The sequence below is a fragment of the Paramicrobacterium fandaimingii genome, assembly GCF_011751745.2.
Lineage (GTDB): Bacteria > Actinomycetota > Actinomycetes > Actinomycetales > Microbacteriaceae > Paramicrobacterium > Paramicrobacterium fandaimingii.
In genome coordinates this window covers 1,705,464-1,936,149 of sequence record NZ_CP061170.1, presented here as the reverse complement: position 1 = coordinate 1,936,149, position 230,686 = coordinate 1,705,464, and the positions used below count along the sequence as shown (strand labels likewise).

Sequence of the window (230,686 nt, the reverse complement as noted above, 5' to 3'; positions counted from 1 at the left end):
TGAGGCGAAGAGCGCTCCCAAGGAAGCCCCGAAGCCGTCGTCAGATGACGAACGGCGCGGGTCGGAGAAGCAGCCGATCAGCAGCATCCGTCGTGTGATCGCCCGCAGGCTGGGGGAGAGTGCGCGGGACGTCCCGCATTTCTACGTGACGGCTGTGGCAGACGCCGAAGAGCTCGTGAAGCTGCGCGGCTCGCTCAATGAGCAGCTCGTTGCGTCGGGTCGGCCCAAGGTCAGCGTCAACGACCTTCTTGTGCGCGCCGCTGCTCTCGCACTGCGCGAGCACCCCGAGGTGAATGCGTCCTACGTTGGCGACGACGCCGATCACACACTGCGGCACTCGCGGGTCAACGTGGGCGTCGCCGTTGCCAGTGAGGTGGGCCTCATGGTTCCGGTGATCGACGATGCCGACACCAAGACGGTCACCCAGCTGGGAATCGAGACCAAGAAGCTCGCGAAGCTGGCGAACGAGAAGAAGCTCAGCCCGACCCAGATGTCGGGCGGCACGTTCACGATCAGCAACCTCGGTATGTTCGGCGTCGAGGAGTTCACGGCGATCATCAACCCGCCCGAGGGCGCGATCCTCGCCGTCGGCGGTACCAAGCAGGAGGCAGTCGTCGTCGACGGCGAGATTGTCGCCCGTCACCGTATGCGGTACACGCTCTCGAGCGATCACCGCATCATCGACGGGGCGCTTGCCGCGCAGTTCCTGCAGACGCTCACGCGTTTCATCGAGAACCCGTGGACGATCATCGCCTGATCGCTTGTTCTGAAACGGCTGTGGCCGGCACCGACGGAGTTCGGGGCCGGCCACAGCCGTTTCTGCATGTCGGGCATCACGCGCCAGGCACGTTCACCTCATCGACAGACTTGTCTGGCCGCCAGCCGCGCCACGTCGGATGACGGAGACGATGGTCTGTCGTGAGCTCGCGGTATGTGACCTCTGCCACACGACGTGGGGTTACCCAGTTCGCATCGCGTGCGTCGGTTCGCGGCACGTCGCGAACGGGAGCCGTTTTTCGGCCCAGCTTCCCGAGCTCAGCACGAATGGTACGTCGATCGCGAGTGGAGAATCCCGTTCCGACGCGACCCGCATACGTGAGACCGTCGTCACCGGGAATCGCAACCAGCAACGATGCGATTCCCTCGGGCTCGGCCTCGCTTGGCCGCCACCCGATGACAACAACCTCGGCCGTTTCGGCATGGGGGAGCTTCAGCCAGTCGCGCGAGCGAGCGCCTGGAGAGTACGTGCTGTCGCGGCGCTTTGCCATCACACCTTCGAGATTCTTCTCGCGGCTTGACGCGATCGCCGCATCGACATCGCCGTCGAACGCCGGAGGAACGAAGAGCACTTGAGTGGAATCCTCGTCGACCGTGTCGCCGAGTAGCTCGCGTCGATCAGCGTACGGCAGCAACGTGGTGGGTTGCCCGTTGATCTCGAGAACATCGAACACCATGGCGGTCACGGGAACGCTAGCGCGTGCGCGCGCGACGTCACGAGGCTTCGACACGTTCATGCGCTGTTGCATACGGCTGAAATCAGGGCGACCGCCGTCGTCGAGGGCGACAAGCTCGGCATCGAGCACACACGAGTCGGCATCGACGTCGTCAGCGGCGTCGGCGAACTCTGGGTAGCTGCTCGTGACATCGCGACCGCTGCGGCTGGTGAGTCGCACGCTGTCGCCGTCGATGTGAATGAGCGCGCGCATGCCATCCCATTTCATCTCGAACGCCCAGTCGGCCGCGGATCGCCCGTTCACCTGTGCAACCGTGCCCCGTGTGGCGAGCATTGGGCGAAGTGAGACCGTCGCCGACCGTGAACGTGAAGAACGGATGCGAGTGGAGGAGGTGCTCTCGCCGCTGTGCTTCTGTGCGGCTTCCTCATCCATGAGGTGGATCATCCACTGCGGCTTGTCAGGGTCGTCTTTTGTGCGAAACAGCGCGTAGGTGCGCTGACCGCCGAGACCGCCACCGCTCTGCCCTCGCAATGTCGCCACCACCTTGCCGTCTTCCCACGTATCGACGTCGATCGTGCCGGTGTCCCAGATCTCAACGAGGCCCGCACCGTATTCGCCCTTCGGAATTCGGCCTTCAAAGGTTCCGTAATCGAGAGGGTGATCCTCCGTCGGCACAGCGAGATGATTGCGCGCGGGGTCGGTGGGCACTCCCTTCGGCAGCGCCCAGCTGACGAGAACACCGTCGTGCTCAAGGCGAAAGTCGTCATGCAGGGTGCGGGCGTGATGTTTCTGAATGACGAACATCGGTTGTGCGCGCGGCCCTCGAGCGACAGTATCTGGGATCGGCTCTGGCGTCTTGCCCTGCGTGCGCTTCGACCGGTACATCGTCAAGCGATCTCGGGAAGGCTCCTCATCGTCTTCGTCGCCGAACTCGGCCATCGGATCGCCCCGACGCTTCACTCGCTTGAGGACTTCCCGGTAATCAAGCTGCGTGAGATGAGGCGAGGCGAGCTCGCCCCATGTGCGTGGCGCGGCGACCATTGGAGTGCTGCGCCCCCGCAGCGAATACGGCGCGACTGTGGTTTTGCTCGCATTGTTCTGGCTCCAGTCGATGAAGACCTTTCCCACACGAGCAGAGCGCTTCATCTCTGCTGTGATCTCACCGGGATAGTCCGCCTCCAGCGATCGAGCGAGTTCACGTGCGACCTTCGACACCTGATCAGAGCTCTGCGATTCGTCGAGTGCCGCGTAGAGGTGGATTCCCTTGCTCCCGCTTGTCACAGGGACAACGCTCAGTCCCATGTCGTGCAGAATGTCGCGAGAGCGACGCGCGACATCCGCGCACTCGCGAAGAGTCACTCCCTCACCCGGATCGAGGTCGAGCACGAGGCGGTCGGGGTTTCGCTGGGCACCTCGGGGACCGAAACGCCATTGCGGCACGTGAATCTCGAGGGCGGCGAGCTGACCGAGCCACGTGAGAGTCGCACTGTCGTTCACGAGCGGATACTGATTGACGTGGTCAGAATGACGGATGCTGCGCAGCTTTACCCACTCGGGTGCGCCGTCGCCGATGTCTTTCTGAAAGAACATCTGCCCGGAGCCCTCCTCTCCGACGCCGTTCGGCCACCGTTTGCGGGTGGCAGCCCGATCACGGCAGTGGGGGATCATCGCGGGAGCGATTTCGCTGAAGTAGTCGAGGACATCTCGCTTTGTCGTACCCGTTGAGGGGTACAGCACCTTGTCGAGGTTTGACACCTGCAGCTTTCGACCGCCAACCTCAACGGTCTGTCTCTTTGACGTGGCCATAGCTCTATGGTGATGCCGATTCTCTGCAATGGCTAGCCTGTCAACGCGGAAACGGCTTGACTGTACACATGAGAGCAATCTGGACAGGCGCGATCAGCTTCGGTCTCGTGAACGTGCCGGTGAAGCTGTATAGCGCAACGGAGAAGCGCGCTGTCACACTTCACCAGGTGCACGATGCAGACGGCGGGCGCATACATAACCAGCGACGATGCGATGTGTGCGGTCGAACGATCTCGTACGACCACATCGAGAAGGCGCACGTCGACGACGATGAGACCGTCGTGCTGACCAAGAAGGAGCTTGATGCTCTGCCGCAGGAGCGCAGCAAGGAGATCTCTGTCGTCGAGTTCGTGCCGAGTAAGCAGATTGACCCGATCCTGTACGACAAGAGCTACTTTCTCGAGCCGACGGGGAAGTCTCTGAAGGCCTATGTGCTCTTGCGACGCACGCTTGAAAAGACGGATCGTACGGCGATCGTGCAGCTCGCGCTTCGGCAGAGAACGCGCCTCGCTGCACTTCGTGTGCGCGGCGACATGCTGATGGTGCAGACGCTGCGCTGGCCTGAAGAGATTCGAGAGCCGTCATTCCCCGCGCTTGACGAGAAGGTGCGTGTCTCGGCCAAGGAGATGGATCTCTCGGCATCCCTCGTGAAGACATACGCGGCGGATTTCTCCCCCGAGGACTTTCACGACGAATATGAGGAGGAACTGGAGAAACTCATCGACGCGAAGCTCAAGCAGGGCGAGGCTCTCGATACCGATGCGACATTCGGTGAGGTTGACGGTTCCGAGGGCGCCGAAGTGGTTGACCTCATGGAAGCACTGAAGAAGAGCGTGAAGAAGTCCCGCGCGTCAAAACGCGGTGGGCAGGCCAGGAAGACGTCGAAGAAATCGGCTTCGTCGGCGCAGAAGAAGACGAGCGGGTCGTCGTCACGCGCCCGGAAGGGCGCTTGAGCCGGGGAAGAGCGGCTCGATGAGCTCTGAGCCGTCGGCGTCGCGACCGAGTGGCGCTACCTCGTATGGCGCGAGTCCGACGTCGAGTGAGGCGTCGACAGCGGCATCCACCAGGTGCTGATCGCCGACGACCGTCGCATCGAGCCAGACATCGTGCATGTGCCGCGGAAGCGTTACGGGTGTGCGGTCGTGGATCTCGGCGAGGGTCCCCACTGCCTGGCGCGTGAGGATCGTCGTCGTCAGCATCCATTCCTGCTCGGGGGACGCACGCCACCAGGTGTACAGCGCAGCGAAGGCAAGGGGCTGCTGGGCGTCGCTGATGAAGAACGGTGTCTTCGTCTTGCCGACGGTCTTCCACTCGTAGTAGCCGCGGGCAGGAACAATCGCCCGCTTCGATGCCACGCTGGCCTTGAACGTGGGCTTGGACGCTGCTGTCTCGCTTCGCGCGTTGAACGTGGGGTACTTCAGCTTCTGCTCTTTCGCCCAGCCGGGAATGAGAGACCAGCGTGCCCCCTCGATTCTGCGCACTGAAGCTTCGCCGGCACGCGATGATTCGAAGACCGTGGCGATGCGCTCGGTTGGTTTGATGTTGTACCCGCTGCGCCAGTCGGGGGTCCAGTTCTCTGGCTGCTCACCGGTGATGATGACAAACTCGGTGATGAGCTCGTCCACCGTCTGATCCATCGCAAATCGTCCGCACATGCGTTCAGAGTAACCTGAGCATCTGACAGACAGAAGACTCTCGTTCTCATATTGACTATGCCGAACAAATGTTCGATTATAGCGGTATGAATACGGGAGCCGCGCGCGCATGGGACGCCATCGATGCATCGGCATCGAATCGCACCGATGTGCTTGCCGAGCTCAACGGGCGCATCCGCAGCATGCAGCGGAACACCCTCGGAGCCGGGGCTGAGGCGCCGGTCATTCCCGTGGTCTCCGAGCTGACTGGACTCTTCCCCGGTGGCGGACTGAGATCTGGCGGAGTGTACGAGGTGCTCTCGCCGATTCTGGCGACGATGCTTCTCGCTGAGGCAACGCGCAGGGGAGACTGGGTGGCGGTCATCGGAATGCCCGACTTCTCTGCGGCTGCTGCCGCCTCCCTCGGCGTCGACTTTGAGCGGCTGATCCTTGTGCCGCATCCCGGAGATCAGGGCGTGCGGGTGTCTGCGACGCTCGCCGATGTGATGTCTGTCGTTGTGCTGGGTGGGTCCGCTGCCGTGGCCTCGGCGGAGGCGCAGAGGCTCGAGGCGCGACTTCGCCGCACGGGCAGCGTCATGCTGCGACTGGGCGACTGGCCGGGTTCCGAAGACCGTCTTGCCATTGCGGAACGGCACTGGAGTGGCCTTCGTTCCGGGCACGGTCATTTGGCCGCGTGCCGAATCACCGCGACAGCACGCGGTCGCGGTGGGGCGCCGCGTCGGGTTTTCTTCACCCTTTCCGAAATGTCAGACCCCTCTGGTCTCATCGAACATAGCAACGAATGAGGTGGTGCTATGGGTACATCAACGACACGCACCCTCGTGCTGCGGTTTCCCGGGTGGTCGGCAGCGGCTGCGGCAACGGCTCACGGGGCTGCGCACGATCTTCCTCTTGCAGTGCTTGTCTCCGGGGTCGTTTCTGCGTGCAACGCGGCGGCATCAGCCTGGGGGGTCGCGCCGGGACAGCGCCTGCGTGAGGCGCAGGCCGCGTGCCCGCAGCTCGAGGTGCATCCCTACGATCGCGACGCCGACTATCGAGCATTCGAGGGTATTTTTCAGGTGATCGAGGAACGTGCGCCGGGCGGGCAGATTCTTCAGCCGGGACTGTGCGCGCTGCGCCTGCGGGGGCCCAGCCGGTACTACGGGGGAGAGCGCGCAGCAGCCGAGACGCTGACGCGCGCCGTTCGAGCGAGTGGCTTCGCCGATGTTCGCGCGGGAATCGCCGACGGAATCTTTCCCGCTGAGCTTGCTGCCCGCCGAGCACGCGCGGGCGAGATCGTGGCGATCCCCTCTGCCGACACCGCCCGCTTCGTCGCTGCCGTTCCCATCGATGAGCTGCCCGCAGAGGCACTTGCCGAGAACGGGCCTCTGCTGCACAGGCTCGGAGTGCATCTTCTTGGCGACTACGCTCGCCTGGACGTCGCACAGGTGCGTGATCGGTTCGGCCCGGATGCTGTGCGCGTGCACCGTCTGGCGAACGGCGATGATCCCCGCATGGTGGTTCCGACAGAGACCACCCTCGAGTACTCGGTGCACCGTGAATTCGACGAGGCTCTCGACCGCATCGATCAGATCGCGTTCAGCCTTCGTGCCGATATCGACGCCCTCACACAGAGGGTTGCCGAGTCACAGAAGGTGGCGACGAGCATTCGCATCGAGCTTCGTGACGATCGCGGTGGCCTGAGGGAACGCACCTGGTTGCATCCGCGGTTCTTCCGGGCGCCAGACATCGTCGATCGTGTGCGGTGGCAGGTGCAGGGAACACAGGCGGGAGCCGCTGCCCTTGAAGCGCCGATCAGCGCGGTGCTGATCACCGTAGTGACAATCGACGATCGGGCACACTACGAGGCAGGGCTCTGGGGAGAGAGCGCTGACCAGCGCGTTCACAACAGCATCACTCGAGTGCAGAGCATGATCGGGCACACCGGAGTCTGCACTCTTCAGCCAGGCGAGGGTCGTCTTCTGCGGGAGAGGCAGCTGCTCGTTCCCTGGGGTGAGAAGCGCTCGAGCGCAGATCGCAGCAGCGAACCCTGGCCGGGCTCGCAGACGGGGCTTGCGCCGAGCCTTGTGTTTGAGAATCCGGCGGAGGTCGCCGTTCTCGACACCGCGGGCGAGGTTGCCTCGCTCACCGAGCGAGGCACGCTTCGGGCACCGCTCATGGCGCTGTCGCTCGACGGGAGCATTCGCATGCTGCGCGGCTGGGCGGGGCCCTGGAGCGTCGATGCGCGCTGGTGGGATGCTCGCCGGCACCAGCGGGTTCACCGCTTTCAAGCGGTCGACGATCATGGTGACGCCTGGATGCTGACGATGCAGAGCGGTCGCTGGAGTGTCGAGGCCCGCTATGACTGAGAAGGCGCGCGTTCATGGGCTGGCATAATCCGCCGGTTCCGTGGTCGGAGTTCGCCAGGCGGCTGTCTGACGACCCCGAGGTTGCCGCGGCCCAGGTGGCGGCCTCCCGTGAGGAGTCTCCGCAGGTGGCCGACACCGCGGCTGAGACTCGGCGGGCGGTTCAGACACCGGAGGTGCCCTATGCTGAACTGCACGCGCACTCGGCCTACAGCTTCCTTGACGGCGCAAGCATGCCAGAGCAGCTCGTTGATGATGCTGTCGACCTCGGGTTGTCAGGGATGGCGCTCACCGACCACGATGGCTTTTACGGTGCTGTGCGCTTTGCAGAGGTTGCTGCGCAGCATCCGGGGTTCTCCACGGTTTTCGGCGCGGAGCTCTCTCTCGACCTCTCCGAGCCGCAGAACGGCGAGGCCGATCCCGGAGGAACGCATCTGCTTGCACTCGCGAGGGGAGCAGACGGGTATCGCCATCTGGCGCGCACGATCACTGCAGCGAATCTTGCCGAGGGAGCGCAGAAAGGCAGCCCCCGCTACAGTCTGGAGAGCCTTGGTGACCAGCTGGCCGGCTACGTGCACGTGCTGACCGGATGCCGAAAAGGTGCCGTGAGGCGAGCGCTTGAGAGCGGAGGCCGGGCTGCCGCGGCGAAGGAGCTCGATCGGCTGACCGCTCTCTTCGGGAACGACGGCGTCACCGTTGAGCTTTTCGTCCGAGGGGAAGCGCTCGACGACGCCCGCAACGATGCCCTCTCTGCCTTGGCTGCGGAGCGAGGGCTTCCTGTCGTCGCAACGGGAAACGTGCATTTCGCCCGGCCCGACCAGTTTCGCCTCGCGCAGGCGCTCTCTGCGGTGCGCGCCAGACGAAGCCTCGATGACCTTGAGGGCTGGCTGCCCGCCTCTGGCGATGCTTTTCTGCGAAGTGGCGAAGAGATGTCGAGACGTTTCGCAGCGTACCCCGGTGCCGTTGCGCGCAGCGTGGAGCTGCTGGACGAGCTTGCGTTTTCTCTGCGTGCCGTTTCGCCTGGGCTGCCCAAACTTCCGGTGCCCGACGGATACACCCCAATGGAATGGCTCCGGAAGCTTGTCTGGGAGGGAGCGGCACGCAAGTATGCTGATCTCGGCGGGGCGAAGATCGAGCGCATCGAGCGCGAGCTTCAGGTGATCGAGGAGAAAGACTTTCCCGGCTACTTTCTGATCGTGCATGACATCGTGCGGTTTGCCCGCTCGCGCGGCATCCTCTGTCAAGGCCGAGGCTCCGCCGCCAACTCAGCCGTCTGCTTTCTGCTCGACATCACAGCCGTCGATTCGATTCGCTACGGATTGCCTTTCGAACGCTTCCTCTCGAGCATGCGTGAGGAGGAGCCCGACATCGACGTTGATTTTGAGTCCGGTCGTCGCGAAGAAGTGATCCAGTACGTGTACGAAACGTACGGTCGGTACAACGCAGCGCAGGTCTGCAACGTCATCAGCTATCGGCCGAAGGGCGCGGTGCGCGACATGGCGAAGGCGCTCGGGCACAGCCCAGGGCAGCAAGATGCCTGGAGTACGCAGATCGAACGATGGGGCGCCACCGTTGAAGCGCACGATCACGATATTCCCGACGCGGTTCTCGAGCTCTCGGATCAGGCGCTGAAGCTCCCTCGCCACCTCGGCATCCACTCGGGTGGCATGGTGCTCACCGACCGGCCCGTCGGCGAGGTGAGTCCCATCGAGCGTGCCCGGATGGAGGGCCGTACCGTGCTGCAGTGGGACAAAGACGACTGCGCCTGGATGGGGCTCGTCAAGTTCGACCTGCTCGGGCTCGGCATGCTCGAGGCGATTGCGCATGTCTTCGATCTCGTCGCCGAGACGTGCGGTGAGCAGTGGGCGCTTGACACGATTCCGAAGGAAGAGCCCGCAGTGTACGACGTGCTCTGCCGCGCAGACACTGTCGGGGTGTTTCAAGTGGAGAGTCGTGCGCAGATGGGAATGCTTCCGCGGTTGCAGCCTCGGCAGTTTTACGACCTGGTCGTCGAGGTGGCGCTCGTGCGCCCCGGCCCGATTCAAGGCGGAGCTGTTCACCCCTACATCAAGCGCCGCATGCAGCAGCGCGAGTGGGAGCGCAAGAAGGCAGCAGGAGAGGTGGTGGGTGAATTCGCTGTTCCGTATCTGCACCCCAAACTTGAGCCAGTGCTCAAACGGACGCTCGGCGTTCCGCTGTTCCAAGAGCAGCTGATGCAGATGGCGATGGCCGTCGGCGAATGCACGGCAGAAGATGCCGACCAGCTGCGGCGGGCAATGGGATCAAAGCGAGGGACAGAGCGCATCGACTCGCTGCGTGACACGCTGTATGCCGGAATGGCGAAGAACGGTCTTGTGGGAAAGCAGGCGGATGCTGTCTACTCGAAGATCCAGGCGTTCGCGAATTTCGGCTTCGCCGAGAGCCATTCCATTAGCTTCGCTCTTCTCGTGTATGCAAGCGCGTGGCTTCGGCTGCACTACCCCGCGGCTTTTCTCGCGGCGCTGCTGCGGGCGCAGCCGATGGGCTTCTACTCTCCGCAGAGTCTTGTCGCCGATGCACGACGTCACGGTGTGACGACGCGTCGCCCCGATCTGCATCTTTCGACCGTCTACCCTTCGCTTGAGAGCAACGATGAAGGTTCGCCACCAGGTCGCGAGGAATGCCTGAACTCGACGCAGCCGCCCATCGGCGAGTTCGACCCGGCAGCCGAAGACGCGCAGGCTCAGCATCGGCGAGATGGAGCATTCGCCGTTCGCCTCGGACTTGCCGCCGTGCGCGGAGTGGGAGAGAAGGCCGCGCAGAAGATCGTCGCGGAGCGCGAGGAGCACGGAGCGTTCCGAGACATGTACGATCTCGTTCGAAGAACCGGTGTGCGAACACCCGTGCTGGAGGCTCTTGCCGACGCCGGCGCCTTCGAATGCCTGGGGCTGAGTCGCCGAGAGGCGCTGTGGCAGGCAGAGCATGCTGCGCAGGAGCGCCCAGAACAGCTCGCGGGTACCGCATTCGCTGTTCAACCTCCGCTTTTCTCGCTGCTCACACCGGAAGAGCAGACCGTGTCTGACATCTGGGCGACGGGAATCTCCCCCGAGGGGCATCCACTCGAACACCTGCGTGAGGAGCTCACCACGCGAGGCGTGAGAAGCGCGGCGGCTCTGCGCATCGCGGAGCCGGGCAGGCGCATCCACGTCGCGGGTGTTGTGACGCACAGACAACGGCCGGCTACGGCCCGCAACGTGACGTTCTTGAACCTCGAAGATGAGACGGGGTTGGTCAACGTGGTCTGCAGCACGGGGGTCTGGAACAGATATCGGCGCATCGCACGGGAAAGCCCGGCGCTGATTGTTCGCGGAACGCTCGAGCGTTCGCCCGAAGGCGTCGTCAACGTGATCGCTGATCAGTTTGAGCAACTGGGCATTCGTGCGCAGACGCGTTCCCGGGACTTCCAGTAGCCCGACATCACGACGAAACATCTGCTCCGCTAAGGTGACATCATGCGAGAACTCCAGGCCCAGATCATCGACGAACTCGGGGTGAAGCCCCACATCGATCCTCAGGAAGAGATTGAGCGGCGCATCAGCTTTCTCGATGAGTACCTCGGCACAACCGGGGCAGCAGGGTATGTGCTCGGCATCAGCGGTGGGCAAGATTCCTCACTCACCGGCCGCCTCTGTCAACGAGCTGTTGAACGTCGCCGTGCTCGCGGCGCCGCTGCGATGTTTCTCGCTGTTCGACTTCCGTACGCGATTCAGCACGATGAGGCAGATGCCGTTCTCGCCGTCGATTTCATCGCACCAGATCGCGCGGTGACGTTCAACATCAAGCAGTCCGTCGATGGCATGGCAGACGAGTATGCCCGTGCGACGGGGGAGCGCATCGGTGATTTCAACAAAGGAAACGTCAAAGCGCGGGCACGCATGGTCGCTCAGTACGCGCTTGCAGGGGCAGACGGCTCTCTCGTCGTCGGAACCGATCACGCTGCGGAGGCTCTCACCGGCTTCTATACGAAGTTCGGCGATGGCGCCGCCGATGTGACTCCGCTCGCTGGGCTGTCAAAACGGCAGGGGGCGAGCATGCTCCAAAGGTTGGGGGCACCGGCGCGGCTCTTCGAGAAGATTCCCACAGCAGACCTGCTCGACGATGAACCAGGGCAGTCGGACGAAGCGAACCTGGGGCTCTCCTACACAGACATCGATGATTACCTCGAGGGTGCTGAGGTCTCACATGAGGCGGCTGAGCGGATCGAGTCAGCGTTTATGCGCAGCAGGCACAAACGCACAGTGCCGGTTGGCCCGGCCGACACATGGTGGCGTTAGAGACTACGACGCATTCTTCTCGTCAGCGGCCGGCGCTGACTCCGGACGCTTCTTCGCCGCGTCAAGCGCCGCGACGTCGTCGATGAGCTTCTGCGTGGTCGTATCTGCACGCGAGGTGTCAGAAAAACGTGACGATGGAGTGATGTTGGATCGTAGCTCAGGCTGACTCTCTGGCTGACGTTCGCTTGGCCCGTCTGCCTGAGCCGGGATGCTCTCCTCGTCAGAGAAAGACCACCGTTCGAGATCGCTCTGAAATACCTTCTTCGCGCGGCTGGGGCGCTCTTGCCAATCGAGCAGACGATCGCGGAATTCTGCGATGGAGGAGTCGAGGGTGGAGTCGGTTCTCGACGATGCACGCTTCATCTCAGCGAGCTGATGCGAAGCCCAGTCGGCGGCAATCGATGATCCGCGCACCGGAAGGAGTCGAATCGTCGTGTCTGCCTGCCCGACGGCGCGGTCGGCGAGCACACGTTCCTGAAGCGTCAGCGAATTCCACGCGGTTGCTTCCGTTGCGGCGTCGATCAGGGTAGCGATCGCGGCCGTGCGCTGTTCCCGATCGTGTTGGGCGACGAGCCGCTTGATTCCGGCCCGCCCGATTCCCGCGGCGATGAGACCCGAGATGATGATCGAGACGCCGATGACGACAGCCATGAAGAGCGTCGACTGCGCGTCAGAGGCCGTGAGCCACGAGATGAAATCGTTCCACCAGTTCATGCTCGAACGATAACCCGAGCAAGCCTCCACAGCGGGGCGCCATGCCGTGGCGGTTCTGAAAACTCAGCTATCCCTATCGAAGTGAGTCGACAGCATCGGCGAAGTTCCAGAAACGCCCGACCGCGATAAACCGTGCCGCTGCGAGCTGGTACCGCTTCGCCTCGAAGCGGTCGCCCTCCCGAGTCAGCACACGCTCGACGTGTCCAAAGACGAAACCATCAGAGGCGATGACGCGCCACAGGTAATCGTTGATGCGAATCGTCTCAGCGTGACGTCCGCGTGCACGTATCGTCTGCATGTTTCCTCCCAATGTCTCGGCCGGCCTGTGCTGCGTGTGTGTGCCAAGCTAGCGGCAGCCACCGACATTCAGAGGAAGATGGTCACCCCTTTCCCGTTCCGTCGACAGCGAAGGGCTCGATGGCGGAAATCTCCGCATTTGTGAGCGCTGGAGTATCGAGCGCCGCGATGTTCTGCTCCAGCTGTGAGACCGAGGAAGCCCCGATTACGGCCGACGTGACATTGCTCTGCCGCAGAATCCATGACAAGGCGAGTTGCGCGAGACTCTGCCCGCGTGCCGAAGCGATGTCGTCGAGGGCGCGGGCACGCACGAGATATGTCTCGTCTATGCGGTCGGCAGAGAGGAACGGGCTCGTGGCTGCGCGCGAGTCTGACGGAATGCTGCCGTCGAGATAACGGTTCGTGAGCAGCCCCTGCGAGAGCGGAGAAAAGACGACGCAGCCGCTCCCCGTGCGATCGAGCACGGGAAACAGGCCGTGCTCGACATGGCGATTGAACATGCTGTACGAGGGCTGGTGCAGCACGAGGGGAACCTTGTGCTCGGCGAGCGCCGCCGCAGCGGCATCCGTTTGCTCCGGCGAATAGTTGGAAATGCCGACGTACAGTGCCTTACCCGCGTGAACGGCCGAGGCCAGAGCACCCATTGTCTCTTCAATGGGCGTTTCAGGGTCGGGACGGTGCGAATAGAAGACATCGACGTAGTCGACTCCGAGCCGACGGAGACTGCGATCCAGGGACGCGAGCAGGTTCTTTCTCGACCCCCATTCGCCGTACGGCCCCGGCCACATGTAATAGCCGGCTTTGCTTGAAATGATGATCTCGTCGCGATAGGCGGCCAGATCTGTCGCGAGAATGTGCCCGAAGTTGCTTTCGGCGCTTCCGGCAGGCGGCCCGTAATTGTTCGCGAGGTCGAAATGCGTTACTCCGAGATCGAACGCCCGCCGAACGATGGCTCTCTGCGTCTCAATCGGCCGCTCATCACCGAAGTTATGCCACAGCCCCAGTGAAAGCTCGGGAAGGCGCAGGCCGGAGTTGCCTGCCCGTCGATAGCGCATGGAATCGTACCGGGACTCGTCGGCGATGAATGTCATGACGTCATGCTACTGACTCCTCAGGAACCAGATGACGAATCCTCGACGTGTGCACGCCGAACAGTCGTCCACAGCAGCAGGCCAGTGCACGACGATGCACAGTTTTCACAGAGACATCAGCGTGCCCAGTGCATGCAGGCGACACTCGATGAACGGCTCCGGAGACGACTGATCCGGCACGAGCGTCGTCTTCGGAGTCGCACCGCCCACGGGGGCGGTGCACTATCGAGAGGAGCAATCATGGCCGATACGATCACTGTCACCGGAGTTGTCGGAACCACTCCGCATTTGGGAGATGCCGCGGGCACACCCGTCTGCAATTTTCGCCTGGCGACGAGCCTGCGACGGTATGACAAACAGACGGGAGCCTGGACGGAGTACGGAACGAACTGGTACTCGGTCGGCGCGTACCGGTACCTCGGCAAGAACGTCGCGGCGAGTGTTCGCAAGGGAGATCGCGTCGTTGTCACCGGGCGAGTTCGGCTCAGAGAATGGTCGAACCAAGCGGGTAAGGGGATGACGATCGACATCGACGCAACGTCGGTCGGGCACGACCTCACCTGGGGAACCACGACATTCCGCAAGCACAACGACACGGGCGACGCCGTCGAGGCAGAAGCCGGGCCCGTCGATGTTGAGGCACACGCAGATCAGACAGGCGCGGCAGCAGAAGAACGGGCGGGGCTTATTGAAACAGCGGGCGAAAGCTTTCATAACGGTTGGCCTGCTGTGAGTGTCGGCACCGAGGATGTCGACGCGGCGTGACGGAGGCGCAGAGCGTGATCTTCTACAATCGGTTCCGGCGGCTTTCTGTCGCCGGAACCGGAGGCGGAACGTGGCTCGGACGACGGCACTGCTCGGGGCACTCGGCGTAATGCTGCTTCTGACGTTGGGACTCTCCGGATGCGCGCCGGCAGCCGAGTCGACAGCGCAGCCAACGGGATCGCCAAGCGACGAGGCGAGCGCTCCGACGGCGACAGCGCAGCCGACTCTCGATCCCGAGGGGTCGGCAGGGGACAACCTCGACTTCTTCGATGCCGTCAACGAAAAGGTGATCGCCGATAACCCCGATGCCCTTGGCATGGACTTCATCGATGCCCTTGTCGAGGCCGGGTTCGAAAAGTCGGCGATGGAGGCGACGGAGGACTACTCCACCGTTGGCAATCGCGCAGAGTCCATCCAGTTTTCGGTGCGTTGGAAGGACAAGTGTCTGATCGGTCAGAATGGCGAAGCCGTCGGTGGCTACCATTCGGTCGTGATGAACATGCTCGACGCGGGCACATGCCTCGTCGGCAACACCCGTGCGATCGGGTAGCGCGGCGCGTCTGCGGTCCGGGTCGCCGACTCGCAGGCTGACACGTTATCCTCGAAGGTGGCGACGACGCACCGCGTGCCCGTGACGGCACCGCTCGGTGGTCGTCGTACCGCGTGAACAGGCAGTTTGACGCGATACCAGCCCAGAAGACCGCTCGCGGTCTCACGGACATGAAAGCAGTGTAGGGAAAAGAGTGGCCGAATACATTTACTCGATGGTCCGCGCACGCAAAGCAGTCGGGGACAAGGTTATTCTCGACGACGTCACGATGGCCTTCCTCCCCGGAGCGAAGATCGGCGTTGTCGGCCCGAACGGCGCCGGAAAATCGACGATCCTCAAGATCATGGCAGGCCTCGACACGCCGAGCAACGGCGAGGCGAAGCTCAGCCCCGGGTACAGCGTTGGCATTCTCATGCAGGAGCCGGAGCTGGACGAAGACCGTACTGTTCTCGAGAACGTTCAAGACGGTCTTGGCGAGATCAAAGTCAAGGTCGATCGTTTCAACGAGATCTCGGCAGCGATGGCTGAGCCCGATGCAGACTTCGACACCCTCCTCGCTGAAATGGGCAAGCTGCAAGAGCAGATTGACGCCGCCGATGCGTGGGATCTCGACTCGCAGCTTGAACAGGCAATGGACGCGCTGCGCTGCCCGCCCTCTGACACGACGGTGAGCGTGCTTTCCGGTGGAGAAAAGCGACGCGTCGCACTGTGCAAGCTGCTCCTTCAGAAGCCAGACCTGCTTCTGCTTGACGAGCCGACAAACCACCTTGACGCCGAAAGCGTGCTGTGGCTCGAGCAGCATCTTGCCCAGTATCCGGGCGCTGTGCTCGCCGTCACTCACGATCGATACTTTCTTGACCACGTCGCCGAGTGGATCGCCGAGGTCGACAGAGGACACCTCTATCCCTACGAGGGCAACTACTCGACGTATCTCGAGAAGAAGCGCGATCGTCTCGCTGTGCAGGGCAAGAAGGACGCAAAGCTGGCAAAGCGCCTCTCTGAAGAACTCGACTGGGTGCGGTCCAATACCAAGGGTCGGCAGGCGAAGTCGAAGGCGCGCCTCGCCCGATACGAGGAAATGGCTGCGGCGGCGGAGAAGACGCGAAAGCTCGACTTCGAAGAGATTCAGATTCCTGCCGGTCCGAGGCTCGGCCAGACGGTCATCGAGGCTCGCAACCTGGAAAAGGGATTCGGCGAACGTGTTCTGATCGACGGTCTGTCGTTCTCGCTGCCGCGCAACGGCATCGTCGGTGTCATCGGCCCCAACGGCGTCGGCAAGACCACCTTGTTCAAGACAATCGTCGGGTTCGAGCCGCTCGACGGCGGCGACCTCAAGGTCGGCGATTCGGTGAAGATTTCATATGTTGACCAGAGCAGGGGCGGAATCGACCCGAACAAGACACTCTGGGAAGTCGTCTCAGATGGCCTCGACTACATTCAGGTCGGAAACACCGAGATCCCGTCGCGCGCCTATGTCTCCACCTTCGGTTTCAAGGGACCAGATCAGCAGAAGCGTGCCGGAGTGCTGTCGGGCGGTGAGCGCAACCGTCTGAATCTCGCGCTGACGCTGAAGCAAGGCGGCAACCTCCTGCTGCTCGACGAGCCGACGAACGACCTGGACGTCGAGACGCTCTCGAGCCTGGAGAACGCGCTCCTCGAATTTCCCGGCTGCGCCGTGGTCGTCACACACGATCGCTGGTTCCTCGACCGGATCGCAACGCACATTCTGTCGTACGAGGGAACGGACGAGAACCCCGCAAACTGGTATTGGTTCGAGGGGAACTTCGAGGCATACGAGCAGAACAAGGTGGAACGTCTTGGAGCAGATGCGGCGAAGCCTCACCGCTCGACGTACCGCAAGCTGACGCGAGACTGATGCGCGTTCACGCTCCGGTGCATCTCCGCTGGGGAGACCTCGACGCCTACAACCACGTCAACAATGTGGAGTTGCTCCGGGTACTCGAGGAAGCTCGCGTGCGAGTGTTCTGGCGCAGCAAGGACGAGGGCGACGGCATCGATCAGGGAATGGCCCTGATCGAAGCCGAGCCCGGGTCTGAGACGCTCACGCTCGTGGCACGTCACGAGGTCGAATATCGAAAGCCGATTCCGTACCAGCGTGCCCCGCTGGACATTCAGCTGTGGATCGGCCGGCTCGGCGGAGCCAGTCTCGATGTGCACTATGAGGTGTTCACACAGGACGATGACGCTGCTCCGGCCGCCTGCGCCGCGAGCACGATCGTGCTCGTTGATGCCTCGTCTGGTTCTCCCCGACGCATCCGCGACGACGAACGTCGAGCATGGGAGCGCTACGCAGAAGCGCCCGTGACCTTCACCGGTCGGCGGTAGCCGCGAGCTCAGGACTCGCGGGGAACCCGCACCATCCCCTCTTGGGCAACCGAAGCAATGAGCGCACCGTCACGAGAATAGAAGCGGCCCTGCGTCAGTCCGCGCCCGCCTGTGGCGCTCGGTGACTGCTGCACGTACAGCAGCCACTCGTCGACGCGTGCCGCACGATGCCACCACATCGCGTGGTCGAGGCTCGCCACCTTGAGGCCCGGTGTGAGCCAGCTCAGACCGTGGCTGCGCAGGATCGGCTCGAGCAGCGTGTAGTCGCTCGCGTAGGCAAGAGCGGCCTGGTGAAGTCGCCTGTCGTCGGGAAGCGGTCTCTTCGCACGCAGCCACAGCATCTGATCCGAGGAGCTCTCGGCAGGCGCCGCAAGGTAGATCGGCTCGGACGCGTGCCGAATCTCAAATGGGCGGTCAGCAGACCAGGCGCGCGCACGCGGATCATCGATCGATCCGAGAATATCGGTGTCGCTGGGAAGATCGTCAGGATCTGGCGCGTCAGGCATTGACGCCGCGTGGTCGAGGCCGGCATCCTCGTCTTGGAACGACGCGATCATCGACAGAATGGGCATGCCCTTCTGGTATGCCTGCGTACGCCGCGTCATGAAGGAACGCCCATCATGGATGCGGTCAACGGCGAACGTGAGAGGGAGGTCGACATCGCCCGGACGCAGAAAATAGCCGTGCATCGAGTGGATGAAACGGTCGTCTGGAACCGTTCTTCCGGCAGCGATGATTGACTGCGCAAGAACCTGCCCACCGAAGACGCGCCCCTGCGGCATCCATTGAGAGGGGCCGGTGAAAATATCTTCATTGGTGCGAGCGCCGGTATCGGCGAGATCAAGGGCTCCGAGCAAAGAGTCAATGGGGTCTGACAACGCTTCTCCTCACGATGCTGCCGACGGCTGCGGCGTGAGATAAGTTTAGGAGCAGATGACTGAGACATTCACCTTGAGCGATTTCGACGCGGTGTCGGACCTCGGCACCTTTGTGGGCCGAGCGAAGCGGGTCGACCCGGATGCCGTGCGTTTTCTCGCTTCGGGCGGGGTGCTCGCCGTCTATGCGCCCGTGCTCTATGCTCGAGGCATTCTCGATCAGAGCGCCACGATCCTTGGTCTGCGTACCTACGCTGAGAACAGTGGTGTGACCTTCGATCGCACGGTCAACCCTGATTCCGTCAGCGAACGGATCGCGCGACTTGCCGGAACAGGCTCGGCGCAGCTGTCGATGCCGCCGTCAGAGGTGCAGGCACCGTGGACGGGGATCGCTCCTCCGCGGTCGGGGTGGGCCGAAATAGCCTCAATTCATGTCGACGTGCTCTCGAGGGTTGCACGCGACGGCGCTCAGCGCATCGCTGCGGACCTGCCCCGCGACGCTGGTGACCCTGTCGTGCAGCGCATCAGATCGTCTGTCTGGAGTGGAGACATCCCGCAGGTGCCTGAGCTTCCGGCCGGAGCGGCTTTTGCCGCAGACAGCCTGGGGTTTGTGGCAGAACCCGAGAACGCTCGCGTGCTGCAGTCGGGCAACTGGCTTCGCTTGAGTCTGCGCCGCGGCCACGTACTCGTGCGTCGGCGCTGACGTTACGCGGACGCTGCGGCCATTGCTCGCCCCGCTGTGCGCCCAGAGAACAGGCAGCCGCCGAGAAACGTTCCTTCAAGGGCGCGGTACCCGTGCAGTCCGCCCCCGCCGAACCCGGATGCCTCGCCCGCGGCATAGAGACCGGGAACCGGTTCTCCTGATGCCGAAAGAACGCGCCCGCTGAGGTCGGTCTGCAGGCCGCCGAGCGTTTTGCGCGTCAGCAGATGCAGTTTGACAGCAATGAGCGGTCCGGCCTTCGAATCGAGTAGCTTGTGCGGGGGAGCGGCGCGAAGAAGCTTGTCTCCGCGGTACGAGCGTGCGCCGTGCATCGCCGTGATCTGAGCGTCTTTGGAGAAGCTGTTGTCGAGTTGACTGTCGCGCCACTCGATCTCGCGCCGAACTCGGCCTCGATCAAGCTGGCCGTCGGTATCGAGCGCGGCCATGCCGTCAAGAAGCGACTCGAGGTCATCGGCGACGACGAAATCGTCGCCGTGCTGCTTGAACGCTTCGACCGGGCCGGGTGCTCCCGGTGCGATTCTGCTCAGGAGCATCCTGATGTCTTTGCCCGTCAGATCTGGATTCTGTTCACTGCCGGACAGCGCATATTCCTTCTCGATGATTCGCTGGGTCAGAACAAACCACGAATGATCGAACCCGCCTCGAGTGAGATGCGTGAGGGTGCCGAGTGTGTCGAACCCGGGGAACAGCGGGGCCGGGAGGCGCACACCCGTTGGGTCAAGCCACAGAGACGAGGGTCCGGGGAGAATCCGGATTCCGTGTTCGGGCCAGACGGGGTTCCAGTTGGTGATCCCCTCGGTGTAGTGCCACATGCGATCGGCATTGACGACGCGCCCGCCTGCGCTCTCTGCAATGGCGAGCCCACGGCCATCCACGTGGGCAGGAACTCCGGTGAGCATGCTTCGGGGCACCGGCCCGAGTCTGTCTGGCCAGTTTTTGCGTACGAGGTCGAAGTTGCCGCCGATTCCGCCTGTGCTCATCAGAACCGACTCGGACGACAGCTCGAACTGCCCAACCACGTCGCGTGAACTTGTGACGCCGCGCGGCACAGGGTCGTCGGCCAAGATGCTGCCGGACACCCCGGTGACGCGGCCGTCCGTCAGCGTCAGCTTGTCGACACGGTGTCGAGTGAGCACGTCGACACGGCCAGCGTCACGCGCTGCCTCGACGCGTCGAACGAAAGGATCGAGAACTCCGGGGCCCGTTCCCCAGGTGATGTGGAAGCGCGGCACCGAGTTTCCATGCCCAAAAGCCGCGCCTGACCCGCGCTCAGCCCAGCCAACGACGGGAAACAGCGAAATGCCCTGTGCCTTCAGCCACGAGCGCTTCTCGCCTGCTGCGAAGTCGACGTAGGCACGAGCCCAGCGCTTCGCCCAGTTGTCTTCATCGCGATCGAACCCGGCTGTTCCTTCCCAGTCCTGCCACGCGAGGTCGACGGAGTCGGTGATTCCCATTCTGCGCTGTTCTGGAGAGTCAACGAGAAAGAGCCCTCCGAAAGACCACCACGCCTGACCGCCAAAGGAACTGGGCGGCTCTTGATCGAGAACCGCGACGCGGCGACCGGCATCAGCGAGCTCTGCTGTGGCGACAAGGCCAGCCAGCCCTGCCCCGACGACGATGGCGTCATATGAGTGATCGGGCATCAGGGCGGCTCCTTCGTCGCGACGGCAGTCAGTCCTCGAACGTGTTCACGAGAGCATGCGCTGCTCTCTCAAGATAGTCCCATAGCGTCGCCTCGTGGATCGGCGCGAGTTCGAGTGACTCGACCGCAGTGCGCATATGCCGCAGCCAGCGGTCTCGCGCTTCGGGGTTCACCTTGTACGGTACGTGTCGCATGCGAAGTCGAGGATGCCCGCGCGTGTCGCTGTAGGTGGTGGGGCCGCCCCAATATTGCTCGAGGAACATCCTCAGCCGATCTTCGGCCGGGCCGAGGTCTTCTTCGGGATACATCGCCGTGAGCTCGGGATCGCTCGCGACGCCTCGGTAGAATTCGTGCACCAGCTTCTGGAAGGTGTCGTGCCCGCCGATCTGGTCGTAAAACGTTGTGACGTTTCCGTCGGTCATCGTTCTCCCTTCGGAACGCGCTTCTTCTTGCCGAGTTTCGACGGGTTGACGATGACGGGCTTCGTCTTCGGCGGACGCGCTCCGCCCACGCTGCCCGCGCCTTCCCACCCTGCCAGAATCACGGTCTCCAGTGAGAGCGGGACGATTCCGAGGCCATCGAGAACGACTTTGAAGCGCGAGCGAAGTTCGCGTCCGACGTCGTCCTTCGACGACGTGCGCGTCTTCGCAACGAGACGAAGAACGATCGCCTCGTCCGAGACGGATTCCATGCCCCATACTTCGGGAGCATCGAGAAAGTGCGGTCTCCACTTCGGCTCGTCAGCGAGCGCCCTCGCTGCATCGAGAAGCTGCTGCTTGACCGCGTCGAAATCGGCGTCGAGAGGAATCGCGAGGTCGATGATGAGCCGAGACCAGCCTTGAGACATATTTCCGACGCGCAACACCTCGCCGTTGCGCACAAACCACAGCACTCCGTTGACATCCCGCACCTGCGTTACGCGGATGCCCACTTTCTCGACGACGCCCGTTGCAAACCCAACGTCGACGACGTCGCCCACGCCGAGCTGGTCTTCGATCACCATGAAAATGCCGTTCAGTACGTCTTTCACGATGTTCTGCGCGCCGAATCCGAGACCGGCGCCGACGGCAGCAGACAACAGGGCGAAAGAGCTCAGGATGCCGGGGGAGACGACGTGAACGATGAGGAGCACCGCGATCACGACAATGACGACGTTGACGATGTTGGAAAGCACGGTGCCCAGCGTGCGCGTGCGCTGAACGACGCGCACGGCCGCCAACGGCGACACGGCGAGTGCCTGCGTGTCATCGACACCGCGCCCCCGCTTGACTCCGCTGACGATCGAGACGACTGAGCGCCGAATGACGATGTGGAGCAGCCAGGCCACGCCGATCGCCACCCCGATGATGACGACGACATGAGTGAGCGTGCCGAGAGGGGTGTTCAGAAAGTCATCCAGAGACGACGTGAAATCAGTGGTGATCACGTTGTGAGTGTATCCACGAGAACTCGACTGTGCCTGAAAGCACCTCGAGCTCCGCACAATGTGCGGAGCCCGAGGTGTTCAACGCTGTCAGCGAGCATCTCTCTCTTGCGCGGCGAGCGCGCGCTCCACACCAGCCAGGTTCTCCACAACGAGGCGTCGAAGAGCGGCGGGCTCGCTGTGCGTGTCGAGCCACGCTGCTGTTGCATCGCGCAGATGCGCGTTTGCGAGCGAGGACGGGTACAGTCCAACGGCAACGTGTTCCGCGATCTTGTAGGTGCGGCTGTTCCAGATATCGAGGAGAACGTCGAAGTAGCGGTCGACAAATTCCGTCAGCACTGTTGTGTCCTGAGCGCGGCGGAACCCGAGAGCCGTGTAGGCGACGAGTGTGTTGGGCAGAGAATCGTCGTCGATGATCAGCGACCAGGCGGCGTTCTTGTCTGCGCTGCTCGGGCGTGCGGCACGCGCCTGAGCGGCGAACTGCTGACCAGAGGCCGTGCTGTCCCGTTCGAGCGCTGCATCGATATCGGCTACGGTCGCCTGGTCCCCTGCGGCACGTGCGACGAGCAACTCCCACTCAAGGTCGGTGTCGATCTCGAGGCCGTTGAGCGTGATTGCACCAGCGCGCAGCGCTGCGATCGTCTCCAGCTGGGTGGGTGTGGATGCCGCAGAGGCGAAGAACTTCACAAACTGGAACTGCGCGTCGCTCCCTGGCGTGGCTTGCTGAGCAAGGCCCCACAGCTCATCGGCGACCCGCTCGAGCGTGCTGGCTTGGCGCTCAGGAGCGACATACTGCCCGGCCGCGAGAACCAACTGGTTCAGCGTCGTCCTGAGCGTTGTCGACTCGGTCTCGGCTGCGATGTTTCCCAGCACCAGGTCGACGTAGTCGCTCGCTGCCGTCTCGGCATCCCGAGTTGCGTCCCACACAGACCCCCACACCAGCGCGCGGGCAAGGGGATTTTCGATTGTCGACAGATGCTCCATCGCCACGCGAAGCGACTCCTCGTCAAGTCTGATCTTTGCGTAGGCGAGATCATCGTCGTTGAGCAGAATCAGATCGGGGCGCGCACGGCCGACGATCTCGGCAACCGGCGTGCGTTCACCGTCGATGTCCAGCTCGAAGCGATCGGTGCGCACGAGACGGCCATCATCGAGGGTGTAGAAGCCGACGGCGAGGCGGTGCGGGCGAAGCGTCGGGTAATCGGCTGGCGCCGTCTGCCGAATGGAGAAGGACGTGATCGTGCCCTCCGAATCGACGGTGACCTCGGGGTGCAGCGTGTTGACTCCGGCGGTCTCAAGCCACTTCGTCGACCACTCGGTGAGATCGCGCCCGCTCGCCGTCTCGAGCTCTGACAGCAGGTCGCGCAGTTCGGTGTTGCCGAAGGCGTGCTTGGCGAAGTACGCCGAAACTCCCGCGAAGAACGCTTCCTCGCCGACCCACGCGACGAGCTGCTTCAGAACCGAGCCGCCCTTCGCGTACGTGATGCCGTCGAAGTTCACCTGAACGTCTTCGAGATCGTTGATCGTTGCTACGACGGGGTGCGTCGAGGGCAGCTGATCTTGCTTGTACGCCCAGCTCTTCTCCATTGCCTGGAAGGTGGTCCAGGCCTCGGTCCACTCGGTGGCTTGCGCCGTGGCGATTGTTGACGCCCACTCGGCGAAGGACTCGTTCAGCCAGAGATCATTCCACCAGGTCATCGTGACGAGATCGCCGAACCACATGTGGGCAAGTTCGTGCAGAATCGTGACCACACGGCGCTCCCTGATGGCATCCGTCACCTTTGAACGGAACACGTAGCTCTCGAGGAACGTCACAGCACCGGCATTCTCCATCGCGCCCGCATTGAACTCGGGAACAAAAAGCTGGTCGTACTTCTCGAAGGGGTATGCACGGTTGAACTTCTGCTCGTAGAACGCAAAGCCCTGGCGCGTCTTCTCGAAGATGTAGTCGGCGTCGAGGTACTCGAAGAGGCTCTTGCGGGCGAAGAGGCCCAGCGGAATCGTGCGTCCATCGCTGCTGGTCAGCTTGCTGCGTACCGATGCGTAAGGTCCGGCGATGAGGGCCGTGATGTAGCTCGAAATGGTCGGTGTGGGCGTGAACTCCCATCGCGCGACGCCGTCGCTCACCGGCACAGGCTCTGGCGTGGGCGAATTCGAGACGATCTGCCATGCCGATGGTGCGGTGACGGTGAACTGGAACTCCGCCTTCAGATCGGGCTGCTCGAAGACAGCGAAGACCCGTCGAGAGTCGGGGACCTCGAACTGGCTGTATAGGTACACCTCGCCGTCGACAGGGTCGACAAACCTGTGCAGTCCCTCGCCGGTGTTGGTGTAGCGCATGTCGGCGTCGACGACGAGTTCGTTCTCGTCGCGGAGATCGTCGAGGGCGATGCGGGCGCCATCTGCAGCCGATGCGGAAACATCGCTGCCGTTCAGGGTGATTGAATGCACCGTCGCCGTCAGGGCATCGATGAACGTCGACGAGCCTGCTTCGGCACTGAAGCGAACTGTCGTGGTGCTGCGGAAGACGTCTGGTCCCTGTGTGAGGTCGAGTGCGACGGCGTAGGTGTGCGTCTGGATGAGGTTCTTGCGGGTGCGTGCCTCATCATGAGTGAGGTTTTCTCCTGGCACGGATGCTCCTATTCGATTGCGTGGATCGTGTCCAACGAACAAGCGTACTGCCGCCGCTCGTGTCATAGGCTGAGGGCATGAGTGCTTCAACGTCAACAATGGTGGATTTTTGGTTCGATCCTTCGTGCCCTTGGGCATGGATGACGTCTCGATGGGTCGACGAGGTGTCGCGACAGCGAGACATCGACGTGACATGGCACGTGATGAGCCTTGCTGTGCTGAACGAAGACAACGACGTCTCTGACGACTATCGTGCGTTCTTCCCTCGTGCTCTCAAATACACACGGCTCGTCACCGCTGTCGCGCAGCTCGCGGGGCAGGAGCACGTGAAGCCGCTTTACGACGCGCTGGGCACCCGCATTCACCCGGGCGAGCGCACGGACGCGGATGCGGTCATCGCGGAGGCCCTCGACGAGCTGGGCCTCGATGCGACGTTGGCGCGCTACGCCGATAGCGACGAGTACGACGAGCAGATGCGTGCGTCTCACTTCGACGGAATCACTCGTGTGGGACAAGACGTGGGAACACCGGTGATCGCCATCGACGACGTCGCATTCTTTGGTCCGGTGATCTCTCCTGCGCCGAAGGGCGAGCAGGCTGTGGCGCTCTGGGACGGCGTCGTCGCCGCGGCATCCTATCCCGGCTTCTTCGAACTCAAGCGTTCGCGCACGGCCGAGCCCCAATTCGACTGACCGCACGGCAGGATAGGGATATGCGCATTCACATCGCCACAGACCACGCGGGGCTTGAGTTCAGCCGCAAGCTGCAGGATTATCTCACCGACAAAGGTCACGTCGTGGTGAATCACGGCCCAACGGAATACGACCCGCTCGATGACTACCCGGCGTTCTGCATCAACGCCGGGCAGGCCGTTGTCGCCGATCGTCGCGCAGGCACGGAGGCGCTCGGCGTCGTCTTCGGAGGCTCGGGCAACGGAGAGCAGATTGCCGCGAACAAGGTTGAGGGTGTGCGCGCCGCGCTCGTGTGGAACCTGTCGACTGCCGAACTCGCTCGTGACCACAACGACGCGAACGTCATCTCCATCGGTGCTCGACAGCACAGCTACGACGACGTGATCGCCTTCATCGATGCGTTCGTCGCCCACCCGTTCAGCGGTGACGAGCGCCACGTGCGTCGCATTGCCCAGATCGCCGAGTACGAGCAGACCGGCGACATCGTGGGAAAGGGCGTCGATCACTGATGCCCGAGGGCCATTCGGTTCATCGCATCGCCCGCCAGTTCGCACGCAACTTTGCGGGTCACCGCGTTGCGGCATCCTCTCCGCAAGGACGATTTGCGGAGGGCGCGTCGGTTCTCGATGGCCGCGAGCTGCAGACGGTCTTCGCCGTGGGAAAGCAGATGTTCGCTGACTTCGGCGACGATACGTGGCTGCGCGTGCACCTCGGCATGTACGGCGCGTGGGACTTCGCGGGTGAGATCGCCGTCGACAGGACGATCGCCTCGGCGAACGGGCGAATGGGGCAGACGAACCAGCGTGGGACAGACATGGCGCTTGAGGTTCTCGACAACGCGGGGGAGAACTCGCTGTCGAGCATCGGGGCGCCGCGCAAGGCGCGCGTGCGCATGTCCGAGCAGACGAAGGGCGACACCGACGTGGAGTGGGAGTCGTTTCCGCCCGCGCCGATCGGCGCGGTGCGGCTGCGCTTGCTCACTGACCGCACGGTTGCAGATCTTCGCGGGCCGACCGCCTGCGAGATTCGCACGGGTTGCGAGATCGATGAGACGATCGCAAAGCTTGGGCCCGATCCGATGCATGATGACTCGACGGCAGCCGAAGACAGGTTCACCGAGGTGGTCAGGCGCAAGCCGACGCGCATCGGCCTCCTGTTGATGGATCAGGCGGTTGTGAGCGGAATCGGGAACGTATACCGGGCGGAGCTGCTCTTCCGAGCGGGTGTCGACCCGCACGCTCCCGGGCGCTCGGTGCCGGAAGAGACCGTGCGCGGCATCTGGCAGGACTGGGTGAGGTTGCTGCGCATCGGCATCGAAACGGGCCAGATGATGACGATGGACGGACTCACGGGCGAGGCATACACACTCGCCATGGCGAACCGCGACGACCGTCACTGGGTGTACAAACGGGAGGGCCTTCCGTGCCGAGTCTGCGGAACGAACATCATTCTTGAGGAGATGGCCGCGCGCAAGCTCTATTGGTGCCCGGTCTGCCAACGCTGAGAGAGAATCCGTGACCACATTTCGCCTTCGTGCCGCGCACCCTGGGCTGGGAAACGTGCAGACGCTCACGCGTGCCCGTCTGATCGACGCCCCGCATGCTGTCGACATTGAACTGACGGATGCTGTCATCACTGACATTCGGCCGGCGGGCAGCCGACCTGCCGCGGGCGAACCCGTCGATCTGGACGGTCGGGTCGTGATGCCGGGGCTCTGGGATCACCACGTGCACTTCACTCTCTGGTCGATCACGAGCAAACGGGTCGATCTGACGGCGGCCCAAAGCGCGGCCGAGACGGCGACGCTGATCGGTCACGCTGCACGAGAGCACCGTGACGGTCCGCTTGTCGGGGTCGGCTTTCGCGATGCACTGTGGGTCGATCGGCCAACCGCGGAGCTGCTGGATGCTGTCGTTCGGGACATTCCGGTTGTGCTGATGTCTGCAGATCTGCATGCAGTCTGGCTGAACACGGCAGCCCTGCGACGCTTCGGATTCACGTCAGATCACGGCGGATTGCTCACCGAGGACGCCGCCTTCGCCGTGCAGGGGCAGCTCGACGAGATACCCGAGTCGGTGTCGGACGTCTGGGCAGATGAGGCGGCGCGGGCAGCCGCGGCACGGGGAGTCACGGGCATCACCGACATGGAGATGGCGTGGAACAAGGACGTCTGGGAGCGGCGCACGCAAGAAGGGTGCACCCATCTGCGTGTGTCGTTTGGGATCTATGCCCAGCACCTCGAGCGCGCGATCGAGGAGCGACTGCAATCGGGTTTCATCGTTCCGCACACGCACGGCCTCGTCAGCGTCGGACCGTTCAAGATCATCACCGATGGCTCGCTCAACACCCGAACCGCGTACTGCGACGACGCGTATTCGGGAGGTGATTCGGGAAACGGGAAGCTGAACATTCAGCCTGCCGACCTGACATCGCTCATGAGTTCGGCGACGTCAGCGGGAATCGACTGTGCGGTTCACGCCATCGGAGACCAGGCGAACGCGCTCGCCCTCACGGCCTACGAGGAGTCGGGTGCGTCAGGAACCATCGAACATGCGCAGTTGATGCGCCCAGGCGATGTCTCACGCATGGCGCAGCTCGGTATCGCGGCAAGTGTGCAACCGGAACACGCCATGGATGATCGCGAGATCGCCGACGCGTACTGGCGTGGGCGCACAGAACGTTCATTCATGATGCGCAGCTTCCTTGACGAGGGCGTGAGGCTCGCCTTCGGCTCCGATGCGCCCGTCGCTCCGCTTGATCCGTGGGCTGCTGTCGCTGCCGCCGTCTCTCGTGCGCGAGACGGAAAGGACCCATGGCACGCAGAGCAGTCGATCGGCACGCGGGAGGCTCTCGCAGCATCCGTCCCCAACGGAAGGCTCACCCCCCGCATCGGCGACACGGCAGACCTCGCGATTCTCGACGGCGACCCGTGTGAGGCGAGCGCCGAGCAGCTGCGGGCGATGGTGGTGGGCGGCACGATCCTCAACGGTCGATGGACGCACCGGGCGCTCTAGCCGACGAGTGCGAAAAGGGACCGGATGCGAACGCATCCGGCCCCTTTTCGCTTTGTGCGAGGCTACTTCGCGATGTGCGCGAGGAGCAGCCAGCGGTCCTTCTCGAGTCCGCGAACAATCTCGACAGCGACGTCTTGGCTGTTGAGGTCGATCTCGTCGAGCTCATCGACGGCCGTGCGAGCTGTGTGGATCGCCGCATCGAGCATGGCAACCACCTCGACGATCGTGTCTTCAGACTGGCGGAAGCCGGCGCTGAGCGCGGGAACCGATGTCTGTGACGCCACCGTGGCGAGTCGCGAGTCGACGGGAAGCCCCAGAGCGACGACACGCTCCGCAGCGAGATCAGCCCACTGCTGTGCGTCCGCAACAAGCGTGTCGAGGAGTTCGTGCACGCCGATGAAGTTGTGGCCTCTCACGTGCCAGTGCGCCTGCTTGCCATTGACGACGAGAGCCTCGAGGTCGATGACCAGCGGCGAAAGGAACTGCGCTGTGCCCGACGCGACATCGGGATTGACATTTGTGAGTTTCTCAGTCTGTGAAGTAGCCATACCGTCCCTCTTCTTCTCTTGATGAATTCAACGTTACTGCGCTCAAGATATTCCGCAAGCAAGCGATGGCTCACCTTCCTGAGGTGAGGCACACCTGTGTTGTCAGCGCAGCTGGGCGACACTGCGCAGAGCACGCGCAAACGGCATACTCGGCAGATGCGCAACCACCGCGGCGATGGCCAGGAGCGCGGCGACGGCGAGCACAGCAGTCCAGCCCGGGACGACAGCAGTGATTGCGGGCCACGCGAGCGTCAGGATAATGATGACAGCGGCAATGCTCGCGGCGATGATCGGGGCTTTGAGTCTGGTCACAACGCCGAACGCAGCTGTCGCAGAAATGCAGACAACAAGCCAGGCGATGCGGATGGGCGCCGGTTCGGTAAGGCTCTGCAGAAGACTGGGGAGAATGATCACCCCGAGCGGTATGCCGAGGGTTCGCCACGAGGTTGCCTGTGCGTCTGCATGCAGAACCCTCAGATTGACGGCGACGGCGAGGAGCCCTGCGGGAACCGAAATGAACTCGACGGCGGTGTGGCCACCCGTGATCGTGCCGACGGCGAGAAAAGCGGTGCCGAGCGTCGCCATCCAGCTGACGAGAGCGTGTGCTCGAGAGCCGCGAGCGAGGGGGTACGCCAAAAACCCGGTTGTTCCCAGCGCGACGATCACGAGCATCCACCATGGTGCCTCTGCGACGGCGACGATATTGGCAAAAGGCAGGGACAACAGCAGGGGAGCGCTGGCGAGAGCGGCAAAGGCCGGCCTCGCCTGCGGCTGCTCCATGCGCAGCCAGAGTGCGGCGAAGATCGTCAGCAGCGCTGCGCCGCCGAGGCTCCACGTGAGAAGTTCGTCGAACCTGTCTGTGACCCGCGCGACAAGAGCGAACGAGCGGATGCCTGTTGTGAATGCCGCGGTGAGCAGACCTGCGGTCCAGAGCCAGAGAGCGAGGTGGATGCCGCGGATGAGGGGAGGCAGAAAGGCGCCGAGGCACGCGAGAACCGTTGCCATGAGCAGAACGAGAAGGGCTTGGCCTGTCGGTCCGCTCTGGCTCACCGCAATGGAGGGAACGAGAAATATCGCGAGCGAGCCGATGGTCAGGAGGTTTCGTCCGGGAGGTACCGGAGTATGGGGAGCGGGGCGACGGGAGGCGACAACTGCGAGAGCTGCGCAGACCAGCATCGCCATGGCGAGTGCATAGAGCTCGACGCCGTTGGCGCCCCGTGAGGCGAGTGTCAGCCAAATGGCGCCGGCAAACGGTGGGATGCACGCCCAGACGAGGTTTCTGCGTCGACGCGAGCCGCGGCTGATCGAGCCTTCCCCCAAGGAGAAAAGCACAGGAAGCACTCCGAGCATGACGAGGTTCAACGCACCGAACTCACTCGTCGTCAGTGCGGCGGGCACGGTGACGATTGATGTCAGGGCAATGGCGGAATCCCAGCCGAGGCGCGCCGGATGGGAGCGTGGCTCGCCCCGGGGCGAGGGGGTGTCGCGAAAGAGCAGAATTCCCACCCCGGCGAGAAGCACGGAGATGCTGACGGCCAAGAGCTCGGGAGCACCCCAGATCGCGGGGCCGAAGTGACGCCAGGACTCGACAGCGAGCAGCACCGCAGTGGGGGGAGTGAGCACCGCGGTCACGTATCGAGCGACGCTGTGCTTCTCGCTCCGCGAGACCTGCCATGAGAGCTCGGCGACGAGAACGCAGGCCAGTGCGAAGACAAGATCGCGTTCCGCCGTCTGGATCGACAGCGTTGCGAGGCTGCCGATGCCGATCACCGCCGCGAGGGACGAGAGCACAGACATCGCTGCTGCTTCGGTCGCCGGGAGCCGGCGCCCGAGAACGGCGGTGACAACGAGGACCGCCGAAGCTGCGACGACGGTGGCCAGAGCGGATGCCGCTGCCGGCTCCGCGAAGAGATCCGGCAGCCACAGCGGAATCCACCGGGCAGTGAAGATCAGAAAGATCACAAGGGATGCCGTGATCGCCGGGCCGATCGCGCCTCGGTCCGTGCGCCCGATGCGTCGCGGAATTGCCGCCCTCAGGGCACCGAGGCTCGCGACGGCGACGACCGCCGCAACCGGCCAGACGTCGGCGCTGTTTCCGCCGACGACGAATGATGAGGCTGAGCCGAGGAAAGCAAGCGTGATCAGCGCGACTCGGCGGCCACGACGTGGGCGCAGCACGATGAAAAGCGCCGTCGCGGACACAGCGAGTACGCACGAGGAGAGCACGGACGCGACGATCGTCGGCGCTGTGGCGTGGGCGATAAGGAGCGTCACGCCCCCGAGGGCAAGCGGAAGCCAGCTGAATACGCCGAGGCGTCCCCACAGGTGAAGCGTCACGGCCGTTGCAATGGTGAGCACCGCGGGACTGATCCAGATGTACGGACTGACGTCTGGGTACACCAATGTGTGCTCGCTGACCGCTGACACCGAGAAGTTCGGCACGGCAATGCGTGACCCCGTTTCGATCACGCCGATTCCCAGTGCAGGAACGACAGTCAACGCGCAGACAACGAGGGTGACAAGGCCCGCGACGCGAAGTCCAGGCGCGCTGCGGTGGTACTGAAATCGCCAGGCGACAGTCGCGAGGGCAATCGCACCCACGGCGGTGAGGCAGGCGACGACGTCGATCTGGCGTGCGAACGAGGCGAAGTGAACGGCGGGTGCCGCCGCGGCACCCGCAACGGCAAGTCCAAGGCCCACCGCCGCTGCTGTCTTCCAGGCCCCGAGCTCACGAGCGAGTGCTGGTCTGTCGTTCACCACCTGGATCGGCATCGTCTTCGGCGCTGCGCCGTCGCGTTCTGTTGTCGCGACAGGAGACAAGAAGAGATGAAGTGCGAACGCCCCTGCCGTGATCAGAAACGCCAGAGATGTTCCCCACGTGAGGCGGGGCCAGGTTGTCGCGGCAAGCGCCAGAACGAGCAGGCACGCCAGGGCGGCCAGCGCTCTCACAGTGACGCGAGTTGATCGAGAATGCCGAAACAGCGGCCAAGCCGCGCTGGCGTAGGCGACGAGAAGCGTCCCTACCCATGCGCGTGACTCCGCTGCCGCGAAGGGAAAGAGCGAGATGCCGATGCCCAGAAGCGCGACGGCGGCGGCGAGCGCGCTCAGGGTCGTGTACGTGCGCGACGTGGTGAAGTGGGCTGCCGCGAGAAGCAGCACGGCGAGCACTCCGTTTATCGCAGCGATGAACGTCCAGACGGGAACAGCAGAGACAACGTCGACGTCTCCCAGTCGCAGGCTCCATTGGCTGAAGACCAGGGGGAGAAGCGATGCGAGCACGGCAACGGCGGCAAACGCGCGGCGCCCGGCGCGCGTTGCGGCGCGAACCGCGAAGGTAACTCCGCCGGCGAACGCGAGGCTGAGTGGAATGTGCCAGATCGGAGGTACCAGTGTGGCGAGCACGAGGATCAGCGCGCAGGAGGAGAGCGAGACGCCCACACTGCCGACGAGGGTCGCCATGCGCCGACGACGCAGCGCCTGGGGCATCCCCGGCCGCGCGTCTCGTGTCATACCTCAATGATGGCGGAGAAGTCGGCGCGCCCGCGGCCCGCGCGCCGTCGAACGAGATCCGGATGGAGAAACGAAGGGGGGCCGTGACAGCAACTACCCTGGAAGCATGACGATCAGCGATCCAGCATCCGTAATCTCACTGCCGAATGGTCCTGGCCCGACTATCGCCGAGACGGCATTCGTCGCACCCGGTGCGAAGGTTGTCGGAAATGTGACGCTGGGCGAAGACTCGGGAGTCTGGTACAACGCCGTTCTTCGCGGCGACTCCGACTCCATTTCGATCGGTGCGCGCAGCAACCTTCAAGACGGTGTCGCCGTGCATGTGGATGCGGGGTCACCGACCGTCATCGGTGACGACGTATCTGTCGGACACAACGCCGTGGTGCACGGGTGCACAATCGGAGACACTGTCCTCGTGGGAATGGGCGCTGTCGTTCTGAGCGGCGCCGTCATCGGCGACGAGGTTCTCATTGCGGGCGGTGCCGTCGTGCTCGGAGGAACGGTTGTGCCGTCTGGCTCGCTTGTCGCGGGTGTGCCTGCGAAAGTCCGACGAGAGCTCACTGACGACGAAATTGCCTCGATTCGCGCGAATGCCGAGCACTATGTTGGCAACGCGCGCCTTCACAGCGCACGGTGAGGACTGCCTAGTTCTTTTCGATGCGCTTGAGGCGACGGCGATGAGCACCCATCGCCGAGCCGAGGCAGACGACGCAGGCGATCATGAGCATCGTTCCCGGTCCGAACCGACCGATTCCGAGCAGAACGCCTCCGACGAGAAAACAGACGACGCCAGCGACGGTCCAGATCTTCTCGAGACGCGGAAGCTTCATGCCTGCCTGCTCCTGTCGCCGGTGATGTGGTGTCGCTGACCGCACGTCGAACGGTGTTACATGGAGGGGATGACGAGAATCGAACTCGCACCATCAGTTTGGAAGACTGAGGCTCTACCATTGAGCTACATCCCCATGCCGGGGCACTCGAATATCGTAGTACACGTTTCACGATCTCGCGTACACTGATGTCGCTGTCGAGGTTCAACGCCGTGGTCTCATCTCGTCCGATGCGGTAATTGAGCCCGAACGAAGTACAGTAGAATGCTTGAGGTCAATTCGCCTGCTTATGCCTTGGTGAAGGTCCACATCCGGTTCGTTTGCGCCGGGGCGTAGCTCAGCTTGGCTAGAGCGCCCGCTTTGGGAGCGGGAGGTCGCAGGTTCGAATCCTGTCGCCCCGACCACGTACGTCCTCGTTCGAGGTAAGAATCCAAATCACAGGAGAACGCATAATCGTGAAGACCACGGTCGAAAAGCTGAACCCGACCCGGGTGAAGCTCACTATCTCGGTTCCCCCCGAGGAGCTCAAGCCAAGCATCACCAGCGCCTACTCGGCGATCGCGGAGCAGATCTCGATCCCCGGCTTCCGCAAGGGCAAGGTTCCCCCGGCGATCATTGATCAGCGTGTCGGCAAGGGTGCGGTTATCGAGCAGGCGGTCAGTGAAGGCCTCGATGAGATTTATCGCAAGGCTGTTGCCGAAGAGGATATCAAGACCCTCGGCCGTCCCGAGGCTGACGTCACAGAGTGGCCGAGCGACAAGGACTTCTCTGGCGATCTGATCGTCAGCGTCGAGGTTGACGTTCGTCCCGAGTTCGAGATTCCCGAATACGAGGGTCTCAAGGTCGAGGTGGAGCCTGCAGAGGTAACCGATGCCGACATCGACACCTCTCTCGATGAGCTCAGGACACGGTTCGGCACACTCGTTTCTGTCGACCGCCCCGCGAAGACGGGTGACTTCGTGCAGATTGACCTGTCAGCGACGATCGATGGCGAAGAAGTCGATTCCGCAAGCGGCGTTTCGTATGAGGTTGGTTCAGGCGAGCTCCTTGAAGGCATGGATGAGGCCGTAGATTCCCTCACAGCCGGTGAGAGCACGACTTTCTCGTCGCCGCTTCTCGGTGGCGAGCACCAGGGTGAGAACGCCGAAGTTGCCGTGACGGTCAGCGCCGTCAAGGAGCGCGAACTCCCCGAGGCCGATGACGACTTCGCGCAGATTGCCAGCGAGTTCGACACCATCGGCGAACTTCGCGAGAGCCTCGTCGAGCAGGTGAAGAGCCAGAAGACATTCGGGCAGGGAACCGAGGCCCGCACGAAGGCAGTGGATCTTCTGCTCGACGCTGTCGAGATTCCGGTTTCCCAGAACCTCATCGACGCTGAGGTGGAGCGTCACCTTGAGAGTGAGGGTCGCCTTGAAGACGACGAGCACCGCGCAGAGGTGAGCGAGTCGAGCGAGAAGACCTTCCGCACCCAGCTGCTTCTCGACGCAATCGTCGAAAAGGAGAACGTGCAGGTGAGCCAGGAAGAGCTCACCCAGTACCTGATCCAGGGCGCGTCGCAGTACGGCATGGAGCCGGGCGAGTTCATCAAGGTTCTCGATGAGAACGGTCAGATCCCGCAGATGGTTGGCGAGGTTGCTCGCAACAAGGCGATCGCCGTGGTTCTCGGCAAGTCTGAGATCGTTGACACGGCCGGCGCTGCTGTCGATCTGACAGGGTTCCTCCCGCCTGCCGAGGACGACGCTCCTGAGGCTGACGACGAGGCATCGGATGCCGAGGAAGCTCCTGCATCTGACGAAGAGATGTAAGAACCATCGTTCTGGGAACGGGGCCGGGAACCGAAAGGTCCCGGCCCCGTTCCTGTCGGAAGGGATGATCTGCCCACGGCGAACATGACCCGGGTGCAGACCTCTTCTCCACTAGATTCGTACTGTAGCGATAACGAAACGGAGCGCGACATGGCAGAGCCCCTTGTGGCCCAGAGTGTTTTTGACCAGCTTCTGAAAGACCGCATCATCTGGCTTGGTTCAGAAGTGCGCGACGAGAACGCCAATGAGATCTGCGCGAAGATTCTCTTGCTCGCCGCCGATGACCCGAAGCGCGACATCTTCCTGTATATCAACTCGCCCGGTGGTTCGATCACTGCTGGCATGGCAATCTACGACACCATGCAGTATGTGCCGAACGACATCGTGACAGTGGGAATCGGGATGGCAGCGTCAATGGGTCAGCTGTTGCTGACAAGCGGAACGAAGGGTAAGCGGTACATCACGCCGAACGCCCGTGTTCTGCTTCACCAGCCTCACGGTGGCTTTGGCGGAACCGCGAGCGACGTGCAGACCCAGGCTCAGCTGATCCTCGACATGAAGCGCCGTCTCGCAGAGATCACTGCATCTCAGACCGGCAAGAGCGTTGAGCAGATCGACAAGGACGGCGACCGCGATCGCTGGTTCACCGCGGATCAGGCACTCGAATACGGATTCGTCGACCACATCCGCGCGTCGGCAACCGACGTGGCCGGCGGCGGCGGAACCGACAGCTCTCAGAAGTAGTCAGAAGAGGACGACAATAATGCAGACTCCCACATTTGAAGCGGCAGGTCGCTCCCTGCAGATGCCGAGCTCGCGCTATATTCTGCCGAGTTTCGAGGAGCGCACCGCCTACGGTTACAAGCGTCAAGACCCATACGCGAAGCTGTTCGAAGACCGCATCATCTTTCTCGGCGTGCAGGTCGACGACGCGTCGGCTGACGACATCATGGCTCAACTCCTTGTGCTCGAGAGCATGGATCCCGACCGCGAGATCGTGATGTACATCAATTCGCCTGGCGGGTCATTCACCGCGATGACGGCAATCTACGACACCATGCAGTACATCAGGCCGCACGTTCAGACCGTCGTGCTCGGTCAGGCTGCGTCGGCGGCGGCCGTACTGACGGCTGCGGGATCTCCGGGCCGGCGCCTCGCGCTTCCCAACGCCCGTATTCTCATTCACCAGCCCGCCGTCGGTGAGGCGGGCCAGGGCCAGGCCTCAGACATCGAGATTCAGGCAGCAGAGATCATGCGGATGCGTACCTGGCTTGAGGAGACGCTTGCCCGTCATTCGAACCGCTCGCAGGAGCAGGTGCACACTGATATCGACCGCGACAAGATTCTGTCGGCCGAGGAAGCGCTTGAGTACGGTTTGATCGATCAGGTGCTCACCAGTCGGAAGAATGCGCCCGCGGCGCTGACGCCGTAGAAGTGTGATCATGAGAAACGGCGGTGGGCGCTCGCCTGTCGCCGTTTCTTCGTATGACACACACGCGACACAGTTCGCGTGCGATGTCGGTCGAAGAGGTTAGGCTCGTTACATGCACAGCATCCAATTGAGGAGGCACGCCAATGGCGCGAATCGGTGAGAGTGCCGACCTGCTGAAGTGCTCCTTCTGCGGCAAGAGCCAGAAGCAGGTTCAGCAGCTGATCGCGGGCCCAGGGGTCTATATCTGCGATGAGTGCGTTGAGCTCTGCAACGAAATCATTGAGGAACGTCTCGCCGAAGCAGGCGAGTCGGCGACGGGCGAGTTCGAGCTGCCCAAACCGCGCGAGATCTTCGACTTCCTTGAAGAGTACGTGATCGGGCAAGAACCAGCCAAGCGTTCCCTCGCTGTGGCGGTGTATAACCACTACAAGCGAGTCAAGGCACGCACGACGCTGACCAGCGCCGACAGCATGAACGACGATGTCGAGATCGCCAAGAGCAACATTTTGATGGTGGGGCCGACAGGGTGCGGTAAGACATATCTTGCGCAGACGCTCGCGAAGCAGCTCAACGTTCCGTTCGCTGTCGCCGACGCGACAGCGCTCACTGAAGCGGGCTATGTGGGTGAGGATGTCGAGAACATTCTGCTCAAACTTTTGCAGGCTGCGGATTATGACGTCAAGCGTGCCGAGACGGGAATTATCTACATCGATGAGATCGACAAGATCGCGCGAAAGGCCGAGAACCCGTCGATCACGCGAGATGTGTCTGGCGAGGGCGTGCAGCAGGCGCTTTTGAAGATTCTCGAGGGTACGGTTGCCTCGGTTCCGCCGCAGGGCGGCCGGAAGCATCCGCATCAGGAATTCATCCAGATTGACACGACGAACGTTCTCTTCATCGTGGCTGGAGCATTTGCTGGGCTCGAAGACATCGTGTCATCGCGTGCGGGCAAGCGCGGAATCGGCTTCGGTGCGCCCTTGCATTCGCAAGACGACAACGCTGACCTGTTCAGCGAAGTGCTTCCCGAAGACCTTCACAAGTTCGGTCTCATTCCTGAGTTTATCGGTCGACTGCCGGTGCTGACGACAGTGACCTCGCTCGACCAGCATGCGCTCATGCAGATCTTGACGGAGCCTCGCAACGCTCTCGTCAAGCAGTTTGAGCGGATGTTCGAGCTCGATGGAGTCGAACTCGAGTTTGAGCGAGACGCACTCGAGGCGATCGCCGATCTTGCTGTTGAGCGCAAGACCGGAGCGCGTGGACTCCGGGCGATTCTGGAAGACGTGCTCGGGCCGATCATGTTCGACGTGCCATCAAGTGACAACATCTCTCGAGTGATCATCACTCGAGAGTCGGTCACCGATGGAGCGGAGCCGATCTTCGAGGCACATCGACGCGAGAAGTCCGCCTAGCCGTCGCACGCGGTCGCTGCCGCGGTGGCGAGGCGTCACGTGCGACGCGAGTAGCCTTGGTGCATGAGCGCACATGACCCTTATGTTCACGGGCATCACGAGAGTGTTGTTCGTTCGCATGCCCGACGCACGGTGGAGGACTCCGCGGCGTATCTCATTCCGCATCTCTCGCGAGGAATGCGGGTTCTCGATGTGGGAAGCGGTCCGGGGACGATCACTGTCGACCTCGCCCGCAGAGTCCATCCTGGCCTGGTGCGCGGCATAGACGTGGAACCGACGATGGCCGAGCGCGCCACAGGCCTCGCGGAGTCGCAGGGCATCGAGAACGTGGAATTCGACACCGGAAGCGGCTACGAGATCGATTCGCCCGACGATACGTTCGATCTCGTGCACGCACACCAGGTTTTGCAGCATGTTTCAGACCCGAGCAGAGTGATGGCCGAGATGCTTCGAGTTGTCAAACCGGGAGGACTCGTCGCTGTGCGCGATGCGATCTATTCGGGCACCGTGTGGTATCCCGATAGCGAAGGACTCGATAGCTGGCGCTCCACGTACCTGTCCGCCGCGCGGTATGCGCACGGTGATCCCGATATCGGCAGACGGCTCCGGGCAATCGCGCTGCACGCGGGCGCGACAATCGTGGCGTCATCGGCATCCGTGTGGTGCTACTCGGCTGAAGACGAGCGCGAGAGCTGGGGAAGCGCCTGGGCAGAACGCGCCACCGACTCGCACTTTGCCGTGATGGCCGTGGAGTCTGGAGCTGCGCAGGCTGACGACCTCCACTCCATGTCACGCGCGTGGCGAAAGTGGGCGCGTGACGAGAGCGGCTGGTTTGCTATCCCGCACGGCGAGGTCATTGCGCGCAAAGAAGCGGCGCCTGCGCCAACGGCTTAATAGTCGTCGTTCTCGCCCGTGTCTGTATCTTGACGGACGGTCGCCGTGTCTTCAGCGCTGTTGTACGTGACAACGGTTCCATCGTCGAGTTCGACAACAGGGCGCCGCTCTAACCAGGTGAGCGTCCACGCCCACGACTCGACGGGCACGGCGTCGGCGCGAAGCTCCGCCTCGACGTCGCGAATGGCGCTCGCGACGACGGGCGGCAGATCCGCTGGAACATCGGCGCCGACGGCCCAACGCTTCCCTAACTGCATATGCTCTCCTATGCCTCGGCGGACGGCGCCAGCACGATTTCGGTGACGGCGATGTCATCACCGGCTGTGAACGTGAGGTCGGCGATGCGGCCGACAGCTGCGAGGTCTGCGCCGGCGGCTTCAAGCGAGGAGATCTTCTCGGACGGGGCCGCAATCGTGGCACGCTCGACAGCGACCTTTTGAGACACCTTGGCATCAGTCTTGGCGCGGCGAATTCCGATAAGCGCCGTACCCGTGAGCGTCAGAATATCTTCGTCGCCGTTGACCGCCAACTCATCCGCCGTTGGCCACGGGGCACGATGCACCGAGCCCTCGTTCCACCAGGACCAGGCCTCCTCCGTTGCGAACGGCACGAAAGGGGCAAACAAGCGCAGCAGCGTCGCAAGCGCCTGCCGAAGTGCCGAGACGGCGGACGCCCTCGCCGGATTGGAGGTGTCGTACGCACGCTCCTTCACCAACTCGAGGTAATCGTCACAGAATGTCCAGAAGAAGCTCTCTGTCACTTCAAGGGCACGAGCGTGATCGTACGACTCGAGTGCCGAGGATGCCTCCGCGGTCACGCGCTTGAGCGTGGCCAGCATGCTTCTGTCGAGCGGTTCGGTCACCTCAACAGCATCCGTCCCTTCGAATCCCAGAATGAACTTCGATGCGTTGAGAATCTTGATGGCCAGACGCCGGCCGATCTTGATCTGCGTCGGGTTCTGCGGGTCAAACGCGGCATCCGTGCCAAGGCGAGAAGACGCTGCCCAGTAGCGCACGGCGTCTGAGCCGTGCGTCACGAGCATGTCGGCAGGCGTGACAACGTTGCCCTTCGACTTCGACATCTTCTTGCGGTCGGGGTCGACGATGAAACCGGAAATTGCTGCATGCATCCACGGCTTCTCGTTGTCTTCGAGCACGGAGCGCAGCATTGTCGAGAACAGCCAGGTTCGAATGATGTCCTGGCCCTGGGGGCGCAGGTCATACGGGCGAACAAGGCTCCACAGCTCGGGGTCGCGCTCCCAGCCGCCAGCGATCTGAGGAGTGAGCGAGGATGTCGCCCATGTGTCGAGCACGTCAACTTCACCGATGAAACCACCGGGTTCGCCCCGCTGCGACTCGTCGAATCCGGGCGCAGCATCGCTTGACGGATCAACGGGAAGGGCAGCGATACCCGCCGCGATGGGGGAGTCGTAGTCCGCCTCTCCCTGGTCATTGAGCGGGTACCACAGAGGAATCGGCACGCCGAAGAAGCGCTGGCGTGAGACCAGCCAGTCGCCGCTGAGCCCACCGACCCAGTTCTCGTAACGCACGCGCATGAAGTCGGGGTGCCAATTCAGCTCAGCGCCGAGCTCGAGAAGCCGAGCCTTGAGCTTTTCGTCGCGCGCGCCGTTCGCGATGTACCACTGCCGTGTGGAGACGATCTCGAGCGGTTTGTCGCCCTTCTCGAAGAACTTCACGGGGTGGGTGATCTGCTTCGGTTCACCGATGAGGTCGCCGGACTCTGTGAGCTGGCGAACGACCTCCTTCTTGGCGGAGAACACCGTCTTGCCGATGAGCTCGGCAAAGGCATCGCGCCCGTGCTGCGTCGTGATCGCGTCGGGGGTCTCGTCGATGATGCGTCCGTCGAAACCGATGATGGCGCGGTTCGGCAGGTTGAGCTCGCGCCACCACACAACGTCAGTGATGTCACCGAACGTGCAGATCATGGCGATTCCAGCGCCCTTGTCTGGCTGGGCAAGGTGGTGTGCGAGCACGGGCACCTCCACGCCGAACACCGGGGTGGTCACCGTTGTGCCAAAGTACGGCTTGAACCGCTCGTCATCCGGGTGTGCGACGAGGGCCACACACGCGGGAAGCAGCTCAGGGCGCGTCGTCTCGATTTCAATCGTTCCGCCGTCTGGCCGGTGGAATGAAAGTCGATGGTACGTTCCGGGCTGGTCTTTGTCTTCCAGCTCCGCTTGCGCCACGGCTGTGCGGAAGGTGATGTCCCAGAGCGTTGGTGCCATCGCCTGATACGCTTCGCCGCGCTGCAGGCTGTTCAGGAACGCTCGCTGGCTGATGGCGAGCGATTCGTCACCGATCGTGCGATAGCTCTGCGACCAGTCAACGGAGAGACCGAGCCTGCGCCACACGTCTTCGAACTGCTTTTCATCGTCAACGGTCAGCTTCTCGCAGAGCTCGATGAAGTTGCGGCGTGAGATCGGCTGCTGGTCGGCCGCTTTGATGCTCTTTCCGTCGCCGTTGTGTGGCGGCACGAAGTCTGCGTCGTAGGGGAGTGACGGGTCGCAACGCACGCCATAGTAATTCTGCACACGGCGCTCGGTCGGCAACCCGTTGTCGTCCCACCCCATCGGATAGAAAACGTTCTTCCCCGACATGCGCTGGAAGCGCGCGATGACATCGGTGTGGGTGTAACTGAACACGTGCCCGATGTGGAGAGATCCGGATGCTGTCGGAGGTGGTGTGTCGATCGAGTAGACGCACGCACGCCCGCCCCCTGCAGCGGCTGTTCTGTCGAATCGGTAGGTGCCGCTCGTCTCCCAGGCGGACGCCCAGGTCTCTTCGAGCCCCTCGAGCGCTGGCTTGTCGGGAACAGTAGTCATCGTCGTATCTCCGATTCGATATAGACGGCACCGTGTGAACGTGCCTGGAAAGTGTGTTCACCCATCGTAGCCTCCCGGCGCCACTGCACGGAATGCGAGCACTTCCTGAATGCTCTCTGAGCATCGTCGGCACAGTTGACCCCTAAAGTGGGGGTAGTCGACGAATGGCTGGTGATCCACTCATGTCTCAGAAGACGAGCGGACGCACGACCGGAGTGCGGACCGATATACAGGGCCTGCGGGCCGTTGCCGTAGGCATTGTTGTGGTTTTCCACTTCGTCCCGGCCGCGTTGCCCGGCGGTTACGTCGGGGTTGACGTCTTTTTCGTGATCTCTGGGTTTCTGATCACGGCGCATCTTCTGCGCGAAATCGACACGAGTTCAAGGGTCGATCTGCCCCGTTTCTGGGCGCGCCGTGCGCGACGGCTGCTGCCAGCCGCACTGCTCGTGCTTGTGCTCACTGTTGGCGCCGTCTGGATGATTGTGCCAACGGGGTTCAAGCCGAGCTTTCTCAATCAGGTGGCGGCGTCAGCGTTGTACGGGCAGAACTGGGTGCTCGCCGATCAGGCCGTTGACTATATGGCGGCAGAGGCCCAGGCCTCCCCGGTGCAGCACTACTGGTCACTGTCAACGGAGGAGCAGTTCTACATTCTGTGGCCGCTTCTGATGGTCGCTGCGTTGTGGATCGCTTCGCGACGGCGCAGTACCCACCCGCACCGTGCAATCGGAATCACCATCGGCGTCGTCGCCGTGCTCTCGTTTGGCTGGTCCGTGTGGCAAACGGCTTTCGACCCCTCCGCCGCATACTTCGTTACGACGACACGTGCCTGGGAATTCGCGCTCGGCGGTCTGACTGCCCTTGCCGTCGTCTCGCGACCGGCTTTCTTCGAGGCGATACCCGCGCACATCCGCAGCGGAATGGCCTGGCTCGGCATTGGCGGCATCTTCGTGAGCGCCGTGGTCTACACGGGGGAGACCCCGTTTCCCGGGTACACGGCGCTGCTCCCCGTTCTCGCGACGATCGCCGTGATCATTGCCCACGACCCGGTCACCGCATGGTCGCCACGCGGCCTTCTCGCTGTGCGACCGGTGCAGTGGCTTGGAGACGTCTCGTACAGTGTGTACCTCTGGCATTTTCCCCTGGTGATTCTTGCCCCGTTTGTTCTGAAGCGGGCGCTCACCGGTATTGACCTCCTCGTCATCACCGCGATTACGCTGGCGCTGGCATGGGCATCGAAGAACTGGATTGAGGATCCGGTGCGCATCGGGCTGACGTCTTCGTGGCGTCCGCGTCTCACGTTCGTTGCCACGGCAGCGGCAATGGGCGCTGTTGTCGCTGTCACCTTCACGGGCGTCGGCGCTGCAGACCAACAGGTGAAGGTGAGTCAGAAGAAGCTCGAGACACTCGTCGCAAACCAGGACCCGTGTTTTGGCGGCGCTGCGCTTGAACCAGGCTCCGACTGCGTGGTCGAACCCGATACGGCCGCCGTGCCCGACCCGGCTCTCGTCGACAAGTCACCGGAGCGGTGCATCACCAACACCAGAGACGATGAGCTCAAGGTGTGTGAATACGGCGTCGACGAAGAGGATGCCGATCACGTCATCGCTCTCGTCGGTGATTCTCACGCCGAGCAGTGGCTGAGCGCGATGTCGATGACAGCGGAGAAGAGAGAGTGGCACGTCACAGTGCTGACGAAGGCATCATGCCCCTTCATCGGTGTTCCGCGAGACGAGCCGGAGAAATCGGATGCTGAGGTGGCGACGCTCGTGGAGACGTGCAGCACCTGGAACGACGAGGCGATGGATTATCTCGACGAACACTCGGAGATCGATACCATCGTGACGGCGGCCAAGTCGTCGAACCCGATTGAGCCTGCGGCGGGAGAGTCGTGGCAAGACACGGCGATCTCGGCTTACGAGGAGCGCTGGAGCGAATTGCCCGACAACATCACAAGCGTCATCGCCGTTCGTGACACGCCCAGAATGAGCAGCGACGTTCTCGGATGCGTGACGGTAAATGGCAAGCGCGCCGCTACCGAGTGCGCGGCCTCAGAAGATGACGCGTTCGGTGAGGACCCGCTTGCCGAGGCCGCGAACGAGACCTCAGACTCCCGCGTATCGCTGATCGATATGAGCGGCTACTTCATCGTGGATGGCGAGTGTCCGCCCGTCATCGGAGGAGTGCTTGCTTTCCGAGACACACACCACATCAGCTGGGTGTACTCATCGACCCTCGCCGTTCCGTTCGGCGACAAGATCGATGAGGTTGTCGAAGCCGACGCGAGCTAGAGCGAAAAAGCGACTCTTTCGCTCGGGCCGCAGCCGAGCACTATGGCAGAATAGCGGAGTGATGTGTTGGGGCCAGGATGGCTGAAAAACAGCGCGTAGGTCGGCCGCGGAGGTCGTCTCGACGGATGCTTGAGGAAGCAGCTGCTGAGCTGTTCCTCGAGCAGACGTACGAAGGCACGACGATCGACGACATTGCGAATCGTGCCGGAGTCAGCCGCAACACCTTCTTCAATTATTTTTCGTCGAAGAGCGACGTGCTTTGGGTCGATCTAGATGAGACGGTCAGCGCGCTCGGCGGCATCCTCAGTTCTCGTTCTGCCAACGGGAACGTTCTTGATGATGTCGAGGCTGCGCTCACGAGGGTGGCCTCGGAGCATCCGTCTCATCGGGTTCCGTGGGCACTGACCCAGGTCGACCTCATGGGCACGCGCGACGTGCTGCTGAGCTCAGGAATGGTGCGGCTGCTTGCCGTCACCGAGATGATCTCCTCGTTCATCCGCGGTCGGAGCGGTGCGAATGCGCACGGAGCAACGGTCGCGGGTGCTGTGACGGCGGCCGCTGCCACAGCGGCGGCGCGGTGGGCAGGCGACGGCGTCGGTCGCGGCTCGCTCGATGCATATGTTCGTGAAGCCATCGCCCCCATCGTCACCGGGTTCGCACCGTACTTTTAACGAACGTGGTGCATCCGCTCACACCACACGGGCGCGAACCGTTAGACTTGCACCATCGACAGCGATCCGGGCATCACCGGGGAGTCTTCGGAAGAACAGCACGTGTGCCTAGTAGAACCGAACGGGGCTGGCCCGTCATCGCCAAAGAATGAGTGGCTCGAGAGATCGGGCAAGTGAGGTGGTACCGCGGCGTTGCCGCCCTCGCAGGAGAACATCAGACCTGCCAGGAGCGATATGCCGTACCCCAAGTCAGACGACACAACACACACGGGCGCCGCGTTCGGAGTGACGCCCTCACCGTCATTCCCAGACGTCGAACTCTCTGTGCTCGACTTCTGGGAGAAGGACGGCACGTTCGCTGCATCCATTCAGCAGCGAGAGGGTGCGGCTGAGTGGGTCTTCTACGACGGCCCGCCCTTCGCCAACGGCCTTCCGCACTACGGGCACCTGCTCACCGGATACGCAAAGGACGTGTTTCCGCGCTTCCAGACAATGCGCGGTAAGCAGGTTCATCGACGATTCGGCTGGGACACTCACGGTCTGCCTGCCGAGCTTGAGGCGGAACGCCAGCTGGGCATCACCGATAAGTCCCAGATCGAGGAGATGGGTATCGGGGCGTTCAATGAGGCCGCGCGCTCATCGGTTCTTCACTACACGGGCGAATGGCAGGAGTACGTCACACGCCAGGCCCGATGGGTTGACTTTGAGAACGACTACAAGACGCTTGACATCACATTCATGGAGAGTGTTCTGTGGGCGTTCAAGACGCTGCACGACAAGGGCCTTGCCTATGAGGGGTACCGCGTGCTGCCCTATTGCTGGCGCGACCAGACCCCGCTGTCGAACCACGAGCTTCGCATGGACGACGACGTGTACAAGGACCGCCAGGACCAGACGCTGACGGTGACCTTCCCTCTGACGGGAACGAAGGCCGACGCGCTCGGTCTCGTCGGCGTGAAGGCACTTGCATGGACGACGACGCCGTGGACTCTTCCCACGAACCTCGCGCTCGTTGTCGGGCCTGCAATCGAGTATGCGGTGGTTCCCTCTGGTCCGAACGGCGCGGCAGACCTGAGTTCGACACGCGATGATGCCCAGGAATCGCAGAGCTACCTGTTGGCCTCCGAGCTGGTTGGAGCGCACGCGAAGGAACTCGGCTACGACTCGCCGGAAGCCGCGCGAGACGCTGTTCTGCGCACGATTGCGGGAAGTGATCTCGAGGGAGTGACCTACGAGCGTCTCTTCGACTACTACGCTGACGTCGAAACCTGGCACACCGAGAATGCATGGCAGATCCTCGTCGATGACTACGTGACGACGACAGACGGCACGGGAATCGTGCACCAGGCGCCCGCCTACGGTGAAGACGACCAGCGAGTCTGTGAAGCCGCCGGCATCCCCGTGATTCTCTCGGTCGATGATGCGGGCACGTTCCTGTCCAGCGCCGCGGACGTCTCTGGCGAGCTCTGGTCCGAGGCAAACAAGACACTGGCTCGGATGCTGCGCGATAACGGGCGTGTGCTCAGGCAGGCTAGCTACGTTCACTCGTACCCGCACTGCTGGCGGTGCCGCAATCCGCTCATCTACAAGGCTGTATCGAGCTGGTTCGTCCGCGTCTCCGAGTTTCGCGACCGCATGGTCGAGGTCAACCAGGAGATCAACTGGGTGCCCGAGAACGTCAAGGACGGCCAATTCGGCAAATGGATAGCGAACGCCCGTGACTGGTCGATCAGCCGCAACCGCTACTGGGGATCGCCGATTCCGGTATGGAAGAGCGACGACCCGGAGTTTCCGCGCGTTGACGTGTACGGGTCTCTCGATGAGTTGGAGCGCGACTTCGGTGTGCGTCCCTCAGACCTGCACCGTCCGTACATCGACGAACTGACCAGGCCGAATCCTGATGATCCGACCGGAAAGTCGACCATGCGGCGCATCGAAGATGTGTTTGACGTGTGGTTCGACTCAGGATCGATGCCCTACGCGCAAGTGCACTACCCGTTCGAGAACGGCGAGTGGTTCGATACGCACAATCCTGCTGACTTCATCGTTGAATACATCGGCCAGACGCGTGGGTGGTTCTACCTTCTTCACGTGCTCTCAACGGCGCTCTTTGACAGGCCCGCGTTCAAGAATGTCGTGAGCCACGGCATCGTGCTCGGAAGCGACGGACAGAAGATGTCGAAGTCGCTGCGCAATTACCCCGATGTGAACGAGGTGTTCGATCGCGATGGGTCCGACGCGATGCGCTGGTTCCTCATGTCGAGCTCTGTGCTTCGCGGAGGAAACCTCGTCGTGACCGAAGCGGGAATCCGCGAGGGCGTCAGGCAGCTTCTCCTCCCGCTGTGGAACACCTGGTACTTCTTCTCCCTGTACGCCAACACGGCTATCGATGGCGGTTACGAGGCAGAAGTGAGAACCGATTCGGACGATGTCCTTGACCGGTACATTCTTGCCAAGCTCCGCCAGCTCGTTGAGAGCGTGACGGCGGATCTCGACACCTTCGATTCGACGCTCGCGTCGAACTCGCTGCGTGATTTCGCCGACGTGCTCACCAACTGGTACGTGAGACGATCTCGCGATCGGTTCTGGACGGGTGTGCAGGCTGACGGCACAGGGCGAGAGGCGTTCGACACGCTGTACACGGTGCTCGAAGCGCTCTGTCGGGTTGCCGCGCCCATGCTGCCGCTCGTCACCGAGAAGATCTGGAAGGGTCTGACCGGTGATCGGAGCGTGCACCTCACAGACTGGCCCGATGCCGAGAACTACCCGGCCGATGCTGAACTCGTCGCCGCTATGGATCGCGTGCGCGAGATCAGCTCTGTTGGGCAGGCTCTGCGCAAGCAGGCGGGGCGCCGGGTTCGGCTTCCGCTCGCCGAGCTCACCGTGGTCACTCCGCTCGCCGATGCGTTGAGGCCATTCGAAGATATTCTGCGCGACGAGCTCAACGTCAAGAGCATCAGGCTCGTCTCCCTCACGGATTCAAGCGCCGTCGAGTTCGGCATCACTTCGCGTTTGACGGTCAATGCGCGTGCAGCGGGGCCCCGGCTCGGCAAGAACGTGCAGCAGGTGATCAAGGCGGCGAAGACGGGTGATTGGGCTGAGGCCGGCGGTGTTGTGACGGCCGGAGGCATCGAACTCGCCGAGGGCGAGTACGGCCTCGTGCTTGAGACCGCGGATGCTGGCGAGGGCACCGCGCTCGGGCTGCTCTCGGAGTCGGGATTTGTGCTGCTGGACACGACAACATCGGTGGAGCTTGAGGCCGAAGGTCTCGTCCGCGATATGGTGCGTGCGGTGCAGGACACGCGGAAGGCAGCGGGCTTCGACGTCAGTGATCGAATCAGACTCGATCTCGTCTTCGAGAACGAGTCAGACGCCGACGCCGTCAGGCGGGTCACCGCTGTCAGCCTTGCGGCCGAGACGCTTGCCGTCTCCTTCGACGTGCACATCGAGAAGGATCTCGGCGAGACTGATGTCTCGAGGTCACGAGCTCGCCACGAGCCAGAGCACACTCAATCGGTTGCGGGTGGCGATTTCGCCAATGTCGGCCGCGTCACAATCGCCGTCAGTCGAGTCAAGGAGGCACATGTCTGAGCCAGTCGTCGGAAGCGCCGGGTTCGCTGCGGCTGCAGCGGATGTCATCGCTGAGCTTTTCGCACGCACGGGGGAGGGCCGGCCTCGCCCGCGCCTCGACCCGACGCGCCGTGTTGTTGAACTGCTGGGTGATCCGCAACGAGCGTGCCCCGTGATTCACCTCACGGGCACTAACGGCAAGAGCAGCACGTCTCGGTTCATTGAGAGCATTCTTCGCGTGCATGGATTGCGCACCGGACTTTTCACGAGTCCGCATCTGCGTGTCTTCAATGAGCGAATCACGATTGACGGTGAACCGCTCTCAGACGAGAAGCTCGTCGAGAACTGGCACGACATCAAACCTTACGTCGAGATGGTCGACGCGGAACTGCAGGAGGCGGGCGATGTGCGTCTGACCTTCTTTGAGGCGCTCACGGCGCTCGCGTTCGCGTGCTTCGCAGAGGCTCCCGTCGACGTCGCCATCGTCGAGGTGGGAATGGGCGGCGAGTGGGATTCGACAAACGTGGCAGATGCCTCGGTGGCGGTGTTCACGCCGATCGATATGGACCACAGCGCGACTCTCGGGGGAACGATCGCGGAGATCGCCTCGACAAAGGCAGGGATCATCAAGCCGGGATCGCGTGTGGTTTCGGCCGTGCAGGTCTCGGCGGCGTTGGCGAAAATCGAGCAGGCCGCGGCGAGCGTTGGAGCGCCCCTGGTCCTGGAGAATCGCGACTTCGTCCTCTCGAGTGACATTGTCGCCGTGGGCGGACAGCTCATCACCGTGCAGGGCCGTGCGGCAGCCTACGAAAGTCAGTTCCTTCCGGTCTTCGGAGACCATCAGGGCCACAATGCCGCATTGGCCATCGCCGTCTGTGAGACCTTCCTCGGCGATGGCGCAGTTCCTCTCGACGCTGACGTGCTTGCCCAAGGCCTTGGCGAGGCAACGACCCCCGGTCGCCTTGAGCTCGCAGCAACGCAGCCAACGATCATCATCGACGCAGCACACAACCCGCACGGTGCGCGCTCCCTCGCAGAGGCGCTCGAGCGCTACTTCGACAGTGACCACGTTGCCCTCGTGATCGGTGTGCTTGACGACAAGGATGCTCGAGGCATGCTGAGTCAGCTGCTGCCTCTCGCGGAACGCGTGTTCACCACACAGGTCGAGTCCGAACGTGCTCGTGACGCCGAGGATCTCGCAGCGGAGGTGCTGCGCAGTGATCCAGACAAGCCGGTGCTCTCGTACGACAGTGTTGATGAGTCGCTCAGCGTCGCCCGCGAATGGGCTGGGGAAGAGCCCGGGCGTGTTGTCGTCGTTGCCGGTTCGGTCATTCTCGCCGGCGAGGCTCTGCTCGTCGTCGAGGATCGGGACTGGTCTTGAGGCGAGGAGGGGTCAGGGCGACCCTCGGCTCTATTGTCTTCAGCGCCGAGCTGCTGATCGTCTTTCTCGCCACGCTCGTTGCCTACGGGCTGGACGCGGTGGATCCTGTGACGGCGTTCGTCGCCGGCGGCATCCTCTGTGTTTTGATGGTCGCTGTGATTCCGGTTCTGAGATTTCGCTGGGGCATCGTCTGCGGCTGGGTGCTCCAAGGCGTTATCGTTGCTACCGGCATCGTGATGCCCCTGATGTACGTTGTCGGCGGGTTGTTTCTGATCATGTGGATTTACTGCATGGTCGTCGGCACACGGATTGACAGAGAGAAGAACCACAGGTTCGAGGCAGGAGAAAGCTAAATGGCTGTTGAAGAGACACTTGTTCTGGTGAAGCCGGATGGGGTGGCGCGCAACCTCACCGGCGAGATCCTCCGTCGCATTGAGGCAAAGGGATATTCACTTGTCGATATCCGCATGGTGCCGGCAGACAGAGAGGTTCTCGCCGCTCACTACGCAGAGCACGAGGGCAAGCCGTTCTACGAACCGCTCGTCGAGTTTATGATGTCTGGTCCCGTGGTTGCCCTGCGTGTGGCAGGCGACAGGGTGATCGAGGGTTTCCGATCGCTTGCAGGCGCAACCGATCCCACAAATGCGGCGCCCGGTACCGTTCGGGGAGACCTGGGTCGCGATTGGGGTCTCGCTGTGCAGCAGAACCTCGTTCATGGCTCAGACAGCCCAGAGTCTGCCGAACGTGAACTGAGGCTCTGGTTCAGCTAGCGCATCAGAAGAGGGGCCGCTCCACTTTCCAGGGGTGCGGCCCTTTTGTCTGCGGCTGACCGGCTAGAACAGGGAGCCGATGACGTCGAGCCGTGTCTGCGCGAGAACCGCGATGAGAACGTACGCCAGGAGTGTGATGAGAGGCGTCCAGCCCGACAGTGTCACACCCAACGCCTTCAGTCGCGGTCCGAAGCCGCCGATTTTCAGTACATGGAAGGTGACGGCGAGAAACGACGGAATCGTGACGGACCACGTGAGCATGCACCAGGGGCAGAGTGAGCTTATGACGTAGATGCTCTGCGTGATGAACCAGGCGACAAGGCACACGCCACCGAGAAATCCGGCCCACGTCAGGAGCCAGAACCATCGAGGAAATCGTGCTCCGGAAAGCAACGCGACGCCGAGCACGATGGGGACGACCCAGCAGGCCAGACCGATGATCGGATTGGGAAACCCGAAGACGGCTCCCTGTTCAGATGCCAAGTTCGTGCTGCAGCCGACGAGGATGTTGAAATCACAGCCGAGCTTCGCATCGGGATTCTCAAGTTGGGCGAATTTGTCGAGTGTGAGCGCGAATGCGGCAATCCATCCCACGATGCCGGCAACGATGAGAAAGATTGCCAGAGGAATCGGACGGGCGTCGTCAGGGGGTGCATCGCGCGAAACGTTCACGTTCGGGATTATGGCACAGGCCGCTGTGTCGAGAGCGCATGAGGCGGATCGCGGGGTAACGTGCGATAATGGCACAGTCGTCAGGCGAACCGCGCTTCGCCTCCCGGCAGATAAAGGCTTATTGGGCACAGACTGCCCAGTGTTGTAATTCGGTCGGAGTGACCGAGGGTTCGCGATGAGTGCGTCAAGCCGATCGCGATCAACAGGAGTGTGGAGGAGTTCGCTGAGGCGCATCTTCCCTTTGAGAGTTCCCGGATGGATGGCGCGGCTGTCCGTCCGGTCGAGGAGTGCACCAGAGATGGTGGAAAAAGAGAACACGACAAATGCCGTTGACCCCGTCGACGAGCCAATTGACACGACAGAGACACAGAAGGTCGAACCGGCAGAAGAGACTGTGAGCACGGATGCCCCCGGGGAGCCCAGCGAAGCAGATATAGACCACAGTGCGGGCGGTGACGCCTCAACGACGGGCGTGACGGGCGCCGAAGTGCCAGCAGAGAAGACGGCTGCTGTGGCTGTCCCGTCAACACAGCTCCTCTTTAAGGCGCCCGATATCACCCCTCTGCCGCCGCTGCCGAAGTTGGACGATCGCGACTCGGGTGACGATGGAAATTCTCGTCGGCGGTCGCGCCGTCGCAGAAGCGGTGACAGCGATGGGCCGTCTCAAAATGAGCCCGAGCCGATTACGGAACCGCAGAAGGTCAAGGGCTCGACGCGGCTTGAAGCGAAGAAGCAGAGACGACGTGACGGTCGTGACGCTGGTCGCCGCCGCACTGTTGTCACCGAGGCCGAGTTTTTGGCACGCAGGGAGTCCGTCGATCGCAAGATGATCGTGCGCTCGAAGAGCGGCCGCATTCAGATCGGCGTGCTTGAGGACGATGTTCTCGCCGAGCATTACGTTGCGCGTTCGCAGGAATCTTCGCTCATCGGAAACGTCTATCTCGGTAAGGTGCAGAACGTGCTTCCGAGCATGGAGGCGGCGTTCGTCGACATCGGCCGTGGACGCAACGCCGTTCTGTATTCGGGTGAGGTCGACTGGGACTCCGTTGAGACGGGAAACCAGCCGCGCCGCATCGAACTGGCGCTCAAGCCGGGGGACAAGGTTCTCGTGCAGGTGACGAAGGATCCTGTTGGGCACAAAGGTGCGCGTCTGACGAGCCAAGTGTCGTTGCCCGGGCGCTATCTCGTTTACGTGCCAAACGGATCGATGAATGGCATCTCGCGCAAACTGCCCGACACGGAGCGAGCGCGCCTCAAGAAGATTCTCAAGGCGATTCTGCCTGAGAACGCAGGCGTGATCGTCAGAACGGCGGCCGAGGGCGCCACGGAAGAACAGCTCACGCGAGACGTGAATCGACTCACCGCCCAGTGGGAATCGATTCAGAAGCAGGTGGAGAACGGGCAGGCCCCAGCGCTCCTTCATTCCGAGCCCGATCTTCTCATCAAGATTGTTCGAGATGTCTTCAACGAGGACTTCCACAACATGGTGATTGCCGGCTCCGACGCGAAACAGACGATCGAGAAGTATCTGAGCCAGGTCGCTCCAGACCTGCTCGAGCGTGTTGAGACGTACGACGGCGGCAAGGATGTCTTCGACGAGTACCGCATCACCGAGCAGATTGAGAAGGCGCTCGACCGCAAGGTGTGGCTGCCTAGCGGCGGATCCCTTGTCATCGACCGCACCGAGGCCATGACCGTCGTCGACGTGAACACGGGTAAGTTCGTGGGATCTGGGGGCAATCTCGAGGAGACGGTCACGAAGAACAACCTCGAGGCTGCGGAAGAAATCGTTCGTCAGCTCCGACTTCGCGACATTGGCGGCATTATCGTCGTTGACTTCATCGACATGGTACTTGAGTCGAACCGCGACCTCGTTCTGCGCCGCCTCGTCGAGTGCCTCAGTCGCGACCGCACGAAGCACCAGGTCGCTGAGGTCACCTCTCTCGGTCTTGTGCAGATGACTCGCAAGAAGCTCGGTCTCGGGCTTCTCGAGACGTTCAGCGAAGCCTGCGACGCGTGCGCAGGTCGCGGCGTCGTCGTGCATCACGAGCCCGTGTCGAAGCACCGTCAGTCTGGCTCTGACAATGGCGGGCGGAAGCGTCGCGGCAACGGCGGGGGCTCCCACGGGGGCAACGGCACCAGCGGTGGGCACAGCCCGCAGAAGTCAGCGGGTGCCGCTCACTCAATTACGGACGACGCCAAGAAGGCGCTCTCCCAGATTGCCGCGAGCACGATTCACCCCGATGCAGACTCGGCTGAGAAGCCAGCGAGCATTGCAGAAGGCACACCAGAGCCGGAGAAACCGGCAGTCACGGATGCTGCAGAACAGGGGAGCTCTGTCGAGATTCTCGATATTCCCATTGAGCCTGCGCAGCCTGCGTCACGCCACATCGACAAGCGCGAGGCCGAGGATCTTCTCGGATCTGTACTCGATTCGCTTCCCGAGCCGAAGAAGCCAGGACAGGGCCGCAATCGCTCGCGCCGCGTAACGACAGCAGCCCTCACGGGGACGCCTGTCTCAACGAGCGACGCCGCCGACTCGTCCGAAGCGTAACGTCCGTCGTCAGCGGTCGCGTGCTCTGACGCGGAGGCCGCTGGCGATGAGCCGGCGCGTGAGTTCATTTGCCGTGACAGGCAACGCGCCAGCGACAACGAGATCATCGTGGCGCGAAGCAGGCACGTCGTAGTGGTCTCGATCGAAGCTCCGCGACGGCAGTCCAGCAGACGACGCGAAGGCGTGAAGCTCGGCGATTGAGCTGTCACTGACCAGGTGGGACCACACCGTTCCGTGTGCTGGCCACAGTGGCGGGTCAATCAAGATGGTCATGATTCCTAATTCTAGGAACACGCGAGCGCTTCATTTGTCGAAACTCCGTGCAATGAAGTAAACTCGATCGTTGGTGACTGGCTTATCCCCGTGTCGCCACATGGTTTTCTGACAGGCACACCTCTTTTCCCGCTGGGTATGTCTGGAGCAGTGACTTTTCCTTTGACAGACAAGCGGAGCTTTTGCTCCTCAGAGAAGTAGGTATTCCAAGTGGTTTACGCAGTTGTGCGCGCCGGTGGTCGGCAGGAGAAGGTCGAAGTCGGCACCATCGTGACGTTGGATCGTATTCAGGCAGACAAGAACGGCAATGTCGAGCTTGCCGCAGTGCTTCTGGTTGACGGTGACAAGGTCACCACAGATCAGAAGTCACTCGCGAAGGTCACCGTCACCGCTGAGGTGCTCGGAGATCTGCGCGGGCCGAAGATCCACATTCAGAAGTTCAAGAACAAGACCGGTTACAAGAAGCGTCAGGGGCACCGTCAGGAGCTTACGCGCGTCAAGGTCACCGGAATCAAGTAAGGCATCGAGGAGATAACGAGATGGCACACAAGAAGGGTGCGAGTTCTACTCGCAACGGTCGCGACTCGAACGCCCAGCGCCTCGGTGTGAAGCGCTTCGGAGGGCAGAGCGTCAACGCAGGCGAGATCATCGTTCGTCAGCGTGGCACTCACTTCCACCCCGGCGCCAACGTCGGTCGCGGTGGCGACGACACGCTGTTCGCGCTGTCGAACGGATCAGTTGAATTCGGAAACAAGGGTGGCCGCAAGGTCGTCAACATCGTGACGGTCGACGCGTAGTCGAAGACAGGTTCACAACAGGGGCGGGCATTTGCCCGCCCCTGTCCTATTTCCGGCACCATTGAAGCGGAAGAACTCGAGGAGGGCGCTGTGACGACATTCGTCGATCGCGTGACACTGCACGTGAGTGCGGGCAAAGGCGGCAACGGCTGTGTGTCTGTGCGCCGCGAGAAGTTCAAGCCGCTCGCCGGCCCGGACGGCGGAAACGGCGGAAACGGCGGCGACATCGTTTTGCTTGCCGATCCGCAGGTTACGACGCTGCTGCCGTACCACCGCTCGCCGCATCGGATGTCGGAGAACGGCGGGTTCGGCATGGGCGATTACCGCCACGGCGCGGCGGGCGAGGAGCTGGTTCTGTCCGTTCCTGTGGGAACGGTTGTCAAGAACGACAACAGTGAGACCCTGATCGATCTGACGGAGCCAGGCACGAGATACGTCATCGCCGAGGGCGGCTACGGGGGGCTGGGCAACTCAGCGCTGGCGTCGACGAAGCGCAAGGCACCCGGTTTCGCGCTTCTCGGAACTCCCGGTCAGTCGGGGGACATCGTCCTCGAGCTCAAGACGATCGCCGATGTTGCATTCGTCGGCTTTCCCTCCGCGGGAAAGTCCAGCCTGATCGCCGCGATCTCCGCGGCAAAGCCGAAGATCGCCGATTATCCGTTCACGACGCTTCATCCCAATCTTGGTGTTGTCCAGGCAGGGCAGTACCGATACACGGTCGCTGATGTTCCGGGGCTGATCGAGGGCGCAAGCGGCGGAAAGGGCCTTGGCCTCGAGTTTCTGAGGCACGTCGAGAGATGCGCGGCACTGCTTCATGTTGTCGACTGCGCGACGCTAGAACCCGGCCGTGACCCAGTGACTGATCTCGATGTGATCGAGAGGGAGTTGGCCGCGTACCCTGTTCCTGACGGGCAAGTTCCGCTGCTGGAGCGGCCGCAGCTCGTTGCACTCAATAAGGTGGACGTGCCAGAGGCACGCGAGCTCGCTGAGTTCGTTCGCCCCGAACTTGAAGAACGAGGCTATCGCGTCTTTGAGATTTCCACGGCGAGTCATGAGGGCCTTCGGTCGCTGACATTCGCACTCGGTGCGCTCGTGCAGGAGCACCGCGATCGGATGCAAGAACTCGAGGAGCAGGCGCCGCGCATCATCGTGATGCCCAAGCCAGTGAATAGGAAGCCATTCGACATCGTGGTCGAAGGCGGCACCTACGGCAATGTCTACCGGATTCTCGGAGCGAAACCCGAGCGGTGGGTGCAGCAGACAGACTTCACGAACGACGAAGCTGTGGGTTATCTTGCCGACAGGATCGCAAAGATCGGCATCGAGGACGCACTCTTCAAAGCCGGCGCATTGGCAGGCTCGACCGTCGTGATCGGGCCTGGTAAGGGTGTCGTATTCGATTGGGAGCCGACCCTCACGTCCGCAGCCGAGCTGATGACATCGCCACGTGGCACTGATCCGCGCTTCGATCAGAATGTGCGCCCGACGAGGGAACAGCGCAGAGACGCTTACTACGATCGGATGGACGCGAAGGCGGAAGCCCGAGAGCAGCTTGAGAGCGAACGTGAAGCTGGGCTGTGGTCTGAGGACCAGCAGGACTGATGATCGCCTCGCAGTCGGAGATCGGCAGCGCTCGTCGCATTGTCGTAAAAGTGGGCTCGTCGTCGATCAGTGGAGTCAATAGCGGACAAGTCGAGCCACTTGTCAATGCCTTGGCGACGGCGCACTCCCTCGGCATCGAAGTGATTCTCGTCTCCTCGGGCGCCATCGCCACTGGAATGCCGTATTTAGGCCTCGAGAGTCGCCCAGAAGACCTTGCAACGCAGCAGGCTGCTGCTGCCGTCGGACAGAATGTGCTCGTCTATCGATATCAGGACAGCCTTGACCGGTATGGCATCGTCTCCGGACAAGTCCTTCTGACGGCTGGTGACCTCGACGATCCGAACTCGCGCAGCAATGCGAGGCGTGCGATGGAACGGCTGCTGAGCCTGAGAATCCTCCCGATCGTCAACGAGAACGACACGGTAGCAACGCACGAGATCCGCTTCGGAGACAACGACCGTCTTGCGGCGCTCGTGGCCACGCTCATCGGTGCCGAAGCCATGGTGATGCTGAGCGATGTCGACGCCATCTACACGCGCCCACCGGAGATACCCGGTGCGGAACGCATTCGCATTGTTTCGCCTGGGGATCAGCTTGCTGGAGTGGAATTCGGTGAAGCGTCGCGTACCGGGGTCGGGACGGGAGGCGCCTCGACCAAGGTTTCTGCGGCGAGGCTCGCCGCAAGCCGCGGAACCGGCGTGCTTGTCACGTCCGCTTCGCAGATCGGCGAGGCGCTGCGCGGTGCCGACGTGGGGACATGGTTCTCGCCACAATCGAATGCGAGCTGAGTCACGCCGCTAGAATCAGACAATGATCGAAGCTACCCCTCTCAACACCGTGCGCGAGCGACTTGAGGCGGCTCGGCGTTCTTCGAGGGCGCTCGCTGTGACGACGGGCACCGAACGGGAGTCTGCGCTTGAGACGATTGCTGTCGCTCTGGACAGGGACTCCGATGCGATACTGAGCGCGAATGCCGCAGACATCGCCAGAGGCCGGGAAAATGGGCTTGCTGACGGTCTCATCGACAGACTGACGCTGACCAGTGAGCGCATCGCAGCACTGTCTGCCGCCGTGCGAGAGATTGCTGCTTTGAGTGATCCTCTCGGCCAGGTGGTGCGTGGAAGCACCGCGGCAAACGGGATGCGAATCGAACAGGTGCGAGTACCGTTCGGCGTGGTCGGAGCAATCTACGAAGCGCGTCCGAACGTCACCGTCGACATTGCGGCATTGGCATTGCGCAGCGGGAACGCGGTTGTGCTGCGCGGCGGCTCAGCGGCGATTGCCAGCAACACTCAGCTTGTCGCAACCCTTCGCGGGGCTCTCGAGAGCACTGATCTGCCCGCTGACAGCATTCAGACGATCGATGATTTTGGCCGCGACGGCGCGGCAGAACTCATGCGATCCCGCGGGCTCGTCGATGTGCTTGTTCCTCGAGGAAGCGCGAGCCTCATCGAGACCGTCGTCGCGGAATCGACAGTTCCCGTGATTGAGACCGGGGCCGGCGTCGTGCATGTGTACGTGGATGCCGATGCCGACGAGTCGATGGCCGTGTCCATTGTTCTCAACGCCAAGACCCACAGACCCAGCGTCTGCAATGCCGCGGAGACTGTTCTCATTCATCGAGATGCGGTACCTCGCATTCTTCCGGCCCTGCTCGATGCCCTTCGCCAAGCGGGCGTGACGGTGTGTGGTGATGCCGAAGCACAGAATTTCTCAGCAAACGTCGAGCCAGCAGCAGCTGATGAGTGGGCAACCGAGCATCTGGACCTGACGCTGGGGCTGCGCATTGTGGGCACACTCGACGAAGCGATCGACCATATTGCCGCATATTCAACGCACCACACAGAGTCCATCGTGACGAACAACGTGCGAAACTCCGAGAGGTTTCTCGCTCACGTAGACTCCGCCGTCGTCATGGTTAACGCGTCGACACGATTCACCGATGGAGGCGTCTTCGGCTTTGGTGCCGAAGTGGGCATCTCCACGCAGAAACTCCATGCACGCGGGCCCATGGGACTCACCGAACTGACAAGCACGAAGTGGCTTGTTCGCGGTGACGGCCAAGTGCGTGCCTGACCTGTAGACTTGTCGGGTCGGCGATAAGCCGCAAGAAACGGAGAGAACATGTCGTTTGCGACGATCCTGATGGCCGAGTCCGAGCACGTGGTGAATGAGCTGCCGATGCCGGGCGTCATGTTCGGCGTGATCGCGATCGTCGTCTTCCTTTTTCTTGGCGTGATCACGTTCACGTACCGCGACGTCGCGAATCGACACAGTCACAAGACCGGCTCCGCTCCCACAGCGCACACCTACGACACTCCAGACGCTGACACGCATCATTAAGCACGGTGTGAAGCCGTGATGACAGCCACTGCAGCCCGTCCGCGCATCGGGGTGATGGGCGGCACTTTCGATCCCATTCACCATGGGCACTTGGTTGCCGCCAGCGAAGTCGCGCACTCGTACGATTTGGACGAGGTGATTTTCGTTCCGACGGGTGAGCCGTGGCAGAAATCTCAGGTGAGCCAGAGTGAGCACCGCTACTTGATGACCGTCATCGCGACGGCAGCCAACCCCCAATTCACGGTCAGTCGCGTCGACATCGACCGTTCAGGGCAGACGTACACGATCGACACGCTCCAAGACCTGAAGACGCAGCGGCCCGATGCCGACCTCTTTTTCATCACGGGCGCCGATGCGATCGCTCAGATCTTCAGCTGGAAGGATCACGCAGAGCTGTTCTCGCTTGCACATTTCGTCGCTGTGAGTCGTCCGGGACATACCTTGAACATTTCTGGATTGCCAACGGAGCACGTAAGCTTGTTGGAAGTTCCGGCACTTGCGATCTCGTCGACGGATTGCCGAAGCCGGGTCAGCAGGGGGCATCCCGTGTGGTATCTGGTTCCGGATGGTGTCGTGCAGTACATCACGAAATATCATCTGTATCGGAGTAGTGAATGACCTCGTTTTCAGACGAGCAGCCACTCTCACGGCGACAACGACGCGAGAGGCTGCGAGCACAGCAGGCGCAAGACAGCGTTCTGCAATCGAAGCCTGTCTCGGAGACGGAATCGTCCGAGACTCCTCCCGAATCAGAGACTCCACCCGAAACGACCGCAGCAGCAAGGGCACCGGAGACGCCCACGGAGATCACGCCGGAAAAGAACGATGATTCAGGCGCGCAGGCACCTCGGAGCGAAGACGAGACAGCCTCTGGCGAACGACCACTGACACGTCGGGAGCTTCGTGCCCTCCGGGCCGAGACAGGGGCAACGGCGGTCATCCCACCGTCTGAGGACGCTGATTCAGCGAAACAAGCTTCTGCGCCGAAAGAGCCTTCTGCGCCGGCTGTATCTGATGCGCCAAAGCCGAAGACAGCCTCATCCTCCGCAGATGATGAGAAGCAGGCGCCACAAAAGTCGAAGGGCGCCAAGCTTGGAATCGGGCGTAAGAAGACTGAGGCAAAGGATAAGAGCAACGATTCGGCAGAACCTCAGAAGCCCGGGCCAGTAACGCCACCGGCCGCAGCGGAGAAGAAGTCGGAATCTGCCTCGGAACTCGCTCACGACGTGCCAAAGCTGTCGCCAACGTTTGGTGACGGGCAACGGAACACGGGAGATTCCCCTCAGCGGGCCGCGGAAGCGTTCGACACACTCGTAGCGCCCGAAGCCCGCGCTTCAGACGTGTTCACGACGTCGAGTGTGCTCATACTGCCTGGGATGCCGAGTAGGCAGACACGAACTCCTGCGCCGGGAACAGGCGAGATCATGGTGACCGGTTCCGTTGATCTCCCGAAGTCGAAGGCCCGCGATCGCGAGTCGAACGCAGAGCACTCGGACATCGACTCGGGCAGCGATAACAGCCACGAATCACCGGCCACGGCCGGCACTCCCGTTTCTGCGACGCGTGCTGTCAGCACTCACGCGGTCACGCGCGACGTCATCACTCCACCGACCAAAGCATCGAGCTCCAAACTTCTCATGATTCTGGCAATCACCGCTGGCGTGCTCTGTGTAGCCGTCATCGGCGTGGTGATCGTCGGGTTGATGACCGGGCAGTTCTGACAATCGAGAGAAAGAATACGCAGACCACGTGACAGCTACTGACGATACACGCGCACAGGTACAGCTCGCCGCTCTGGCGGCCATCGGCGCAGGTGCCGAAGAACTCGTCGCACTCGACGTGTCTGGGCAATTGCCCTTCGCAGATGCCTTTCTGATCATGTCGGGGCGCAGCGAACGCAACGTCAGCGCGATTGCCGACGCTGTGGAAGACAAGCTCGGTGAAGCTGGCACGCGCGTCAAACGACGTGAAGGTGCGGCCGAGGGTCGTTGGGCGCTCATTGACTTTGGTGATACCGTCGTGCACGTTTTCCACCCAGAGGAGCGCGACTATTATTCGCTCGAACGGCTCTGGAAGGACTGCCCCGTCATTCCGCTTGAAGAGGCCCTCGCGCGGTAGTTCGCGAACCCGGGCGCGGAGCGCGTCGATTTCTGATCGCGCGTGAGCGTGTAGTAGAGTGGGGGAGTTGCTTCGGCGACATTCTGGGTCTGTGGCGCAGCTGGTAGCGCACCTGCATGGCATGCAGGGGGTCAGGGGTTCGAGTCCCCTCAGATCCACCAAAACTGCTTATTGGGCATCCACTCATCACCTCTTCACGAGACTGATGGTCGTCGGAGCGCGTTCGACAAGCTCACCTCCCGTGGCGATGATCACCTCACGCATCGCTGCTGCCGCTCGAGTCGGCGTGACGTCAGAGCGACGCGCCAGGCTGATGGTGCGCGTGAGCAGGGGAGACGAGAGACGCGCTGATCGTAGTGTCGGTCGGTCGAGCAGAACCGTTGCCGGGACGACAGCCACGCCAAGGCCCCGCTCAACGAAGCGCAGCACGGCATCCATTTCTGCGCCTTCCACGACGATGCGGGGAGCACGGTCGGCTGACCGGAACGCGAGGTCTGTCGCTGCTCGCAGATCGTAGCTCTCGTGGAACGCAATCAGCGGCATCTGCGCGAGCTGATCGATGTCGATGCCGTGTGGAGCTGCAATGGCGGGCTGCGATGCAGAAGACACAACGACAAGTTCCTCGGTGAGCAATGGTGTGCGTGAAAGTGCGGCTCCAGTGGTCGGTGGTCCGTCAGACACGGTGATGAGGGCCATGTCCAAGTTCCCACCCGCGAGCTGCTCAATCAACAGGTGAGACCCTCCCTCTGTGATCTCCAGATCGATTCCGGGGTGCTCGGCGTGAAAGGTGTTCAGAGCCTCGGCCACGAGACTGACGCAAAGGGTCGGTGTCGCCCCCAGGCGAACGCGTCCGCGCTGGAGTCCAGCAAGCTCACCCATTTCGCTTGTTATCGCGTCGGCGTCGGCGAGCATGCGTTTCGCTCTCGGCATGAGCAGCTCGCCAGCGGCGGTGAGGGTGATATGTCCGTGTGCTCGGTGGAAGAGTTTCGCACCGAGCTCTCGTTCGAGTGAGGCGATCTGCCGGCTGAGCGAGGGTTGGGCCAGATGCAGGCCGTCCGCGGCCCTGGTGAAGTGCCCGAGGCGTGCGATTTCGACGAATCCCCGAAGCTGCTCCACATTCATGTGGATAGCCTATCTGCATCGGTTGAAGCAGGATAATGCATTGGAGGTATTGACTGCTTCCTCCTAGCGTGGAGTGCATGGCCACATCGACACGCGAACGACAGATTTCTACGACCGTCTTGGTTATTGGCACGGGAGGTTCCGGGCTGCGCGCCGCCATCGAGGTGGCAGAACAAGGCGTTGACGTGCTGGCTGTCGGCAAGCGTCCGCGTAACGACGCACACACCTCCCTTGCGGCAGGTGGCATCAACGCGGCGCTGGGCACGATGGACGTCGATGACAGCTGGCAACAGCATGCCGCGGACACGATCACCGAGAGTTACCTCCTCGCGAATCCGCACACGGTCGACGTCGTCACCCGCGGTGCCGAGCGCGGAATCCGCGACCTGGAGCGGTGGGGGATGAACTTCGCCCGCGAGGAAGACGGCCGCATCTCGCAGCGATTCTTCGGTGCACATACTTTTCGGCGCACGGCATTCGCCGGCGATTACACGGGACTCGAGATTCAGCGCACGTTGGTGCGGCGCGCCGAGCAGCTCGACGTGCCCATGGTGGATCACGTCTACATCACCCGCATCCTCGTGCAAGACAACGTCGTCTTTGGGGCGTACGGATTTGATCAGCGTGACGGCACGCGCTATGTGATTCACGCGGATGCCGTTATTCTCGCCGCCGGAGGCCACACCCGCATCTGGCGTCGCACGTCATCGCGTCGAGATGAGAACACCGGGGACTCTTTCCGTCTCGCCGTCGAAGCCGGCGCCCGCCTGCGCGACCCGGAACTCGTGCAATTTCATCCGTCTGGCATCATCGAGCCCGAGAACGCGGCAGGAACGCTGATTTCGGAAGCGGCACGCGGTGAGGGCGGCATTTTGCGCAACGCCCTCGGGGATCGCTTCATGACGGAGTACGACCCGAAGCGGATGGAGCTCTCGACGCGCGACCGGGTAGCGCTTGCCGCTTACACGGAGATCAAGGAGGGCAGGGGGACCGCGAGCGGCGGTGTCTGGCTCGACGTCTCTCATCTGCCTCGCGAGACAATTATGACCAGACTTCCGCGGGTTTATCAGACGATGCTGGAGTTGCAGATGCTCGACATCACGACGGATCCGATCGAGATCGCGCCCACGGCACACTATTCAATGGGCGGCGTCTGGGTTCGCTCTGACGATCACAGTACCGACGTTGACGGGCTCTACGCGATCGGCGAAGCATCAAGCGGGCTGCACGGGGCAAATCGTCTGGGCGGAAATTCGTTGGTCGAACTGCTCGTGTATGGTCGATTGGTCGGCCATGCGGCGATCGAGCATTCCGCCGGCCTGCACGCACAGAGACGCTCCGCGGCGGCCGTCGCAGAAGCACGGGCTGAGATCGACGATCTGCTCGTTGCCGACGGGCGAGAAAACGTGCGCGCCCTGCAACGAGCGATCCGCAATACCATGACCGAGCACGGTGGTGTCGTGCGATCGGAGGACGGCCTGCGCGCCGGTCTCGTGGAGCTCGACCTGATTGACGAGCGGATGGAAGATGTGGGAATCCACCCGGACATCGCGGGATTCCAAGACCTCGCCCACGCCTTCGATCTGAAGGCTTCTGGCGTCGCCGCCCGTGCCACTCTCGAATCGGCGCTGGAACGCCGCGAGACGCGCGGTTGCCACAATCGCAGTGATTACCCAGAGCTCGACCCAGCTCTGCAGGTGAATCTCGTGTGGTCACCAACGGGAGGTATTACCCGAGAGGAGATTCCCGACACGTCGGCCGATATCAAGGCTCTGATGCACGACGTGTCAGATGAAGGCAAGCTCGCGGAATGACGTGGCCGGCTCGGGGCGTACTCGCGTTGAGCGTGAAGATTCGCTGTGCCCAGACGGCATAATGGAAGGCGGTTGTCGCATCGGCGACAGGAGTCGAGCAGAAGGAGCATCGCCATGGCAGGGGTGCGCCAGCTCGCTGCGGCGGAGCACGAACGTGCCGATGTTCTCTACGACACACTGGTCGGTGACGATCGGTTCGGTTTCTGGTTGACCACCGCATCCCCGATCGGCCGTGTCAGCCTTCTCGGAATCGGCTCTCCCGACGGTGACATGGGTGAGCCGTGGCCAGGACGTTCCTCTCTCTGCGACGATGCAGAGCACCGCTTTTCGGGCGGCTGGATCGGGTGGTACGGATATGAGCGCGAAGCCTCTGCGTGGCTGCGCGTTTCTCGCTACGTCAGCGTTGACCATGCGACAGGCGCTGTGTGGGCACACGCGCCAGAGGACGAGATTGCGGCCTGGGTGCTCGAGGTTCAGCGAGCTCTTCATACGCCGAGTCCCGCCGCGCACTGGCCCACGGCAACGGTGCGTCGAGAGGCACGCGCCCGGCACACTCCCGATGAGTACGCGACGATGATCGCGTCCGCTCTCGAATCGATCAGATCGGGTGATGCGTACCAACTGTGCCTCACGACGCGATTCACCGTTGACGGGCCAGTTGATCCGCGTGCGGTGCACGCCGAGATGCGAGAGGCGGATGCTCCGTACACGGCCCTGATCAGAGTAGGAGAACGAGCACTCGTGGCATCGTCGCCCGAGCAGTTTCTGCAGCTGACAGCATCCGGAGCTCTCTCGACGAGTCCGATCAAAGGCACGCGTCCGCGCGGAAGAGATGCGAAGACAGACGCCGAGCTCGCCACGGAGCTCGAGCACGATGCAAAAGAACGCGCAGAAAACCTGATGATCGTCGACCTCATGCGCAACGACCTGAGCCGCGTATGCGAGCGAGGAAGCGTCGAGGTCGCTCGACTCTTCGACGTGGAGTCCCATGCTCACGTGCATCAGCTCGTAAGCCAGGTGACGGGGCGTCTTGCCAGCGGCAGAACTGCAGAGGACGTCGTGGCATCCGCATTTCCCGCGGGTTCCATGACCGGTGCGCCAAAGGAACGGGCCATGCAGCTTCTTTCCGCGCTTGAGGGCTCTCCCAGAGGCGCATACTCGGGATGCTTCGGTTGGATCGGAGACGACGGGGCAATGGAGCTGGCCATGACGATCCGTGGCGTCGTCATCGACGCAGACGAAGCCTACGTCGGTGCGGGAGGAGGCTTGACGATCGACTCGCGCGCGGACTTCGAGATCAGCGAGGTCGCCGTCAAGGCTCGCGCGCCACTCGCCGCACTCGGCGCAGAGGTTCCGGCTGCATGGAACAGGGAAACGAGCAGGTAGCCTCGACGGACAGCTGTTTGGAGGAGGCGGTGACACGTTATGTATGCGGTTGTCGATGACAACGATCGCTGCCCGTGCGGCAGCGGCGACATTTTCAGCGGATGCTGTGGCCCGGCCCTGTCTGGAGGGAAGCCGGCACCGACAGCCGTGCAGCTGATGCGGTCGCGCTTCACCGCGTTTGTTCTCGGCAACACGGAGCACCTTCTGCGTACCTGGCACAGCACGACACGACCAAGCACGCTCACGCTAGATGCGGGCATTGTCTGGACACGCCTTGACATCTTCGAGGTGCGCGCAGGTGGGCCGTTCGACGAAGAGGGAACCGTGCATTTCGTTGCGCAGTACCGTTCAGCAGACGGCCGTGGTCGGCAGGAGGAGAAAAGCACATTCGTTCGCGAGAACGGTAGCTGGTACTACGTCGACGGTGAATCGTCGGCGTCGTGACCTCGCCTGGATCACTCGTCGAGATCGTCTTCGGACGGAATGAGGAGCTCTTCGCGAATGCGCCGGAGATCTTCCATGAGCGACCCGATCAGAACCCAGTGCGTTGACTGCGGCGGTTTGACCTGCAGTGGCGCCGTGAGGGCAGGAAACTCGCTCGTCATCGGCTCAGGATCGGGAATCGACGGTCGCATGATGAGACGAAGGTCGTGGGCTGCGCGGGTCAGCTGATCGGCAATCGCCGTCAGTGTCGGCTCGTCGTAGAGAGTCTCGTCGTAATGGTCGCGGAATGCTCGTGTCATTCCGATGACGCGAGTGACGACGGGCCCAAATCGGTCGGTGACCTCATGAAGTTCCCTGAGATCGTCCCTGTGCGCTGATCTGCGAGGATTGAGCGACAGTGAATCTTCGCCCTCTTCGATTGCTGTCACCGCAGCATCCTTCATCGGCCGAAGCAAGCGAGCTTCGATCATGATTCGTTCGCGATCGCCGGACGACTGCGGTTCGCTGAGCGCGAGGGCGAGCCGCTCAAGAGTCGCAGCCAGTTCATTGCCGAGCAGAATGACGTTCTCGCGCACGGGCGCGATCAAAACGGGCGGAACGATGAGAATGTTCACGATGAATCCGATGGCCGCACCGATGAGCGTCTCGACGATGCGATCGACAGCGTACTCAGGGGACGACGCCCCGAGAGCGAGTACCAGCATGGCACTGATGGCCACCTGATTCGACGTTCCCGTTGTCATGCGCAGCGCCCACGACAGAAGCACAGCGACGATGATCGCGAGCATGACCACCCACGTGTACGGTCCGAACGCAAGGCTCAACAATGTGGCAATCACCACACCCGAAATGACCCCGACACTTCGCTCGACCGCCTTGCCGAACGACTGATTGACGCTCGGCTGCACCACCAAGAGCGAGGCGATCGCGGCGAAGATCGGAAGATCGACAGGAAGAACGAGGCCAGCGACAACCCAGGCGAGAACCGCCGCGACCGACGTCTTCACAACCTGAAGCAGCGGAGTGCGCTTCGCGGCTTGGATGCGCCGGGTGAGTTTCATTACTTCAGACTAATGGGGCAACCGCACCGAAACCTGTTTGCCCGTGACGCGCCCAATCTCTTGGGCAGCCGTGTGTATGCCTTGTTTCGTATGCGCAGAAAGTTCGGCGAAGGGTTGCACGTGAAGTTGCTCACCGAGCTTTCCCTTTGACCACGTGCCGACGACAGACGCACCGGCGCAGACGGTCGAACGGAACATTCCGTTCTTCGCGGGAACGATCTCGTCACGAGCGTGCGCCGGCACAGCAAAACTCCGATCAGCGTACCCGAGCATGAACTCGTCGAAGCCGGGAAGAAGTCGCACTCGCGGCCGGCAGCTCAGCGAGCTGAGGATTCGCTCGGTCTCTGCGGTTGTCGACATCCACTGCGCTCCTGATGGTGTGAGCACGGTGACAAGTTGCTCGCCGAGAGACAGGCGGGCTTCTCTGATCGTCGTAAGCGGCAATCCAAACCAGCGCGCCGCGTCTGCCTCAGAGACTGGCCCATGTCCCGTCACATAGTGCTTCAGCATCTGAGCCAGAAAATCGTCGAGGTCGGGGTTGCTGACGCGGGCTGAAGCGGGGTGCGCGCCCAGCCACGATTCCGTGTGCACGATGAGGTGCTGCTCACCGCGAAAAGGACCGTGGCAGATCAGGCCGCGTGTGCACAACTGATAAATCAGATGCGAGACGACCTCGCGGGCGGGCTCGCCCCCGTGGGCGCGCACGACAATCTCACGAAGCTCAGCGCGGCCGACTGGCTCGGAAACGCTGAGGACGTCGGTCACCGCATCGATGACGCGAGAAATAGTCGACTGAGAGATGTCCAGCCTCCGTGCCTGGCCAGCCATTCCTCCCAGCACACGCTTGCGCGTGACCGCAGCCATCGGCAGAAGATCTTCTGCCCGCAGCACGTGAAGTGTGCCGCGCATGGGCCACCCTCGCACCAGCGTTCCGTCGTCGAAATGCCGACGTGCGTCGTGAACCGTTGTGCCCTTCGCCCGGATGGCGAGCGAGATCAAGACGCCAGGCAGGTCCTGGCCTTGCAACGCGCCGAGACGGTCAACGACTGCCGGCGCCGTGGCGATGCTCTCCCCGCTCAGCGCGAGTGAGTGCCATCGAGCGCGGCGAAGTTGTGCCGCCGTGAGCTCTGCAGTCATGCTCCGAGCGTATCGAAGCCGTCCGACGTCAGTCGGAAATGACGTTGTCGAGTTCGTTCAGGAGACCCGCGCCGTCGGGTGCATACACCCAGGTGTGCCCGGAATCGTACTGCTCATGTTTTGAGCGTCCGCCAGCGAGAACGGCCTCACCGGGGGAGAGCTGACGAATGGCGACGGCCGAGACATTGCCGGGGAGCTCTGTGGCGAAATCTGCGTACAATTCCTCATCATGCTGCCCGTCATCGCCGACAAGGATCCACTTGATGTCGGGAAATTCCTGAGCGAGGCGACGAAGGTTCTCTTGCTTGTGAGCCCGGCCGCTTCGAAAAATGCGGTCGTGGGTCGGGCCCCAGTCGGTGAGAAGGAGCGCGCCGGACGGGTAGAGGTGACGCGAGAGAAATCGGCGAAGTGTCGGAGCGACGTTCCACGCGCCCGTGGACAGATAGATGACGGGGGAGCCTCCGTGAATGCGCGAGAGCCGATCGAGAAGCACAGCCATGCCCGGCACCGGCGTGCGAGCGTGCTCGTCGAGCACAAATGTGTTCCATGCGGCGACGAACGGTCTTGGCAGCGCCGTGACCATCACCGTGTCGTCGATATCAGAGATCACGCCGATGCGCGTTGCCGGGTCAACGATATAGACATCGCTCGTGACCGGGTCGGAGCCCTGGGCTGACATGCGGATTGTCTGCCACCCCGGTGGAAGTTCGGCCGAGATGACCGCATCGATCACCCCACCCCGGTCGGCCACAACCTCGTACTGTCGTCCCGCGATCTCGACGGTGGCGGTGCTGGAGACCACGGGGATGCTGGTGAAGCTGCGCCAGCCGCGGGTGCGACTCGTCGCCTCGTCTTCGCGATGAGGATGCGTATAGAGCACGCGTCCGAGCACCCGAACCCAGGTCGTCGAACCGTAGCCGGCGTAAGTGACGGCCGTCGGTTTCAGCCCACGCCGAATAGCGCGTCGGGCACGCCACGCCAAGAAAGCATCGTCGAGGCGGGCTGCACGATGAATGCGCCGAGGTTCAGGCTGACTCATCTCTGTGCGGGGCATCAGTCAATCCTGTCACGTTGTCGTCGTCGCTGCGATCTGACGGTGGCTCCTGAGCCTGGGAGCGCGTCATGTGGCGCCGTTCGATGCGGTGAAGAATCTTCTTGACGGCCCAGACGACGATCAAGAACAGGGCGATGATGGCGACGAAGACGTAGCCGGCGAAATGAAGGCGTTGCGAGAGCTCTCGATATGTCTCCGCTGCGGCTGATCCAACGGAGACGTAGGCACCGGTCCAGATGAGGCAGGCTGGGATCGTCCACGCGAGAAAGCGGCGATACCTCATCGTGCTCATGCCAACGGTCAAGGGAATGAGCGAATGCAGAACGGGAAGAAAGCGGGAGAGAAAAACAGCGATGCCGCCCCGTCGTTCGAGATAGCGTTCGGCCTTCTGCCAGTTGTGCTCGCCGATTCGCTTTCCGAGTCGTGAGCGGCGGATGTGGTCGCCGAAGTATCGGCCAAGGGCGAACCCGATGCTTTCTCCCGTGAGCGCACCGACGACGACGGCGACGTACATCGCCATGAACTGGAATGGGGTTTCGATGCCGGTGCCGGCGACGATGACGATGGTATCGCCCGGAACGATCAGCCCGATGAGGATGCTCGTTTCGAGCAGGATGCCCACCCCGGCGATGAGCGTGCGCAGTACCGGGTCAACGCTCTGAACAGCATCCAGAATGCTGTCGAGAATCTCGTTCACCCTGAGAGCCTAAACCACAACACGTCCATCACGCTGTGAGCAGGAGAAGGGGAGGAACGAGCACGAGGGCAAGCGATGCACCAAGGATGCCGACAACGGCAAACGAGGGTAGAGGGTGAGGCTGTGTCAACAGTCGTGTCACGCGGGGAGCAGCCGACTGCGGCGTTGCATCGGCTACGCCGACATCGGGAGACCCACCTCCGCCCGTGGCGACGGTGATGATCGCGGACACAAGAGAATCCGCGGAGTATTCGGCTCTCGCAGTGTCGTCTGCGCGCATTTCGACGAGGAGCCCGACGGCGTCGCTTGCCCTCGTCGCGATCGGAAACCAGGGGAGAGCCTTGCGCCACGCCCTGAACGCCAGAAGCAGCAGATGGTGCTGCTGCGCCAGGTGAGCGCGCTCGTGGGAGATGACGGCGTTCACTTCGTCGGTGCTGAGCGCCTTGACAAGACCATCGGTCAGCACCGTGGCCGTGCGAAATGCGCCGGGCAGGCAATAGGCGACCGGGGCGGCGTATTCCAGCAGTCGTGTTCCGGGAATGGAGCTTGTCGGGGTGCTCAGAAGCGTGACGAGATCGTGTTGCCGCCGTCGCTCGCGTTCTGTGCGCACAATTGTCGTCAGCACGCTGAGCAGAAGGTGCCCCGCAAAGAGCACGGCGCAACAGAGTGCGAAAATGTGCGCGGTACCCAGACCACTCGGGGTTGAGCCGTCCATCGCCGCAGAGGCAAGAATCACGAGTCCGTCGGAAACGGTGGAGGCGATCCCGGAGAGACCGAATGTGCCGAAGGCGCCGATCGTCGAGAGCACACCGGCTATGGCGATCGCCTGCCATACCACCAGGGCGATGGCGGGCGCCCGCGACGGCCAGTCCGCTCGTGCGAGCACGATCGGCACAGGCCAGGCAAGCGCGAATGCGAGCGCAGCGAGAAGTGCAGAGGCTACAACCATCGCACTGTCGAATACGGTTATTTTGCCGGGATTGACGTGGGGTCGAGCAGCGAGCGCAGCGTCTCAGCCTCAGACGGCGAGACGTGCCCGATGAAGCGAGCGAGCGCCGCCTCTCGGTCGGGTGATGAGCCAAGCACCTCGTGCATCAGCTCAGCTGTGTGGTCTGCCCGTGTCGTGACGGACTCATAGAGGTGAGGGCGATGCGCACGATTGCGGGAGACGAAGCCCTTTGACTCGAGGCGCGAGAGTACAGTCAAGACTGTCGTCGCTGCCAGCTGTCGCTGCGCCTCACCGGTGCCGGACGTCACGAGACGGTCCCTCAGATCACCAGCGCTGAGCGGCTCAGCGGATGCCCAGAGCACATCCATCACCGAGCGTTCAAGATCACCAAGAGTTGCCATGACTCTAGGATACGTGGTTTTGACGGAAGGTTCTACATGGCGTAGAAACATTGCTCTACGTCGGGTAGAAGAATGTGTTCTACACTGTGTAGAAGTGAATGTTCTACGGCGCGTAGAACTTGAGTCTTCTGGGAGGTACACCGGTGGAGCAGTTTCTCGACCCTCTCGTTCTCGCACGGTGGCAATTCGGTCTGACGACGCTGTACCACTTTCTGTTCGTTCCTCTGACGATCGGCCTGGCGACGATCGTCGCCCTCTTTCAGACGGTCTGGGTGCGAACCGGAAAGCAGCACTATCTGCAGCTGACGCACTTTTACGGCAAGATCTTTCTGATCAACTTCGCCATGGGTGTCGTCACGGGCATCGTGCAGGAGTTCCAGTTCGGAATGAACTGGTCGGACTACTCCCGTTTCGTCGGTGACGTGTTCGGTGCGCCGCTCGCTCTCGAAGCTCTGCTCGCGTTTTTCCTCGAGGCCACATTCATCGGCCTCTGGATCTTCGGCTGGGACAGGCTTCCTCGTGGTCTTCACCTGGCGACAATCTGGGTGACCGCAGTTGCAACGATCGCGTCCGCGTACTTCATCATTGCGGCGAATGCATTTATGCAGAATCCCCTTGCCTACACGATCAATGAAGAGAAGGGGCGAGCCGAACTCACGAGCCTCGGCGAGCTGCTTGCCAATCCGATTGCTCTTGCAGCATTCCCTCACACGATCTTCGCGTGTTTCATGGTGTCGGCGGGCCTCGTCATCTCTGTGGCGGCGTGGCACCTGGCACGAGGTCAGAACCTCGAGACGATGCGTCCTGCGCTCAAATTCGGCCTCTGGACGATGCTGATCGCCGGAGCCGGCACTGCACTCATGGGCGACCAGCTGAGCCTTGCGATGGTCGAAGCTCAGCCCATGAAGATGGCGGCAGCTGAGGCGCTGTACACGACAGCATCCGGCGCCGATGCATCGTTCTCGATATTTACCCTCGGCACTCCGGACGGCGTGCACGAACTCTTCTCCATTCGTGTGCCGTATCTTCTTTCGCTCCTCTCCACACATTCTCTTGACGGAACTGTCGAGGGGATCAACGACATTCAGCTTGCCTACCAGTCGATGTATGGTCCGGGAGACTACGCACCGATCATCTGGGTGACGTACTGGTCGTTCCGGTGGATGATTGGTCTCGGCGTGGTGCACATTCTCGTCGCGGTCGTCGGACTGTGGCTGACGCGGAAGGGGCGCACGCCGACGAACCGCTGGGTGTGGAAGGCGGCGATCTGGTCGTTCCCCGCATCACTGCTCGCAATGAGCGTTGGTTGGATCTTCACCGAGATGGGGCGGCAGCCGTGGCTTGTCTTCGGGCTGCTGAAAACGGAAGACGGAGTCTCGCCCGGCGTCAGCGGCCTCACCGTGTTGACGTCGCTTGTGGCATTCACCCTCGTGTACGGAACGTTGGCTGTTGTTGAGTTCCGGCTGATTCTGAAGGCGGTGCGCGTCGGCCCCGAACCGATCGAGACTGCAGAGAACGACAACGACGAGCCCGTCGCCCGGGTGACGGTGTATTAGGAGAGATCATGGATCTGACGCTCGTGTGGTTCTGGATCATCGCTGCATTCTTCATCGGCTATTTCGTTCTCGATGGATTCGACTTCGGCGTCGGCATGTCGTTGCCCTTTTTAGGGAAGGACGACACCGACAGGCGAGTGCTCATCAACACGATCGGGCCCGTTTGGGATCTGAATGAGACCTGGGTCATCGTTGCCGGTGCAATGCTCTTCGCTGCATTCCCCGAGTGGTATGCCACGCTGTTCAGCGGCTTCTACCTTCCGCTTCTGCTCATTCTCATCGCTTTGATTCTGCGGGGCGTCTCATTCGAGTACCGGCACCAGCGCCCTGAGAAATCGTGGAAGCACCGATTCGACACCATGATCATCGTCGGATCCGCTGTTCCCGCCTTCCTATGGGGGGTTGCCTTTGCCAACATCGTGCGCGGTGTTCCGCTTGATGCCAATCACGACTTCATTGGCAGCATCCTCGACCTACTCACCCCTTATGCGCTGCTTGGAGGCCTGACGACGCTCATGCTGTTCTTCACGCACGGCGTTGTCTTCGTGGCCCTCAAGACCGAGGGGGAGATTCGCGGCCGAGCGCGCCATCTTGCGGCGCGCGCCGGACTGATTGCTGCCGTGGTCGCCGTTGCCTTTCTCACGTGGACCGTGGTTGATCACAACACACCGATGGTGTTCGTGCTGGCTCTCGCAGCGGCCGCCCTGCTTGTCTGCGCCCTCATTGCCAACGCGCTCAATCGAGAAGGAATCGCGTTCACGAGCATGGCAGCGACGATCGCCGCCGCCGTGCTCACCCTTTTCACCGCGTTGTTCCCGGCTGTGATGCCCGCGATCAACAACTCGGCGAACAGTCTCACCATCGAAAATGCCTCGTCATCGGCGTACACGCTCGAGGTGATGAGCTGGATCGCTCTCCTCGCGGTTCCCCTGATTCTGCTCTACCAGGGCTGGACGTACTGGGTCTTTCGCAAGCGTGTTTCCCGCGCCCACATTCCCGAAGAGGCGGATTCTCATGCGGCCGCTTGACGCACGTCTGCTTCGTTACGCGCGTTCGTCACGGGGGTTCTTTACGATCGGTGCGATTGTCGCTCTCGCTGACACCGTCGCGATCATCGGCTTCGCCTGGTTCGCAACGCTCTCGATCACGCGCGTGATCGGCGGGGCGCCGTTCGCTGGCATCGCTGAGGGGGTCTGGGCCGTTGCCGGCTTCGCCCTCACGCGTGCGTTGCTTGCCTGGGGCACTGAGGTCATCGGCGCACGTGGGGCTGCCCGTGCGAAGAGCGAACTTCGCATGGGCATCCTCGACGCTCTGCCGCGTCTCGGTGCCGATTGGCTTGCTCGCCGAAACTCTGCAGCGCTCACGACGCTGCTCGGTCACGGTCTCGATGCGCTCGACAATTATTTCGCCCGCTATCTTCCCCAGCTGATTCGAACGCTCATTACCGTTCCACTTCTCGTGGTTGTTGTCTTCTGGCACGACTGGCTCTCCGGCGTGACCCTTATCGTGACGCTTCCGATCGTGCCGATCTTCATGGTGCTGATCGGGCTTGCTACCCGCACAGTTCAACGCCGGCAGTGGGAGGGCCTGAGCCGACTGTCCAGTTCATTCATCGATGTGGTCGGAGGTCTGTCGACCCTCAAGATCTTCGGTCGCGAGAAGCGGCAGATCACCCGCATGGGACAGATCACCGCTGATTATCGTCATTCGACGATGTCGGTGCTGCGGGTGTCGTTCCTCTCTGGCTTTGTGCTCGAGCTCATGGCGAGCTTGTCAGTTGCCCTGCTCGCGGTCTCCATTGGCTTTCGTCTCGTCGATGGCACCATGCCACTGCTTACTGGTCTTTTCGTGCTTCTTCTCGCACCGGAGGTCTTTTTCCCCATCCGACAGGTTGGGGCAAATTTCCATGCCGCTGCCGAAGGCGTTGAAGCCGCGCAGGATGCGTTCGAGATTCTCGATTCGGCACAGACGACACCGGATGCTGGCGCGCCCGTCGCAGCCTCGGGTGACCTCGAGTTGAGCGGCGTCACTGTGGTGCGCGACGACACCACGGTTCTTGATGATGTGCGGCTACGCTTTCGCCGCGGGAGCGTCACCGCGGTGACGGGCGCCAGCGGTGCCGGAAAATCCACGCTCATAGGGGTGATTGCGGGACTCACTCCGTTCACGGGAACGGTATTCGTCGGAGGAGTCGACGTCAGCAACGCGCCCGCCCACGGACGACCGTGGCTTTCGTGGTCGCCTCAGCACCCAGGGCTGCAATCGGGAACGGTACTGAGCAACGTGACGCTTGGTGATTCTGCCCCCGCTCGGCGACTCGCTGAGCGAGCGCTTCACCTGGCGGGCGCCGGTGAGCTTCAGCTTGACGCTCCCCTTAGCGCTGCCGGAGCCGGTCTCTCGGGAGGCCAGGCACAACGTGTCGGTCTCGCCCGCTGCTACTACCGCGCGTTGGCGAACTCGGCGAGCATCATCGCTCTCGACGAACCGACATCGGCACTCGATCGGCGCACAGAACAGATCATTGCCCGCGGGATTCGCGGGCTCGCAGCGAGCGGCATGTGCGTGATCGTCGTTACGCACAAGCGCGCGCTGCTCGACTGGGCAGACGAGCATGTGTCGATCGATGTCGCACGGGAGGTGGTTGCATGAGCGCCGGAACCGCAGAACGGGATCGTACCCGCATCCTGCGCACTGCACTCCCGAGCTTCAGACAGGCACTGCCCGGGATGCTGTCGGGAATTGCCACGGGGCTCGGCGCCGTGGCCCTGCTCGCGACAAGCGCCTGGCTCATCGCGCGCGCGGCCGAGCAGCCGCCCGTGCTCTTTCTCACGATCGCCACTGTCGGCGTTCGCGCGTTTGCACTCGCGCGAGCCGTCTTTCGATATCTCGAACGTCTCTACAGTCACGATGCTGTGTTCCGTCAGCTCGCAACCTTGCGAACTGACCTGCTTACCAGGCTGATCCCTCGCGCACCGGCCGGGCTCACGAATCGTTCTCGAGGGTCGCTCTTGAATGCGATAGTTTCCGACATCGATGAAATGCAAAACCTCTCGCTGCGTGTGGTTCAGCCCATCGTCGTGGCTGTGACGGTCTGCGTGATCACGATCGCCGGAACTGCGCTGCTCTCGCCCGCGGCGGCCATTGTGTTGGCTGGCCTGCTCGTACTGTGCGGTGCCGGAGGAGCGTGGATGACCACCTCGCTCGCAGGGGCGGCCGAGATCGCACTCGCACCAAAACGAGCAGCTCTCACCAGTTCGCTCATCGATTATGTGCAGGGCTTCGCCGTGCTGTCGCACTTCGGAGCCGAACCCGTTGCGCGAGAACGCATCGCCGCGGCAGATTCCGACCTGACACGCACGGCTCTGCGCCGGTCACGCGGGTTCGGACTCAGTGCCGCGATGGTTGCTCTCTGCGCGGGCCTGGCCGTTGCGGGCGCCATCGTCGTCGGTGCACCGCTCGTGAGCTCTGCGGGCGTGGGCGGACCCACATTCGCTGTTGTCGCGCTCGTACCGCTCGCCGTCTTCGAAGTTGTGGGGACGGTGCCCGTTGCACTCAGCCATTGGCGAGCGGTGCGGTCAAGTGCCGACAGGCTCGCGTCTCTTGTTCCCGATGGTCTTCCGCCTGAGATTCCCGCGCAGAACCATGCTGAGACGCGATCTGCGCCGTGCGGTGGCACGCGTCTGACTCTGCAGAACGTCGCCGCGGCGTGGCCAGGCTCATCCGCGCTCACGGTGAAGAACGTGAATCTCGATGTCGGCCCGGGGGAGGCCGTCATAATTACCGGCGGCAGTGGAGCGGGAAAGACCACGCTCGCTAACGTTCTCGTTCGGTTTCTCGAATACCAGGGCAGCTACCGTATCGGAGGTGCAGAAGCGCGCGACATTGCGGACGTTCATTCACTCGTCGGGCTGTGCGAACAGCATCCGTATCTCTTCGATGAGAGCATCAGGCAGAACCTTCTCTTCGCCGACGATAGTGCGACTGATGAGCGATTGCTCGACGTGCTCGATCAGGTGGGGCTCGGGCCGTGGGTCGCATCGCGCGGCGGGCTCGACGCACGAGTCGGTGAGCGGGGGACGCTCGTGTCTGGAGGGCAGGCCCAACGATTGTCGCTTGCGCGGGCGCTTCTGAGGGACTTTCCGATTCTCGTGCTCGACGAGCCGACCGCCAACGTCGATCCGCAACGTGCCGAGCCGCTTGTGCGTGACATGGTTGAGGCATCTCGCGCGAGCGGGCGAAGCATCATCGTGATCACGCATGGTGACGTGCCTGATCACCTTGTTGACCAGAGGTTCAGCATGAGAGAGGGCAGTCTCGTCTAGCGGTATCCTTGGAAATCGGACCATTCGCGCCGACGAGGCCTGGTCGTCCAGCAGACGGAGATTGAGAGTCACGTGCCCCACGAGCAGACAACGCACGACACAGCCGAGAAGTATGATTTTGCCGCGATCCAGGAGAAGTGGCTTCCCGTCTGGGACGAGCTGCAGCCCTTTTCAACGGCTGACGTTGCTGACGACCGCCCGCGCAAGTATGTGCTCGACATGTTCTCGTACCCCTCAGGCGACTTGCACATGGGACACGCCGAGGCATTCGGCCTGTGCGACGTGCTGGCGCGCTATTGGTGGCAGAGAGGGCACACCGTGCTGCATCCCGTCGGCTGGGACTCCTTTGGTCTGCCCGCGGAAAACGCGGCGATCAAACGCGGAGCTGACCCCCGTGACTGGACATACAGCAACATCGAGCAGCAGAAGGCGAGTTTTCGGGTCTACGCGCCCTCGTTCGACTGGTCTCGTGAAATTCACACGTCCGACCCCGAGTACTACCGCTGGAACCAATGGCTGTTCCTGAAGTTATATGAGAAGGGCCTCGCCTACCGCAAGGCGAGCCCCGTCAACTGGTGCCCCAACGACCAGACGGTTCTCGCCAATGAGCAGGTTATCGACGGAAAATGCGAGCGGTGCGGTGCTCAAGTCACGAAGCGAAACCTCACCCAGTGGTACTTTCGCATCACCGATTACGCCGATCGGCTCGTCGACGATCTCTCCAAGCTGGAGGCCACGTGGCCCTCGAAGGTGCTGTCAATGCAGCGCAACTGGGTGGGTCGCTCACGTGGAGCCGACGTCGATTTTGCCATCGAGGGGCGCGCAGATCCCGTCACCGTGTACACCACACGTCCCGACACGCTCTTCGGCGTGACATACATGGCCGTCGCCCCGGACTCGGTGCTCGCCACTGAGCTCGCAGCCGGCAGCAGCGCCGAGGTGCAGGCGGAATTCACCGCGTATCTCGAGAAGACGAAGACAGAGAGTGACATCGACCGTCAGTCAACCGAACGCGAGAAGAGCGGTGTCTTCCTCGAACGGTATGCGACGCATCCTCTGACGGGCCACCTCATTCCCATCTGGGCCGCAGATTACGTTCTCGCCGATTACGGACACGGAGCGGTGATGGGCGTGCCAGCGCACGATCAGCGCGACCTCGACTTCGCGCTCGCGTTCGACCTGCCCGTTCGTGTTGTTGTGGCGCCAAATGGAGAGCTGGATGCCGAGAGAGACCCCGCGGCGACAGGAATCGCCGACACGGGCGATGGCCAGCTGGTCAATTCCGGAGAGTTCGATGGCCTCACGAAGCCTGAGGCGCTCGAGACGATCACGGCACGCCTTGCGGAACGCGGCATGGGAAAGACGGCGAAGAACTATCGCTTACGTGACTGGCTGATCTCGCGACAGCGTTACTGGGGGACACCGATCCCCATCATCCACTGCGAGAAGTGCGGCGAAGTTCCCGTCCCCGAATCAGAACTTCCGGTCACACTCCCACCCGCAGCGGGGCTTGACCTTCGCCCAAAGGGGACGAGTCCGCTGGGCGGGGCCGACGATTGGGCAACAGTCGACTGCCCTTCGTGCGGCGGCAGTGCACGTCGTGACTCCGACACGATGGATACGTTCGTCGACAGCTCCTGGTATTTCCTGCGCTACCTCTCCCCGAATTCTGACGAGGTGGCCTTCGACATCGATGAGGCGAAGAAATGGGCTCCCGTCGACCAGTACGTCGGCGGTGTGGAACACGCGATTCTGCACCTGCTGTATTCACGGTTCATGACGAAGGTTCTGCACGACTACGGCTACCTCGACTTCGATGAGCCATTCAAGGCGCTCATGAATCAGGGAATGGTTCTGATGGACGGCCACAAGATGAGCAAGAGCATCGGAAATCTCGTCGAGTTCGCCGATCAGCTGCGCGATTACGGTGCAGACGCGCTTCGGGTCACACTGGCATTCGCCGGCCCTCCGGAAGACGACATTGACTGGGCCGACGTGTCTCCGGCCGGATCGACGAAGTTTCTTGCGCGCGCCTGGCGGATCGCGCACGACGTTGCGAGCGAGCCCGGCGTTGAGTTCACGGCGGGCGACGTGACTCTGCGCCGCTCTGTTCATCGCTTTCTCGCAGATGCCCCCGAGCTCATCGAGTCGTACAAGTTCAACGTTGCGATCGCTCGCCTGATGGAGCTCGTCAATGTCACTCGCAAAACGATCGATGCTGGGGCCGGGGCAGCAGACCCCGCTGTGCGAGAAGCGGCAGAGACAATTGCGATCGCCCTCAACGTGTTCGCGCCGTATGCCGCTGAAGACATGTGGGCTCTCCTCGGCCACCAACCGACTGTCGCACACGTGCAATGGCGTTCGGCACTGCCCGAACTCCTCGTCGAAGACGAGGTGACAGCTGTTGTGCAGGTAAATGGCAAGGTTCGGGGGCGCCTGCAGATCGCGCCGTCGATCGCGCCAGACGAACTCGAAGCCCTCGCGCGTGCCGATGCGAACGTCATTCGCGCGATCGGCGACACCGAGATTCGCAACATCATTGTGCGTGCACCGAAGATCGTCAGCATCGCCACGGCGAAATAACCAACCGTCGTCCACAGGCCACCCCTCGCAGGGCACGGCACACAGGGGCCTGTGGGCGTCGGCCTCTGACGAGTAGGCCGTTCTAGGCTTGCTGAATGCACGAGCGGGCCGAACTGTCGAGACGCGCTCGACGTCCGAAGCGACTGCGTCTTGGTGCCGGTGTCGCTGTCTTGCTCATGCTCGCGGGCCTCTCTGCTGCCGTCGTGATTGCCCTGGTCAAAGACGGCGAGCACGTTTCCACAGTTCAGCCGCACAACACGTTCTCCACAAGCATCCCCGCCGTCATATACGTGCATGTTCTCGGGGCCGTCGCGTCGCCTGGGCTCTATCAGCTGAGTGACGGCGCACGGGTGATGGATGCTGTCGCTGCGGCAGGCGGACTCACCGACGACGCGGACGAAGCAGCAATCAACCTGGCTCGCTTCGTGACCGATGGCGAGCAGGTGCGCGTGCCCGAGGTCGGTGAAACCGCAGAGCAGCAGGAGGGTAAAGACGCGCAGGGTCGCGTGAATCTGAACACGGCGACGGCCGAACAGCTCGAGGAGCTTCCCAACATTGGGCCGGCGCTTGCCGAGCGCATTATTGCGTGGCGCGACGACAACGGAGGCTTCCGCTCGGTTGACGATCTGCGCAATGTGTCTGGAATCGGCGAGAAGACCTTCGCTACGCTCAAAGACCTGGTGACGGTCTGACATGAGGATGCTGATTCCGGCCGTGTGCGCATGGCTTGCCGCGCTTCTGGCGGTGGGGCTGCAGGCATCTTTCGCCGTGTGGGTTGTGTGCATCGGCGTCGCGGGCGCACTGACCATCTTGTGCGTTGTCAGGGCGCGCGGCGGCGTGACGGCACTTCTCGCGGTGTCGCTCGGGGTCGCCGCGTTTGTCAGCTTCAGCGCGTCGATATCCGCCGAGCAGCGTCGGCCGGATCAGCTCATCGACGCGACATCGTCCGATCGCAGCGTCGACGTCGTTGCGACGATCGACGGGCTGGCGAATGCGACTGATCGCGGCCCGAGCCAGATCAGGGTAAGCGCGACAATCACGTCGCTGAATGATTCCGAGCTCCGCGTGCCCGCAACGCTGTTCGGCCAGGACAGCGGGGGAGTGCTCGCGATCGGGAGCACTGTCGAAACGACGGGGCAGGTGATTCTCACCGAGCCGTCAGACGCGTCTGCAGCCCTCTTCTTCGCTGATGAGCCGCTCACCGTCGTTGAGCCACCTCCCTGGTATCTCGCCTGGGCCGATGACATGCGTCGCGGCTTCGTCGATCTCTGCTCAGCGCTGCCGGGTGCGGGAGGCCGTCTTCTGCCTGGGCTGGCCGTCGGCGATACGAGCGCTGTCGATTCCGATCTCGACGCTGCGATGAAAGCATCCTCACTCAGCCACCTCACTGCGGTGTCCGGGGCCAACTGCGCCATCGTCGTCGTGTTCGCCATTCTGCTTCTCGGGCGGCTCGGAGCCGGCCGCATTGTGCGCGTCGGGGCAGCGCTCATCGTGCTCCTCGCGTTCGTCATTCTCGTCACCCCGCAGTCAAGCGTCGTCCGCGCATCAATCATGGCCTCGCTCGCGCTGCTCGTGCAGCTCACCGGGCGGCCCTCCGGCGGAATCCCCGTGCTGGCGGGCAGCGTCATCCTCATGCTCGTGGTCGACCCCTGGTACGCCTACGATGCGGGTTTTGCACTCAGCGTTCTGGCGACGGGAGGTCTGCTGCTTCTCACACGCCCGCTGACCGCGGCGCTTGCACGGCTGCTCCCGCGTGGCCTGGCCATGGTGATCGCCGTTCCACTTGCCGCACAGCTCGCCTGCCAGCCCATCTTGATACTTCTGTCGAGCACGATCAGCGTCTACGGCGTGGCCGCGAACATCCTTGCAGCGCCCGCGGCACCCATCGGCACTGTCATCGGTCTGATCGCCTGTCTCGCAACACCCGTTTTTCCGCAGGGGGCGATGCTGCTTGCCTGGCTCGCATATCTTCCATCCGCCTGGATTGCCGGGGTCGCAACCGTCACCTCGGGGCTGCCGATCGCGCTGATCCCCTGGATACCTGGAGCGACAGGCGCGGTGGTGCTCGCTGCGGTGACGGCACTCGCCTGTGCGCTCGCGATTGTGCCGAGGTGGCGGTCTCACTGGATGGGGAAGGCCTTGGTCGCTGCTCTCTGCGTCAGCCTGGGCGCCTACGGGGGCATCGTTGTGACGCCTTCGCTGGCGGAAACCGTCAGCAGACCTCGCGACTGGATCGTCGCAGCATGCGATATCGGGCAAGGCGACGCCGTTCTGCTCAGAGCGGGTGGCGGGGTGATTCTCGTTGATACCGGACCAGATCCCCGGCTCGTCTCCGCGTGCGTTGACGATCTGGGAATCACGACGATTGATCTGCTCGTGCTTACCCACTACGACACCGACCACGCGGGGGGAGCGACGGGAGTGCTTTCACGAACCGATCGGGCCATGGTGCAGGCGGTGCACGACGATGCCGGCGAGCGAACCAAACGTTTGCTTGACGACGCGGGAATCCGAGTCGACGTGGTGACGAAGGGCGAGCACGGCACCGTCGGCACGATCGACTTCTCTGTGATCTGGCCCGAGTCTCGCGAACTGTCGGGAAACGCGGGCAGCATTGTGCTCTCGGTCACGATTGCCGGCACTCACATCGTGCTCCTTGGGGATCTCGGGGAAACCGAGCAGTCAGCGTTGCTTGCCAGCATGGGCGCTGGCACGCGGGCAGACATCGTCAAAGTCGCGCACCACGGGAGCCCCGATCAATCCACGGCGCTGTACGAGCAGCTACAGGCGTCGCTCGCTGTGATCTCGGTCGGAGCCGACAACACATACGGGCATCCAAATGGAGAGACCATCGACGAGCTACGGGCGTCGGGCAGCCAGGTGCTCCGCACAGATGTGCGCGGAATGATCCTGATCTCACAGAAGGCATCAGGTTACTCTGTCTGGTCACAGAAAAGCGTCCCCGACACCGCCTCCGGTTGAGCGAAGGGGGACGACGATGACGCGCACACACAGCGGCAGGATCACCGAACGTCCCCGCCGAGCCGAGATCCCGTCGCGTGGGCTTGCCATGCTCCGGGACGTTGTCCGGTGGCGCGGAGGAAGAACAGCGAGAAGTTCGAGGCATCCATGAAGCCAAGCTCGCTCGCGCAGCGCGCCGACGTGTACCTGTCGTGGGCAAGCAGCCGTTTTGCCTCGAGAATGAGACGGTCATTGATGAACGTTTTCGCCGTGCGGCCGGTTTCCTTCAGCGCCGCGCGGGACAGGGTTCGGGGAGAGTAGCCGAGGGCGCGGGCGTAGTGGCTCACGTCATGATGCTGGCGGAAGTGAACCTCCACGTTGGTGCGAAAGCGTGCAAACGCTGAGTTGCCGGACGGAGCGCGCGTGTGTGGCGGTTTCAGACGAGCGATGAAAGCCGACACCAGAATTTCGGGCAGCTCTGTCTGCTGCGTTGTTGTTTCCGGGGAGGTTTCCAGCTGCAGGTGGCTGAGGGCTCCGCACACGAAATTCCAGATTTCCGGGTCGACTGGCCAGACGGCTACCGCGTTTGGTGTTGCGGCGCTTTCGCGCGTGGCTGGCGTGACCGGCGCAGTGGGGACGAAAAGAACGAGATGGCCGGTGAGATGGGCGATATCTGCCCAGCGGTGCACTGCTCCTGGCGCAATCCACACGGCACACCGTGATGCGAGAACGTAGTCGGTGAAGTCGATGGTGACAGATCCATGACCTCCGCTGATGACCGCGACGATCGTAAAGTCCGTGCGTTGGGTCTGGCCGTGGTTCAGCGCGCGGAGTTGGTCAAAGCTGATGACCTCTACGGGCACACGCGACGTGTCCTGTCTCTGGTACGTCATCTGCGTGATTTCTGCCATTTGTCCATTTTCCACCACAGCGAGTCTTCTTTGCCCGATGCGCGTTTTCGAGAAGCGGAGTCCAATGGATACCGGAAGAAACCACGATGATCAGTTCGCAAGAGGAGCAACCATGACAATCACTGACCCTGAGGCCGTGCCCGTATACGACCGTGTTCGGGGCTCCGGCCCAACATTGGTTTTTCTTCACTATTGGGGCGGCTCGGCGCGCACATGGAACGAGGTGGCACGGGCACTTGCTGGCCGTGACCTGATCATCATCGATTTTCGGGGCTGGAGTCGTTCGAGCCCTCTATCCGGTCCGTACTCGCTTCACCAACTCGCTCGCGATACGCTCGCCGTTATCGCGGCCGAAGGCGTTACGGATTACGCCATCATCGGTCACTCCATGGGCGGCAAGGTCGCCCAACTGGTCGCCTCGACCAGGCCCAGCGGTTTACGTGGCCTCGTTCTCGTCGCTTCTGGTCCGGCGAAGCCAGCCGCTGAGATTACACTGGAATACCAGGAGGGTCTTGCCCACGCGTATGACAGTGACGAGTCTGCGGCGAACGCCCGCGACAGCATTCTGACCGCAACGGTCCTGCCTGACCTGATCAAAATGCAGGTTCTCGAGGACTCCCGCTCGGCCGCCGAAGAGGCTCGGACCGAGTGGCCGTTGAACGGCATCGCCAAGGACATCACGGCGGAGACTCAGAAGGTGAACGTTCCTACTCTCGTATTGGCTGGCGAGAACGACGTCGTGGAACCCAGCGAAGTGTTACGCAACAACCTGGTTCCGTACCTTTCCGGCGCGGAGTTCGCGGTTATCCCGCGCACCGGACACTTGATTCCCCTCGAGGCTCCAGCAGAAACTGCCCGGGCGATTGCAACGTTTGTCTCGACCGAGTGATCTCGAGAAGCGACATCTGGCACTCGGTATGCTCGGCGAAAGTCTGCTTGGCTGTGTCCGTGGAGCAACCCTGACGGTGCCGACGGATAAGCTGAGTTCGGACGGTGACGAAAGGAACACGTGGCAGCGACACGACGTAGTCCGGCAGCAAAGAGCTCAGCGGCCATACCGCAGCTCTCATGGCACGAGGTGCGTCCGGCACCCGTCGTGCTCGTTTCCGGGCCTCAAGATCTCTTCGCCGATCGCGCGATAAAAGGTCTCCGCGATTATCTGCGAGCTGAAGACCCGAATCTGGAGATCAACGATATCGACGCAGCTGCATACCAACCTGGTGAGCTGCTTACCCTCGCGAGTCCGTCGCTGTTCGCTGAGCCACGACTCATCCGCGTCAGCGGCGCAGAGAAATGCACCGACGCATTTCTGGCCGAATCGATCGAATACGTTGCGGGGCCTGCCGAAGGCGCATATCTCGTCGTGCGGCACGGTGGTGGCGTGCGAGGAAAGAAGCTGCTCGAAACCATCAGGGCAGCGTCGGGAACAGCGATTGAGATCGTCTGCAATGATCTGAAGAAGGATGCCGAGAAGTACGACTTCGCGAAGGCTGAGTTCGTTCGTGCTCGCAAGCAGATCACTCCGGGCGCTCTTCGTCAGATCGTCTCAGCATTCTCCGACGACGTCGCCGAGCTCGCCGCGGCCTGCCAGCAGCTCGTCGCCGATGCGGCAGATCAGATCACCGAGAGCATTGTTGACCGTTACTACGGAGGTCGCGTCGAGACGACGGCATTCGCCGTGGCTGACATTGCGCTAGCTGGCCGAACAGCGGAGGCGCTTCTCAGTCTGAGACATGCGCTCGACTCTGGCGCCGACCCGGTGCCGATCGTCGCTGCCTTTGCAATGAAAGTGCGTGCGATGGCGAAGGTGGCGAATGCTACCGGGAGTTCGGGCCAGCTTGCGGGGGCTCTTGGGATGGCTCCATGGCAGGTCGATCGTGCCCGCCGTGACGTTCGCGGTTGGACTGACGAAGCACTGGGCAGCGCGCTCACGGCACTGGCCGAAGCTGACGCCGCGGTCAAGGGCGCAGAGCGAGACCCGGTGTTCGCCGTCGAGAGGCTGATCGGTGTGATCGCGTCTCGTGGACGGGTCTGAGTCTTCGATCAGCTCTTAACGTCGAAAGACCCCGCCGTAGCGGGGCCTTTCGACGTTAAGAATGTGCGCTTAGAGGGCGTTGACCTTCTGAGCAAGACCGGCCTTGCGGTTAGCCGCCTGGTTGCGGTGGATGACACCCTTGCTTACTGCCTTGTCGAGCTTCTTCGACGCGAGTGCGAGAGCCTTGGTTGCCTTGTCCTTGTCGCCTGCAGCGACAGCATCACGGGCACCGCGCACGGCGGTCTTGAGCTCGCTCTTGACCTGGCGGTTGCGCTCCTGAGCCTTGAGGTTGGTGCCGATTCGCTTGATCTGCGACTTAATGTTTGCCACGTTTATATGTGCCTTCGTTTGGTGTGTTCGGTGGTGCCGGTGGGGCGAGAGAGGGCGCTCCCGGCAGTTCGTGCGGTTTCCGCCACACGCAAGCCAACGCCCAATGCTACCAGCTTCGACGGAGCGCCGTAACCAACGGGCCCTCGCGGCATGTCGGCTTCGCGTTCTCCGCGAACCTTTGACCAGCGACATGGGACAATGGTGCTTTACCGACTGAACAGAGTAAGGAACGCGTTGAGCCCCAGAGCAATGACGGCCCTTGAGCCAGCCGCTACCGATCCTGCGTTCATCCGCAACTTTTGCATCATCGCACATATCGACCACGGAAAGTCGACGCTCGCTGACCGCATGCTTCAGGTCACGGGGATTGTCGCCGATCGAGATATGCGGGCACAGTACCTTGACCGGATGGACATCGAGCGCGAGCGCGGAATCACGATCAAGAGCCAAGCCGTGCGCATGCCCTGGGAGAAGGACGGCACGACATTCGCTCTTAACATGATCGACACTCCTGGGCACGTGGATTTCACGTACGAGGTCTCCCGCTCACTCGCTGCCTGCGAAGGAGCGGTTCTGCTCGTTGACGCCGCACAGGGGATCGAGGCGCAGACCCTCGCCAATCTGTATCTCGCACTCGAGAACGACCTTGAGATCATTCCCGTGCTGAACAAGATCGACCTCCCAGCGGCAGACCCAGACAAGTATGCTGCCGAGCTCGCCAATCTCATCGGCGGTTCACCAGACGATGTTCTGCGCGTCTCGGGTAAGACAGGAGCTGGTGTCGACGAGCTTCTCGATCGTGTCGTCGGGCGGGTACCCGCTCCAGCTGGCGACGAGGAGGCACCGGCCCGAGCAATGATCTTCGATTCGGTATACGACAGCTACCGTGGGGTCGTCACCTACGTTCGCATGGTTGACGGCTCATTGCGACCGCGCCAAAAGGTGCAGATGATGTCGACGACCGCGACGCACGAGCTCCTGGAGATCGGCGTATCGTCCCCGGAGCCGACACCGAGCAAAGGATTGGGCGTCGGCGAAGTCGGCTACCTCATCACTGGTGTGAAAGATGTCAGGCAATCCCGAGTCGGCGACACTGTCACCGATTCGAAGACTCCGGCGCAGAAAGCGCTGCCTGGGTACACCGACCCGAAGCCGATGGTGTTTTCGGGGCTCTATCCGATTGATGGTGCGGATTACACCGACCTGCGCGAGGCGCTCGACAAGCTCAAGCTGTCGGATGCTGCGCTGGCTTACGAGCCTGAGACGTCCGTTGCGCTTGGCTTCGGCTTCCGCTGTGGATTTCTCGGATTGCTTCACCTGGAGATCGTGAGCGAGAGACTTCAACGGGAATTCGGGCTCGATCTCATCGCAACAGCACCGAGTGTCACGTACGAGGTGACAACCGAAGACAAGAAGACGGTGACGGTCACCAACCCGAGCGAGTTTCCCGAGGGCAAGATCAGCACTGTGTCCGAACCCGTCGTGAAGGTCGGGATCATCGCGCCAAAGGAATATGTCGGCACGATTATGGAGCTGTGTCAATCGCGCAGAGGAACTCTGCTCGGCATGGAGTACCTGGGAGAGGAACGCGTCGAGATTCGGTACAGCATGCCCCTTGGCGAGATCGTGTTCGACTTCTTCGACCATCTCAAAAGCCGAACGCAGGGGTATGCGTCCCTCGATTACGAACCGATGGGGGAGCAAGAATCCGATCTGGTCAAAGTTGACATTCTGCTTCAGGGCGATCAGGTCGATGCGTTCAGCGCGATTGTGCACCGCGAGAAGGCATATGCCTATGGAGTGCTCATGACGGAGAGGCTCAAGAAGCTCATCCCACGGCAACAGTTCGAGGTTCCCGTGCAGGCGGCCATCGGATCGCGTATTATCGCTCGCGAGTCGATCCGCGCAATGCGAAAAGACGTTCTCGCAAAGTGTTACGGCGGCGACATCTCGCGAAAGCGAAAGCTGCTGGAGAAGCAGAAAGAGGGCAAGAAGCGCATGAAGATGGTTGGGCGCGTGGAAGTGCCCCAGGAGGCTTTCATCGCGGCTCTCAGCGGCGAGACCGAGACAAAGAAGGACAAGAAGTAAGCTGATGCGCCGGTCCAACTTCGAAGACAAGCCGACGGACTACGCGGCCGTCGGCGCGACTCAGGCTGCCGACCTCTTGCAGTACCCTCCCGATGGCTACAAACCGTACGAGGACACCATCAAGATCGGCAGCGGCGATGAGCGTTTCGCCGCTGCATCCGCCTCAATTCTCTCGTGGCAAGTACTTCGGCTCGCGGGAATCACCGTTTCAGACATCGAGCGAGGCAGCGGCGACGCCTACCAAGGTGTGCGCTTCGCAGAGGACGGCACGCCGATACGGCCGGGTGCCGATCGGACGGAGGACCGCTTCTCTTCTGATGGCACCCCATACATCACGTCGGGAACGACGGCAACGCTATCGGGCCGCGTCGGGCAATATTCTGTTCGTGGGCACGTGCGCGTTGTGTATGTGATTGAAGATCCGCAGCGTGTGGCATTTGCGTTTGGAACCGTCTCCGGGCATGCGATCAGCGGCGAGGAATCGTTCGCGATCGAGCATCGCGATGACGACAGCGTGTGGTTCACCGTGCGGGCATTCGTGAGACCTGCCCGGTGGTTTTACACGGTGTTTCCGTTTTTGCTCATGCGGCGTCGCAAGCGATTGTCTGCCCAGTATCTGCGGGCACTGTCGCCCGCCTGGGCGAACGACGTGCGCGAATAGATGTCTCCGTCCGCTCTGCCGCTCGGCGACCCCGCACCACCCGATGGGCGTCTTCCGCCGTCGGCTGCCGTTGACTCCGCAGCGCGTGATCTCGGCGTGTACGTGCACGTGCCGTTCTGCCGCGTTCGCTGCGGCTACTGTGATTTCAACACCTACACAGCCACAGAGCTTCGCGGCGCACGCCAGGTGGATTACGCCGATGAAGCGCTGCAGGAAGTGCGTCTAGCCTGGCAGGTCCTTGACGACCTCGGTGCAGAGTCGCGCACACTGTCGACGGTGTTCTTCGGCGGGGGAACGCCGACGCTCTTGCCCGCGCAAGACCTGGCGCGGATGCTAGCTGGTGTTCGCGACCAGTTCGGCTTGAGCGAGAATGCCGAAGTGACGACGGAGGCGAATCCGGATAGCGTCGACGCACGCTACCTTCAGGACCTTGCGGACGCCGGGTTCACACGGGTCTCCTTCGGAATGCAATCCGCTGTTCCGCACGTGCTCTCCACCCTGGAGCGCACGCACGACCCTGCCCGAATCCCCGACGTTGTTTCGGCCGCTCGCGATGCTGGGCTCAGCGTCAGTCTCGATCTCATATACGGTGCCCCTGGGGAGAGCCTCGACGATTGGAAACGCTCACTGGAGCACGCGTTGCGCCAGAACCCTGATCACCTGTCTGCGTATGCCCTGATCGTTGAGGACGGCACGAAGCTCGCCCGCCAGATTCGCCGAGGTGAGGTCGCCATCCCCGATGACGATCTCGAGGCCGACATGTACGAGGTTGCAGAATCGACGCTCGCCGCCGAGGGCTTCAGCTGGTACGAAGTCAGCAATTGGGCGCGCACTCCCGACGAACGGTCGCGCCACAATCGCGCGTATTGGACGGGACAGGACTGGTGGGGGGTCGGCCCGGGAGCGCACAGTCACGTTGGGGGCGTGCGCTGGTGGAACGTCAAGCACCCCGCAGCATATGCGGCGCGGCTTGCCGATGCGACATCGCCAGCCGCTGGCAGGGAAACGCTCGACAGCGAGACGCGACGGATCGAGCGAATTCTCCTCGAAACCCGAATCCGAGAGGGACTCTCGACACGTGTGCTGAGCGCTTCTGGGCGGACCGCTGTCGCTGAGCTCATTGCCGATGAGCTCGTTAACGCCGAAGCCGCCCTTCGCGGTCGAATCGTACTGACCGTAAAAGGGCGGCTCCTGGCCGACGCCGTCGTGCGACGTCTGACCGACTGACTTACTTGATGAAGCGGAAGTTGACCGGGTAGCGGTACGGCTGACCACCCTTGACCTTGACTCCGCCGATGATCGAGAAGATCAGGTTGAGAATGTACGGGAGCCAGCTCAAGAGGCTGAACAGTGCAGTCAGACCGCCGATCGCGCCGAAGCTTCCCCCAGCGATCATGGACGTCACGATGATGCCGCTCAAAATGCCCACGATGATCGACCATGCGATCATGACGATAAGGATCGTAATCTGCCAGTTGAGAGCCTCTTTTGCTTCCTGACGCACGAAAGGACCACGGTCCTTGAACACCAGGTAGATGATGAGCGACGGCAGAATGCTCAGAACACCGCCGAAGTGGGACCACATCGCCCACATCTTGTCATCTTGAGGAGTGAGCGGCTGAGCACCGGGAGCCTGGGAGTACTGGGGCTGACCGTACGGCTGCTGTCCTTGCTGCGGGGGCTGCTGTGCATACGGCTGCTGACCGTAGGGCTGCTGTCCTTGCTGCGGGGGCTGCTGTGCATACGGCTGCTGACCCGGCTGACCCTGCTGCGGCGGCTGCTGCTGTCCATACTGGGGTGGCTGCTGCTGGCCGTACTGCGGCTGCTGCGGTGGTGTCTGGGATGGCTGGCCTTGCGTGTTGGGCGGCTGATTTGGATCGGCCGGCTGCGGTGCATTCGGGTCAGTCATTGCTTCGCCTTTCGCTGTGGTGAGTTCGCTTGCTGGCGAACGCTCGAGTCAAGTCCTTCGCAAGACTTAGGAGTAAACCTACAGACACGGCGGTGAGGCTGCAATTGTCCGCGCCGCATTGTCACCGACTAAGATTGGCACTCTGAGAGAACGAGTGCCAGAGAGGAGGCGGTAACCGTGGTGTCTGAACGCAGTCTCGATGTTCTGCGGGCGATCGTCACCGACTACGTGTCTTCTCGCGAACCTGTGGGCTCAAAGAGCATCGTCGATCGTCACAGGTTCGGTGTCTCTGCCGCCACGATACGCAACGATATGGCGTTGCTCGAGGAAGAAGAGCTCATCGTCGCTCCCCACACCTCGTCTGGTCGTGTGCCGACAGATAAGGGGTATCGACTCTTCGTCGATCAGCTTGCTGATAAGCGGCCGCTTTCGCCTGCCCAGCGCCGTGCCATTGAGATGTTCCTTGAGCCATCGGCCGACCTTGACGACGTTCTGCGGCGAACTGTTCGCCTTCTCTCGCAGCTGACAAACCAAGTGGCCCTCGTTCAGTACCCGTCGTTCGCGCGGGCGTCCGTGCGTCACGTCGAGCTTGTCATTGTGAGCGAAAGCACGTTGCTTGTCGTCGTAATCATCGATAACGGACGCGTTGATCAGCGACTTGTTGAAGCAGATCATCCGCTCGACGATGATGCGGTCGGGAGTATCAAGGTTCAGATCAACGACGACGTCTCGTCGCGCACTGTCAATGCCGCCGCCGTTGAGCTCATGAATCGCGGTGAGAAGGACGCAGCGGGGGAGCCTTCTGCGCTTGCTGGTGCGGTGCGCGACGTCGTGCTCGAGGTTCTCGGCCATTATCGCGAAGACCGCCTGGTAATGGCGGGCGCTGCGAACCTTGCGCGAACAGAAGAGGATTTCTCAGGAAGCATTTTTCCCGTGCTCGAGGCGCTGGAGCAGCAGGTCGTGCTGCTCCGACTGTTCGGCGAGATGCAGGCCGACCAGCTGGGAGTCTCGGCGAGCATCGGCAGAGAAAACGCACCGTTCGGTCTCGATGAGACAAGCATCGTGACGAGCGGGTACCGTTCCTCTGCTGGCGAAATCGCCCGTCTTGGTGTGCTCGGACCCACGAGAATGGACTATGCGGGAAACATCACGGCCGTGCGCGCCGTTGCCCGCTATCTTTCTCGGCTTCTCGGGGTCGAGTGACACTCTCCACGTGCGCGGCTCGGCGCACAGAATTGCACAACCGCCGGACGAGCCCGACCGGCGAACGACGAGGAAAGGCCGCGAGTGGCTGACCACTACGAAACCCTCGGCGTGTCGCGTGACGCGTCTGTCGACGAGATCAAGAAGGCATACCGCAAGCTTGCGCGGCAGCTGCACCCTGACGTCAACCCAAGTCCCGAGGCAGCAGAGACGTTTAAGAATGTCACGCACGCCTATGACGTGCTCAGCGATTCGCAGCAGCGCGCCGAATATGATGCCGGGGGCCGCAACCCGTTCGGCGGCGGCGGTGGTGGCTTCGGTGGATTCGGCGACATCTTCGATACGTTCTTCGGCGGTGGAGGCGGCGCAGGGCGTGGCCCCCGATCGCGCCAAGAGCGAGGAGAAGATGCGCTTCTGCGTATTGAGATCGACCTCATCGATGTGATGTTCGGAACCACGAAGCACATCGAGGTCGACACGGCGGTGCTCTGCGAGACCTGCGAAGGTTCGTGCTGTCAACCGGGGACATCACCGATCACCTGTGACATCTGCCACGGAACGGGGCAGGTGCAGCGCACCGTTCGGTCACTGCTCGGCAACGTCGTCACCGCAAGCCCGTGTGGATCGTGCCGGGGGTACGGCACGATCATTCCAAACCCGTGCGTGACGTGCCAGGGGCAGGGTCGCGTGCGCGCACGCCGCACCGTTTCGGTAGATATCCCCTCTGGCGTCGACACCGGGCTGCGTCTGCAGATGCCAGGAAGCGGCGAGGTCGGACAAGGCGGCGGTCCATCGGGCGATCTCTATCTCGAGATCAAGGTGAGGCACGACGACGTCTTCAGCCGCAACGGCGACGACGTTCTCTGCACCCTCGAAGTGTCAATGGCCGATGCGATCATCGGTACGACGAGCACGATCAATGCACTGGACGGTGACGTCGATCTTGATATTCGCCCTGGCGTTCAGAGCGGCGATGTTCTGGTGATCAAGGACCGCGGGATCACGGGTCTGCGCAGCAGCGCGCGCGGAGATCTGCGTGTCGGCGTGCAAGTGGTGACGCCGTCGAAGCTCGATCATAAGGAACGGGAGATGATCCGCCAGTTCTCGGAGCGCCGTCGCGACCCGAAGCCCGAACTCGCTCACTTTCAGCAGGGCCTCTTCGCGAAGCTTCGCGACCGTTTTGTGAGCTGACATGAGCAGTCTCTTCCTCAATGACGCGCTCGAGGGCGCGTCGCCTGGTGACCGCCTTGTGCTCTCCGGGTTGGAAGCAAAGCACGCCGTTTCGGTCTCTCGTGTTCGTGCCGGTGAAGCGGTGCTCGTCGGAAACGGTCGCGGGCTGCTCGTCGAGTGCGTCGTCGAGACGGCTCGTCCGACTGAAGTCACACTGCGCGCAGAGAGCGTGAGCAGCCACGACGAGCGGCAGCCCGTGATCTCGCTTGCCCAGGCCCTGGCGAAAGGCGATCGAGACGAACGGGCGGTGCAGATGTGCACGGAACTCGGCGTCAGCTGCATCATTCCGTGGCAGGCAAAGCGCAGCGTGTCACGCTGGGACGCCGCAAAGGCAGCCAAGGGTGCGCAACGGTGGCAGACGATCGCGCGCGAGGCGACGAAGCAGTCATTGAGAGCACACGTTCCGACAGTGAAGCCGCTCGCCACAACCGCGATGCTTGCCTCAGGCAGCGCGGAACAGCGGATGCTGGTGCTCGACCCCGACGCAGAAACCGCGCTCAGCAGCATCCAGCTCGATGATCGTTCGATCGTTCTCGTTGTCGGTCCGGAGGGCGGAATCGCCGACGAGGAGCTACGCGAGCTCACCGCGGCGAATGCCGAGAGGGTGCGTCTTGGCTCACAGGTGCTGCGCACGTCGTCTGCCGGCGCGGCGGCGCTCGCAGTTCTCAACGTCTTGACACAGGAATGGTAGCTACCGCGCACGCGATGGTTCCGTAGGATAGAGGCATGACAGAGACAACTCCGAGCATCTTCAGCCGCATCATCTCCCGTGAGATTCCGGCGACGATTGTCGCGGAGAACGATGATCTGATTGCGTTCGAAGACATCAATCCTCAGGCACCAGTTCACGTGCTTGTTGTGCCCAAAACAGCAGAGTACGCAACAGTTGCAGAGCTCGCTGCCGCAGATCCCGCACTCCTAGCGAAGCTTGTTGCACAGGCACAGCAGATCGCGGATGAACGCGCTGGTGGACAATACCGGCTGATTTTCAACAGCGGTGCGGACGCTGGCCAGACAGTTTTCCACGTGCATGCCCATGTGCTGGCTGGAGATCTCGGAGAGGGAACACTTGTCGGACACTGACCAACCACAACCGCACAGCGAGGCGACGGCAGAGATTCTCGTCGACGGCATCGCAATGGTGCAGGTGCTCGGGCCCCAGGACCGCCTTCTGACGACCATTGAGCAGGAGCATCCTGATGTCGACGTGCACGTTCGCGGCAACAGAATCACACTCACAGGCCCGGAGCCCGCAGTTGCGGCTGCCCGCCAGCTGATTGAGCAACTGCTTGAGCTCGCGCGCAGCGGGCACGATCTTGCGCAGTCGGATGTGACGACGTCGTCACGCCTCATCGAAGAGGGCGGCCACACGCCGACCGAGGTGCTCGGACAGACGATCCTCTCTGCACGAGGCAAGGCGATCAGGGCGAAGACGGCTGGGCAGAAGTCATACGTCGACGCGATCGACGAGAACACAATCACCTTCGGCATCGGGCCGGCAGGGACCGGCAAAACCTATCTCGCCATGGCGAAGGCCGTGCAGGCGCTGCAGCGAAAAGAAGTGACACGGATCATCTTGTCGCGACCGGCGATCGAAGCAGGGGAGAGGCTCGGGTTCTTGCCCGGCACACTCACGGACAAGATCGATCCCTACCTGCGACCGCTGTATGACGCACTGAACGAGATGATGGACCCCGAGATCGTTCCAAAGCTTCTGGCGACAGGAACCATTGAAGTGGCGCCTCTCGCGTATATGCGCGGGCGAACACTGAATGATTCGTTCGTCGTGCTCGATGAAGCTCAGAATACGACACCCGAGCAGATGAAGATGTTTCTCACGCGACTCGGCTTCAATTCAAAGATGGTCGTGACCGGGGACATCACTCAGGTAGATCTTCCAGGGGCGTCCTCCGGCCTTCGCCTGGTCACACGGGTGCTGAACACCATCGATGACATCGAATTCTGTCGGCTGACGAGCGACGACGTGGTGCGTCACACCCTCGTCGGACAGATCGTCGACGCGTACAGCGAGTACGACGAGCGACAGCAGGCAGAGCGCTCTGAGCGAGAACAGGCACGTGAGTTCGCGAACCGAGTCGAGAAGCGCGGGCGCCAGCAACGTGATGCAAAACGCAAACCTGGAGGCTTCAGCTCGTGAGCATCGAGATCAACAACGAATCTGCAGTCGCGGTCGATGAAGCAGCGCTGCTGAGGCTTTGCAACCACGCGCTCGGCGTGATGCACGTGAGCGCGGAGGCTGAGCTGAACATCGTCGTCGTCGACGAGGGCGCGATGGAGCAGTTGCACGTGCAATGGATGGATGAGCCCGGGCCGACGGACGTTCTCAGTTTTCCCATGGACGAGCTGAGACCCGGAACCGAAGAGAACCCCGCGCCACCCGGACTGCTCGGCGACATTGTGCTCTGCCCGCAGGTTGCCGAAATGCAGGCAGAGACGGCGGGCCACTCAACGCTGGATGAGCTTCTGCTCTTGACCACCCACGGCATCCTGCATCTGCTCGGATTCGATCACGCTGAGCCGGACGAAGAGCGCGAGATGTTCGGAATTCAGCGAGACATTCTGCTGTCGTTCGCCACAATAGACCGCCACGGAGCTTAGGTGCTTCTCGTCATCTTTGCCTGTGCGGCGCTCGTGCTCATCGCCTTCGCCGGGCTGCTGACCGCAGCTGACGCAGCAATCGGTGTGAAATCTCGCAACGACATTCAGGATCTCGCCGAGCAGCCACGGCGATCGCGAGCGCTCGAAGCCATTGCACTCGACCCCGGCTCGCACATGAACTCCATCAACTTCATGCGCATTTTCGCCGAAACCACGGCCGCCGTCCTCGTGACACTCGTTTTCGTGCGACTTTTTGAACAGCTGTGGCTTGCGCTGCTGATTTCGGCCTTCATCATGACTCTCGCCTCTTTCGTTCTCGTCGGGGCAAGTCCGCGGAGCTACGGACGCAATCAGGCAGACATGATTCTGCGCCTCACCGCTCCGCTCATCCACTTCGTGCGGGTTCTGCTCGGCCCTGTCGCGCATGCTCTGATGGCGTTCGGCAACCGGGTGACGCCCGGAGTGCCGCGCGAGATCTCGTTTTCGTCGGAAGAGCAGCTGCTCAGCATGGTTGATGAAGCCACAGAGATGAGTGTGCTCGAAGAGGACGATCGGGAGCTGATTCACTCGATTTTCGAGTTCAATGACACCTACGTGCGTGAGGTGATGATTCCACGCACTGACATGGTGAGCATCGATCACGACACAACGGTCAGTGCCGCACTCGGCGTTTTTCTCGGCACGGGCATTTCTCGGGCTCCCGTCGTTTCTGACGATGTCGACGAGGTCCTCGGCATCCTCTATTTGAAGGATTTGGCGCGGGTCGTCTACGAAGGCGACGCTGACGCGCAGCGAAACCCCGCTCTGGATCTGGTTCGCCCCGCCTGGTTCGTTCCCGAATCGAAGAAGGTCGATGACTTGCTTCAGCAGATGCAGGTGGAGTCGAATCATCTCGCGATGGTTGTCGATGAATATGGCGGTATCGCGGGGCTTGTCACCCTCGAAGACTTGATCGAAGAGCTCATCGGAGACATTGCGGACGAGTACGATCGTGAGCCTCTCGACGTTGAGCAGCTGACGACTTCTCAGTTTCGGGTGCGTTCGCGGCTTTCCATCGATGAGCTCGGCGACCTCTTCGATATCGAGATCGATGACGACGATGTCGATTCGGCCGGCGGGCTCCTCACCAAAGCGCTCGATCGGCTGCCGGTGTCTGGGGACCGCGTCAGCACTCACGGGTTGGTGATGACGGCCGAGCGAACCCACGGAAGACAAGGCGAAATCAGCACGATTATCGTGCAGCGTGACGTGGGGGCTCATGCCGCCGATTCACCCGAACAGGAGCAGAAATGACTGAACCGGAACACGAAGGGTATCGCGCAGGTTTTGTCTCATTCGTTGGGCGCCCGAACGTCGGGAAATCGACGCTGATGAATGCGCTAGTCGGCACAAAGGTTGCAATAACGAGCGCAAAGCCGCAGACAACGCGCAAAGCGATTCGCGGCATCATCAGCGGCGACGACGGTCAGGTCATCATTGTGGACACGCCAGGGGTGCACCGACCGAGAACGCTGCTTGGCGAACGACTCAACGATCTTGTGCAGTCCACTCTCGGCGACATGGATGTGATTGGGCTCTGTGTGCCGGCGGGGGACAAGATCGGGCCGGGCGATCGTTACATCAACCAGCAGCTCGACGATTATCCGCGCGCGAAGAAGGTGGCCATCGTCACGAAGATCGACGCGGTGCCGAAGGCGCGGGTTGCCGACCAGCTGTTGGCGGTCTCTCAACTTCGGGAATGGGATGAGATCATCCCCGTTTCCAGCATTGAGGCTGTTCAACTTGACGTGCTTGTCGCACAGCTCGTCAAGCTTCTCCCTGAATCGCCGAAGCTCTATCCAGACGAGCGGATCACTGACGAATCGCTCGAAGACCGCATTGCCGAATTTATTCGGGAGGCCGCACTCGAGGGTGTGCATGATGAGCTGCCCCATTCGCTTGCCGTGACGATCGACGACATCAGCACGAGAGACGACAAGCCTCTCGTCGACATTTACGCGAATATCTTCGTCGAGCGAGATAGCCAGAAGGCGATTGTGATCGGCAAGCATGGGGCACGTCTCCGAGAGGTCGGAGAGAGAGCCCGTGCGCAGATCGAGCCCCTCGTTGAGTCAAAGGTGTTCCTTTCGCTTCGAGTGAAAGTAGCGCGCGAGTGGCAACGCGACCCCAAGCAGCTCGGCCGGCTCGGATTCTGATTCGACGCCATGCCACCGGAGGATGATTTTGCGCATCCACGGGATGATCAGGGGTCGTCTCAGGCCAAAGGCGCGTTCATGAGAACTACTCTTGAGCGCATGATCCGAGCTTTGCTGCCGCGTCAATACGCGATCGATGGGGCCGTTGGGGCGCTCGTTGCGCTGCTGTGTCTTCCATTCGCGTTGCGCGGCAATTTCATCGAGCCCTGGGTGGTGCTCGTGGTCTGGGGATCTCTTTCGCTGCGGCGCGCATCACCAGGAATCGCTCTCACCATTTCCTGGGTCGCGGTGATCGCGCAGATGGCGTTCGGAGCTTCGGCAAACGCCTACAACGTGGCCATTCCGATCATCCTCTACGCCACGGCCCGCTATGGAGACGGCTGGGTGCGCTGGTACGGGCTCATCTCTGCCGTCGTCGGGGGACTCGTCGCGTCTGCCTACACGGTGCTTGTCACGAACACGGGTGTGACCGCCAATGCCGAGGCACTCCCGATTCTGGTATTCGCCACGGTCGCGGGCGCGACGGCCGGGGTTGTCGTTCTTGGGCTTTCGTGGACTCTTGGGCAGCTGATGCGCACAGCTGATGCTGCTCGTCAGGCAGGCTATGAACGCTTTCGAGCGCGTCAGGCGCAATCGCTCGCCGAGCGCGCCACCGTCGTCGAGCAAGAACGCGGCAGGATCGCGCGCGATATGCATGATGTGGTTGCGCACTCGCTTGCCGTTGTCGTCGCTCAGGCCGATGGAGCTCGATACGTGCACAAGGGAGACGCCGATGCGCTGGCACGGACGCTTGAGACTGTATCCGACACGGCGCGACATGCGCTGGGCGACGTGCGGCTGCTTTTGAGTGAACTGCGTCACGAGCAGGAAGCCGGCCCTCAGCCCGGCTTCGCAGACATTGACACACTCGTTGAGACAATGCGAAGTGCGGGACTTATGGTGTCGTACACCCTTGTCGGCACGCTGCCCGACCTTCCGACGGGTCGACAGATTGCCGCATATCGCATCATGCAAGAGGCCCTCACGAACGCGATGCACCACGGGGAACCGCACCGTGACGTCGAGGTTACGGTGGTCGGCAGCGATGCCGGTGTCGAACTCATCGTGCAGAACGTGGTCGGTCAGAGTGCTCCTTCGCGGGGCACAGACCTGTCACGGGGACACGGCCTACCCGGAATGCGCGAACGCGCCACACTGGCGGGCGGTACCCTCGATATCGACGCGTCGACACCCGGTTGGTTCCGTGTGATCGCCCGTCTTCCGATCGCGTGAGTGAGGCTTGATCCCCATGACAGAACCTATTTCCGTCGCGCTCGTTGATGATCAATCACTTTTTCGAGCTGGGATCCGCATGCTCATTGACTCGCAGCAGGATCTCTCGTTCGCCGGGGAAGCAGAGAACGGGCTCAAAGGCGTTGAGCTCGTGCGTTCTCGGCGCCCCGATGTCGTACTCATGGACGTTCGCATGCCAGAGCTTGACGGCATCGAAGCGACGGAACGGATTCTGGCAGAGGCGGATTCTGCCGGACGCCCGGCACCGCGCGTGATCGTGCTCACCACATTTGAACTCGACGAAGGCGCTGCGCGCGCACTGCATATCGGCGCGAGTGGATTCCTCTTGAAGGACTCCCAGCCCGAATTCCTTCTTGCGGCGATCCGCTCGGTGCATTCCGGAAGTGCCGTGATCGCTCCGGGCGCGACGAAGGCGCTGCTGGCCCAGATGGGACAGCCGGCACGCAGTCGTGAGCCCATCGAATATGCGGCGCTGACGGAGCGCGAAAAGCAGATCTTTGTTCTCGCGGCATCCGGAATGAGCAATTCTGAGATCGCCCGCAAGGAATTCCTCAGCGAGGCCACGGTCAAAACGCACGTAAGCCGCGTGCTCAGCAAGCTCGGCACGCGCGATCGCGTGCAGCTGGTGATTTACGCGTACGAACACGGCATCGCCGGTTAACGCGTGCCGCCGCTCCCACTCGATGGTGTTATCCTGAAATCGTGTTTTCCACCGCGCTTCTCCTTAGCTGCCGCGACGAGGCTTAGCTCAAGCCCCACTCGTCGCGGAGTTCGTTGTCGGCTGCAGAAGATTCGCGAGGAGAAATGAAGCAATGAAAAACAATCAGAAGGCATCGCCGATGCCGATCAGCAAGTATCGGCCCTTCCAGCAGCAGATTTCGGTCGATCTTCCTGACCGCACATGGCCGGGAGCTGTCATCACAGCTGCCCCGCGGTGGTGCGCCGTCGACCTGAGGGACGGCAACCAGGCGCTGATCGACCCCATGAGCCCCGAGCGCAAGCGTGTGATGTTCGACATGCTCGTGCGCATGGGCTACAAGGAGATCGAAGTCGGCTTTCCGAGTGCCAGCCAAACAGACTTCGATTTCGTGCGCTCCTTGATCGACGAAGACGCGATCCCTGACGACGTCACGATTCAGGTTCTGACGCAGTGCCGTGAGCACCTCATCCGCCGCACGTACGAGTCGATCGCCGGCGCGAAGCAGGCGATCGTGCATCTGTACAACTCCACGAGCGTTCTGCAGCGCGACGTTGTGTTCCGCTCAGATAAGCGGGGGATCATCGATATCGCGCTGAACGGTGCACGGATCTGCAAGCAGATGGAGAGCACGGTTCCCGGCACGACGGTGTTCTACGAATACTCGCCAGAGAGCTACACCGGCACAGAGCTCGAGTTTGCCGCGCAGATCTGCAACGAGGTGCTCGATGTGCTGGAGCCGACACCCGAACGCAAGGTAATCATCAACCTGCCAGCAACCGTCGAGATGGCCACCCCGAACGTCTACGCGGACTCGATCGAGTGGATGAACCGAAACCTCAATCATCGTGAGAACGTCATTCTGTCATTGCATCCCCACAACGACAGGGGAACGGCGATCGCGGCCGCGGAACTCGGCTACATGGCCGGTGCAGACCGCATCGAAGGATGCCTCTTCGGCAATGGGGAGCGAACAGGCAACGTGGATCTCGTTGCTCTCGGTATCAACTTGTTCACGCAGGGAATCGATCCGCAGATCGATTTCAGCGACATCGACGAGATCAAGCGCACTGCTGAATACTGCAACCAGCTGAAGGTGCATGAACGAAGCCCCTGGGCGGGAGATCTCGTCTTCACCGCGTTCAGCGGTTCTCATCAGGACGCCATCAAGAAGGGCTTCGAGGCAATGGCAGCGGAAGCGGCCGAATCGGGCGTATCGACGGAGGATCTTGTCTGGGCCGTTCCCTACCTGCCCGTGGACCCGAAGGATCTCGGGCGCTCGTACGAAGCGGTGATTCGCGTCAACTCTCAGTCGGGCAAGGGCGGCGTCGCCTACCTTCTGAAGTCCGACCATGGAATGGAATTGCCGCGCAAGCTGCAGATCGAGTTCTCGTCTGTCGTTCAAAGTCGCACGGAGTCCGAAGGCGGCGAGGTCACCAGTGAAGAGATCTGGCGCATCTTCCACGACGAATATCTGCCTTCCGACCTCGGTGAGTCCCAGTGGGGTCGATTCGAACTGCGCGGCCTTCGCACGTCGAGCAGCGTCGATGGCGGCGTCGACGTTGACGTCACGTTGCGCGACGGTGAATCGCTTGACCAGCACACCGCGCATGGAAATGGCCCCATCGCGGCGTTTCTCACAGTGATGAACGAGCATGGCGTCGACGTGACGCTCTATGACTATGTCGAGCACGCGCTCAGCGCGAGCGGCGATGCCGCTGCGGCTGCGTATGTCGAGCTGCAGGTCGGCGAGAAACGGCTGTGGGGGGTCGGAGTTGATGGCGATATTTCCGTCGCGTCGCTGAAGGCGATCATATCGGCGGTCAACCGTGGTCTTCGCACAACGACTACCGACCCGGCTTTGGAAGCAGCCGGGGTCTGAGCCGGCACTCGAGACGACGGGCGCGGGCAGGGGAGTTCATCCCCTGGCCGCGCCCGTCGTCTCATGGTGTCGTTCCGCCCGCATGCAGGCGAACGAGAGATAATCAAGTGTGCCGATATATCGAGATGAAGGCGTGGTGCTGAGAACCCACAAGCTGGGCGAAGCCGACCGCATCGTGACCTTGCTGACGCGGCAGCACGGCAAGGTGCGCGCCGTCGCCAAGGGAATTCGGCGCACGAGCTCACGATTCGGATCACGTCTTGAACCGTTTATGGTCGCGGATCTGCAGCTATACGAAGGCCGCAGCCTCGACACCATCACTCAGGCAGAGACTCTGGGCGCATACGGACAGATCATCGCCGCCGATTACGACAGCTATACCGCCGCGAACGTCATGGTCGAAACGGCAGACAAGATCACCGAGTCCGACACAAACCGCCAGCAGTACCTGCTGCTTCTCGGGGCGCTGCGGTCGCTCTCACGCGCCGAGCACGCACCGGCTATGACTCTCGACTCCTACCTGCTTCGGGCATTGTCGCTCGCAGGCTGGGCACCGAGCTTCATCGACTGCGCGCGCTGCCAGCGTCCCGGTCCGCATGAAACCGTCGTCGTGCAGATGGGGGGAGTGGTGTGCGTGGACTGCGCTCCAACGGGAAGCCCGAAGATCGATGTGCCGACCCGAGAGCTCCTCGGCTCGCTGCTCGCGGGGGAATGGAACATCGTGGATGCGGCTGACGCGGCAGTTCGCACACGGGCAAGCGGCCTTGTCGCCGCATACGTTCAATGGCATCTCGAGCGGGGGATCCGATCGTACGCCCATCTCAGCTCGAGTCCGTCGGCAGAAAGGCGAAAGTGACCCCCAAACCATATACGCACGCTGACGCTGTTCCGTATCGCCCCATCGACTGGACCGGTGTGTACCCGCCCGAGCTGCCGGCGAAGGCACTGCCGAAGCACGTGGCGATTGTGATGGACGGCAACGGGAGATGGGCGAACAAGCGCGGTATGACACGCATCGAGGGGCATAAAGCGGGCGAAGCCGCACTTCTCGACGTTGTAGCCGGTGCCATTCAGCTGGGCATTCGCCACGTGAGCGTCTACGCGTTCTCGACAGAGAATTGGGCACGATCGCCCGAGGAAGTGCGCTTTCTCATGGGGTTCAACCGATCGGTGCTGCACCGCAGGCGGGACCAGCTCAACGAATGGGGAGTGCGAATCCGCTGGGCCGGCCGCAAGCCACGACTCTGGTCTTCGGTCATCAAAGAGCTTCACCATGCCGAGCAGCTCACCGCGGACAACTCCGTGCTCACACTCACAATGTGCGTCAACTATGGAGGGCGAAACGAGATCACTGATGCCGTGCGCTCCATTGCCCGCGACGTCAGCGAGGGCAAGCTGAAGCCAGGAGGTATCTCCGAGCGCACGATTGCCTCTCGGCTGTATGTGCCCGACACGCCGTCCGTCGATCTTTTCGTGCGAAGCTCTGGGGAGCAGCGCACCAGCAATTTCATGCTCTGGCAGAGTGCCTACGCCGAAATGGTTTTCCTCGACACCCTGTGGCCGGACTTCACGCGTGAAGACCTCTGGCATGCCGTGAGCCTGTACGTCAGTCGCGATCGTCGATTCGGCGGGGCGAGAGATGCGCCGGCATCCTGATCTCGGGAATTCTCTCGCGTCTCGCCTCGTTGCATCGATCATGAGCGCACCCATCACCGTCGACATTTGGTCTGATATTGCCTGCCCCTGGTGCTACATCGGTAAGCGCCGTTTCGAGCGCGCGGTTGACACGTTTTCCGAGGATGCTGAGAACCCACCGGTGTCGGTGCGATTTCACAGCTTCGAGCTCGCCCCAGACACGCCCGTCGATTTTGACGGGAACGAGCGGGACTTTCTTGCCTCGCACAAGGGACTGCCACCCGATCAGATCACGCAGATGCTCGACCATGTCACGGGTCTTGCTCAGCAGGTAGGGCTCGCATACGACTTCGACTCCATCAAACACACAAAGACCCTGAAAGCGCACCAGCTTGTGCATTTTGCTCGAGCGCAGGGCAAGGAGCATGAGCTGATGGAACGGCTCATGAGCGCCTATTTTGTCGAGGGCAGGCACGTCGGACGTGTCGACGACCTTGCCGATCTTGCCGCAGATGTCGGCCTCGACCGAGACGCCGCCATTCACGCGCTTGAGCAGGAGACATACGCCGCAGACGTCTCCGCAGACATGGCGCAGGCAACCGAATACGGCATTAACGGAGTGCCGTTCTTCGTGTTCGACAGCGCATACGGAGTGTCCGGCGCCCAGGAACCGGAGACCTTCGGTGAGGTGCTGCGCGAGGTCGTGTCGCGACGGGGTGAGGCCGCGTGAGCTCAGAGGCGACGACAGACGGAGCGAACGTGTTTCAGATGCTCGGTGACACCGCGGCGGCTTCGTGCGAAGGCGATGTGTGCGCGGTTCCGACCACGGCGGTGCAGGAGGCTCCCCAATCTGGGACAATTGAGAGGTTATGACCTCGACTTCGACGCGCACGCGTCCGCTTCAGATCGGCTCGCTCACTCTCGATGTGCCCGTCGTGCTCGCACCGATGGCCGGAATCACGAATACGGCGTTTCGGCGCCTCTGTCGTGAGTTCGGCGCAGGGCTGTACGTCTCCGAGATGATCACGTCGCGTGCCCTCGTCGAGCGCACGACGGAAACAATGCGTTTGATCTCACACCATGAGTCGGAGGTTCCGCGCAGCATTCAGCTTTACGGGGTCGATCCGACGACGGTGCGTGAGGCCGTGACGATGATCGTTGCAGAAGACCGCGCCGACCACATCGACCTCAACTTCGGGTGCCCTGTTCCGAAGGTGACGCGCAAGGGCGGTGGCGCGGCGCTGCCGTGGAAGCACGACCTCTTCCGCGACATCGTGACCGAGGCCGTCAACGCGGCCGGGCAGACACCCGTGACTGTCAAAATGCGCAAAGGCATAGACAAGGACCACCTGACCTATCTCGACGCAGCCCGTTTCGCACAAGATGCCGGGGTGTCTGCAATCGCGCTTCACGCTCGAACGGCATCCGAATTTTACTCAGGGCACTCTGACTGGAGCGCGATTGCGACACTGAAAGAAACCGTCCCGGATGTTCCCGTTCTGGGCAATGGCGATATCTGGTCTGACTCCGACGCGCTCGATATGATGTACCAGACAGGCTGCGACGGCGTCGTCGTCGGCCGAGGATGCCTCGGGCGTCCCTGGCTCTTCGGAGACCTCGCCGCCGCCTTCCGCGGCGAGCCGCAGCGGTTCAGACCAGGGCTCGGTCAGGTGATCAATACATTCCGGCGACACGCGCAGCTGCTCGCGGAGTTCTTCGAATCGGAAGAACGTGGATGCCGCGACATTCGCAAACACGTTGCCTGGTATTTCAAGGGGTACCCGGTTGGCAGCGATCTGCGCACGCGCCTCGCCACCGTCGAGTCACTCGAGCAGCTCGATGAGCTTCTCGCGTCTCTTGACGCGTCCGCTCCCTACCCGGGCGACGATGCCGAGGGGCCACGTGGGCGTTCGGGGCATCCGAAGCGTCCCGTGCTTCCCGAGGGCTGGCTCGATTCACACGTCATCGCCGGTCGTGACGCACAAGACATCCACGAAGCGGAGTTGAACACCAGTGGCGGTTGACGTTTACAACGCGCACGACCAGGCTCGATGGCTGCCCGAACACCACACATCACGGCGAAGCGATTTCGCCCGCGATCGCGCGCGACTACTGCACTCGAGTGCTCTGCGTCGCCTTGCGGCCAAGACCCAGGTGCTCAGTCCGACGTCCGGTGTCGATTTCGCTCGTAACAGGCTCACGCACTCCCTTGAAGTCGCGCAGGTCGGGCGCGAGCTCGCCGCAAGCCTTGCCCTCGCACCAGACGTCGTTGACACAGCTTGCCTTGCGCACGACATCGGGCACCCGCCGTTCGGCCACAACGGCGAAAAGGCACTTAACGATTGGGCAGCCGACATCGGCGGCTTCGAGGGAAACGCGCAGACACTTCGCGTGCTGACCCGGCTGGAGCCGAAGGTGTTTGGCGACGAAGGCACGCCGTACGGGCTGAACCTCACGCGAGCGAGTCTCGATGCCAGCTGCAAGTACCCGTGGCCGGCTTCGCATGCTGTTGCCGACCCGAGCGGACGCGCCAAGTATGGGTTCTTCGACGACGACACTGCTGCCTTCGCCTGGCTTCGCGATGGCGCCCCTGAGGGGCAGAGGTGCATTGAATCCGAGGTTATGGATCTCTCTGATGACATCGCCTATTCCGTGCATGATTTCGAAGATGCAATCGTCAGCGAATACATCGATCCGGCTTTTCTCAATGCGAAGGCAGGACACAGCTCTCTCTTGCAGGCGGTGCGTGCATGGGCCGGTTCCGCATTCACCGTTGACGATCTCGGCGCGGCCTTCGAACGGCTGTCGCTGCATCCCTCCTGGCCCCGCACCTGGAACTCATCGCGTCGTGATTTGGCAGGCCTCAAGGACTTCACGAGCTCGATGATCGGCCATTTTGCCCGGGCAGCAACCGAGGCGACTCAGACGGCATACCCGCAGCGCAGCCTCATCCGCTTCGGCGCCCACGTTGAAGTTCCTCACGAGATCGCCTCAGAAATCGCGGTGCTTAAAGGAGTGGTCGCGGCCTTCGTCATGTCGAGTGATGCTCGGCAGCCGATCTACAGGCAGCAGCGAGAGATTCTGACAACACTCGCCGACCGAATTTACGGTTCAGGCGGAGAAGGCCTCGACATCGCCTTCGCAGCGGACTGGGCAGAAGCGACATCGGATGCTGCGCGCAAGCGCATCGTTATCGATCAGATCGCCAGTCTGACCGACCAGGGTGCTGTCGCGAGGTACGCTCACCGCGACGTTGTCGCCGGAGTTATCCCCACTTCCTGAGGGCGTCCACAGGCAGCTCAGCAGGCGTTCGCCGACGGCTAGGATGGGTGCATGGCAGGCCGCATTCGACAGACTGATATCGAAGAGGTCAAGTCGCGCACGAATATCGCCGACATCATCGGTGATTACGTCACGCTCAAGTCGGCCGGCATCGGCTCAATGAAAGGTCTCTGTCCCTTTCACGACGAACGGACCCCGAGTTTTCACGTGCGCCCCCAGGTGGGTTTTTATCACTGCTTCGGCTGCGGCGAATCAGGCGACGCGATCTCGTTTCTGCAGAAGATGGATCACGTCACCTTCGCTGAGGCTGTCGAACGTCTCGCGGCGCGCGCAGGCATCGAGCTGCACTACGAAGACGGTGCGGGCCCCGGCGTCGATCACGGCAGACGATCACGGCTGCTGGCTGCGAACAAGGCTGCGGAAGACTACTTTCAGCGGCAGCTCACAGCCCCGAGTGCTGAAGCAGGCCGTGCGTTTCTCGGCGAGCGAGGTTTCGACGCCGCGGCTGCAGCACGCTTTGGGGTCGGCTTTGCCCCACAAGGCTGGGACAACCTGCAGAAGCACCTCACGGCTGCAGGATTCACACGCGACGAGCTGGTGACGGCCGGGCTTCTCTCACAGGGAGACAGAGGAGTCTACGACCGATTCCGCGGTCGCCTCGTCTGGCCCATCCGAGACGTCACGGGCCAGACCGTTGGGTTTGGAGCACGACGGCTTTTCGACGATGACAAGGGCCCGAAGTACCTCAATACTCCAGAGACTCCCGTGTATCACAAGGCACACGTACTGTACGGGCTTGATATCGCGAAACGCGATATCTCCCGAGGTAATCAGGTTGTCGTCGTTGAGGGTTATACAGACGTGATGGCCTGTCATCTTGCCGGAATAACCACGGCCGTCGCTACCTGCGGAACCGCGTTCGGCGTCGACCACATCAAGGTGATTCGCCGCATCATGGGTGATGACAATCGCAATGGCGAAGTCATCTTTACGTTCGACCCAGATGCGGCAGGGCAGAAGGCGGCACTCCGCGCGTTCTCCGAAGAGAAGCGCTTTGCCGCCCAAACGTACGTGGCCGTCGCTCCCGCGGGGCTCGATCCGTGCGACCTGCGGCTCAAGCGCGGAGATTCGGCGGTTCGTCGACTTCTCGAGACGAAAGAGCCCATGTTCGAGTTCGTCATCAAGCAGGTGCTCTCGCAGTACAACCTTGACACGGTTGAGGGCCGGGTCGGCGCACTGCAGGCTGCGGCCCCCATCGTCTCTGATATTCGAGACGCCTCGCTTCGACCCGGATATACGCGCGTGCTCGCCCGTCAGCTGGGTGTTGATCTGGGCGAGGTGCAACGTGCGGTCCGCTCGTCGCGCGGCCAGAAACCTCACGGGCACGAAGCGCGGGCCCCGTCAGGCGAACCCAAAGCCGAGAGGCCCGTTGGCATTGCCGATCTTCCGAAGGACCCCTCAACGCGGCTCGAACGAGACGCCCTGATGGCGATCGTGCAGCACCCCCGCGTGATCGGCGAAGACATCGTCGCCGATGCCGTGCACACGGGTTTTACGAACCACCCGCTCTCTGTGCTTCGCGATGCGATCGCCGCTCACATGGACACCTTCGCCTCGGACGGCTGGTTTCAGGCGATCAGCGATGACACCCCCGAACCCTACCGGGACCTCCTGCACCAGCTGGGTGTCGCCCCACTTCCCGAGCGCGGGGAGCGCGAGCTCGAGGTGTACGTGCGCGATGTCGCGGTGTCCCTGGTCGAACGAGACATGCTCAGACGCAAAGCGGAGCTTCTCGGGTCGCTGCAACGGCACGATCCTCGGGATTCCGAAGGGTCCCGAAAGATTCAGCAGAAGCTCGTGCAGCTTGAGACAGAACGGCGCCGCCTCCGCGCGGGATGATCGTACAGGGCACAACCTGAGGCATGATGGTTCTCATGCAATCCGAGTCCGAGCCCGAACCCGTACTCGCCGCATCCGATCTCACCATCAGCTATCCCGCGCACGGCGCAAGCAATGAGCACATCGCCATCAACGGTGTATCGTTCACGGTCGGCACCGGGGAGATTCTCGGTGTCATCGGCGAGGCAGGGTCGGGCAAATCAACGCTCGCTTCAGTTCTCTCCGCCGATTTCAAGACGCCAAAGAGCCGGCGGCTCGCTCCCATGATCACCGGGGGAGAGGCACGACTGTTCGGCACGCCGCTGAGGGGTCGAGTGCCGAAGCGGCGACTTGCTGAGCTGCAATTTCGCACAGCATATCTGCCGCAGGATGCTGCTATGCAGTTGCCCGCGGAATACACCGTCTCCGAGATTCTAAGTCAGCCGATTCTCGAGCGAGACAGGCGGTTCGACCGTGCTGTTCTCGGGCGCCATGTTGCAACGATTCTCGATGCCGTGCACATGCCGTTCGGCTACCTCACGTCGTATCCCTTTGAACTCTCAAGCGGTCAACGTCAGCGCATCGCAATCGCGCGCTCTCTGGTGCTGGGCCCGCGTGTGCTCATCGCCGATGAGCCGACGACGGGAATAGACGTGCTGGCGCGCGAGGCGCTGCACGAGCTGCTGCGCACTCTGCGTGATGAGAAGAAGCTGTCTGCCCTCGTTATCAGCCACGACTTCGCACTGCTTCGTCACGTCACCTCACGAGTGCTTGCTCTGCATAAGGGCGGCCTTGTGGGCCTTGGCGAGCTCGACGCCCTCCTGAGCGACAGATCGCATCCGTATTTGAGCGCTTTGGGTGCGAACGAGGAAGGCGGCACGGCCTGAGCCCGTTGGCTCGAGGATTTGAGGCCAAAACCTGAGCACGCAAAAGGCCCTTTCCAAAGGAAAGGGCCCGTGGCTCCTCGAGTTGGACTCGAACCAACAACCTATCGGTTAACAGCCGATTGCTCTGCCAATTGAGCTATCGAGGATCACTGTCGAACAGCACAGCTACTTTACCAAATGATTCTGTCGCACCAAATCCAGGGCACAGCCCGGGCGTTTTGGGTGCAGGAGACGACGTCAGCCCTCAAGCCTCTCGTCCATCGGATTCCAGCTGTTGCCCGGACCAGTCCACCCGCGCTTTTTCACAATGCGGAGAAGCACGCGGTCGAAAGCCGAATCAAGGCGATCGATGTAGAGCGTTCCGTCGAGGTGATCGTATTCGTGCTGGAGTATTCGTGCGCGCCAGCCGTCGGCCTCGATGCGCACTGGCCGCTCTTCCGAATCGACTCCCGTCACCACGACATTCTCGGAACGTCGAAGTGGAAATCTCTCGCCAGGAAACGACAGACACCCCTCTGAGTCTTCGTCTTCGTCGGCTGGGCCAGCGGGCGGCGGCGTCATGCAGAGGCTCGGATTAATGACGACGCCGCGCCAGGGGGCACCATCGTCATTCCGATAGCTGTACACAAAGAGACGCTGCCCGACGCCCACCTGCGGTGCCGCAAGACCGACGCCAGGGGCGGCATCCATTGTCTCGAACATGTCTGCGACGAGCGTGCGAAGTCTCTCGTCAAACTCTGTGACGGGAGCGGCCTTCTCGTGCAAGACCGGCTCTCCATGGATTCGGATCGGAAGTACGGTCATGAAATCAGCTTATCTATCGAAGGCACAGGGTAGTCTCTGTTGGTGATGATTCCGCTCGACGACCTCTCAGGACTCACGGACCAATTCACGCAGGATCCCTCTCGCCTCATCGGAATCCCGTTCGCATTGGTCGGCGCCGTGTTGATGTCGCTCGGTGCGCAGTTTCAGCACAGGGGAGTCGCCAAGGTCGAGACGGCAAGTGGACACGATGCTTCTCACGGCCTCAACTTCGTTCAGCTGAAGGCACTGCTGCGGCGACCGTCGTGGGTCATCGGCACCGTCATGCTTACGCTGGCGATCGTCTTTCAACTCTCGGCGCTCGCGTTCTCTCCGCTGATTCTCGTGCAGCCCCTTGGAGCGATTGCTCTCGTCATCACATCGATCCTCAATGCGCGCATCGCCAACATCACGCTCAACCGGCGCTCCATCGTCGCGATTGTCGCGTGTGTGTCCGGGGTTGCGCTATTTGTGACGACTGCGGCCATCGTCGGAATCGACAGGCCCGTCACAACGACAGCCCTCATCATCATCCTCTGCGCCATGGCCGCAGTGCTCATCATCTTCGCCGTCATTTTCGCCATCACGAGATCGCGGGCGAAGGCAATCTTCTACATCATCGCAGCGGGTTGCATCTACGGGTTCGTCGCGACACTCGCAAAAGTGATCTTGAGCCGGTTGTCGCACGGCAACGTCGATTGGCTCACCATTGTGTGCGTTGTCGGCCTCATCGCAGGAACGGCACTCGGCGCGTACTTCGTTCAGAATGCATACGCTTCAGGGCCGCCCGACCTCGTCATAGCGGGCCTAACCGTCATCGACCCACTCGTCGCGGTGGCCGTCGGCATCGTCATTCTTCGCGAGGCAGCCAACGCTCCGCTTTGGGCTGTGCTCTCGTTTGTCGCTGCGGGATGCATTGCCATCTGGGGTGTCTTTCAACTTGCTCGTCATCACCCGCAGGTGAAACCGTGAGCTTGCTGACACACCCACGTCACCCCAGCGCCGAGGCCGCGTCGGTGATTAGACTGTCCAGGTGCGCGCGATCGTCTCACAAAGGTTCGCGTGTGTGAGCGGTGTTCAAGCGCCCGCCGAGACGGAGGAATGACCAACACCTTGTCTGAGTCTGAAAATCGCGACACCGAACCTCACGGTCGCCCACTCAAGGTGCTGATTGCTGCCGACACATTCGCCCCCGATGTGAATGGCGCGGCACGGTTTGCAGAGCGGCTTGCCGCCGGGCTTGTCGAGCGCGGGCACGACGTGCACGTTGTCGTGCCCGCATCCTCTCGCCGCCATGGAACCTGGACGGAGACGCACGAGGGTCAGCGGATGACCGCCCACCGACTTTACAGCTGGCGATGGTTCCCCCACGATTGGCTGCGCTTTGCGCTACCGTGGCGCGCACGCAAGAATGCCGCTCGAATCCTGGATGCCGTGGGGCCAGACGTCGTGCACTCTCAGTCATTTCTGGTGATCGGGAGAGCGATGACGATCGAGGCGGAACGGCGCGGAATCCGGGTCGTCGCGACAAACCATCTCATGCCAGAGAACCTCCTCGAATTCACGATGCTCCCGCGGCTTGTTCAGGAGCGTGCGGTGAAGACCATGTGGGCGGATGCACGAAAGATTCTTTCGAAGGCGTCTGCCGTGACGACGCCAACGCGTCGAGCTGCAGACTTCCTCGAGCGGGCAACGGGCCGAAACGACGTGCACGCTATTTCGTGCGGTATCGATGCGTCTCGATACTCACCTGACTTCGATCCGCGCTCAGACAACAGAATTACGTTCGTCGGCAGGATCACGGGCGAGAAGCAGATCGATGTGCTCATTAAGGCATTTGCCCAGCTCGATGCGGGCCTCGATGCCCGTCTCGAGATTCTCGGCGACGGCGACCAGAAGAAGAACCTTGAAGCGCTCGCCCAGCAGCTCGGAGTGAGCGACCGCGTCACGTTCACCGGCTATGTGACCGATGAACAGCTGAAAGATGCGTACAGCCGAGCAACGGTGCTCGCGATGCCGTCCATCGCAGAATTGCAGAGCATCGTGACGATGGAAGCCATGGCGACGGCGCTTCCCGTTGTCGCCGCGAACGCTATGGCACTCCCACATCTCGTGCACGACGGAGAGAACGGATACCTCTTCACTCCGGGCGATGACAAGGAACTCGCTGAGCGCTTGACCGATGTGCTCACGGCCGACGAAGATCGGCTGACGGAGATGAAGCGCGCATCGCTTCGCATGATTAGGCCACACGACATCCAGAACACACTCTCGACCTTCGAGAGCCTGTATCGTGGTGAGGCGGTGACTGACCCAGTCACCGATGTCACGGATATGTCCGATGACGAACGTCGGGGGCGTTAGCTCAGCCGGTTAGAGCAGCGGACTCATAATCCGTCGGTCGCGGGTTCAAGCCCCGCACGCCCCACTCTGTGTATTCCCCAGCGCATTCCCGATGATCCCCAGGAACATGTGGCGATCTTCGGCACCGATCGCTTCCTCTGACACATCGTGAAAGGCGGTACTCCACGCCGTGTACTCGATCCTCTTAGCGATCATCTATGTCGCTTTCGTCAGCCTCGGACTCCCGGACTCTCTCGTGGGAGCCGGCTGGCCGGTCATGCATCACGACCTGGGTGTTCCTGTCGCCTTCGCCGGAATCATCACAATGATCATCGCCGGTGGCACCATCCTCTCGAGCCTGGCATCAGAGCGGGTGACTCGCCGGTTTGGCGCTGGCGTTGTGACGGCCGTCAGTGTCGGAATGACCGCGGCAGCTCTCGTCGGGTTCTCTGTCTCCGGCGAGTTCTGGATGCTGTGCCTGTGGGCGATACCGTTTGGACTGGGCGCCGGAGCCGTCGACGCGGCTCTCAACAACTACGTTGCTTTGCACTATGCCGCGCGACACATGAACTGGTTGCACAGTTTTTGGGGTGTGGGTGCCTCCATCAGTCCGTTCATCATGAGCTATGCCCTCACATCGGGGCTGGAGTGGTCCGGCGCATACCGCATCGTCGGTCTCATTCAAGCCGTCCTGACTTTCCTGCTGCTTGTCAGCATCCCGCTGTGGGGAAAGGTGAATGTGGTTGCCCCGAGTGGCCGCTCCGGCGCCTCAGACGACGGGTACGACACCGCGACCGCGTCGTCCGTTGAGAGAAGTGGCCACGTTCCGCTCGTACGTGCGCTGAGGATTCCCGGTGTTCTCTCCATCCTCGCGGCCTTCTTCGCCTACTGCGCGCTCGAGAGTACAGCGATCCTCTGGTCGTCGACGTACCTCGTCAGCGTCCGCGGCGTCGCGCCAGCCACGGCCGCTGCGTTCGCCGCGCTCTTTCTGCTCGGCATTACTGCCGGTCGATTCCTTGCCGGATTCTTTGCGGACCGGGCCGGGGATCGGCAACTCATTCGCGGTGGATTCGTCACGGTGGGAATCGGCGGCTTGATGCTTGCACTGCCGTTGGAGACACACGCACTCGCACTCGTCGGGCTCGTTGTCGCGGGTCTTGGCTCCGCTCCGATCTATCCAGCAATCATCCACTCCACTCCGGTCAACTTCGGCCGCCGCAACTCGCAGGCCATCATCGGCATCCAGATGGCCTCGGCCTACACCGGCTCTACGCTCGCGCCACCGCTGTTCGGCGCGATCTCGGCCTGGACAGGAATGTGGATCTTCCCTTTCTTCATCGTCGTGCTCGTAGCCCTCGGCATGCTCATGTCTGAGCGGCTCAATCGACGTGTGCGAATCTGAGGCCCCGTATCCCTTCGCATTGCCGCTCTCGAGAACATCACAGCTTACGCAAAGGCAGCAGGCCTAGCCTCACATCGTGTCTATTGCACAAGTGCGATTCCCGCGGGGGCGGCAGTTCGCTCTGACCTGGGGGATACCGCAACATTTCGGGGGCATGACAGCGGCCATGCTCCATCGCTCGCGCGCCTTCGTTCGCGAGGGCGGAGTCTCGCTGACGGTGCTCACGCTCGACGATCGATCGGATTATCCCGAGCTGGAGTGGAAGCTACGCGCTGACGGCGAGCTTTCCGACGAGATGCAACTGCTGAATATCTGGGATTGGTTTCGCGAGAACGGTGTAAAGCCCAAAACAGGCAATCATCGCCCGGCTGCCCCACTCGAACCCCGCGATGATGACGATGTGCACACGCGCGACGGTGTCGTGGTGTGCCGTCGAAGGAGCAAAGACTCCGGAGACTTGTCTGTGGATCGCTATCGCGACGACGGATCGCTTCTCATGACGGACAGGGAGGGCGACACGAAGCGTTCGATCGTTGTCTACGACGACTCGGGCGCTCCCGTGCGGTCGTGGAAGAGCCTATGGGCCGTGTACCGATATTGGCTCGACACCTTGACAGAGGGCAAGAGGAGCTTCCTCGTCATCGACTCAAAGACAGCAGCGCGTTTCGTTCACAGCTACCGCCGTGACAATGTCATCACCATGCACCTGATGCACGGCTCACATCGTCGCGCCGACGGATCCGAGACGCTCAGCGCTTCACGCCGTGAGTCCTTCGAACATGCCGATCAGTACGATGCACTCGTCACGTTGACACAAAGGCAACGTGACGATCTGCTCACCGATGGTGCGCGGCCGAACACGCTGTTTGTCATTCCGAACAGCCGCGCGCACACACCGATTGTTCCTGCGACTGCCCACCATCGGGGGAGAGGCGTGATGCTCGCCTCACTGACGAAGCGAAAGCGCGTCAGTCATGCAGTACACGCAATCTCGATGGCTCGCAAACGGGGGTTCGACGTTAGCCTTGAGGTGTACGGCGATGGGCCGGAGAAAGAGCGTCTGACGTCACTGATCGAGCAGCTCTCACTCGAGGATGCTGTGACGCTGCGCCCCTTTGAGCGAAACGCTGCCGCACGATTCGCTGATGCCGACTTCAGTCTGCTCTCGTCAACGGCGGAAGGACTACCACTCGTGCTCGTCGAATCCATGGCGTACGGGTGCATTCCGATCGCCTACGATATTCGCTATGGTCCGGCCGACATCATTGATGAGGGTCGCAACGGCTTCCTTGCTGACGACGGCGATGTGGAATCGCTCGTTCGCAGCATCCTCCGGGAACAGACGATGCCTCCCGAGGCACTCGTGCGCATGCGCCGTAAAGCGCAGCTCTTCTCGACACGGTATTCCGACCCCGTCGTTGCGCGACGTTGGGCCCGCGCGATGGAAGTCGCTCTCGAAGCAAAGCGCACTCGACACGCTGGTGAGCTTCCTCCGCTCGTTCGCGCGCGCAAGAGCGTTGGTCGGCTGAAGCGACGCCTCGAGCGCGTGACCGGTCTCGACCGGTAGTCAGCTGGCTGTCGAGGCCGTCACTTTCGCCACCGTGCGCCCACTCCACGTGCCGAGGTTCCGGCTGAGGTGTTGGGACGGCGACTCCACGAAGCGGAAGAACAGCGCGGCCGCGATGATGCTGACGGGAATGCCAACGACGCCCGTGAGCATCCAGAGGCTGTCTCCGAAGAGGAAGCCGAGGGTGCCCAGAATCGGGGCATGCACGAGGTAGAGGCTGAACGAGACTTTGCCGAGCCATTGCACCGGGCGCACCTCGAGGAGCCGCTTGAATGGGGGCCACGCCACGGCGAGCACCATGATGATTCCTGCCCCGGCGCCTGACAGCCCCCAGAGGGCGAGGTTTCCGATGCTTCCCGATTCGAAAACAGGCCGCGCGAGCCAACTCGCCACCATGAAGATGGCAGCGGTCATGGAAAGCGCCAGCCAGGTGCTCTGTCGGTGAGGACGGTTGCCCCATTCCACGATGTCGTGCAGTCGGACGGCGATGAGGCTGCCCATCATAAAGACGGGGAGGTAGACGAGCGCATCGATGGCAACCATTCGACCGACGATGCTGAGCGCTGCGCACGCGAAGCCGAGCCACAGCGCGTGTTTGCGCAGGATCGACGCGACGATGACGAAGATGGGCAGGAGCAGTGAGAACACGAGCTCCCACCGCAACGACCACAGCACGTTATTGATGTCGTACGTGACACGAAAAAGCGACGCTTCGCTGAAAAAGCTCTCAAGCGAGACGGACGTGGCTTGCGCATCATGCAGCCACGAGCCCTCGGCCACGGTCGACGGATCCCTGGGGACGAGCAGAATGAGGGCTGCAGCAACCAGCAGGGACGCAATCACGGGAAGGTAGAGCCGCAAGACCCGGTGCGGGTAATACGTTGCCCAAGAAAAGCCGTCGCGAAGCGCGGGAAGTGCGACGACAACGCCAGAAAGAACAAAGAACACGAGCACCGACTCTGTGCCGACGAAGAGCAGCTTGAGTGGGCTCTGTGTGAGCCAAGCCCAGGTCTCGTCTGACAAGTGCGGTCGGGCAATGAGGCTTGTGTGATAGAGCATCACCACGACCGCGGCGATCCCTCGCACGCCGTCAAGACTGCGAATTCTCCCCAAGCTCGACATCACGAACAGGTTACGAGTGTGTGCTGTGCAGAGTCTGGGGCCGCGCTCAGTAGTTCATGACACCGTTGCGCGTCGCCCACGGCGGGGCCGCAGCGTCGAGAGCCCGTATGACGCATACGGCAGGTGAAGCGTTCGTGACGCATCATCGAGCCACCGCGTCGCTGCGTCATGCAGCATCGTTGTGGCCGAGTCAAGGGCCGCCCGTTGAGCCTCCGGCTCGCTGCCGCTCTGGGTGGGGAGAGCGAGTGCCCGCCGATAGCCGCTGAGCAGCTCCTCGACGGAGCTCCCGGGAATCGACGACACCACGAGTACCTGATCGAGCATCTCGGTCCAATCCAGCGAATCTGTGTGGGCTGGGCGGGACATCCAGTCTGTGACGGTTTGCTGCCCCCAAGCTGTCAGCGAATAGAGCTGAAGATTATCGGCAGTGAGCGCACCTTCGACGATAAGTCCGGTTCTGCGGAGCCGCTCGAGTGTTCCGTACACCTGGCCGACGTTGATTCCCGCGCGATGCGGAGCGCGTCTGACGAGTTCGTCGCGAAGCTGAAGGCCGTAGGCAGGGCCGAGGGTGAGAATCGCGAGAAGACTGTGCTTAACGGTCACACACGCTCCTCACCTTGTTCTATACCGAGTATAGATACCGTTTGGATGCCGAAGGGGACGCCGACCGCGAGCCGTGCAGTTCGCCTCTCGCGCAATTGCCGCTTGTTATCGCCTCCTGACGTAGGGCATAATGTGAAATGAACGTCAGTTCAGCTAATTTCATAATGAACGCGCATCATCTGCCTTGTCACTGGTCGTAGGGGAAGACGTACCGGTGAAACAAAGGAGACAAGATGACGACGCCAGCTGCTCGGGGAGTGATCTATGTTCACTCGTCGCCACGCGCGCTATGCCCTCACGTTGAGTGGGCGGCAGGGCGCGCTCTTGGTCGTGCGGTCAATTTCGATTGGTCCGACCAGCCCATCTTGCCCGGAACTCATCGGACTGAGTTCTACTGGGAGGGCACTCAAGGCATGGGTGCCGCACTTTCTTCGGCCCTTCGTGGCTGGGAGCATCTTCGTTATGAAGTGACGGAGGACGCCACGCCCGGTGCGGACGGCGGTCGCTGGATGCACACTCCCGACCTCGGCATCTTCTACGCTCAGCTCGACACTGTCGGAAATACTGTCGTGCCCGAAGACCGAATCCGAGCCGCGATGGACTCGGCACAGGGGTCGGGCCAGCTCATGGCGGAGAACCTTCGACTCGCCCTCGGCCAGGCCTGGGATGACGAACTTGATGTCTTTCGCTACGCGAGTGACCATTCACCCGTCGTCTGGCTTCACAAAGTGGGCTGAACCGCGCGTCGCTGGTCACCGACAGTTGAGGGCCCCTTCATGATGAAGGGGCCCTCAACTGTGTGCGGGGTTCGCCGAGGCTACTTAGACCGAGCGGAAAGCCGCAACCGCGTTGTGCCCGCCAAACCCAAACGAGTTGGTGATGGCGAGCTGGTCTCCGCGACCCAGATCTTGAACATCTCCTGAGATCGAGAGCGGAATCTCCGGATCCTGAGTCGTCAGGTTGATCGTCGGAGGGGCAATGCGTTCGGCAATCGCATAGATCGAGAACACCGACTCGAGTGCCCCTGTGCCGCCAAGCAGATGACCGGTAGATGCCTTTGTGGCGGAGACGGGGATCGAGTTGGTCCGCTCACCGAAAACAGCTCGCAGGGCTGCGTACTCGGCGACGTCGCCAACAGGGGTGCTCGTTGCATGGGCGTTGATGTGCGTCACATCATCTACCGAGGCACTGGCCTGTGTGAGCGCGCGCATAACCGCACGGCTTGCGCCCCGCCCTTCGGGGTCGTTCGCTGTGATGTGATACGAATCGGCGGTGACCCCCGCCCCAGCCAGCTCAGCGTAAATGTGAGCACCGCGTGCGAGAGCGTGCTCCTCGGTTTCGAGCACGAGGCTTGCGGCGCCCTCACCCATGACAAAGCCGTCGCGATCAACGCTGTACGGGCGCGAGGCAGTCTCTGGGGAGTCGTTTCTCTTCGAGAGAGCCTGCATTGAGGCGAAGGACGCGATGGTGATGGGGTGAATCGCGGATTCCGTGCCACCAGCGATCACAACGTCAGCGAGCCCCTGCTGCAGGTGCTCATACGCATTGGCGATGGATTCGGTGCTCGACGCGCATGCCGACGCCACGGTGCGCGCGAAAGCGCGCGCATGAAAGTGCATCGATACCGCTGCCGCTGCCGCATTAGGCATGAGCATCGGAACCGTCATGGGCATGACACGACGGGGGCCACGCTCGCGCAGAGTGTCCCACGCATCAAGCAGCGTCCACACGCCGCCGATGCCTGTTGCGAAGTCCACTCCAAGGCGCTCTGGCTCGACGTCGGGTTCGCCAGCATCAGCCCAGGCCTCTTTCGCCGAGATCAGGGCGAACTGGCTTGACGGGTCGAGACGTTTTGCAACGGGGCGCTCCAGCACCTCGCTTGGACGCACCTTCGCCTCGGCAGCGAACGTGACGGGAATGGAGTACTCCTCGATCCAGTCGTACTCGAGTGTGCGGGTGCCGGACTCCTTGGCCAACAACGCGCTCCAGCTTTCACGGGCGGTCCCGCCAAGGGGTGATGTTGCACCGATTCCGGTGACGACAATCTTCTTGGTCATTCCTTCGACTCTCTTGGGTCTGTCGTGAACGCTCGACATCGGTGCGGGCACGCTTGCTGCGGCCCGCACCGGAGTCGTACGAGCTAGGCCTGGGCCTTGACGATGTAGTCGACGGCGTTACGGACGGTCTTGAGGTTCTTTACCTCTTCGTCCGGAATCTTGACGTCGAACTTCTCTTCTGCGTTCACGACGATGGTCATCATCGAGATCGAGTCGATGTCGAGGTCGTCGGTGAACGACTTGTCGAGCTCGACGGTGTCAGCTGCGATGCCGGTCTCATCATTGACGAGCTCGGCGAGGCCAGCGAGGACTTCTTCGTTGGACAGTGCCATGTGTTTCTCCTTGAGTGTCGATTGACCGATGAACAGTCTAGAGGTGAGTTGGGGCGAGATCCGAGAGCTCCGCTACGGCAACACGATTATCTGGGCGCCGAAAACGAGTCCGGCGCCGAAACCGATCTGCAGTGCGAGGCCGCCGGAAAGCTCGGGATGCCCCTGCAGAAGGCGGTGCGTAGCCAAAGGAATGGATGCTGCTGAGGTATTTCCCGTTGATTCGATGTCGCGTGCGATCACAACGGAATCGGGCAGACCCAGCTGCTTGGCAAACTCATCGATGATCCGCATGTTTGCTTGGTGCGGAACGAACGCCGCGAGATCTGACGGAGCGATGCCGGCCTCCTCGATCGCCAGGCGGGCGACCTTCGCCATCTCCCAGACGGCCCAGCGGAAGACCGTCTGGCCCTCCTGGCGGAGTGTCGGCCATTCGGAACGGCCCTCACGGTAATCGATGAGCGTGCTGTTCATGCCGACGGCGTCGGCACGCGATCCATCGGACCCCCACACGGTGGGAGAAATCCCCGGCGTGTCGCTCGGCCCGACGATGGCGGCCCCAGCGCCATCACCGAGTAGGAACGAAATGCTGCGATCGGTCGGGTCGACGACGTCCGACAGCTTTTCGGCTCCGATCACGAGTGCGTAATGCGCGGCTCCAGAGCGAATGAGAGCATCCGCTTGAGCGACGGCGTACGTATACCCTGCGCACGCCGCATTGATGTCATACGCGGCAGCAGGGTTTGCGCCGACACGATCCGCGACGACCGCGGCCATCGATGGTGACTGCTGAACATTGCTGATGGTGGCAATCACCACGAGATCGATGTCGACGGGGTCGACGCCCGAGGTTCGAATCGCCTCGTGAGCGGCATCCGTTGCCATGTCGACAGCGAGCACGCCCTCTGATGCACGGGTGCGTGAAACGATTCCCGTGCGCTGCTGAATCCACTCGTCAGACGAGTTGATCGGTTCCACAAGATCGTCGTTGGGCACCGAGAGGTCCCCGCGGGAAGCGCCGAACCCGAGAAAACGGGTGTGCGCGGATCCGGATGACTGGTTGAGAATGGGAATTGTCATGGCTCTTTCGATTGTCAGGCTGCTGTAATCATGTCGACGGCGGCGTCGATGTCATCCGGGGTATTCACGGCGAGCGTCGGTATACCCTTGAGCCCTCGACGCGCAAGCCCGATGAGAGCTCCGGCCGGAGCGATCTCGATCACGCCGGTCACTCCGGCAGAGACGAACGATTCCATACACAGGTCCCAGCGTACGGGCGAGGCGACCTGGGTAACGAGAAGGTCGCGGAATCGGGCGCCATTCGTGACCTCGGTACCATCGTTATTCGTCCAGAGACGAAGCGAAGGGTCAGCTGCGGCGAATGAACTGGCGCGTGTCTCAAGAAAACTGCGCGCGTCGTTCATATAGCGAGTGTGGAAGGCGCCGGCCACTTTGAGCGGCATCACGCGGGCCTTCGCGGGTGGCTCGTCTGCGAGCCGCGCAAGGGCGGGCAGCTCTCCGGCTACAACGATCTGCCCTCCGCCGTTGTAATTCGCGGGCTGGAGGCCGACGGCTTTGGCGCTGCGCACGACGTCATCAGGGTCTCCGCCGAGAACGGCGCTCATTCCTGTGGGGACAACCTGTGCGGCCTCAGCCATCGCCGCGGCACGTTCCCCGACGAACGCCATCCCGTCGGCTGCGGTGAGCACTCCTGCGCCGACAGCAGCGGTGATCTCTCCGACGGAGTGCCCGGCGATGCCCCCGATATGAGCCAACGCGTGGCGCTGATTCAGCTCATTGAGCACGAGGAGTCCGGCAGCGACAATCAGCGGCTGGGCAACCGCCGTGTCTTTGATTGTCTCGGCATTGCTCTCTGTGCCGTGTGCGACGAGGTCCAGTCCTGCAGCATCCGAGTAATCGGCGAGTTGAGCTCCCGCATTGCCTGACTCGAGCCATGGAGCGAGGAATCCGGGTTTCTGCGAGCCCTGTCCAGGGCAGACGATGACAATCACCGTTCTAGTCTGCCGGTCCGCTGCGTCTCGTGTGTGTTGAACACCCACGAAGAACAAAAGCTTCCTTTGTGGAATGTCTCATGCCTTGGGCTTCTTCCGGCGAGCGGGCTCGTGTTCCGCAATGGAACCGAGAATCAATGCCGACTGCAGAATGAGTGCTTCGCGCGCACCCGTGGCATCCCACCCGATGACTTCCGAGACACGCTTCAGGCGGTACCGAACGGTGTTCGGGTGCACAAAGAGCTCGCGCGCCGTGGCCTCGAGAGATCGGCCGTTGTCGAGATAGCACCAGAGGGTCGTCGCGAGCTCAGTCGAGTGATCCTTGAGCGGTCGGTAGACGCGTTCGATGAGCGTGCGTTTCGCAAGCGGGTCGCCGGCGAGAGCGCGCTCGGGGAGCAGATCGTCTGCGAGAACCGGACGCGGTGCGTGTCGCCAGGCCCGCGCGACCGCGAATCCCGCGAGCGCGGCGCGGGCGCTTTGCGATGCCTCAATCAAGGTAGGAACAGGGTGTCCGAGCACCAGATGCCCCTCGCCGAAGCCTGACTCCAGCTGCGACGCGATTTCTTGGAACGACAGACCGGGGGCTGTTCCGACGGTTTCCTCGCCGTCGGCAGTGCGTGAATCGGAACGTCCGATGACAAGAACGAGCCGCTTGCCCTGCACGCCGATCAAGACATCCGCCTGCATGTGCCGAGCAGCACGGCGCAGGTGATCGACATCGAGTTGTGGGGGAGTGGTGCCAACGAGAACGCAGACTTCTCCGTGCCCGTGCCAGCCCAGTGCGGCAATCCGACTCGGGAGCTCGTCGTCTGTTTCACCCGTCAGAATCGAGTCGACGACGAGAGCTTCGAGCCGAGCGTCCCAGAGACCGCGAGCCTCTGCGGCGCGGGCATAGACGTCGGCCGCTGCAAAGGCGATCTCACGGGAATACAGCAGAATTGCCTCTCTCAGCTGTTCGTCCCGGCCAGCAACCCGTTCTTCGACCACTTCCACTGTCACGCGAATGAGCTGAAGCGTCTGCTGCAGGCTCACCGAGCGAAGCAGCTCACGCGGCGCCGCTCCGAAGACGTCTGCGGCGATCCATGGCGTCGAGCGTGGATCATCGAACCAGGCGATGAACGATGAGATGCCCGCCTGAGCAACCAAACCAACGGAGCTGCGCCGTCCGGGAGGCATGTCCGCGTACCACGGCAGCGTATTCTCCAGCCGTTTGATCGTGACGGTGGCAAGCTCACCAGAGATGCGGCGCAGCCAGGCAAGTGTTTCTTCTTTAGTCCGTGGCACGTCTGAGTTGTCTCCTCGCAGTCACCAACGATTGTGTCAGGGGTAATGGGCAATAGCGGCCATCGACCACTCAGCCTAACTATGCCACCCGATAGCCTTGGGCGAGTACGCCAAGTGAAAGGCTGAGAAGGATGCTTTCTGTCGGCGATGCTGCGCCAGTCTTCGACCTCGTCGATCAGCACGGAAGATCAGTGACGCTGGAGAGCTTGCGGGGCCGACGACTGATGTTTGTGTTTCTCCCGCTTGCGTTCTCCGGCATCTGCGCGAGCGAGCTTGAACAGCTCGTTGATGACCAGCCGCTCTTCGCATCGGCGCGCACCGAGGTGATCGGCATTTCGGTGGATTCGATGTTTGCGCTGAGGACATGGACGGATGCCATCGGCGCGCCGTTTCGTCTGCTCTCTGATTTCTGGCCCCACGGTGCTGTCGCGGATCGTTTCCACGCATTCGATGCGGAGACAGGGCGCGCTACTCGGACGAGCATCGCGATTGATGAGCGGGGGACGGTCGTCTCGGTTTTCTCGACCCCTGCCGATCGAGCGCGCACAACGGCGATGTACGCCCAGGCCCTGTCGATGTTCGAGGATGTCGAATGAACCGCTATCATTGACACGTCGCCTCGGCGATGAGGGCCTTTAGCTCAGCTGGTAGAGCGCCACGTTTACACCGTGGATGTCATCGGTTCGATCCCGGTAGGGCCCACATTTCACTGGTTTTTCTCTCGCGACGGGAGAAGAAGCGAAGCGATAGCGGCCGCGATCGTGATGGCGATGGTCCACCAGAACGTCGTCTGAAAGCCCGACTGCGCATCGGCTTGGGCAGTTATAGCGGAGAGGACCACCGCGACGAGGGCCGTTCCGAATGCGCCCCCGAGCTGCTGAACGATGCGAGTGATGGCGGATGCATGGGGCATCTGATCCTTTCGGATATCAATGTAGGCAACGGTCATCACCGGAATCAACACCACGCCAAGCCCGAAACCTCGTATGAAGAGGGTGATGCCGAGCAGCCATACGCTGGCGTTCGCATCCGCGAGGGCGAACGGGATCGTGGCGGCGGCGATGATCAGGAAACCGACGACGGCAACAAGCCGAGCGCCGAGCGCATCGACGAGCTTTCCCGCGATGAGCCGGGCAAGGAGCGTTCCCACGCCCTGCGGAATGAGCAGCACCGCGGCAGTAAGGACGTCGGCACCGCGCAGAGACTGAAAATACAGGGGGAGCAGGAATGTGCTTGCGAACAGCGTTGCGCCAAGAAAGGACAGTGTGATCGACGAGGCGCGGACCGAGCGCTGCGCAAGCAAACGCACGTCGATAAGCGCAGTTCCAGCGCGCCGAATCGCCCAGCCGACGAATGCGACAAGCAGCACGACGCCGGCGACACAGGGAAGAAACACGTCTATCCTGCTGAGTCCGCCCTCGGCATGTACGTTCGACAGCCCATAGAGCAATCCGGCAAGCGCAGGAACGAGAAGTGCGGCACCAGCGAGATCGAGGCGTTGAGACGTCGTTCCTCGGTGTGGGTGATCGGCGTTGATGACGATAGCGGCGAGGATGAGGCCGGCTACTCCCAGTGGAACGTTGATGAGGAAGAGCCATTGCCAGTCGAGCCAGTGCAGCACGATTCCGCCAAGAACCGGACCGAGAATAGGTCCGAGGGCGATCGGCAGACCCACGACAGCCATCGTGCGCGCCATCGCCGTCGGTGCGACATTCTGCATGGCCAGCGTCTGCATCAGCGGAAACATGATTCCGCCGCCAAGACCCTGCACGATACGGAAGGCGATGAGGGATTCTGCGTTCCATGCGCACGCGCACAGTATCGAGCCGAGAACAAAAAGGCCGAGGGCGAACAACCACAACCGCTTTCCGCCAAACTTTTCCTGCGCCCAGCTCACAAAGGGGATCGCGACAGCAAGGGCGAGCAGATACCCGGTGCTGACCCATTGAATTGTCGATATCGGAGCATCCAACCGCTCGGTGAGCGTGTGGAGACCAATCGCCACGATTGTCGTATCGAAAATTGCCGTGATGCCGCCGACGATCAGCGCCGTGAGCAGTTTTCCGGTTGATTGCGTCGGCGACGTTGTCGTCGGCAGGGTGTCAGTCATTGCACCTCCATAGGGAACGTATGCGTTCACTATGCTAGATGGGTAGAATAAGGAACGCAAGCGGACCTAATGGGGTGGGCATGACGACAACGAGGCGACGCGGCGCGGCGCTGGAAGACGCAATACTCAACGCCGGGTGGGAACAGCTTCTTGAGGGAGGCTACCCGGGCTTTGCGTTCGAGACGGTCGCGGAACGGGCAAAGACGGGCAAGGCTGCCTTGTATCGACGGTGGCCGGACAAAGAGTCGCTCATGCTTGCGGTACTCGCTCACCGCTACCTCGGAACGCCGCCGGACGTCGCCGACACGGGTTCCCTCCGCGGAGACGTCATCGAGCTCCTTGTCGCTGCGAATCGGTTTGGCGAAAGCGCAGCTGCGGTACTCAGCATGATGCTTGGCGCCTATTTTGACGACTTGGACACAACGCCCGCACAGCTGCGTACGCGACTACTCGGAGACCGTGCACTCGCGATGCCCCGTATCATCGAGCGCGCGATGGACCGCGGCGAGATCTCGTCCACGCCACCGGCGCGAGTCGCGTCTCTGCCCTTTGACCTCTTTCGTCACGAACTCATCATGAATCTCGGACGCATCTCAGAGGACACCATCGTCGACATTGTTGACACGGTATTTCTCCCACTTGTCAGGGCGACCCAGTCCTGATCCGCTGGTGCCCGTCAGACCGCGGGACGCGTGTCGTCATGACTTCTGCCGCCTCACCATCTCGGCGATCCAGGTTGGTGCATAGGGCGACGTGCAGTTCGGGGGAGTCGGGTAGTTCTTCAAGACCTCGAGACGCTCACCGATCGACACCGCGCGGCCGCGATGTTCCGGATGCACGATTCCGATCTGGGCAAGACAGGTGTTCATCGCCCACTGGAGTCGTTCGGGGGCATCCTTCATATTCTTCTCGATGACGTCGAGGAGGGAAGCAAGATCGAGTCCCTCTGGCTTCTTCGCAACTCGGTCGGAGGTCAACGCCCACCCCGCGCTCGCGACATTCGGATGAGGGTCGGCAACCCAGAGCACCCGAAGATCCTCTGCAGACGACGACTTCTTCACGACATAGTTCACAAGCCAGTCTTGAACTTTCGGCGCACGTGCAGCGCGCAGCATCCTGTCGAGTTCTTCTCTGTCAAACTCCTTTGGGCGACAAATCAGAGTGCTCAACAGCATGGCGGCCGTGTCGTTCGTCGCCCACAGCGCACGGGCGACGTCGTGCTGTTTCTTCAGTCGCGTGGCAATTGCTCTGAGCGCGCTGAGATTTACCCCGTGATCGTCACCGTGCCGTTCGTTCACCGCCCGCATCTTCGGGTTCTCGAGCTTAGCGAGTTCGGCCATGATCTCGGGTACCGACGTCTCGGCCACTTCAGCCCCCTCATTGTGCAGTGTGCACCCAGCCTAGGTGTTCGTCCCAAGGGGGTCGAGTGCGCCCATAGCGCAGCCAGGTGGTCGTCTCGCCACGACGTCAGAGGATCACAGGCACAAGGGTGAGGCCGAGAGCAATGCCGAGCGCAACGAGAGCAAGAAGCACGATCAGGATGTTCGAGCGCTCTGCGAGGCCTCGGAGCTTCAGGGAGACAAGCATGCCGAATGCCCAGACGAGCGTGACGACGCTCACCGCCCATGCGGCATCGAGCGTCGCGTTGCCTCGGCCTCCGTCGATCCAGCCAATCACTGCCGTTCCAACCACAAGCACCCCAGCACCCACCGCAATCCAGAGCTCGACCTGACGGGCGCGCTCAATCTCGTGGGAAAGAATGCGGGTCCACAAGACGATAAACACGAGTATCGGGATTGAAGCAAGCGTGACGGAAATCAGCAGAATCGCGAGGCCGCCGAGAACTCCGAGTGGATTCGCGTTCGAGGCGAAGCCCAGCACACCGTTGAGCCCATGTGTCAGTCCCCACCCCGCCCACGGTTCAAGCCAGCCGATCAGAAGATCTCTGATGGGCCACCAGATGAGCATCGTGACCACGACTCCGACGATTGAGATGAGCCGCCACCACAGTTGTTCAAGAATTCCACGCACCGGCTCATTTTGTCAGAGGGAGCTGCTGTTGAAGCAGCCTCGACGCACGGGCCCTTCTGGTCGCGTAGGCTTGCGTCGTGGCTGCTTTATTATCAGAGATTCTCGCCGCCGCCGAAGACCTGTGGCCGCATTCCGGCGCGGAGGAATGGGACGCAACCGGTTTGGTGAGCGGTGACCCGCATGACAGCGTCGAGCGGGTCGTTCTCGCTGTTGATGCCGTCGGCGCAACAGTTGATGAGGCGATCGCCGCGAACGCTCAGCTGCTGCTCGTGCACCACCCGCTTCTGATGCGGGGCGTCACAAGCATCGCTGCGGATCAGTACAAGGGGCACGTTCTCTCTCGCCTGATCCGCGGCAATTGTGCACTGCTCGCTGCTCACACCAACGCTGACGTCGTCGATGGTGGCACGTCCTCCGCCCTGGCAAATGCTCTGGGGATCATCGACAGCGAACCGATCACGTCCGCACGCAACGGCATCGGCGGGCTGGGGCGCGTCGGAGATCTGACGCACCCGCTCACGCTTGAAGAATTTGCTGCGCGTGTCGCCGATGTCTTGCCGAAGACGGTCAGTGGTGTGCGCGTTGCGGGAGCCCCAGCGGCATCCGTGCACCGAGTCGCGATCTGCGGTGGTGCGGGGGACTCCCTGCTGAGCCACCCGGCAGTGACATCGGCTGATGTGTACGTGACGAGCGATCTCAGACATCACCCTGCGTCTGAAGCGCGCGAGCAGGCGCTGCTCACAGACGGACCGGCGCTCATCGATGTGTCGCACTGGGCGGCAGAATCCCTCTGGCTCGACAACGTCGCAGCACAGCTCACAGCACGCTTTCCGTCACTCGATGTTCGAGTGAGCGAATCGCGCACCGACCCGTGGGACTTCTCGGTCCACAACGCCTGACGAAAGAGACACACGTGAAAGCACCGAATGCCGAGCAGAAGAAGCTTCTTGAGCTTCAGCAGACCGATTCGAGCCTCGATCGACTCATGCACCGCGAGAAGAACCTGCCTGAGAGCGCCCTGCTCCAGGAGGCCGCGGCTGAGCGGGATGGCATTGTCAGTCGTCTCGCGACAGAGGTTGGCGCTGTCGAAGATGCCGAGGCCGATCTCGGCCGTCTTGAATCAGACGCCGCAACGGTGTCGGCTCGGATGCAGCGAGACGATAAGCGACTGCAGCAGACCTCGTCGGTGAAAGACGTCACCGCGCTCGAATCAGAGCTTGAGTCGCTTCGTGGACGCACCGCGGTTCTCGAAGAGCAGCAGCTTGATGTGATGCAAACGGTCGAAGACGCGCGCGGGGTAGCCGACGCAACGCGCGCGGAGGGTGTCGAGATTGATGCACGCATCGCCGACATCCGTGCACAGAGGCAGACGGCGCTCGACGACATCGCCGAGCAGCGCGGAACGCTCGCCGGAACGCGCCATGTGCTCACGGAAAAGCTCGATGCCGAGTTGCTGGAGGCCTACGAGAAGCAGCGAGCGAAGACCGGAATCGGCGCCGCCCTCTTCAGAGCGGGCACGTGCGGCGGCTGCACGATGAGCCTGACAGGCCAAGACCTTGCTACCATTCGCGCAGCCGCTCTCGACGATGTCGTTCGCTGTCCCGAATGCAATTGCATCGTCGTGCGCACCGAGGAATCTGGACTCTGGTGAGCAGGCTACGATAGAACGGTGAACGGGTCGACAAGACGGTCGCGTCACCGGTAACGGTGCCGAGGAACGTCCGGGCTCCACAGAGCAGGGTGGTGGGTAACACCCACCCGAGGCAACTCGCGAGACAGTGCAACAGAGAGCAGACCGCCTCCGGCTCCGGCCGGCGGTAAGGGTGAAAGGGTGGTGTAAGAGACCACCAGCATCCGGGGTGACTCGGATGGCTCGGTAAACCTCGCCCGGAGCAAGGTCAGACAGGGAACCATGAGGCTGCTCGTCTCGTTCCCGGGTAGACCGCTAGAGGGCCGTGGCAACACGTCCCCGAGAGAGATGGCCGTCCAGGGCGCGTGCGCCTAGACAGAACCCGGCGTACCAGTCGGCCCGTTCACACTAACGTCGGGTGCATTTCGGATGCTCGCGCCGCAGCGCCGAGAATGCCGGCGTTGTTCCGCAGCTGTGCGGGAACGATCGGTGCGGTGAGGTCGAGGAGCGGAAGAAAGCTCTCGTGGTGTTTCGATACCCCGCCGCCGACGACAATGAGATCAGGCGACAGATAGATCTCGCATGCACTGTAATACCGTTGGAGCCGTTTCGCCCACGACTTCCACGACAGGTCTTCTCGATCGCGAACAGCATTCGAGGTGATGGTCTCGGCATCGTGCCCGCCAATTTCGATGTGTCCCAATTCGACGTTGGGAACGAGAACGCCGTCAGAAAGAATCGCCGTTCCGATTCCGGTTCCGAGCGTCGTCATCAACGTCACACCGTCCACGTCTCGAGCGGCTCCATAGCGAAGCTCGGCGAGGCCTGCGGCATCCGCATCGTTGAGAAAGCTGATGTCGCGGGAAAGCGCCTTTTCGAAGAGCTTCTCTGCCTCGAGGCCGATCCAGTCATCAGAAACATTGGCGGCAGACATCGTCATTCCGTGTTTGACGACGGCGGGAAAGGCGACGCCAAGCGGCGCGTGCTCGATGTCGTTATGCGAGAGCTGATCGACGAGAGTGCACACTGCGTCGATCACATCATCGGGGCGTGCGCCCGGAGGTGTCGGAACCTTAATGCGATCGCTGATCAAGGTACCCGTGCGCACATTAACGGATGCTCCTTTGATTCCGGTGCCACCGATGTCGATGCCAATTGCAACGTCACTGTCGTGCGAGCTCATGCCACCAGATTACCGCTCCTCAGGGGAGTGTGAGCACCTCGGCACCGCGTTCGGTCACAACGAGCGTGTGCTCAAACTGGGCTGTCAGCGACTTATCCTTCGTCGTCACTGTCCAGTCATCCGCCCAAAGATCCCAGGCGACATCCCCGAGGGTCAGCATCGGCTCAATTGTGAAAACCATTCCGGGCTGCATGATCGTGCTGTGCTCGGGCGCCGAATCGTAGTGGGGAATGATCAGACCCGAGTGGAAGGCCTCGCCGACGCCGTGTCCGGTGAAGTCGCGCACAACCCCGTACCCGTAGCGTTTCGCATACGACTCGATGGCACGGCCGATGACATTCACCTCGCGACCGGGGGCGACAGCCTTGATTCCACGACGCAGAGCCTCTTCCGTTCGCTCGACGAGGTCTCGAGCCTCCTGCGGCGCATCTCCGACAATGAACGTGCGATTCGTATCGCCGTGCATTCCCTGGTGAAATGCGGTGATGTCGATGTTGATGATGTCGCCGGACTCGAGAACCGTGTCGTCAGGGATCCCATGGCAAATCACCTCGTTGAGCGAGCTGCACAGAGACTTCGGGTACCCGCGATAGCCGAGGGTCGACGGGTAAGCATCGTGCTCGATGAGAAATTCGTGTCCGATGCGATCCAACTCGTCGGTCGTCACACCAGGAATAATGCGCTCTCCGACTCTCGCTATCGCTTGAGCGGCGATCGTGCTCGACGTGCGAATCCGCTGAATCTGCTCGTCTGTGTAGGTGTCATTGCCGGAAGGAGCCGCCGGAGACCTCTTCCCGACATACTCGGGACGAGGTATCGAGATCGGAACCGTGCGGAGCGGGCCGACGCGACCGGGAATGAGATGACCGTGGGAATCCTTGGGCATACACTCGATTCTAAGTGAGCGCAAGGGAGCATCAATGATTGACGACCCGTCGAAGAAGTATTGGTACAACCTCAAGTCCGGCGAGGTGGAGCACGGGTACGTCTCGCCCTCGGTTGACAGGGTTGGTCCGTTTGACACGCCGGACGAAGCATCGCACGCGCTCGAGCGACTTGCCGAGAACAGTCGCAAGTGGGAAGAAGAGGAAGAATCCGAGCGATGAACGCACTCCGTTCGTGCACGGGAGACCCCTTCACCGACTAGCCTGGGAACGTGCCGCCATGGCCGTCGAAAGGGGAGTGGATGGACAAGCAGCAGGACTTCGTTCTTCGCACGATCGAGGAGCGCGGAATCAAGTTCGTCCGGCTCTGGTTTACCGACGTCGTCGGAACCCTCAAGTCCGTCGCCATCGCTCCCGCCGAAGTGGAGGGGGCATTCGCCGAGGGCCTCGGCTTTGACGGCTCGGCGATTGAGGGCTTCACGCGGAGCTATGAGTCTGATCTGCTCTCGCTGCCCGACCCCGGCACGTTCCAAGTGCTGCCGTGGAGAGGTGAGATTGATCCGACAGCCCGCATGTTCTGCGATCTCACGACGCCCGACGGGCAGCCAGCTGCCGCGGATCCTCGACATGTGCTGAAGCGCACCCTCGAAAAGGCAAAAGACCTCGGCTTCACGTTCTACACGCACCCAGAGGTGGAGTTCTACCTCATGAAGTCGACGGCGATCGTCGACGGCGGCCCCGTGCCCGTCGACGACGCGGGGTACTTCGACAACGTTCCGGGAGGAACCGCACACGACTTCCGGCGCCGGGCCGTCACGATGCTTGAAGACATCGGCATCTCTGTCGAGTACAGCCATCACGAAGGCGGCCCTGGGCAGAACGAGATCGACCTGAGGTATGCAGATGCGCTGACGACGGCCGACAACATCATGACGTTCCGCACGGTCGTCAAAGAGGTCGCCATCGAGCAGGGCGTGCACGCCACGTTCATGCCGAAGCCGATGTCAGGGCAACCCGGTTCGGGAATGCACACGCATATGTCACTCTTCGAGGGCGATACCAACGCGTTCTACGAAGCTGGCGCCCAGTACCAGCTGTCGAAGGTCGGCCGTCAGTTCATCGCCGGCCTGCTGACGCACGCTCAAGAGATCACCGCCGTCACCAACCAATTTGTGAATTCGTACAAGCGAATCTGGGGCGGCGACGAGGCACCGAGCTTTGTCACATGGGGACATAACAATCGCTCTGCTCTCATCCGGGTGCCGATGTACAAGCCGCACAAGGGGCAGAGCTCTCGCGTCGAATATCGCGGAATCGACTCGGCGTGCAATCCGTACCTTGCATTCTCCCTCATGCTCGCCGCAGGGCTGAAGGGAATCGAGGAGGGCTACGAGCTCCCACCCGAGGCGGAGAATAACGTCTGGAGTCTGTCTGACGCCGAGCGCAGGGCTCTGGGTTATGAGCCGCTGCCGTCAAACCTCGATCACGCCGTGCAATACATGGAGCAGTCTGAACTCGTCGCCGAAACTCTCGGTTCGCAGGTCTACGACTATTTCATGCTCAATAAGCGGCAGGAGTGGTACGACTATCGCGCTCAGGTCACTCCCTATGAGCTGCGCACGAATCTGACAGCCCTGTGAGCCTCCATGGCTCAACGTGATCAATCTGCGCTCAGCGGGCTTGCTCGTGTGGGCTTCTCACGGCTCACGGAGGCGCGACAATCACTGACGGAGCTCAGCGAGCTCCTGGGCATCCCCGCAGACGAGATCTCTCCCGAGTTCAGATTTGCCGCCGATCCGGATGCTGCGCTGAACCACCTCATCGATGTGGAACGTGCGCATCCAGGCTCGGTCAAAGGATGCTGGGATGCGCGAGGCCAGCGCGAAGCCCTCGTGCGGCTGGTTGGTGCGTCAGGCGGTCTCGCTGAGTTCTTCCTGAGACATCCTGAGCATCTCGACGTCACCTCTCTCACCGACGTTCCGATGCCGACGGCCTCAGAGATGCGGGATGACCTGTTCGCTGCGCTCGGCGTGAGAAATGGCTTCGCCGAATCGGCCGATGACGCCGCTGCCTGCCTCCTCCGAGAGCGGTACCGACGCATCCTTGCGCGAATCGTCATCGTCGACCTCACCGCAGATGACCCCACCGATGTACTCGACAGCGTGACGAGCTACCTCGCAGACGCTGCCGCCGCGGCGCTCGAGGCAGCTCTCACCATTGCACGCACGCGGCTGTGCGATCCGCCCGTCGGAAACCCGCTTTTTCCTCGCGCCGACGTTGAGCGCACGCGTTTCGCGGTGATCGGCATGGGGAAGGCCGGCGCACGGGAACTGAACTATGTCAGTGACGTCGATGTGATCTATGTGGCTGAGGCCGAGGGAGATCTCAGTCAGAGCCGAGCCGTCGACGTGGCTACGCGGCTCGCTATGCAGATTCAGAGGATCATCGACGAGCCCGACAGCGAACCCGGCCTGTGGGAAGTCGACCCGAATCTGCGCCCTGAAGGTAAAGACGGTGCGCTCGTCCGCACTCGTGAATCACACGTCACCTACTACGAGCGTTGGGCGAAGAGCTGGGAGTTTCAGGCGCTGCTCAAAGCGCGACCCCTGGCAGGCGACATCGACTTGGGAAACGACTATGTTGATGCGCTGTCACCGCTTGTCTGGGCGACAGCGCACCGTGAAGACTTCGTCGAGTCGGTGCAGGCGATGCGCGGCCGAGTGACGGCGAACATTCCGTCAGATGAGGTGCAACGCCAGATAAAGCTCGGACCTGGTGGATTGCGCGACGTGGAATTCACCGTGCAGCTCCTGCAACTCGTGCACGGGCAGACGGACGAGAGCGTTCGCCAGCGTGGAACGCTCTCCGCGCTCACGGCGCTGTCAGACGCCGGCTATATCGGTCGACAGGAGTCCGCTGACTTCGCCGAGGCGTATACCTACCTACGCGTTCTCGAACACCGATTGCAGCTCGTGCGGCTGCGGCGTACGCACTTGATGCCGCGTGATGAAGAGAGCCTCCGTGTTCTTGCTCGCGCCACCCGAAGGCCAGGTGGCGCCGCCGGCTTGGTTCGCACATGGGAGAAGACAAAACACGACGTGCGCGAGCTCCACGAACGTCTCTTCTATCGCCCCCTGCTCAGCGCGGTCGCGTCGTTGCCCGAAGACGAACTGGCGCTCAGCACAGACCAGGCGAAGGCCCGACTCACGGCAATTGGCTTTCGCGATCCGAGGGGGGCCCTGGCACATATCGCTGCGCTCACCGCTGGCGTGTCGAGACGAGCGACGATCCAGCGACATCTGCTGCCCGTCATGCTCCGGTGGTTTGCCGAGGGCACCGACCCGGACTATGGCCTTCTGGCGTTCCGTCGATTGAGTGACGCACTCGGGTCCACCCACTGGTTCTTACGCATGCTGCGTGACTCGTCGATGGTGGCCGAGAGACTCACTCGCGTGCTGTCGAGTTCACGGTACGTCGGGGAGCTCCTCGCGGCATTTCCCGAATCGTCTGCCTGGCTTGAGAAAGACCGTGAGCTTCGGCCCGTCGGGCTCGCTGCGCTGCGCGCCGAGATGCAGGCGATATTCTCCCGCCACGAATCGCTCGAACGCGCAACGAAGGCCGTTCTTCGTGTTCGTCGTCGCGAAATACTTCGATTGGCCCTTGGAGCAGTTCTCGACATCGACGGCGTCACTGAGCTTGGGCCCGCACTCGCCGATGTCACGGATGCGACGCTGCAGGGCGTGCTTCGACAGATCAGATCGACAGTTCCCGGGGGCGAGCTCCTTGAATTCGCGGTGATTGGCATGGGTCGGTTCGGGGGAGCGGAACTGGGCTTCGGCTCCGATACCGATGTCGTCTATGTGTTTCGGCCTCTCACAGCCGAAACAGAGAAGGCTCAAGCGGTCGCCCAGAAATACGTGTCTGAGCTCACCAGGCTCACCGATGACCCTGTGCTCCCTCTCGATCTCGACGTCGATCTCCGGCCCGAGGGCAAGAACGGCCCCGTCGTTCGGTCGCTCGAGTCGTATCGCAGCTATTACGGTCGCTGGTCTCTGACGTGGGAGGCACAGGCCCTGCTTCGCGCACGGGGCGTTGCTGGCGATGACGGTCTCGTCTCGGAGTTCATCGCGCTTGCCGACACCATTCGATACCCGGCTCACATCAGCGAGCACGACGTGCGCGAAGTCAAGAGAATCAAAGCGCGCGTAGAAAACGAGCGGTTGCCCCGCGGCGCTGATCCTCTACGTCATGTGAAGCTCGGCAGGGGATCGCTCAGTGACGTCGAATGGTTCGTTCAGCTTATCCAGCTGCAATACGCGAACAGCATCCCGGAATTGCAGACGACATCGACTCTTGCCGCACTCGGTGTCGCGGCAGAACACGACCTCATCAAGGCAGACGACGCGGACCAGCTGAGAGAGGCGTGGATTTTCTCGTCTCGCGCTCGTTCCGCAATGACACTGTGGCTCAACCGCACAACTGACGTTCTGCCGATCGAACGCAGGCAGCTCGAGGGCATCGCTCGAATTCTCGATTACCCGCCTGGCTCTGCCGCATCGCTTGAAGAAGACTACTTCGCCATCACCCGCCGGGCGCGACGAGTTTTCGAGCAATCCTTTTACGGCCGACCAGATATTCCACACACGCGTGCGTTCTGATCGTCACACCACTGCGGAAGGGCCAGACGACATCGCGTCGCCTGGCCCTTCTGCTGCGTGCTGACGCTATACGCCGTAGTACAGCTCGAACTCGTAGGGGTGCGGCCGCAGCGCAAGAGGCTTCAGCTCGTACTCTCGCTTGTAGTCGATCCACGTGTCAATGAGCTCGCGTGTGAACACGCCACCTTCGAGAAGGAAGTCGTGGTCGGCTTCGAGAGCTTCGAGAGCAGCCCCGAGCGATGCCGGAACCTGGGGGATGCCCTTCGCCTCTTCCGGTGGCAGTTCGTAGAGGTCTTTGTCAATCGGTTCCATCGGCTCAATGCGGTTCTTGATGCCGTCGAGCCCGGCCATGAGCTGAGCGGCAAAGGCAAGATAGGGGTTGCCCGACGCATCCGGAGCACGAAACTCAATTCGCTTCGCCTTGGCGTTCGTTCCCGTAATGGGAATGCGAATGGATGCCGATCGGTTCCCCGCCGAATACACGAGGTTCACGGGCGCTTCGAAGCCGGGGACGAGGCGGTGGTAGGAATTCACAGTCGGGTTCGTGAATGCCAGCACGGCCGGGGCGTGAGCGAGCAGGCCGCCGATGTACCAGCGAGCAACATCCGAGAGCCCTCCATACCCGTTCTCGTCATAGAACAGCGGGGTGCCGCCGTTCCAGAGCGACTGATGCGTGTGCATGCCCGAGCCGTTGTCGCCATAGAGCGGCTTCGGCATGAACGTCGCCGTCTTGCCCCACTGCGTTGCGGTGTTCTTGACGATGTACTTGAACTTCAGAATGTCGTCTGCTGAGTGCACCATCGTGTCGAAGCGGTAGTTGATCTCGCCCTGGCCTGCTGTCCCCACCTCGTGGTGGCTTCGTTCGAGCTCGAGACCGACGTCTGTGAGCTTAATGCAGATGTCGTCGCGCAGGTCTGCATGCTGGTCAACGGGGCTGACCGGAAAGTACCCGCCCTTGAATGGCGTCTTGTTTGCCAGGTTTCCGCCGACTTCCTCGCGCCCGGAGTTCCATGCGCCTTCGCTGGAATCGACGCTGTGGAACGCTGAATTCTCGGTCACGGAGTAGCGAACGTCGTCGAAGATGTAGAACTCTGCCTCCGGGGCAAAGAACGCCGTGTCTGCGATGCCCGTTGACGTCAGGTACTTTTCTGCCTTCTTCGCGACCTGACGCGGGTCTTTCGAATAGATCTCGCCGGTGCGCGGATTGTAGATGTCAAAGATCAGAATGAGAGTCCGCTCGCGACGGAACGGATCGACATACGCGGTGGTGACGTCAGGGATGAGCTGCATGTCAGATTCATGGATGCTTGCGAAACCACGAATCGACGAGCCGTCGAACAGTTGGCCCACGGTGAAGAATTCCTCGTCAACAGTGGACGCCGGAATGTTGAAGTGCTGCTGCACCCCCGGGAGGTCCGTGAAACGGATGTCGACGAACTTGACGTCGGTATCCGTGATGAATTCGAGAACTTCCGAGGGGGTACTGAACATGTGGGTCACTCCAGATGTCTGACTCTGATCAAGCTGCACGATGCAACGAAACCACCATAGAGCTGGGCGATTTCTCGACGATATCGCTCATGTTTCCACGATGTTTCGTTAGTGCGGCACAGCTAGAATGGCTTGGTGCCATCTTCCAACATACCCGGTCAGACTTTCGGAGATCTTGCTCCGAGCGAATATCCCGGAGAACGGCTCGGTCTTCCTCGCGAGGGTCACGGCAGCATTGCCCGCTTCGGGCGGCGGCTGCTTGGCGTGATCATCGATTGGGCAATTGCCTCGGTGATCGTCTCTGGCCTGGCCGTGGCTTTCCCGTCCCTGACCGCCGTTGCGCAGCATCCCGCGACGATTCCTGCCGTTTTCGCGTTGTTGCACATCGTCTTCATTCCGACGATCGGTGGGAGCATCGGCCACCGACTGTGCGGCATGCGACTGGCTCCGCTCTCCGGCGGGTATATCGGATTCTGGCGGCCGATCGTGCGAACGATTCTTCTCTGCCTCGTTCTTCCGATGCTTGTCTGGGACTCAGACCAGCGTGGCTTTCACGACAAGATCGCCGCAACGGTGCTTCTTCGGGGTTGATCGCCTACCGTGCGCGCTGCGGACGCACCTTGTACGGGTCAACGCCCTTTGGAATAGGCAGCTGGCTGTTCAGAGAGCCCAGCCGATTCGTCACGGCGAGAACCTCTGCCTTCGTCAGCTCACGCTTGACCTTGCGCATCGACTTCGAAAGCCTGTACAACGGAATCGATCCCTCATCTGGACCGACCTGGAATACCGAGATGGGAACGTTTGGAAGAACACGCTTCACCTTGCGACGCTCATCATCGAGCATGCGCTTGGTGCGTGATTCTGGTCCTTCGGCAACAAGCGCAACGCCGCCGCGCCCGACCGCTCGGTAAATGGCGTCTTGCGTTCGACCGTTCACGTTCACGGGCATTTCGCTGCCAGCCCAGCCACGGGGAAGCGAACTCTTGAACACGGCGCCAACGGCGCCCGCCTGACCGCTGATCTGGCTATATGCGGCTTTCTCTGCACGCCGACCAAGAATGATCATGGCCGAGAGCAGTCCCGCCAACAGGCCGGAGAGAATCCACATGATCATCATGAAGACGTTGCCGCCCGCGAGGAATACCCCGAGCAGCACTCCGGCAGCCACGCCGATCACCAGGCCAAGCAGCATCCACCATTGCGCCATCGAATCGTAGCGGCGCGTCATCTGGAAGACTTGCCACATCTGCTTGAGGCGGCCAGGTTCCTTCGAAGATTTTGCGCGTTTTGACTCTCGTGCCATGACATCAAGGATACGACACACGGAAGACCCGTTTTGTCCCCGCGGGACGAGAGAACGTCGATCTTTCGCCCACAGCGCATCATCACGCATCGTTTACTCACAGTGAAACGCGGTAGGGGCCACAGACGCGGCGAAAAACACGACACTCGATTTATGACGCGGACTGACGAGACCATGACGAATGCGACTGCGCAGCGCGCGCGGGTTGACGGCGAGATCTGCGGGTTCCACGTGCTGAGGCGTGTGCACACGGGCGAACGCACTCACGGGTTTCTTGCACGCGCTGCGCAGGGCGACCACGTCGTTCTCCGCACATTCTCCGGGGCGGAAGGACCGGCGCGTGCACACGCCGAGCTGCAGCTCGGCGCTCAGGTTCCGAGCCCGCATCTCCAGCGCGCGCGGGATGCCGGGGTGAGTCCCTCCGGTGATCCAGTCCTTATCTGCGAACGGCTCGGAAACCGGCTCAGTCAGCAACTGGAAGGCGGAGGGCATATTGCGGCTGGGTCGGTCGTCACCCTAGCCGCCCCGCTCGTAAACGCTCTGCGTGATCTTCATGCGAAGGACATTGCCCATGGCGCCGTCGACGTCGCTCATGTCCGGTTTGGGGCTGACGGGCGGCCCGTGCTGGTTGGAGCCGACGGCGGCATGCCCGCGACCCCGAGCAGCATCCGTTCCGATTTAGAAGGCCTCGCCCATCTGATCACAGCCACCCTCGGTCACAGCGATGAGGGTTCGCGGGGGCGCGGGGCTTCTGACATCACGGGGTGGCTGCAGAACCAGCTTTCTCGCGAAAGCAAACCAGCCGCGGATCTCTACGCCGACCTCGAGTGCAGAATTTTTGCACTGGCAGAACCGCTCCCGTTCGCCGTCGGACGCGAACCAGAACCGGTGAGACAACGTGGTGCCGATGCGCGTCGAGCGTCCTCGCTCCGAGAAAGAGCGCAGGATTCGACGCTGACACGCCTCCTTGAGGGGGAGCTCTCGTTCTCTCTTCCCATTCTGATTGCACCAGTTAAACGGCTGTTCACGGCCGTCGCGAGCACAACGCGGCGCCGCAACCTCATTCTCGTCGTCGCTCTCGTTTTCGTCGCAACCGTCGCTGGCGCGCTGTGGTTGATCCCTCAGCCTTCGTCGGCAGAGGAGCCTCACGAGACAACGGCAGAGACAACTGTCGAGCCGGTGCCCGCTGTCTCGCCTTCTTTGGCACCAGCCCAGGCTCTCACTGCGCTGCTCGCGGGCCGCTCGTCGTGTCTTGCGGGCAATGCGCCATCAGCGTGCCTCGCCTCTGTCTATGAGCCGACGTCGCCCGCCCTTTCTGCAGATAAATCGGCCGCCAGATCAGGCAAGCCGGATCCATTTCCTGTGCTCAGCCTCGACGAATCGCAGCGAACACTCGCTACGCAGCAAGACAGAGGGGGAGCCGTCGTCGTTGTCGTGAGGAGCAGTGACAGCCCCGGCGCAAAACAGCCGGTCTCCGTCTTGCTGGTGAAAACGGAGACCGGCTGGCTGATTCGAGATGTGTTCGACTTTTAGAGGCCGAGCTGCCCTTCGAAATCATCGTTCTCGAGACTGTGTCTCACCGAGTCAAGGAAGCGGGACGCATCCGTGCTGTCGATGATGCGCTGATCGTATGAGAGCGAGAGGTAGACCATGGAACGGATGGCGAAGGCGTCAACTCCACCCGCGTCGACAACGGCGACGCGCTTTGTCAGTGTTCCGCTGCTGAGCGATGCAGACTGCGGCAGGAACACAATCGGCGTCTCGAGAAGAGCACCGCGTGCCTCTGAGCTTGCGATCGTAAATGTACCGCCCGACAATTCATCCGGCTTGAGGCCGTTGGATCGCGTGCGCTCAGCGAGATCGTCAATTGCCGATGCGAGGCCGGCGACATCAAGATCGGCCGCGTTCTTGATGACGGGGCTGAGCAGCCCCCGATCGGTGTCGACGGCGACGCCGAGATTCTCGGCGCCAGGGTAGACAATCTGATCCCCATCGACCGTCGCATTGATGATCGGATGCGCCTGAAGTGCCTGCGTTGCGGCCTTGGCAAAGAACGGAACGAAGTCGAGAGCCTTTCCTGTCTTTGTCGTGAACGCGTCTTGCACGCGCTCGATCAGATCTGCGATCGAGGTGGCGTCGACCTCGATCACCGTCGTCACCTGAGCCGTGGTCTGTCGCGAAGAGACTGCCTGCTCAGCGGCAACCTTGCGAAGGCGTGTCATCGGCTGCGAGGTGCCCCGAAGGTCAGACACTGCAGCGTGCGCCTTCGGCTCAGCAGCCTGAGCACCGGCGCGATCCGCAGCGTCAAGCACGTCTTCCTTGCGGACGCGCCCTCCGACACCCGTTCCCTTGACCGTGGAGAGGTCGACGTCGTGTTGGTTGGCCAGACGACGCACCAACGGTGTGACGTATCCCGCGTTGCCCGTCACATCGATGGGTTCAGACGGTGACGAGGCACTCGCGGGCTCTGCGGGTTTGGTCGACGGAGCAGCGGATGCGTCAGGAGCGGCATCCTCAGACTCAGTTGGCGAGTCCGCAGCGGACTCGTCGGCGCTGGCCGGAGTTGCCGATTCCGCAGGCTGAGGCTCTGGTTCTGCCTGCGCCTCGGCTTCTGGCTCGGGCTCAGATTCAGCCTGCGCCTCGGTTTCTGGCTCGGGCTCGGGCTCAGATTCTGCCTCCGTGGCCGGAGCAGGAGCTGCTGATTCTGCCGTTTTCTCCGAAGCAGGCTCGGCAGGGGCGTCAGAGCTGGATGCTCCGGAGCCGTCCCCAACCGTGGCGAGCGGCGCTCCGACATCGATCGTGTCGTCCTCTGCCGCAAAGATCTCTTCAAGCACTCCGGCGACGGGGGAGGGAATTTCCGTGTCGACCTTGTCTGTCGAGACCTCGAGCAGCGGCTCATCGATCTCGACGTGATCACCGACGTTCTTCAGCCACCGGGTGATGGTCCCTTCAGTGACACTGTCACCGAGTGCCGGAAGATTGACCGTTTCGCTCATGACCTAGTCTCCTTTGAAAGCAATTCCTACTCCTAGCGTAACGATCAGAGCGCGTGCAGAGGCTTGCCCGCGAGCGCGAGGAATGCTTCGCCAAGGGCCTCGTTCTGTGTCGGGTGTGCGTGAATCAGCGGGGCAACATCTTCGGGGTAGGCCTCCCAGTTCACAGCGAGCTGGCCCTCTGCGATGAGTTCGCCGACGCGAGCCCCGATCATGTGCACGCCGACGACCGGGCCGTCGTTGACGCGGACGACCTTGATCAGGCCGCTTGTGTCGAGGATCTCGCTCTTCCCGTTGCCTGCCAGGTTGTAGTCGTATGCCGTCACCTTGTCGTCGCCATACTCCTCTTTCGCCTTGGCCTCGGAGAGCCCAACAGATGCGACCTCCGGGTCGGAGTATGTCACCTTGGGGATGTGCGAGTCGGGAATGACGACCGGGTTCTGACCGGCGATCTCTTCGGCAACGAAGATTCCCTGCTGGAACCCGCGGTGCGCGAGCTGAAGACCAGGCACAATGTCGCCAACAGCGTATACGCCCGACACGTTCGTCTCGAGGCGGTCGTTGGTCAGGACGAAGCCGCGGTCCATCTCGACACCGACCTCGTCATAGCCGAGCCCCTCTGTGACGGGGCCGCGTCCGACAGCAACAAGAAGCACGTCGGCGTCAATCGTGTCGTCGTTCTCGAGAGTGACCGTGACGCCATTGTCGTCCTGCTCGACACTCTTGAACTTGATGCCGATCTTGTAGTCGATTCCGCGGCGACGGAACTGACGCTCAAGAAGCTTGCTGATCGCCTCGTCCTCATTGGGAACCAGATGAGGAAGCGCCTCGATGATGGTGACGTCGGCGCCAAATGAACGCCAGACACTCGCGAACTCCACGCCAATCACCCCACCGCCGAGCACCGCTACCTTCTTGGGAACGTAGTCGAGCGACAGAGCCCCTTCGCTTGTGATCACACGGCCGCCGATTTCGAGGCCGGGAAGCGAACGACTGTATGAGCCCGTCGCGAGAATCACGTTCTTGCCCGTGACTGTCGTGTCGCCAACCTGAACGGTCGTCGGTGAGGTGAGACGGCCCTCACCCTCGATCGTGGTGACCTTGCGAGCCTTCACGAGCCCCTGAAGGCCCTTGTACTTCTTGGCGACGATTCCCTCGCGGTACTTCGTCACGCCCTCGATGTCGATCCCCTCGAAGGAGGTCTTTACTCCGAACTTCGCGGAGTCACGCGCGTTCTCGGCGATCTCGGCCGCATGCAGCAACGCCTTCGTCGGGATGCACCCGCGGTGAAGACAGGTGCCGCCGACCTTGTCCTTCTCGATCAGTGCGACAGAGAATCCGAGCTCGCTCGCTCGGAGCGCCGCTGCGTATCCGCCACTTCCGCCGCCGAGTACGACGATGTCAAAATTCTGCTCCGACACTGAGCTTCTCCCTTTGCCGATTGTTGATGCGGTTTCGATCGCACGCCGGTGTGCAGCGAGCGACCGTTCGGTTGCGCTGAAGCGCCTCTTCGACCTTACTACGCGCCAGCATGCCGCTCGGCTAGCGTGAGAAGAGTTCGTACGGTGACGCCGGTCGCACCCTTGCCGTTGTATCCGTAGGTGGACGTCCCATTGTCACCAGGGCCGGCGATGTCAAGGTGGACCCAGGAAATCTGCTGGTCAGTGTCGGCCCGATTGCCGACGAACTCCGACAGGAAGTGGCCCGCGACGAGCATTCCGCCTTCGCGGCGCGAAAGATTCGCGTTCACCAGATCGGCAACGTCAGAGTCGAGCGCCGACCGAAGTTCGCTGGGAAGCGGCATCCGCCAGAATTTCTCGCCGATGCCATCGGCGACGTTGACAACGTCCGTCGCGCTCTCGTCGTTCCCCATGACGCCCGTGTACCGCTTGCCGAGAGCGACGACGGCGGCGCCCGTGAGCGTTGCGACGTCAATGATGAGATCGGGATTCTCTTCACTCGCTGCGACAAGGCCATCGGCCATCACTAGCCGCCCCTCCGCGTCAGTGTTTGTGACCTCGACCGTGCGCCCGCCGTACATCTTCAGAACGTCGCCAGGCCGGGTCGCCGATCCAGACGGCATGTTTTCGGCGAGGCACAGCCACGCGGTGATGCGCGTGGAGGTGCCCAGTCGTGCGGCCGCTGTGATGGTTGCCAGTGCCGTCGCGGCGCCGAGCATGTCGTATTTCATGCCCATCATTCCGCTTGCCGGTTTGAGCGAGAGTCCGCCCGTGTCGAACGTGATTCCCTTACCGACGATCGCAATGTGACGTGTCGCACCCTCGGGGAAGTAATCGAGCTTCACAAGTCGTGGGCCGCGTTCTGAGCCGCGTCCGACGCCGAGAATGCCCCCGAAGCCCTCTGATTCGAGCTGAGCGACATCCCAGACGCGGGTTGTGATGGGCAGATCCGACGCCTCGTCCAGCGCTGTGTCTGCAAAGACCTCTGGCGTGAGCACTGACGCGGAGGTATTGCCGAGGTCGCGAACAAGATGCACGGCGCGGGCCGTCTCTGCCACACGCTTCGCTTCATCGGCAGTGAGGGGTTCTGGGGCGACGATCGTTACGGTCTCGACGGGGTTCGATCGTTCACTCTTCCCCTTTTCCTGCGTGTATGCGTACGCCCCGAGCGCGGCGCCCTCTGCCACAGCGATCACGTCGACGTGATCGGTCAGCGGAAAAGCGAAGCGAACGGATGCTGTGCCAGCAAGCTGCCGCACGGCCGCTCCTGCCGCCGCCCGGAGCGCATCGGTCGTCACTTCTCGCCCGAGGCCCACGACAGCGACCACAGTGGATGGAGAATCGGGGACGACGACGCGAGACAGCGCGTCAGCGGATCCACTCACGCCGAGCTTCTTCAGCAGTCCCGAGAGGCTCTCAAATCCTTCGACGGCATGAAGTCGCGGCCCGTCCGACGTTGAGATGGCACCGATCACCGTGATGTCAGATTCAGTCGTTGGGGAGGACTCAGTTTCGAAATCAAGAGAGATTTTGCTCATGTATTCATGGTATCGGCGCGGACGTTCGCTCTGGGCACGACAGGGAACGGCCGCGAAGGACCGGTGCCCGAATAGCATGGAGGCATGAGCATCCCTGAAGACCTCGTTCGTTTCACGGAGTCGGCATCCGCCGTCCCCGCGGGACTGCCGCTGGTCATTGGCCTTACCGGCTTTTCCGATGCCGGAAGCACAATTGCGCAAGCTGTGACGTATCTGCGCGACAGCCTCAGCTACGACGATGTCGCGATCTTCGACAATGACCAACTTCTGGACTATCGGGCCCGACGCCCCATCATCCAGTTTGAGCACGACCATCTGACGAACTACGAACCCTCTCGCCTCGCGCTCTCGCTTGCGTACGACGAACTGCGCCGACCCTTCCTCCTACTGACCGGGTATGAACCTGATTTTCGCTGGGAATCCTTCACCCAGACGGTGATGGGTTTGATTGAGCGTTTCGACGTCAGTCACACAACGTGGGTTCACGGCATTCCGATGCCGGTTCCGCATACGCGACCGCTCGGCGCCGCCGTCAGCGGCAATCGAGAAGAGCTGATTGAGTCGCTGTCGATTTGGCGCCCGTCAACGCAGGTGCCAGCCAATGTGTTGCACCTCTTGGAATATCGACTTCAAGAGAACGACCTTCCGGTGACAGGTTTCGCTCTTCTGATTCCGCACTATCTGACCGAGACCGAGTACCCCGCGGCGGCACTCACCGCGCTTGAGCTGTACACGGCAGCATCCGGACTTGTCTTTCCGAGCGACGAGCTTCGCGAAGATGGACGCCAGTTCATCACCCGCGTCGACGAGCAGGTCGCTGAGAATGGCGAATTGCATAAGCTGGTCTCGTCACTCGAAGCGCGATACGACACGTACATGGAAGGCACCGAGCAGCGCCCTCCGCTCACGATGGACGAGCACAACCTGCCGTCCGCCGACGATATTGCTGCGGAACTTGAGCGCTATCTTGCCGGACGGCGCGCATCAGACGGTGACAGCGACGCACCGAACCGCTGACGACGGCTAGCATCTCTGGAGTGAACTCTCGTCGCTCCTGGATCGTTTTCGTCGTCGGTGTCTCGGCGTACGTCGTCGCGATCCTTCAACGCAGCACTCTCGGGGTATCCGGAGTAGCTGCTGTCGAGAGATTCGACATCACGGCGGCAGCGCTCTCTTCTCTCGCTGTGGTGCAGCTTGTCGTCTACGCCGCCATGCAGATTCCGATTGGTCTGCTCATCGACAGATGGGGGCCACGTCGGCTGCTCATCATCGGCCTCGTTCTGATCAGCATCGGGCAAGCGGTGCTCGCGATCGCCCCCGACCTCTCGATCGCGGCACTCGGTCGAGTGTGCGTGGGAATCGGCGACGCAGGAATCTTCGTCTCAGTTCTCCGACTCGTGAACTATTGGTTCAGCGGACCGATTGTGCCGTCACTCAGCCAATGGACAGGGAATATCGGGCAGTTCGGGCAGGTGCTCTCGGCTCTGCCGTTTGCCCTGCTGCTCAACACGATCGGCTGGGAGAGCGCCTACCTCGCGGCCGCTTCTCTCTGCATCCTCATGCTGATTGGCGTTCTCATCTGCATCTCGGATCGCCCCGCCAGTGACAGCACGGGGCCGGTTCGCCGCACCTGGGGAAGCTCTCTCGACATTCTTCTCGACTCTCTGAAACGCCCAGGCACCAGACTCGGCTTCTGGGCCCACTTCACAACGCAGTCGAGTGGAACCGTCTTTTCCCTGCTCTGGGGGTTCCCCTTCATGGTCTACGCGCTCCATCTCTCGGAATCGACTGCGGCGGCCCTCTTGCTCGTCATTGTGTTCTCCGGCGTCGTCTTCGGGCCGATCCTCGGCATCCTCACGGCTCGGTTCCCTCTGCGTCGCAGCAACCTTGTTCTCACGATCGTCTCGGTCATGGGCGTCGCATGGACCGCTTTTCTGGCGTGGCCGGGGCAGCCGCCGATGTGGCTGCTCATCGTGCTTCTTGTCGCGCTCGGCGTCGGCGGCCCCGGCTCGCTCATCGGGTTCGACTTCGCGCGCACCTTCAATCACAGTCGAGCGCTCGGCTCAGCGAACGGCATCGTCAACGTCGGCGGGTTTTTGGCGAGCTTCACGATGATGTTCGTCATCGGTTTCATTCTTGATCTGCTGAGTCCTGAAGCAACGTCGCCCGAGCAGACATACTCCCTCGCGTCCTTTAAGATCGCCTTCCTCGTTCAGTACGTGGTGATTGGCGGCGGCGTGGTGATGCTCTTCCTTGCCAGGCGGACAACCCGGTCAGCGCTGGCCGAGGCTGAAGGAATAAAAGTGGCCCCTCTCTGGGTTGCACTGGTCAGAAGGATGCGTGGAAACCGCGGGTGACCGCGGTGTGTCACAGGGTGATGCAAATCCATGACATAATGAGAAATGGACCCATTGTGTCCCTGCCTGCATTTCACGATGCGGGCGCGGGACTTGACATGGGTCTTAGTACTGTCCGAAATCGATACACGTCGGTGATTCTGCACCATAACTGGTGCGCCACGGACCGAAAGGGTGCTCGCATGGCAAGCAAGCCTGCACAGAAAACGGACGCCACGCAAGAGGCCGACGTCACAGCAGCCACACAGGCGAAGAAGTCGGCTGCGGCCGCGACGAAGTCGAAGACCGCCGCGAAGTCCGCAACGAAGAGCGCGGCGTCCGCACCAGCGAAGAAGGCAGCTGCAACCAAGACGACAACGCGCAAAAAGAAGTCAGTCGACCCCGTCGCCGAAGCGGTGGCGGATGAGTCGACAGCGGACGCAGCGGTCGATGACCAGGCCCCGCAAAAGCGCTCGACGGCCAAAGACGAGCCGCTGCCAAAGGGCGCGCTCGTTCTCTCACAGGGCGACGATGAAGACGAAATGCCCGTCTACTCGACAATCATCACGGGCGCAACGGCAGACCCTGTCAAGGACTACCTGAAGCAGATCGGCAAGGTTCCGCTGCTCAACGCCGCCGAAGAGGTTGAGCTCGCGATGCGCATCGAAGCCGGCCTGTTCGCCGAAGACAAGTTGAGCCCCATGACGGATGCCGAGAAGCGGCAGAAGCTCGGGCGTGAACTTCAGTGGGTCTCGCGTGATGGTCAGCGCGCGAAGAGTCATCTCCTCGGGGCAAACCTGCGTCTCGTCGTGTCGCTTGCCAAGCGATACACGGGTCGGGGAATGCAGTTTCTCGATCTGATTCAGGAGGGGAACCTCGGTCTGATCCGAGCCGTCGAGAAGTTCGACTACACGAAGGGCTTCAAGTTCTCGACCTACGCAACGTGGTGGATTCGCCAGGCGATCACCAGGGCAATGGCGGACCAGGCCCGAACGATCCGCATTCCCGTGCACATGGTCGAGGTCATCAACAAGCTCGCACGCGTTCAGCGTCAGATGCTGCAAGACCTTGGACGCGAGCCGACGCCTGAAGAGCTCAGCAAGGAGCTCGACATGACGCCTGAGAAGGTCGTCGAGGTGCAGAAGTACGGGCGTGAGCCCATTTCGCTCCACACCCCGCTTGGCGAAGACGGCGATAGCGAGTTCGGTGATCTGATCGAAGACACGGAGGCCGTTGTGCCGGCCGACGCCGTCGGCTTCACGATGCTTCAGAAGCAGCTCGAGTCTCTGCTCGACTCGCTCTCTGAGCGCGAGGCGGGTGTGATTCGCATGCGGTTCGGCCTTGGCGACGGGATGCCGAAGACTCTCGACCAGATCGGCGACACATTCGGCGTGACGCGCGAGCGCATTCGCCAGATAGAGTCAAAGACGATGGCAAAGCTGCGTCACCCCAGCCGGTCGCAGTCCCTTCGGGACTATCTCGAATAGAAGAACCCGGTCTCCACCGTTTTTCACGAAAGGCAGGGGCATGCCCGCAGAGGCCAATGAAGGCAAGACTCTCGAGACGACAGTCGACAGCGTCCGTTACCAGCGTATTCCGGTGAAGACCCGTCTGGTGGGCGCTGACGACGACATCGTCGAGGTCGTATCGACGTTCGCGCGAGAGTACGTCGAAGACGGTGACGTCGTCTTTGTCACAGAGAAGATCGTCGCGATCACGCAGGGGCGAGCCTACCCGGTGAGTTCCATCGCCCCGCGGCCGCTTGCGCGCATTCTGTCGAAGTACGTCACCAAGACTTCCTATGGAATTGGGCTCGGAATGCCGGAGACCATGGAGATGGCGCTGCGCGAGTGCGGAACACCCCGCATCCTGCTCGCTGCGGCCGTCTCTGTCGTCTCAAAGCTGCTGAAACGCTCTGGCGACTTCTATCGCGTCGCCGGAGAAAAAGCACGCGCCATTGACGGCCCGACGAGCCACACCATTCCACCGTACAACTCCCACGTCGTCCTCGGGCCCGAGCGCCCGGACGAGGTCGCCCAGGTGCTCAAGTCAGCACTCGGGGGCCGAGTCGATGTGATGATCGTCGACATCAACGATCTCGGGGGAAACATCCTCGGCAATACTCGCGGCCACGCCGGCGACGATCATATGGTGCGTGTCTTGAAAGACAACCCGCTTGGTCAGAAGCATCAGAGCACGCCCATCGGCATCATCAGGGCTCTGGCGTAACCCCGCTGAGGCAAATGGCTCGGTGCCCCGCAGTTGTGCGGGGCACCGAGCCATTTCTCTGTGCCCGTCAGAAGCCGATGATGCTCTGGAATCGCGGCCGGGTGCCGGTGCGAATACCTGTGACGCTCGGCTTGTTCTCATAGACGCCTGCGGCCCAGTTGCCCTCGACGAGGACCGGGCCATTCTCGCTCATCACGATGTCCCACCCGACGTACTTCATGTCGGGAACCACGCGGGCGACCTCGTCGAAGAACGGCTGGATCGTGTCAACGAGCGGAAGCTGGAAATCCGGAATGGATACTCCGGACTCCGGGTGGGTCGTGTGCACATTGTTGTGCGAGTCGTAGCCGCGTCCCATTGACGCGCCGTCGAGGCTCAGCATCGTGTAGAAGCCACCGAATGTCTGCTGGTCACTCGCTTGTCCGCGTCCGAATTTCTGTGCCATCGACAGGATGTGGGTCTTTTCGCCGTCGAAGAAAGTCGTCACGCGCGTCGTGTTCGCCGTGCCAGGGCATATCTCAGCGAGAACAGGATGCTGCTCGATGACCTCTTCAAGCAAGAACTGCCCGTCGTCGAGGAGCTGTGTGCGAAAGTCTTTCCAATCGGTCACGTCATCGGCGAGATGGCGATGAACGCCATGACCAGCGCTGCTGAACGGGACCTTTCCGATGACCGTTCCCGCACGCTCGACGAATTCGCGAACCTCGTCAACAGAGGCTTCGCGAACGTCAAGCCACGCACGCTTGAGGAACTCATCGAATACCGCGTTGAATTCGATCTTGTCGTGGAAGATTCCTCGGTGCTCCGCCGCATCGTGCTCCATGGCGATGTGGTTCGAAATCGAATGCGTCATGAACGTCTCGCGTTCTGCACGACTCAGGATCGCGTAATCCCAATCGACATAGTCTTGGAATGCCGTCTCTCGAAACGCCGCCGACCACAGCATGTCGACGACAATGATCGGCGTCGGCTTGTGGTGCTCGGCCGAAACGTCCTTTGCCCGCTCGATGACCGAGGCGATGTCCAACCGACGTGCTCGGTTCTTGAGGTAGTCAAGGCGGATCTTGAGGCGGTTTGCCTTCGGCATAGCTCGGGGCGCTCCCATCGTCTTCTGTCTGGAACACCCAAGTATAGAGAGCCGGTGCTGTGCGCTGGCCCCGACGCTCCACGATAGACTGTGGTCGCGCCTTCGCGCGGGGGAGGAAAATGATCTCGTTGATGTCCGATGCTCACACAGCCGGCGCACGAGTACTGTATCTTTCTGCTTCCCAGAACTCACGAATCGCCGATGCCCTCACGGGCGATGCCGCTGCAGCTGCTGCGTTTGACGCGACAGTGAGCTCCGATCCCATTCGACTGTTCGTTGAGGTGCTCTCGACTAAGCGGGTTCCCGAGGGCTCCGGTGTCTCGTACGGTCACACCTTCGTCACGCAGCATCCGACGACACTCGCGCGTGTTGCGATCGGCTACGGGCACGGTCTTCCTCGAAAGGCAGGCAATCGCGCGTCCGTGACATGGTCGCCTGTCGACGGGAGTCCGATGCGGTTGCCGATCGTCGGTCGCGTCGCCATGGACGAATTTGTCGTGGATGCCGGCGACGCTCCTGTGTCGCCTGGATCGCGCGTCTGCGTTTTCGGAGATCCGGGCCGCCATGAGGTTCCACTCACGGAGTGGGCGGCGTCAATCGGAGAATCGCCGGTTTCGATTGCCGCGTGCCTCGATGATCGCGTCGAAAGGAACGTTGTCCGGTGAGCAGAGGATCCCACGCCCGTGCGGTTGTCTCCCGCAGCGCTCTCATCAGGAATGCGCAGCTCGTCGCGCAGCGGGTCGCCCCTGCAGAGGTGGCTATCGTCGTCAAAGACAATGCGTACGCGCACGGAGTTACTGACGTTGTGTCCACGCTCTCGGGTGCCGGCTTTCGGCGATTCGGCGCTCTCGACCTCGCCACCGCGCGCGCCGTACGCGACGAGGCACCTGACGCCATGGTCTTCGCCTGGGTGTTCGGCGAAGAGGACGATCTCGACGCAGCCATCGCCACTCACGTCGATCTTGGCGTGTCGTACCCGTCGATGCTTGAGCGCGTTTCCGAAGCGGCACGGCGCACAGGCGACCGCGCACGCGTTCACCTGAAGATCGATACCGGCCTGCACCGGGCCGGAGTGCTTGCGGACAGCTGGCCAGGCTTCGTCCGGCGGGCTGCCGAACTTCAGCACGAGGGTGTGATCGACGTCACCGGAATGTGGACGCACATCGCTGAGGCATCTTTCGAAGCCGATTCCGCGGCGATCGATCGATTCAATGCAGCGATTCGTCAAGCGCATTCCGCTGGGCTGCACCCCAGGGTGCGTCACCTCGCGGCGAGTGCCGCCTCGTTTGAGCGTTCCGATGCCCGATACGACATGGTCCGTGTCGGGGCGTTTGTGTACGGGATCGCGCCCGGGGACGGCATCGGTCCAGAGCAGCTCGGACTCACACCCGCACTCACGCTCTCATCAACAGTGAGCTCCGTTGAGACGGTGAATCGTCGAACGATTGCGCGCATTCCCGTCGGACAGGTGAATGGGCTCTACAGCGAGGCCGCAGGGGCCACCCACGTCGCCATTCGAGATCGCCGCTTCCCTGTTGTTCGCGTCAGCAGCACAGACGCTGACGTTGATGTCAGCGGAGGCGAAGCAGCGGTCGGAGACGAGGTCTACCTCTTCGGGAACGGAGCGCACGGGGAAGCATCGCTTCAGGTGTGGGCGGACGCCATGGGTTCCATCGGCGAAGAGATCGTGATTCGACTAGCGAGGTCGGCCGAGCACATCTACGTCGAGTGATGCATCGCGCGTTAACCACGACGCGGGCAGATGCCGAAGCATCCGCCCGCGTACGTCGTGACGTTTTAGGCGCGAGCGTCCTCGAGAAGCCGATCAGATTCGTCGAGCCAGCTCTCGGCAACAGCCATGAGCTTTTCCTCGTACTTTTTCCCGTGATGTGCGCAGAACAGCAGTTCGCCATTGCTGACAACAGCGCGGATATAAGCTTGCGCGCCGCAGCTATCACATCGATCCGCCGCGGTCAGCTGGGGCTGAACTTCGTCGACAGTTTGTGTACCGGTGTGCGACATGAGCTCCTCCTGACCTCACGGAGCGCCCTTTACGCCCCTCTTGCTCCAATGTAACCACGCCGCGCCTGAATACCTTCCTCATGTGCGGCGAGTTCGCTCACCGCGTACCGACTCCTTAAGCCGCCAGACGAGGGGTGTCGGTGGCCGAGTTACTGCGCAGAGCGAACTAGTCTTGGTTGCGTGAGCTCTGACTATTCCGCACGCCATCTTTCTGTCCTCGAGGGCTTGGAGGCTGTACGCAAACGGCCGGGAATGTACATCGGCTCCAACGGTTCACGCGGTCTGATGCACTGCCTGTGGGAAGTCATCGACAATGCTGTCGATGAGGCACTTGCAGGCTACGGCGACCACATCGAAATTCGACTCAGAGAAGATGACAGTGTTGAGGTCATCGACCATGCGCGCGGCATTCCGATCGATATTGAGCCGAAGACCGGACTCACCGGCGTTGAAGTCGTCTTCACGAAATTGCATGCTGGCGGCAAATTCGGTTCGGGTTCGTATTCATCATCCGGAGGATTGCACGGCGTCGGCGCGTCGGTTGTCAACGCGCTCTCAGAGCGGCTCGACGTCGAAGTCGACCGTGATGGAAAGACCTGGGCAATGTCATTCCACCGGGGCGAACCTGGAACGTTCGACGACAAGGGCGGGGAGCCGAGCCCAGAAGCACCGTTCACTCCGTTCAAGAATACGAGCGAGCTCCGTGTCGTCGGCAAGGTCAAGAAGGGCATCGCCGGCTCTCGTGTGCGGTACTGGGCCGACCGTCAGATCTTCGAGAAGGGCGCCACGTTCAACGTCGATGACCTTCAGGGTCGTGCACGCCAAACAGCATTTCTCGTTCCGGGGCTGACTCTCCGCATTGATGACGAGCGCGCTTCCGGTTCGGACTCGTCAGAGGTCGTGACCTCCGAGTACCGTTTTGACGGCGGAATCTCCGAGTTCGTTGAATATCTGGCCGCAGACTCGCCTGTCACCGACGTCTGGCGCGTCTCGGGGTCAGGGACGTTCACAGAAACCGTCCCCACGCTGCAGAAGGACGGCTCGATGGTGTCGACTGACGTGCAGCGCACGTGCGAGGTCGACATCGCGCTTCGCTGGGGGACCGGCTACGACTCAACGGTTCGATCCTTCGTCAACATCATCGCCACCCCCAAAGGCGGAACGCACCTCTCCGGATTCGAACAGGGAGTGCTCAAGATCTTTCGCAAGGAAGTGGAGAAGAACGCGCGGCGCCTCAAGGCGGGAAACGACAAGGTCGAGAAAGACGACGTCCTTGCCGGGCTGACGGCAGTGCTGAACGTACGGCTTCCGGAACCGCAATTCGAAGGGCAGACAAAGGAGGTTCTCGGCACACCCGCTGCTCGAACGATCGTGTCGAAGGTTCTGACTGACGCTCTGGCTGAGAAATTCGCGTCGAGTAAGCGAGAAGACAAGAACCAAGTGGCCGTCGTGCTCGACAAGGTCGTCGCCGAAATGAAGTCGCGCATTTCTGCTCGTGCCCACAAAGAGACGCAGCGGCGCAAGAACGCTCTCGAGAGTTCGACGCTTCCGGCCAAGCTTGTTGATTGCCGCTCAAGCGATGTGGCGCAGAGCGAGCTTTTCATCGTCGAGGGCGATTCTGCCCTCGGCACCGCAAAACTGGCTCGCGACAGCAGCTATCAGGCGCTGCTGCCCATTCGGGGAAAGATCCTCAATGTGCAGAAGGCATCTGTCAGCGACATGCTGTCGAACGCTGAATGCGCGGCAATCATTCAGGTGCTCGGTGCCGGCTCCGGCCGCACCTTCGACCTCGACGTTGCTCGGTACGGCAAAGTCATTTTCATGAGCGACGCCGATGTCGACGGCGCTCACATCCGGATGCTTCTGCTCACGCTCTTCTTCCGGTACATGCGCCCCATGATCGAAGCGGGCCGCGTCTACGCTGCGGTGCCGCCGCTGCACAGGGTCGTTGCCGTCAATGGCGGCTCGAAGCCCAACGACGTCATGTACACCTACTCGGAGCAGGAGCTGCACGGCGTCCTGAAGGGTCTCGAACGCAGCAAGAAGCGGTACAAAGAGCCGATCCAGCGATACAAGGGACTCGGTGAGATGGATGCGGATCAGCTGGCCGAGACCACGATGGATCGTCGACACCGCACGCTCAGGCGCGTGCACATCGAGGATGCCGCTGCCGCGGATACGGTCTTCGAGCTGCTCATGGGAAACGACGTGCCGCCACGCAAGGAGTTCATCATCGATAACTCCGACAGGCTCAGCCAGGAGCGCATCGACGTCTGACGCGGCATGCGCCGCGTCAGCGCGGGTGATGCTGCCCTCAGATGTGGTGGCCCAGCTCCGCGACGCTGCCCTCGAGAGGCTCTCCCGACCCGTCGCGCTTCGCGCCGGGTGCGGGGAGCACGCGGGGAGTTCCGTCCGCGGCGACGGCGAACACCGGAGCAGGTCCAACCCAGGCTGTCGAGAGACGATCTTCGCCCTTGAGCAAGCGCTGAGCCCGTACTCCGCCGGTGGCACGGCCCTTGACGGGGAAATCCGCAAGGTACGAAACCTTTGACGACCCGGGGTCCGTTCCGTCGAGCATCTGCGAATTCACCGCGACCGTGGCGACAACATGCTTTCCCGCATCCGCCCGTGCAACACCGAAGAACACAGCAGAGGCCCCTAACCCCAGTTTGATGCCCGACATGCCTCCCGCCGTTCGGCCCTGAGGCCGAACAGCCGACGCCGCATACGTGAGCAGCTGGGTGTCAGATGACACGAACACCAGCTGATCGTCATCGCCGGTGATCGCCGCGCCAACGACGTAATCGTCGTCCTTGAGCGTGATGACGTCGAAATCAGGGCCCTTCGGCCATGAGCCCATCTGCAGCCGCTTCACTGTTCCCCCAGCCGTGCCGAGGGCGAGTGTGCGGTCTTCGCTGAGCTCGATAATCGCGAGCACGCGCTCCGTGCGATTCCCGAGAGCGAGGTACTCCGTGATCTTGACGCCAGCGCGCAGCTGGATGCTCGATGCGGGGACCGATGGCAGGTCGACAGGTGTGAAGCGCACAAGCCGCCCTGTGCTCGTCACGGCACCGAGCTCGCTTCGCGTCGTCGTATCGAGAACCGCCAGAATCGCATCGTGCTTGCTGCGACGCGTCGGGTGCGCGATCTCGGCATCGTCGGTGAGGTCAACGCGAACCGCACGTCCTGTGGCACTCAGGTAGACCCGGCACGGCGAGTCCTGAATTTCGAGAACCGGTGCCGTCTTCTTGCTCCGTCCGGCCGTGGCGATGCTCGGCTTGGCCTGCGTGAGGAGCGTACGTCGAGGGGTTCCGAACTTCTCGGATGCTTCGTCGAGTTCGTTCGACACCTGAGCCCGCAACATCGCCTCTGAGGCGAGCAGCTCCTCAAGTTCTGCGATCTCCTTCTTGAGCTGATCCTGCTCTGCTTCCAGCTCGATGCGCGAGAACTTCGTGAGGCGCCGAAGCCTCAGCTCGAGAATGTATTCAGACTGCACCTGGGTGAGATCGAAGACATCCATGAGTCGGGCGCGAGCCTGCTCACTGTCATCGCTGGTGCGGATGACCTGAATGACCTCGTCGATGTCGAGAATCGCAATGAGGAGACCCTCGACAAGATGCAGCCGCTCTTGCCTCCGCGCAAGTCGAAACCGTGACCTCCGCGTGACGACGTCGACACGGTGCGCGACGTACACCTGAAGAAGCTCTTTGAGCCCGAGTGTGCGCGGTCCGCCCTCGACAAGCGCGACGTTGTTGATGCTGAAGGAGTTCTCAAGGGGCGTGTATCGGTACAGCTGCTCAAGAACAGCCTCGGGGCTGAACCCGGTCTTCAGGCCAATGACCAGGCGAAGCCCGTGTGTCCGGTCTGTCAGGTCGGTGACGTCAGAGATGCCGCTGAGTTTCTTCGATTGAACGCCGTCTTTGATCTTCTCGATCACCTTCTCGGGGCCAATGAGATACGGCAGCTCGGTCACGACAAGTCCGTTCTTGCGTGCAGTGATCGGCTCGATAGAGACGCGTGCTCGGGTCTTGAAAGCACCGCGTCCTGTCGCGTACGCATCTTTGATGCCGTCGAGCCCCATAATCGTGCCGCCCGACGGCAGATCGGGGCCGGGAACGAAAGCCATCAGATCCTCAAGCGAGGCATCGGGATTGTCGATCAGATGTCGAGCCGCAGCCACGACCTCGATGAGGTTGTGCGGCGCCATGTTGGTGGCCATGCCCACGGCGATGCCGGTCGTTCCGTTGACGAGAAGGTTTGGGAAGGCAGCGGGAAGCACAGCCGGCTGCTGAAACTGGTTGTCGTAGTTCGGCACGAAATCGACGACGTTTTCGTCGAGATTCTCGGCGAGTGCCAAGGCGGCGGCGGCAAGTCGGGCTTCTGTGTAGCGCTGCGCCGCGGGACCGTCGTCAAGCGAACCGAAGTTACCGTGTCCGTCAACGAGAGGAAGTCGCATCGTCCACGGCTGCGCCATGCGAACGAGAGCATCGTAGATCGCGGTGTCTCCGTGGGGGTGGAGCTTTCCCATCACCTCGCCGACAACGCGCGCGGACTTGACATGCCCGCGGTCGGGACGAAGGCCCATCTGGGCCATTTGGTAGATGATGCGCCGCTGCACTGGCTTCAGCCCATCACGGGCATCGGGCAATGCTCTCGAGTAGATGACTGAGTACGCGTATTCGAGGAATGACCCCTGCATCTCGGTCGACACATCGACATCTTCGATGCGTTCGGCGATCTGTTCGGGGGGAGTCGGTTCTTTCGAGTGGGCCATTCGGTTATGCGGGATCTCTCTGGTGTGCTGAATGCTGGTCATCGCACGCGTGTGGAAGACTAGCCACGATGACGACAATGCTACCGACCGAAGGCTCGCAGGCCCGGAGCCTTGCCGCACTTGCCCCCGAATTTCTTGCGACGACGCAAGGCAGACAGGGCGCTCTTGGGCTCACACCGGTGACGTCCGTCGTTCTCGTGGTCATTGACGGACTCGGAACGTCTAACCTGGCTGAGCGCGCCGGGCACGCCCGCGTTCTCTCGGCGAACCGCGGGCGATCGCTCCGTTCGCCGGTTCCCTCGACGACCGCTGCGGCGCTTCCCACCATCCTCACCGGACGTCTGCCCGGTGAGCACGGAATGCTGGGCTACAGAGTACGAGACCCAGACACCGGCGGCCTCGTGAATCAGCTGACAGGGTGGGACAGCATCGCCAATCCTGACGCCTGGCAGCGCTCGCGCACGGTGTTCGAGCAGATGACGGCGATCAGTATCGGAGCGGTTGCCGTCGGGCCGGCAAAATTTGCCGGGTCGGGTTTCACCCAGGCCGTTCTGCGTGGATCACGCTACGTGTCCGCCGACACCGTCGCCGCTCGGGTGGATGCTGCCGCAGAGATCGTGAGCCAGAAGGGCCCGCAGTTCATTTACCTGTACGTTCCCGAGCTTGACAAGATCGCCCACAAGCACGGATGGCGCAGCGACAGATGGCTTGCAGCCCTTGAGACGGTGGATTCAGAGCTGGCACGGCTGCACTCACTCGTCGGCGCGCGACGCACCGGAATCATTGCCACCGCTGATCACGGCGTCGTCGATGTTCCCGCGTCTGATCAGCTGTTGTACGACAGCGTTCCCGGACTTCTTCATGACGTCGAGAGCGTCGGGGGCGAGCCGCGTTTCCTGCAGCTGTACACGTCGGAATCTCGCGCCGCCGAGGTAGCCGCACGGTGGCGGGACGCATACGGGGATGTTGCTGTCATTGCCACTCGCGCTGAGGCAATCGATGCGGGATGGTACGGGCCGGTGTCGCCCGCTGTTCACCCACGAATCGGCAACGTGCTCGTTGCCGCGCGAACGCGTGTCGCCTTCTACGACAGTGCTCCGGGCTCTGCCTCCTCACGACGGATGATCGGCCAGCATGGCTCTCTGTCAGACGAGGAGCGCAGCACACCGTTCATTCGCCTCGGCGCGTGGGCGAACTGACGTCAGTCGTCAGAGTCGGATCGCGCACCAAAGACGATTTCATCCCACGACGGCATTGAGGCGCGGCCTCTCTTGCTTCGCCCTGACGATCGCTTCTCGTCAGTTGGCTGCGCTGTGTCGACATCCAGCTGCCCTTCTGGGGCGATCGAACCGAAGTCGAGTGGCGTATTTGCCTCGCCGCCACGGTGCTCATCGTGATCGCCTTCGTCGGCATCAGCGTTCTCGGGCTCCGGGGCAGATTCACGCTGGCCGCGACGTTTGCGGAGCGCTTCAAGAAGATCAGCCGTTTGGTTCGACGGGGCATTCTCTTCTGAACCCGCGCCCCTGTTGATCGCGGCCTGCGACGCCGCCGAGGGGTGACGGGGCGAGAGCGCTGCTGGTTCGAGCAGGGCGATTGTCTTCGGGTCTTCGCCGTCGGTCTGCCGAAAACGGAACGCGCCGCTGTCGAATCGGGATTCATCTGGCGTCGGTGGTTCGGCATCGAAGCGCGAGTCAGATTCCACAGCGCGAAGCCGTGGGATCATTCCATGCGGAAGCTCGCCTTGCTTCGACAAGGTGATCGCTTCCTGGTTCAACGGAGCGAGCGTATGCTTCTTCGGCTCATAGCTCCATCGAGCATCGTGGTCAATCGTCGCAGCAGTGAACGACAGCTTCACGATCCAGCCGTCTCCGGGGTCTTTCCAACTTGTCCAGCGTTCGCCTGTCGCAGCGAGGCCTTCGAGGCGCGCTGCAATCGCGGCGCCGAACGTCGGTTCGTCACCTCCGGGCACCTCGATCGCAGACAGTACGGGGACGCTCAACGCCGCCCCGACGATGTGTTCACGCTCAGCGAGAACGGGGCCTTCGAATCGGCGCACGTACTCGGCACCCACACCGGTGAGGTCTGCGACCTCTTCGGCAGACAGGCCTGAGCGGATGTGAGCCTGCACCTCGCGAGGGCTCAACCGTCGCTCCTCGGAGTGCGCGGGCTTCGGCGGCCTCAGGTGGGAGAGCAGAACCTCGTTGATGACGATACGGAAGCGTTGCCCCTGCTCCGTGGCAGCGACGAGCGCTCCGTCCTCGACCCCGATTACCTTCAGATCGTGCATGAGCAAAACGCCTTTCCGGCTGGCTACTTCTTAACCGCCATCGTCACATGCTTTACGGCCTTTTGGCGGGAATAACGCGGGCGTGCCGTCAGTTGCCTCTGTAACGCAGTCACAGTTGCTTGTGTCGGGCAACTGCGGTGAGCGGAAAGCAGTTTGCTCTTTGCGGGTCGATGGTGCAAACTGTGGCCGCCGATTTTGTTTGGCCCCCTGAAAGCGAGAAGTGGAAAAGAATGGCAACGGATTACGACGCGCCCCGTAAGACGGAGGAAGACTCCGACTCCATTGAGGCACTCAAGGAGCGGGTTCCTGACAAGATGTCAGGTACGGTTGACGTCGAAGACGCCGACAATCCCGGCGGATATGACCTGCCGGGAGCAGATCTCTCAGACGTCGATCTTGACGTCGTTGTGCTGCCTCCCCAGGCAGATGAGTTCACCTGCGTGAGCTGCTTCATCGTGAAGCACCGTTCGCAGCTCGATCACCAAGAGAAGCTCGGCCCCGTGTGCAGGGAGTGCGCTTCCTGATTATTCGCCCTCAATTTGGGCCGTTGGCCGTCGCGCATCATTGATCGCGGCGGCCAATGCTTGTGCGGAGCGTGTTGAGAGCAGCCAGTACGGCGTGGGGTCGTCAGGGTCTGTGACGAGCACCCGCACAACATCCTTAACGCCTCCGCGAATCAGGAGCCACGCTCGCGGGTCAAGCTCCTGTCCGCGGGCGGCGAACGCGTCATCCGCGTAGATCGCCTCAGCCTCGCCGAGAAACTCGACGTTGATCGACGCGCGCCCGGCGAACAGCATCCCGTCGCGAATCTCCACAGTTCCCGCCGAAACAATCCAGAGGACGAGGCAGGCGAGGTAGAGAATCGGCCCGGTGATTGCGCCGACGAGCCACGAGACGGGCTGCAGCACGAGCAGGGTGGCTGGAATGACGAGGAGAAGTGCCCACGGGATCCACTTCGCGGCCCAGATGCGTTCGTGATAGGTAGTCAATGTCCCTCTTCGATCAGGTTTCTGCACTATTCTCGATCTGTGACTGAAAGCGCAGACATACCTATTATCGCGCCCCAGCCTCCGAGCTACGCTCACCCCTTCGATGCCGGCGCCGATCTCGTCGCTGCCGAAGCGGTGAGGCTTGAGCCGGGGGAGAGGGCACTTGTCGGCACCGGGGTCTCCCTCGCACTTCCCGAGGGGTTCGCGGCATTCATCGTGCCTCGCAGCGGCCTCGCTGCGAAGCACGGAATCACGATTGTCAACAGCCCGGGGACGATCGACTCTGGGTACCGAGGCGAGATCAAAGTGATTCTTTTGAACACGGATGCTCGTGAGGCATACAGCATCGCCCAAGGCGACCGCATTGCTCAGATGATCGTCATGCCGGTCACACAGGCTCGGTTTGTGCCTGTTGCCGAACTGCCCGACAGCGCTCGAGGAGCATCGGGGTTCGGCTCAACCGGATACGAGGCACGCCAGACAGGAGTTGAATCATGATCTTGCGCAAGAAGAAGAGCGACGCGGCGGTCGAGCCGGAACTCGACGACGATGCTGCCGCCGACGAAGCAGAGGAGACGGATGACGTCGAAGAAGTCGAGGTTGATCCGGCAGAGAAGTCGGCGCCCGCCGACCGAGAAGAGAACGGCCCCTTCGATGAGACGGAGGCGAACCCCATTCGCCCCTACATCGATCTCGGTGGCGTGAAAATTCTTCCCCGCGAAGGGCTCAACCTTCGACTCGAGGTTGAGGAATCGTCGCAGCGCATCGTCGCCGTCGGGCTTGACTACGCTGACTCGACCCTGCAGGTTCAGCCATTTGCCGCTCCTCGGGGGCGCGGGCTGTGGCACGAGACGCGTGACCAGATCCGGGACCAGATCGACAAGCAAGGCGGAACGACACAGGACGTTGACGGTCCGTTCGGACGGGAGCTCGTGGCCAGTGTTCCGGTGGCAGCTCAGGGTGACAGCTCGAAGACCCGCGACGCACGATTCATCGGAGTCGACGGGCCGCGCTGGTTCTTGCGCGGAGTCGTTGCCGGCGCTGGCGCACGCGAGGGGAACGCCGCAGACAAAATCGACGATCTCTTCCGCAGCATCGTTGTCGTTCGCGGCGGGCAGGCAATGCCGCCTCGAGACCTCATCCCGCTCAAGATGCCCGAGCAGCCGGGGCAGAGCACGTAAATGAACAGTGATGACACGCCATCGGCCGATGAGGATGCGGCACCGAGCGACACGCTGTCTGCGGGAATCCAGAAGGCCGCGGCGAAGTCATCACTGTCTGCATTGGGGCATGCCGAGTCACTCGACGCTCGAGCCCTCATTGCCGCTATGGGCGGCATCCGCGGCATCCTCGAAGCCGTTCTGCCCGGCCTGATATTTCTCGTCGCCTATACGGTGGCTCGGCAGTTCGCTGATGACGACAGGAATCAACTCGTCCTCGCGATCATCGCCGCGGGGGTGGTTGGCGTCGTCTTCACGCTCGTTCGCCTGATTCAGCGGCAAACCCTGATGCAGTCGATCACGGGACTCGTCGCGATAGCCGTCTCGGCGGCGTTGGCCGCCATAACGGGCAAGGCCGAGGACTTCTACCTTCTCGGATTCTGGACGAACGGGATCTACCTCGTCGCACTTGCCGTGTCCGTTGTGGTTCGCTGGCCCATCGTGGGCGTCATCGTCGGCGTTCTCAGCGGGGACGGCAATGGCTGGCGAAATGATCGCGCACTCCGACGCACGTACGCGGGGCTGACCTGGATGTGGGTTGCGATGTTTGCGATCCGCCTCGCCGTCGAGCTCCCGCTCTACTTCGCCGACAATCTCGTCATGCTGGGCACGTTCAAGCTTGTCTTGGGAGTGCCGCTCTACGCGCCACTTCTTGTCGTGACATGGCTCGTCGTCACAGCACTGCGCAAGCGGCGCGCATTCGCAGAGAGCGAGCCGGATACCTGATAGAGTTATCTTGACATCAAGATAAATCTGACCCGACGCTGATGTGCACCCTGTTAGGTGCGCCTTGCTAGCTGTGGGAGTGTCGGGAGGTCAGAATTGACTCTGAGCGTGCGCCCGCAACAAGCGCCAACGAAGGAGAGGCAACGTGTCCACGGTAAATAGCTTTGGAGCTAAGAGCACCCTGACAGTCGGTGACTCCGATTACGAGATCTTTCGCCTCGATGCCGTCACAGGCTACGAGAAGCTGCCATTCAGCTTGAAGATTCTCCTCGAGAACCTACTTCGCACTGAAGACGGTGCGAACATCACCAAGGCCCACATCGATGCCCTTGGCGCCTGGAACCCCACCGCGGAGCCCAACACAGAGATCCAGTTCACGCCCGCGCGCGTGGTTATGCAGGACTTCACAGGTGTTCCCTGCATCGTCGACCTCGCCACGATGCGTGAGGCATTCGTCGAGCTTGGGGGAGACGCGAACAAGATCAACCCGCTGTCGCCCGCAGAGCTCGTCATCGACCACTCGGTGATCGCCGACGTCTTCGGCACAGCTGAGGCGCTCGAGCGTAACGTTGAGATCGAGTACGAGCGCAACGGCGAGCGGTATCAGTTCCTTCGCTGGGGTCAAAGCGCATTCGAGGACTTCAAAGTCGTTCCGCCGGGAACCGGGATCGTTCACCAGGTGAATATCGAATACCTTGCGCGCGTGACGTACACGCGTGAGGTGAATGGCACCGTTCAGGCATACCCCGACACGCTTGTCGGAACGGACTCGCACACAACGATGGTGAACGGGCTCGGAGTACTGGGTTGGGGCGTCGGCGGAATTGAAGCCGAGGCCGCGATGCTCGGACAGCCGGTATCGATGCTGATCCCGAAGGTTGTGGGCTTCAAGCTCACGGGAGACATCCCTTCCGGAGTCACCGCAACCGACGTTGTTCTCACAATCACAGAGAAGCTTCGCGAACACGGTGTTGTCGGCAAGTTCGTCGAATTCTACGGGTCTGGCGTTGCCGCCGTTCCACTCGCGAACCGTGCCACCATCGGAAACATGAGCCCCGAGTTCGGGTCGACAGCTGCCATCTTCCCGATCGACGATGTCACGCTCGACTACATGCGACTGACGGGTCGCAGCGAGGAGCAGATCGCTCTCGTCGAGGCATATTCCAAGGAGCAGAGCCTTTGGCACGACCCGAGCGTCGAGCCCGCGTTCAGCGAGTATCTTGAGCTCGATCTCTCGACCGTCGTGCCGTCCATCGCTGGCCCGAAGAGGCCGCAGGACCGCATTCGCCTCACCGAGGCGAAGACGCAGTTTGAGGCCGACCTTCACAACTACGCTGACGTCACGCACGATCTCGTCGATCTCGAGACGTCGGAGTCATTCCCCGCATCGGATCCTCCGGGGAACACACCCGAAGACGAGCACGTTGTGCACAGCCATACTCACCGGAGCCACACGCCGCGCACAGCATCCAAGCCGACAAAGGTCGAGCGCGACGGCAGTGACTCGTTCACCCTCGATCACGGCGCTGTCGCCATCGCTGCGATTACGTCGTGTACGAACACATCGAACCCGTCAGTCATGCTTGCCGCGGGGCTTCTCGCCCGCAACGCTGCGGCAAAGGGCCTCGAGGCAAAGCCCTGGGTCAAGACGACGCTCGCACCGGGGTCGAAGGTTGTCACGGATTATTACGAGAAGGCCGGCCTCACCTCCGACCTCGAAGCCCTGGGGTTCTATACCGTGGGTTACGGTTGCACGACCTGCATCGGAAACTCAGGACCGCTCGAAGACGACATCTCTGCTGCCGTGAACGACAGCGACCTTGCCGTCACGGCGGTGCTCTCGGGAAACCGCAACTTCGAGGGGCGCATCAACCCCGACGTGAAGATGAACTATCTGGCGAGCCCTCCGCTCGTCATTGCCTATGCGCTTGCCGGTTCGATGAACTTCGACTTCGACGTTGACCCGCTCGGAACGGACGCCGACGGCAATGACGTCTTCCTGAAGGACATCTGGCCAGACGCCGATGAGGTGCAGGCGACGATCGACAGCTCAATCTCAAGCGACATGTTCTCGCACGAGTACAGCGGAGTGTTCGACGGCGATGACCGGTGGCGTTCGCTTCCGACGCCGACAGGCTCGACGTTCGAGTGGAACAGCGAGTCCACCTATGTGCGCAAGCCCCCGTACTTCGATGGCATGACCCTCGAGACAACGCCCGTGTCGAACATCTCGGGTGCTCGAGTTCTGGCCAAACTGGGCGATTCCGTCACGACGGACCACATCAGCCCCGCCGGCTCGATCAAGGCAGACAGCCCTGCAGGTCGGTACTTGAGCGATCACGGCATCGCGCGGCGCGACTTCAACTCGTATGGATCGCGTCGAGGCAACCACGAGGTGATGATCCGCGGAACCTTTGCGAACATCCGGCTTCGCAACCTCCTGCTCACCGACGTCGAGGGTGGGTTCACCCGCGACTTCACGCAAACGGATGCTCCACAGGAGACGATCTACGACGCATCTCAGCGTTACCAGTCGGCAGGAACCCCTCTCGTCATCCTCGCGGGCAAGGAATACGGTTCCGGCTCAAGTCGCGACTGGGCGGCGAAGGGAACAAGCCTCCTCGGAGTGCATGCCGTCATCGCCGAAAGCTTCGAGCGCATTCACCGTTCGAACCTGATTGGCATGGGTGTCATCCCGCTGCAGTTCCCTGCAGGGAAGACAGCCGATGATCTCGGACTCGACGGAACCGAGGTCTTTGCGATCTCGGGCATCGAAGAGCTCAACAACGGAGAGACGCCATCGACGGTGCATGTCACAGCGACGGCAAGCGAGCACTCCGCTGAGGGTAAGCAGCCTGTTGAATTTGACGCTGACGTGCGCATCGACACGCCGGGAGAAGCGGACTACTACCGCAACGGTGGAATTCTGCAGTACGTGCTTCGCAGCCTGGCTTCCTAACTGACACGCCGATGCCCCTGGATGCTCCGTGAGAGCGGCCACGGGGCATCGGCGTAGAGTTGGCGAAACCAGATTCACGTTTCTGCGAGGAGCAGCTGCATGACCCTACTTGAGTCGATCTCGGGTCCACGAGATCTCGATGCGCTTTCGGGCGCACAGCTTGAGCAGCTTGCTGAAGAGATCCGACAGTTCCTCGTCAGCGAGGTCTCTCAGACGGGCGGTCATCTCGGCCCCAACCTGGGCGTCGTCGAACTCACATTGGCCCTTCACCGCACCTTCGATTCGCCAAACGATGCAGTCATCTTCGACACCGGGCACCAGTCATACGTTCACAAGCTGCTCACCGGACGGCAGGATTTCTCGCGATTGCGCCAGCGCGACGGGCTCGCGGGATATCCTCAGCGCTCAGAGTCGGTGCACGACATCGTCGAAAGTTCGCACGCGTCAAGTTCGCTGAGCTGGGCCGATGGAGTGTCTCGCGCATTCGAGCTCACCGGGCAACACGACAGATGTGTTGTTGCGGTTGTCGGCGACGGAGCGCTCACCGGGGGAATGACCTGGGAAGCTCTCAACAATATCTCCGATGACAACACACGCCGCCTGATCATCATCGTCAACGACAACGGTCGTTCCTATGCTCCGACGATCGGCGGAATGGCGCGGTACCTCAACACGGTGCGCACAGGCAAGACATACCGTTCGCTGTATCGATCGAGCGAGGCGGCCTTCAACCGCATGGGCCGACCGGGGCGTGCTGTCTATCGCGGCGTTCGCGGCGGCATCCACGGTTTTCTCAGTCGTTTCGTCAACAACGCTGCGCTGTATTCGAACCTCGACATCAAGTATGTGGGCCCGATTGACGGACACGACATCGGCGCAATGATCGAGGCCCTTGAGCAAGCGCGTGACTACGCCGCTCCTGTGATCGTTCATGCCATCACCGAGAAAGGGCGCGGCTACCCTCCCGCCCGTCACGACGAGGTAGATCAGTTCCACACCGTGGGTAAGATCGACCCGGCGACGGGACGCCCGATGGCGGCGGATGCTGGCGAATCATGGACGGGCGTCTTTGCTGACAGCCTTGTGCAGCTCGGAGCACAGAACGAGAAGATCGTCGCGATCACGGCAGCGATGCTGCACCCCACCGGCCTTCACCGGTTTGCCGAGATGTTTCCTCACCGTGTGCACGATGTCGGGATCGCCGAGCAGCATGCGGTGACGAGCGCCGCAGGTCTTGCCTACGGTGGGCTGCACCCCGTTGTCGCTCTTTACTCGACATTTGTGAATCGCGCATTCGATCAGGTGCTCATGGATGTGGCCCTGCATAAGGCGGGTGTGACCTTCGTTCTCGACCGTTCGGGAATCACCGGTCCAGACGGTCCGTCACATCATGGCATCTGGGACCTTTCGATCTTGCAGGCGGTGCCGCACATTCGCATTGCCGCGCCGCGAGACGCCGAGCGATTGCGTGAAGAACTCGCCGAGGCCGTCGACGTCGACGATGCCCCGACTGTCGTTCGTTTTCCCAAGGGTGCGGTGAATGCTCCGCTGGAAGCGGAGTGCAGACGTGACGACGGCGTTGACGTTCTGCGATCAAGCGATGACAAGGACGTGCTCATCATCGCTGTCGGCTCGATGGCCGGTACCGCCCTCGACGTGGCGGACAGACTCACGGCTCAGGGTATCGGCGCCACGGTCATCGATCCCCGATGGGTTGTGCCTGTGGCTCAGAGCGTTGTCGACCTAGCGCGAGATCACCGACTTGTGATCACGATCGAAGACGGTGTGCGCGTCGGCGGAATCGGCACACGCATCAGACAAGTGCTTCGAGGCGCCGGTGTCGATACGGCTGTCGACGAGCTTGGAGTGCCAGACGAGTTCATCTCGCACGCGACACGAGATGAGATTCTGGAAGACGCCGGTCTGACCGGGCGTCAGATCGCCCGCGATGTCGTTTCGCAGGTGCTTGGCAGCAGAATTCCGATCGCGCGACCGATGGCGGCTTCTGACTCTGAAGGAATGCCCTCCGTGGCCAGCGAAAAGAAGCTCAACTGACATCGCGCAAATGCGGGCCGACTCCCTCGAGGGAGTCGGCCCGCATTGTGCCGTAGCGGCTATTTGTCCAGCGCGATCATCGGAGGGTGGTGAAAGGTGTCAGAAAACACCCGTTCGCTCGCTCCCACGCGGTCGAGGTAGGGCGTGACCCCGCCCATCTGGAATGGGTAGCCTGCCCCGAGAATGAGGCAGAGATCGATGTCTTCTGCGGCGTAAACGACGTTGTCATCGAGCATCCGATGAATCTCGTCTGCCAGGCCGTCTTGCACGCGACGCAAGATCTCGCTCTTGTCGAGTGGCGAGGTTCCCCCGGCCACGATCTTGAGAGCCTTCTTGTCGAAGCCCTTGATCTTCCCCTTCGCATCTTTCTCGAAGAGCACGCCGTATTCTGCGAGCTTGTGCAGATTCTCCGAGTCGTAGAAGCGGTCGGGGAACGCACGGTGGTGCGTATCGAGCACGTGCGCGCCAACACGCAGGCCGACAAGGTCAAGCAGCTCTGACGGCGCCATCGGCAGACCGAGTGGCGCGAGCGCCGCATCGACATCGGAGAAGCTCGTTCCGCTGTCGACAGCGTGCATTGCCTCGCCGAGAAGCTTCGCCAGCACACGATTCACAACGAATCCGGGAGTATCACGCGTAATCACGGCGTTCTTGCGCAGGTTCTTTGCCGTCGCCATCGCCGTCGCGAGCACACCATCGCTCGTAGCCGGCGTGCGCACGACTTCGATGAGAGGCATGACCGCCACCGGATTGAAGAAGTGGAAGCCGACGAGGCGTTCCGGATGCGTTAGCTTGGCACCGATCTTCTCGACAGACAGCGACGACGTGTTTGTCGCGAGAACGGCATCTTCGGAGATATGCGGCTCGATCTCGGCGAAGACATCCTGCTTGACACCGAGCTCCTCGAAGACCGCTTCGATCACCCAATCGCAATCTGCGAACTCAGCTTTGTCCGTCGTGCCATGAACGAGTGCGGTGAGACGGTTGCGCTCATCAGCAGAGATGCGGCCCTTCTCGTGCAGCGTGTCGATCTCTTCTCGAATTGTTGCGACGCCCTGATCGACGCGCTTCTGATCGAGATCGGTGATTACGACGGGAACACGCAAGCGCCGCGCGAAGAGAAGTGCGAACTGGCTCGCCATGAGACCCGCACCGATCACGCCGACCTTCGTGACGCGCTGCGCGAGCTCCTTGTCTGGAGCGCCGGCTGGTCGCTTCGCGCGCTTCTGCACAAGGTTGAACGCATACACCGAGGCACGGAACTGCTCACCGGAGATCAGCTCAGCGAGCGCCGCATCTTCGAGCGCGAAGCACTCAGCCTTCGATCCGGACTTCGCCGCCTTCAAGAGGTCGAGAGCCTTGTAGGGGGAGGCAGGCACAGTGCCGATCTTCTCCTCCAGCATCTTGCGGGCGATGCCGATCGCAGCGTCCCACTTAACGGCTCTCTCAAGCTTACCCGGCACATTCTTGCGTTTCGGAGTGATTTTTCCGGCGATCACGTCGGAGGCCCACGCGATCGACTCTTCAAGGAACGTTGACGCGTTGAACATCGCGTCGGCGATGCCGAATTCGAACGCCTTCGGGGCCTTCAGCATCCGGTTCATCTTGAGTGGGTTCTCGATCATCACGGTAAGTGCGTTCTCGATGCCGATCAGGTTGGGCAGCAGATAAGACCCGCCCCAGCCCGGAATGAGACCGAGGAACACTTCAGGCAGTGCGATGCCCTGCGCGGACGCATCAATTGTGCGATAGTTCGCGTTCAGGCCGATCTCAAGTCCGCCGCCCAGCGCGAGACCATTGATGAAGACGAACGTCGGTGCACCGAGGTTCTCGAGCTTTCCGAAGACATGGTGACCAAGCTTGGGCAGAAGCCCAGCAATCTCTCGCGAGGGAATGTCGTTGACCTTCGAGAGGTCGGCGCCTGCAGCGAGAATGAACGGCTTGCCTGTGATCGCGACGCCGGCGATCTCTCCAGACGAGGCTCGCCCCCTGAGCGTCTCAAGTGTCGCGTCGAGTTCGAGAAGGCCGACGGGACCGAACGTATTCGGTCGCGTGTGGTCCTTGCCGTTGTCGAGCGTTACGAGCGCGAGCGTCTTGCCCGAGGGCAGTGTGACGTCCCTCACGTAATTGTGCGTCACTACCTCGTCCCCAGACATCTCAACGAGGGGGGTGAAGTCGATTGCCGAATAGTTCGTTTCAGTCACTTCCGTCGTCCATTCCATGCGGGGTTCTCCCAAATCACTGTGCCGCCCTGGCCGAGCCCGACGCACATGGCGGTGACGCCGTAGCGCACCTCTGGGTGCTCTGCGAACTGCGCTGCCAGCTGAATCATGAGGCGAACACCGGATGCGGCAAGGGGATGGCCGATCGCGATGGCTCCTCCCCATTTGTTGACTCGAGAGTCGTCGTCGGAGATGCCGAAGTGATCGAGGAACGAGAGCACCTGAATGGCAAACGCTTCGTTGAGCTCGAACAGACCAATGTCATCGATGCCGAGACCCGCCTTGCGCAGAGCCTTCTCCGTCGACGGAACAGGCCCGAGGCCCATGATCTCCGGGTCAACGCCGGCGAACGCGAAGCTCACCATGCGCATCTTCGGCGTGAGACCGAGCTCCTTCGCTGCTGCCTTTCCCGCGATGAGGCTCACGGTGGCGCCGTCTGTGAGCGGTGACGAGGTGCCTGCGGTCACTCGACCGTGGGGGCGGAACGGCGTGCGAAGCCCGGCGAGCCCTTCCATTGTCGTCTCGGGCCGCATCCCCTCGTCGTGCGTCGCAAGACCCCATCCGGAGTCGCTGCGAGTGGCAACGGGAATCAAGTCGGGCTGAAGTTTGCCGTTTTCGTATGCCGCGGCGACCTTCTGCTGGCTGAGCATGCCGAAGCGGTCAGCTCGCTCCTTCGTCAGGTGCGGGAAGCGGTCGTGAATGCGCTCAGCGGTCTTGCCCATGTCGAGGGCATCAGCGCTGACGAGCTTCTCGGCGAGAAACCGCGGGTTGGGGTCTGCACCGACTCCCAGCGGATGGCGCCCCATGTGCTCGACGCCTCCGGCGATTGCGACATCGTAGGCACCGAAAGCGATGCCACCTCCCACCGCCGTCACTGCGGTCATCGCACCGGCGCACATGCGATCAATCGCGTAGCCGGGCACCGACTGGGGGAGTCCCGCCAACAGTGCCGTTGTGCGGCCAAGCGTCAGGCCCTGATCGCCCTGCTGCGTCGTCGCGGCGACAGCTACCTCGTCAATGCGGTCCTTCGGCACGTTTGGGTTGCGTTCCAGGAGCCCGATCATTGCCTTGACGGCGAGGTCGTCGGCGCGGGTCTGCCAGTACATTCCCTTTTCACCTGCCCGACCGAACGGGGTACGAACGCCGTCGATGAAATAGACGTCTGCGTTGCTCGTCACTGTGCCTCCTTAGGGGTTCTTCTTGACCCTATGAGGCATCGCCGACGTTCTGGGAATCCTTTGCTTCTTTCTACGATTCTGATTCCGGCTCGGGTGCCCCGTTTTGGGCAGCCTCCACAAAGGCATGGGCGATCGATTGTGCAGTTGCTTCAGATTGCCAGGGCCTGGCACCCGCGTCACGCAGAGCTGAACTGATCTGCTCGGCCGTCTGAGGCGATGGCGGACTCCATGCAACGCCGCGCAGGATCGAGGGTTTGAGGAGATTCTCGACGGGCATGCCGAGGGCATCAGCGATCTCTGCGATGGCAGGCTTTGCCCGCTTCAGACGCGCATCAGCCTCGGGGTCACGGTCGGCCCACGCGCGGGGAGGCGGAACGTGGTCGCCGGTGGAGCGTCGAGCGTCGGGCACGTCGTCCGTTGTCAGACCGCGTTCGATCGCGGTCCACCACCGATCAAGTTCGGTTCGACTTGCGCGCCCGCTGAATTCGCGCATCCCCGCGAGAGCTTCCTTCGTTCGCGGGGTTGCCTTCACGACAGCGACAAGCGAGCGATCGGGGACCAGCCGACCTGGCGCTGTGTCGGTCGCCTGTGCAAGATCGTCGCGAGCCTGCCACAGCTCCCTTGCGACGGCGAGATGCCGAGACCCACGAGACGAATGGATGCCGCTGAGCTTGCGCCAGGGATCGGTACGCGGTGGCTTCGCCTCGGCGTTCAGCTCTGCCTCGAACTCTTCACGGGCAATGCGCGTCTTGCGCTGCTCAACGAGCCACTGCTCAAGCTCGTCGCGAACATCAACGAGAAGCTCGACATCAAGAGCGGCATATTCGAGCCACGATTGCGGAAGCGGCCTGGTTGACCAGTCAGCTGCCGAGTGCTCCTTCGCAAGGTGCACCCCAAGTGTGTCTTCGACAACGGCGCCCAGTCCGACCTTCGGCATTCCGAGCAGACGCGCGGCCAGCTCCGTGTCGAAGAGCTCGCGCGGATCGATGCCAACCTCGCGCAGGCACGGCAGGTCTTGGCTCGCGGCGTGCAGCACCCACTCCTCGTCTCCGATCAGATCGTTGAGATCGTCGAAACGGCCGATCGCCGGTGCGTCGAAAAGGAACACTCCGGCCCCGCGCCGAAACACCTGAATGAGATAGGCCTTCTGGGAGTAGCGGTATCCGGAAGCGCGCTCGGTGTCGACGGCGATGGGGCCGGATCCGGCAGCGATCGCGCGCAGTGAACTGTCGTATTCGGTTCGTGTTTCTATGACGTGACGTTCAGTCACGAGCCGTCCTGCGGGCGGAAAGCAATGTCACTCCTTCGGTCGAGGGAGGCAGTCCTGCGAGCATGCACAGAAGCTCGGCCCAACCTTCCACATGGGAGGACACACTGGACTCAAGGGGAGTCCACGATGCCCTCAATTCTATTTGAGCGCCATCGCCCTGGTCTGCCAGCTCTCCGAACCCTGTTGAGAGAATGCGGGTAGCTGTGCCCGAGGCTGCCGTGTACTTCGCGTCGCGCGCGTCGAGAGCATCGACGAGCCACGACCACGCGACGTCTGTGAGAAAGGGATCGAGTCCGATCTCTGTCTCAAGCGGCGCTTGCGCGAAGCACACAACGCGAAAGCGTCCATGCCACGACGACGGCTCACTCGGATCGTACAGGATGATGAACCTGCCCGTGCCAAGCTCTGAGTCGGTTCCGTGCGAATTCGGGCGCACATCGGCCGAGAGGGCGAGTGCGTGGGGGGCGAGCTGGGCGGGCGCCGGAATCTCAGAGACAACGAGCTCGTCACGCAGGCTCGCAGCGCGAACAGCGGCCACGGCATCGGTGAATTCCTGAGGCACGTCTTCGGTTTCTGGTCGCTCAGCCACACCCAGAGACTAGAGTTATTCTTCGATGAAACCTCTGTGCCACGCCGACCGCGGCTCCCTGCGTTGGCTGCCGCTGACGCTCAGCGCCGTCGGCGTCACTCTCGTCGGCGCGTTTCTCGGCGTGACGGCCCAGGTCGCGAAAACCGTCGTTCGCACCGATTCGACGCGCTCTCACAACACGCGCATCACACGCGTCGACACGACAAAACGCACGGTCACCCTGACATCGACTCCTGACACGAGGCTGCCTGGACGCTACGGTCTGTGGGTGAACAATTCCCGCGACTTCCTGCAGCTCGGAGAGATCGTCGCCGAGACGCATCATGGAGTCACCCGTCGCGTATTGTCCGAGCTTCCCGACCACGTGCAGCATGGCGGAGCATCCTTCACGGGGTGGTTTTACCGCGATGCGGTCGAATTGGGGTTGCCGGTTGACGACTGGACGATTTCCACAGAAGACGGGGCCGCGCCCGCCTGGTACTTTCCCGCGGAATCCGCGCAGTCGCAGGGCTGTGCGGTTCTTGTTCACGGCAGGGGCGTGCAGCGCAACGAGGTGCTGCGTGCCGTACCCGTATTCCACCGTGCCGGGTACGACTGTCTCGCGATCTCATATCGCAATGACGGTGATGCGTCAGCGTCGGCAGATGGTCGCTACGGGCTCGGGCAGACTGAATGGAGAGACGTGGATGCCGCGATGGGCGAAGCCGCCAAGGCCGGCCACACGAGGTTCATGCTCATGGGGTGGTCGATGGGCGGGGCACTCTGCCTACAGACTGCAGCCCTCTCGCCGCATGCGAGCCACATCGCGGGTCTCGTGCTTGAGTCTCCCGTCATCGACTGGCGGACTGTGCTGCGCTATCAAGCCCGCGCCTCCCGCATTCCCTCGCTCGTGCGTGACGCGGCGATGTGGGTCATCAGTCACCCGCTGAGCAGAATTGTCACGGGACAGCATCAGCCGATCGACTTCGACCGCCTCGATCGCGTGGCGCATGCCGCCGACCTCCGGCATCCGGTGCTCATTCTGCACAGCGACGACGACGGTTTCGTTCCCTCGGACGCCTCGCACGCCCTCGCCGAGGCACGACCCGACCTCGTGACCCTCGAGACATTCGCCGTCGCCAGGCACACGAAGCTTTGGAACTTCGACAGCGAACGCTGGAGTCGGGCGATCACACGCTGGCTGGCCGGGCACGCTCTCAGCTGAGTCAGCCTGCGATATCCGCCTTCTCGCGAACCTGACGTTTGATGCGCGCGAGCATGCCGCTCATTCCGCTCAGGCGAAGAGGGGAGACGGCTCTGCCGAGCCCAAGCATCTGCGGAAAATCGCCGGGAATGGCGAGAACGTCGTCTGGACGGAGTCCTTTGATTCCCTGAGCGAGGATGCTGGCGAAGCCGCGCGTCGTCGGTGCCTCTTTCGCCGCAGACGCGATGACGGAGACAGCGCCCTGCTCGACCTCCACGGTCAGGAAAACCGGGGACTGACATTCGACGACGCGCTCGAGCAAGTCGGGGTGGTCTGTGTACCGCTCAGGGAGATCGGGCAGCTCGTTTGCAAAGTCAAGCAGCAGAAGAAGGCGGTCCTGCTTCTCGAGCTCAAGAAACTCGTCGCGAATCTCCGCCAACGCATCGGTCAGAGCACTGTCAGCCATGAGTAATGATCCTCTCCGCGTTATGAGCGTCGGGGCTGTGGTGCGTCGCCGCGGTCGTCACCGAGAACGATCGGAACGCCGACAGAACTGCCCCATTCCGTCCACGAGCCATCGTAGTTGCGCACGTTTGACAGCCCGAGCAGGTGGCGAAGCACAAACCACGTGTGGCTCGAACGCTCACCGATGCGGCAGTAGGCGATCACGTCGTCGCTGTCGCTCAGACCCGCACCATCGCGATACACGGATTCGAGCGCCCCAACGGGCAAGAACGTGCCGTCGTCCGCCACAGCCTTGCCCCACGGGACGCTGGCTGCGCTCGGAATATGTCCGGCGCGCATTGCTCCCTCTTCTGGGTAGGCCGGGGCCGTCGTTCGGTCGCCGCGATACTCCTCTGGCGACCTCACGTCGATGAGCGGATGTCCGAAGTGCGCGAGCACATCGTCACGGTACGCACGCAGCGTCGAATCGTCGCGCGCCACGACGGGATAGTTCGTCGCTGCCCTGTTCGCTGCAGCCGTCGTGATCTCGCGCCCCTCCGAGATCCACTTATCTCTGCCGCCGTCCAGCAGGCGAACGTCCGCGTGCCCGAAGAGGCTGAACACCCACAGGGCGTACGCTGCCCACCAGTTGCTCTTGTCGCCGTAGATGACGACGGTATCGTCGCGAGAGATTCCCTTGCGGCTGAGCAGGGTCGCGAACCCGTCGCCGTCGACGTAGTCCCGCGTCACCGAGTCGTTGAGCTCTGTGTGCCAGTCGATCTTGACGGAGCCGGGAATGTGCCCCGTCTCATAGAGCAGAACATCTTCGTCTGACTCGACGATCACGAGACCGGGGGAACCGAGGTGCGTTTGAAGCCACTCTGTGCTGACGAGCCGCGTTGGGTCTGCATAACCCGCGAACTTCTCTGTACCTGCATCGGCCTCAACCGTCATCGTTCCTCCTCTGAGATGGTCCCCGGTCACACGCGATCACAGCGGTTAAGCTGGATGCTGTCATGCCCGACGATACGCTCGCGGGCTGAGAGTTGTCGTGCGTCAGCGTAAGAGTCTGACACAAGCTGGCAGCCCGCATTCACATGAAGGTTTCTCACCCGATGAATATTCCCCCGTCACACGCCGGGACGCTCAAACACCTCGTCGATCGACGTCCTGAAATGTCGGGGGAAGACCTCGCAGCGAACCTCGCTCCGCCTCCCCAGTTCGCGACGGCACGCTTCGATTCGTACCGCCCAGACAGCGAATACCCATCTCAGCAGGCCGCCGTCGACTATCTGCGCACGTTTTCTGCGGGACAGACGCCGAAGAAGGCGAAGCTCTTCTCGCGCAAGCCCAAGCAGGATGCTCTGAAGCCCGGCGTGTACCTCGATGGCGGCTTCGGCGTCGGCAAGACGCATCTTCTGGCAGCGCTCTGGCATGCCGAGCCGGGAACGAAGAAGTACTTCGGCACCTTCATCGAGTACACGGCGCTCGTCGGCGCACTCGGCTACGTCGGCACCATGTCACTTCTGACCGGATCGTCACTCATCTGCATCGACGAGTTCGAGCTCGATGACCCGGGCGACACGATGATGATGACACGGCTGCTCACAGAGCTGGCCGCGTCGGGCACCCGTTTGGCAGCCACATCGAACACTCCGCCCAATGCGCTCGGCGAAGGCAGGTTCGCCGCCCAGGACTTCCTGCGCGAGATCCACTCGCTCTCCAGCACGTTCGAGACGCTGCGCATCGACGGCACCGACTACCGCAGACGAGCGATTGAAGGAAACTGCGTCACGGTGACCGACGACGAGATCGACACGGCACTTGAGCGTGCGGCGGCATCCGAGACCACCATGACCGACGACGACTTCCGGGCCCTCATCGAGCATCTTGCCGTCGTGCATCCCTCGCGGTTCATCCGGCTTCTCGACGACGTCGACGCGATTGCCATCAGAAACTCGGCGAAGCTTGACTCTCAGGCATCGGCACTGCGTCTCGTAGCATTTATCGACCGCGTCTACGACGCGCAGATTCCCCTTTTCGTCAGTGGCATCCCGCTCGACACCGTGTTCTCTGACGAGATGCTCTCCGGTGGATTCCGCAAAAAATATCTGCGTGCCATGTCGCGGATGATCTCGCTCTCCACCGCATCCTGAAACCTGCCGTTCACAGAACGGGCACATCTGTCACCGTATGGAAACAGGGACTGCCTCCCGGTGAAACATTCCCGCCCGAAGCTGAGTGCACCGGCGACGATCGCCGTCGGCTCGCACCACCGAGAGGCAGAGAATATGGACACCGGAAGCATTGCGTGGGCCGTCACAGCCACGGCGCTCGTGCTCCTCATGACGCCAGGAGTCGCCTTCTTCTACGGAGGCCTTGTCAAGGCAAAGAGCGTCGTCAGCATGATGATGATGAGCTTTGGGGCTCTCGCCCTGATTGGCGTGCTGTGGGTGCTCTACGGCGCAAGCATGAGCACTGTCACTGGCCTCTGGGACTTCTCGGGAAACCCGCTCGATGATCTCGGTCTGACCTCGCTCGCGTCAGGCGAGACCGCGAACACCGATCTGCTCGGCTCGGCATACAGCGCGACATTCGCCATCATCACCGTCGCGCTCATCTCGGGGGCGATTGCCGATCGCGCACGGTTCGGGTCATGGATGCTGTTTGCCGGCGTGTGGGCGACTCTCGTGTACTTCCCCGTTGCCGCATGGGTGTGGGGTGGAGGATGGATCCTCAACCTCGGCACGATTCTGTTCGGGGAAGACAGCGCCGCAGCCGTCATCGACTACGCGGGCGGAACAGCAGTGCATATCAATGCGGGGGCGGCAGCACTCGCGCTCGTTCTCGTGCTCGGAAAGCGGTCAACATTCGCCAAAGGCGCTGACAAGCCGCACAACGTGCCGCTCGTACTTCTCGGCGCAGCCATCCTGTGGTTCGGCTGGTTCGGGTTCAACGCTGGCGCCGAATGGACGAACGGGCTCGCCGGCGTCGGACTGATCACTGTGAACACACTCGGTGCAACGGCAGCCGCGATCATCGGCTGGCTCATCGTCGAGCGGGTCAAAGACGGCAAGTCCACATCTGTCGGCGCGGCATCCGGTGCGGTCTCCGGGCTTGTCGCCATCACCCCCGCCTGCGCGAACCTCACACCAGGATGGTCGCTGCTGCTCGGAGCCCTCACCGGCACCGTGTGCGCCCTCGCCGTCGAGCTCAAATTCCGGCTCGGTTACGACGACACGCTCGATGTCGTCGGCATCCACCTGGTTGGAGGATTGATCGGCACGCTCTACCTTGGGTTCTTTGCCACGGGAACCGGATTGTTTCTCGGGGGCGGGCTTCAGCAGATCACGCTTCAGCTCATCGCGGCAATCGCGGTTCTCGGGTACAGCTTCGTCATCGCCTGGATCGTCGGCACCGTCATTGAGAAGACAATCGGGTTTCGCCTGGAGCCCGATGCAGAGGTTGCCGGCGTCGATAACTCCGTTCACGGAGAGAGCGCCTACGACATGGACGTACGCGAGAGAGTCTGATCAGCGTTCCCCGGTGTTCCGGCCCGTCGCGTCATGCGGGCCGGAACACCTCGTTACGCTGGTGATATGACCCGACTTGTCAGCGCCTACCGCACCACTCAAACCGACCAAATCACACAGGATGCTGCCGAAGTCACTGAAGCTCGCACGATGATCGAGCAGACCGTTCCCGACGGGTTCGAGATCATTCAGCTCGACATCGGCAAGATCGATGGCGGCACTCGCGTGACAGGAATCATCCGCTCGACCGCTGTGACCCCGATCGAGGCTACCGGGGCCGACTACACGAGCGCACGCGACGCATTGAGAGCGCAGGTTCCGGAGGAGTGCGTCAGCATGGGCATTCTCATTGCCGAGCCGTAGCCGTTTTCGCGAGCCTCTTAGCAGACGTCACCGCCCATGAGAGAATCGCCACATCGAGGCGAGGGAGCCCGCATGGGCGGCGTCGCTGAAAAGTCAGACGACGACATCCTCGCACCGACGCTCGGGTGGGGGTGGTTCATCGTGCATCGATTCGCTGGCATTCTGGCGGGCAATGTTCGTCTGCGGGAGAGCCCGGCAGCGATCGTGCTCCACGACACGCTGAGCGACAATATCGCACGCATGCAGCGATTCGCCGATTCCCATGGCAAGAACCTGCGTCCGCACGTCAAGACGCACAAGAGCGTGGAGATCGGGCGTCTGCAGTTGGCGGCGGGTGCACGCGGAATCACGGCGGGCACGGTGGGTGAAGCCGAAGTGTTCGCGAATGCCGGAGTGGCAGACATCTTCATTGCTTACCCGCTCTGGGCCTCGGGCACCAAAGAGCAGCGGCTTCGATCGCTGGCGGACCGAACGAAACTGAGCATCGGCGTGGAGAGCAGGGCTGCTGCCGACATACTCCTCGCGGCACTCGGTGAGCGACGTGCGGCTGTCTCTCTGATCGTCGAGATCGAGTGCGGAGCAGGGCGATCCGGCGTTGCTCCCTCTCAGGCGGGCGCACTTGCGCGTTACGCGACCGAGCTCGGCTTCTTCGTGGCCGGTGTGTACACATACCCGGGACATGGCGGAACACCGGGTGCTCGCGAGCATGCCGCTCGTGATCAGGGCGAGGCTCTCACCGAGGCAGTGCGCAGCTTTGACGCAGTGGGACTCACGGCCGACGTCGTCAGCGCGGGGTCGACCCCGACGGCGGAATTCTCGACGGATCGCGTGATCACGGAGATTCGACCGGGGGAGTACGTCTTCAACGACGGCGACAACCTCCGACTCGGTGCATGTCGCGAGGCAGACATCGCGCTGTTCGTTGCAGCGACGGTGGTGAGCGCACAGGAGCCAGGTCGTGCGATTCTCGATGTGGGGTCGAAAGCAATCGGTCGCGAGGGAGACCCCGATCGCGGCTTCGGAGTCGTAGCGGGCCTCGGCTACCGACTGCACAAGCTGAATGAATATCACGGGTACCTCAGGCTCCCTGTCGACGAGCCGCAGCTCCCTGTCGGCACGATGGTGCCTGTTTTGCCGAACCACGTGTGTCCCGTCGTGAACAGCTTCGACGAGCTGACGGTTGTGATGCCGGACGGCGGCTGCGAGATGTGGCCGGTATCGGCACGCGGACGGCTGAATTGAGGAGGGTCACATGGAAACCGGGACGTTGCGTGTACTCATCACAGGCGCATCGAGCGGAATCGGCGAAGCTGTCGTCGAGCGCTGCAGGAGGGATGGCGCGCGGCTCGTTCTCACCGGCAGACGCCGTTCTCCCACGCTGTCGCTGAGGGATAACGAGCTCTACCTTCCCGGTGACCTTTCCGATGAGAAGTTTGTCACTGACCTCGTCGAGCGCGCGGTCGCGGAACTCGGCGGTCTTGACGCCGTGCTGCTCGTTCACGGGCTTCAGCAGGAAGGGCCGCTGACGGCGATGTCGCTCGCCGACGCGCGGGCGCTTCTCGATGCAAACGTTCTCAGCGTCTTCAGTGTCATCAAGCACGCAGCGACGCACATGTCAGACGGCGGCGCCATCGTCTGCGTTGCGTCTCGGCTCGGCATTGCCGGCATTTCCGGTCAGGTGATGTATTCCGCGGCAAAAGGCGGCCTCATCATGCTGGCGAAGGGCGCTGCCGTCGAACTTGCGCCCCGCAACATCCGCGTGAACGTCGCCGCTCCGGGTCTGACCGTCACTCCCGTGATCGAATCGTGGATCCAGAAGCATCCGAACCCTGAGCAAAACCGCGCAGAGCAGGCCGCGACAATCCCTCTCGGACGACTCGCCGAGCCCGCAGAGGTCGCAGAGGCGATCTACTTTCTCGGATCGCCGGCGGCGTCGTACATCACCGGTGCGGTGCTGCCAATCGACGGCGGGTATACGGCGGCCTGAGCAGCCCGCGCCAGGCGACTCTCTCTTTCCGTTCTGAGCAGGAAGGGCGAGCTCGGCTTGTGCGAGGGGATCACCGATCTGCGGAACGCCTCTGTGCGAATCCGATGACAATGTTCGCACCGTCTAGATCGACAGTAGATAAACCGGGGCTTTGCGTATATCGTCGATATACGTGAAATCTGGTCGAGAACGTCTACTCAACGCCGCGACGACGCTGCTGTCCCAGCACCCCGAGCGTGAGCCGAGCACACGCGAGCTGTATCAGGCTGCCGGCGTCGCCGCGCCGACGCTCTATCACCACTTCGGTACCAAGGAGGGCCTGCTCGACATCGTCGTCGAGCAGGCCTTTGCCGACTACCTAGAGCGAAAACACGGGATGCTGCGTACCGGAGATCTCCTAGCCGATTTCGCGGCCGGCTGGGACCTGCACATCGAATTCGGGGTGGCCAATCCGATGCTCTATGCCCTCATGTACGGTCCGCATCTGTCACGAGCCGCAGCCACGGCCGACGCTGAACTCCGACGCGGTCTTCAACGACTCGCCGCGGAAGGCCTGCTACGGGTGTCCGTCGAGGATGCCGCAGCAACAACGACAGCCACGGCCATCGGCTGCGTCACTATGCTGAACCGCCTGCACGCAGCCCCGACGGCATCGTGGGCCCAGCATATCCGCGCCGGCCTCATCGAGCAGATCACTGGACAGCCGCGCGACGAGATCAGCCAGGAGCAGGCGGCGCGAGCGCTCCTTGCCCGGATGCCTTCACCGGGCACATCATTCACTCCCGCGGAGGCGTCGCTGTTGCGCCAATGGTTGGCCGTGCTCGCTACCGCGCCCGACGCCGAGCAGGTTGCACCAGTCTCGTCACCCTCACGGAAAGGATCCATACGATGACCAGCACCACAACATACCCTGCCGACAGCACCCATCTGCTTGGCGGCCAGTACCGCGTACCGCGCATCGGCTATGGGACGATGCGCTTGAGCGGCCCCGGTGTGATTGGCTTACCGGAAGACGTAAACGGGGCGATCGCGATTCTGAGGCACGCCGTCGAGCTCGGCGTGCGGTTCTTCGACACCGCCAATGCTTACGGCCCTCGGACCGTCAACCAGCTCATCGGACGGGCCCTCGCGCCCTTCAACGAGGAGATCGTTGTCGGTAACAAGGTCGGCGCATCGCGCGGCCCCGGTGTGATTGGCTTACCGGAAGACGTAAACGGGGCGATCGCGATTCTGAGGCACGCCGTCGAGCTCGGCGTGCGGTTCTTCGACACCGCCAATGCTTACGGCCCTCGGACCGTCAACCAGCTCATCGGACGGGCCCTCGCGCCCTTCAACGAGGAGATCGTTGTCGGTAACAAGGTCGGCGCATCGCGCGGCCCCCGCGGTGAATGGCTCACCGACAGCCGTCCTGAGACCATCCGAACGCAAGTTGAGGACGCGCTGCTGGATCTGCGTACCGACATCAGTCCGCTCACCTACCTGCGACTCTGGGGTGACAGCACCGATCGCGCTGGCGCCATCGCCGAGGGCGTTCCGCTGGAGGACTCCCTCGGCACCCTCGTCGAGCTACGCGAGGCGGGCAAGGTTCGCCACATCGGCATCTCCGGAGCCTCCCCAACCATGCTTGAACGCGCCAGACGCATCACCCCAATCGCCGCCGTGCAAAACCGCTTCAACCTGCTCGATCGCAGCGGCGTTGGTGTCCTGTCTGCATGCGAACGTGACGAGATCGCCTTCGTTCCCTATTTCCCCCTCGCCACCGGAACTCTCGCGAACCTCGATGCGCTCATCGCGCCAGCCCGCAGACTCGACGCCCCCACGACGACCATTGCTCTGGCGTGGCTCCTGCGGCGCTCTCCCGCCGTCATCCCCATTCCGGGCACCGCGTCGCCGAGTCACCTCCAGGAGAACGTCCGAGCCGCGACACTCGCCCCGCAGCTCACAGATGACGAGGTGAAAGCACTCACCGCTGTCGAAGACGAGGCGAACGCGAGACTCGACACCATGTCTACTCAAGCGACCGAGGCCATCGACAAGCAGCGCGCTATCACCGAGTCTACGAGGCCGACGGCGCCGACACAGTAAAGGCGGAGCCAGGCGATCCCTTTGACGGGCTGTTCAGCCAGATCTCCACGCCGATGCGCTGGCCTACGACGCCGTCCACCAAGCGGATCGGATGCTCGACTCATTCATGTCGCGGGTTTGAACATCCGACATTGGGTGGGCGATACCAGACTCGAACTGATGACCTCTTCCGTGTGAAGGAAGCGCGCTACCAACTGCGCCAATCGCCCGAACCGGCAACGTGCCGGAACGACACTCGATACTAACCGAGAAAGTTTCGGCACGCACAATCGAAGCCGCGGTTTTGCTCGGGCAGAAGACGACACGCGCGAGATGCGCCAGTTTGAACATTCGCAGACATTTCGGTTACAGTTTTTGAGCACGCAGAAATGCGAGCAATGCGGATGTGGCGCAGTGGTAGCGCATCACCTTGCCAAGGTGAGGGTCGCGAGTTCGAATCTCGTCATCCGCTCGAGTGCTGAGGATCAGTCTCAAGGCTGGTTACGGCCTGTGGGTTTGCCCACACGCGGTGGCGTGGCCGAGAGGCGAGGCAGCGGCCTGCAAAGCCGTCCACACGGGTTCGAATCCCGTCGCCACCTCGACTCAAAAGTGAATAGCCCTAACGGGCGCGATTGGCGCAGCGGTAGCGCGCTTCCCTGACACGGAAGAGGTCACTGGTTCGATCCCAGTATCGCGCACAGAAAAACCCCTCGGCCTCTCGCCGGGGGGTTTTGTGTCGCTGCGGTCCGGCACACGGCCCAGGGCGGCTAAAGTTGTCAGGGTCAGTGATAGCAAGCCAAGGAGTGAGTACCGGTGTCAGACGGTTTCGATCTGTTTCCCGACCGTTCCGTTGTCGCCATGCGCGTCAACGGCGAGCTCAAGGACCTCGCAACGACGGTGACGGAGACAGACGATGTCGAGCCGGTTACTGTGGCTTCTCCTGACGGCCTGAACATCCTTCGCCACTCGGCGGCACACGTCCTCGCACAAGCGGTACAGCAGGTCAATCCGGAGGCAAAGCTCGGGATCGGCCCGCCCATCACCGATGGTTTCTACTATGACTTCGATGTCGCTGAGCCCTTCACTCCCGATGATCTCAAAGCTCTGCAGAAGGCGATGGAACGCATCATCAAGCAGGGACAGCGGTTTGAACGCCGTGTTGTGACGGACGATGGCGCACGCACCGAGCTCGCAGCAGAGCCATACAAACTCGAACTCATCGGGCTCAAGGGTGCTGGGGCGTCGGCCGGAAACGAGAACGAGAATGTCGAAGTCGGCGGCGCTGACCTCACGATTTACGACAACGTCGACCCGAAGACGGGGGAGACGGTGTGGAAAGACCTCTGTCGAGGCCCTCACCTTCCCTCGACGCGACTGATCGGCAACGGCTTCTCGCTCATGCGCGTCGCCGCGGCGTATTGGCGCGGCTCTGAGAAGAACCCGCAGCTGCAGCGGATCTACGGAACCGCCTGGCCAACCAAAGACGAGCTTCGGGCGTATAAGACTCGGCTCGAAGAGGCTGCGAAAAGGGACCATCGTCGTTTGGGCGCGGAGCTCGATCTGTTCAGCTTCCCTGACGAAATCGGGTCAGGGCTCGCGGTCTTCCACCCGAAGGGTGGAATCATCCGGGCCGAAATCGAAGACTATATGCGCAAGCGTCTCGTCGAAAATGACTACGAGCTTGTCAACACACCTCACATCACCAAGGGTCACCTCTACGAGATCAGCCAGCACTTGAACTGGTACAGAGACGGCATGTTCCCGCCGATGCACCTCGACGAGGTGACCGATGCTGATGGCACGGTGGTGAAACAGGGCCAGGATTACTATCTCAAACCCATGAACTGCCCGATGCATAATCTCATCTACCGGGCACGAGGTCGCAGCTACCGCGAGCTGCCGCTGCGACTCGCTGAGTTCGGCACCGTCTACCGCTACGAGAAAAGCGGAACGCTCTCGGGGCTGACACGAGTCCGCGGACTGACCCAAGACGATGCGCACATCTATGTGACAGACAACCAGATCAAACCCGAGGTCGCCAGGCAGCTTGAATTTGTCCTCGAGACTCTGCGCGGCTACGGCCTCGACGATTTCTACCTTGAGCTGTCAACGAGGGACCCTGAGAAATCGGTGGGCACAGACGACGCGTGGAATGACGCGACCGAGACCCTTCGCCAGGTCGCCCTCGAATCCGGCCTTGAGCTTGTCGACGATCCGGGCGGTGCCGCGTTCTACGGCCCGAAGATCTCGGTTCAGGCCCGAGACGCCATCGGCCGAACCTGGCAGCTTTCCACAGTTCAGCTTGACTTCAATCAGCCCGAGCTCTTCGAGCTTGAGTACACGGCCGCCGATGGAACGCGCAAGCAACCGACGATGATCCATCGTGCCTTGCTCGGCTCGATCGAGAGGTTCTTTGCAATCCTTCTCGAGCACTACGCCGGAGCATTCCCCGTCTGGCTCGCGCCCGTGCAAGTTGTCGGAATCCCCGTCGCCGAAGAATTTGGGCCGTACCTCGACAAGATCGCCAGTCGCTTGAAGGAGCACGGGGTTCGCATTGAGATCGACCATTCCGACGATCGCATGCAGAAGAAGATTCGCACGCACACCAAGCAAAAGGTTCCATTTCTGCTGATCGCCGGCGAGGAAGACCGCTCGAACGGAAACGTCAGCTTCCGATTCCGAGATGGAACCCAGCTCAACGGCGTTGCTGTCGACGACGCCGTATCCAAGATCATCGCGAGCATTCAGTCTCACGAGCACGTGACGACGGCGTGGTCTGCATGACTGAGCCTCAGGATGTTCAGGCGGAGTCAGCCGAGCAGTTCCATCTCGTTGGCGTCCCAGACGAGTTTCAGCGGCTGTGGACACCGCACCGTATGGTCTACATTCGGCAGGGCGAGCCCGAGACCAATGACTGCCCGTTTTGCCGTGCCCCCAGCATGGACGACAGCGACTCGCTGATCGTTGCGCGAGGTCGCCACGCGTTCGTCATCTGCAATCTCTTCCCCTATAACTCCGGGCACCTCCTGGTGTGCCCGTACCGTCATATTTCGACGTACGATTTGGCCACTCCTGAAGAAGTTGCTGAAATCGGAGAGCTGACGCAGGTTGCCATGCGCGTCATCCGCGCCGTCTCTGGCAACGATGGGTTCAACCTCGGAATGAACCAGGGGGCCGTCGCCGGAGCCGGAATATCTGCGCACCTGCACCAGCACATCGTGCCGCGCTGGGCGCAGGACTCCAATTTTCTACCCATCATCGCCAAGACCAAGGCACTTCCACAGCTTCTCGGCGAGGTTCGCGAAACACTCGCGGCCGCTTGGCCGAAGCCCGATCACACGGAGAATGAGCATCATGACTGACAGCAACTCGCAGAACGAGACCGGCACGGGCCGCGTCAAGCGCGGACTCGCGGAAATGCTGAAGGGCGGCGTCATCATGGACGTCGTCACCCCAGAGCAGGCACGCATTGCGGAGGATGCGGGAGCCGTCGCGGTGATGGCTCTCGAGCGCGTGCCCGCGGATATTCGCTCACAGGGCGGCGTCGCACGCATGAGCGACCCCGATCTCATCGATGCGATCGTCGCTGAGGTCTCAATCCCCGTTATGGCGAAGGCACGAATCGGCCACTTCGTCGAGGCTCAGATCCTTGAAGCGCTCGATGTCGATTACATTGACGAGTCAGAGGTTCTCAGCCCGGCCGACTACGTGAATCACATCGACAAATGGAACTTCACCGTTCCGTTCGTCTGCGGGGCAACGAACCTTGGTGAGGCGCTCCGTCGCATCAACGAGGGAGCGGCGATGATCAGATCCAAGGGTGAGGCCGGCACAGGGGACGTCTCGGAGGCCACGAAGCACATTCGCAAGATCACCTCAGAGGTTCGGGCGCTGACAGCGCTGTCGAAGGACGAGCTCTACGTCGCGGCGAAAGAGCTCCAGGCGCCGTACGCGCTCGTCGAGGAGATCGCCGAGACAGGAAAGCTCCCCGTCGTCCTCTTCACTGCGGGCGGCGTCGCGACGCCGGCAGACGCAGCGATGATGATGCAGCTCGGTGCCGATGGAGTGTTTGTCGGTTCGGGAATCTTCAAGTCGGGAAACCCCGAGCAGCGAGCATCCGCCATCGTCAAGGCAACGACGTTCTACGACGACCCCTCAGTCGTTGCCGACGTCTCACGCGGGCTCGGCGAGGCGATGGTCGGAATCAACGTCAGCGACCTTCCCGCTCCTCACCGCTTGTCCGAGCGTGGCTGGTAGGGCACGAATCGGAGTTCTCGCTCTTCAGGGTGACGTGCGCGAGCACACATCGGCGTTGAGCGAGCTCGACGTCGATGTGACGAAAGTCCGAACGGCCGCCGATCTCTCAGCGATTGACGGACTTGTTCTTCCCGGTGGGGAGTCGAGCGTCATTGACAAGCTGAGCCGCACGTTCGGCGTCGCGGATCCCATCAGACGTGCGATCGCGCGTGGGCTCCCTGTCTTCGGCACGTGCGCGGGCCTCATCATGCTCTCCGAGCGGCTGGTTGACGGGATTGACGGCCAGCACACGTTCGGCGGCCTCGATGTCACTGTGCAGCGCAATGCGTTTGGGTCCCAGACGGACTCGTTCGAGACCGACCTCGATATTCCCGAGTTGGGGGAGCGTCCCGTACACGCCGTCTTCATCAGGGCGCCTGTGGTCACAGACGTGGGCCCCGAGGTTCGCGTGCTCAGTCAGATCGGCACAGGCCGCATTGTCGCCGTCGAACAAGGCAACGTCATGGCAACGTCATTTCACCCCGAGGTATCAGGCGAGCGACGCTTTCACGAGCGCTTCGTTGAAGGGGTGCGAAGTCGCATGGGCTGAGGGCCTGCGGGCCGGTCAACCACCTACCGTAGAATGGCCGTACTTTACAAGACGCAGTGAGGGAGCACATGTCAGGGCACTCCAAATGGGCGACGACAAAGCACAAGAAGGCGATCATCGATCAGCGGCGTGCAAAGTCGTTCGCGAAGCTCATTAAGAACATTGAGGTTGCCGCCAAGATCGGCGGGCCGGATCTTGCGGGAAACCCCACCTTGCAAGACGCCATCCAAAAGGCGAAGAAGACATCCGTTCCCAACGACAACATCGATCGCGCCGTCAAGCGGGGCGCTGGACTCACGGGCGAGACCATCGAGTACACGACGATCATGTACGAGGGGTACGGGCCAAACGGAGTTGCCCTTCTTGTCGAGTGTCTGACCGACAATAAGAATCGCGCTGCAGCTGACGTGCGCACACTCATGACGCGCAATGGCGGGACGATGGCTGACCCAGGAAGCGTGTCATACAACTTCAGCCGCAAGGGCCTCATTGTCGTTCCCCAAGAGGAGACGACGGAAGATGATGTGCTCGCAGCCGTGCTCGATGCCGGAGCAGAAGAGGTTCAGTCTGAAGACGACACCTTCGAGATCATCACCGAGGCAACCGACCTGGTTCCGGCCCGCACGGCACTGCAAGAGGCCGGCATCGATTACAACTCGGCAGATGTCGCGTTCGTTCCGCACCTCAAGGTAGAGATCGACGCCGACACCGCACGCAAGGTGTTCAAGCTCATCGACGCTCTCGACGACTCCGATGATGTGCAGAATATCTACAGCAACTTCGACATCAGTCCCGACGTGCGAGCACAGCTCGAAGAAGACGAAGACTGACGAGTGCCGCTTCGTGTGCTGGGCATCGACCCTGGACTCACCCGCTGCGGCATCGGAGTCGTGGACGTTGCGCCGAATCGCGAAGCCACACTTGTCCATTTTGGAGTCATCAAGAGCTTCCCAGACGTCGAAATCGAGTCACGACTGCTCACGATCGCCGAAGGCATCGACGCTGCTCTCGATCAGTACGCGCCACAGGCCGTCGCTGTCGAGCGCGTGTTCGCTCAGCACAACCTGCGCACTGTCATGGGCACGGCTCAGGCTAGCGGGATCGCTCTTGCCGCTGCAGCGAAGCGCGGTCTTCGGGTTGGACACCACACTCCGTCCGAGGTGAAAGCAGCAATCACCGGCTATGGCTCCGCAGACAAAAAGCAGGTTGCGACGATGGTCACCCGCATCCTGAGGCTCGCCGCGCCCCCAACGCCGGCCGACGCGGCGGATGCCCTTGCCCTGGCGCTCTGCCACGCGTGGCGAGTCGGGAGCGCCGTGACGCCAGCGGGAACGGCCGCCGAGACGCCCGCTCAGCGGGCATGGCTTGCGGCTGAACACGCCTCACGGCGGGGAGGACCGCCGCGAGCCTGAACCGCACTGTCGGACTCACGGCATAGGCTGGGATTGTGATTTCTTCGGTACGCGGGACGGTTCTGTCTGCACGTGGTGGGAGCGTCGTCATTGAGGTAGGTGGGGTCGGTCTCGCCGTTCAGGTGACGCCGGAACACGAGCTTGCTCTGCGCACGGGTGAGACCGCTTTCGTGCACACGAGTCTGATCGTTCGCGAAGACGCGTTGAGTCTCTTTGGTTTTGAGACCAGCGAGCAGCTCGAGATTTTCGAATTGTTGCTTCGCGTCAATGGCGTCGGCCCCAAGTCGGCGCTGGGCGTGCTCTCGGCGCTCGGGCCAGGCCAGGTTGCGGCTGCCGTCGAGAACGAAGACGATAAGGCGTTCCGTGCGGTGAGCGGCATCGGCCCCAAGACAGCGAAGTTGATCATCCTTTCACTGGCGGGCAAGGTCACGTCGCTCGCGTACTCAACAGATGCGGTCTCTCCGAAACAGGGGAACGGCGCAGACGTCGTCGTCGCGCTCACAGGGCTCGGCTGGTCTGAACGCGACGCAGACTCCGCGCTGACGTCCGTTCTCTCCGCACAACCCGACCTCGCATCTGCGCCCGTGCAGACCCTTCTGCGCCTTGCCCTCGCGCAACTCGGCCCGGCGACATCAAAGGGAGGCCGACAGTGAATGATCAGGAATTGACATCGTCAAACGTACTCTCGGAGGCGGAGCTCGCCTTCGAGGGGGCGCTTCGGCCTGCGAGCCTCGCCGAATTCGTCGGCCAGCCAAAGGTGCGCGGACAGCTCGAGCTTCTTCTCAAAGCGGCGGGCATGCAGAATCGAACACCGGATCACATACTGCTTGCCGGTCCGCCCGGACTGGGCAAGACGACACTTGCCATGATCGTCGCTCATGAGTCAGGCCGCCCCCTGCGAACATCCAGCGGGCCCGCAATTCAACACGCAGGAGATCTCGCTGCCGTCCTTTCCAGTCTGGTTCCCGGCGAAGTCCTCTTTATCGACGAAATTCATCGCATGGCCCGTTCGGCAGAAGAAATGCTTTACCTCGCGATGGAAGACTTTCGAATCGACATCATGGTCGGCAAGGGCGCCGGCGCCACGTCCGTTCCCCTCGATCTGGCACCGTTCACACTTGTTGGCGCAACGACGCGCTCGGGGCTTCTGCCCAATCCGCTCCGCGATCGGTTCGGCTTCACCGCTCATCTCGAGTTCTACGACGATGACGATCTCGCGAAGGTGATTGAACGAGCGGCTCCGATGCTTGACTTCCAGCTCGACAAGGAAGGTATTGCCGAAATCGCTGGTCGGTGCCGCGGCACTCCTCGAATTGCGAACAGACTCCTCCGACGTGTGCGGGATTATGCGCTCGTTCACGACACGTCTGGTGACGTTGACGCCGTCAGAGCGGCGTTGCGTCTCTACGATGTCGACGGGCTCGGGCTCGACCGGCTCGACCGCGCAGTAATGAACACGATCCTCACACGGTTCGGTGGAGGCCCCGTCGGACTGAGCACACTCGCTGTTTCCGTCGGCGAAGAGGGAGAGACGATCGAGAGCGTCGTCGAGCCTTTCCTCGTGAGAATCGGCTTGATCACGCGTACACCACGCGGTCGAATGGCTACACAACTTGCGTATAAGCACTTCGGCATAGCCGCTGCTCAGGAGTCGCTACCTCTCGATACCCTATAATCGACTCTGGCCCACCGGCCGTCCCCACAATCAGCGGTGAAACACCGCGGAAAGCCGTGAAACTGTATGGACCCGTTAACTATTGCCATGTTGGCAATCCTGGCCGTTCTGATCTTCTTCATGTTCCGGAACAGCCAGAAGCGCAAGCGCGATCAGCAGGATCTGCAGTCCAAAGTGGCTCCGGGCGCAGAAGTGATGACGAACTTCGGGCTTTTCGGAACTATCCTGTCAATCGACGAAGAGGACAACAAGGTAGAGCTGCAGGCTGGTGCCGACGTCGTTCTGACCGTTCACCGCCAGACGATCACGCGTGTAATTGACAACGCAGACGAGGCAGAGTCAGACGATGTACCCATGGACGACGCAGACGAAGCGATCGAGCCAGACGACACCGACAATTCAACGCCCAACGGTGACAACAAGTCTGATAACGCGTAAGCCTTTCGAGGCGCCCGGAATTTTCGCAACAGAAAGCTGAGTACATAGGTGTCTCCACGCTCCACACCTACCCGGAAGGCGACGCGTTCGCTTTCGTGGCTGGGATTCATCGTCCTCGTCCTCATCGCAGTTCTCACCGGGGGTGTTCTCTGGGGAGGAGCGAGCTTCATCCCAAAGCTCGCACTCGACCTTGAGGGAGGCACGCAGATCATCTTGGAGGCCCAGGTCTCCGACAGCTCTGACGTCTCCCAGGAGCAGCTCGACCAGGCCGTTTCGATTATCCGCCAGCGCGTGAATGCGTCCGGTGTCACTGAGGCACAGGTTACGACCGAGGGTGGTCGTAACATTGTCGTGGCTATCCCCGGTGTCGCCGATCAAGAAACCCGCGATCGCGTCACCTCCACGGCAAAGCTCTCGTTCCGACCCGTTCTCGTCGCAGGCGAGCCCTCCAACGAATTCGTGGGAGAAGATGGACAGGCAACGCCGTATCCGTCTCCGGGGCCGACGGTTCCCAACGAACCGACCGCCGAGCCAACCGATGGCAGTGACAACAGCTGGATCACTCCGAAGCTGCAACAGGAATATCAGGCATTCGACTGCGATGCGAAGCGCGGCGAGGCCGCGGACGCACCAGAAGATCAGCCGATCATCGCCTGTGAAACAGACGGAACGGTGAAGTACATTCTGGGCCCCGTCGAAGTCGAAGGTGCGAACATCAGCGACGCATCCGCTGGCATGGGACAGACCCAGACGGGCGCGACCACAGGACAGTGGGTCGTCAACCTCGAATTCGACAGCACAGGCGCAAAGGCCTTCGCGGATGTCACGTCCCGGCTGACCGGCGCTGAGTCTCCGAAGAACCAGTTTGCCATTGTGCTCGACGGTGAAGTCATCTCAGCGCCTCGATCGCAAGCTGTTATTGCCGACGGCAAAGCGCAGATCAGCGGAAACTTCACCGAGGACACGTCAAAAGCACTGGCCGACCAGCTCAAGTACGGTGCGCTTCCCATCAACTTCACGGAGCTCAGTTCCAACCAGATCTCGGCGACGCTCGGCTCGGCTCAACTGGAGATCGGTCTGATCACCGGCCTTATCGGCCTCCTGCTCGTCGTCGTCTACACGCTCTTCCAGTATCGACTTCTCGGATTCGTGACGATTCTGTCTCTTGTCATAGCGGCAGCACTGACCTACTTGGTGATTGCGATTCTTGGATGGCGTGAGGGATACCGCTTGTCTCTCGCCGGAATAGCGGGTCTGATCGTCGCGATCGGTTTCACAGTCGACTCCTTCATCGTCTACTTCGAGCGAATACGTGACGAGCTTCGAGATGGTCGAGGCTTGGAATCCGCCGTTGAAGCGGGGTGGAAACGCGCCGCGCGCACCATTTACTCGGCAAAGGGAATCAACCTTCTCGCCGCCGTTGTGCTGTACGTACTCGCCGTTGGAAACGTGCGCGGCTTCGCGTTCACTCTCGGCGTCACGACGCTCATCGACGTTCTCGTTGTCGTGATATTCACGCACCCCATGCTCCAATTGCTCGCTAAGACCCGATTCTTCTCGAGCGGCCATCCGCTCTCAGGTCTCGATCCCGAAGCCCTCGGCGCCGTCTATCGAGGCCGAGCGCAATTCCGCTCGCCTGTTTCGGCGAAACGATCGAAGATCGCATCGTCGAGCAAGGAAGCGCAAAAGCGCCAGACAATTGCTGAGCGGAAGAAGGCTGAATTGGCTTCGTCCGGCACAGCGAAGAAGAATGACGAGAAGGATTCCTGATGGCCAGCTTCGTTCGCTTCGGAAACGACCTTTACACGGGCAAGCGTTCCGTCAACTTCGTCGGCAACCGCCGAGTGTGGTTCACAATCGCGGCGCTCCTTGTGATCGCTTCGATCCTCACCCCGATTCTCAAGGGCGGATTCAACTTCGGCATTGAGTTCACGGGCGGCTCCCAGTTCTCCATCTCGGGGGCGAAAAGCACAGAGCAGAGCTTGGCGACCGACGCCGTTGCCGAGGTCGTGCCCGAGGCTGTCACCCGCGTCGTGATTGTCGGAGACGACGGCGTTCGGGTGCAGACAGATCAGCTGACAGCGGATCAGACGCACCAGATTACCCAGACGCTCGCGAGCGCGTACGGCGTTGAGACGTCAGACGTCAATACCAACTTCGTCGGAGCGACGTGGGGGAGCGACGTCACCAAGATGTCTCTGACGGCGCTCGTCATCTTTCTTGTGCTCTCCTTCATCATCATGGCTCTGTATTTCAGAACGTGGAAGATGTCAGCGGCTGCCATCATCACTTTGGCAGACGTGCTGGTGATCACACTCGGTGTCTACGCGGCGTCTGGGTTCGAGGTAACTCCGGCGGCAGTGATCGGGTTCCTGACGATTCTGGGGTACTCCCTCTATGACACAGTTGTCGTCTTTGACAAGATTCGCGAGAATACGCACGAAGATGGCGAAGATTCCCCGCGCACCTTCGCTGAATCGGTGAACCTCGCTGTGAACCAGACTCTTGTGCGGTCGATCAACACATCGGTCGTCGCCGCGCTGCCTGTTGCCGCGATTCTTGTCATCGGCGACTTTCTCTTGGGCGCAGAGACACTCCGAGACATCTCGCTCTCACTTTTCGTCGGAATCATCGTCGCCACATATTCCACGATCTTCGTTGGGGCACCGCTCTACGCACTGTTCCGTCAGAACGAACCGGAGATCAAGAAGCGTGATGCTCGTGTGCTTGCGGCACGTGAGCGTGCGTCACGGGCCGAGCCGGTCAAGTAACGCGCATCTGGGCAGTATCCTTGAGAGTTCAAGGGGGTGATCCGCGATGACAGAATCAACGTCGACACAATCTGCATCGTTGCGCAGACTCGTGCCGCGCATCTTTTCGCGCGCCCAGCCTGTCGGCGCTGTCGATCGGCTCATCCGAACTGTGCGTATGCACCAGCCAAAGGCCGACGTCTCGGTTATCGAGCGTGCATACACCGTGGCAGAAGAAGCGCACAGAGAGCAGAAGCGGCGCAGCGGCGAGCCATACATCACACACCCGGTCGCGGTCGCGCAGATTCTCGCCGATCTCGGAATCGGCTCGAAGACAATCGCTGCGGCGTTGCTGCACGACACCGTCGAAGACACGGAGTACACCCTCGATGAGCTGAGAGCCGAATTCGGTGACGAGATCGCCATGCTCGTCGACGGTGTCACCAAGCTCGATAAGGTCAAATACGGCGAGGCAGCCCAGGCCGAGACCGTACGCAAGATGATCGTTGCGATGTCGAAGGACATTCGTGTGCTCATCATCAAGCTCGCAGACCGCCTGCACAATGCGCGAACCTGGGGCTTCATGCCACCGGAGAAGGCAGCGAAGAAGGCGACAGAGACTCTCGAGATCTACGCTCCACTCGCGCACCGGCTCGGTATCCAAGCCATCAAATGGGAGCTCGAGGACCTCTCGTTCGCTGTGCTCCAGCCGAAGATCTACGCCGAGATCGAAAGCCTCGTTAAGCAGCGCACGCCGAAGCGCGAGCACTTCATCCAGATGGTCATCGATGCGATCAATGACGATCTCAAGGCCCAGAAGATTCGCGGCAAGGTCGTCGGCCGACCAAAACAGTACTACTCGATCTACCAGAAGATGATCGTGCGCGGGCGCGACTTCGATGACATCTACGATCTCGTCGGAATCCGCGTGCTCGTCAACTCGGTGCGCGATTGCTATGCGGTGCTCGGCGCGATTCACGCTCGCTGGACGCCGATTCCCGGTCGGTTCAAGGACTACATCGCGACACCCAAGTTCAACCTCTATCAATCGCTGCACACAACGGTCATCGGCCCTGAGGGCAAGTCTGTCGAGATACAGATTCGCACGCACGAAATGCACCAGCATGCAGAGTACGGTGTCGCGGCCCACTGGAAGTACAAGGAGCGCATGAACGGAGGGAAGGCGTCAGGGCCCTCCGCCGACACCGATCTTGCCTGGCTTGCGCATATTTCTGACTGGCAGGCTGAGACGGCCGACCCCAGCGAATTCCTCGACTCCCTGCGGTTTGAGATCGGCGCCAAAGAGGTATACGTCTTCACTCCGAAGGGTCGTGTGATCGGGCTTCCCTCGGGCGCGACACCCGTCGACTTCGCCTATGCCGTGCACACAGAGGTTGGGCACCGCACGATGGGTGCCCGCGTCAACGGACGCCTCGTTCCCCTGGAAACCGCGTTGGGCAGCGGAGACGTCGTCGAGGTCTTCACATCGAAGAATCCTGACTCCGGTCCCAGCCAGGACTGGCTTGGGTTCGTCAAGAGTCCTCGTGCGCGAAGTAAGATTCGCCAATGGTTCACCAAGGAACGCCGCGACGAAGCGATAGAGCAGGGCAAGGATGCCATCGCGCGGGCTTTCCGCAAGCAGAACCTGCCGCTGCGGCAGCTGGACTCACTGAACGAGGTTGTCTCACAGCTCCACTACAACGACATTTCGGCGTTGTATGCCGCTGTCGGCGAGGGCCACGTGTCAACACAGTCGGTTCTCGAGAAGGTTGCCGCGATCGTCCAGGGCGACGCCGAGTCCGAGCACACTATCGTCGATATGCCAGTACGTGGGCGCTCGCGTGCCCGCGCGTCGAACAGCGAGTCGGGGGTCTTGGTCAGGGGTGCACCCGACATTCTCGTCAAGCTTGCCAAGTGCTGCACACCGGTGCCAGGCGATGAGATCGTCGGCTTCATCACCCGTGGCTCTGGAGTCTCTGTCCATCGTTCTGACTGCCATAACGTTCAGTCGCTTGAGCAGGAGCCCGAGCGGATGATCGATGTCGAGTGGGCACCGACCTCAAAGGGTCTGTTCCTCGTGAACATTCAAGTGGAGGCGCTCGATCGGGCTGCATTGCTCTCCGATATCACGCAAGTGCTCAGCGAGCACCATGTGAATATTCTCTCAGCGACAGTCACCACGTCGAACGCGCGGTTGGCAATCAGCCGCTTTGTCTTCGAAATGGGTGACACGACCCACCTCGAGCGCGTGCTGAACGCTGTGCGACGCGTTGACGCCGTGTACGACGTCTACCGCGTCAACGGAGGCTGACCGTCACTCGGACGGCGTGCCGCGCCGTTCGGCAGCCGCGATGACGACGGAGAGAAACTCGAGTCCGGCAGCTTTTCCCGGTCTGCGACGTGCAGCTGCGAGGTCGTTTGCATGCGAGCGGACCGTGGACGCGGTGCCATCGCAGAGCGCAAGTACGAGGTCGATGTCATGAATGGTTCGCAGCGAGTCGACGGCGATGTCGCTGATCGTGCGTGATCGGGTCGTCAGAATCGGGGTAGGCGGGGACAGCCGCGTGAGATCATCGTCGTCGATCGCGACTTCCCGGTAACGCACGCCGGTTCGCCATGAGCCGAGTGGGCGTGCTCGCGAACACACCTCGATGGGGCCGATGACCCTGCTGCCCGCACCGTAGACCCAGGCCGCCGTTCTTCCCACGACGATGTCGTGCGGCTGCACAGCGTACGAGAGAGCGAGGGCTCGCAGCTCCGGACGATCGGGCTCATCGACGGAGCAGTAGCCGTCGTGGACGCCCCAGAGCACTCCGTCGAGCCGTGCGGCGCTCAACACGGCAAGCGGCAGGTCTGTAGCGCGCATCACCGGAGGGATTAAACGGGACATGTCCCCATCGTCGCGGACGAGGGCGCGCGCGGCCGGAGCTCACCGTCCACTGTGGAGAACAGGGTGTACGAGCAGCGGCCTGTGGAGAGTCAGCCGATCGCGTTCAGCCACTGCCGTTGGGTGCGCAACGCTTCATTTGCCTCGTCGACGCGCTTGCGGTCACCCTTCGCCTCGGCATCGGCGAGCTCTGACTCCAGCTTCGCAATTGAATCGTGAAGCTGTGCGGCAAGCCCCTCGGTGCGCGCCTTCGTCTCGGGATCGTTCTTGCGCCAATGCTCCTCATCGAGCTTTCGCACGGCCTGCTCGACGCGACGCAGGCGCTCTTCGACGGTCTTCACCTTGTCGCGAGGAACCCGGCCGATCTCTTCCCATCGGCGCTGGACGCTGAGAAGCTGGGACTTCGCCTTGTCGAGGTTCGTCGCGGAGAGCAAGGGCTGCGCCTCATCGAGGAGCTCGAGCTTCTTGTCGTAGTTCTCGCGGTATTCGGCATCGTCACGGGCATCGACCTCGGCCTTGGCCGCATAGATCTCATCGCCTGCGGCCTTGAATCGAGCCCACAGCGCGTCGTCCTGCTTCTTGCCCGCTCGGCCAGCGCGCTTCCAATCGTCAAGCAGACGCCGATAACCGGGCACTCCGTCGATCCCGCGCGGCACGAGTGCCTGCGCCTGCTCGATCAACTCTTGCTTGCGCACCTTCACATCGCGGTGCTGCGCATCGAGCTCAGCGAAAAACGCTCGGCGTTCCCGTTCGATTGTGCTGCGGGCGGTGCGAAACCGCTTCCAGAGGGCATTCGCCTGCGCCTTCGGAAGCCTTGGGCCGTCTTGCTGGTGCGCTTGCCACTGGGCGAAGAGGTCATTGACCTGCCCCGTCATCTGCTTCCACTGCACGCGGGCAGGGTCGATCGCGGCGAGGGCTTCGACCTCGGTGACGATGGCCTCGCGCTGCGCGATGGCTTCCTTCTGCGCCTCTTCGGCCTGCGCCTGCTGCTGTTCATTCAGCTCGTCGACTGTCGTGTCGAGTGCAGCGACACGCGTCCGCAGCGATGCGATGTCGCCAACGGCGCTCGGCTCGCGCAGGTTCTCCGTCAGGCTCGCGACGGCCTTGGCGATGTCTTTCGCCGGAGCGCCGCGCTTTGCCCGCTGCTCAAGCAGATTCACCTGCCCGGCGAGATCGGTGAACTTACGCTCAAAGTATGCGAGAGCCTCGTCCGGAGTTCCGTCAGGAAACTGACCAACTTCACGCCACTCGTCGCCCTCACGGACGAACACCGTGCCAGTCTCGTCTGCGCGACCCCACGGTTGTTCTTGTGTCTCTGCCACGTGCCTCTACCTACTTGTGATCCTGACCGCGCTCACGGTCGTGCGGGACTGAGTTCTCAGCCTATTATGCGGGCTGACCGACCGGGGCGGCCGCTACTTAACCGTTATGCCGTTGATGACCGTGTCGACGGCGGGAGGACCGTCTGCCGAACCGTCGGCTGTTCCTTTGTCGACAACCGTCTTCTTCAGATCGTCCAGCCCGGTTGTGATCGTGCCGAGCACGGTATATCCGCCGGCCTGATCAGACGGGATCGTGGTGTCCTCGTAGACGATGAAAAACTGGCTTCCCATGCTCTCGGCGTTATTGCCCTGCCTGGCCATGGCAATTGTGCCCGCCGGGTAGAAGTCATCCTTTGGGGCATTCTCAATTGGCCCCCACGAATAGCCAGGCCCGCCGCTTCCGTCACCATTCGGATCACCGCACTGCAGCACGCCGAAGCCATCGGTCGTTGTCAGCCTGTGGCAACTGAGTCCCTGATAGAAGCCTTCCTGGCTCAGGTAGACGAGGTTCGACACCGCCATCGGTGCGGCCGCGCCGTCAAGAGTGATGCCAAGGGGAATGTCGTTGATGGTCATCTGGCCTGTCCACTCGCGATCCTCGGCGAGGGAAGCATCCGGTTTCGAATACTGCGAGGCGGATGCCGTCGGTGACGGCGTTGCTGTGGCTTCCGGGCTTCCCGGACCATTCGAGAAGTAGAAGACCTGCGCGAAGCTCGCGCCAACGGCTACCAGCACAACGAGAATTCCGGCGATCCAGTTGTCGCGGATGCGGCGCTTGCGACGATGATCGTGCACGCTCTGCCGTGCTTGGAACGCTCGGAGTCGATTGCGCTCAAGACGCGCCTTCTTCTCATCGTATTTGCTAGGGGCCACAGATTCCTCCAACGTGATGGCCGAAGCCCGGGTGTGCGACGGTAACGTCGCGTGTGAAACTGCGACGTTACCCAGAAGAACCTTACGGGGGAGTGGCCGCGCGGTGCAAAGCCTACAGTCTTGCCTGTCAGGTGCAGCCGATAACCTATCGGCATGGCGAATACCGGCACGGCTTATCAGCAGTCGAATGTACCGCTTGCCGTACGCATGCGCCCACGCAGTCTTGACGAGGTAGCGGGCCAGAAGCATCTGCTCACCCCCGGTTCTCCGCTCGTCGCACTCGCGGGCGACTCTGGGGGCACATCGGGGTCGGTCTCGTTGATTCTCTGGGGCCCTCCCGGCACGGGCAAGACCACGATCGCCCAATCCATCGCCAATTCCTCTGGCCGACGCTTCGTCGAGCTCTCTGCCGTCACCGCCGGGGTGAAAGATGTTCGCCGCGTCATGGAGGAGGCGCTCAACAGCAGGGACCTCTACGGCCTGTCGACCGTGCTCTTTCTCGATGAGATTCACCGCTTCACCAAGGCGCAGCAAGACGCGCTTCTGCCCGGCGTCGAGAACGGCTGGGTGATTCTCGTTGCCGCGACGACAGAGAACCCGTCGTTCTCCGTCATCTCTCCGCTTCTCTCACGATCGCTCCTGCTTACCCTTCAGCAACTCAGCGATGACGACCTGGGGGAGCTTGTCGACCGCGCGGTGCACGATGAGCGTGGGCTCGGGGATCGCGTCGCGCTCGACGACGATGCCCGCGACGCGATCATCCGTCTCGCCTCGGGTGATGCGCGTCGTGCGCTCACGGCGCTTGAGGCCGCCGCGGTCTCGGCATCCGCTGAATCTGATTCGCCCGTGATCACCCCCGAGGTCGTTGCTCAGGCCGTGGATCGCGCTCTGCTGCGCTACGACAAGAACGGAGATGAGCACTACGACGTCATCAGCGCGTTCATCAAGTCGATCAGGGGTTCAGACCCGGATGCCGCGCTGCACTATCTCGCTCGCATGATCGAGGCGGGCGAAGACCCCCGCTTCATTGCACGACGCATCGTGATCTCCGCATCGGAAGACGTCGGCATGGCAGACCCTCAGGCGCTGCAGATCGCGGTTGCCTCGGCACACGCTGTGCAATTCATCGGAATGCCCGAGGGGCGAATCCCTCTGGCCGAAGCCGTCGTCTATCTCGCCACCGCCGCAAAATCCAATTCGGCGAACAGAGGCATCGACGAAGCGATCTCCGATGTCAGAAACGGTCGCATCGGACGCGTTCCTCTTCATTTGCGTGACGCCCATTACCCCGGCGCCAAGCGATTAGGGCATGGCAAGGGCTATGTCTATCCCCACGATTCAGAGCTCGGAGTCTCGCCGCAGCAGTACCTTCCAGACGAGCTTGCCGACAGGCAGTACTACCGCCCAACCCAGCACGGCAACGAGCGTGACGTCTCGACTCGGCTCGCCAAGCTTCTGCGCATCATTCGAGGATCACACACCTGATCGCGCATGCTAAGATATCCGTTGGCCTAAAGCTGGTGAGTGCGTGCGGCTGCGTGTTCACCTGTCTTGACGGATTGCGTTCTGTAGCCGAACGTTCCTGGTCGATCCCTCTGCCCTGCCGTACGCTCACGCGTGCTCGCAAAGCACTGTTAGAGAAATCATATTGAAAGGACACCGTGTCAAACACGTCCCGTTCCAAAACGCGCCTCTCGCGCGCCCTCGGCGTCGCACTGACCCCGAAGGCCGCTCGCTACATGGAGAAGCGCCCCTACGCTCCTGGTGAGCACGGCCGCACCAAGCGCAAGGCTGACTCGGACTACTCGGTCCGTCTGAAGGAGAAGCAGCGTCTTCGCGCCCAGTACGGAATCCGCGAGAAGCAGTTGAAGATCGCCTTCGAAGAGGCACGTCGCCGTCAGGGGCTGACGGGTGAGAACCTCGTCGAGATTCTCGAGACGCGTCTCGACGCCCTCGTGCTTCGCGCCGGCCTCGCACGCAGCACCGCTCAGGCTCGCCAGATGGTTGTTCACCGTCACATCCTCGTCGACGGTCAGCTCGTTGACCGCCCGTCTTTCCGCGTCAAGGAAGGGCAGCTCATCCACGTGAAGCCCCGCAGCGAAGGCAGCGACCTTTTCCAGGTCGCCGCCGCCGGTGGCCACGCAGAGGTTCTGCCGAAGGTTCCCGGCTACCTCGAGGTCGAGCTCGACAAGCTGCAGGCACGCCTCGTTCGCGCCCCGAAGCGCGCCGAGATCCCCGTGACCTGTGAAGTTCAGCTCGTCGTCGAGTACTACGCAGCTCGCTGACATCAGCACGAGAGGAGGGTCACGGTTCGCCGTGGCCCTCCTTCGCTTTTCGCACACGCAGTATGACCACGAGCACCGGGTAGGATTGTCCCGGACTTCCCAGCACATTCGACGAGGAGATGAAGATGAAGAACCTGCTGTTGCTTCTCGTGGGCGTGGCGACCGGATTCGTCGTGGCCCACAAGGTCAACCAGACGCAAGGCGGCCGCGAGTTCTTCGCCGACGTCGATGCAAAGATGCGTGAGTTCACTGACACCGTCGCCGAAGCGTACCGTGAGCGCGAAGCCGAGCTGCGCGAAACGATCGATTCACTCGTCGAAGACGCCGAAGCGGCGATCGACGACCTCAACAAACGGTGAACCCGCTTTTCATCATTCACGAACGAACGGACACATGAAGACTTCCGAGATTCGTCAGCGCTGGCTTGACTACTTTGGGGAGCGAGGACACACGGTCGTGCCGAGTGCCTCGCTTGTGAGCGAAGACCCGACCGTGATGTTCACGATCGCCGGCATGGTCCCGTTCATCCCCTATCTCACCGGGCTGATTCCCGCGCCGTATCCTCGCGCAACGAGTGTGCAGAAGTGCATCAGGACGAACGACATCGACGAGGTGGGCAAGACCCCACGTCACGGAACGTTCTTCCAGATGACCGGCAACTTCTCCTTTGGCGACTATTTCAAGGAAGGCGCCATCGGGTATGCCTGGGAGCTTCTGACCTCGTCCGAGTCCAGCGGTGGGTACGGCTTCGACGAGAAGGATCTCTGGGTCACCGTCTACAAAGACGATGACGAGGCGATCGCTCTGTGGAAGAGCATCGCCGGACTGCCGGACGAACGCATCCAACGCCTCGACAAAGACACGAACTACTGGTCGACGGGGCATCCCGGACCGGCCGGTCCGAGTTCGGAGATCTTCTTTGATCGCGGGCCTGCCTACGGTGCAGACGGCGGCCCCGCGACAGATGACGACCGCTACGTCGAGATCTGGAACCTCGTGTTCATGCAGTACGCCATCGAGAATGTCCGAAGCAAGACGGAGTTTGACATCGTCGGCGAGCTGCCCTCCAAGAACATCGACACCGGTCTTGGACTCGAGCGTGTCGCATTCTTGAAGCAGGGCGTCGAGAACATGTACGAGATCGACCAGGTTCGCCCCGTTCTCGACAGCGCCTCGGAGCTTTCCGGACGTCGCTACGGCGCCGACCACGATGACGACGTGCGCATGCGCGTGATCGCCGACCATGTTCGCTCCTCCCTCATGCTCATGAGCGACGGTGTCACACCGTCGAATGAAGGTCGCGGTTACATCTTGCGTCGGCTCTTGCGACGCAGCGTGCGTGCCATGCGCCTTCTCGGCGTCGAGGGCCCCAGCTTCCCCGAGCTCTTCACGGCTTCTCGCGATGTGATGAGCGCGTCGTACCCGGAAGTCTCCCACGATTTCGCCCGCATTTCGCAGTCCGCCTACGGTGAGGAAGAGACGTTTCTCCACACGTTGGAAAGCGGCACATCGATTCTCGACCTCGCTGTCGACACCTCGAAGAAGGAAAACAAGAAGGTTCTCGCGGGCGACACCGCTTTCCTGCTGCACGACACGTACGGTTTTCCCATCGATCTCACCCTCGAGATTGCCGATGAGGCCGGCTTAAGCGTTGACCGCAACGCGTTTGACTCACTGATGTCGCAGCAGAAGCAGCGGGCGAAGGCAGACGCGAAGAGCAAGAAATCGCAGGTCGCTGATCTCAGCGTTTACGGCGCCTTCCGTGCCCACGGTGAGACCCGCTTCCTCGGCTACACCGAGATGACCGCCGAATCGCGCGTGCTCGGACTCATTGTCGATGGCACGTCGGTGACGAGCGCTTCGCAGGGGCAGACGGCAGAGGTGATTCTTGCCGAAACAGCGCTCTACGCCGAGTCTGGCGGTCAGGATGCCGACAAGGGAACCATCGTCGGAAACGGCTACGAACTCGAGGTTCTCGACGTGCAGAAGCCGGTGAAGGGCCTCATCAGCCACACGGTGGTTGTGACGCGCGGTGTCGTGTCTGTTGACGCCGAGGCGACGACGATCGTCGATGCGACATATCGCCGCGGCGCGCGACAGGCTCACTCCGGCACACATGTGATCCACGCGGCGCTTCGCCAGATTCTCGGCCCGAACGCCCACCAATCGGGCTCATACAACAAGGCTGGGTACCTGCGTCTCGACTTCTCGTGGAACCAGGCGCTCTCGCGGGAGACCCTGACAGAGATCGAAGAGATTTCCAACAACGCGATTCGTGACAATCTCGAGGTCGTCACACGCGAGCTGCCGCTCGACGAGGCAAAGTCGCTGGGCGCCATGGCACTGTTCGGGGAGAAATACGGCGATGTCGTGCGCGTCGTCGATATCGGAGGACCCTGGTCTCGGGAACTCTGCGCGGGAACGCACGTGTCAACGAGCGCCGAGATCGGCATGATCAACCTCGTGAACGAGTCTTCGGTCGGCTCGACGAATCGTCGTGTCGAATCACTCGTTGGCCTCGAAGCATTTGACGACCTTGCGGCGGAGCGAGCGATTGTTCGCGAACTCACCTCGTCGTTGAAGACGCCGAGAGAACAGCTGCCCTCGCGCATCAGCGATCTCGTTGCAAACCTCAAGCAGGCTGAGAAGAAGATCAAGGAGTACGAGTCGCGCGCTCAAGCTCAGCGTGTTCCCGCGCTTCTGGCAAGCGCTCAGACGGTCGGCTCGATACGCGTCGTCGCTGAAGAGCTGACGGACATGACCTCAGCAGACGACGTTCGCACGCTCGTCACGACCACGCGTGAACGTCTCGGCTCCGAGCCCTCCATCGTCGCCCTCGCAGCGAACATCACGGGGCGCCCGGTCATCATCGTCGCGACAAACGAGGCAGCTCGCAGCGCAGGCGTGCGTGCCGGACACATCGTTCGAACCGCGGCGGGCGTGCTCGGCGGCGGAGGCGGCGGAAAAGACGACATCGCCCAGGGCGGAGGGCAGGACGCCACAGCGATCCCCGCGGCTCTGACAAGCGTCATCGATGCTGTGAAGGCGTGAGAGTGAGCGAATTTCGTACGGGAGTGCGAGTGGGCGTCGACGTGGGCAAAGCACGGATCGGGGTTGCGCGATGCGATCCCTTAGGAATGCTCGCCACCCCCGTGGAGACCGTTGCGCGCGATGCCTCGGGTTCCGCAGATGTCGCTCGGATCGTTGAGATCGCTGACGAGCAGAACGCCCTCGAGATCGTTGTCGGGCTGCCGCTTTCTCTGTCCGGATCGAGCACGGCATCGACAGACGACGCCGTTTTGTTCGCACAGCGTCTGGCTGATGCGGCACGCCGTCCCGTCCGACTCGTCGACGAACGGCTGTCCACGGTCACCGCGCATTCAGCGATGCGCGACAATGGCCGCTCTCAGAAGCGTTCCCGTAAGATCATTGATCAAGTTGCGGCCGTGATCATCCTGCAACATGCAATCGACACAGAGAAGTCGACGTCAGCGCCACCCGGAACTCGGGTGACGACAACACCGGAATCGTGAGTACGAATGCCCAGTGAGCCCACACCAGGCGAGGACCCTCTTCGCCACCTGTTCAACGAGTCGGCGGACGACCCCGACGCCACATCGCAACCGCGCTCTCGCAAGGAGCGTCGGAAGCGCCAGAATGCCGAACAGGATGCAGCGCAGAATGCCGTCGCGCCGGATCACCCGGGCGATGAGGCCACGTCTCCCCGTGACGAGACCTCCGCACCCGCATCGACAGATCCCGTCACCTCCAGCTTCGACCTCCTCGTGTCGCAATCTGTCGCTGAAGACCGTGCGTCGCGGCGGCGCCGTTCCCAAACATCGCCCACGAAGCCGAAGAAGCGCTCGAGCATCATTCTCTGGACCGTGCTCCCCATCGTCGTCATCGCCGCGATCGTCGCCAGCGGCTTCTATGTGTGGAATACCTTCGAGCCGCAGATTCGCAGTGTCATGGGCTGGGAAGAGCCGACGGACTACGAGGGTTCAGGCGAGGGCGAGGTTTTCATCGTGATCGCCGAAGGCGACACGGGTTCGGACATCGCCGCGACGTTGGCGGAATCAGGGGTCACAAAGACCTCGAAGGCCTTCTATCAGCTGCTGCTCACGCAGCAGCCAGAGCCGACATTCCAACCGGGCACGTACTCGCTCAAGAAGAAGATGAGCGCCCGGTCTGCCCTCACCGCGCTGCTCGACGAAGATAACAAGGTGGAACGCACAGCGCTGATTCGTGAGGGGCTCTCGGGGGAAGCAATCCTCAAGCTTGTCAGCGACGCAACAGAGATTCCCCTTGACGACCTCCGCACGGCCGCCGCAAAGCCGTCGGACTTTGGAATACCGGCGTCGGCACCGTCGATCGAGGGCTGGCTTTTCCCCGCCGTGTACCAGTTCGCGCCCGACGTGAGCGCGCACGACGCCATTCAGAAGCTCGTGTCGCGAACGATGACCGCGCTCGATGACGCGAATGTTGCGCCAGAGAACCGGGAACGCGTTCTGACAATCGCCTCCATCATCCAGAGGGAAGCGCGTCAGGAAGACGACTTCTACAAGGTGTCCCGGGTGATTCAGAACCGCCTCGATGCGGGAATGAAGCTTCAAATGGACTCGACAGCACAGTACGGCGTCGACACAGACGGCGATTCGGTCTGGTCGAGCAAAGAGGCGCTGGAATCAGACAGTCCGTGGAATACGTACAAGCACGAGGGGCTTCCGGTTGGCCCCATCGCGAGCCCCGGTGATCTCGCCATCGACGCGGCTCTCAATCCGGCCGCGGGCGAGTGGCTCTACTTCGTGACGGTCAACCTGAAGACGGGTGAGACCGTGTTCTCGACAACAAATGCCGAACACGAGAAGGCCGTTGAGAAACTGCGTGCCTGGTGCGATGCGAACCCCGGAAACGGATGCTGATGAGCGATCGACTTGCCGTCCTCGGCTCTCCGATCGCGCACTCGCAGTCTCCCGCGCTGCACACTGCCGCCTACCAGGTGCTGGGTCGCTCATGGAGCTACGAGCGCCGGGAGCTTCGCGAGCACGAGCTCACCGATTTTCTCGACACGTGTGGGTCATCGTGGCGCGGGCTGTCGCTGACAATGCCGCTCAAGAACGCGGCATTCGCGGCATCCGAAATTCATGACGACGATGCGGAGATCACCGGTGCGGTGAACACGCTTCGGCTGAACAACGGCCCCGTCGCCGGGTTCAACACCGACGTCGATGGCATCGTCCGAGCGGTGCGCGCCGCCGGAACTGCAGCGCCTCATTCGGTCATGATTCTCGGGGGAGGGGCGACAGCGGCCTCGGCTATCGTCGCCGCTGCACGACTCGGCGCCTCGCACGTTGACGTTGCGGTGCGCGCGCCGGAGCGGGCGACGGCTCTTCAGGCGTTGGCGGCCTCCATCGACGTGCAGATTGATGTGCGGCAGTTCGGCTCGGCGCCCTCGACGCCAGACGCCGATCTCGTCATCAGCACGCTCCCTGGCGGCGTCGCCGCTCCGGAGCAGTTCACTGCCGCGAGTCGCCGACGAGCACTTCTGCTCGACGTCGCCTATTGGCCGTGGCCGAGCGAGCTTGCACGGGCCTGGCACGCGGAGCAGGGTCGGGTGATCAACGGTCTCGCCATGCTCGCGCACCAGGCTCTGCTGCAGGTGCGCATCTTCGACTCCGGTTCGCCGCTCACGCCGCTTCCCGACGAGAAGCGAGTGATTTCGGCGATGCTCGGCGCCGTCAATCTTGCCGCCGATGGGCTGGCCTGAGCTCATCACGATGACACGCGGTCTGCCGCACGCTGGCGCTGTGGAAAGATAGAGGCATGCTTCGTTGGCTCACGGCCGGAGAATCCCACGGCCCCGAACTCATTGCCGTGCTCGAGGGACTTCCCGCGGGGGTGCCCGTATCACCTGACGCCATTCGCGCAGACCTCGCGCGCCGCAAACTCGGGTACGGCCGCGGCAGCCGCATGAAGTTCGAGCAAGACGAGCTGAACCTCTCGGGCGGCGTCGTGCAGGGCGAATCTCTGGGCAGCCCCGTCGCGATTCGCATCGGCAACACCGAATGGCCCAAGTGGGTAGAGGTGATGAACCCGGAGCCGACAGAGCTCAGCGAGAAGTCGCGCGGACGCGGAGCGCCTCTCACTCGTCCTCGGCCCGGGCACGCCGATCTCGTGGGCATGCAGAAGTACGGGTTCGAGACGGCGCGACCGATTCTCGAACGCGCCAGCGCCCGTGAAACCGCTGCCCGCGTCGCACTTGGCGCCGTCGCAAAGGCGTTTCTTGCTGAACTCGGCATCACCCTTGTCAGCCACACGCTGGCCATCGGCCCCGTTCGCGTACCGGACGAGGCGCCGCTTCCTCGCCCGGAACATCTCGCACAGCTCGATGACGATCCGCTGCGCTGCTTTCATGCCCAGACAAGTGAGCAGATGGTCGCGGAAGTCGATGATGCCCGCAAGGCCGGAGACACTCTCGGCGGAGTCGTCGAGGTTCTTGCCTATGACGTTCCACCAGGACTCGGCTCGCACGTGCATTGGGATCGCCGACTCGACGGTCGGCTGGCACAGGCACTCATGGGCATTCAGGCGATCAAGGGCGTTGAGGTCGGCGATGGCTTCACCACGACGACGAGACGCGGCTCTCAGGCTCACGATGAGCTCTACACAGAAGACGGCACGATTCGGCGCACGAGCGACCGCGCAGGGGGAACCGAAGGAGGCATGTCAACGGGAACCGTTCTGCGCGTTCGCGCGGGAATGAAGCCCATCGCCACGGTGCCCCGAGCTCTGCGCACTGTCGACGTTCAGAGCGGCGACGAGGCGACGGCACACCACCAGCGCTCCGATGTGTGCGCCGTGCCCGCAGCGGGCGTCGTCGCCGAAGCGATGGTGGCCCTCGTGCTCGCCGATGCCGTGCTCGAGAAGTTTGGCGGGGATTCCGTTGGCGAAACGCGCCGCAATCTCGAAGGGTACCTGGCGAGCATTCCCGACACCCTCCGCACCGCCGGGACATCCGACGGTTCGCTCTGACGTGATCACGAAACGGCTTCCCCTGGTTTTCATCGGGCCGATGGGCTCGGGCAAGACCCGCATCGGCCGCCGTGTTGCGCGCGCGCTCGGCATTCGGTTCATCGATACAGACTCCGTGATCGCCGCTGAGCACGGGGCGATCACGCACATCTTCGAGACGTTGGGCGAAGCGCAATTTCGGGCTCTCGAACGCACGGCGGTTGCCGATGCACTGCGCGAAAGCGCCGTTGTGTCCCTCGGCGGCGGCGCGGTGATCGATCCGGAGTCGCAGCGTCTGCTCGAGAGCCACACCGTCGTGGAGCTCACCGTCACTGCACGCGCCGTGCTCAATCGCATGAATACAGCAAAGCGCCCGCTACTGAAAGACGGGCCAGACGCCTGGCAGCGCATCTACGACGAACGTCGCCCGATCTACTCGAGACTTGCCGCAGTGAGCTTCGACACGTCAACGGGTCCCATCTCGCGCATCGCAGACGAGATCGCCGCCTGGGCGACACACTGACGGAAGGAAGGACAGCATGACGCAGACCACAACGATCGATGTCGGGGGCGCTGCCCCGTATGGCGTCTCAATTGGCAGGGCAACCCGCCTCGACGTCGGAGCCCAGCTCAGCGCCTCGGTGGCGAAGGTGCTGATCGTGCATCCGCCAACCCTCTCCAAGGCGGCAGAAGAGCTTCGCGCGGCATTGTCCGAAGACCGCCAGGTGCTTCTCGCCGAGATTCCGGATGCCGAAGCGGGCAAGCGCGTAGAGGTTGCCGCGTTCTGCTGGCAGGTCATGGGCCAGGCAGACTTCACCCGCACGGATGCCGTCATCGGCTTTGGCGGAGGAGCCGTCACCGATCTCGCTGGTTTTGTCGCGGCAACCTGGCTGAGGGGCGTTGAACTTGTGCAGATTCCGACAACGGTTCTCGGCATGGTCGACGCAGCTGTCGGAGGAAAGACCGGAATCAACACGGCCGAGGGCAAGAACCTCGTCGGCGCGTTTTACGCACCGCGCGCCGTTGTCGCAGATCTCGACACGCTCGAGCCGCTGCCACGCAACGACGTTCTCGCGGGCTTCGCCGAAATCGCGAAGTGCGGCTTCATCGCGGAACCCGAGATTCTCGACCTCATCGAAGACGATGTCGACCGGGTCACCGATCCGGCGAGCGAGCAGTTTCGTCGAGCCGTCGAACTGTCGATCGGCGTCAAGGCCCGCGTCGTCAGCGAGGACTTCCGCGAGGCAGGGCTGAGGGAGATCCTGAACTACGGCCACACGCTCGGGCACGCCATCGAGCACACCGAGCGTTATCAGTGGAGGCATGGCGCGGCCGTCAGCATCGGAATGATGTTTGCGGCCGAGCTCTCACGGTTGGCCGGGCGGCTCTCAGATGAGGCGGTTGATCGCCATCGCAGCATCCTCGGTTCGCTTTCGCTGCCTCTTGAGTACCCGATCGGACGGTGGAAGACGCTGCTTGCCACGATGCAGCGCGACAAGAAGGCACGAGCGGGCCTTCTTCGCTTCGTCGTGCTCGATGACATCGGCCGACCGGCGATGCTTCCTGCTCCCGACCAGTCGCTGCTGTTCTCGGCGTATCAGGAAATCGGCTCCTAGGCTCTAGGCTTTCGGTATGACGCGCGTTCTCGTTCTCAACGGACCAAACCTCGGCAGGCTCGGCGCTCGCGTGCCCGACGTCTATGGCACCCAGACGCTTGACGATCTTCACGCGCAGCTCAGCTCCGAGGCACAGGGACACGACATTGAACTGCGGCAGACCGATACCGAAGGCGAGCTGCTGGGCTGGCTGTATGAGGCGATGGATGCTTCGACACCCGTTGTGCTCAATGCGGGCGCGTGGTCGCACTACTCGTACGCGCTGCACGACGCCGTCGAGATGGTGACAACGGCCGGTGTTCCGGTCATCGAAGTGCACATTTCGAACCCGCACGCACGTGAGGTATTTCGGCATACGAGTGTGCTGACGTCTGTTGCAACGGGAGTCATCGCCGGCTTCGGGTTCGACTCGTATCGTCTCGCTCTCACCCAGCTGCTTCGCTAAGTGCCGTGCGTCCCTTTGGCGGCGCAAGTTTCTGCCGGTAAACTGCTTTGCTGGGCCAGTATCAGCCCCCTAACTTCCACCGAACGGACATCCATTTCATGGCATCAACCGCTGACATCAAGAACGGAGCCGTCCTCAGCATCGACGGCAATTTGTGGAGCGTCATCGAGTTTCAGCACGTCAAGCCGGGCAAAGGCGGCGCCTTCGTTCGCACGAAGCTGAAGAATGTTGTGACGGGAAAGACCGTCGACAAGACGTTCAACGCCGGAACGAAGCTCGACTTCGAGAACGTCGACCGCCGCGATTACACCTACCTGTACAACGACGGCGACTCGTTCATCTTTATGAATCAGAGCGACTACGACCAGGTTCAGGTTCCGGCAGCCGTCGTCGGCGACGCTGCGAACTTCATGCTGGAGAACCAGTCCATCACCATCGCGATGCACGACGAGAACCCGCTGTACGTCGAGCTCCCCGCGTCTGTCGTGCTGCAGATCACGTACACCGAGCCGGGCCTGCAGGGCGACCGCTCAACGGGTGGCACAAAGGGCGCGACGATCGAGACCGGCTATGAGATTCAGGTTCCGCTCTTCGTCGAGACCGGCACCAAGGTCAAGGTCGACACTCGCACGGGTGACTACCTCGGACGCGTCAACGACTAGTGAGCGCCCGTTCAAAGGCGCGCAAGCGCGCCATCGATATTCTGTACAGCGCCGACGTGCGTCAGCAAGATCTTGTCGACGCCTTAGCTGCCGAGGCGAAGCGCGCGTCGAGCGAGCCGGCACGCGAAGCATCGTGGCTGTACGCCCGCGACATCATCGATGGGATTGTCGAGTCGCGCACCGAAATCGACGAGCAGATCGAAACATACGCACAGGGGTGGACCCTCGCGCGCATGCCTGCTGTCGACCGTGCGATTCTGCGCATCGGCGTGTGGGAGATTCTGCACAATGACGAGGTGCCGACGGGCGTGGCCATCAACGAGGCCGTCGAGTCGGCCAAGACGCTATCGACGGATGAGTCAGCCGGGTTCGTCAACGGACTGCTCGGCAAGATCGCAGAGGCGGCTGGCGCCTTCTGACGTTTCACTGATCGCCGTGCGATAGGCTCAGGGCACCAACAACCTTTAATGCCGTCCAGAGAGGCGGAGAAGGGAGTGGCGCATTGACCATGCGCACTGTGCTGCAATCCGCAGACATCACTCGAGCGCTCACGCGCATCGCGCACGAAATTCTCGAATCGAACAAGGGCGCCGAGAAGCTCGTTGTTCTCGGCATTCCCACGCGGGGTGTCGCCCTCGCAGACCGCGTCGCCGAGACGATCAGCACAATCTCCGGCATCCGCGTCGCCTCAGGCGCACTCGACGTCACCATGTATCGCGACGATCTCGGCCGGCATCCAACCCGCGCCCCGGCACCCACAAGCATTCCTGAGGGTGGAATAGACGGCGTCACCGTCGTGCTCGTTGACGACGTGCTGTATTCCGGTCGCACGATTCGCGCCGCTCTCGATGCCCTTGGGGATATCGGGCGGCCTCGGGCCGTTCGCCTGGCAACTCTCGTCGACAGAGGGCATCGGGAACTGCCGATCAGGCCCGACTTCGTCGGTAAGAATCTGCCGTCTGCCTCTCACGAGAGAATCAACGTTCACCTTGTCGAGTACGACGGCGAAGATGTCGTGACAATTGAGGAGGTCGGCGACTGATGCGCCACCTGCTCACGACGAAAGATGTCACTCGCGACGAGGCAATCGCACTTCTCGATGTCGCAGAAGATATGGCCGCGACGCAGCGGCGCGAGGTGAAGAAGCTTCCGACCTTGCGCGGGAAGACAGTCGTCAATCTGTTCTTCGAAGATTCGACGCGTACGCGAATCTCGTTCGAGGCGGCAGCAAAGCGGCTTTCGGCCGACGTTATCAACTTCAGCGCGAAAGGCTCGAGCGTGTCGAAGGGCGAGAGTCTCAAAGACACGGCTCAGACCCTCGAGGCGATGGGAGCCGACGCCGTCGTCATCAGGCACAGCGCCTCGGGTGCCCCGCGCACACTTGCGTCGAGCGGGTGGATCTCCGCCGGCGTCATGAACGCGGGGGACGGCACGCACGAGCATCCCACTCAAGCTCTTCTCGATGCCTATACAATGCGCAAACGCGCGCACGGCGACGGCAGCAGGGGTCGCGGGCTGGATGGTATGCACGTCGCGATCGTCGGAGACATTCTGCATTCCCGGGTCGTGAGATCAAATGTCTGGCTGCTCACGACGCTCGGTGCGAATGTCACAATCGTTGCACCGCCAACGCTTGTTCCCGTCGACGTTTCGACGTGGCCCGTCACCGTGTCATACGACCTCGACGAGGTGCTCCGCGCGACTCCAGACGCCGTCATGCTCCTGAGGATCCAAGCGGAACGGATGCACGACGCATTCTTTCCCAACTCCCGCGAATACTCGCGACGGTGGGGGCTCAACGACGAACGCTTCTCCCGGCTTCCGACGAGTACGATTGTGATGCACCCCGGGCCGATGAACCGTGGCCTCGAGATCTCAGCGTCGGCCGCTGACTCGGCCCAGTCGACGGTGCGCGAACAGGTGACCAATGGCGTGTCGGTGCGTATGGCCGCGCTCTACCTGCTGCTATCCGGTGAACGAGAGGAACTCCTGTGACGATGTCAACACAGTTCATTGCGGGCGCTCGGCGATCCGATGGGCAGCCGACCGACATCCTTGTCGAGAACGGAGTCATCACCGAGTTGGGCTCCCTCTCGGCCCCGGCAGGAGCCGAGCGCATCGACGCCGACGGGCTTCTCGCTCTGCCCGGCCTCGTCGATCTGCACACGCACTTGCGGGAACCGGGGTTCGAGCAGAGCGAGACGGTGCTCACGGGAACCCAAGCGGCAGCAGCCGGTGGCTTCACCGCTGTATTCGCGATGGCGAACACATCGCCCGTCGCCGACACTGCCGGAGTCGTCGAGCAGGAGCTGGAGCTGGGCTACCGCGCCGGCTACGCCACGGTGCAGCCCATCGGCGCCGTCACCATCGGCCTCAAGGGAGAGCGTCTCGCAGAGCTCGGCGCCATGGCGTCATCCCGAGCGCGCGTGCGCGTCTTCTCGGACGACGGCTTCTGCGTCTCTGATCCGCTGCTCATGCGGCGCGCCCTCGAGTATGTGAAGGCATTCGGCGGCGTCATCGCGCAGCATGCGCAAGACCCACGTCTGACCGAAGGCGCGCAGATGAACGAGGGCGTCCGCTCTGCAGAGCTCGGCCTCACGGGCTGGCCTGCCGTCGCCGAGGAATCGATCATCGCGCGCGACGTTCTGCTTGCCGAGCACGTCGGATCGCGTCTGCACGTGTGCCACGTGTCGACGGCAGGAAGCGTTGAGGTGATTCGCTGGGCGAAAGCCCGCGGCATCCCCGTCACCGCCGAGGTCACTCCGCACCACTTGCTGCTGACAGATGACCTCGTCGCCGGATACGATGCACGCTACAAAGTGAACCCACCGCTGCGAACGATGGAAGATGTCACGGCAGTCCGGGCGGCACTTGCCGATGGCACCATCGATATCGTCGCAACGGATCATGCACCGCATCCGGCTGAGAACAAGCAATGCGAGTGGGATGCCGCTGCGAACGGCATGGTCGGGCTCGAATCCGCCCTGCGGGTCGTTCACCAGTCCGTCGTCGCAACGGGGCAGCTGGGCTGGACGGACGTCGAGCGCGTGCTGAGTCGCGAACCAGCGCGAATCGGCATGCTGTCTGGCCAGGGCGAGCTGTTGGCGGTGGGAAGCAGCGCAAACATCGTGCTGTACGACGACTCGGCCGCCGACGAGTTCACTCCGAGCTCGCTCAAGGGGCGCAGCGCAAACTCCCCATACCTCGGTCGCCAGCTGCCCGGCCGTGTCGTGACGACGATGCACAATGGTCGCATCACGCTCGACAACGGCGAGCTGAAGGCGCCGGAGGCTGTCATCCAGGAGGCGACTTTCCATGGATAAGCTCATCCCTGGCCTCATCACCGCTGGAATCGTCATCGTGCTTTTCGGCATTATGTGGCGATCCTGGCGACGACGCACGGCGCGCGACGCTGAGCACGCTCTGTCTCCCGTGCCCGAGAGCTTCGCTCCGAGCGATGCATATGACATTCAGTATGTCGCCACGACGCGCTCTGGCGAGCCTCTTGAACGGCTCGCGCTGCCCGGGCTTGGTTTTCGCGGCGTCGGAACGCTCAGCATCGCTCCTGCGGGCGCATCTCTCGCCGTCACAGGCGAGCGACCGGCATTTCTGCCCGCAGCCTCACTGCGCTCGGCGCACACGGCACAGGTAGCCATCGACCGTGTTGTGGAGCCAGGCGGGCTCGTCTGCATCGCGTGGACGCTACTCGACGGATCGGAGTGCGACAGCTACGTTCGCTTCCGCGTATCCGCCGACCAACCTCGCGCTCTTGCCGCCATCAGACACCTCATTCCGACTGACCGAGCGCGCTCGGATCTTGAAAGCGAAAGCAACGCATGACAACGCAAACATTCTTCAGCCCCAAACCGCCCGCTGTCCTTCTGCTCGAAGACGGCACCCGATACTCGGGCGATGCTTACGGTTCAACGGGCTCAACGCTCGGAGAGGTCGTCTTCGCGACGGGGATGACCGGGTACCAGGAGACCCTCACCGACCCGTCGTACGCGGGCCAGATCGTCATGATGACGGCACCGCATATCGGCAACACGGGGGTCAATGCCGACGACGAGGAGTCCTCCCGCATCTGGGTCTCCGGCTTCGTCGTTCGCGACCCCTCTCGCGTCGTCTCGAACTTCCGAGCCGAGAGCAGCCTCGACAACGACCTTCTCACCGACGGCATCGTGGGCATCTCCGGCATCGACACGCGAGCAGTGACCCGTCGCATCCGCTCGGGCGGCGCCATGCGCGCCGGAATCTTCTCGGGAGACTCTCTGTCGCTCTCCGATTCCGAGCAGCTCGACATGGTGCGGGGCAGCATCGAGATGTCGGGACTCAACCTCTCGGCAGATGTGTCAACGCGAGAGCATTACACGATGGCACCAGTCGGAGAGCGCATCGGCTCTGTCGCCGTGCTCGACCTCGGCGTCAAGACCTCGACCGTGCGCTACCTCGCCGAGCGCGGCTTTGAGGTTCACGTGCTTCCGGAAGACAGCTCGGCCGAGGAAATTCTCGCCCTCGCTCCCAGCGCGCTCTTCTATTCAAACGGCCCCGGCGATCCGGGAGCATCGGATCGCCACGTGAACATGCTCCGCACCGTGCTCAGGGAGGGGATTCCGTACTTCGGCATCTGCTTCGGCAATCAGCTTCTCGGCCGCGCACTGGGCTTCGGAACATACAAGCTGCCCTTCGGCCACAGGGGCATCAACCAGCCTGTGCTCGACAAGAGCACGGGGAAGGTTGAAATCACCTCGCATAACCATGGGTTCGCCGTCGATGCACCTCTTGAGGGCGTCAGCGAATCGGCCGAAGGCTTTGGCCGCGTCGAGGTCAGCCACTACGGACTCAACGACAATGTCGTCGAGGGCCTCAACTGCCTCGACATTCCCGCGTTCAGCGTTCAATACCACCCCGAGTCCGCCGCCGGACCGCACGACGCGATGTACCTCTTCGATCGATTCCGCGAGATGGTCATCGCGCAGGCCGATCACACCGACACGACGAACAACGCAGGAGAGAACAACTAATGCCGAAGCGCGACGACATCAACAGCGTTCTGGTCATCGGGTCGGGTCCGATCGTGATCGGCCAGGCCTGCGAATTCGATTACTCGGGAACTCAGGCCTGCCGCGTGCTTCGCGAAGAGGGCGTGCGCGTGATCCTCGTGAACTCCAACCCCGCGACGATCATGACCGATCCGGACTTTGCTGACGCAACCTATGTCGAACCGATCTCCTGGCAGGTGATTGAAACGATCATCGCCAAGGAGAAGCCCGACGCCATTCTTCCGACCCTTGGCGGGCAGACAGCTCTCAACGCCGCGATCGATCTGCACAACAACGGCATCCTCGAGAAATATGACGTCGAGCTCATCGGTGCGAGCTTCGAGGCTATCCACAAGGGAGAAGATCGCCAGGTATTCAAAGACCTCGTCGTCGAGTGCGGGGCAGAAGTTGCGAAGTCGTACATTGCGACAGACCTCGAGCAGGCGAAGCGGTACGCAAACGAGCTCGGGTACCCTCTCGTCGTCAGGCCGTCGTTCACCATGGGCGGGCTCGGCTCCGGCTTCGCCTACAACGAGAAGGATCTCGTGCGCATCGCCGGCGACGGCATCCATCAGAGTCCGACTCACGAGGTACTTCTCGAGGAATCCATCCTCGGCTGGAAGGAGTATGAGCTCGAGCTCATGCGCGATTCCGCTGACAACACCGTTGTCGTGTGCTCGATCGAAAACGTCGACCCTGTTGGTGTGCACACCGGCGACTCGATCACCGTTGCTCCCGCCCTCACGCTGACCGACCGCGAGTTTCAGAACCTGCGCGACATCGGAATCGACATCATCCGCGCCGTCGGAGTCGATACAGGAGGCTGCAACATCCAATTTGCCATTGACCCGAGCAATGGTCGGGTCATCGTCATCGAGATGAACCCACGTGTGTCTCGGTCGAGCGCGCTTGCATCGAAGGCGACGGGCTTCCCCATCGCGAAGATTGCGGCAAAGCTCGCGATTGGCTACCGCCTCGACGAGATCCCCAACGACATCACGCAGGTCACACCGGCGAGCTTCGAGCCGACACTCGACTACGTCGTCGTCAAGGTGCCGCGCTTCGCATTCGAGAAGTTCCCTGCCGCCGACCCCACGCTGACGACGACAATGAAATCCGTCGGCGAGGCCATGGCAATCGGGCGCAATTACGCGACAGCCCTCCAGAAAGCCCTGCGCTCCCTCGAGAAGCGCGGTTCGTCCTTTCACTGGGGCGACGAGGAGCGCACGGTCGACGAGCTTCTCACAGAGATCGCCACGCCGACCGACGGTCGAATCGTGCTTGTGCAACAGGCAATGCGCAAGGGCGCAACGTCAGAGCAGATCTTCGATGCAACAAAGATCGATCCGTGGTTTATCGACCAAATCGCTCTGATCAACGAGGTCGCTCAGTACATTCGTGACGCCGCGATGCTGGATGGAACGGTCATGCGTGCGGCGAAGAACCACGGCTTCTCCGACGCGCAGATCGGGCAGCTGCGCGGATTCGCCGACGACCAGGTGCGCGAAGTGCGGCATCTGCTTGGCGTGCGGCCAGTCTTCAAGACCGTTGACACCTGTGCGGGCGAGTTTCCGGCGCTCACGCCGTATCACTACTCGAGCTACGACACCGAGACCGAGGTCGAGCCGAGCGACAGGCGCAAGGTTGTCATTCTCGGCTCGGGCCCGAACCGCATCGGGCAGGGAGTCGAGTTCGATTACTCGTGCGTGCACGCCTCGTTCGCGCTGCGAGACGCTGGCTTCGAGACGATTATGATCAACTGCAACCCCGAGACGGTGTCAACGGACTACGACACGAGTGACCGGCTCTACTTCGAGCCGCTCACTCTGGAAGACGTGCTGGAGGTCATCCACGCAGAATCGCGCTCGGGCGAACTCGTCGGCGTCATCGTGCAGCTCGGAGGTCAGACGGCGCTGAGCCTTGCAGAAGGGCTCAAAGCGAACGGCATCCCCATTCTCGGTACCACTCCAGAAGCCATCGAATCGGCTGAAGAGCGCGGGCAGTTTTCACGCATCCTCGACGAGGCTGGGCTCCTCGCACCGCGCAACGGCACGGCGACAAACGAGGAGGACGCCCTTGCCATCGCCGAGGACATCGGGTATCCCGTACTCGTACGCCCCAGCTTCGTGCTTGGCGGTCGGGGAATGGAGATAGTGTACGAGCGCAGCGCGCTCGTCGACTACTTCCGCCGCATTGCTCACCAGGGAATCGTTGGACCCGACCATCCTCTGCTCGTCGATCGGTTCCTTGACGACGCAATCGAGATCGACGTCGATGCCCTTTACGACGGCGAGCGCCTGTACATCGGCGGCATCATGGAGCACATCGAAGAGGCCGGTATCCATTCGGGTGATTCAAGCTGCACGCTTCCGCCCGTGACGCTCGGAACCGTGCAGATCGATGCCGTGCGTGACGCAACGCTCGCCATCGCGCAGGGGATCGGGGTTCGCGGCCTGTTGAACGTGCAGTTCGCCATCGGCCAGGGAGTTCTCTATGTGCTCGAGGCAAACCCGCGCGCATCGCGCACCGTGCCCTTCGTGTCGAAGGCACTCGGCATTCCGCTGGCAAAGGCTGCTTCGCGGATCATGACCGGATCGACTGTCGACGACCTTGTTCGCACCGGTCTGATCCCCGAGTCCGACGGCTCCCGCATCCCCATGGATTCGCCCGTCTCCGTCAAGGAGGCCGTGCTGCCGTTCAAGCGCTTCCGCACCCGCGATGGCGGCGTCGTGGATTCGGTGCTCGGACCGGAGATGCGCTCGACAGGCGAAGTCATGGGAATCGACAAGGACTTCCCGACGGCGTTCGCGAAGAGCCAGGAGGCAGCGTATGGCGGGCTACCTCTCGAGGGGACCGTCTTCGTGTCTGTCTCTGACAACGACAAGCGCTCGGTCGTCCAATCGGTGCTGCGCCTTCACGAGCTCGGATTCACGATTCTCGCGACAGAGGGCACGGCCGGTGTGCTCACCCGATACGGTGTGCCGACGCGCACGGTGAACAAGGTGAGCGACGGAGGCGAGAGCATCGTCGATCTCATTGATCGCAACGAGGTGGACATCGTCGTGAACACACCAAGCGGCAGCTCGGCACGGGCCGACGGCTACGAGATTCGGGCCGCGGCCGTCGCCGCGGACAAACCGCTGTTCACCACTGTTGCCGAGCTGTCTGCCGCTGTCGCCTCCTTCGGTGCGATTCGCGCCGGGTTCAACGTGACAAGCCTGCAGGATTACCAGCGCGCACGGGATCTCGTGTGATGTCGGCTGCGTTCGGCGACCGCCTCGCGTGCGTCTTCGACGCGTGCGGGCCCCTGTGCCTCGGCATCGACCCGCACCCCCACCTGCTGGCGTCGTGGGGGCTTCCCGACAGCGCAGACGGTGCGCGCCAGTTCGGGTTGCGCACCGTTGATGCGGCAAACGGTGCCGTCGGCATCGTCAAACCGCAAGTGGCGTTCTTCGAGCGGTTCGGATCGGCTGGCTACGCTGCGCTCGAGGATGTTCTCGCCGCCGCTCGTGCAGCGCAGCTGCTGGTGATCGCTGATGTGAAGCGCGGTGAAATCGGCTCGAGCATGCGCGGTTACGCTTCAGCCTGGCTGACGCCCGGGTCGCCTCTCGAAGCCGATGCCGTCACGCTCAATCCGTACCTTGGGGTCGAGTCGCTCAGCGAGACGTTTGACACAGCGCGTCAGAACGGCAAGGGCGCGTTCGTGCTTGCGGCGACGTCCAACCCTGAAGCTGCGACGCTGCAGAGCTCGGTGACCTCGAGCGGAACCACTGTGGCGAGCGACATCGTCTCGGGGGTCTCGAAACGCAATGCCGAGAATCTCGAGCAGCGACTGGGCGACATTGGAATCGTCGCGGGGGCTACTCTTGAATTGAGCACTTTCGGAATCGACACGAATACGACATTCGATCCGATTCTTCCGGTTCTCGCCCCTGGATTTGGCTATCAGGGTGCACGGGTCGGCGATGCCTCGAGAATCTACGGTCAGCTTTCTCCGGGGGTGATCGTCAGCGAATCCCGAAGTATCCTGTCAGCCGGGCCTGATGATATTGCGCGCGTGGCCGCACAGCGTGCCACTGAAGTGAGGGAGTCCATTGTCTGAACCGTCGAGTCGGCGTCCACCAGAGGTGGATCGCCTTGCCGCATCCCGAGCCGCCGTGGCTGCCAGGCGAGCACGCGCCGCCGTGAAATCCGACGTCGCAGCCGGACATCGGTCCGCCCTCGACGTACTCGATGCAGGATTCACTGATCCCGAGGGCGTCGAAGGACGCATGCGCATCACTGACCTGCTCATCAGCGTTCCCGCAATCGGAACGACGAAGCTCGACCGCATCCTCTCGGACCTTCGCATCTCGCGGGCAAAGCGCATTGGCGGGCTCGGCGTCCACCAGCGCCACCGCCTCACTGCCTTTCTGCAGCACAGGGAATCGACGAACAGATCTCGGCGCCGCAGCCGTCTTGTCGTGCTCGCCGGCCCCACCGCCGTTGGCAAAGGAACCGTCGCTGCGCACATCAGAGACAACTACCCTGATGTGCTTCTGAGCGTCTCGGCCACGACGAGAGCTCCGCGTCCTGGCGAGTCCGACGGCGTGAACTACTATTTCGTCGACGATGCAGAGTTCGACCGGCTGATCGAGGCGGGGGAGCTGCTCGAATACGCGAAGGTTCACAACTCGTATCGTTACGGCACTCCGCGTGCGCCCATCGAGAAAGCCCTGTCGGAAGGCAAGAGCGTTCTGCTCGAGATCGACCTGCAGGGCGCACGCCAAGTTCGCGCCAGAATGCCGGAGGCGACGCTGGTCTTTCTGCTGCCTCCCAGCTGGGATGAACTCGTGCGCAGACTTGTCGGCAGAGGAACAGAGGATGCCGTTGAACGGGCCCGTCGCCTCGACTCAGCACAGGTCGAATTGGCCGCTCAAGACGAGTTCGATTTCCGAGTGACGAACACCACTGTCGGCGAAGCAGCGCAAGAAGTCGTAGAATTGATAAAGACTCGCGGCCGGGGCCCTCGCCGGGCACATCCTGACGCTGCACCAACCGCCGCAAACACCGCACGAGGAGTGTGACCACACTATGGCCGACAAGCCCAAGGGAATCATTGACCCGCCGATCGACGAACTGCTGTCCAAAGTCGATTCGAAGTACCAGCTCGTGATCTTCGCTTCGAAGCGTGCACGCCAGATCAACGACTACTATGCAGACCTGCACGAAGGCAGTCTCTTTGACAACGTCGGCCCGCTCGTCGACTCGACGGTTGAAGACAAGCCGCTGTCCGTTGCACTGCACGAGATCAACGAGGACAAGCTGGTTCTGCGTCCAATCTCTGAGTAATTCTTTCTGGAATGTCGGTGGTGCAGCGGATGCTGGAGCCACCGACATTTCTCTGCGCAGGCTCGAGACCGTAGGGACCGACGAATGACCGAATTGCGACTCTTCACCTCTGAATCCGTCACAGAGGGCCACCCAGACAAAATCTGCGATCAGATCTCCGACAGCATTCTCGATGCCTTGCTCGCTGCCGATGCGCACAGCAGGGTAGCCGTGGAAACGCTGGTGACGACGGGGCTCGTTCATGTCGCGGGTGAAGTCTCGACGCACGGGTACGTCGAGATTCCCGCGATCGTGCGCGACGTCATTCGGCGAATCGGCTACACGTCGAGCGAAACCGGATTCGACGCGGACTCGTGTGGCATCTCCGTGTCGATCGGTGCACAGTCTCCCGACATTGCACAGGGAGTCGACGATGCGTTTGAGGCACGCGAACAGTCGTCGGTTGATCGTTACGACCGTCAGGGCGCCGGCGACCAAGGAATCATGTTCGGATACGCATCGAACGAAACGCCCGAGCTCATGCCCATGCCGATCTGGATCGCACACAGGCTCTCCGAGCGGTTGGCCACGGTGCGCAAGGCGGGAGAACTCGACTACCTGCGTCCGGACGGAAAGACGCAGGTCACCGTCGGCTACGACGGCGACATTCCGCGTGCGGTGAAAACCATCGTGCTTTCAACCCAGCATGCTCCCGAGGTTTCGACGGAGCAGATTCGCCGGGAGGTTCACGAGCACGTGATCGCCCCTGTGCTCGAGCCGCTCGATCTCGACACGAGCGCGTACGAGCAGTTCATCAATCCAACGGGAACGTTCGTGCTCGGCGGCCCCAAGGGAGACGCCGGACTCACGGGGCGCAAGGTGATCATTGACACCTACGGAGGTTCCGCACGCCACGGCGGCGGCGCCTTCAGCGGAAAAGACCCGTCGAAAGTCGACCGCTCGGCTACCTACGCCATGCGCTGGGTCGCCAAGAACGCGGTGGCTGCCGGGCTCGCCGACCGCATCGAAGTGCAGGTCGCGTACGCCATCGGAAAGGCAGCCCCGGTCGGCCTCTACGTTGAGACGTTCGGCACGGGCCGCGTGCCCGATCAGAGCATTGTCACGGCCATCAACGAGGTCTTCGATCTTCGGCCCGGTGCCATCATCGACCAGCTGAACCTGCTGCGCCCGATTTACGCACAGACCGCGGCGTATGGTCACTTCGGTCGGGAGCTGCCCGACTTCACGTGGGAGACAACCGATCGCGCCGCCGACCTGCGGGCAGCATCCGGGTTGTGACAGCGACCGTGCGTGTCGCCCGGGTCATGATCGATTCCCCGGTGCCGGCACTCGATCACCTCTTCGACTATGCGGTTCCCGAGTCACTTGCAGAGTACATCGGGGTCGGATGCCGCGTACGCGTTCCGTTGCGCTCAGGAGGACGCATCGCCGATGCGTACGTCATCGAGCTCACGGACTCGAGCTCATTCGACGGCGAACTCAGCACCCTCGAGAGCCTTGTCTCGGCCGTTCCCGTTCTCGCTCCGGAAGTCTGGCGTGTGGCGCGCGCGGTTGCCGATCGTGCTGCTGGAAGTGCAAGCGACATCGTTCGCCTGGCCGTACCAAAACGACACGTGAGGGTCGAGAAGGCCTGGCTCGAGGCCGAGCCGGCAGACGACACGGTCGCGCCCCTGCCTCTGGCAGGCTATTCCGACGCCTCGTCTGCCGTTGCGCCGGGGGAGAGAGTTGCCATCTCCGCCATTCCGCAGCTGTGCCTGACACCGAACGGTGACACCGTCGGGCGATGGGCCCAGTCGGCAGCGGAGCTGGCGACCCAGGTGCTGGCACGGGGGCGCAAGATCATCATCGTTGTTCCTGATTATCGCGACCAAGATCAGGTGCTGACCGCGCTCAGGTCGTTCGTGCCCTCGAGGCTCGTGTCACGACTCGACGCCAAACAGCCGGCTGCGCAGCGTTATCGTGCTTTTCTCGACTGCCTCCGTCCGGGGCCGAGGGTGATCATCGGCAACCGCTCGGCCGTCTACGCACCCGCGTCCGACCTCGATGCCATCATGCTCTGGGACGACGGTGACGATCTGCACTCTGAGCCGCTCGCGCCCTACGTGCACGCACGAGATGCCGCGCTCGTCAGGCAGCAGGACTCCGGGTGCGCGCTCATACTGCTGTCGCACACCCGCAGCGTCGAGTGCCAGCGCCTTGTCGAAATCGGCTGGTTTCGGGCTCTCGCACCGGAACGCCATACTCAACCGCGAGTGACGCTCACGGACCCGGCGTCGAATGGCGATGCCGCGAGAATCCCCTCGTCTGCGTGGAAAGCCGCGCGCTCTGCGCTGGAGAGCGGCCCGGTGCTCGTTCAAGTCGCCCGTCCCGGATACGCGCCGGTCGTCGCCTGCCAACGCTGCCGCACCGGGGCGCGCTGCCGAGCCTGCGGGGGCGCCCTTAGCATCCAGAAGGCGGGGCAGGCTCCGCACTGCGCGCTCTGTGGCGCGCTGTCCGCTGATTGGCGCTGCGACGAATGCGGCGATACCCGCCTGCGGCTTGTGACACGCGGTTCCGCACGCACAACGGAGGAACTCGGCCGGGCATTTCCCGGCACCACAGTCATTACAGCAGACGGCGATCATCCGCTCGAGCGCATTCCCGCCCGGCCCGCACTCGTCGTCGCCACCAGGGGAGCCGAACCGATCGCCGAAAACGGTTACAGTGCGGTTCTGCTTCTCGACGGTGATCGGATGCTCGCGCGTGAGGCGCTCACGATCGCTGGCGATTGTCTGCGATGGTGGTCGAACGCGGCGGCGCTTGCCGCAAACGGCGCCCCCGTGATCCTCGTCGGAGTCGGAGGCCGACTCGGAACGGCTTTCGCTACGTGGACGTCGGCGGCCTTCGCCGCGGAGGAGCTTGCCGATCGCCGTGAACTCAGCTTTCCGCCTGCCGTACGAACAGTGTCTGTCAGCGGTGACCTGGCGGCCGTTGATGCCGCCGTCTCCGGCCTCGATGCGGAGCTGTACCGGGACGTTCTCGGTCCGAATGAGCGTGCCGAGGGCGGCGTGCGGTCGATTGTTCGGTTTGACTACGCTGCCGGAGCAGAGATCGCGCGGTCCCTTCGAGCAGCTATCGTTGCCAACGCAACGAAACGTCGACGAGGCCCTTCGGCCAAAGGCGGTTACAGACCCCCACCGACGTTGCGCATTCGCTTTGACGAAACGGAGCTCGTGACGTGAAAATCGTCTTTGCCGGCACTCCAGCGGCCGCTGTCCCTTCCCTGCACGCACTCGCTCGTTCGCACCACAGCGTCTGCGCGGTGATCACGCGAGAAGACTCCCCTCAGGGGCGCAAACGGACCCTCACACCCTCGCCCGTTGCTCTCAAAGCGACCGAGCTCGACCTTCCCGTGATCAAGGCAAATCGCCTGGGCGCTGAGGTCACAGCGCAGGTTGCTTCGCTTGACGTCGATCTTGGTGTGATCGTCGCCTATGGCGGCCTTGTGAGAGAACCGCTGCTGTCGACTCCGGCCGGCGGCTGGGTGAACCTGCACTTCTCGGCATTGCCTTTGTGGCGTGGCGCGGCACCCGTTCAGCGTGCGCTGATCAACGGAGACACGACAATCGACACAACGGTGTTTCAGCTGACGCCCGGCCTCGATGAGGGAGATATCTGGAACGCGACGACGACGTCCATCACCGATGATGAGACTGCGGGGGAGCTGCTTGCCCGAATGGCAGTCAGCGGTGCGGCAGACCTCCTCGCCGCTGTCGATGGCATTGAGTCGCGCACGCTGCAGCCTCGGCCGCAGGTCGGTGCCTCCCGCTACGCCGAGAAGCTCACACTCGCTGACGGGCGTCTCGACCTTCGAGAATCTGCCGAGAGCGTGTTCAACAGGTTCCGCGGAGTGACTCCGGAGCCAGGAGCTCACATCTCCGTTGGCGGCGAGCGATTTAAGGTTCTCGCCGCCACTCGCAGCGACGACGCCGCGTCGCCGCTTTCGCCCGGCGAATTCGCCCTCGACGGTCGCCAGGTGGTGCTCGGAACGGGCACAACGCCGATCGTGCTCACACGGGTGCAACCCGCAGGAAGGGCCGCGATGAACGCGGCAGACTGGTGGCGTGGGCTGCGGCACCAGAAGCTCAGCGCAGACGTGGAGGAGAACGAATGAGCGCGCCGACCCGCAAGCCGCGGCCCCAGCGTCCCCGAGGCTCCAACAGCATCCAGCCATCTCGCCAGGTCGCCTTCGGCGTGCTCATGGCTGTCGATGCCGACGATGCGTATGCAAACCTGCTGCTTCCGCACGACATACGGCGCGCCAAGCTCGCGCCCAACGACTCGGCCCTGGCAACGGAGCTCTGTTACGGAACGCTTCGCCGCCGCGGGCACTACGACGCCATCATCGAACGCGCATCACAGCGCCCGATTGACCACATCGATGTTCCTGTGCGCAACAGTCTCAGACTCGGTGCTCACCAACTTCTCGCTATGCGCGTCGCTCCCCACGCGGCGGTCAACGAGTCCGTTGCGCTCGCACGAAAGCACGCGAGTCAGTCGTCGGCGGGGTTCGTTAACGGCGTGCTTCGCACAATCTCGCGTGACGACGATTCCACATGGACTGCGCGTCTTCGAGAGGGAGTCACGAACAAGTCAGAAGCGCTGGCCATCGAACACGCGCATCCGACCTGGATCGTCAGAGCATTCGGCACCGCTCTCGAAGCGGAAGGCCGCGGCGACGAGCTCGAGGCGCTCCTCGCCGCAGACAACGATGCGCCACGAGTGAACCTCGTCGCATTGCCCGGAGCCGCTGAGCTGCCCGAGAAAGCAGAGCCGGACGCGTACTCTCCCGTTGGGTTTCGACTGGGCACGGGTGACCCGGATGCTGTCGTCGGAGGTTCTCACGGCACGCTGCGTGTGCAAGACGAGGGGTCGCAGCTTGCCGCACTCATGCTCAGCAGAGTGGCGCCGGTGCGGCAGGGCGAGAAGTGGCTCGATCTCTGCGCGGGCCCTGGCGGCAAGAGCGCACTTCTCGCAGCCGAGGCCGCCCGCGGCGGAGCGACTCTCGACGCCAACGAGGTGGCGCCAGGCCGCGCCGACCTCGTGCGACGTGCCGTGCAGCCCTTTGACAACATCGTCGAGGTGCTCACGAGCGACGGCCGCGAACTCGGTTCGCAGCATCCAGATACCTATCACCGGGTGCTCGTCGATGCCCCCTGCACCGGCCTCGGCGCCCTTCGCCGGCGCCCCGAGGCCCGGTGGCGCAAGCAGCCGAGCGATGTCGCCGACCTCTCGGCACTTCAGGCAGAGCTGCTTCGATCGGCAATCGCCGCGACAGCTCCGGGCGGAACCATCGCGTATGTGACCTGCTCGCCACATCTGGGAGAGACGCGTGCCATCGTGGGCGACGTGCTTCGGCGCATGCACGGCACGGTGACAGCGATCAACGCGCCCGACGTTCTGCGCAGCATCGTCGGAGACATCGATCTCGGCGAGCCCGACCCGACACGGTCACCGGCGATTCCGAATGTTCAGCTCTGGCCGCACAGGCACGGAACCGATGCCATGTACGTCGCGCTTCTGCGTAAGTCAGATCGGTAAGATCAAGCCATGGCCGCGCGTATCAACCCCAGCATCCTCTCCGCCGATTTCGTCAATTTCGAGCGTGACCTCGGCCGAATCGCCGACGCAGATCTCGTGCACGTTGACGTGATGGACAACCATTTCGTTCCGAATCTCACCTTTGGGCTCCCCATGGTGCAGCGCATTCAAGAGGTTTCGCCGATTCCGCTCGACGTGCACCTGATGATCGACGACGCCGACAGATGGGCGCCCGATTACGCAGAGACAGGTGCGTTCTCGGTGACGTTTCACGCGGAGGCGGCCGCTGACCCCGTCGGACTCGCACGGAAACTGCGAAAGATCGGTGCCCGCGCCGGACTCGCGCTCAAACCCGACACCGCTGTTGAGCCGTATCTCGAGCTGCTTCCTGAGTTCGACCAGGTTCTCGTGATGACCGTCGAGCCGGGCTTCGGTGGGCAGAGTTTCAAACACGAGATGATGCCGAAGCTCAGCGCAGTTCGCGAGGCCGCCGACCGCGACGAGCTCGACATCTGGCTGCAGGTTGACGGCGGCATCACCCTCGACACGATTGAGGTTGCCGCGCAGAACGGCGCAGACACGTTTGTCGCCGGTTCCAGCGTCTTCGCCGGGGGAGAACCGGCAGACAAAATCCGGATGCTGCGTGAGCGGGCAGCCGCACACACCCACCGGTGAGCGGCCGCCGTCTGCCGAACGGACACCCTCCGCGACCGAGTAGGCTTGACGTGTGAAGACTTTCGACGAGCTGTTTGCCGAGCTGAGCGACAAAGCAGCGAACCGCCCAGCCGGTTCGCGCACGGTCGCCGAGCTTGACAGCGGCGTGCACTCTATCGGAAAGAAGATCGTCGAAGAGGCTGCCGAAGTGTGGATGGCATCGGAGCATGAGTCCGACGAGGCCGCGGCCGAAGAGATGTCTCAGCTTCTGTACCACGTGCAGGTGATGATGCTCGCGAAGGGGCTGCGTCTCGAAGACGTCTACCGACATCTGTGAGGCTCACCGTTCACCGGCATCCACACCCGACGTTCCCCGACACGAGAGCACGAACCGAATGTTGCGAATCGCAGTGCCCAACAAGGGCTCGCTTGCCGAGACGGCCGCAGGAATGCTGGTTGAAGCCGGGTACCTCACCCGCACCGACCCCAAAGCGCTTCACCTCATTGACGCGAGAAATGACGTGGAGTTCTTTTACCTCCGCCCCCGCGACATCGCCACGTATGTCGGCTCGGGTGCCCTCGATGCCGGCATCACCGGGCGCGACCTCCTGCTTGATTCTGCGTCGCCTGCTTCGGAGGTCGCCGCCCTCGACTTCGCCGATTCCACGTTTCGCTTCGCAGGCCCTGTCGGTCGCTTCAGCGAGCTTGCCGATCTCGACGGCATGAGGGTGGCCACGAGCTACACCGGGCTGGTCGGAGAGTTTCTTGCGCGCCACGGTGTGTCGGTCGAGCTTGTGAAGCTCGATGGCGCTGTCGAGTCTGCCGTCGACCTCGGGGTTGCGGACGCCGTCGCCGACGTCGTCTCGACGGGAACGACGCTGCGCAACGCCGGGCTCGATATCTTCGGCCCCGTCATCCTCGACTCAACGGCCGTCGTCATCTCAGCTCCCGAGCAGAAGCCGGGAACCGATGTGCTCCTGAGACGGCTGCAGGGTGTTCTCGTTGCGCGGCGGTACGTGCTCATGGACTACGACCTGCCGGCATCCCTGCTTGAGCGCGCGACCGAGGTCGCCCACGGCATGGAGTCACCCACCGTCTCGCCGCTCAAAGATCCTGACTGGGTAGCTGTGCGCGTCATGGTTCCGCGCAAAGACATGAATCAGATTATGGACGCGCTCTATGGACTGGGCGCCCGGGCGATTCTCGTCAGCGCCATTCACGCAGCCCGCCTGTAGGAGGTATTCGCATGACTCTCGCTGTTCGAGTGATTCCCTGTCTCGACGTGTCAGACGGACGTGTCGTCAAGGGCGTCAATTTCAAGAATCTGCGCGATCAGGGTGACCCCGTCGAGCTTGCCCAACGCTATTACGAACAAGGCGCAGACGAGCTCACGTTCCTCGATGTGTCGGCAACCGTTGAGGGACGCGGCACAATGTACGATGTCGTCCGTTCCACAGCTGAAAAGGTGTTCATTCCACTCACCGTCGGGGGAGGCGTCCGCTCGGTCGACGACGTGTCGCGCCTTCAGGCACACGGAGCTGACAAGGTGGGCGTGAATAGCGCCGCTATCGCGCGCCCGGATCTGATTGGCGAGATCGCCGACCGCTTCGGCGCCCAGGTTCTCGTGCTCTCACTCGATATCAAGCGTGCCGAGAACATGCCTTCCGGCTTCGTTGTCACGACACACGGCGGTCGCCGAACCACAGAGATTGACGCCGTCGAGTGGGTTCGTGAAGCCGCGGATCGCGGCGCAGGTGAGCTGCTCGTCAACTCGATCGACGCAGACGGCACACAAGACGGGTTCGATCTCGAACTCATTTCGCTCGTGCGCGAGAACTGTCGAGTTCCCGTCATCGCGTCCGGTGGTGCCGGGGCCCCCGAGCACTTCCCACCGGCCATCGACGCGGGCGCAGACGCGCTGCTCGCCGCGAGCGTCTTTCACTCGGGGCAGTTGACGATCGCCGACGTCAAGGACGCACTTACCGCACAGGGGGCGAGCGTTCGATGAACGACGTTGACGGCATCATCGACCGTGCTCAGTTCGCTGATGACGGCCTTCTGCCCGCCATCATCCAACAGTGGGACACGCGTGAGGTGCTCATGCTCGGGTACATGGATGCCGAGGCGCTCCGCCGCACTCTGACATCCGGCCGCGTGACATTCTGGTCCCGGTCCCGCGGCGAGTACTGGCGCAAGGGCGACACGTCTGGTCACGTTCAATACGTCAAGCAGGCAGCCCTTGACTGCGACGCCGACACGATCCTCGTCTCCGTCGAGCAGATCGGCGCGGCCTGCCATACCGGTGCCCACACCTGCTTCGATGCCGACGTGCTCGATCCTGTCGTGATGAAGGACGACGCGTCATGACGGGAATGCCGTCGACAACGACGCGGGAGCAGTTCATCGACCGTGCGTCGCGCATGCGGGTTGTGCCTGTTGTGCGCGAGATCTTCGCAGACAGCGAGACTCCCGTCGGTCTCTATCGCAAGCTTGCCGACGGCACCCCCGGCAGCTTCCTTCTTGAATCAGCCGAGGGCGGGATCTGGTCGCGCTACTCATTCGTCGGCGTTTCCTCCTACGGTGTCCTGACGCAGTCGGGCGACACGGCCCAATGGCTCGATTACGGCCTCTCCGCCGAGCGGGCCGTCGGCGACCTCGACGACCTCGCGCCGCTTGAGGCCGTCGGTGAGCTCACTCGGCGGTGGTCAGGCGAATCGATTCCCGAGCTTCCGCCTCTCACGGGTGGTCTTGTCGGGTTTCTCGGGTGGGAGTCCGTTCGTCAGATTGAGCGCCTTCCGAATGCGCCCGTCGCCGAGCACCCGATACCAGGTCAGGCGATGTGCTTCGTCTCCGATCTCGTCGTGCTCGATCACCGCCGTGGAACCGTGCAGCTGATCGCGAACGTGCTCGCCGACTCGACAGCGCTCGACGATCTGTGGAATGACGCTCAGACGCGGCTTACCGACATGCAAACGACGATCGCCCGCCCAAGTGATGCGCAGCTTGCCGACGTCGATTTCGCTGTCGAGCCTGAGCCCCGACACCGCACGCCGAAAGAAGACTTTCTTGCCGCTGTCGAAAAGAGCAAATCGTACATTCGAGAGGGTGACATCTTTCAGGTTGTGCTCTCGCAGCGGTTCGAGATGGACAGCGACGCCCGACCGATCGATGTCTATCGGATGCTGCGCACGCTGAACCCGAGCCCCTACATGTACCTTCTGAGCCTCGAGACACCGACGGGTACCCCCTACGCGATCGTCGGGTCCTCGCCTGAAGCTCTCGTGAAATCGCAAGGCGGGCACGTCGTCACGCATCCGATTGCCGGGTCTCAGCCACGGGGGAGCACGCCAGACGAAGACGCCGCGTTCGAGCGAACTCTCCGCTCAGACGATAAAGAACGTGCTGAGCATCTCATGCTCGTCGATCTTGCACGCAACGATCTGGCAAAAGTCTGCGTTCCGGGCACGGTCGACGTCACCGAATTCATGCGCGTCGAACGCTTTAGCCACATCATGCATCTCGTCTCAAGCGTTGAAGGCAAGCTTCGACCGGAAATGACGCCGATCGACATCTTCCGCGCAACGTTTCCCGCCGGAACGCTGTCGGGAGCACCGAAACCACGAGCACTGCAGATCATCGACGAGCTTGAGCCTGCGCAGCGCGGCGTCTACGGCGGTGTCGTCGGGTACATCGGCTTCTCGGGTGAGACAGACCTCGCCATCGCCATCCGCACGGCAACTCTCATGAATGGAACGGCGATCGTGCAGGCCGGAGGCGGACTTGTGGCGGATTCGGTCGCCGAGTCGGAGTATCAGGAGTCGTGCAATAAGGCGGCAGCTCCGTTGCGAGCTGTCGCGATCGCTGATGCCATGGTTCGAATCGGGGAAAGATGAACGGGCGTCGCATCAAGGGCATCCTGCTTCTCGCCACACTGGCCGTGAGCGGTGTCGCCCTCCTCACCTGGACGCAGACGTGGTTCTCCCTGACTCTCGTTCAGAACAGCCACGCCGGAACGGCCGTCGCTGTTCCCGGTGAGGCAGCGGGCCCGGCGGTTGCCGCGCTCGGCCTCGCCGGCCTGGCCCTCGGCGGCGCGCTGGCGATCGCTGGCCGCGTGCTGCGCGTGATCTTCGGTGTTCTCGAGGTTCTCATCGGCGGCTGCCTCGTGCTCTCGGCTGTCCTTGCCGTGAGCGATCCGGCCGGAGCTAGTTCGAAGACGATCACCGAATTCACGGGCGTCGCCGGAAACTCCGCAGCCCACGATCTGGTGTCGCAGAGCAGCGCGACCGTCTGGCCGTTTATCGCGATCGTGGCCGGCGTCGTGCTTGCACTGCTGGGAATAGCCGTTGCGGCGACGGGCAGGCTCTGGCCAACGTCGGGTCGCAAGTTCGACGCGCCGTCGACAGCGCAGCCCAGCGAGACGCATGATGCCGTCGACAGCTGGGATGAGCTGAGTCGCGGTGAGGACCCCACTCAGTAGCAGATAGACTTAACGGCGACCCACCGTCAGTAAAGGAGTTCACGTGACCCCCGAATCGATCGACCCCGGCCACGGCCACTCACCGGCCGCATGGACCGCCGTGATCATCATGCTCGTCGCATTCTGCATCGGCACGACCATGCTTTTTCTCGGCCAGACATACGGAGTCATCGCAGCTGCCGTTCTGCTCGTCA

Annotated in this window: 210 protein-coding genes, 10 tRNA genes, 1 other RNA gene and 1 pseudogene (2 of these 222 only partly in view); 160 read left to right on the top strand and 62 right to left on the bottom strand. The window is 62.1% G+C overall.

Annotation, left to right across the window (positions count from 1 at the left end):
• Positions 1 to 757: the 3' portion of a dihydrolipoamide acetyltransferase family protein gene (locus HCR84_RS09370; RefSeq protein ID WP_244972457.1), read on the top strand. It extends 581 nt beyond the left edge of the window; only the last 757 of its 1,338 coding nucleotides appear in the window; its start codon lies beyond the left edge, outside the window; its stop codon occupies positions 755 to 757.
• A gap of 76 nt (positions 758 to 833) precedes the next feature.
• Here HCR84_RS09370 and HCR84_RS09365 read toward each other — a convergent pair whose 3' ends face one another.
• Positions 834 to 3,260 (bottom strand): ATP-dependent DNA ligase, encoded by a 2,427-nt coding sequence (locus HCR84_RS09365; protein ID WP_166983792.1) that lies wholly within the window; start codon positions 3,258 to 3,260, stop codon positions 834 to 836.
• A gap of 68 nt (positions 3,261 to 3,328) precedes the next feature.
• On the opposite strand from HCR84_RS09365, the gene ku reads away from it, so the two are divergent.
• Positions 3,329 to 4,213 carry a non-homologous end joining protein Ku gene (gene ku / locus HCR84_RS09360; protein ID WP_166983791.1) on the top strand — a complete coding sequence of 295 codons (885 nt, stop codon included), beginning with the start codon at positions 3,329 to 3,331 and terminating at the stop codon, positions 4,211 to 4,213.
• On the opposite strand, the gene HCR84_RS09355 is transcribed toward ku, so the two are convergent.
• On the bottom strand, positions 4,190 to 4,915 hold the full coding sequence (locus HCR84_RS09355; protein WP_268921449.1) for an SOS response-associated peptidase: 726 nt from the start codon (positions 4,913 to 4,915) through the stop codon (positions 4,190 to 4,192). The two genes, ku and HCR84_RS09355, sit on opposite strands and share 24 nt — an antisense overlap.
• Positions 4,916 to 5,001: 86 nt before the next feature.
• On the opposite strand from HCR84_RS09355, the gene imuA' reads away from it, so the two are divergent.
• Genes imuA' through nadE form a run of 4 tightly spaced genes read left to right on the top strand, consistent with a single transcriptional unit; the run spans position 5,002 to position 11,573 of the window.
• On the top strand, positions 5,002 to 5,700 hold the full coding sequence (imuA', locus tag HCR84_RS09350; RefSeq protein ID WP_166983789.1) for a DnaE2-dependent mutagenesis accessory factor ImuA': 699 nt from the start codon (positions 5,002 to 5,004) through the stop codon (positions 5,698 to 5,700).
• A gap of 9 nt (positions 5,701 to 5,709) precedes the next feature.
• Positions 5,710 to 7,263, top strand: coding sequence for a DNA polymerase Y family protein (locus HCR84_RS09345; protein WP_166983788.1), 1,554 nt, complete (start codon positions 5,710 to 5,712; stop codon positions 7,261 to 7,263).
• 14 nt (positions 7,264 to 7,277) lie between these two features.
• Entirely contained in the window at positions 7,278 to 10,709 is a 3,432-nt protein-coding gene (locus HCR84_RS09340) for an error-prone DNA polymerase (RefSeq protein WP_166983787.1), read from the top strand.
• A 42-nt stretch (positions 10,710 to 10,751) separates the two neighbouring features.
• Positions 10,752 to 11,573, top strand: coding sequence for an NAD(+) synthase (gene nadE, locus HCR84_RS09335; protein ID WP_166983786.1), 822 nt, complete (start codon positions 10,752 to 10,754; stop codon positions 11,571 to 11,573).
• A 3-nt stretch (positions 11,574 to 11,576) separates the two neighbouring features.
• Here nadE and HCR84_RS09330 read toward each other — a convergent pair whose 3' ends face one another.
• The 3 genes from HCR84_RS09330 to HCR84_RS09320 all read right to left on the bottom strand — a co-directional run bounded on the left by HCR84_RS09330 (position 11,577) and on the right by HCR84_RS09320 (position 13,675).
• Positions 11,577 to 12,287, bottom strand: a complete 711-nt coding sequence (locus HCR84_RS09330) for a hypothetical protein (RefSeq protein WP_166983785.1) — start codon at positions 12,285 to 12,287, stop codon at positions 11,577 to 11,579.
• Between the two features lie 73 nt (positions 12,288 to 12,360).
• The gene (locus HCR84_RS09325; RefSeq protein WP_166983784.1) at positions 12,361 to 12,585 is read right to left on the bottom strand and encodes a hypothetical protein; all 225 of its coding nucleotides are present in this window, start codon (positions 12,583 to 12,585) and stop codon (positions 12,361 to 12,363) included.
• 82 nt (positions 12,586 to 12,667) lie between these two features.
• Positions 12,668 to 13,675: an aldo/keto reductase gene (locus HCR84_RS09320; protein ID WP_166983783.1), complete on the bottom strand. Its 1,008-nt coding sequence runs from the start codon at positions 13,673 to 13,675 to the stop codon at positions 12,668 to 12,670.
• 240 nt (positions 13,676 to 13,915) lie between these two features.
• Between HCR84_RS09320 and HCR84_RS09315 the strand changes: the two genes are divergently transcribed.
• The 4 genes from HCR84_RS09315 (at position 13,916) to HCR84_RS09300 (ending at position 17,336) form a co-directional block, all read left to right on the top strand.
• Entirely contained in the window at positions 13,916 to 14,440 is a 525-nt protein-coding gene (locus HCR84_RS09315; protein WP_166983782.1) for a single-stranded DNA-binding protein, read from the top strand.
• A gap of 70 nt (positions 14,441 to 14,510) precedes the next feature.
• Entirely contained in the window at positions 14,511 to 14,990 is a 480-nt protein-coding gene (locus HCR84_RS09310; RefSeq protein ID WP_244972456.1) for a DUF6993 domain-containing protein, read from the top strand.
• Positions 14,991 to 15,183: 193 nt separating this feature from the next.
• A complete protein-coding gene (gene ettA / locus HCR84_RS09305) occupies positions 15,184 to 16,866 on the top strand; it encodes an energy-dependent translational throttle protein EttA (protein ID WP_166983781.1) in 1,683 nt (560 codons plus the stop codon).
• On the top strand, positions 16,866 to 17,336 hold the full coding sequence (locus HCR84_RS09300) for an acyl-CoA thioesterase (RefSeq protein WP_166983780.1): 471 nt from the start codon (positions 16,866 to 16,868) through the stop codon (positions 17,334 to 17,336). The genes ettA and HCR84_RS09300 overlap by 1 nt, the downstream gene beginning before the upstream one ends.
• 8 nt (positions 17,337 to 17,344) lie before the next feature.
• Here the strand turns inward: HCR84_RS09300 and HCR84_RS09295 are convergent, their stop codons facing one another.
• Positions 17,345 to 18,214 (bottom strand): acyl-CoA thioesterase, encoded by an 870-nt coding sequence (locus HCR84_RS09295; protein ID WP_244972455.1) that lies wholly within the window; start codon positions 18,212 to 18,214, stop codon positions 17,345 to 17,347.
• A 55-nt stretch (positions 18,215 to 18,269) separates the two neighbouring features.
• On the opposite strand from HCR84_RS09295, the gene HCR84_RS09290 reads away from it, so the two are divergent.
• Positions 18,270 to 18,914, top strand: a complete 645-nt coding sequence (locus HCR84_RS09290; protein ID WP_166983779.1) for a DUF8185 domain-containing protein — start codon at positions 18,270 to 18,272, stop codon at positions 18,912 to 18,914.
• Positions 18,915 to 18,916: 2 nt separating this feature from the next.
• On the opposite strand, the gene HCR84_RS09285 is transcribed toward HCR84_RS09290, so the two are convergent.
• From HCR84_RS09285 to pepN, 4 genes are all read right to left on the bottom strand, one after another.
• On the bottom strand, positions 18,917 to 20,575 hold the full coding sequence (locus HCR84_RS09285) for an FAD-binding dehydrogenase (protein ID WP_166983778.1): 1,659 nt from the start codon (positions 20,573 to 20,575) through the stop codon (positions 18,917 to 18,919).
• Between the two features lie 28 nt (positions 20,576 to 20,603).
• Entirely contained in the window at positions 20,604 to 20,996 is a 393-nt protein-coding gene (locus tag HCR84_RS09280) for a globin (RefSeq protein WP_166983777.1), read from the bottom strand.
• Positions 20,993 to 22,000: a mechanosensitive ion channel family protein gene (locus HCR84_RS09275; protein WP_166983776.1), complete on the bottom strand. Its 1,008-nt coding sequence runs from the start codon at positions 21,998 to 22,000 to the stop codon at positions 20,993 to 20,995. The genes HCR84_RS09280 and HCR84_RS09275 overlap by 4 nt, the downstream gene beginning before the upstream one ends.
• 87 nt (positions 22,001 to 22,087) lie before the next feature.
• A complete protein-coding gene (gene pepN / locus HCR84_RS09270; protein WP_166983775.1) occupies positions 22,088 to 24,628 on the bottom strand; it encodes an aminopeptidase N in 2,541 nt (846 codons plus the stop codon).
• Positions 24,629 to 24,705: 77 nt separating this feature from the next.
• Between pepN and HCR84_RS09265 the strand changes: the two genes are divergently transcribed.
• From HCR84_RS09265 to HCR84_RS09250, 4 genes are read left to right on the top strand one after another with little or no spacing between them, the layout of a single operon-like run.
• Positions 24,706 to 25,320: a mycothiol-dependent nitroreductase Rv2466c family protein gene (locus tag HCR84_RS09265; RefSeq protein WP_166983774.1), complete on the top strand. Its 615-nt coding sequence runs from the start codon at positions 24,706 to 24,708 to the stop codon at positions 25,318 to 25,320.
• 20 nt (positions 25,321 to 25,340) lie between these two features.
• Positions 25,341 to 25,829 (top strand): ribose-5-phosphate isomerase, encoded by a 489-nt coding sequence (locus HCR84_RS09260; RefSeq protein WP_166983773.1) that lies wholly within the window; start codon positions 25,341 to 25,343, stop codon positions 25,827 to 25,829.
• Positions 25,829 to 26,824 (top strand): Fpg/Nei family DNA glycosylase, encoded by a 996-nt coding sequence (locus HCR84_RS09255; RefSeq protein WP_166983772.1) that lies wholly within the window; start codon positions 25,829 to 25,831, stop codon positions 26,822 to 26,824. The genes HCR84_RS09260 and HCR84_RS09255 overlap by 1 nt, the downstream gene beginning before the upstream one ends.
• Before the next feature lie 10 nt (positions 26,825 to 26,834).
• Positions 26,835 to 28,334, top strand: coding sequence for an amidohydrolase (locus HCR84_RS09250; protein WP_244972454.1), 1,500 nt, complete (start codon positions 26,835 to 26,837; stop codon positions 28,332 to 28,334).
• Positions 28,335 to 28,396: 62 nt separating this feature from the next.
• Here the strand turns inward: HCR84_RS09250 and HCR84_RS09245 are convergent, their stop codons facing one another.
• Complete coding sequence (locus HCR84_RS09245; RefSeq protein WP_166983771.1) at positions 28,397 to 28,882, bottom strand: Dps family protein; 486 nt, start codon at positions 28,880 to 28,882, stop codon at positions 28,397 to 28,399.
• A gap of 102 nt (positions 28,883 to 28,984) precedes the next feature.
• The gene (locus HCR84_RS09240) at positions 28,985 to 32,392 is read right to left on the bottom strand and encodes an SCO7613 C-terminal domain-containing membrane protein (protein ID WP_166983770.1); all 3,408 of its coding nucleotides are present in this window, start codon (positions 32,390 to 32,392) and stop codon (positions 28,985 to 28,987) included.
• Between the two features lie 106 nt (positions 32,393 to 32,498).
• On the opposite strand from HCR84_RS09240, the gene HCR84_RS09235 reads away from it, so the two are divergent.
• Positions 32,499 to 33,029, top strand: coding sequence for a gamma carbonic anhydrase family protein (locus HCR84_RS09235; RefSeq protein WP_166983769.1), 531 nt, complete (start codon positions 32,499 to 32,501; stop codon positions 33,027 to 33,029).
• Between the two features lie 7 nt (positions 33,030 to 33,036).
• On the opposite strand, the gene HCR84_RS09230 is transcribed toward HCR84_RS09235, so the two are convergent.
• Positions 33,037 to 33,222, bottom strand: a complete 186-nt coding sequence (locus tag HCR84_RS09230) for a hypothetical protein (protein ID WP_166983768.1) — start codon at positions 33,220 to 33,222, stop codon at positions 33,037 to 33,039.
• Positions 33,223 to 33,283: 61 nt separating this feature from the next.
• Positions 33,284 to 33,357 (bottom strand) — tRNA-Gly (locus tag HCR84_RS09225).
• 191 nt (positions 33,358 to 33,548) lie between these two features.
• Here HCR84_RS09225 and HCR84_RS09220 point away from each other — a divergent pair.
• The 6 genes from HCR84_RS09220 to HCR84_RS09195 all read left to right on the top strand — a co-directional run bounded on the left by HCR84_RS09220 (position 33,549) and on the right by HCR84_RS09195 (position 38,765).
• Positions 33,549 to 33,626: transfer RNA gene (locus tag HCR84_RS09220), tRNA-Pro, on the top strand.
• Positions 33,627 to 33,677: 51 nt separating this feature from the next.
• A complete protein-coding gene (tig, locus tag HCR84_RS09215; protein ID WP_195706619.1) occupies positions 33,678 to 35,027 on the top strand; it encodes a trigger factor in 1,350 nt (449 codons plus the stop codon).
• A gap of 150 nt (positions 35,028 to 35,177) precedes the next feature.
• The gene (locus HCR84_RS09210; protein ID WP_166983767.1) at positions 35,178 to 35,771 is read left to right on the top strand and encodes an ATP-dependent Clp protease proteolytic subunit; all 594 of its coding nucleotides are present in this window, start codon (positions 35,178 to 35,180) and stop codon (positions 35,769 to 35,771) included.
• 19 nt (positions 35,772 to 35,790) lie between these two features.
• Positions 35,791 to 36,459, top strand: coding sequence for an ATP-dependent Clp protease proteolytic subunit (locus HCR84_RS09205; RefSeq protein WP_166983766.1), 669 nt, complete (start codon positions 35,791 to 35,793; stop codon positions 36,457 to 36,459).
• A gap of 143 nt (positions 36,460 to 36,602) precedes the next feature.
• Complete coding sequence (gene clpX / locus HCR84_RS09200) at positions 36,603 to 37,871, top strand: ATP-dependent Clp protease ATP-binding subunit ClpX (RefSeq protein WP_166983765.1); 1,269 nt, start codon at positions 36,603 to 36,605, stop codon at positions 37,869 to 37,871.
• Positions 37,872 to 37,934: 63 nt separating this feature from the next.
• Complete coding sequence (locus HCR84_RS09195) at positions 37,935 to 38,765, top strand: methyltransferase domain-containing protein (RefSeq protein ID WP_166983764.1); 831 nt, start codon at positions 37,935 to 37,937, stop codon at positions 38,763 to 38,765.
• Here the strand turns inward: HCR84_RS09195 and HCR84_RS09190 are convergent.
• Together HCR84_RS09190 and valS are read right to left on the bottom strand one after the other, a co-directional pair.
• The gene (locus tag HCR84_RS09190) at positions 38,762 to 39,022 is read right to left on the bottom strand and encodes a hypothetical protein (RefSeq protein ID WP_166983763.1); all 261 of its coding nucleotides are present in this window, start codon (positions 39,020 to 39,022) and stop codon (positions 38,762 to 38,764) included. The two genes, HCR84_RS09195 and HCR84_RS09190, sit on opposite strands and share 4 nt — an antisense overlap.
• An 8-nt stretch (positions 39,023 to 39,030) precedes the next feature.
• Complete coding sequence (gene valS, locus HCR84_RS09185) at positions 39,031 to 41,607, bottom strand: valine--tRNA ligase (protein ID WP_166983762.1); 2,577 nt, start codon at positions 41,605 to 41,607, stop codon at positions 39,031 to 39,033.
• Positions 41,608 to 41,789: 182 nt separating this feature from the next.
• Between valS and HCR84_RS09180 the strand changes: the two genes are divergently transcribed.
• The 6 genes from HCR84_RS09180 (at position 41,790) to ndk (ending at position 50,287) form a co-directional block, all read left to right on the top strand.
• On the top strand, positions 41,790 to 43,895 hold the full coding sequence (locus HCR84_RS09180) for an acyltransferase family protein (RefSeq protein WP_166983761.1): 2,106 nt from the start codon (positions 41,790 to 41,792) through the stop codon (positions 43,893 to 43,895).
• A 125-nt stretch (positions 43,896 to 44,020) separates the two neighbouring features.
• Complete coding sequence (locus HCR84_RS09175; protein ID WP_244972453.1) at positions 44,021 to 44,566, top strand: TetR/AcrR family transcriptional regulator; 546 nt, start codon at positions 44,021 to 44,023, stop codon at positions 44,564 to 44,566.
• Positions 44,567 to 44,800: 234 nt separating this feature from the next.
• Entirely contained in the window at positions 44,801 to 48,157 is a 3,357-nt protein-coding gene (gene ileS / locus HCR84_RS09170; RefSeq protein WP_166983759.1) for an isoleucine--tRNA ligase, read from the top strand.
• A complete protein-coding gene (locus tag HCR84_RS09165; RefSeq protein ID WP_166983758.1) occupies positions 48,150 to 49,517 on the top strand; it encodes a bifunctional folylpolyglutamate synthase/dihydrofolate synthase in 1,368 nt (455 codons plus the stop codon). The genes ileS and HCR84_RS09165 overlap by 8 nt, the downstream gene beginning before the upstream one ends.
• On the top strand, positions 49,514 to 49,870 hold the full coding sequence (locus tag HCR84_RS09160) for a DUF4233 domain-containing protein (protein WP_166983757.1): 357 nt from the start codon (positions 49,514 to 49,516) through the stop codon (positions 49,868 to 49,870). The genes HCR84_RS09165 and HCR84_RS09160 overlap by 4 nt, the downstream gene beginning before the upstream one ends.
• Positions 49,871 to 50,287: a nucleoside-diphosphate kinase gene (ndk, locus tag HCR84_RS09155; protein WP_166983756.1), complete on the top strand. Its 417-nt coding sequence runs from the start codon at positions 49,871 to 49,873 to the stop codon at positions 50,285 to 50,287.
• Positions 50,288 to 50,350: 63 nt separating this feature from the next.
• On the opposite strand, the gene HCR84_RS09150 is transcribed toward ndk, so the two are convergent.
• Positions 50,351 to 50,959: a vitamin K epoxide reductase family protein gene (locus tag HCR84_RS09150; RefSeq protein ID WP_244972452.1), complete on the bottom strand. Its 609-nt coding sequence runs from the start codon at positions 50,957 to 50,959 to the stop codon at positions 50,351 to 50,353.
• A gap of 298 nt (positions 50,960 to 51,257) precedes the next feature.
• On the opposite strand from HCR84_RS09150, the gene HCR84_RS09145 reads away from it, so the two are divergent.
• Entirely contained in the window at positions 51,258 to 53,513 is a 2,256-nt protein-coding gene (locus HCR84_RS09145) for an Rne/Rng family ribonuclease (protein WP_244972451.1), read from the top strand.
• A 12-nt stretch (positions 53,514 to 53,525) separates the two neighbouring features.
• On the opposite strand, the pseudogene HCR84_RS09140 reads toward HCR84_RS09145, so the two are convergent.
• Positions 53,526 to 53,786 (bottom strand): annotated as a pseudogene (locus tag HCR84_RS09140) (DUF4031 domain-containing protein); the annotation flags it as partial.
• A gap of 210 nt (positions 53,787 to 53,996) precedes the next feature.
• Here HCR84_RS09140 and rplU point away from each other — a divergent pair.
• From rplU to HCR84_RS09090, 10 genes are all read left to right on the top strand, one after another.
• Positions 53,997 to 54,305, top strand: coding sequence for a 50S ribosomal protein L21 (gene rplU / locus HCR84_RS09135; RefSeq protein ID WP_166983752.1), 309 nt, complete (start codon positions 53,997 to 53,999; stop codon positions 54,303 to 54,305).
• Positions 54,306 to 54,325: 20 nt separating this feature from the next.
• Complete coding sequence (gene rpmA, locus HCR84_RS09130) at positions 54,326 to 54,583, top strand: 50S ribosomal protein L27 (protein WP_166983751.1); 258 nt, start codon at positions 54,326 to 54,328, stop codon at positions 54,581 to 54,583.
• Positions 54,584 to 54,673: 90 nt separating this feature from the next.
• The gene (obgE, locus tag HCR84_RS09125; RefSeq protein ID WP_166983750.1) at positions 54,674 to 56,185 is read left to right on the top strand and encodes a GTPase ObgE; all 1,512 of its coding nucleotides are present in this window, start codon (positions 54,674 to 54,676) and stop codon (positions 56,183 to 56,185) included.
• A complete protein-coding gene (gene proB / locus HCR84_RS09120; RefSeq protein ID WP_434063537.1) occupies positions 56,185 to 56,973 on the top strand; it encodes a glutamate 5-kinase in 789 nt (262 codons plus the stop codon). Before obgE ends, proB begins: the two co-directional genes overlap by 1 nt.
• 22 nt (positions 56,974 to 56,995) lie before the next feature.
• Positions 56,996 to 58,261, top strand: coding sequence for a glutamate-5-semialdehyde dehydrogenase (locus tag HCR84_RS09115; protein ID WP_166983749.1), 1,266 nt, complete (start codon positions 56,996 to 56,998; stop codon positions 58,259 to 58,261).
• Between the two features lie 48 nt (positions 58,262 to 58,309).
• The gene (locus HCR84_RS09110) at positions 58,310 to 58,528 is read left to right on the top strand and encodes a hypothetical protein (RefSeq protein WP_166983748.1); all 219 of its coding nucleotides are present in this window, start codon (positions 58,310 to 58,312) and stop codon (positions 58,526 to 58,528) included.
• 18 nt (positions 58,529 to 58,546) lie between these two features.
• The gene (nadD, locus tag HCR84_RS09105) at positions 58,547 to 59,146 is read left to right on the top strand and encodes a nicotinate-nucleotide adenylyltransferase (RefSeq protein WP_166983747.1); all 600 of its coding nucleotides are present in this window, start codon (positions 58,547 to 58,549) and stop codon (positions 59,144 to 59,146) included.
• 758 nt (positions 59,147 to 59,904) lie between these two features.
• Entirely contained in the window at positions 59,905 to 60,249 is a 345-nt protein-coding gene (locus HCR84_RS09100; protein ID WP_166983746.1) for a hypothetical protein, read from the top strand.
• 28 nt (positions 60,250 to 60,277) lie between these two features.
• Positions 60,278 to 60,646 carry a ribosome silencing factor gene (gene rsfS, locus HCR84_RS09095; RefSeq protein WP_166983745.1) on the top strand — a complete coding sequence of 123 codons (369 nt, stop codon included), beginning with the start codon at positions 60,278 to 60,280 and terminating at the stop codon, positions 60,644 to 60,646.
• 85 nt (positions 60,647 to 60,731) lie between these two features.
• A tRNA-Ala gene (locus tag HCR84_RS09090) sits at positions 60,732 to 60,807 on the top strand.
• A 25-nt stretch (positions 60,808 to 60,832) separates the two neighbouring features.
• Here the strand turns inward: HCR84_RS09090 and HCR84_RS09085 are convergent.
• Positions 60,833 to 61,768 carry a LysR family transcriptional regulator gene (locus HCR84_RS09085; protein ID WP_166983744.1) on the bottom strand — a complete coding sequence of 312 codons (936 nt, stop codon included), beginning with the start codon at positions 61,766 to 61,768 and terminating at the stop codon, positions 60,833 to 60,835.
• A gap of 77 nt (positions 61,769 to 61,845) precedes the next feature.
• Between HCR84_RS09085 and HCR84_RS09080 the strand changes: the two genes are divergently transcribed.
• From HCR84_RS09080 to HCR84_RS09070, 3 genes are all read left to right on the top strand, one after another.
• Positions 61,846 to 63,582 carry an L-aspartate oxidase gene (locus HCR84_RS09080; protein ID WP_166983743.1) on the top strand — a complete coding sequence of 579 codons (1,737 nt, stop codon included), beginning with the start codon at positions 61,846 to 61,848 and terminating at the stop codon, positions 63,580 to 63,582.
• 114 nt (positions 63,583 to 63,696) lie between these two features.
• Positions 63,697 to 64,968: an anthranilate synthase component I family protein gene (locus tag HCR84_RS09075; RefSeq protein ID WP_166983742.1), complete on the top strand. Its 1,272-nt coding sequence runs from the start codon at positions 63,697 to 63,699 to the stop codon at positions 64,966 to 64,968.
• Positions 64,969 to 65,007: 39 nt separating this feature from the next.
• Complete coding sequence (locus HCR84_RS09070) at positions 65,008 to 65,412, top strand: YchJ family protein (RefSeq protein WP_166983741.1); 405 nt, start codon at positions 65,008 to 65,010, stop codon at positions 65,410 to 65,412.
• A gap of 11 nt (positions 65,413 to 65,423) precedes the next feature.
• On the opposite strand, the gene HCR84_RS09065 is transcribed toward HCR84_RS09070, so the two are convergent.
• From HCR84_RS09065 to HCR84_RS09040, 6 genes are read right to left on the bottom strand one after another with little or no spacing between them, the layout of a single operon-like run.
• Positions 65,424 to 66,473, bottom strand: coding sequence for an FUSC family protein (locus HCR84_RS09065; protein WP_166983740.1), 1,050 nt, complete (start codon positions 66,471 to 66,473; stop codon positions 65,424 to 65,426).
• Positions 66,474 to 66,482: 9 nt separating this feature from the next.
• Positions 66,483 to 67,610 carry a winged helix DNA-binding domain-containing protein gene (locus tag HCR84_RS09060; RefSeq protein WP_166983739.1) on the bottom strand — a complete coding sequence of 376 codons (1,128 nt, stop codon included), beginning with the start codon at positions 67,608 to 67,610 and terminating at the stop codon, positions 66,483 to 66,485.
• A gap of 28 nt (positions 67,611 to 67,638) precedes the next feature.
• A complete protein-coding gene (locus HCR84_RS09055) occupies positions 67,639 to 68,664 on the bottom strand; it encodes an App1 family protein phosphatidate phosphatase (protein WP_244972450.1) in 1,026 nt (341 codons plus the stop codon).
• Positions 68,636 to 69,361, bottom strand: coding sequence for a DedA family protein (locus HCR84_RS09050; protein ID WP_166983738.1), 726 nt, complete (start codon positions 69,359 to 69,361; stop codon positions 68,636 to 68,638). Before HCR84_RS09050 ends, HCR84_RS09055 begins: the two co-directional genes overlap by 29 nt.
• Positions 69,362 to 69,389: 28 nt before the next feature.
• Entirely contained in the window at positions 69,390 to 70,310 is a 921-nt protein-coding gene (locus HCR84_RS09045) for a M56 family metallopeptidase (RefSeq protein ID WP_166983737.1), read from the bottom strand.
• A gap of 17 nt (positions 70,311 to 70,327) precedes the next feature.
• The gene (locus HCR84_RS09040; RefSeq protein ID WP_166983736.1) at positions 70,328 to 70,711 is read right to left on the bottom strand and encodes a BlaI/MecI/CopY family transcriptional regulator; all 384 of its coding nucleotides are present in this window, start codon (positions 70,709 to 70,711) and stop codon (positions 70,328 to 70,330) included.
• A 143-nt stretch (positions 70,712 to 70,854) separates the two neighbouring features.
• On the opposite strand from HCR84_RS09040, the gene HCR84_RS09035 reads away from it, so the two are divergent.
• The 7 genes from HCR84_RS09035 to HCR84_RS09005 all read left to right on the top strand — a co-directional run bounded on the left by HCR84_RS09035 (position 70,855) and on the right by HCR84_RS09005 (position 82,154).
• Positions 70,855 to 72,267: a cytochrome ubiquinol oxidase subunit I gene (locus tag HCR84_RS09035; protein WP_166983735.1), complete on the top strand. Its 1,413-nt coding sequence runs from the start codon at positions 70,855 to 70,857 to the stop codon at positions 72,265 to 72,267.
• An 8-nt stretch (positions 72,268 to 72,275) separates the two neighbouring features.
• Positions 72,276 to 73,295, top strand: coding sequence for a cytochrome d ubiquinol oxidase subunit II (gene cydB / locus HCR84_RS09030; RefSeq protein WP_166983734.1), 1,020 nt, complete (start codon positions 72,276 to 72,278; stop codon positions 73,293 to 73,295).
• Positions 73,282 to 74,916, top strand: coding sequence for a thiol reductant ABC exporter subunit CydD (gene cydD, locus HCR84_RS09025; RefSeq protein ID WP_166983733.1), 1,635 nt, complete (start codon positions 73,282 to 73,284; stop codon positions 74,914 to 74,916). The genes cydB and cydD overlap by 14 nt, the downstream gene beginning before the upstream one ends.
• The gene (gene cydC / locus HCR84_RS09020; protein ID WP_166983732.1) at positions 74,913 to 76,589 is read left to right on the top strand and encodes a thiol reductant ABC exporter subunit CydC; all 1,677 of its coding nucleotides are present in this window, start codon (positions 74,913 to 74,915) and stop codon (positions 76,587 to 76,589) included. Before cydD ends, cydC begins: the two co-directional genes overlap by 4 nt.
• A gap of 72 nt (positions 76,590 to 76,661) precedes the next feature.
• Entirely contained in the window at positions 76,662 to 79,172 is a 2,511-nt protein-coding gene (gene leuS / locus HCR84_RS09015) for a leucine--tRNA ligase (protein WP_244972449.1), read from the top strand.
• Between the two features lie 95 nt (positions 79,173 to 79,267).
• A complete protein-coding gene (locus HCR84_RS09010) occupies positions 79,268 to 79,864 on the top strand; it encodes a ComEA family DNA-binding protein (RefSeq protein WP_166983731.1) in 597 nt (198 codons plus the stop codon).
• A gap of 1 nt (position 79,865) precedes the next feature.
• A complete protein-coding gene (locus HCR84_RS09005; protein WP_166983730.1) occupies positions 79,866 to 82,154 on the top strand; it encodes a ComEC/Rec2 family competence protein in 2,289 nt (762 codons plus the stop codon).
• A gap of 41 nt (positions 82,155 to 82,195) precedes the next feature.
• On the opposite strand, the gene HCR84_RS09000 is transcribed toward HCR84_RS09005, so the two are convergent.
• Positions 82,196 to 83,044 carry a helix-turn-helix domain-containing protein gene (locus tag HCR84_RS09000; protein ID WP_166983729.1) on the bottom strand — a complete coding sequence of 283 codons (849 nt, stop codon included), beginning with the start codon at positions 83,042 to 83,044 and terminating at the stop codon, positions 82,196 to 82,198.
• Between the two features lie 112 nt (positions 83,045 to 83,156).
• Between HCR84_RS09000 and HCR84_RS08995 the strand changes: the two genes are divergently transcribed.
• Positions 83,157 to 83,933 (top strand): alpha/beta fold hydrolase, encoded by a 777-nt coding sequence (locus HCR84_RS08995; protein WP_166983728.1) that lies wholly within the window; start codon positions 83,157 to 83,159, stop codon positions 83,931 to 83,933.
• A gap of 120 nt (positions 83,934 to 84,053) precedes the next feature.
• Complete coding sequence (holA, locus tag HCR84_RS08990) at positions 84,054 to 85,079, top strand: DNA polymerase III subunit delta (RefSeq protein ID WP_166983727.1); 1,026 nt, start codon at positions 84,054 to 84,056, stop codon at positions 85,077 to 85,079.
• Positions 85,080 to 85,148: 69 nt separating this feature from the next.
• Here holA and rpsT read toward each other — a convergent pair whose 3' ends face one another.
• A complete protein-coding gene (rpsT, locus tag HCR84_RS08985; protein WP_166983726.1) occupies positions 85,149 to 85,409 on the bottom strand; it encodes a 30S ribosomal protein S20 in 261 nt (86 codons plus the stop codon).
• 234 nt (positions 85,410 to 85,643) lie between these two features.
• On the opposite strand from rpsT, the gene lepA reads away from it, so the two are divergent.
• The 3 genes from lepA to hemW are packed head-to-tail and all read left to right on the top strand — an operon-like array spanning position 85,644 to position 89,385.
• Positions 85,644 to 87,497 (top strand): translation elongation factor 4, encoded by a 1,854-nt coding sequence (gene lepA / locus HCR84_RS08980; protein WP_166983725.1) that lies wholly within the window; start codon positions 85,644 to 85,646, stop codon positions 87,495 to 87,497.
• A 4-nt stretch (positions 87,498 to 87,501) separates the two neighbouring features.
• Complete coding sequence (locus tag HCR84_RS08975; protein WP_166983724.1) at positions 87,502 to 88,158, top strand: DUF1990 domain-containing protein; 657 nt, start codon at positions 87,502 to 87,504, stop codon at positions 88,156 to 88,158.
• The gene (hemW, locus tag HCR84_RS08970) at positions 88,159 to 89,385 is read left to right on the top strand and encodes a radical SAM family heme chaperone HemW (RefSeq protein WP_166983723.1); all 1,227 of its coding nucleotides are present in this window, start codon (positions 88,159 to 88,161) and stop codon (positions 89,383 to 89,385) included.
• 1 nt (position 89,386) lies between these two features.
• On the opposite strand, the gene HCR84_RS08965 is transcribed toward hemW, so the two are convergent.
• Positions 89,387 to 90,067, bottom strand: a complete 681-nt coding sequence (locus HCR84_RS08965; RefSeq protein ID WP_166983722.1) for a DUF4870 domain-containing protein — start codon at positions 90,065 to 90,067, stop codon at positions 89,387 to 89,389.
• A 177-nt stretch (positions 90,068 to 90,244) separates the two neighbouring features.
• Here HCR84_RS08965 and hrcA point away from each other — a divergent pair, with 177 nt between their 5' ends.
• From hrcA to HCR84_RS08875, 18 genes are all read left to right on the top strand, one after another.
• The gene (gene hrcA, locus HCR84_RS08960; protein WP_166983721.1) at positions 90,245 to 91,270 is read left to right on the top strand and encodes a heat-inducible transcriptional repressor HrcA; all 1,026 of its coding nucleotides are present in this window, start codon (positions 90,245 to 90,247) and stop codon (positions 91,268 to 91,270) included.
• 84 nt (positions 91,271 to 91,354) lie between these two features.
• Positions 91,355 to 92,461 carry a molecular chaperone DnaJ gene (gene dnaJ, locus HCR84_RS08955; RefSeq protein ID WP_166983720.1) on the top strand — a complete coding sequence of 369 codons (1,107 nt, stop codon included), beginning with the start codon at positions 91,355 to 91,357 and terminating at the stop codon, positions 92,459 to 92,461.
• Between the two features lies 1 nt (position 92,462).
• Positions 92,463 to 93,191: a 16S rRNA (uracil(1498)-N(3))-methyltransferase gene (locus HCR84_RS08950; protein WP_166983719.1), complete on the top strand. Its 729-nt coding sequence runs from the start codon at positions 92,463 to 92,465 to the stop codon at positions 93,189 to 93,191.
• Between the two features lie 35 nt (positions 93,192 to 93,226).
• Positions 93,227 to 93,583, top strand: a complete 357-nt coding sequence (locus HCR84_RS08945) for an HIT domain-containing protein (protein ID WP_166983718.1) — start codon at positions 93,227 to 93,229, stop codon at positions 93,581 to 93,583.
• Positions 93,570 to 94,658, top strand: coding sequence for a PhoH family protein (locus HCR84_RS08940; RefSeq protein WP_434063536.1), 1,089 nt, complete (start codon positions 93,570 to 93,572; stop codon positions 94,656 to 94,658). Before HCR84_RS08945 ends, HCR84_RS08940 begins: the two co-directional genes overlap by 14 nt.
• Positions 94,655 to 95,119, top strand: a complete 465-nt coding sequence (gene ybeY, locus HCR84_RS08935; protein ID WP_166983717.1) for an rRNA maturation RNase YbeY — start codon at positions 94,655 to 94,657, stop codon at positions 95,117 to 95,119. The genes HCR84_RS08940 and ybeY overlap by 4 nt, the downstream gene beginning before the upstream one ends.
• Complete coding sequence (locus tag HCR84_RS08930; protein WP_235940854.1) at positions 95,120 to 96,412, top strand: hemolysin family protein; 1,293 nt, start codon at positions 95,120 to 95,122, stop codon at positions 96,410 to 96,412.
• Positions 96,409 to 97,314 (top strand): GTPase Era, encoded by a 906-nt coding sequence (gene era / locus HCR84_RS08925; protein ID WP_166983716.1) that lies wholly within the window; start codon positions 96,409 to 96,411, stop codon positions 97,312 to 97,314. The genes HCR84_RS08930 and era overlap by 4 nt, the downstream gene beginning before the upstream one ends.
• A gap of 78 nt (positions 97,315 to 97,392) precedes the next feature.
• A complete protein-coding gene (locus tag HCR84_RS08920) occupies positions 97,393 to 98,586 on the top strand; it encodes a sensor histidine kinase (protein ID WP_166983715.1) in 1,194 nt (397 codons plus the stop codon).
• A gap of 16 nt (positions 98,587 to 98,602) precedes the next feature.
• Positions 98,603 to 99,268 carry a response regulator gene (locus HCR84_RS08915; RefSeq protein WP_166983714.1) on the top strand — a complete coding sequence of 222 codons (666 nt, stop codon included), beginning with the start codon at positions 98,603 to 98,605 and terminating at the stop codon, positions 99,266 to 99,268.
• 151 nt (positions 99,269 to 99,419) lie between these two features.
• The gene (gene leuA / locus HCR84_RS08910) at positions 99,420 to 101,186 is read left to right on the top strand and encodes a 2-isopropylmalate synthase (RefSeq protein ID WP_166983713.1); all 1,767 of its coding nucleotides are present in this window, start codon (positions 99,420 to 99,422) and stop codon (positions 101,184 to 101,186) included.
• 109 nt (positions 101,187 to 101,295) lie between these two features.
• Positions 101,296 to 102,042 carry a DNA repair protein RecO gene (gene recO, locus HCR84_RS08905; RefSeq protein ID WP_166983712.1) on the top strand — a complete coding sequence of 249 codons (747 nt, stop codon included), beginning with the start codon at positions 101,296 to 101,298 and terminating at the stop codon, positions 102,040 to 102,042.
• A complete protein-coding gene (locus HCR84_RS08900) occupies positions 102,039 to 102,842 on the top strand; it encodes an isoprenyl transferase (RefSeq protein ID WP_166983711.1) in 804 nt (267 codons plus the stop codon). The genes recO and HCR84_RS08900 overlap by 4 nt, the downstream gene beginning before the upstream one ends.
• A gap of 40 nt (positions 102,843 to 102,882) precedes the next feature.
• Positions 102,883 to 103,551 (top strand): DsbA family oxidoreductase, encoded by a 669-nt coding sequence (locus HCR84_RS08895; protein WP_166983710.1) that lies wholly within the window; start codon positions 102,883 to 102,885, stop codon positions 103,549 to 103,551.
• Between the two features lie 139 nt (positions 103,552 to 103,690).
• Positions 103,691 to 104,845, top strand: coding sequence for a tRNA dihydrouridine synthase DusB (gene dusB, locus HCR84_RS08890; RefSeq protein WP_166983709.1), 1,155 nt, complete (start codon positions 103,691 to 103,693; stop codon positions 104,843 to 104,845).
• Positions 104,835 to 106,103 (top strand): deoxyguanosinetriphosphate triphosphohydrolase, encoded by a 1,269-nt coding sequence (locus HCR84_RS08885; RefSeq protein WP_166983708.1) that lies wholly within the window; start codon positions 104,835 to 104,837, stop codon positions 106,101 to 106,103. The genes dusB and HCR84_RS08885 overlap by 11 nt, the downstream gene beginning before the upstream one ends.
• Before the next feature lie 51 nt (positions 106,104 to 106,154).
• Complete coding sequence (gene dnaG, locus HCR84_RS08880; protein ID WP_166983707.1) at positions 106,155 to 108,002, top strand: DNA primase; 1,848 nt, start codon at positions 106,155 to 106,157, stop codon at positions 108,000 to 108,002.
• 35 nt (positions 108,003 to 108,037) lie between these two features.
• Positions 108,038 to 108,868: an ATP-binding cassette domain-containing protein gene (locus HCR84_RS08875; protein WP_166983706.1), complete on the top strand. Its 831-nt coding sequence runs from the start codon at positions 108,038 to 108,040 to the stop codon at positions 108,866 to 108,868.
• A 70-nt stretch (positions 108,869 to 108,938) separates the two neighbouring features.
• Here HCR84_RS08875 and HCR84_RS08870 read toward each other — a convergent pair.
• Both HCR84_RS08870 and def read right to left on the bottom strand, forming a co-directional pair.
• Positions 108,939 to 109,014, bottom strand: a tRNA-Asn gene (locus tag HCR84_RS08870).
• Positions 109,015 to 109,105: 91 nt separating this feature from the next.
• Positions 109,106 to 109,672: a peptide deformylase gene (def, locus tag HCR84_RS08865; RefSeq protein WP_166983705.1), complete on the bottom strand. Its 567-nt coding sequence runs from the start codon at positions 109,670 to 109,672 to the stop codon at positions 109,106 to 109,108.
• A gap of 45 nt (positions 109,673 to 109,717) precedes the next feature.
• On the opposite strand from def, the gene HCR84_RS08860 reads away from it, so the two are divergent.
• From HCR84_RS08860 to HCR84_RS08840, 5 genes are all read left to right on the top strand, one after another.
• Positions 109,718 to 110,641, top strand: a complete 924-nt coding sequence (locus tag HCR84_RS08860) for a DMT family transporter (RefSeq protein ID WP_166983882.1) — start codon at positions 109,718 to 109,720, stop codon at positions 110,639 to 110,641.
• Between the two features lie 129 nt (positions 110,642 to 110,770).
• The gene (locus tag HCR84_RS08855) at positions 110,771 to 112,033 is read left to right on the top strand and encodes a glycosyltransferase (RefSeq protein WP_166983704.1); all 1,263 of its coding nucleotides are present in this window, start codon (positions 110,771 to 110,773) and stop codon (positions 112,031 to 112,033) included.
• Positions 112,024 to 112,097: transfer RNA gene (locus tag HCR84_RS08850), tRNA-Ile, on the top strand. Before HCR84_RS08855 ends, HCR84_RS08850 begins: the two co-directional genes overlap by 10 nt.
• A 105-nt stretch (positions 112,098 to 112,202) precedes the next feature.
• Complete coding sequence (locus HCR84_RS08845) at positions 112,203 to 113,414, top strand: MFS transporter (protein WP_166983703.1); 1,212 nt, start codon at positions 112,203 to 112,205, stop codon at positions 113,412 to 113,414.
• Positions 113,415 to 113,490: 76 nt separating this feature from the next.
• A complete protein-coding gene (locus HCR84_RS08840) occupies positions 113,491 to 114,981 on the top strand; it encodes a glycosyltransferase (protein WP_166983702.1) in 1,491 nt (496 codons plus the stop codon).
• Here HCR84_RS08840 and HCR84_RS08835 read toward each other — a convergent pair whose 3' ends face one another.
• Entirely contained in the window at positions 114,982 to 116,103 is a 1,122-nt protein-coding gene (locus HCR84_RS08835) for an acyltransferase family protein (protein ID WP_166983701.1), read from the bottom strand.
• Positions 116,104 to 116,157: 54 nt separating this feature from the next.
• On the bottom strand, positions 116,158 to 116,706 hold the full coding sequence (locus HCR84_RS08830; protein WP_166983700.1) for a PadR family transcriptional regulator: 549 nt from the start codon (positions 116,704 to 116,706) through the stop codon (positions 116,158 to 116,160).
• A gap of 233 nt (positions 116,707 to 116,939) precedes the next feature.
• Between HCR84_RS08830 and HCR84_RS08825 the strand changes: the two genes are divergently transcribed.
• Positions 116,940 to 117,443 carry a DUF3145 domain-containing protein gene (locus tag HCR84_RS08825; protein WP_166983699.1) on the top strand — a complete coding sequence of 168 codons (504 nt, stop codon included), beginning with the start codon at positions 116,940 to 116,942 and terminating at the stop codon, positions 117,441 to 117,443.
• Positions 117,444 to 117,527: 84 nt separating this feature from the next.
• On the opposite strand, the gene HCR84_RS08820 is transcribed toward HCR84_RS08825, so the two are convergent.
• The 5 genes from HCR84_RS08820 to HCR84_RS08800 all read right to left on the bottom strand — a co-directional run bounded on the left by HCR84_RS08820 (position 117,528) and on the right by HCR84_RS08800 (position 122,388).
• Entirely contained in the window at positions 117,528 to 118,763 is a 1,236-nt protein-coding gene (locus tag HCR84_RS08820) for a beta-ketoacyl-[acyl-carrier-protein] synthase family protein (protein WP_166983698.1), read from the bottom strand.
• Positions 118,764 to 118,846: 83 nt separating this feature from the next.
• Positions 118,847 to 119,095 (bottom strand): acyl carrier protein, encoded by a 249-nt coding sequence (locus tag HCR84_RS08815; RefSeq protein ID WP_166983697.1) that lies wholly within the window; start codon positions 119,093 to 119,095, stop codon positions 118,847 to 118,849.
• A gap of 72 nt (positions 119,096 to 119,167) precedes the next feature.
• Positions 119,168 to 120,172, bottom strand: coding sequence for a beta-ketoacyl-ACP synthase III (locus HCR84_RS08810; RefSeq protein ID WP_166983696.1), 1,005 nt, complete (start codon positions 120,170 to 120,172; stop codon positions 119,168 to 119,170).
• A gap of 14 nt (positions 120,173 to 120,186) precedes the next feature.
• Complete coding sequence (locus tag HCR84_RS08805; protein WP_166983695.1) at positions 120,187 to 121,104, bottom strand: ACP S-malonyltransferase; 918 nt, start codon at positions 121,102 to 121,104, stop codon at positions 120,187 to 120,189.
• A gap of 78 nt (positions 121,105 to 121,182) precedes the next feature.
• Positions 121,183 to 122,388 (bottom strand): PucR family transcriptional regulator, encoded by a 1,206-nt coding sequence (locus HCR84_RS08800; RefSeq protein WP_166983694.1) that lies wholly within the window; start codon positions 122,386 to 122,388, stop codon positions 121,183 to 121,185.
• A 131-nt stretch (positions 122,389 to 122,519) separates the two neighbouring features.
• On the opposite strand from HCR84_RS08800, the gene HCR84_RS08795 reads away from it, so the two are divergent.
• Together HCR84_RS08795 and HCR84_RS08790 are read left to right on the top strand one after the other, a co-directional pair.
• Positions 122,520 to 122,984, top strand: coding sequence for a redoxin domain-containing protein (locus HCR84_RS08795; RefSeq protein WP_166983693.1), 465 nt, complete (start codon positions 122,520 to 122,522; stop codon positions 122,982 to 122,984).
• Between the two features lie 33 nt (positions 122,985 to 123,017).
• Positions 123,018 to 123,090 (top strand) — tRNA-Val (locus HCR84_RS08790).
• Positions 123,091 to 123,094: 4 nt separating this feature from the next.
• Here HCR84_RS08790 and HCR84_RS08785 read toward each other — a convergent pair.
• Entirely contained in the window at positions 123,095 to 124,498 is a 1,404-nt protein-coding gene (locus HCR84_RS08785) for an MDR family MFS transporter (protein ID WP_166983692.1), read from the bottom strand.
• Between the two features lie 80 nt (positions 124,499 to 124,578).
• Between HCR84_RS08785 and HCR84_RS08780 the strand changes: the two genes are divergently transcribed.
• The gene (locus tag HCR84_RS08780; RefSeq protein ID WP_166983691.1) at positions 124,579 to 125,160 is read left to right on the top strand and encodes a TetR/AcrR family transcriptional regulator; all 582 of its coding nucleotides are present in this window, start codon (positions 124,579 to 124,581) and stop codon (positions 125,158 to 125,160) included.
• 36 nt (positions 125,161 to 125,196) lie between these two features.
• Here the strand turns inward: HCR84_RS08780 and HCR84_RS08775 are convergent, their stop codons facing one another.
• A complete protein-coding gene (locus tag HCR84_RS08775) occupies positions 125,197 to 125,838 on the bottom strand; it encodes a DNA alkylation repair protein (protein ID WP_166983881.1) in 642 nt (213 codons plus the stop codon).
• Positions 125,839 to 125,965: 127 nt separating this feature from the next.
• Positions 125,966 to 126,529, bottom strand: a complete 564-nt coding sequence (locus HCR84_RS08770) for a hypothetical protein (protein WP_166983690.1) — start codon at positions 126,527 to 126,529, stop codon at positions 125,966 to 125,968.
• Between the two features lie 77 nt (positions 126,530 to 126,606).
• Between HCR84_RS08770 and HCR84_RS08765 the strand changes: the two genes are divergently transcribed.
• From HCR84_RS08765 to rnpB, 3 genes are all read left to right on the top strand, one after another.
• Entirely contained in the window at positions 126,607 to 127,428 is an 822-nt protein-coding gene (locus tag HCR84_RS08765) for a Nif3-like dinuclear metal center hexameric protein (RefSeq protein ID WP_166983689.1), read from the top strand.
• Positions 127,429 to 127,442: 14 nt separating this feature from the next.
• Positions 127,443 to 128,180 (top strand): zinc ribbon domain-containing protein, encoded by a 738-nt coding sequence (locus HCR84_RS08760; protein WP_166983688.1) that lies wholly within the window; start codon positions 127,443 to 127,445, stop codon positions 128,178 to 128,180.
• A 23-nt stretch (positions 128,181 to 128,203) separates the two neighbouring features.
• An RNA gene (rnpB, locus tag HCR84_RS08755) (RNase P RNA component class A) lies at positions 128,204 to 128,565 on the top strand.
• Here the strand turns inward: rnpB and ppgK are convergent.
• Both ppgK and map read right to left on the bottom strand, forming a co-directional pair.
• On the bottom strand, positions 128,563 to 129,342 hold the full coding sequence (ppgK, locus tag HCR84_RS08750) for a polyphosphate--glucose phosphotransferase (RefSeq protein ID WP_166983687.1): 780 nt from the start codon (positions 129,340 to 129,342) through the stop codon (positions 128,563 to 128,565). The genes rnpB and ppgK overlap by 3 nt on opposite strands.
• A gap of 19 nt (positions 129,343 to 129,361) precedes the next feature.
• Positions 129,362 to 130,228 (bottom strand): type I methionyl aminopeptidase, encoded by an 867-nt coding sequence (gene map, locus HCR84_RS08745; protein ID WP_166983686.1) that lies wholly within the window; start codon positions 130,226 to 130,228, stop codon positions 129,362 to 129,364.
• Positions 130,229 to 130,262: 34 nt separating this feature from the next.
• On the opposite strand from map, the gene HCR84_RS08740 reads away from it, so the two are divergent.
• From HCR84_RS08740 to HCR84_RS08730, 3 genes are all read left to right on the top strand, one after another.
• Entirely contained in the window at positions 130,263 to 130,448 is a 186-nt protein-coding gene (locus tag HCR84_RS08740; protein ID WP_166983685.1) for an SPOR domain-containing protein, read from the top strand.
• Positions 130,449 to 130,528: 80 nt separating this feature from the next.
• Entirely contained in the window at positions 130,529 to 131,866 is a 1,338-nt protein-coding gene (gene glnA, locus HCR84_RS08735; RefSeq protein WP_166983684.1) for a type I glutamate--ammonia ligase, read from the top strand.
• Positions 131,867 to 131,872: 6 nt separating this feature from the next.
• A complete protein-coding gene (locus HCR84_RS08730; RefSeq protein ID WP_166983683.1) occupies positions 131,873 to 134,884 on the top strand; it encodes a bifunctional [glutamine synthetase] adenylyltransferase/[glutamine synthetase]-adenylyl-L-tyrosine phosphorylase in 3,012 nt (1,003 codons plus the stop codon).
• A gap of 66 nt (positions 134,885 to 134,950) precedes the next feature.
• On the opposite strand, the gene glnA (HCR84_RS08725) is transcribed toward HCR84_RS08730, so the two are convergent.
• The gene (gene glnA / locus HCR84_RS08725) at positions 134,951 to 136,375 is read right to left on the bottom strand and encodes a type I glutamate--ammonia ligase (RefSeq protein ID WP_166983682.1); all 1,425 of its coding nucleotides are present in this window, start codon (positions 136,373 to 136,375) and stop codon (positions 134,951 to 134,953) included.
• Positions 136,376 to 136,510: 135 nt separating this feature from the next.
• Here glnA (HCR84_RS08725) and HCR84_RS08720 point away from each other — a divergent pair, with 135 nt between their 5' ends.
• On the top strand, positions 136,511 to 136,966 hold the full coding sequence (locus HCR84_RS08720) for an RDD family protein (RefSeq protein WP_166983681.1): 456 nt from the start codon (positions 136,511 to 136,513) through the stop codon (positions 136,964 to 136,966).
• A 4-nt stretch (positions 136,967 to 136,970) separates the two neighbouring features.
• On the opposite strand, the gene HCR84_RS08715 is transcribed toward HCR84_RS08720, so the two are convergent.
• Positions 136,971 to 137,678, bottom strand: a complete 708-nt coding sequence (locus tag HCR84_RS08715) for a DUF4191 domain-containing protein (protein ID WP_166983680.1) — start codon at positions 137,676 to 137,678, stop codon at positions 136,971 to 136,973.
• A 153-nt stretch (positions 137,679 to 137,831) separates the two neighbouring features.
• Between HCR84_RS08715 and HCR84_RS08710 the strand changes: the two genes are divergently transcribed.
• On the top strand, positions 137,832 to 139,211 hold the full coding sequence (locus HCR84_RS08710) for a serine/threonine-protein kinase (protein WP_166983679.1): 1,380 nt from the start codon (positions 137,832 to 137,834) through the stop codon (positions 139,209 to 139,211).
• Here the strand turns inward: HCR84_RS08710 and HCR84_RS08705 are convergent.
• From HCR84_RS08705 to HCR84_RS08695, 3 genes are all read right to left on the bottom strand, one after another.
• Positions 139,208 to 140,674, bottom strand: a complete 1,467-nt coding sequence (locus HCR84_RS08705) for a 2-oxo acid dehydrogenase subunit E2 (protein WP_166983678.1) — start codon at positions 140,672 to 140,674, stop codon at positions 139,208 to 139,210. The two genes, HCR84_RS08710 and HCR84_RS08705, sit on opposite strands and share 4 nt — an antisense overlap.
• Positions 140,675 to 140,718: 44 nt before the next feature.
• Entirely contained in the window at positions 140,719 to 142,092 is a 1,374-nt protein-coding gene (gene lpdA, locus HCR84_RS08700; RefSeq protein ID WP_166983677.1) for a dihydrolipoyl dehydrogenase, read from the bottom strand.
• Positions 142,093 to 142,190: 98 nt separating this feature from the next.
• Positions 142,191 to 143,669, bottom strand: a complete 1,479-nt coding sequence (locus tag HCR84_RS08695) for a leucyl aminopeptidase (RefSeq protein WP_166983676.1) — start codon at positions 143,667 to 143,669, stop codon at positions 142,191 to 142,193.
• 84 nt (positions 143,670 to 143,753) lie between these two features.
• Here HCR84_RS08695 and HCR84_RS08690 point away from each other — a divergent pair, with 84 nt between their 5' ends.
• From HCR84_RS08690 to HCR84_RS08675, 4 genes are all read left to right on the top strand, one after another.
• Positions 143,754 to 144,686 carry a proteasome assembly chaperone family protein gene (locus HCR84_RS08690; protein ID WP_166983675.1) on the top strand — a complete coding sequence of 311 codons (933 nt, stop codon included), beginning with the start codon at positions 143,754 to 143,756 and terminating at the stop codon, positions 144,684 to 144,686.
• A 20-nt stretch (positions 144,687 to 144,706) separates the two neighbouring features.
• A complete protein-coding gene (locus tag HCR84_RS08685; protein ID WP_166983674.1) occupies positions 144,707 to 146,026 on the top strand; it encodes an MFS transporter in 1,320 nt (439 codons plus the stop codon).
• Between the two features lie 182 nt (positions 146,027 to 146,208).
• The gene (locus HCR84_RS08680) at positions 146,209 to 147,492 is read left to right on the top strand and encodes an RNA polymerase sigma factor (protein ID WP_166983673.1); all 1,284 of its coding nucleotides are present in this window, start codon (positions 146,209 to 146,211) and stop codon (positions 147,490 to 147,492) included.
• Positions 147,493 to 147,532: 40 nt separating this feature from the next.
• The gene (locus HCR84_RS08675; RefSeq protein WP_166983672.1) at positions 147,533 to 148,234 is read left to right on the top strand and encodes a coenzyme F420-0:L-glutamate ligase; all 702 of its coding nucleotides are present in this window, start codon (positions 147,533 to 147,535) and stop codon (positions 148,232 to 148,234) included.
• A 67-nt stretch (positions 148,235 to 148,301) separates the two neighbouring features.
• Here the strand turns inward: HCR84_RS08675 and HCR84_RS08670 are convergent, their stop codons facing one another.
• Positions 148,302 to 149,321, bottom strand: a complete 1,020-nt coding sequence (locus tag HCR84_RS08670; protein WP_195706711.1) for a sugar-transfer associated ATP-grasp domain-containing protein — start codon at positions 149,319 to 149,321, stop codon at positions 148,302 to 148,304.
• 131 nt (positions 149,322 to 149,452) lie between these two features.
• Between HCR84_RS08670 and HCR84_RS08665 the strand changes: the two genes are divergently transcribed.
• Together HCR84_RS08665 and HCR84_RS08660 are read left to right on the top strand one after the other, a co-directional pair.
• The gene (locus tag HCR84_RS08665; RefSeq protein ID WP_166983670.1) at positions 149,453 to 149,986 is read left to right on the top strand and encodes an alanine racemase C-terminal domain-containing protein; all 534 of its coding nucleotides are present in this window, start codon (positions 149,453 to 149,455) and stop codon (positions 149,984 to 149,986) included.
• Positions 149,983 to 151,053: an alanine racemase gene (locus tag HCR84_RS08660; protein WP_166983669.1), complete on the top strand. Its 1,071-nt coding sequence runs from the start codon at positions 149,983 to 149,985 to the stop codon at positions 151,051 to 151,053. The genes HCR84_RS08665 and HCR84_RS08660 overlap by 4 nt, the downstream gene beginning before the upstream one ends.
• Positions 151,054 to 151,118: 65 nt before the next feature.
• On the opposite strand, the gene HCR84_RS08655 is transcribed toward HCR84_RS08660, so the two are convergent.
• The gene (locus HCR84_RS08655; protein ID WP_166983668.1) at positions 151,119 to 151,343 is read right to left on the bottom strand and encodes a DUF7455 domain-containing protein; all 225 of its coding nucleotides are present in this window, start codon (positions 151,341 to 151,343) and stop codon (positions 151,119 to 151,121) included.
• 180 nt (positions 151,344 to 151,523) lie between these two features.
• Between HCR84_RS08655 and HCR84_RS08650 the strand changes: the two genes are divergently transcribed.
• The gene (locus HCR84_RS08650; RefSeq protein WP_166983667.1) at positions 151,524 to 153,620 is read left to right on the top strand and encodes a DNA gyrase/topoisomerase IV subunit B; all 2,097 of its coding nucleotides are present in this window, start codon (positions 151,524 to 151,526) and stop codon (positions 153,618 to 153,620) included.
• A 37-nt stretch (positions 153,621 to 153,657) separates the two neighbouring features.
• On the opposite strand, the gene HCR84_RS08645 is transcribed toward HCR84_RS08650, so the two are convergent.
• Complete coding sequence (locus tag HCR84_RS08645; protein ID WP_166983666.1) at positions 153,658 to 156,117, bottom strand: DNA gyrase/topoisomerase IV subunit A; 2,460 nt, start codon at positions 156,115 to 156,117, stop codon at positions 153,658 to 153,660.
• Between the two features lie 68 nt (positions 156,118 to 156,185).
• On the opposite strand from HCR84_RS08645, the gene HCR84_RS08640 reads away from it, so the two are divergent.
• Entirely contained in the window at positions 156,186 to 157,316 is a 1,131-nt protein-coding gene (locus HCR84_RS08640) for an alkaline phosphatase family protein (RefSeq protein ID WP_166983665.1), read from the top strand.
• Between the two features lie 2 nt (positions 157,317 to 157,318).
• On the opposite strand, the gene sepH is transcribed toward HCR84_RS08640, so the two are convergent.
• The gene (sepH, locus tag HCR84_RS08635; RefSeq protein WP_166983664.1) at positions 157,319 to 158,404 is read right to left on the bottom strand and encodes a septation protein SepH; all 1,086 of its coding nucleotides are present in this window, start codon (positions 158,402 to 158,404) and stop codon (positions 157,319 to 157,321) included.
• A gap of 230 nt (positions 158,405 to 158,634) precedes the next feature.
• Between sepH and HCR84_RS08630 the strand changes: the two genes are divergently transcribed.
• Positions 158,635 to 158,928 carry a DUF4193 domain-containing protein gene (locus HCR84_RS08630; RefSeq protein WP_166983663.1) on the top strand — a complete coding sequence of 98 codons (294 nt, stop codon included), beginning with the start codon at positions 158,635 to 158,637 and terminating at the stop codon, positions 158,926 to 158,928.
• Here HCR84_RS08630 and HCR84_RS08625 read toward each other — a convergent pair whose 3' ends face one another.
• On the bottom strand, positions 158,929 to 159,393 hold the full coding sequence (locus HCR84_RS08625) for a DUF3093 domain-containing protein (RefSeq protein WP_166983662.1): 465 nt from the start codon (positions 159,391 to 159,393) through the stop codon (positions 158,929 to 158,931). It abuts the gene before it with no gap.
• Between the two features lie 39 nt (positions 159,394 to 159,432).
• Between HCR84_RS08625 and dut the strand changes: the two genes are divergently transcribed.
• From dut to dxs, 5 genes are all read left to right on the top strand, one after another.
• On the top strand, positions 159,433 to 159,891 hold the full coding sequence (gene dut / locus HCR84_RS08620; RefSeq protein WP_166983661.1) for a dUTP diphosphatase: 459 nt from the start codon (positions 159,433 to 159,435) through the stop codon (positions 159,889 to 159,891).
• Positions 159,888 to 160,574 carry a DUF3710 domain-containing protein gene (locus tag HCR84_RS08615; protein WP_166983660.1) on the top strand — a complete coding sequence of 229 codons (687 nt, stop codon included), beginning with the start codon at positions 159,888 to 159,890 and terminating at the stop codon, positions 160,572 to 160,574. Before dut ends, HCR84_RS08615 begins: the two co-directional genes overlap by 4 nt.
• Complete coding sequence (locus HCR84_RS08610) at positions 160,575 to 161,339, top strand: DUF3159 domain-containing protein (protein ID WP_166983659.1); 765 nt, start codon at positions 160,575 to 160,577, stop codon at positions 161,337 to 161,339. It abuts the gene before it with no gap.
• A gap of 145 nt (positions 161,340 to 161,484) precedes the next feature.
• Positions 161,485 to 164,298, top strand: coding sequence for an aconitate hydratase AcnA (gene acnA, locus HCR84_RS08605; RefSeq protein ID WP_166983658.1), 2,814 nt, complete (start codon positions 161,485 to 161,487; stop codon positions 164,296 to 164,298).
• A gap of 99 nt (positions 164,299 to 164,397) precedes the next feature.
• Positions 164,398 to 166,353 carry a 1-deoxy-D-xylulose-5-phosphate synthase gene (dxs, locus tag HCR84_RS08600; protein WP_166983657.1) on the top strand — a complete coding sequence of 652 codons (1,956 nt, stop codon included), beginning with the start codon at positions 164,398 to 164,400 and terminating at the stop codon, positions 166,351 to 166,353.
• Between the two features lie 59 nt (positions 166,354 to 166,412).
• On the opposite strand, the gene HCR84_RS08595 is transcribed toward dxs, so the two are convergent.
• The 4 genes from HCR84_RS08595 to HCR84_RS08580 all read right to left on the bottom strand — a co-directional run bounded on the left by HCR84_RS08595 (position 166,413) and on the right by HCR84_RS08580 (position 171,612).
• On the bottom strand, positions 166,413 to 168,509 hold the full coding sequence (locus HCR84_RS08595) for a 3-hydroxyacyl-CoA dehydrogenase NAD-binding domain-containing protein (RefSeq protein WP_244972606.1): 2,097 nt from the start codon (positions 168,507 to 168,509) through the stop codon (positions 166,413 to 166,415).
• Between the two features lie 44 nt (positions 168,510 to 168,553).
• Entirely contained in the window at positions 168,554 to 169,753 is a 1,200-nt protein-coding gene (locus HCR84_RS08590) for a thiolase family protein (protein ID WP_166983655.1), read from the bottom strand.
• 70 nt (positions 169,754 to 169,823) lie between these two features.
• The gene (locus HCR84_RS08585) at positions 169,824 to 171,023 is read right to left on the bottom strand and encodes an HRDC domain-containing protein (protein WP_166983654.1); all 1,200 of its coding nucleotides are present in this window, start codon (positions 171,021 to 171,023) and stop codon (positions 169,824 to 169,826) included.
• Positions 171,016 to 171,612: a DUF3000 domain-containing protein gene (locus tag HCR84_RS08580; protein WP_166983653.1), complete on the bottom strand. Its 597-nt coding sequence runs from the start codon at positions 171,610 to 171,612 to the stop codon at positions 171,016 to 171,018. Before HCR84_RS08580 ends, HCR84_RS08585 begins: the two co-directional genes overlap by 8 nt.
• A 25-nt stretch (positions 171,613 to 171,637) precedes the next feature.
• Between HCR84_RS08580 and HCR84_RS08575 the strand changes: the two genes are divergently transcribed.
• Positions 171,638 to 172,816 carry an alpha/beta hydrolase family protein gene (locus HCR84_RS08575; RefSeq protein WP_166983652.1) on the top strand — a complete coding sequence of 393 codons (1,179 nt, stop codon included), beginning with the start codon at positions 171,638 to 171,640 and terminating at the stop codon, positions 172,814 to 172,816.
• Between the two features lies 1 nt (position 172,817).
• On the opposite strand, the gene HCR84_RS08570 is transcribed toward HCR84_RS08575, so the two are convergent.
• Positions 172,818 to 173,261, bottom strand: coding sequence for a SufE family protein (locus HCR84_RS08570; RefSeq protein WP_166983651.1), 444 nt, complete (start codon positions 173,259 to 173,261; stop codon positions 172,818 to 172,820).
• Between the two features lie 20 nt (positions 173,262 to 173,281).
• Positions 173,282 to 174,193, bottom strand: a complete 912-nt coding sequence (locus tag HCR84_RS08565) for a sulfurtransferase (protein WP_166983650.1) — start codon at positions 174,191 to 174,193, stop codon at positions 173,282 to 173,284.
• Positions 174,194 to 174,354: 161 nt separating this feature from the next.
• On the opposite strand from HCR84_RS08565, the gene zapE reads away from it, so the two are divergent.
• From zapE to HCR84_RS08530, 7 genes are all read left to right on the top strand, one after another.
• Complete coding sequence (zapE, locus tag HCR84_RS08560; protein WP_166983649.1) at positions 174,355 to 175,395, top strand: cell division protein ZapE; 1,041 nt, start codon at positions 174,355 to 174,357, stop codon at positions 175,393 to 175,395.
• Between the two features lie 135 nt (positions 175,396 to 175,530).
• Positions 175,531 to 176,772 carry an ammonium transporter gene (locus HCR84_RS08555; protein ID WP_166983880.1) on the top strand — a complete coding sequence of 414 codons (1,242 nt, stop codon included), beginning with the start codon at positions 175,531 to 175,533 and terminating at the stop codon, positions 176,770 to 176,772.
• Positions 176,773 to 176,838: 66 nt separating this feature from the next.
• Positions 176,839 to 177,135 (top strand): hypothetical protein, encoded by a 297-nt coding sequence (locus HCR84_RS08550; RefSeq protein ID WP_166983648.1) that lies wholly within the window; start codon positions 176,839 to 176,841, stop codon positions 177,133 to 177,135.
• Between the two features lie 72 nt (positions 177,136 to 177,207).
• The gene (locus tag HCR84_RS08545) at positions 177,208 to 178,377 is read left to right on the top strand and encodes an alanine racemase (RefSeq protein WP_166983647.1); all 1,170 of its coding nucleotides are present in this window, start codon (positions 177,208 to 177,210) and stop codon (positions 178,375 to 178,377) included.
• A gap of 10 nt (positions 178,378 to 178,387) precedes the next feature.
• Positions 178,388 to 179,122: an SDR family NAD(P)-dependent oxidoreductase gene (locus HCR84_RS08540; RefSeq protein WP_166983646.1), complete on the top strand. Its 735-nt coding sequence runs from the start codon at positions 178,388 to 178,390 to the stop codon at positions 179,120 to 179,122.
• 172 nt (positions 179,123 to 179,294) lie between these two features.
• Positions 179,295 to 180,014, top strand: a complete 720-nt coding sequence (locus tag HCR84_RS08535) for a TetR/AcrR family transcriptional regulator (RefSeq protein WP_166983645.1) — start codon at positions 179,295 to 179,297, stop codon at positions 180,012 to 180,014.
• Entirely contained in the window at positions 180,011 to 181,207 is a 1,197-nt protein-coding gene (locus HCR84_RS08530; protein WP_195706710.1) for an aldo/keto reductase, read from the top strand. Before HCR84_RS08535 ends, HCR84_RS08530 begins: the two co-directional genes overlap by 4 nt.
• 136 nt (positions 181,208 to 181,343) lie before the next feature.
• Here HCR84_RS08530 and HCR84_RS08525 read toward each other — a convergent pair.
• Positions 181,344 to 181,416: transfer RNA gene (locus HCR84_RS08525), tRNA-Val, on the bottom strand.
• Positions 181,417 to 181,586: 170 nt separating this feature from the next.
• On the opposite strand from HCR84_RS08525, the gene HCR84_RS08520 reads away from it, so the two are divergent.
• From HCR84_RS08520 to HCR84_RS08455, 15 genes are all read left to right on the top strand, one after another.
• Positions 181,587 to 181,658: transfer RNA gene (locus tag HCR84_RS08520), tRNA-Gly, on the top strand.
• Positions 181,659 to 181,714: 56 nt separating this feature from the next.
• Positions 181,715 to 181,785, top strand: a tRNA-Cys gene (locus HCR84_RS08515).
• Between the two features lie 27 nt (positions 181,786 to 181,812).
• Positions 181,813 to 181,884 (top strand) — tRNA-Val (locus HCR84_RS08510).
• Positions 181,885 to 182,044: 160 nt separating this feature from the next.
• Positions 182,045 to 183,970, top strand: a complete 1,926-nt coding sequence (gene thrS / locus HCR84_RS08505) for a threonine--tRNA ligase (protein WP_166983879.1) — start codon at positions 182,045 to 182,047, stop codon at positions 183,968 to 183,970.
• The gene (locus HCR84_RS08500) at positions 183,967 to 184,548 is read left to right on the top strand and encodes an HIT family protein (RefSeq protein ID WP_166983643.1); all 582 of its coding nucleotides are present in this window, start codon (positions 183,967 to 183,969) and stop codon (positions 184,546 to 184,548) included. Before thrS ends, HCR84_RS08500 begins: the two co-directional genes overlap by 4 nt.
• Entirely contained in the window at positions 184,541 to 185,443 is a 903-nt protein-coding gene (gene pdxS, locus HCR84_RS17635; protein ID WP_235940851.1) for a pyridoxal 5'-phosphate synthase lyase subunit PdxS, read from the top strand. The genes HCR84_RS08500 and pdxS overlap by 8 nt, the downstream gene beginning before the upstream one ends.
• Complete coding sequence (pdxT, locus tag HCR84_RS08495) at positions 185,433 to 186,032, top strand: pyridoxal 5'-phosphate synthase glutaminase subunit PdxT (RefSeq protein WP_235940850.1); 600 nt, start codon at positions 185,433 to 185,435, stop codon at positions 186,030 to 186,032. The genes pdxS and pdxT overlap by 11 nt, the downstream gene beginning before the upstream one ends.
• A gap of 68 nt (positions 186,033 to 186,100) precedes the next feature.
• Positions 186,101 to 186,862, top strand: a complete 762-nt coding sequence (locus HCR84_RS08490) for a YebC/PmpR family DNA-binding transcriptional regulator (RefSeq protein WP_166983641.1) — start codon at positions 186,101 to 186,103, stop codon at positions 186,860 to 186,862.
• Between the two features lie 3 nt (positions 186,863 to 186,865).
• Positions 186,866 to 187,444 (top strand): crossover junction endodeoxyribonuclease RuvC, encoded by a 579-nt coding sequence (gene ruvC, locus HCR84_RS08485; RefSeq protein WP_166983640.1) that lies wholly within the window; start codon positions 186,866 to 186,868, stop codon positions 187,442 to 187,444.
• Between the two features lie 35 nt (positions 187,445 to 187,479).
• Positions 187,480 to 188,097, top strand: coding sequence for a Holliday junction branch migration protein RuvA (gene ruvA, locus HCR84_RS08480; protein ID WP_166983639.1), 618 nt, complete (start codon positions 187,480 to 187,482; stop codon positions 188,095 to 188,097).
• Positions 188,094 to 189,119: a Holliday junction branch migration DNA helicase RuvB gene (gene ruvB, locus HCR84_RS08475; protein WP_166983638.1), complete on the top strand. Its 1,026-nt coding sequence runs from the start codon at positions 188,094 to 188,096 to the stop codon at positions 189,117 to 189,119. Before ruvA ends, ruvB begins: the two co-directional genes overlap by 4 nt.
• 87 nt (positions 189,120 to 189,206) lie before the next feature.
• Entirely contained in the window at positions 189,207 to 189,557 is a 351-nt protein-coding gene (gene yajC, locus HCR84_RS08470; protein ID WP_235940849.1) for a preprotein translocase subunit YajC, read from the top strand.
• 48 nt (positions 189,558 to 189,605) lie between these two features.
• Positions 189,606 to 191,327, top strand: coding sequence for a protein translocase subunit SecD (secD, locus tag HCR84_RS08465; RefSeq protein ID WP_166983636.1), 1,722 nt, complete (start codon positions 189,606 to 189,608; stop codon positions 191,325 to 191,327).
• Positions 191,327 to 192,328 (top strand): protein translocase subunit SecF, encoded by a 1,002-nt coding sequence (gene secF / locus HCR84_RS08460; RefSeq protein ID WP_166983635.1) that lies wholly within the window; start codon positions 191,327 to 191,329, stop codon positions 192,326 to 192,328. Before secD ends, secF begins: the two co-directional genes overlap by 1 nt.
• A gap of 46 nt (positions 192,329 to 192,374) precedes the next feature.
• On the top strand, positions 192,375 to 194,618 hold the full coding sequence (locus HCR84_RS08455; RefSeq protein ID WP_166983634.1) for a RelA/SpoT family protein: 2,244 nt from the start codon (positions 192,375 to 192,377) through the stop codon (positions 194,616 to 194,618).
• Between the two features lie 3 nt (positions 194,619 to 194,621).
• On the opposite strand, the gene HCR84_RS08450 is transcribed toward HCR84_RS08455, so the two are convergent.
• From HCR84_RS08450 to HCR84_RS08440, 3 genes are all read right to left on the bottom strand, one after another.
• Positions 194,622 to 195,197, bottom strand: a complete 576-nt coding sequence (locus tag HCR84_RS08450) for a hypothetical protein (RefSeq protein ID WP_166983633.1) — start codon at positions 195,195 to 195,197, stop codon at positions 194,622 to 194,624.
• An 89-nt stretch (positions 195,198 to 195,286) separates the two neighbouring features.
• Complete coding sequence (locus HCR84_RS08445; protein WP_195706709.1) at positions 195,287 to 196,516, bottom strand: DUF349 domain-containing protein; 1,230 nt, start codon at positions 196,514 to 196,516, stop codon at positions 195,287 to 195,289.
• A 93-nt stretch (positions 196,517 to 196,609) separates the two neighbouring features.
• Positions 196,610 to 197,389 carry a peptidylprolyl isomerase gene (locus HCR84_RS08440; RefSeq protein WP_166983632.1) on the bottom strand — a complete coding sequence of 260 codons (780 nt, stop codon included), beginning with the start codon at positions 197,387 to 197,389 and terminating at the stop codon, positions 196,610 to 196,612.
• Positions 197,390 to 197,542: 153 nt separating this feature from the next.
• Between HCR84_RS08440 and HCR84_RS08435 the strand changes: the two genes are divergently transcribed.
• The 34 genes from HCR84_RS08435 to HCR84_RS08270 form a co-directional block, all read left to right on the top strand.
• On the top strand, positions 197,543 to 198,874 hold the full coding sequence (locus HCR84_RS08435) for a replication-associated recombination protein A (RefSeq protein ID WP_166983631.1): 1,332 nt from the start codon (positions 197,543 to 197,545) through the stop codon (positions 198,872 to 198,874).
• Between the two features lie 176 nt (positions 198,875 to 199,050).
• A complete protein-coding gene (gene rpsD / locus HCR84_RS08430) occupies positions 199,051 to 199,674 on the top strand; it encodes a 30S ribosomal protein S4 (protein ID WP_166983630.1) in 624 nt (207 codons plus the stop codon).
• 125 nt (positions 199,675 to 199,799) lie between these two features.
• A complete protein-coding gene (locus HCR84_RS08425) occupies positions 199,800 to 200,033 on the top strand; it encodes a hypothetical protein (RefSeq protein WP_098409339.1) in 234 nt (77 codons plus the stop codon).
• Positions 200,034 to 200,067: 34 nt separating this feature from the next.
• Positions 200,068 to 202,725, top strand: coding sequence for an alanine--tRNA ligase (gene alaS, locus HCR84_RS08420; RefSeq protein WP_166983629.1), 2,658 nt, complete (start codon positions 200,068 to 200,070; stop codon positions 202,723 to 202,725).
• A gap of 2 nt (positions 202,726 to 202,727) precedes the next feature.
• The gene (ruvX, locus tag HCR84_RS08415) at positions 202,728 to 203,207 is read left to right on the top strand and encodes a Holliday junction resolvase RuvX (RefSeq protein ID WP_166983628.1); all 480 of its coding nucleotides are present in this window, start codon (positions 202,728 to 202,730) and stop codon (positions 203,205 to 203,207) included.
• Positions 203,208 to 203,213: 6 nt separating this feature from the next.
• The gene (mltG, locus tag HCR84_RS08410) at positions 203,214 to 204,596 is read left to right on the top strand and encodes an endolytic transglycosylase MltG (RefSeq protein ID WP_166983627.1); all 1,383 of its coding nucleotides are present in this window, start codon (positions 203,214 to 203,216) and stop codon (positions 204,594 to 204,596) included.
• Positions 204,596 to 205,441 (top strand): shikimate dehydrogenase, encoded by an 846-nt coding sequence (locus HCR84_RS08405; protein ID WP_235940848.1) that lies wholly within the window; start codon positions 204,596 to 204,598, stop codon positions 205,439 to 205,441. Before mltG ends, HCR84_RS08405 begins: the two co-directional genes overlap by 1 nt.
• 56 nt (positions 205,442 to 205,497) lie before the next feature.
• The gene (gene aroC, locus HCR84_RS08400) at positions 205,498 to 206,706 is read left to right on the top strand and encodes a chorismate synthase (protein WP_166983625.1); all 1,209 of its coding nucleotides are present in this window, start codon (positions 205,498 to 205,500) and stop codon (positions 206,704 to 206,706) included.
• 1 nt (position 206,707) lies between these two features.
• Positions 206,708 to 207,208, top strand: coding sequence for a shikimate kinase (locus HCR84_RS08395; RefSeq protein ID WP_235940847.1), 501 nt, complete (start codon positions 206,708 to 206,710; stop codon positions 207,206 to 207,208).
• Positions 207,209 to 207,224: 16 nt separating this feature from the next.
• The gene (gene aroB / locus HCR84_RS08390) at positions 207,225 to 208,301 is read left to right on the top strand and encodes a 3-dehydroquinate synthase (protein ID WP_166983624.1); all 1,077 of its coding nucleotides are present in this window, start codon (positions 207,225 to 207,227) and stop codon (positions 208,299 to 208,301) included.
• A gap of 16 nt (positions 208,302 to 208,317) precedes the next feature.
• Positions 208,318 to 208,746, top strand: a complete 429-nt coding sequence (locus HCR84_RS08385) for a type II 3-dehydroquinate dehydratase (protein ID WP_166983623.1) — start codon at positions 208,318 to 208,320, stop codon at positions 208,744 to 208,746.
• Positions 208,747 to 208,844: 98 nt separating this feature from the next.
• The gene (gene efp / locus HCR84_RS08380) at positions 208,845 to 209,408 is read left to right on the top strand and encodes an elongation factor P (RefSeq protein WP_166983622.1); all 564 of its coding nucleotides are present in this window, start codon (positions 208,845 to 208,847) and stop codon (positions 209,406 to 209,408) included.
• Positions 209,408 to 209,827, top strand: coding sequence for a transcription antitermination factor NusB (gene nusB / locus HCR84_RS08375; RefSeq protein WP_166983621.1), 420 nt, complete (start codon positions 209,408 to 209,410; stop codon positions 209,825 to 209,827). The genes efp and nusB overlap by 1 nt, the downstream gene beginning before the upstream one ends.
• Positions 209,828 to 209,910: 83 nt before the next feature.
• The gene (pyrR, locus tag HCR84_RS08370; RefSeq protein WP_166983620.1) at positions 209,911 to 210,450 is read left to right on the top strand and encodes a bifunctional pyr operon transcriptional regulator/uracil phosphoribosyltransferase PyrR; all 540 of its coding nucleotides are present in this window, start codon (positions 209,911 to 209,913) and stop codon (positions 210,448 to 210,450) included.
• Positions 210,450 to 211,403, top strand: coding sequence for an aspartate carbamoyltransferase catalytic subunit (locus HCR84_RS08365; RefSeq protein WP_166983619.1), 954 nt, complete (start codon positions 210,450 to 210,452; stop codon positions 211,401 to 211,403). The genes pyrR and HCR84_RS08365 overlap by 1 nt, the downstream gene beginning before the upstream one ends.
• A gap of 2 nt (positions 211,404 to 211,405) precedes the next feature.
• Complete coding sequence (locus HCR84_RS08360; RefSeq protein WP_166983876.1) at positions 211,406 to 212,731, top strand: dihydroorotase; 1,326 nt, start codon at positions 211,406 to 211,408, stop codon at positions 212,729 to 212,731.
• Positions 212,724 to 213,248, top strand: a complete 525-nt coding sequence (locus HCR84_RS08355; protein ID WP_166983618.1) for a PH-like domain-containing protein — start codon at positions 212,724 to 212,726, stop codon at positions 213,246 to 213,248. Before HCR84_RS08360 ends, HCR84_RS08355 begins: the two co-directional genes overlap by 8 nt.
• Complete coding sequence (carA, locus tag HCR84_RS08350) at positions 213,245 to 214,432, top strand: glutamine-hydrolyzing carbamoyl-phosphate synthase small subunit (protein WP_166983617.1); 1,188 nt, start codon at positions 213,245 to 213,247, stop codon at positions 214,430 to 214,432. The genes HCR84_RS08355 and carA overlap by 4 nt, the downstream gene beginning before the upstream one ends.
• Complete coding sequence (gene carB / locus HCR84_RS08345; protein ID WP_166983616.1) at positions 214,432 to 217,704, top strand: carbamoyl-phosphate synthase large subunit; 3,273 nt, start codon at positions 214,432 to 214,434, stop codon at positions 217,702 to 217,704. Before carA ends, carB begins: the two co-directional genes overlap by 1 nt.
• On the top strand, positions 217,704 to 218,552 hold the full coding sequence (gene pyrF / locus HCR84_RS08340; RefSeq protein WP_166983615.1) for an orotidine-5'-phosphate decarboxylase: 849 nt from the start codon (positions 217,704 to 217,706) through the stop codon (positions 218,550 to 218,552). The genes carB and pyrF overlap by 1 nt, the downstream gene beginning before the upstream one ends.
• Positions 218,545 to 219,516: a guanylate kinase gene (gene gmk, locus HCR84_RS08335; RefSeq protein WP_235940846.1), complete on the top strand. Its 972-nt coding sequence runs from the start codon at positions 218,545 to 218,547 to the stop codon at positions 219,514 to 219,516. The genes pyrF and gmk overlap by 8 nt, the downstream gene beginning before the upstream one ends.
• A 7-nt stretch (positions 219,517 to 219,523) precedes the next feature.
• On the top strand, positions 219,524 to 219,781 hold the full coding sequence (rpoZ, locus tag HCR84_RS08330) for a DNA-directed RNA polymerase subunit omega (RefSeq protein WP_166983614.1): 258 nt from the start codon (positions 219,524 to 219,526) through the stop codon (positions 219,779 to 219,781).
• A gap of 84 nt (positions 219,782 to 219,865) precedes the next feature.
• On the top strand, positions 219,866 to 221,059 hold the full coding sequence (gene metK / locus HCR84_RS08325; RefSeq protein ID WP_166983613.1) for a methionine adenosyltransferase: 1,194 nt from the start codon (positions 219,866 to 219,868) through the stop codon (positions 221,057 to 221,059).
• Positions 221,056 to 223,002, top strand: a complete 1,947-nt coding sequence (locus HCR84_RS08320) for a primosomal protein N' family DNA-binding protein (RefSeq protein WP_166983612.1) — start codon at positions 221,056 to 221,058, stop codon at positions 223,000 to 223,002. Before metK ends, HCR84_RS08320 begins: the two co-directional genes overlap by 4 nt.
• Positions 222,999 to 223,934 carry a methionyl-tRNA formyltransferase gene (fmt, locus tag HCR84_RS08315; RefSeq protein ID WP_166983611.1) on the top strand — a complete coding sequence of 312 codons (936 nt, stop codon included), beginning with the start codon at positions 222,999 to 223,001 and terminating at the stop codon, positions 223,932 to 223,934. Before HCR84_RS08320 ends, fmt begins: the two co-directional genes overlap by 4 nt.
• A complete protein-coding gene (locus HCR84_RS08310; protein WP_195706707.1) occupies positions 223,931 to 225,361 on the top strand; it encodes an RsmB/NOP family class I SAM-dependent RNA methyltransferase in 1,431 nt (476 codons plus the stop codon). The genes fmt and HCR84_RS08310 overlap by 4 nt, the downstream gene beginning before the upstream one ends.
• 9 nt (positions 225,362 to 225,370) lie before the next feature.
• Positions 225,371 to 226,036 (top strand): ribulose-phosphate 3-epimerase, encoded by a 666-nt coding sequence (gene rpe, locus HCR84_RS08305; RefSeq protein ID WP_195706706.1) that lies wholly within the window; start codon positions 225,371 to 225,373, stop codon positions 226,034 to 226,036.
• Positions 226,037 to 226,088: 52 nt separating this feature from the next.
• The gene (locus HCR84_RS08300) at positions 226,089 to 226,352 is read left to right on the top strand and encodes a phosphoribosyl-ATP diphosphatase (protein WP_166983610.1); all 264 of its coding nucleotides are present in this window, start codon (positions 226,089 to 226,091) and stop codon (positions 226,350 to 226,352) included.
• Between the two features lie 58 nt (positions 226,353 to 226,410).
• Positions 226,411 to 227,250, top strand: a complete 840-nt coding sequence (gene hisG / locus HCR84_RS08295; protein ID WP_166983609.1) for an ATP phosphoribosyltransferase — start codon at positions 226,411 to 226,413, stop codon at positions 227,248 to 227,250.
• An 11-nt stretch (positions 227,251 to 227,261) separates the two neighbouring features.
• Positions 227,262 to 228,023 (top strand): imidazole glycerol phosphate synthase subunit HisF, encoded by a 762-nt coding sequence (gene hisF / locus HCR84_RS08290; protein WP_166983608.1) that lies wholly within the window; start codon positions 227,262 to 227,264, stop codon positions 228,021 to 228,023.
• Complete coding sequence (gene hisI, locus HCR84_RS08285; protein ID WP_166983607.1) at positions 228,020 to 228,382, top strand: phosphoribosyl-AMP cyclohydrolase; 363 nt, start codon at positions 228,020 to 228,022, stop codon at positions 228,380 to 228,382. Before hisF ends, hisI begins: the two co-directional genes overlap by 4 nt.
• A gap of 5 nt (positions 228,383 to 228,387) precedes the next feature.
• Entirely contained in the window at positions 228,388 to 229,908 is a 1,521-nt protein-coding gene (locus HCR84_RS08280; protein WP_166983874.1) for an anthranilate synthase component I, read from the top strand.
• On the top strand, positions 229,905 to 230,492 hold the full coding sequence (locus tag HCR84_RS08275; protein ID WP_166983606.1) for a Trp biosynthesis-associated membrane protein: 588 nt from the start codon (positions 229,905 to 229,907) through the stop codon (positions 230,490 to 230,492). Before HCR84_RS08280 ends, HCR84_RS08275 begins: the two co-directional genes overlap by 4 nt.
• Before the next feature lie 43 nt (positions 230,493 to 230,535).
• Positions 230,536 to 230,686, top strand: the 5' portion of a protein-coding gene (locus tag HCR84_RS08270; protein WP_166983605.1) for a DUF6704 family protein. The gene runs 80 nt beyond the window's last position; 151 of the gene's 231 nt are visible here — the first part of the coding sequence; its start codon is at positions 230,536 to 230,538; its stop codon lies off the right edge, out of view.

Bases quoted from the DNA above. Each gene is read 5' to 3' on its own strand.
- HCR84_RS09210 (WP_166983767.1), top strand. From the start codon at position 35,178: ATGGCAGAGCCCCTTGTGGCCCAGAGTGTTTTTGACCAGCTTCTGAAA.
- HCR84_RS08405 (WP_235940848.1), top strand. From the start codon at position 204,596: ATGAGCGATCGACTTGCCGTCCTCGGCTCTCCGATCGCGCACTCGCAG.
- HCR84_RS08655 (WP_166983668.1), bottom strand. From the start codon at position 151,343: ATGTCGCACACCGGTACACAAACTGTCGACGAAGTTCAGCCCCAGCTG.
- HCR84_RS09265 (WP_166983774.1), top strand. From the start codon at position 24,706: ATGAGTGCTTCAACGTCAACAATGGTGGATTTTTGGTTCGATCCTTCG.
- HCR84_RS09280 (WP_166983777.1), bottom strand. From the start codon at position 20,996: ATGACCGACGGAAACGTCACAACGTTTTACGACCAGATCGGCGGGCAC.
- HCR84_RS08500 (WP_166983643.1), top strand. From the start codon at position 183,967: ATGACTGAGCCTCAGGATGTTCAGGCGGAGTCAGCCGAGCAGTTCCAT.
- HCR84_RS08275 (WP_166983606.1), top strand. From the start codon at position 229,905: ATGAACGGGCGTCGCATCAAGGGCATCCTGCTTCTCGCCACACTGGCC.
- HCR84_RS09330 (WP_166983785.1), bottom strand. From the start codon at position 12,287: ATGAACTGGTGGAACGATTTCATCTCGTGGCTCACGGCCTCTGACGCG.
- HCR84_RS09190 (WP_166983763.1), bottom strand. From the start codon at position 39,022: ATGCAGTTAGGGAAGCGTTGGGCCGTCGGCGCCGATGTTCCAGCGGAT.
- HCR84_RS09325 (WP_166983784.1), bottom strand. From the start codon at position 12,585: ATGCAGACGATACGTGCACGCGGACGTCACGCTGAGACGATTCGCATC.
- HCR84_RS09235 (WP_166983769.1), top strand. From the start codon at position 32,499: ATGACGATCAGCGATCCAGCATCCGTAATCTCACTGCCGAATGGTCCT.
- HCR84_RS09060 (WP_166983739.1), bottom strand. From the start codon at position 67,610: ATGACTGCAGAGCTCACGGCGGCACAACTTCGCCGCGCTCGATGGCAC.
- HCR84_RS08425 (WP_098409339.1), top strand. From the start codon at position 199,800: ATGAAGAACCTGCTGTTGCTTCTCGTGGGCGTGGCGACCGGATTCGTC.
- hisG (WP_166983609.1), top strand. From the start codon at position 226,411: ATGTTGCGAATCGCAGTGCCCAACAAGGGCTCGCTTGCCGAGACGGCC.
- ileS (WP_166983759.1), top strand. From the start codon at position 44,801: ATGCCGTACCCCAAGTCAGACGACACAACACACACGGGCGCCGCGTTC.
- hisF (WP_166983608.1), top strand. From the start codon at position 227,262: ATGACTCTCGCTGTTCGAGTGATTCCCTGTCTCGACGTGTCAGACGGA.
- HCR84_RS09175 (WP_244972453.1), top strand. From the start codon at position 44,021: ATGCTTGAGGAAGCAGCTGCTGAGCTGTTCCTCGAGCAGACGTACGAA.
- HCR84_RS09195 (WP_166983764.1), top strand. From the start codon at position 37,935: ATGAGCGCACATGACCCTTATGTTCACGGGCATCACGAGAGTGTTGTT.
- glnA (WP_166983684.1), top strand. From the start codon at position 130,529: ATGGACAAGCAGCAGGACTTCGTTCTTCGCACGATCGAGGAGCGCGGA.
- HCR84_RS08455 (WP_166983634.1), top strand. From the start codon at position 192,375: ATGACAGAATCAACGTCGACACAATCTGCATCGTTGCGCAGACTCGTG.
- HCR84_RS08695 (WP_166983676.1), bottom strand. From the start codon at position 143,669: ATGAGCAAAATCTCTCTTGATTTCGAAACTGAGTCCTCCCCAACGACT.
- HCR84_RS08915 (WP_166983714.1), top strand. From the start codon at position 98,603: ATGACAGAACCTATTTCCGTCGCGCTCGTTGATGATCAATCACTTTTT.
- ppgK (WP_166983687.1), bottom strand. From the start codon at position 129,342: ATGAGCTCGCACGACAGTGACGTTGCAATTGGCATCGACATCGGTGGC.
- HCR84_RS08835 (WP_166983701.1), bottom strand. From the start codon at position 116,103: ATGTCGAGCTTGGGGAGAATTCGCAGTCTTGACGGCGTGCGAGGGATC.
- HCR84_RS08895 (WP_166983710.1), top strand. From the start codon at position 102,883: ATGAGCGCACCCATCACCGTCGACATTTGGTCTGATATTGCCTGCCCC.
- HCR84_RS08670 (WP_195706711.1), bottom strand. From the start codon at position 149,321: ATGCCGAAGGCAAACCGCCTCAAGATCCGCCTTGACTACCTCAAGAAC.
- HCR84_RS08555 (WP_166983880.1), top strand. From the start codon at position 175,531: ATGGACACCGGAAGCATTGCGTGGGCCGTCACAGCCACGGCGCTCGTG.
- yajC (WP_235940849.1), top strand. From the start codon at position 189,207: ATGTTGGCAATCCTGGCCGTTCTGATCTTCTTCATGTTCCGGAACAGC.
- HCR84_RS09115 (WP_166983749.1), top strand. From the start codon at position 56,996: ATGATCGAAGCTACCCCTCTCAACACCGTGCGCGAGCGACTTGAGGCG.
- cydD (WP_166983733.1), top strand. From the start codon at position 73,282: ATGCGGCCGCTTGACGCACGTCTGCTTCGTTACGCGCGTTCGTCACGG.
- era (WP_166983716.1), top strand. From the start codon at position 96,409: ATGACTGAACCGGAACACGAAGGGTATCGCGCAGGTTTTGTCTCATTC.
- nadE (WP_166983786.1), top strand. From the start codon at position 10,752: ATGCGAGAACTCCAGGCCCAGATCATCGACGAACTCGGGGTGAAGCCC.
- HCR84_RS08815 (WP_166983697.1), bottom strand. From the start codon at position 119,095: ATGGCACTGTCCAACGAAGAAGTCCTCGCTGGCCTCGCCGAGCTCGTC.
- HCR84_RS08355 (WP_166983618.1), top strand. From the start codon at position 212,724: ATGGATAAGCTCATCCCTGGCCTCATCACCGCTGGAATCGTCATCGTG.
- HCR84_RS09345 (WP_166983788.1), top strand. From the start codon at position 5,710: ATGGGTACATCAACGACACGCACCCTCGTGCTGCGGTTTCCCGGGTGG.
- HCR84_RS09290 (WP_166983779.1), top strand. From the start codon at position 18,270: ATGACTGAGACATTCACCTTGAGCGATTTCGACGCGGTGTCGGACCTC.
- carB (WP_166983616.1), top strand. From the start codon at position 214,432: ATGCCGAAGCGCGACGACATCAACAGCGTTCTGGTCATCGGGTCGGGT.
- mltG (WP_166983627.1), top strand. From the start codon at position 203,214: ATGCCCAGTGAGCCCACACCAGGCGAGGACCCTCTTCGCCACCTGTTC.
- HCR84_RS09100 (WP_166983746.1), top strand. From the start codon at position 59,905: ATGCCGAGTAGGCAGACACGAACTCCTGCGCCGGGAACAGGCGAGATC.
- HCR84_RS08785 (WP_166983692.1), bottom strand. From the start codon at position 124,498: ATGACTGACACCCTGCCGACGACAACGTCGCCGACGCAATCAACCGGA.
- leuA (WP_166983713.1), top strand. From the start codon at position 99,420: ATGAAAAACAATCAGAAGGCATCGCCGATGCCGATCAGCAAGTATCGG.
- HCR84_RS08490 (WP_166983641.1), top strand. From the start codon at position 186,101: ATGTCAGGGCACTCCAAATGGGCGACGACAAAGCACAAGAAGGCGATC.
- HCR84_RS08825 (WP_166983699.1), top strand. From the start codon at position 116,940: ATGACGACGCCAGCTGCTCGGGGAGTGATCTATGTTCACTCGTCGCCA.
- cydB (WP_166983734.1), top strand. From the start codon at position 72,276: ATGGATCTGACGCTCGTGTGGTTCTGGATCATCGCTGCATTCTTCATC.
- HCR84_RS08360 (WP_166983876.1), top strand. From the start codon at position 211,406: ATGTCAACACAGTTCATTGCGGGCGCTCGGCGATCCGATGGGCAGCCG.
- HCR84_RS09365 (WP_166983792.1), bottom strand. From the start codon at position 3,260: ATGGCCACGTCAAAGAGACAGACCGTTGAGGTTGGCGGTCGAAAGCTG.
- hisI (WP_166983607.1), top strand. From the start codon at position 228,020: ATGAACGACGTTGACGGCATCATCGACCGTGCTCAGTTCGCTGATGAC.
- ku (WP_166983791.1), top strand. From the start codon at position 3,329: ATGAGAGCAATCTGGACAGGCGCGATCAGCTTCGGTCTCGTGAACGTG.
- HCR84_RS08975 (WP_166983724.1), top strand. From the start codon at position 87,502: ATGCGCCGGTCCAACTTCGAAGACAAGCCGACGGACTACGCGGCCGTC.
- alaS (WP_166983629.1), top strand. From the start codon at position 200,068: ATGAAGACTTCCGAGATTCGTCAGCGCTGGCTTGACTACTTTGGGGAG.
- HCR84_RS08710 (WP_166983679.1), top strand. From the start codon at position 137,832: ATGACGCGGACTGACGAGACCATGACGAATGCGACTGCGCAGCGCGCG.
- HCR84_RS09180 (WP_166983761.1), top strand. From the start codon at position 41,790: ATGTCTCAGAAGACGAGCGGACGCACGACCGGAGTGCGGACCGATATA.
- def (WP_166983705.1), bottom strand. From the start codon at position 109,672: ATGACCGTACTTCCGATCCGAATCCATGGAGAGCCGGTCTTGCACGAG.
- HCR84_RS08665 (WP_166983670.1), top strand. From the start codon at position 149,453: ATGTCCGATGCTCACACAGCCGGCGCACGAGTACTGTATCTTTCTGCT.
- HCR84_RS08310 (WP_195706707.1), top strand. From the start codon at position 223,931: ATGAGCGCGCCGACCCGCAAGCCGCGGCCCCAGCGTCCCCGAGGCTCC.
- HCR84_RS09260 (WP_166983773.1), top strand. From the start codon at position 25,341: ATGCGCATTCACATCGCCACAGACCACGCGGGGCTTGAGTTCAGCCGC.
- HCR84_RS08795 (WP_166983693.1), top strand. From the start codon at position 122,520: ATGCTTTCTGTCGGCGATGCTGCGCCAGTCTTCGACCTCGTCGATCAG.
- HCR84_RS09315 (WP_166983782.1), top strand. From the start codon at position 13,916: ATGGCCGATACGATCACTGTCACCGGAGTTGTCGGAACCACTCCGCAT.
- aroC (WP_166983625.1), top strand. From the start codon at position 205,498: ATGCTTCGTTGGCTCACGGCCGGAGAATCCCACGGCCCCGAACTCATT.
- HCR84_RS08860 (WP_166983882.1), top strand. From the start codon at position 109,718: ATGATTCCGCTCGACGACCTCTCAGGACTCACGGACCAATTCACGCAG.
- sepH (WP_166983664.1), bottom strand. From the start codon at position 158,404: ATGCACGATCTGAAGGTAATCGGGGTCGAGGACGGAGCGCTCGTCGCT.
- HCR84_RS09065 (WP_166983740.1), bottom strand. From the start codon at position 66,473: ATGAAACTCACCCGGCGCATCCAAGCCGCGAAGCGCACTCCGCTGCTT.
- metK (WP_166983613.1), top strand. From the start codon at position 219,866: ATGACCGAATTGCGACTCTTCACCTCTGAATCCGTCACAGAGGGCCAC.
- HCR84_RS09075 (WP_166983742.1), top strand. From the start codon at position 63,697: ATGGCAGGGGTGCGCCAGCTCGCTGCGGCGGAGCACGAACGTGCCGAT.
- HCR84_RS08545 (WP_166983647.1), top strand. From the start codon at position 177,208: ATGGGCGGCGTCGCTGAAAAGTCAGACGACGACATCCTCGCACCGACG.
- ndk (WP_166983756.1), top strand. From the start codon at position 49,871: ATGGCTGTTGAAGAGACACTTGTTCTGGTGAAGCCGGATGGGGTGGCG.
- HCR84_RS09085 (WP_166983744.1), bottom strand. From the start codon at position 61,768: ATGAATGTGGAGCAGCTTCGGGGATTCGTCGAAATCGCACGCCTCGGG.
- HCR84_RS09240 (WP_166983770.1), bottom strand. From the start codon at position 32,392: ATGACACGAGACGCGCGGCCGGGGATGCCCCAGGCGCTGCGTCGTCGG.
- hemW (WP_166983723.1), top strand. From the start codon at position 88,159: ATGTCTCCGTCCGCTCTGCCGCTCGGCGACCCCGCACCACCCGATGGG.
- HCR84_RS08820 (WP_166983698.1), bottom strand. From the start codon at position 118,763: ATGACCAAGAAGATTGTCGTCACCGGAATCGGTGCAACATCACCCCTT.
- HCR84_RS09205 (WP_166983766.1), top strand. From the start codon at position 35,791: ATGCAGACTCCCACATTTGAAGCGGCAGGTCGCTCCCTGCAGATGCCG.
- HCR84_RS08775 (WP_166983881.1), bottom strand. From the start codon at position 125,838: ATGGCCGAACTCGCTAAGCTCGAGAACCCGAAGATGCGGGCGGTGAAC.
- HCR84_RS08550 (WP_166983648.1), top strand. From the start codon at position 176,839: ATGACCCGACTTGTCAGCGCCTACCGCACCACTCAAACCGACCAAATC.
- HCR84_RS09245 (WP_166983771.1), bottom strand. From the start codon at position 28,882: ATGGCTACTTCACAGACTGAGAAACTCACAAATGTCAATCCCGATGTC.
- HCR84_RS09055 (WP_244972450.1), bottom strand. From the start codon at position 68,664: ATGCCCCGCACAGAGATGAGTCAGCCTGAACCTCGGCGCATTCATCGT.
- HCR84_RS09255 (WP_166983772.1), top strand. From the start codon at position 25,829: ATGCCCGAGGGCCATTCGGTTCATCGCATCGCCCGCCAGTTCGCACGC.
- HCR84_RS09300 (WP_166983780.1), top strand. From the start codon at position 16,866: ATGCGCGTTCACGCTCCGGTGCATCTCCGCTGGGGAGACCTCGACGCC.
- HCR84_RS08995 (WP_166983728.1), top strand. From the start codon at position 83,157: ATGACAATCACTGACCCTGAGGCCGTGCCCGTATACGACCGTGTTCGG.
- HCR84_RS09040 (WP_166983736.1), bottom strand. From the start codon at position 70,711: ATGGCAACTCTTGGTGATCTTGAACGCTCGGTGATGGATGTGCTCTGG.
- HCR84_RS09010 (WP_166983731.1), top strand. From the start codon at position 79,268: ATGCACGAGCGGGCCGAACTGTCGAGACGCGCTCGACGTCCGAAGCGA.
- zapE (WP_166983649.1), top strand. From the start codon at position 174,355: ATGAATATTCCCCCGTCACACGCCGGGACGCTCAAACACCTCGTCGAT.
- rpe (WP_195706706.1), top strand. From the start codon at position 225,371: ATGGCCGCGCGTATCAACCCCAGCATCCTCTCCGCCGATTTCGTCAAT.
- HCR84_RS08690 (WP_166983675.1), top strand. From the start codon at position 143,754: ATGAGCATCCCTGAAGACCTCGTTCGTTTCACGGAGTCGGCATCCGCC.
- HCR84_RS08680 (WP_166983673.1), top strand. From the start codon at position 146,209: ATGGCAAGCAAGCCTGCACAGAAAACGGACGCCACGCAAGAGGCCGAC.
- proB (WP_434063537.1), top strand. From the start codon at position 56,185: ATGATCGCCTCGCAGTCGGAGATCGGCAGCGCTCGTCGCATTGTCGTA.
- HCR84_RS09340 (WP_166983787.1), top strand. From the start codon at position 7,278: ATGGGCTGGCATAATCCGCCGGTTCCGTGGTCGGAGTTCGCCAGGCGG.
- nadD (WP_166983747.1), top strand. From the start codon at position 58,547: ATGACAGCCACTGCAGCCCGTCCGCGCATCGGGGTGATGGGCGGCACT.
- HCR84_RS09320 (WP_166983783.1), bottom strand. From the start codon at position 13,675: ATGACATTCATCGCCGACGAGTCCCGGTACGATTCCATGCGCTATCGA.
- HCR84_RS08540 (WP_166983646.1), top strand. From the start codon at position 178,388: ATGGAAACCGGGACGTTGCGTGTACTCATCACAGGCGCATCGAGCGGA.
- HCR84_RS08675 (WP_166983672.1), top strand. From the start codon at position 147,533: ATGCCCGCAGAGGCCAATGAAGGCAAGACTCTCGAGACGACAGTCGAC.
- HCR84_RS09145 (WP_244972451.1), top strand. From the start codon at position 51,258: ATGGTGGAAAAAGAGAACACGACAAATGCCGTTGACCCCGTCGACGAG.
- HCR84_RS08945 (WP_166983718.1), top strand. From the start codon at position 93,227: ATGACAGAGACAACTCCGAGCATCTTCAGCCGCATCATCTCCCGTGAG.
- map (WP_166983686.1), bottom strand. From the start codon at position 130,228: ATGCCCAAGGATTCCCACGGTCATCTCATTCCCGGTCGCGTCGGCCCG.
- pdxS (WP_235940851.1), top strand. From the start codon at position 184,541: ATGACTGACAGCAACTCGCAGAACGAGACCGGCACGGGCCGCGTCAAG.
- thrS (WP_166983879.1), top strand. From the start codon at position 182,045: ATGCGCGTCAACGGCGAGCTCAAGGACCTCGCAACGACGGTGACGGAG.
- valS (WP_166983762.1), bottom strand. From the start codon at position 41,607: ATGACTACTGTTCCCGACAAGCCAGCGCTCGAGGGGCTCGAAGAGACC.
- HCR84_RS08570 (WP_166983651.1), bottom strand. From the start codon at position 173,261: ATGGCTGACAGTGCTCTGACCGATGCGTTGGCGGAGATTCGCGACGAG.
- HCR84_RS08920 (WP_166983715.1), top strand. From the start codon at position 97,393: ATGAGAACTACTCTTGAGCGCATGATCCGAGCTTTGCTGCCGCGTCAA.
- HCR84_RS08705 (WP_166983678.1), bottom strand. From the start codon at position 140,674: ATGAGCGAAACGGTCAATCTTCCGGCACTCGGTGACAGTGTCACTGAA.
- clpX (WP_166983765.1), top strand. From the start codon at position 36,603: ATGGCGCGAATCGGTGAGAGTGCCGACCTGCTGAAGTGCTCCTTCTGC.
- HCR84_RS09070 (WP_166983741.1), top strand. From the start codon at position 65,008: ATGTATGCGGTTGTCGATGACAACGATCGCTGCCCGTGCGGCAGCGGC.
- HCR84_RS08780 (WP_166983691.1), top strand. From the start codon at position 124,579: ATGACGACAACGAGGCGACGCGGCGCGGCGCTGGAAGACGCAATACTC.
- HCR84_RS09165 (WP_166983758.1), top strand. From the start codon at position 48,150: ATGTCTGAGCCAGTCGTCGGAAGCGCCGGGTTCGCTGCGGCTGCAGCG.
- imuA' (WP_166983789.1), top strand. From the start codon at position 5,002: ATGAATACGGGAGCCGCGCGCGCATGGGACGCCATCGATGCATCGGCA.
- HCR84_RS08950 (WP_166983719.1), top strand. From the start codon at position 92,463: ATGAGCAGTCTCTTCCTCAATGACGCGCTCGAGGGCGCGTCGCCTGGT.
- dxs (WP_166983657.1), top strand. From the start codon at position 164,398: ATGACCCTACTTGAGTCGATCTCGGGTCCACGAGATCTCGATGCGCTT.
- dnaG (WP_166983707.1), top strand. From the start codon at position 106,155: ATGGCAGGCCGCATTCGACAGACTGATATCGAAGAGGTCAAGTCGCGC.
- rpmA (WP_166983751.1), top strand. From the start codon at position 54,326: ATGGCACACAAGAAGGGTGCGAGTTCTACTCGCAACGGTCGCGACTCG.
- HCR84_RS08595 (WP_244972606.1), bottom strand. From the start codon at position 168,509: ATGTCTGGGGACGAGGTAGTGACGCACAATTACGTGAGGGACGTCACA.
- HCR84_RS08450 (WP_166983633.1), bottom strand. From the start codon at position 195,197: ATGTCCCGTTTAATCCCTCCGGTGATGCGCGCTACAGACCTGCCGCTT.
- HCR84_RS08740 (WP_166983685.1), top strand. From the start codon at position 130,263: ATGATTGACGACCCGTCGAAGAAGTATTGGTACAACCTCAAGTCCGGC.
- HCR84_RS08645 (WP_166983666.1), bottom strand. From the start codon at position 156,117: ATGGCCCACTCGAAAGAACCGACTCCCCCCGAACAGATCGCCGAACGC.
- HCR84_RS08575 (WP_166983652.1), top strand. From the start codon at position 171,638: ATGAAACCTCTGTGCCACGCCGACCGCGGCTCCCTGCGTTGGCTGCCG.
- HCR84_RS09285 (WP_166983778.1), bottom strand. From the start codon at position 20,575: ATGCCCGATCACTCATATGACGCCATCGTCGTCGGGGCAGGGCTGGCT.
- HCR84_RS08810 (WP_166983696.1), bottom strand. From the start codon at position 120,172: ATGACAATTCCCATTCTCAACCAGTCATCCGGATCCGCGCACACCCGT.
- dusB (WP_166983709.1), top strand. From the start codon at position 103,691: ATGACCTCGACTTCGACGCGCACGCGTCCGCTTCAGATCGGCTCGCTC.
- HCR84_RS09110 (WP_166983748.1), top strand. From the start codon at position 58,310: ATGTCGTTTGCGACGATCCTGATGGCCGAGTCCGAGCACGTGGTGAAT.
- HCR84_RS08280 (WP_166983874.1), top strand. From the start codon at position 228,388: ATGCCGTCGACAACGACGCGGGAGCAGTTCATCGACCGTGCGTCGCGC.
- HCR84_RS08565 (WP_166983650.1), bottom strand. From the start codon at position 174,193: ATGACGGTTGAGGCCGATGCAGGTACAGAGAAGTTCGCGGGTTATGCA.
- efp (WP_166983622.1), top strand. From the start codon at position 208,845: ATGGCATCAACCGCTGACATCAAGAACGGAGCCGTCCTCAGCATCGAC.
- HCR84_RS09045 (WP_166983737.1), bottom strand. From the start codon at position 70,310: ATGGTTGTAGCCTCTGCACTTCTCGCTGCGCTCGCATTCGCGCTTGCC.
- HCR84_RS09355 (WP_268921449.1), bottom strand. From the start codon at position 4,915: ATGTGCGGACGATTTGCGATGGATCAGACGGTGGACGAGCTCATCACC.
- HCR84_RS08615 (WP_166983660.1), top strand. From the start codon at position 159,888: ATGATCTTGCGCAAGAAGAAGAGCGACGCGGCGGTCGAGCCGGAACTC.
- HCR84_RS08610 (WP_166983659.1), top strand. From the start codon at position 160,575: ATGAACAGTGATGACACGCCATCGGCCGATGAGGATGCGGCACCGAGC.
- HCR84_RS08875 (WP_166983706.1), top strand. From the start codon at position 108,038: ATGCAATCCGAGTCCGAGCCCGAACCCGTACTCGCCGCATCCGATCTC.
- carA (WP_166983617.1), top strand. From the start codon at position 213,245: ATGACAACGCAAACATTCTTCAGCCCCAAACCGCCCGCTGTCCTTCTG.
- HCR84_RS08435 (WP_166983631.1), top strand. From the start codon at position 197,543: ATGGCGAATACCGGCACGGCTTATCAGCAGTCGAATGTACCGCTTGCC.
- rpoZ (WP_166983614.1), top strand. From the start codon at position 219,524: ATGGCCGACAAGCCCAAGGGAATCATTGACCCGCCGATCGACGAACTG.
- HCR84_RS08365 (WP_166983619.1), top strand. From the start codon at position 210,450: ATGCGCCACCTGCTCACGACGAAAGATGTCACTCGCGACGAGGCAATC.
- HCR84_RS09080 (WP_166983743.1), top strand. From the start codon at position 61,846: ATGGCCACATCGACACGCGAACGACAGATTTCTACGACCGTCTTGGTT.
- secF (WP_166983635.1), top strand. From the start codon at position 191,327: ATGGCCAGCTTCGTTCGCTTCGGAAACGACCTTTACACGGGCAAGCGT.
- aroB (WP_166983624.1), top strand. From the start codon at position 207,225: ATGACGCAGACCACAACGATCGATGTCGGGGGCGCTGCCCCGTATGGC.
- HCR84_RS08385 (WP_166983623.1), top strand. From the start codon at position 208,318: ATGACGCGCGTTCTCGTTCTCAACGGACCAAACCTCGGCAGGCTCGGC.
- HCR84_RS08855 (WP_166983704.1), top strand. From the start codon at position 110,771: ATGACCAACACCTTGTCTGAGTCTGAAAATCGCGACACCGAACCTCAC.
- pyrF (WP_166983615.1), top strand. From the start codon at position 217,704: ATGTCGGCTGCGTTCGGCGACCGCCTCGCGTGCGTCTTCGACGCGTGC.
- HCR84_RS09000 (WP_166983729.1), bottom strand. From the start codon at position 83,044: ATGGCAGAAATCACGCAGATGACGTACCAGAGACAGGACACGTCGCGT.
- HCR84_RS08715 (WP_166983680.1), bottom strand. From the start codon at position 137,678: ATGGCACGAGAGTCAAAACGCGCAAAATCTTCGAAGGAACCTGGCCGC.
- HCR84_RS09230 (WP_166983768.1), bottom strand. From the start codon at position 33,222: ATGAAGCTTCCGCGTCTCGAGAAGATCTGGACCGTCGCTGGCGTCGTC.
- cydC (WP_166983732.1), top strand. From the start codon at position 74,913: ATGAGCGCCGGAACCGCAGAACGGGATCGTACCCGCATCCTGCGCACT.
- HCR84_RS09005 (WP_166983730.1), top strand. From the start codon at position 79,866: ATGAGGATGCTGATTCCGGCCGTGTGCGCATGGCTTGCCGCGCTTCTG.
- HCR84_RS08530 (WP_195706710.1), top strand. From the start codon at position 180,011: ATGACCAGCACCACAACATACCCTGCCGACAGCACCCATCTGCTTGGC.
- HCR84_RS08630 (WP_166983663.1), top strand. From the start codon at position 158,635: ATGGCAACGGATTACGACGCGCCCCGTAAGACGGAGGAAGACTCCGAC.
- HCR84_RS08640 (WP_166983665.1), top strand. From the start codon at position 156,186: ATGACGACAATGCTACCGACCGAAGGCTCGCAGGCCCGGAGCCTTGCC.
- HCR84_RS08965 (WP_166983722.1), bottom strand. From the start codon at position 90,067: ATGACTGACCCGAATGCACCGCAGCCGGCCGATCCAAATCAGCCGCCC.
- HCR84_RS08730 (WP_166983683.1), top strand. From the start codon at position 131,873: ATGGCTCAACGTGATCAATCTGCGCTCAGCGGGCTTGCTCGTGTGGGC.
- glnA (WP_166983682.1), bottom strand. From the start codon at position 136,375: ATGTTCAGTACCCCCTCGGAAGTTCTCGAATTCATCACGGATACCGAC.